At 64.0% G+C, this 227,282-nt stretch carries 209 protein-coding genes, 1 tRNA gene, 3 rRNA genes, 5 pseudogenes and 4 riboswitches (1 of these 222 cut by a window edge); of the genes and pseudogenes, 95 read left to right on the top strand and 123 right to left on the bottom strand.

Annotated features, from left to right (window positions below; genetic code table 11):
- On the top strand, positions 1-3,154 hold the 3' portion of the coding sequence (locus OIT41_RS18690; RefSeq protein WP_241710331.1) for an ATP-binding protein. The gene continues 311 nt to the left of window position 1, outside the view; only the last 3,154 of its 3,465 coding nucleotides appear in the window; the start codon falls outside the window, past its left edge; the stop codon is at positions 3,152-3,154.
- 108 nt (positions 3,155-3,262) lie between these two features.
- Here OIT41_RS18690 and OIT41_RS18685 read toward each other — a convergent pair whose 3' ends face one another.
- Entirely contained in the window at positions 3,263-3,757 is a 495-nt protein-coding gene (locus tag OIT41_RS18685; RefSeq protein WP_241710332.1) for an FBP domain-containing protein, read from the bottom strand.
- A 448-nt stretch (positions 3,758-4,205) separates the two neighbouring features.
- On the opposite strand from OIT41_RS18685, the gene OIT41_RS18680 reads away from it, so the two are divergent.
- The 7 genes from OIT41_RS18680 to OIT41_RS18650 all read left to right on the top strand — a co-directional run bounded on the left by OIT41_RS18680 (position 4,206) and on the right by OIT41_RS18650 (position 11,272).
- On the top strand, positions 4,206-5,276 hold the full coding sequence (locus OIT41_RS18680) for an ABC transporter substrate-binding protein (protein ID WP_264637068.1): 1,071 nt from the start codon (positions 4,206-4,208) through the stop codon (positions 5,274-5,276).
- A gap of 14 nt (positions 5,277-5,290) precedes the next feature.
- Positions 5,291-6,388 (top strand): FecCD family ABC transporter permease, encoded by a 1,098-nt coding sequence (locus OIT41_RS18675; RefSeq protein ID WP_241710334.1) that lies wholly within the window; start codon positions 5,291-5,293, stop codon positions 6,386-6,388.
- The gene (locus OIT41_RS18670; RefSeq protein ID WP_264637067.1) at positions 6,385-7,422 is read left to right on the top strand and encodes a FecCD family ABC transporter permease; all 1,038 of its coding nucleotides are present in this window, start codon (positions 6,385-6,387) and stop codon (positions 7,420-7,422) included. Before OIT41_RS18675 ends, OIT41_RS18670 begins: the two co-directional genes overlap by 4 nt.
- A 1-nt stretch (position 7,423) precedes the next feature.
- The gene (locus tag OIT41_RS18665; protein WP_241710335.1) at positions 7,424-8,263 is read left to right on the top strand and encodes an ABC transporter ATP-binding protein; all 840 of its coding nucleotides are present in this window, start codon (positions 7,424-7,426) and stop codon (positions 8,261-8,263) included.
- Positions 8,260-9,375 carry a siderophore-interacting protein gene (locus OIT41_RS18660; RefSeq protein WP_241710336.1) on the top strand — a complete coding sequence of 372 codons (1,116 nt, stop codon included), beginning with the start codon at positions 8,260-8,262 and terminating at the stop codon, positions 9,373-9,375. Before OIT41_RS18665 ends, OIT41_RS18660 begins: the two co-directional genes overlap by 4 nt.
- 191 nt (positions 9,376-9,566) lie before the next feature.
- A complete protein-coding gene (locus OIT41_RS18655) occupies positions 9,567-10,457 on the top strand; it encodes an SGNH/GDSL hydrolase family protein (protein WP_241710337.1) in 891 nt (296 codons plus the stop codon).
- 2 nt (positions 10,458-10,459) lie between these two features.
- Entirely contained in the window at positions 10,460-11,272 is an 813-nt protein-coding gene (locus tag OIT41_RS18650; protein WP_241710338.1) for an SGNH/GDSL hydrolase family protein, read from the top strand.
- Positions 11,273-11,317: 45 nt separating this feature from the next.
- Here the strand turns inward: OIT41_RS18650 and OIT41_RS18645 are convergent, their stop codons facing one another.
- Complete coding sequence (locus tag OIT41_RS18645; RefSeq protein ID WP_241710339.1) at positions 11,318-11,602, bottom strand: YciI family protein; 285 nt, start codon at positions 11,600-11,602, stop codon at positions 11,318-11,320.
- 56 nt (positions 11,603-11,658) lie between these two features.
- On the bottom strand, positions 11,659-12,291 hold the full coding sequence (locus tag OIT41_RS18640) for an NADPH-dependent F420 reductase (RefSeq protein WP_264637066.1): 633 nt from the start codon (positions 12,289-12,291) through the stop codon (positions 11,659-11,661).
- A gap of 111 nt (positions 12,292-12,402) precedes the next feature.
- Between OIT41_RS18640 and OIT41_RS18635 the strand changes: the two genes are divergently transcribed.
- Positions 12,403-12,882: a MarR family winged helix-turn-helix transcriptional regulator gene (locus OIT41_RS18635; RefSeq protein ID WP_264637065.1), complete on the top strand. Its 480-nt coding sequence runs from the start codon at positions 12,403-12,405 to the stop codon at positions 12,880-12,882.
- A gap of 74 nt (positions 12,883-12,956) precedes the next feature.
- Positions 12,957-13,718, top strand: a complete 762-nt coding sequence (locus OIT41_RS18630) for an SGNH/GDSL hydrolase family protein (RefSeq protein WP_241710341.1) — start codon at positions 12,957-12,959, stop codon at positions 13,716-13,718.
- On the opposite strand, the gene OIT41_RS18625 is transcribed toward OIT41_RS18630, so the two are convergent.
- The 3 genes from OIT41_RS18625 to OIT41_RS18615 are packed head-to-tail and all read right to left on the bottom strand — an operon-like array spanning position 13,705 to position 16,551.
- Complete coding sequence (locus OIT41_RS18625) at positions 13,705-14,553, bottom strand: FAD:protein FMN transferase (protein ID WP_319801835.1); 849 nt, start codon at positions 14,551-14,553, stop codon at positions 13,705-13,707. The genes OIT41_RS18630 and OIT41_RS18625 overlap by 14 nt on opposite strands.
- On the bottom strand, positions 14,537-15,082 hold the full coding sequence (locus OIT41_RS18620) for an FMN-binding protein (RefSeq protein ID WP_264637064.1): 546 nt from the start codon (positions 15,080-15,082) through the stop codon (positions 14,537-14,539). Before OIT41_RS18620 ends, OIT41_RS18625 begins: the two co-directional genes overlap by 17 nt.
- Positions 15,079-16,551, bottom strand: a complete 1,473-nt coding sequence (locus OIT41_RS18615) for a ferredoxin reductase family protein (RefSeq protein ID WP_264637063.1) — start codon at positions 16,549-16,551, stop codon at positions 15,079-15,081. The genes OIT41_RS18620 and OIT41_RS18615 overlap by 4 nt, the downstream gene beginning before the upstream one ends.
- A 427-nt stretch (positions 16,552-16,978) precedes the next feature.
- On the opposite strand from OIT41_RS18615, the gene rpmB reads away from it, so the two are divergent.
- From rpmB to OIT41_RS18570, 9 genes are all read left to right on the top strand, one after another.
- Entirely contained in the window at positions 16,979-17,215 is a 237-nt protein-coding gene (rpmB, locus tag OIT41_RS18610) for a 50S ribosomal protein L28 (RefSeq protein ID WP_078107326.1), read from the top strand.
- A complete protein-coding gene (gene rpmG, locus OIT41_RS18605) occupies positions 17,215-17,382 on the top strand; it encodes a 50S ribosomal protein L33 (protein WP_003798558.1) in 168 nt (55 codons plus the stop codon). The genes rpmB and rpmG overlap by 1 nt, the downstream gene beginning before the upstream one ends.
- A gap of 2 nt (positions 17,383-17,384) precedes the next feature.
- On the top strand, positions 17,385-17,690 hold the full coding sequence (gene rpsN, locus OIT41_RS18600) for a 30S ribosomal protein S14 (RefSeq protein WP_028267656.1): 306 nt from the start codon (positions 17,385-17,387) through the stop codon (positions 17,688-17,690).
- Between the two features lie 630 nt (positions 17,691-18,320).
- Positions 18,321-19,842 (top strand): 16S ribosomal RNA (locus tag OIT41_RS18595).
- Positions 19,843-20,425: 583 nt separating this feature from the next.
- A 23S ribosomal RNA gene (locus OIT41_RS18590) occupies positions 20,426-23,564 on the top strand.
- Between the two features lie 169 nt (positions 23,565-23,733).
- Positions 23,734-23,850: ribosomal RNA gene (gene rrf / locus OIT41_RS18585) — 5S ribosomal RNA — on the top strand.
- The 16S, 23S and 5S rRNA genes sit together here, the layout of an rRNA operon.
- 634 nt (positions 23,851-24,484) lie before the next feature.
- Complete coding sequence (locus OIT41_RS18580; protein WP_184739845.1) at positions 24,485-24,769, top strand: HU family DNA-binding protein; 285 nt, start codon at positions 24,485-24,487, stop codon at positions 24,767-24,769.
- Between the two features lie 105 nt (positions 24,770-24,874).
- Entirely contained in the window at positions 24,875-27,040 is a 2,166-nt protein-coding gene (locus OIT41_RS18575; protein WP_264637062.1) for a bifunctional copper resistance protein CopD/cytochrome c oxidase assembly protein, read from the top strand.
- A complete protein-coding gene (locus tag OIT41_RS18570; RefSeq protein ID WP_264637061.1) occupies positions 27,040-29,013 on the top strand; it encodes an NHL domain-containing thioredoxin family protein in 1,974 nt (657 codons plus the stop codon). Before OIT41_RS18575 ends, OIT41_RS18570 begins: the two co-directional genes overlap by 1 nt.
- Positions 29,014-29,036: 23 nt before the next feature.
- On the opposite strand, the gene OIT41_RS18565 is transcribed toward OIT41_RS18570, so the two are convergent.
- Positions 29,037-30,029, bottom strand: a complete 993-nt coding sequence (locus OIT41_RS18565) for a hypothetical protein (RefSeq protein ID WP_264637989.1) — start codon at positions 30,027-30,029, stop codon at positions 29,037-29,039.
- A 197-nt stretch (positions 30,030-30,226) separates the two neighbouring features.
- On the opposite strand from OIT41_RS18565, the gene OIT41_RS18560 reads away from it, so the two are divergent.
- Positions 30,227-30,805, top strand: coding sequence for a DinB family protein (locus OIT41_RS18560; protein WP_241710719.1), 579 nt, complete (start codon positions 30,227-30,229; stop codon positions 30,803-30,805).
- A gap of 327 nt (positions 30,806-31,132) precedes the next feature.
- Here the strand turns inward: OIT41_RS18560 and OIT41_RS18555 are convergent, their stop codons facing one another.
- From OIT41_RS18555 to OIT41_RS18545, 3 genes are all read right to left on the bottom strand, one after another.
- On the bottom strand, positions 31,133-32,239 hold the full coding sequence (locus tag OIT41_RS18555; protein ID WP_264637060.1) for an IS110 family transposase: 1,107 nt from the start codon (positions 32,237-32,239) through the stop codon (positions 31,133-31,135).
- A gap of 316 nt (positions 32,240-32,555) precedes the next feature.
- Positions 32,556-33,077 (bottom strand): GNAT family N-acetyltransferase, encoded by a 522-nt coding sequence (locus tag OIT41_RS18550; protein ID WP_264637059.1) that lies wholly within the window; start codon positions 33,075-33,077, stop codon positions 32,556-32,558.
- Between the two features lie 56 nt (positions 33,078-33,133).
- Positions 33,134-35,086: an FAD/NAD(P)-binding protein gene (locus tag OIT41_RS18545; RefSeq protein WP_264637058.1), complete on the bottom strand. Its 1,953-nt coding sequence runs from the start codon at positions 35,084-35,086 to the stop codon at positions 33,134-33,136.
- 264 nt (positions 35,087-35,350) lie between these two features.
- Here OIT41_RS18545 and OIT41_RS18540 point away from each other — a divergent pair, with 264 nt between their 5' ends.
- The 8 genes and pseudogenes from OIT41_RS18540 (at position 35,351) to OIT41_RS18505 (ending at position 43,536) form a co-directional block, all read left to right on the top strand.
- A complete protein-coding gene (locus OIT41_RS18540) occupies positions 35,351-36,433 on the top strand; it encodes an amino acid ABC transporter permease (protein WP_241710716.1) in 1,083 nt (360 codons plus the stop codon).
- Positions 36,430-37,257: an amino acid ABC transporter ATP-binding protein gene (locus tag OIT41_RS18535; protein ID WP_241710715.1), complete on the top strand. Its 828-nt coding sequence runs from the start codon at positions 36,430-36,432 to the stop codon at positions 37,255-37,257. The genes OIT41_RS18540 and OIT41_RS18535 overlap by 4 nt, the downstream gene beginning before the upstream one ends.
- 13 nt (positions 37,258-37,270) lie before the next feature.
- On the top strand, positions 37,271-38,269 hold the full coding sequence (locus tag OIT41_RS18530) for an ABC transporter substrate-binding protein (protein ID WP_241710714.1): 999 nt from the start codon (positions 37,271-37,273) through the stop codon (positions 38,267-38,269).
- Positions 38,266-38,461: pseudogene (locus OIT41_RS18525) on the top strand (LLM class flavin-dependent oxidoreductase); the annotation flags it as partial. The gene OIT41_RS18530 and the pseudogene OIT41_RS18525, both read left to right, overlap by 4 nt.
- Before the next feature lie 150 nt (positions 38,462-38,611).
- Positions 38,612-39,472: a DUF1684 domain-containing protein gene (locus tag OIT41_RS18520; RefSeq protein ID WP_241710713.1), complete on the top strand. Its 861-nt coding sequence runs from the start codon at positions 38,612-38,614 to the stop codon at positions 39,470-39,472.
- Positions 39,469-40,623, top strand: coding sequence for an LLM class flavin-dependent oxidoreductase (locus tag OIT41_RS18515; RefSeq protein ID WP_241710712.1), 1,155 nt, complete (start codon positions 39,469-39,471; stop codon positions 40,621-40,623). The genes OIT41_RS18520 and OIT41_RS18515 overlap by 4 nt, the downstream gene beginning before the upstream one ends.
- 9 nt (positions 40,624-40,632) lie before the next feature.
- A complete protein-coding gene (locus OIT41_RS18510) occupies positions 40,633-42,015 on the top strand; it encodes an NtaA/DmoA family FMN-dependent monooxygenase (protein WP_241710711.1) in 1,383 nt (460 codons plus the stop codon).
- Positions 42,016-42,585: 570 nt separating this feature from the next.
- The gene (locus OIT41_RS18505; RefSeq protein ID WP_241710710.1) at positions 42,586-43,536 is read left to right on the top strand and encodes a tetratricopeptide repeat protein; all 951 of its coding nucleotides are present in this window, start codon (positions 42,586-42,588) and stop codon (positions 43,534-43,536) included.
- A 218-nt stretch (positions 43,537-43,754) separates the two neighbouring features.
- On the opposite strand, the gene OIT41_RS18500 is transcribed toward OIT41_RS18505, so the two are convergent.
- Positions 43,755-44,327 (bottom strand): hypothetical protein, encoded by a 573-nt coding sequence (locus OIT41_RS18500; RefSeq protein WP_241710709.1) that lies wholly within the window; start codon positions 44,325-44,327, stop codon positions 43,755-43,757.
- A 31-nt stretch (positions 44,328-44,358) separates the two neighbouring features.
- A complete protein-coding gene (locus tag OIT41_RS18495; RefSeq protein ID WP_241710708.1) occupies positions 44,359-44,697 on the bottom strand; it encodes a hypothetical protein in 339 nt (112 codons plus the stop codon).
- A gap of 834 nt (positions 44,698-45,531) precedes the next feature.
- Here OIT41_RS18495 and OIT41_RS18490 point away from each other — a divergent pair.
- Entirely contained in the window at positions 45,532-46,731 is a 1,200-nt protein-coding gene (locus OIT41_RS18490; RefSeq protein ID WP_264637057.1) for an IS110 family transposase, read from the top strand.
- Positions 46,732-46,851: 120 nt separating this feature from the next.
- Here OIT41_RS18490 and OIT41_RS18485 read toward each other — a convergent pair whose 3' ends face one another.
- The 3 genes from OIT41_RS18485 to OIT41_RS21035 all read right to left on the bottom strand — a co-directional run bounded on the left by OIT41_RS18485 (position 46,852) and on the right by OIT41_RS21035 (position 49,454).
- Positions 46,852-47,802: an SDR family NAD(P)-dependent oxidoreductase gene (locus OIT41_RS18485; RefSeq protein WP_241710707.1), complete on the bottom strand. Its 951-nt coding sequence runs from the start codon at positions 47,800-47,802 to the stop codon at positions 46,852-46,854.
- Between the two features lie 141 nt (positions 47,803-47,943).
- Positions 47,944-48,516 (bottom strand): TetR/AcrR family transcriptional regulator, encoded by a 573-nt coding sequence (locus OIT41_RS18480; RefSeq protein ID WP_241710706.1) that lies wholly within the window; start codon positions 48,514-48,516, stop codon positions 47,944-47,946.
- On the bottom strand, positions 48,513-49,454 hold the full coding sequence (locus tag OIT41_RS21035; RefSeq protein WP_284763823.1) for an AvrD family protein: 942 nt from the start codon (positions 49,452-49,454) through the stop codon (positions 48,513-48,515). The genes OIT41_RS18480 and OIT41_RS21035 overlap by 4 nt, the downstream gene beginning before the upstream one ends.
- Positions 49,455-49,534: 80 nt before the next feature.
- Here OIT41_RS21035 and OIT41_RS18475 point away from each other — a divergent pair, with 80 nt between their 5' ends.
- On the top strand, positions 49,535-50,131 hold the full coding sequence (locus OIT41_RS18475; RefSeq protein WP_241710705.1) for a TetR-like C-terminal domain-containing protein: 597 nt from the start codon (positions 49,535-49,537) through the stop codon (positions 50,129-50,131).
- A 21-nt stretch (positions 50,132-50,152) separates the two neighbouring features.
- On the opposite strand, the gene OIT41_RS18470 is transcribed toward OIT41_RS18475, so the two are convergent.
- The 3 genes from OIT41_RS18470 to OIT41_RS18460 all read right to left on the bottom strand — a co-directional run bounded on the left by OIT41_RS18470 (position 50,153) and on the right by OIT41_RS18460 (position 53,516).
- Entirely contained in the window at positions 50,153-50,845 is a 693-nt protein-coding gene (locus OIT41_RS18470; RefSeq protein ID WP_241710704.1) for an ABC transporter ATP-binding protein, read from the bottom strand.
- Positions 50,845-53,076, bottom strand: coding sequence for a bacteriocin-associated integral membrane family protein (locus OIT41_RS18465; protein ID WP_264637056.1), 2,232 nt, complete (start codon positions 53,074-53,076; stop codon positions 50,845-50,847). The genes OIT41_RS18470 and OIT41_RS18465 overlap by 1 nt, the downstream gene beginning before the upstream one ends.
- 131 nt (positions 53,077-53,207) lie before the next feature.
- Positions 53,208-53,516 (bottom strand): lactococcin 972 family bacteriocin, encoded by a 309-nt coding sequence (locus tag OIT41_RS18460; RefSeq protein ID WP_241709371.1) that lies wholly within the window; start codon positions 53,514-53,516, stop codon positions 53,208-53,210.
- A 313-nt stretch (positions 53,517-53,829) separates the two neighbouring features.
- Here OIT41_RS18460 and OIT41_RS18455 point away from each other — a divergent pair, with 313 nt between their 5' ends.
- Positions 53,830-54,339 carry a GNAT family N-acetyltransferase gene (locus OIT41_RS18455; protein ID WP_241709372.1) on the top strand — a complete coding sequence of 170 codons (510 nt, stop codon included), beginning with the start codon at positions 53,830-53,832 and terminating at the stop codon, positions 54,337-54,339.
- A gap of 111 nt (positions 54,340-54,450) precedes the next feature.
- On the opposite strand, the gene OIT41_RS18450 is transcribed toward OIT41_RS18455, so the two are convergent.
- A complete protein-coding gene (locus OIT41_RS18450) occupies positions 54,451-54,909 on the bottom strand; it encodes a hypothetical protein (protein ID WP_241709373.1) in 459 nt (152 codons plus the stop codon).
- A gap of 284 nt (positions 54,910-55,193) precedes the next feature.
- Between OIT41_RS18450 and OIT41_RS18445 the strand changes: the two genes are divergently transcribed.
- Positions 55,194-55,700 (top strand): GNAT family N-acetyltransferase, encoded by a 507-nt coding sequence (locus tag OIT41_RS18445; RefSeq protein WP_241709374.1) that lies wholly within the window; start codon positions 55,194-55,196, stop codon positions 55,698-55,700.
- A 9-nt stretch (positions 55,701-55,709) separates the two neighbouring features.
- Here the strand turns inward: OIT41_RS18445 and OIT41_RS18440 are convergent, their stop codons facing one another.
- The 3 genes from OIT41_RS18440 to OIT41_RS18430 all read right to left on the bottom strand — a co-directional run bounded on the left by OIT41_RS18440 (position 55,710) and on the right by OIT41_RS18430 (position 58,163).
- The gene (locus OIT41_RS18440; RefSeq protein ID WP_241709375.1) at positions 55,710-56,144 is read right to left on the bottom strand and encodes a GNAT family N-acetyltransferase; all 435 of its coding nucleotides are present in this window, start codon (positions 56,142-56,144) and stop codon (positions 55,710-55,712) included.
- A 25-nt stretch (positions 56,145-56,169) separates the two neighbouring features.
- Positions 56,170-57,120, bottom strand: coding sequence for a D-2-hydroxyacid dehydrogenase family protein (locus OIT41_RS18435; protein WP_241709376.1), 951 nt, complete (start codon positions 57,118-57,120; stop codon positions 56,170-56,172).
- A gap of 71 nt (positions 57,121-57,191) precedes the next feature.
- Positions 57,192-58,163 (bottom strand): ABC transporter substrate-binding protein, encoded by a 972-nt coding sequence (locus OIT41_RS18430; RefSeq protein ID WP_241709377.1) that lies wholly within the window; start codon positions 58,161-58,163, stop codon positions 57,192-57,194.
- 423 nt (positions 58,164-58,586) lie between these two features.
- On the opposite strand from OIT41_RS18430, the gene OIT41_RS18425 reads away from it, so the two are divergent.
- A complete protein-coding gene (locus OIT41_RS18425) occupies positions 58,587-59,576 on the top strand; it encodes an LLM class flavin-dependent oxidoreductase (RefSeq protein WP_241709378.1) in 990 nt (329 codons plus the stop codon).
- A gap of 124 nt (positions 59,577-59,700) precedes the next feature.
- Positions 59,701-62,340, top strand: a complete 2,640-nt coding sequence (locus tag OIT41_RS18420) for a trehalase-like domain-containing protein (protein ID WP_241709379.1) — start codon at positions 59,701-59,703, stop codon at positions 62,338-62,340.
- Between the two features lie 94 nt (positions 62,341-62,434).
- On the opposite strand, the gene OIT41_RS18415 is transcribed toward OIT41_RS18420, so the two are convergent.
- The 3 genes from OIT41_RS18415 to OIT41_RS18405 all read right to left on the bottom strand — a co-directional run bounded on the left by OIT41_RS18415 (position 62,435) and on the right by OIT41_RS18405 (position 64,312).
- Positions 62,435-63,361: an AEC family transporter gene (locus tag OIT41_RS18415; protein ID WP_241709380.1), complete on the bottom strand. Its 927-nt coding sequence runs from the start codon at positions 63,359-63,361 to the stop codon at positions 62,435-62,437.
- A 140-nt stretch (positions 63,362-63,501) separates the two neighbouring features.
- Positions 63,502-63,930 carry an aspartate 1-decarboxylase gene (gene panD / locus OIT41_RS18410; protein ID WP_171983469.1) on the bottom strand — a complete coding sequence of 143 codons (429 nt, stop codon included), beginning with the start codon at positions 63,928-63,930 and terminating at the stop codon, positions 63,502-63,504.
- 55 nt (positions 63,931-63,985) lie between these two features.
- Positions 63,986-64,312, bottom strand: coding sequence for a hypothetical protein (locus OIT41_RS18405; RefSeq protein WP_241709381.1), 327 nt, complete (start codon positions 64,310-64,312; stop codon positions 63,986-63,988).
- Positions 64,313-64,411: 99 nt separating this feature from the next.
- Here OIT41_RS18405 and OIT41_RS18400 point away from each other — a divergent pair, with 99 nt between their 5' ends.
- Positions 64,412-65,005, top strand: a complete 594-nt coding sequence (locus tag OIT41_RS18400; RefSeq protein WP_264637055.1) for a TetR/AcrR family transcriptional regulator — start codon at positions 64,412-64,414, stop codon at positions 65,003-65,005.
- On the opposite strand, the gene OIT41_RS18395 is transcribed toward OIT41_RS18400, so the two are convergent.
- On the bottom strand, positions 64,989-65,843 hold the full coding sequence (locus tag OIT41_RS18395) for a LysR family transcriptional regulator (RefSeq protein ID WP_078107357.1): 855 nt from the start codon (positions 65,841-65,843) through the stop codon (positions 64,989-64,991). The genes OIT41_RS18400 and OIT41_RS18395 overlap by 17 nt on opposite strands.
- 150 nt (positions 65,844-65,993) lie before the next feature.
- Between OIT41_RS18395 and OIT41_RS18390 the strand changes: the two genes are divergently transcribed.
- The gene (locus OIT41_RS18390; protein ID WP_264637054.1) at positions 65,994-67,391 is read left to right on the top strand and encodes an MFS transporter; all 1,398 of its coding nucleotides are present in this window, start codon (positions 65,994-65,996) and stop codon (positions 67,389-67,391) included.
- Positions 67,392-67,460: 69 nt separating this feature from the next.
- Here OIT41_RS18390 and OIT41_RS18385 read toward each other — a convergent pair whose 3' ends face one another.
- From OIT41_RS18385 to OIT41_RS18375, 3 genes are all read right to left on the bottom strand, one after another.
- A complete protein-coding gene (locus tag OIT41_RS18385) occupies positions 67,461-68,594 on the bottom strand; it encodes a N(5)-(carboxyethyl)ornithine synthase (protein ID WP_241709385.1) in 1,134 nt (377 codons plus the stop codon).
- Between the two features lie 17 nt (positions 68,595-68,611).
- Positions 68,612-68,746, bottom strand: a complete 135-nt coding sequence (locus tag OIT41_RS18380) for a hypothetical protein (RefSeq protein WP_264637052.1) — start codon at positions 68,744-68,746, stop codon at positions 68,612-68,614.
- 86 nt (positions 68,747-68,832) lie between these two features.
- Positions 68,833-68,906 (bottom strand) — tRNA-Gly (locus OIT41_RS18375).
- Between the two features lie 237 nt (positions 68,907-69,143).
- Between OIT41_RS18375 and OIT41_RS18370 the strand changes: the two genes are divergently transcribed.
- A complete protein-coding gene (locus tag OIT41_RS18370) occupies positions 69,144-69,590 on the top strand; it encodes an SRPBCC family protein (RefSeq protein WP_078107360.1) in 447 nt (148 codons plus the stop codon).
- Positions 69,591-69,593: 3 nt separating this feature from the next.
- Here the strand turns inward: OIT41_RS18370 and OIT41_RS18365 are convergent, their stop codons facing one another.
- Positions 69,594-71,378, bottom strand: a complete 1,785-nt coding sequence (locus OIT41_RS18365; RefSeq protein WP_241709386.1) for a CAP domain-containing protein — start codon at positions 71,376-71,378, stop codon at positions 69,594-69,596.
- Between the two features lie 148 nt (positions 71,379-71,526).
- Between OIT41_RS18365 and dcd the strand changes: the two genes are divergently transcribed.
- Positions 71,527-72,102 carry a dCTP deaminase gene (gene dcd, locus OIT41_RS18360; RefSeq protein WP_078107361.1) on the top strand — a complete coding sequence of 192 codons (576 nt, stop codon included), beginning with the start codon at positions 71,527-71,529 and terminating at the stop codon, positions 72,100-72,102.
- Positions 72,103-72,154: 52 nt separating this feature from the next.
- Here dcd and OIT41_RS18355 read toward each other — a convergent pair whose 3' ends face one another.
- The 8 genes from OIT41_RS18355 to OIT41_RS18320 form a co-directional block, all read right to left on the bottom strand.
- A complete protein-coding gene (locus OIT41_RS18355) occupies positions 72,155-72,673 on the bottom strand; it encodes an endonuclease domain-containing protein (protein ID WP_264637051.1) in 519 nt (172 codons plus the stop codon).
- 24 nt (positions 72,674-72,697) lie between these two features.
- Entirely contained in the window at positions 72,698-73,096 is a 399-nt protein-coding gene (locus OIT41_RS18350; protein WP_264637050.1) for a hypothetical protein, read from the bottom strand.
- Positions 73,097-73,222: 126 nt separating this feature from the next.
- Entirely contained in the window at positions 73,223-74,428 is a 1,206-nt protein-coding gene (locus OIT41_RS18345; RefSeq protein ID WP_241709388.1) for a cation:proton antiporter, read from the bottom strand.
- A gap of 5 nt (positions 74,429-74,433) precedes the next feature.
- The gene (locus OIT41_RS18340) at positions 74,434-74,916 is read right to left on the bottom strand and encodes a cation:proton antiporter regulatory subunit (protein WP_059389838.1); all 483 of its coding nucleotides are present in this window, start codon (positions 74,914-74,916) and stop codon (positions 74,434-74,436) included.
- Positions 74,917-74,993: 77 nt separating this feature from the next.
- Positions 74,994-75,779: a glucosamine-6-phosphate deaminase gene (locus OIT41_RS18335; protein ID WP_264637049.1), complete on the bottom strand. Its 786-nt coding sequence runs from the start codon at positions 75,777-75,779 to the stop codon at positions 74,994-74,996.
- A gap of 35 nt (positions 75,780-75,814) precedes the next feature.
- The gene (locus tag OIT41_RS18330) at positions 75,815-77,338 is read right to left on the bottom strand and encodes a glycoside hydrolase family 3 protein (RefSeq protein WP_264637048.1); all 1,524 of its coding nucleotides are present in this window, start codon (positions 77,336-77,338) and stop codon (positions 75,815-75,817) included.
- A gap of 63 nt (positions 77,339-77,401) precedes the next feature.
- Positions 77,402-78,553, bottom strand: coding sequence for an ROK family transcriptional regulator (locus OIT41_RS18325; protein ID WP_264637047.1), 1,152 nt, complete (start codon positions 78,551-78,553; stop codon positions 77,402-77,404).
- 74 nt (positions 78,554-78,627) lie between these two features.
- Entirely contained in the window at positions 78,628-80,031 is a 1,404-nt protein-coding gene (locus OIT41_RS18320) for an MFS transporter (RefSeq protein WP_264637046.1), read from the bottom strand.
- Between the two features lie 86 nt (positions 80,032-80,117).
- Here OIT41_RS18320 and OIT41_RS18315 point away from each other — a divergent pair, with 86 nt between their 5' ends.
- The 6 genes and pseudogenes from OIT41_RS18315 to mnhG all read left to right on the top strand — a co-directional run.
- On the top strand, positions 80,118-83,204 hold the full coding sequence (locus OIT41_RS18315; RefSeq protein WP_264637045.1) for a Na+/H+ antiporter subunit A: 3,087 nt from the start codon (positions 80,118-80,120) through the stop codon (positions 83,202-83,204).
- Positions 83,201-83,656 carry a Na(+)/H(+) antiporter subunit C gene (locus tag OIT41_RS18310; protein WP_078107368.1) on the top strand — a complete coding sequence of 152 codons (456 nt, stop codon included), beginning with the start codon at positions 83,201-83,203 and terminating at the stop codon, positions 83,654-83,656. The genes OIT41_RS18315 and OIT41_RS18310 overlap by 4 nt, the downstream gene beginning before the upstream one ends.
- Positions 83,653-85,242: a Na+/H+ antiporter subunit D gene (locus OIT41_RS18305; RefSeq protein ID WP_264637044.1), complete on the top strand. Its 1,590-nt coding sequence runs from the start codon at positions 83,653-83,655 to the stop codon at positions 85,240-85,242. The genes OIT41_RS18310 and OIT41_RS18305 overlap by 4 nt, the downstream gene beginning before the upstream one ends.
- Entirely contained in the window at positions 85,239-85,805 is a 567-nt protein-coding gene (locus OIT41_RS18300) for a Na+/H+ antiporter subunit E (RefSeq protein ID WP_241709395.1), read from the top strand. Before OIT41_RS18305 ends, OIT41_RS18300 begins: the two co-directional genes overlap by 4 nt.
- A complete protein-coding gene (locus OIT41_RS18295; RefSeq protein WP_078107371.1) occupies positions 85,802-86,080 on the top strand; it encodes a monovalent cation/H+ antiporter complex subunit F in 279 nt (92 codons plus the stop codon). The genes OIT41_RS18300 and OIT41_RS18295 overlap by 4 nt, the downstream gene beginning before the upstream one ends.
- Positions 86,070-86,450 (top strand): annotated as a pseudogene (gene mnhG / locus OIT41_RS18290) (monovalent cation/H(+) antiporter subunit G); the annotation flags it as partial. The gene OIT41_RS18295 and the pseudogene mnhG, both read left to right, overlap by 11 nt.
- A 134-nt stretch (positions 86,451-86,584) precedes the next feature.
- Here mnhG and OIT41_RS18285 read toward each other — a convergent pair.
- Positions 86,585-86,845, bottom strand: a complete 261-nt coding sequence (locus OIT41_RS18285) for a DUF4235 domain-containing protein (RefSeq protein ID WP_078107373.1) — start codon at positions 86,843-86,845, stop codon at positions 86,585-86,587.
- 51 nt (positions 86,846-86,896) lie between these two features.
- On the bottom strand, positions 86,897-87,619 hold the full coding sequence (locus tag OIT41_RS18280; RefSeq protein ID WP_264637043.1) for an NUDIX hydrolase: 723 nt from the start codon (positions 87,617-87,619) through the stop codon (positions 86,897-86,899).
- Positions 87,620-87,813: 194 nt separating this feature from the next.
- A riboswitch (TPP riboswitch) is annotated at positions 87,814-87,950 on the top strand.
- 75 nt (positions 87,951-88,025) lie between these two features.
- Here OIT41_RS18280 and OIT41_RS18275 point away from each other — a divergent pair.
- The 5 genes from OIT41_RS18275 to OIT41_RS18255 all read left to right on the top strand — a co-directional run bounded on the left by OIT41_RS18275 (position 88,026) and on the right by OIT41_RS18255 (position 94,321).
- Positions 88,026-88,655 (top strand): ECF transporter S component, encoded by a 630-nt coding sequence (locus OIT41_RS18275; RefSeq protein WP_241709399.1) that lies wholly within the window; start codon positions 88,026-88,028, stop codon positions 88,653-88,655.
- A complete protein-coding gene (locus OIT41_RS18270) occupies positions 88,655-90,277 on the top strand; it encodes an ABC transporter ATP-binding protein (protein ID WP_241709400.1) in 1,623 nt (540 codons plus the stop codon). The genes OIT41_RS18275 and OIT41_RS18270 overlap by 1 nt, the downstream gene beginning before the upstream one ends.
- Positions 90,274-91,080, top strand: a complete 807-nt coding sequence (locus tag OIT41_RS18265; protein ID WP_241709401.1) for an energy-coupling factor transporter transmembrane component T family protein — start codon at positions 90,274-90,276, stop codon at positions 91,078-91,080. Before OIT41_RS18270 ends, OIT41_RS18265 begins: the two co-directional genes overlap by 4 nt.
- Before the next feature lie 368 nt (positions 91,081-91,448).
- On the top strand, positions 91,449-92,972 hold the full coding sequence (locus tag OIT41_RS18260; protein WP_264637042.1) for a UDP-N-acetylglucosamine 1-carboxyvinyltransferase: 1,524 nt from the start codon (positions 91,449-91,451) through the stop codon (positions 92,970-92,972).
- A gap of 104 nt (positions 92,973-93,076) precedes the next feature.
- Positions 93,077-94,321 (top strand): glutamate--cysteine ligase, encoded by a 1,245-nt coding sequence (locus tag OIT41_RS18255; RefSeq protein WP_264637041.1) that lies wholly within the window; start codon positions 93,077-93,079, stop codon positions 94,319-94,321.
- Here OIT41_RS18255 and OIT41_RS18250 read toward each other — a convergent pair.
- From OIT41_RS18250 to OIT41_RS18235, 4 genes are all read right to left on the bottom strand, one after another.
- Positions 94,318-95,526 carry an O-succinylhomoserine sulfhydrylase gene (locus OIT41_RS18250; RefSeq protein WP_241709404.1) on the bottom strand — a complete coding sequence of 403 codons (1,209 nt, stop codon included), beginning with the start codon at positions 95,524-95,526 and terminating at the stop codon, positions 94,318-94,320. The genes OIT41_RS18255 and OIT41_RS18250 overlap by 4 nt on opposite strands.
- Positions 95,527-95,937, bottom strand: coding sequence for a rhodanese-like domain-containing protein (locus OIT41_RS18245; RefSeq protein WP_241709405.1), 411 nt, complete (start codon positions 95,935-95,937; stop codon positions 95,527-95,529).
- On the bottom strand, positions 95,934-96,191 hold the full coding sequence (locus tag OIT41_RS18240; protein WP_078107380.1) for a DUF1737 domain-containing protein: 258 nt from the start codon (positions 96,189-96,191) through the stop codon (positions 95,934-95,936). The genes OIT41_RS18245 and OIT41_RS18240 overlap by 4 nt, the downstream gene beginning before the upstream one ends.
- A gap of 10 nt (positions 96,192-96,201) precedes the next feature.
- A riboswitch (SAM riboswitch) is annotated at positions 96,202-96,314 on the bottom strand.
- A gap of 114 nt (positions 96,315-96,428) precedes the next feature.
- A complete protein-coding gene (locus OIT41_RS18235) occupies positions 96,429-96,788 on the bottom strand; it encodes a hypothetical protein (protein ID WP_241709406.1) in 360 nt (119 codons plus the stop codon).
- A gap of 55 nt (positions 96,789-96,843) precedes the next feature.
- On the opposite strand from OIT41_RS18235, the gene OIT41_RS18230 reads away from it, so the two are divergent.
- Together OIT41_RS18230 and OIT41_RS18225 are read left to right on the top strand one after the other, a co-directional pair.
- Positions 96,844-97,275: an Lrp/AsnC family transcriptional regulator gene (locus OIT41_RS18230; RefSeq protein ID WP_078107421.1), complete on the top strand. Its 432-nt coding sequence runs from the start codon at positions 96,844-96,846 to the stop codon at positions 97,273-97,275.
- A gap of 160 nt (positions 97,276-97,435) precedes the next feature.
- Entirely contained in the window at positions 97,436-98,467 is a 1,032-nt protein-coding gene (locus OIT41_RS18225) for an ornithine cyclodeaminase (protein WP_241709407.1), read from the top strand.
- A gap of 152 nt (positions 98,468-98,619) precedes the next feature.
- Here the strand turns inward: OIT41_RS18225 and OIT41_RS18220 are convergent, their stop codons facing one another.
- From OIT41_RS18220 to OIT41_RS18210, 3 genes are all read right to left on the bottom strand, one after another.
- Positions 98,620-99,174, bottom strand: a complete 555-nt coding sequence (locus OIT41_RS18220) for a cupin domain-containing protein (RefSeq protein ID WP_264637040.1) — start codon at positions 99,172-99,174, stop codon at positions 98,620-98,622.
- Positions 99,175-99,513: 339 nt separating this feature from the next.
- Entirely contained in the window at positions 99,514-100,110 is a 597-nt protein-coding gene (locus OIT41_RS18215; RefSeq protein ID WP_264637039.1) for a PRC-barrel domain-containing protein, read from the bottom strand.
- Positions 100,111-100,212: 102 nt separating this feature from the next.
- Positions 100,213-101,409: an SLC13 family permease gene (locus OIT41_RS18210; protein ID WP_241709410.1), complete on the bottom strand. Its 1,197-nt coding sequence runs from the start codon at positions 101,407-101,409 to the stop codon at positions 100,213-100,215.
- 123 nt (positions 101,410-101,532) lie between these two features.
- Between OIT41_RS18210 and OIT41_RS18205 the strand changes: the two genes are divergently transcribed.
- Positions 101,533-102,042: a DinB family protein gene (locus tag OIT41_RS18205; protein WP_241709411.1), complete on the top strand. Its 510-nt coding sequence runs from the start codon at positions 101,533-101,535 to the stop codon at positions 102,040-102,042.
- An 84-nt stretch (positions 102,043-102,126) separates the two neighbouring features.
- On the opposite strand, the gene OIT41_RS18200 is transcribed toward OIT41_RS18205, so the two are convergent.
- A complete protein-coding gene (locus tag OIT41_RS18200) occupies positions 102,127-103,068 on the bottom strand; it encodes an aminodeoxychorismate lyase (RefSeq protein WP_241709412.1) in 942 nt (313 codons plus the stop codon).
- A gap of 108 nt (positions 103,069-103,176) precedes the next feature.
- On the opposite strand from OIT41_RS18200, the gene cls reads away from it, so the two are divergent.
- Positions 103,177-104,649, top strand: a complete 1,473-nt coding sequence (gene cls, locus OIT41_RS18195; RefSeq protein ID WP_413542294.1) for a cardiolipin synthase — start codon at positions 103,177-103,179, stop codon at positions 104,647-104,649.
- A 4-nt stretch (positions 104,650-104,653) separates the two neighbouring features.
- On the opposite strand, the gene OIT41_RS18190 is transcribed toward cls, so the two are convergent.
- A complete protein-coding gene (locus tag OIT41_RS18190) occupies positions 104,654-105,100 on the bottom strand; it encodes a MarR family winged helix-turn-helix transcriptional regulator (RefSeq protein ID WP_264637038.1) in 447 nt (148 codons plus the stop codon).
- Positions 105,101-105,212: 112 nt separating this feature from the next.
- Here OIT41_RS18190 and OIT41_RS18185 point away from each other — a divergent pair, with 112 nt between their 5' ends.
- Together OIT41_RS18185 and OIT41_RS18180 are read left to right on the top strand one after the other, a co-directional pair.
- Positions 105,213-106,310 carry an NAD(P)/FAD-dependent oxidoreductase gene (locus OIT41_RS18185; protein ID WP_264637037.1) on the top strand — a complete coding sequence of 366 codons (1,098 nt, stop codon included), beginning with the start codon at positions 105,213-105,215 and terminating at the stop codon, positions 106,308-106,310.
- A 53-nt stretch (positions 106,311-106,363) separates the two neighbouring features.
- The gene (locus OIT41_RS18180; protein WP_241709415.1) at positions 106,364-107,371 is read left to right on the top strand and encodes a dienelactone hydrolase family protein; all 1,008 of its coding nucleotides are present in this window, start codon (positions 106,364-106,366) and stop codon (positions 107,369-107,371) included.
- 16 nt (positions 107,372-107,387) lie between these two features.
- On the opposite strand, the gene OIT41_RS18175 is transcribed toward OIT41_RS18180, so the two are convergent.
- The gene (locus OIT41_RS18175; protein ID WP_264637036.1) at positions 107,388-108,104 is read right to left on the bottom strand and encodes a hypothetical protein; all 717 of its coding nucleotides are present in this window, start codon (positions 108,102-108,104) and stop codon (positions 107,388-107,390) included.
- Between the two features lie 186 nt (positions 108,105-108,290).
- Positions 108,291-108,755 (bottom strand): phage tail protein, encoded by a 465-nt coding sequence (locus tag OIT41_RS18170; protein WP_241709417.1) that lies wholly within the window; start codon positions 108,753-108,755, stop codon positions 108,291-108,293.
- A gap of 137 nt (positions 108,756-108,892) precedes the next feature.
- Here OIT41_RS18170 and OIT41_RS18165 point away from each other — a divergent pair, with 137 nt between their 5' ends.
- Positions 108,893-110,473: an NCS1 family nucleobase:cation symporter-1 gene (locus tag OIT41_RS18165; RefSeq protein ID WP_264637035.1), complete on the top strand. Its 1,581-nt coding sequence runs from the start codon at positions 108,893-108,895 to the stop codon at positions 110,471-110,473.
- 3 nt (positions 110,474-110,476) lie between these two features.
- Here OIT41_RS18165 and pabB read toward each other — a convergent pair whose 3' ends face one another.
- The 5 genes from pabB to OIT41_RS18140 form a co-directional block, all read right to left on the bottom strand.
- Entirely contained in the window at positions 110,477-112,564 is a 2,088-nt protein-coding gene (gene pabB, locus OIT41_RS18160) for an aminodeoxychorismate synthase component I (RefSeq protein ID WP_241709419.1), read from the bottom strand.
- Positions 112,561-113,121 carry a low molecular weight protein-tyrosine-phosphatase gene (locus OIT41_RS18155; RefSeq protein ID WP_078107392.1) on the bottom strand — a complete coding sequence of 187 codons (561 nt, stop codon included), beginning with the start codon at positions 113,119-113,121 and terminating at the stop codon, positions 112,561-112,563. Before OIT41_RS18155 ends, pabB begins: the two co-directional genes overlap by 4 nt.
- 92 nt (positions 113,122-113,213) lie before the next feature.
- Entirely contained in the window at positions 113,214-114,158 is a 945-nt protein-coding gene (locus tag OIT41_RS18150) for a ribokinase (RefSeq protein ID WP_264637034.1), read from the bottom strand.
- Positions 114,155-115,582: an MFS transporter gene (locus OIT41_RS18145; protein WP_241709421.1), complete on the bottom strand. Its 1,428-nt coding sequence runs from the start codon at positions 115,580-115,582 to the stop codon at positions 114,155-114,157. Before OIT41_RS18145 ends, OIT41_RS18150 begins: the two co-directional genes overlap by 4 nt.
- Entirely contained in the window at positions 115,583-116,620 is a 1,038-nt protein-coding gene (locus tag OIT41_RS18140; RefSeq protein ID WP_241709422.1) for a nucleoside hydrolase, read from the bottom strand.
- A gap of 222 nt (positions 116,621-116,842) precedes the next feature.
- On the opposite strand from OIT41_RS18140, the gene OIT41_RS18135 reads away from it, so the two are divergent.
- On the top strand, positions 116,843-117,847 hold the full coding sequence (locus tag OIT41_RS18135; protein WP_372489672.1) for a LacI family DNA-binding transcriptional regulator: 1,005 nt from the start codon (positions 116,843-116,845) through the stop codon (positions 117,845-117,847).
- A 120-nt stretch (positions 117,848-117,967) separates the two neighbouring features.
- On the opposite strand, the gene OIT41_RS18130 is transcribed toward OIT41_RS18135, so the two are convergent.
- The 8 genes from OIT41_RS18130 to OIT41_RS18095 all read right to left on the bottom strand — a co-directional run bounded on the left by OIT41_RS18130 (position 117,968) and on the right by OIT41_RS18095 (position 124,138).
- Positions 117,968-118,591, bottom strand: coding sequence for a LysE family transporter (locus tag OIT41_RS18130; protein WP_241709424.1), 624 nt, complete (start codon positions 118,589-118,591; stop codon positions 117,968-117,970).
- Between the two features lie 43 nt (positions 118,592-118,634).
- Positions 118,635-118,868 carry a PIN domain-containing protein gene (locus OIT41_RS18125; protein ID WP_241709425.1) on the bottom strand — a complete coding sequence of 78 codons (234 nt, stop codon included), beginning with the start codon at positions 118,866-118,868 and terminating at the stop codon, positions 118,635-118,637.
- Positions 118,869-119,040: 172 nt separating this feature from the next.
- Positions 119,041-120,294, bottom strand: a complete 1,254-nt coding sequence (locus OIT41_RS18120) for an RNA polymerase sigma factor (protein WP_264637033.1) — start codon at positions 120,292-120,294, stop codon at positions 119,041-119,043.
- 3 nt (positions 120,295-120,297) lie between these two features.
- The gene (locus OIT41_RS18115) at positions 120,298-120,657 is read right to left on the bottom strand and encodes a YciI family protein (RefSeq protein WP_241709427.1); all 360 of its coding nucleotides are present in this window, start codon (positions 120,655-120,657) and stop codon (positions 120,298-120,300) included.
- Positions 120,658-120,770: 113 nt separating this feature from the next.
- The gene (locus OIT41_RS18110; protein ID WP_078107399.1) at positions 120,771-121,586 is read right to left on the bottom strand and encodes a methyltransferase domain-containing protein; all 816 of its coding nucleotides are present in this window, start codon (positions 121,584-121,586) and stop codon (positions 120,771-120,773) included.
- A gap of 52 nt (positions 121,587-121,638) precedes the next feature.
- Complete coding sequence (locus tag OIT41_RS18105) at positions 121,639-122,865, bottom strand: pyridoxal phosphate-dependent aminotransferase (protein ID WP_078107400.1); 1,227 nt, start codon at positions 122,863-122,865, stop codon at positions 121,639-121,641.
- Positions 122,866-122,890: 25 nt separating this feature from the next.
- Entirely contained in the window at positions 122,891-123,544 is a 654-nt protein-coding gene (locus OIT41_RS18100; RefSeq protein ID WP_241709428.1) for a hypothetical protein, read from the bottom strand.
- An 81-nt stretch (positions 123,545-123,625) separates the two neighbouring features.
- Positions 123,626-124,138 carry a MarR family winged helix-turn-helix transcriptional regulator gene (locus OIT41_RS18095; protein ID WP_241709429.1) on the bottom strand — a complete coding sequence of 171 codons (513 nt, stop codon included), beginning with the start codon at positions 124,136-124,138 and terminating at the stop codon, positions 123,626-123,628.
- Between the two features lie 102 nt (positions 124,139-124,240).
- On the opposite strand from OIT41_RS18095, the gene OIT41_RS18090 reads away from it, so the two are divergent.
- Positions 124,241-126,460: an MMPL family transporter gene (locus OIT41_RS18090; RefSeq protein ID WP_241709430.1), complete on the top strand. Its 2,220-nt coding sequence runs from the start codon at positions 124,241-124,243 to the stop codon at positions 126,458-126,460.
- Here the strand turns inward: OIT41_RS18090 and OIT41_RS18085 are convergent.
- On the bottom strand, positions 126,436-127,371 hold the full coding sequence (locus OIT41_RS18085) for an NAD-dependent epimerase/dehydratase family protein (RefSeq protein ID WP_241709431.1): 936 nt from the start codon (positions 127,369-127,371) through the stop codon (positions 126,436-126,438). The two genes, OIT41_RS18090 and OIT41_RS18085, sit on opposite strands and share 25 nt — an antisense overlap.
- Positions 127,372-127,522: 151 nt before the next feature.
- Here OIT41_RS18085 and OIT41_RS18080 point away from each other — a divergent pair, with 151 nt between their 5' ends.
- The 6 genes from OIT41_RS18080 to OIT41_RS18055 all read left to right on the top strand — a co-directional run bounded on the left by OIT41_RS18080 (position 127,523) and on the right by OIT41_RS18055 (position 133,618).
- Positions 127,523-128,248, top strand: coding sequence for a TetR/AcrR family transcriptional regulator (locus OIT41_RS18080; RefSeq protein WP_241709432.1), 726 nt, complete (start codon positions 127,523-127,525; stop codon positions 128,246-128,248).
- Between the two features lie 21 nt (positions 128,249-128,269).
- Positions 128,270-129,046, top strand: a complete 777-nt coding sequence (locus tag OIT41_RS18075; protein ID WP_241709433.1) for an oxygenase MpaB family protein — start codon at positions 128,270-128,272, stop codon at positions 129,044-129,046.
- Positions 129,047-129,386: 340 nt separating this feature from the next.
- Positions 129,387-131,252: a molecular chaperone DnaK gene (dnaK, locus tag OIT41_RS18070; protein WP_078107406.1), complete on the top strand. Its 1,866-nt coding sequence runs from the start codon at positions 129,387-129,389 to the stop codon at positions 131,250-131,252.
- Between the two features lie 2 nt (positions 131,253-131,254).
- Complete coding sequence (locus OIT41_RS18065; protein WP_241709434.1) at positions 131,255-131,917, top strand: nucleotide exchange factor GrpE; 663 nt, start codon at positions 131,255-131,257, stop codon at positions 131,915-131,917.
- Between the two features lie 282 nt (positions 131,918-132,199).
- Positions 132,200-133,165 carry a DnaJ C-terminal domain-containing protein gene (locus OIT41_RS18060; RefSeq protein ID WP_078107408.1) on the top strand — a complete coding sequence of 322 codons (966 nt, stop codon included), beginning with the start codon at positions 132,200-132,202 and terminating at the stop codon, positions 133,163-133,165.
- Between the two features lie 30 nt (positions 133,166-133,195).
- Entirely contained in the window at positions 133,196-133,618 is a 423-nt protein-coding gene (locus tag OIT41_RS18055; protein WP_078107409.1) for a heat shock protein transcriptional repressor HspR, read from the top strand.
- 3 nt (positions 133,619-133,621) lie between these two features.
- Here OIT41_RS18055 and OIT41_RS18050 read toward each other — a convergent pair whose 3' ends face one another.
- The 7 genes and pseudogenes from OIT41_RS18050 to OIT41_RS18020 all read right to left on the bottom strand — a co-directional run bounded on the left by OIT41_RS18050 (position 133,622) and on the right by OIT41_RS18020 (position 140,629).
- A complete protein-coding gene (locus tag OIT41_RS18050) occupies positions 133,622-134,002 on the bottom strand; it encodes a hypothetical protein (protein ID WP_264637994.1) in 381 nt (126 codons plus the stop codon).
- A gap of 9 nt (positions 134,003-134,011) precedes the next feature.
- Positions 134,012-134,256: pseudogene (locus tag OIT41_RS18045) on the bottom strand (maltokinase N-terminal cap-like domain-containing protein); the annotation flags it as partial.
- 10 nt (positions 134,257-134,266) lie between these two features.
- Entirely contained in the window at positions 134,267-136,657 is a 2,391-nt protein-coding gene (locus tag OIT41_RS18040; RefSeq protein WP_264637032.1) for a bifunctional salicylyl-CoA 5-hydroxylase/oxidoreductase, read from the bottom strand.
- A gap of 14 nt (positions 136,658-136,671) precedes the next feature.
- Positions 136,672-138,330 carry an AMP-binding protein gene (locus OIT41_RS18035; RefSeq protein WP_241709437.1) on the bottom strand — a complete coding sequence of 553 codons (1,659 nt, stop codon included), beginning with the start codon at positions 138,328-138,330 and terminating at the stop codon, positions 136,672-136,674.
- A 41-nt stretch (positions 138,331-138,371) separates the two neighbouring features.
- Positions 138,372-139,262 (bottom strand): acyl-CoA thioesterase, encoded by an 891-nt coding sequence (locus tag OIT41_RS18030; protein WP_264637987.1) that lies wholly within the window; start codon positions 139,260-139,262, stop codon positions 138,372-138,374.
- A 5-nt stretch (positions 139,263-139,267) separates the two neighbouring features.
- Positions 139,268-139,750: a cupin domain-containing protein gene (locus OIT41_RS18025; protein ID WP_241709438.1), complete on the bottom strand. Its 483-nt coding sequence runs from the start codon at positions 139,748-139,750 to the stop codon at positions 139,268-139,270.
- A 33-nt stretch (positions 139,751-139,783) separates the two neighbouring features.
- Positions 139,784-140,629: a fumarylacetoacetate hydrolase family protein gene (locus OIT41_RS18020; RefSeq protein WP_241709439.1), complete on the bottom strand. Its 846-nt coding sequence runs from the start codon at positions 140,627-140,629 to the stop codon at positions 139,784-139,786.
- 147 nt (positions 140,630-140,776) lie between these two features.
- On the opposite strand from OIT41_RS18020, the gene OIT41_RS18015 reads away from it, so the two are divergent.
- Both OIT41_RS18015 and OIT41_RS18010 read left to right on the top strand, forming a co-directional pair.
- The gene (locus OIT41_RS18015; protein ID WP_241709440.1) at positions 140,777-141,175 is read left to right on the top strand and encodes a RidA family protein; all 399 of its coding nucleotides are present in this window, start codon (positions 140,777-140,779) and stop codon (positions 141,173-141,175) included.
- Positions 141,176-141,219: 44 nt separating this feature from the next.
- A complete protein-coding gene (locus tag OIT41_RS18010) occupies positions 141,220-142,719 on the top strand; it encodes an amino acid permease (RefSeq protein ID WP_241709441.1) in 1,500 nt (499 codons plus the stop codon).
- A 92-nt stretch (positions 142,720-142,811) separates the two neighbouring features.
- On the opposite strand, the gene OIT41_RS18005 is transcribed toward OIT41_RS18010, so the two are convergent.
- From OIT41_RS18005 to OIT41_RS17965, 10 genes and pseudogenes are all read right to left on the bottom strand, one after another.
- Positions 142,812-144,008, bottom strand: a complete 1,197-nt coding sequence (locus OIT41_RS18005) for an amidohydrolase (protein ID WP_241709442.1) — start codon at positions 144,006-144,008, stop codon at positions 142,812-142,814.
- Positions 144,005-145,024 carry a succinylglutamate desuccinylase/aspartoacylase family protein gene (locus OIT41_RS18000; protein ID WP_241709443.1) on the bottom strand — a complete coding sequence of 340 codons (1,020 nt, stop codon included), beginning with the start codon at positions 145,022-145,024 and terminating at the stop codon, positions 144,005-144,007. The genes OIT41_RS18005 and OIT41_RS18000 overlap by 4 nt, the downstream gene beginning before the upstream one ends.
- Positions 145,025-145,047: 23 nt before the next feature.
- Positions 145,048-146,601, bottom strand: a complete 1,554-nt coding sequence (locus tag OIT41_RS17995; protein WP_241709444.1) for a sugar ABC transporter ATP-binding protein — start codon at positions 146,599-146,601, stop codon at positions 145,048-145,050.
- A gap of 8 nt (positions 146,602-146,609) precedes the next feature.
- A complete protein-coding gene (locus OIT41_RS17990; RefSeq protein WP_241709445.1) occupies positions 146,610-147,761 on the bottom strand; it encodes a sugar ABC transporter substrate-binding protein in 1,152 nt (383 codons plus the stop codon).
- A 52-nt stretch (positions 147,762-147,813) separates the two neighbouring features.
- Positions 147,814-148,902: an ABC transporter permease gene (locus tag OIT41_RS17985; RefSeq protein WP_241709446.1), complete on the bottom strand. Its 1,089-nt coding sequence runs from the start codon at positions 148,900-148,902 to the stop codon at positions 147,814-147,816.
- A gap of 155 nt (positions 148,903-149,057) precedes the next feature.
- A complete protein-coding gene (locus OIT41_RS17980) occupies positions 149,058-149,882 on the bottom strand; it encodes an Lrp/AsnC family transcriptional regulator (protein WP_241709447.1) in 825 nt (274 codons plus the stop codon).
- 105 nt (positions 149,883-149,987) lie between these two features.
- A pseudogene (locus OIT41_RS21030) lies at positions 149,988-150,083 on the bottom strand (hypothetical protein); the annotation flags it as partial.
- A gap of 141 nt (positions 150,084-150,224) precedes the next feature.
- On the bottom strand, positions 150,225-151,109 hold the full coding sequence (locus OIT41_RS17975) for a PaaX family transcriptional regulator C-terminal domain-containing protein (RefSeq protein ID WP_241709448.1): 885 nt from the start codon (positions 151,107-151,109) through the stop codon (positions 150,225-150,227).
- Positions 151,110-151,112: 3 nt separating this feature from the next.
- Complete coding sequence (locus OIT41_RS17970; protein WP_241709449.1) at positions 151,113-151,559, bottom strand: acyl-CoA thioesterase; 447 nt, start codon at positions 151,557-151,559, stop codon at positions 151,113-151,115.
- 225 nt (positions 151,560-151,784) lie between these two features.
- Positions 151,785-155,177: a DEAD/DEAH box helicase gene (locus tag OIT41_RS17965; RefSeq protein WP_264637031.1), complete on the bottom strand. Its 3,393-nt coding sequence runs from the start codon at positions 155,175-155,177 to the stop codon at positions 151,785-151,787.
- 167 nt (positions 155,178-155,344) lie between these two features.
- On the opposite strand from OIT41_RS17965, the gene OIT41_RS17960 reads away from it, so the two are divergent.
- Positions 155,345-156,193, top strand: a complete 849-nt coding sequence (locus OIT41_RS17960) for a hypothetical protein (protein ID WP_241709451.1) — start codon at positions 155,345-155,347, stop codon at positions 156,191-156,193.
- A 145-nt stretch (positions 156,194-156,338) separates the two neighbouring features.
- Here OIT41_RS17960 and OIT41_RS17955 read toward each other — a convergent pair whose 3' ends face one another.
- Positions 156,339-156,917 (bottom strand): hypothetical protein, encoded by a 579-nt coding sequence (locus tag OIT41_RS17955; RefSeq protein WP_264637030.1) that lies wholly within the window; start codon positions 156,915-156,917, stop codon positions 156,339-156,341.
- Positions 156,918-157,071: 154 nt separating this feature from the next.
- Between OIT41_RS17955 and OIT41_RS17950 the strand changes: the two genes are divergently transcribed.
- Together OIT41_RS17950 and OIT41_RS17945 are read left to right on the top strand one after the other, a co-directional pair.
- Positions 157,072-157,572, top strand: coding sequence for a sigma-70 family RNA polymerase sigma factor (locus OIT41_RS17950; RefSeq protein ID WP_059389901.1), 501 nt, complete (start codon positions 157,072-157,074; stop codon positions 157,570-157,572).
- The gene (locus OIT41_RS17945) at positions 157,569-158,288 is read left to right on the top strand and encodes a zf-HC2 domain-containing protein (protein ID WP_264637029.1); all 720 of its coding nucleotides are present in this window, start codon (positions 157,569-157,571) and stop codon (positions 158,286-158,288) included. Before OIT41_RS17950 ends, OIT41_RS17945 begins: the two co-directional genes overlap by 4 nt.
- A 30-nt stretch (positions 158,289-158,318) precedes the next feature.
- Here the strand turns inward: OIT41_RS17945 and OIT41_RS17940 are convergent, their stop codons facing one another.
- The 3 genes from OIT41_RS17940 to trmB form a co-directional block, all read right to left on the bottom strand.
- On the bottom strand, positions 158,319-159,131 hold the full coding sequence (locus tag OIT41_RS17940) for a methylenetetrahydrofolate reductase (protein ID WP_264637028.1): 813 nt from the start codon (positions 159,129-159,131) through the stop codon (positions 158,319-158,321).
- Between the two features lie 16 nt (positions 159,132-159,147).
- A complete protein-coding gene (gene lipA / locus OIT41_RS17935; protein WP_264637027.1) occupies positions 159,148-160,173 on the bottom strand; it encodes a lipoyl synthase in 1,026 nt (341 codons plus the stop codon).
- A 154-nt stretch (positions 160,174-160,327) separates the two neighbouring features.
- A riboswitch (glycine riboswitch) is annotated at positions 160,328-160,427 on the bottom strand.
- A gap of 86 nt (positions 160,428-160,513) precedes the next feature.
- A complete protein-coding gene (gene trmB, locus OIT41_RS17930; protein WP_264637026.1) occupies positions 160,514-161,437 on the bottom strand; it encodes a tRNA (guanosine(46)-N7)-methyltransferase TrmB in 924 nt (307 codons plus the stop codon).
- 102 nt (positions 161,438-161,539) lie between these two features.
- Between trmB and OIT41_RS17925 the strand changes: the two genes are divergently transcribed.
- Positions 161,540-162,835, top strand: a complete 1,296-nt coding sequence (locus tag OIT41_RS17925; RefSeq protein ID WP_264637025.1) for an MFS transporter — start codon at positions 161,540-161,542, stop codon at positions 162,833-162,835.
- A 72-nt stretch (positions 162,836-162,907) separates the two neighbouring features.
- Here OIT41_RS17925 and OIT41_RS17920 read toward each other — a convergent pair whose 3' ends face one another.
- Complete coding sequence (locus tag OIT41_RS17920; protein ID WP_241710166.1) at positions 162,908-164,200, bottom strand: MFS transporter; 1,293 nt, start codon at positions 164,198-164,200, stop codon at positions 162,908-162,910.
- 27 nt (positions 164,201-164,227) lie between these two features.
- Positions 164,228-165,448 (bottom strand): M20 metallopeptidase family protein, encoded by a 1,221-nt coding sequence (locus OIT41_RS17915; protein WP_241710165.1) that lies wholly within the window; start codon positions 165,446-165,448, stop codon positions 164,228-164,230.
- Positions 165,449-165,591: 143 nt separating this feature from the next.
- Between OIT41_RS17915 and OIT41_RS17910 the strand changes: the two genes are divergently transcribed.
- Positions 165,592-166,638, top strand: coding sequence for an Lrp/AsnC family transcriptional regulator (locus OIT41_RS17910; protein ID WP_264637024.1), 1,047 nt, complete (start codon positions 165,592-165,594; stop codon positions 166,636-166,638).
- On the opposite strand, the gene OIT41_RS17905 is transcribed toward OIT41_RS17910, so the two are convergent.
- A complete protein-coding gene (locus OIT41_RS17905) occupies positions 166,635-167,786 on the bottom strand; it encodes an alkaline phosphatase family protein (RefSeq protein WP_241710163.1) in 1,152 nt (383 codons plus the stop codon). The genes OIT41_RS17910 and OIT41_RS17905 overlap by 4 nt on opposite strands.
- Complete coding sequence (locus tag OIT41_RS17900; RefSeq protein WP_241710162.1) at positions 167,783-168,955, bottom strand: alkaline phosphatase family protein; 1,173 nt, start codon at positions 168,953-168,955, stop codon at positions 167,783-167,785. Before OIT41_RS17900 ends, OIT41_RS17905 begins: the two co-directional genes overlap by 4 nt.
- Before the next feature lie 246 nt (positions 168,956-169,201).
- On the opposite strand from OIT41_RS17900, the gene OIT41_RS17895 reads away from it, so the two are divergent.
- Complete coding sequence (locus OIT41_RS17895; protein WP_264637023.1) at positions 169,202-170,701, top strand: MFS transporter; 1,500 nt, start codon at positions 169,202-169,204, stop codon at positions 170,699-170,701.
- Here the strand turns inward: OIT41_RS17895 and OIT41_RS17890 are convergent.
- A complete protein-coding gene (locus OIT41_RS17890; RefSeq protein WP_264637022.1) occupies positions 170,698-171,420 on the bottom strand; it encodes an SAM-dependent methyltransferase in 723 nt (240 codons plus the stop codon). The genes OIT41_RS17895 and OIT41_RS17890 overlap by 4 nt on opposite strands.
- A gap of 415 nt (positions 171,421-171,835) precedes the next feature.
- Between OIT41_RS17890 and OIT41_RS17885 the strand changes: the two genes are divergently transcribed.
- The gene (locus OIT41_RS17885) at positions 171,836-173,569 is read left to right on the top strand and encodes a DEAD/DEAH box helicase (RefSeq protein WP_264637021.1); all 1,734 of its coding nucleotides are present in this window, start codon (positions 171,836-171,838) and stop codon (positions 173,567-173,569) included.
- Positions 173,570-173,680: 111 nt separating this feature from the next.
- On the opposite strand, the gene OIT41_RS17880 is transcribed toward OIT41_RS17885, so the two are convergent.
- The 5 genes from OIT41_RS17880 to OIT41_RS17860 form a co-directional block, all read right to left on the bottom strand.
- Positions 173,681-174,331 (bottom strand): MBL fold metallo-hydrolase, encoded by a 651-nt coding sequence (locus OIT41_RS17880; protein ID WP_264637020.1) that lies wholly within the window; start codon positions 174,329-174,331, stop codon positions 173,681-173,683.
- Positions 174,332-174,367: 36 nt separating this feature from the next.
- Positions 174,368-175,387, bottom strand: a complete 1,020-nt coding sequence (locus tag OIT41_RS17875) for an aldo/keto reductase (protein WP_241710157.1) — start codon at positions 175,385-175,387, stop codon at positions 174,368-174,370.
- 69 nt (positions 175,388-175,456) lie between these two features.
- Positions 175,457-175,822: a DMT family transporter gene (locus tag OIT41_RS17870; protein ID WP_264637019.1), complete on the bottom strand. Its 366-nt coding sequence runs from the start codon at positions 175,820-175,822 to the stop codon at positions 175,457-175,459.
- 2 nt (positions 175,823-175,824) lie between these two features.
- Positions 175,825-176,139 carry a DMT family transporter gene (locus OIT41_RS17865; RefSeq protein ID WP_241710155.1) on the bottom strand — a complete coding sequence of 105 codons (315 nt, stop codon included), beginning with the start codon at positions 176,137-176,139 and terminating at the stop codon, positions 175,825-175,827.
- Positions 176,140-176,148: 9 nt separating this feature from the next.
- Positions 176,149-176,214: riboswitch (guanidine-III (ykkC-III) riboswitch) on the bottom strand.
- A gap of 199 nt (positions 176,215-176,413) precedes the next feature.
- Positions 176,414-177,073, bottom strand: a complete 660-nt coding sequence (locus OIT41_RS17860; RefSeq protein ID WP_264637018.1) for a HutD family protein — start codon at positions 177,071-177,073, stop codon at positions 176,414-176,416.
- 133 nt (positions 177,074-177,206) lie between these two features.
- Here OIT41_RS17860 and OIT41_RS17855 point away from each other — a divergent pair, with 133 nt between their 5' ends.
- The 7 genes from OIT41_RS17855 to poxB all read left to right on the top strand — a co-directional run bounded on the left by OIT41_RS17855 (position 177,207) and on the right by poxB (position 182,775).
- Positions 177,207-177,803 carry a phosphoribosylanthranilate isomerase gene (locus OIT41_RS17855; protein ID WP_264637017.1) on the top strand — a complete coding sequence of 199 codons (597 nt, stop codon included), beginning with the start codon at positions 177,207-177,209 and terminating at the stop codon, positions 177,801-177,803.
- Between the two features lie 102 nt (positions 177,804-177,905).
- Positions 177,906-178,256 (top strand): ArsR/SmtB family transcription factor, encoded by a 351-nt coding sequence (locus OIT41_RS17850; RefSeq protein ID WP_078107456.1) that lies wholly within the window; start codon positions 177,906-177,908, stop codon positions 178,254-178,256.
- On the top strand, positions 178,253-178,714 hold the full coding sequence (locus tag OIT41_RS17845) for an SRPBCC family protein (RefSeq protein WP_264637016.1): 462 nt from the start codon (positions 178,253-178,255) through the stop codon (positions 178,712-178,714). Before OIT41_RS17850 ends, OIT41_RS17845 begins: the two co-directional genes overlap by 4 nt.
- Positions 178,715-178,851: 137 nt before the next feature.
- Positions 178,852-179,328, top strand: coding sequence for a hypothetical protein (locus OIT41_RS17840; RefSeq protein WP_264637015.1), 477 nt, complete (start codon positions 178,852-178,854; stop codon positions 179,326-179,328).
- 65 nt (positions 179,329-179,393) lie between these two features.
- Entirely contained in the window at positions 179,394-180,470 is a 1,077-nt protein-coding gene (locus tag OIT41_RS17835) for an ATP-dependent DNA ligase (protein ID WP_264637014.1), read from the top strand.
- 64 nt (positions 180,471-180,534) lie between these two features.
- Positions 180,535-180,936, top strand: coding sequence for a YccF domain-containing protein (locus OIT41_RS17830; protein WP_078107460.1), 402 nt, complete (start codon positions 180,535-180,537; stop codon positions 180,934-180,936).
- A 102-nt stretch (positions 180,937-181,038) separates the two neighbouring features.
- On the top strand, positions 181,039-182,775 hold the full coding sequence (gene poxB / locus OIT41_RS17825) for a ubiquinone-dependent pyruvate dehydrogenase (protein ID WP_264637013.1): 1,737 nt from the start codon (positions 181,039-181,041) through the stop codon (positions 182,773-182,775).
- 16 nt (positions 182,776-182,791) lie between these two features.
- Here the strand turns inward: poxB and OIT41_RS17820 are convergent, their stop codons facing one another.
- From OIT41_RS17820 to OIT41_RS17785, 8 genes are all read right to left on the bottom strand, one after another.
- A complete protein-coding gene (locus tag OIT41_RS17820) occupies positions 182,792-184,504 on the bottom strand; it encodes a sialidase family protein (RefSeq protein WP_264637012.1) in 1,713 nt (570 codons plus the stop codon).
- 53 nt (positions 184,505-184,557) lie between these two features.
- Complete coding sequence (locus tag OIT41_RS17815) at positions 184,558-185,319, bottom strand: ABC transporter permease (RefSeq protein WP_264637011.1); 762 nt, start codon at positions 185,317-185,319, stop codon at positions 184,558-184,560.
- Positions 185,316-186,116 (bottom strand): ABC transporter ATP-binding protein, encoded by an 801-nt coding sequence (locus tag OIT41_RS17810; RefSeq protein WP_264637010.1) that lies wholly within the window; start codon positions 186,114-186,116, stop codon positions 185,316-185,318. Before OIT41_RS17810 ends, OIT41_RS17815 begins: the two co-directional genes overlap by 4 nt.
- Before the next feature lie 2 nt (positions 186,117-186,118).
- Positions 186,119-186,493: a DUF1048 domain-containing protein gene (locus OIT41_RS17805; RefSeq protein ID WP_241710172.1), complete on the bottom strand. Its 375-nt coding sequence runs from the start codon at positions 186,491-186,493 to the stop codon at positions 186,119-186,121.
- 2 nt (positions 186,494-186,495) lie between these two features.
- Positions 186,496-186,825, bottom strand: a complete 330-nt coding sequence (locus tag OIT41_RS17800) for a PadR family transcriptional regulator (protein WP_264637009.1) — start codon at positions 186,823-186,825, stop codon at positions 186,496-186,498.
- Between the two features lie 98 nt (positions 186,826-186,923).
- Entirely contained in the window at positions 186,924-187,703 is a 780-nt protein-coding gene (locus OIT41_RS17795) for a 2-phosphosulfolactate phosphatase (protein ID WP_264637008.1), read from the bottom strand.
- Positions 187,700-188,569, bottom strand: coding sequence for a DUF4031 domain-containing protein (locus tag OIT41_RS17790; protein ID WP_264637007.1), 870 nt, complete (start codon positions 188,567-188,569; stop codon positions 187,700-187,702). The genes OIT41_RS17795 and OIT41_RS17790 overlap by 4 nt, the downstream gene beginning before the upstream one ends.
- A gap of 16 nt (positions 188,570-188,585) precedes the next feature.
- Positions 188,586-189,053 carry an SRPBCC family protein gene (locus tag OIT41_RS17785; RefSeq protein ID WP_241710142.1) on the bottom strand — a complete coding sequence of 156 codons (468 nt, stop codon included), beginning with the start codon at positions 189,051-189,053 and terminating at the stop codon, positions 188,586-188,588.
- Positions 189,054-189,219: 166 nt separating this feature from the next.
- Here OIT41_RS17785 and clpB point away from each other — a divergent pair, with 166 nt between their 5' ends.
- Positions 189,220-191,889 carry an ATP-dependent chaperone ClpB gene (gene clpB, locus OIT41_RS17780; protein ID WP_241710141.1) on the top strand — a complete coding sequence of 890 codons (2,670 nt, stop codon included), beginning with the start codon at positions 189,220-189,222 and terminating at the stop codon, positions 191,887-191,889.
- Here the strand turns inward: clpB and OIT41_RS17775 are convergent, their stop codons facing one another.
- A complete protein-coding gene (locus OIT41_RS17775; RefSeq protein ID WP_241710140.1) occupies positions 191,890-192,510 on the bottom strand; it encodes a septum formation family protein in 621 nt (206 codons plus the stop codon).
- A gap of 221 nt (positions 192,511-192,731) precedes the next feature.
- Here OIT41_RS17775 and OIT41_RS17770 point away from each other — a divergent pair, with 221 nt between their 5' ends.
- The 4 genes from OIT41_RS17770 (at position 192,732) to OIT41_RS17755 (ending at position 195,410) form a co-directional block, all read left to right on the top strand.
- Positions 192,732-192,965, top strand: a complete 234-nt coding sequence (locus OIT41_RS17770; RefSeq protein ID WP_028265518.1) for a DUF3073 domain-containing protein — start codon at positions 192,732-192,734, stop codon at positions 192,963-192,965.
- 242 nt (positions 192,966-193,207) lie between these two features.
- A complete protein-coding gene (locus OIT41_RS17765) occupies positions 193,208-193,537 on the top strand; it encodes an ArsR/SmtB family transcription factor (protein WP_241710139.1) in 330 nt (109 codons plus the stop codon).
- Positions 193,534-194,514, top strand: coding sequence for a TIGR03086 family metal-binding protein (locus OIT41_RS17760; protein WP_264637006.1), 981 nt, complete (start codon positions 193,534-193,536; stop codon positions 194,512-194,514). Before OIT41_RS17765 ends, OIT41_RS17760 begins: the two co-directional genes overlap by 4 nt.
- Positions 194,515-194,624: 110 nt before the next feature.
- The gene (locus OIT41_RS17755; protein ID WP_264637005.1) at positions 194,625-195,410 is read left to right on the top strand and encodes a VOC family protein; all 786 of its coding nucleotides are present in this window, start codon (positions 194,625-194,627) and stop codon (positions 195,408-195,410) included.
- Between the two features lie 71 nt (positions 195,411-195,481).
- Here OIT41_RS17755 and purM read toward each other — a convergent pair whose 3' ends face one another.
- The 3 genes from purM to OIT41_RS17740 form a co-directional block, all read right to left on the bottom strand.
- Entirely contained in the window at positions 195,482-196,642 is a 1,161-nt protein-coding gene (gene purM, locus OIT41_RS17750) for a phosphoribosylformylglycinamidine cyclo-ligase (protein ID WP_078107475.1), read from the bottom strand.
- The gene (purF, locus tag OIT41_RS17745) at positions 196,639-198,258 is read right to left on the bottom strand and encodes an amidophosphoribosyltransferase (protein WP_264637004.1); all 1,620 of its coding nucleotides are present in this window, start codon (positions 198,256-198,258) and stop codon (positions 196,639-196,641) included. Before purF ends, purM begins: the two co-directional genes overlap by 4 nt.
- A gap of 62 nt (positions 198,259-198,320) precedes the next feature.
- On the bottom strand, positions 198,321-198,704 hold the full coding sequence (locus tag OIT41_RS17740; RefSeq protein ID WP_241710135.1) for a hypothetical protein: 384 nt from the start codon (positions 198,702-198,704) through the stop codon (positions 198,321-198,323).
- 135 nt (positions 198,705-198,839) lie between these two features.
- On the opposite strand from OIT41_RS17740, the gene OIT41_RS17735 reads away from it, so the two are divergent.
- The 6 genes from OIT41_RS17735 to OIT41_RS17710 are packed head-to-tail and all read left to right on the top strand — an operon-like array spanning position 198,840 to position 205,572.
- On the top strand, positions 198,840-200,384 hold the full coding sequence (locus OIT41_RS17735; protein WP_241710134.1) for an amino acid permease: 1,545 nt from the start codon (positions 198,840-198,842) through the stop codon (positions 200,382-200,384).
- A 58-nt stretch (positions 200,385-200,442) separates the two neighbouring features.
- A complete protein-coding gene (locus tag OIT41_RS17730; RefSeq protein ID WP_078107478.1) occupies positions 200,443-201,177 on the top strand; it encodes a FadR/GntR family transcriptional regulator in 735 nt (244 codons plus the stop codon).
- Positions 201,174-202,586: a glutamine synthetase family protein gene (locus OIT41_RS17725; protein ID WP_319801834.1), complete on the top strand. Its 1,413-nt coding sequence runs from the start codon at positions 201,174-201,176 to the stop codon at positions 202,584-202,586. Before OIT41_RS17730 ends, OIT41_RS17725 begins: the two co-directional genes overlap by 4 nt.
- 4 nt (positions 202,587-202,590) lie before the next feature.
- A complete protein-coding gene (locus OIT41_RS17720; protein ID WP_241710133.1) occupies positions 202,591-203,385 on the top strand; it encodes a gamma-glutamyl-gamma-aminobutyrate hydrolase family protein in 795 nt (264 codons plus the stop codon).
- Positions 203,382-204,746, top strand: coding sequence for an aldehyde dehydrogenase family protein (locus tag OIT41_RS17715; protein WP_264637003.1), 1,365 nt, complete (start codon positions 203,382-203,384; stop codon positions 204,744-204,746). Before OIT41_RS17720 ends, OIT41_RS17715 begins: the two co-directional genes overlap by 4 nt.
- 43 nt (positions 204,747-204,789) lie before the next feature.
- Positions 204,790-205,572, top strand: a complete 783-nt coding sequence (locus OIT41_RS17710) for a 3-oxoacyl-ACP reductase (RefSeq protein WP_264637002.1) — start codon at positions 204,790-204,792, stop codon at positions 205,570-205,572.
- A gap of 130 nt (positions 205,573-205,702) precedes the next feature.
- On the opposite strand, the gene uraH is transcribed toward OIT41_RS17710, so the two are convergent.
- Both uraH and uraD read right to left on the bottom strand, forming a co-directional pair.
- Complete coding sequence (gene uraH, locus OIT41_RS17705) at positions 205,703-206,044, bottom strand: hydroxyisourate hydrolase (RefSeq protein WP_241710130.1); 342 nt, start codon at positions 206,042-206,044, stop codon at positions 205,703-205,705.
- Positions 206,041-206,571, bottom strand: a complete 531-nt coding sequence (uraD, locus tag OIT41_RS17700) for a 2-oxo-4-hydroxy-4-carboxy-5-ureidoimidazoline decarboxylase (RefSeq protein ID WP_264637001.1) — start codon at positions 206,569-206,571, stop codon at positions 206,041-206,043. Before uraD ends, uraH begins: the two co-directional genes overlap by 4 nt.
- 288 nt (positions 206,572-206,859) lie before the next feature.
- Between uraD and OIT41_RS17695 the strand changes: the two genes are divergently transcribed.
- Entirely contained in the window at positions 206,860-207,954 is a 1,095-nt protein-coding gene (locus tag OIT41_RS17695; RefSeq protein WP_264637000.1) for a pyridoxal-phosphate-dependent aminotransferase family protein, read from the top strand.
- Positions 207,955-208,177: 223 nt separating this feature from the next.
- Here the strand turns inward: OIT41_RS17695 and bcp are convergent, their stop codons facing one another.
- The 7 genes from bcp to OIT41_RS17660 all read right to left on the bottom strand — a co-directional run bounded on the left by bcp (position 208,178) and on the right by OIT41_RS17660 (position 215,757).
- Positions 208,178-208,645, bottom strand: coding sequence for a thioredoxin-dependent thiol peroxidase (gene bcp, locus OIT41_RS17690; RefSeq protein ID WP_264636999.1), 468 nt, complete (start codon positions 208,643-208,645; stop codon positions 208,178-208,180).
- A gap of 67 nt (positions 208,646-208,712) precedes the next feature.
- Positions 208,713-209,450, bottom strand: coding sequence for a winged helix-turn-helix domain-containing protein (locus tag OIT41_RS17685; protein ID WP_264636998.1), 738 nt, complete (start codon positions 209,448-209,450; stop codon positions 208,713-208,715).
- Positions 209,451-209,459: 9 nt separating this feature from the next.
- Positions 209,460-210,821 carry an allantoinase AllB gene (allB, locus tag OIT41_RS17680; RefSeq protein ID WP_078107487.1) on the bottom strand — a complete coding sequence of 454 codons (1,362 nt, stop codon included), beginning with the start codon at positions 210,819-210,821 and terminating at the stop codon, positions 209,460-209,462.
- Positions 210,814-212,037, bottom strand: a complete 1,224-nt coding sequence (locus tag OIT41_RS17675) for a glycerate kinase (RefSeq protein ID WP_264636997.1) — start codon at positions 212,035-212,037, stop codon at positions 210,814-210,816. Before OIT41_RS17675 ends, allB begins: the two co-directional genes overlap by 8 nt.
- A 22-nt stretch (positions 212,038-212,059) precedes the next feature.
- A complete protein-coding gene (gene gcl / locus OIT41_RS17670; protein WP_264636996.1) occupies positions 212,060-213,850 on the bottom strand; it encodes a glyoxylate carboligase in 1,791 nt (596 codons plus the stop codon).
- Positions 213,851-213,957: 107 nt separating this feature from the next.
- Positions 213,958-214,836 carry a 2-hydroxy-3-oxopropionate reductase gene (locus tag OIT41_RS17665; RefSeq protein ID WP_264636995.1) on the bottom strand — a complete coding sequence of 293 codons (879 nt, stop codon included), beginning with the start codon at positions 214,834-214,836 and terminating at the stop codon, positions 213,958-213,960.
- A gap of 117 nt (positions 214,837-214,953) precedes the next feature.
- Positions 214,954-215,757 carry a hydroxypyruvate isomerase family protein gene (locus tag OIT41_RS17660; RefSeq protein WP_264636994.1) on the bottom strand — a complete coding sequence of 268 codons (804 nt, stop codon included), beginning with the start codon at positions 215,755-215,757 and terminating at the stop codon, positions 214,954-214,956.
- A gap of 1,497 nt (positions 215,758-217,254) precedes the next feature.
- On the opposite strand from OIT41_RS17660, the gene OIT41_RS17655 reads away from it, so the two are divergent.
- The 3 genes and pseudogenes from OIT41_RS17655 (at position 217,255) to OIT41_RS17645 (ending at position 220,614) form a co-directional block, all read left to right on the top strand.
- Positions 217,255-218,754 (top strand): hypothetical protein, encoded by a 1,500-nt coding sequence (locus OIT41_RS17655; RefSeq protein WP_264636993.1) that lies wholly within the window; start codon positions 217,255-217,257, stop codon positions 218,752-218,754.
- Positions 218,685-219,194, top strand: a pseudogene (locus OIT41_RS17650) (ABC transporter ATP-binding protein); the annotation flags it as partial. The gene OIT41_RS17655 and the pseudogene OIT41_RS17650, both read left to right, overlap by 70 nt.
- Positions 219,195-219,399: 205 nt before the next feature.
- Entirely contained in the window at positions 219,400-220,614 is a 1,215-nt protein-coding gene (locus OIT41_RS17645; protein WP_264636992.1) for an ABC transporter permease, read from the top strand.
- Between the two features lie 177 nt (positions 220,615-220,791).
- Here the strand turns inward: OIT41_RS17645 and OIT41_RS17640 are convergent, their stop codons facing one another.
- The 6 genes from OIT41_RS17640 to OIT41_RS17615 form a co-directional block, all read right to left on the bottom strand.
- Positions 220,792-221,007 carry a type II toxin-antitoxin system Phd/YefM family antitoxin gene (locus OIT41_RS17640; RefSeq protein WP_264636991.1) on the bottom strand — a complete coding sequence of 72 codons (216 nt, stop codon included), beginning with the start codon at positions 221,005-221,007 and terminating at the stop codon, positions 220,792-220,794.
- 93 nt (positions 221,008-221,100) lie between these two features.
- On the bottom strand, positions 221,101-222,192 hold the full coding sequence (locus OIT41_RS17635; RefSeq protein WP_264636990.1) for a type I restriction endonuclease: 1,092 nt from the start codon (positions 222,190-222,192) through the stop codon (positions 221,101-221,103).
- Positions 222,193-222,272: 80 nt separating this feature from the next.
- Complete coding sequence (locus OIT41_RS17630) at positions 222,273-223,421, bottom strand: glycerate kinase (protein ID WP_264636989.1); 1,149 nt, start codon at positions 223,419-223,421, stop codon at positions 222,273-222,275.
- 1 nt (position 223,422) lies between these two features.
- On the bottom strand, positions 223,423-224,817 hold the full coding sequence (gene dctA, locus OIT41_RS17625; RefSeq protein WP_264636988.1) for a C4-dicarboxylate transporter DctA: 1,395 nt from the start codon (positions 224,815-224,817) through the stop codon (positions 223,423-223,425).
- A gap of 159 nt (positions 224,818-224,976) precedes the next feature.
- Positions 224,977-226,074, bottom strand: a complete 1,098-nt coding sequence (locus OIT41_RS17620) for a tartrate dehydrogenase (RefSeq protein ID WP_264636987.1) — start codon at positions 226,072-226,074, stop codon at positions 224,977-224,979.
- Between the two features lie 124 nt (positions 226,075-226,198).
- Positions 226,199-227,098, bottom strand: a complete 900-nt coding sequence (locus OIT41_RS17615; RefSeq protein WP_264636986.1) for a LysR family transcriptional regulator — start codon at positions 227,096-227,098, stop codon at positions 226,199-226,201.
- Positions 227,099-227,282 lie beyond the last annotated feature (184 nt).

Raw genomic sequence — 227,282 nt, 5'->3', positions numbered from 1 at the left:
GGGTTCGGCGAGTGCCTTCCAGCGACCGGGTGCCACGTGGTCCGCAGTCGCGCTGACGTTCGACAACGCGGCCGGAACCAAGACCACCATCTCGGCCCTCTTTGACCTGCCCAAGAACGGCACGGAGTCCAGCGTCGGCCGGTTCTATTTGATCGACAACAAGCCCCTGGATCTCGGCGCGATTGAGGGAATCGCGGAGAAGCGCTTCACGAAGGGCGCGTTGGAGACCATCTTCCCGGACGCCCAGATCTTCGATGTGCACAAGGCCTTCGCGGAGCGTTTCCGCCGGCTTCTCGGGATCAACTCGGACCAGGCGCTCCCGCTTTTGCGGGTGATCCAGGCCGGCAAGGGGCTGGGAGGCAGCGTCAACACGTTCTTCCGCGACCAGGTGCTCGACGCGCCGGCGACGCTTACGGCTGCGGACGACGTCGTCGAGGAATTCAGCAACCTCATGTCCATCAGGCAGCGGCTGGAGGACGTTCGCCAGCAGCGCGACCAGCTCGCCCCCGTGCCCGGGATGAACAAGGAGTATGCCCAGTCATTGCTGGAGGCCAACCGGCTCCGGGAGCTCAGCGGCGAAGAATTCGACGCGTACAAGCAGCAGCTCTCGGTCACGGTCCATGCCAGGACTTTGGCCCGTTTCAAGGAGCTTGCCCAGGCGAAAGCCAAGGAGCTCAGCACTGAACGAGGCGTCCGGGACGCGCTCGCCAGGGACCTTCGCCAGCTCGAATCGGATTACAACAACCAGGGCGGTAACGCGATTTCGGCGATCGAGCAGTCGCTCGAAAATGCCCGGGTCGGCCTCAAGCTCCGCCAGCAGGTGGAGGAAGCGGCCCGCCAAGCACTGGCCGACGCCGGACTCAACCTCGAGTGGACGGCTGAGGGTTGGGAGAAGGCCCACGAGCAGGCCGCGAGCCGCTCCGCCGAACTCAAGGACGATTCGGAGGCGCTGCGGGAACTCCGTTTCGAAGCCTTCGACGGCCACGCCACCAAGAAACGCGAGCTCGCCGCAGCCCAGCAGGAACTCGTCTCGCTGAAGACGCGCAAGTCCCTGCTGCCGCCGTCGAGCATCGAAAACCGCGCCGCAATCGCGGCAGCCACCGGCGTTCCCGAGGACCGCATGCCGTTTGGAGGCGAGCTGATCGACCTCGCCGAGGGCGAGGAACAGTGGCGGCCCGCGGCCGAGCGCGCCCTGCGGAACCTCGCCACGACGTTGCTGGTTCCGGGCGAGCACTTTGCAGCCGTCACGCGCTATCTCAACGACAACTCCGTCCGCGGCGCGCTGCGGGCAGTGGACGTCTCCAAACCGCTCGCGGGCGGCGCTTTGGCTGTGGAGGACGTGTCCGACGGCGAGCTGCTGACGAAGCTGAACATCCTCACCTTGGGGGCGAACGCCGACGCCGGTGAATGGATCCGTGAGCGGATCGCCGTCGACTTCGCCTACCCCTGCGTCGAAGACCCGGACGAGCTCGCGAAGCTGGACAAAGGCTTGAGCCTGGGCGGAGTGGTCAAGCGCAACAGGCACACCGTCGAGAAGGACGACCGCTTCACAAGCCGGCAGGACTACGTTCTCGGCTTCGACAACGCTTCCAAGCTGGAGCTCGTGGCCGCGAAGGTCGGCGAGCTCGAAAACGAGCTTCTGAAGGCCGCGGAACTTGCCCAAAGCCGCGAAGATTCCCACCAGGGCATGACGCGCCAGCTCGAAGCCTTGCGCCGCATCGCCGACGATGAGCGTGGCTGGGAACAGGTCTCCGCAGCGGTGGCCGCGGAGGAGCTCGCGAGGATCGAACAGCGGCTCAAGGACGCCTTGGCCGCGCAGGCCGACTTGGAACCCCTGCGGGCAAACATCGAGGCCGTGCGCGAAAAGCACCAGTCCTCCACAGGGTCGGCGGCGGTGTTGCAGAGCGAATACAAGACGCTCGACCAGCAGATGACCACGGCTGACGCCCTCCTGGACGCTGCACGCAACCGCCTGGACCAGGCGCCGCCGTCGGACGCTACCGCCGCTGCCCTCGAGCCGTACTTCAGCGCATTCGGCGCGGTAGGTGAGCTCCACGAACTGGACACCCTGGCTGCCGAAGTCCGGAGCAAGCTCCTGGCCGAACTGCACGCCACCGAGTCGCGCGGGCAGGCGCTGGCCGAGCGGCTGACGCGCATGTTCGAAGGATTCGTGCGCGAATGGGGCACCGCGATTTCCGCGGACCATGGCACTTCGATTGGCGCCGCGGGGGAGTTCGAGTCCCGTTACCACCAGATCGTCAGCGAAGGATTGCCCGCCCAGGAAGCCGAATTCCGGCAGTTCTTCAACCAGCGCACGCACGAATCCTTCAGCACGCTGCTCCACCTGCTCGACGAGGAACGCCGCGCCATCACCAGCCGCATCCTGCCCCTCAACGGCATCCTATCGGAGGTCAATTTCCACGAGGGGAGCTTCCTGGAACTCGACATCAAGCAGACGCTGCCCGCCACCGCAAAGCAGTTCAAGGACGCGATCCACAACGCGTTGAAGACGCGTCACTCGCGGCCGTCCCGCGCGGCGGGCGCAGCTTCGGGTGCCGGCGTTCCGCCAGAAGCGGACGACGACGTCGAACTCACCAACCGCTACAAGTCGCTCGAGACGCTGGTCAAACGGCTCGGTTCGCAGACCCCCGAGGACCGGCGTTGGCGAGCCGAAGTGCTGGATGTCCGCGGGCATCTCTTCATCCAGTGCAAGGAACACCGCTCCGTCCAAGGCCCGCGGGGTGGCAAGAAGACCGAGGTGTACATGCACGCGGACACCGGCTCGATGTCCGGTGGCGAGCGGCAGAGATTCACGGCGTTCATCATGGCCGCGGCCCTGAGCTACCAGTTGGGCATCGCCGAGCAGGGTTTCACGACCTACGGCACGGTGATGATGGATGAGGCGTTCGTCCTGGCCTCGGAGGAGTTCGCCGGTGCGGGCATCAAGGCCCTGCACGAGTTCGGTTTCCAATTGTTGTTGGCCGCGCCCGAAAACGTCATCGACCTTTCCCGGCATCTTGGTTCGGTCACCGAAATCCTGCGCGACAAACGGACCAACCGCTCCGGCGTGCTCACTGCTCCCGTCATCGGCGGCCCCGGCGTGCCCGGCGAATGGCGTTCCGAGGCCAACCCCGTGGACATCGTGCTCCGCTAGCCCCGACGCTAGCTCACGTATGTCGCGCTTCCGGCCGACGCCCGCTCACCTATGTGGGGTTTGGACGGACGCCCGCTCACTTGAGGTGAGCGAGCGTCCGCGGGGCGCCTATTTTCCTTGGACCCGCCCCAGGAACTGGGCGGTCCGGGACTGCAGTCCGGCGATTTGGCGAACGACGACGGCGGCCGGGTCCGGATTGATCTCATTCGCCGGGGGCTCCTTGCGGACGTTGGTGCAGCAACCGAATTCCGCGCAGATCAATGTCCCCACCGTGTTGCCGTCGCGACCCGATTGGCCTGCGCGTTTGGCAACCCAAAGGTAAACATCGTCTTTGGAAAACACGTCGCGGCACAGTTCGCAAAGGACCGAACGCTTCTTGCCGGAGCCTCCCTCGGGCGCGCGGAGCATGATGCCAGTGAGGGAACCCTCATTCGGAAGGACGAGATAGCCGCGCATCGGCATCTTCTCGTCGCGCCAGCCAAGGAATTCGAGGTTGTCCCAGTCTAGGGAATTGAAGTCCTTCGGGAGGTTGAGTTTGGCGGCCTCCGAGCGGCTCGCATTGATGAATGAGGAACGGATTTGCTGGGCGGTGATTTTCTGCACGGCGAAGTTCTTTCAGATCGTTTTGGGCTCCGAAGAGGAAGGACGCTGGCGTCTGGCGATCCGAGGGCGCGGCGAAGAAAGCCTTCGCGTGAATCTAGTGCGGGGGCGGTGGGTTTAGTTTCCCTTGCCGCCGAGCGGGATGGCCGACGCAGGGGGAGACGCCAAGTAGGCCGACACGGCCACCTCGCAAACCATGGCAGCGCCAACGTGTGCAGTGCGCATGCTCATCCTCTCGATCTTTACCGCGTTTACGGCCCCGGCGCAGTTCATTGAATCAACCGGCTCTGTCATCTTTGCAAAGGTCGTCCTTGGTGTCCAACAACCCCCGGGGGGCTATAGGTGAGCGGGCGTTGGGAGGCCTGGGCAGTACAAAAGTAATTACGTGATTCAAACGTTTCGTAATTATCGAAAGGGTAGGCTAGCCTTACTTACTTACCTAAGGAGTCCCGTGGCTTCCCGCCCCTCACGCCGTGCCCTGCTGAAGACCGAAGGTTCAGCGACGGCAGCCTTTGCCGCCGTCGCACTGTCCCTCACCGCTTGCTCAACGGGCTCAACCACCGCCGGTTCAGCCACCATGCCGGCCTCAAGCGGCCAGTTCCCGGTCACCATCAAGAACGTCTTCGGCGACACCACCATCAAGTCGCAACCGCAGCGCGTGGTGACCGTCTCGTGGGTCAATGACGATGTCGCCTTGGCTCTCGGCGTCGTACCGGTCGGGGTGCCCAAGGTCGCCTGGGGGAACAATGACAAGGGCTCCACTCCCTGGAAGGACGCAGCGCTGGAGAAGTTGGGCGCCGGCTTCGGCACCGCGAAGGCCCCGGTCCAGTTCTCCGAGGCAGACGGCATCAACTTCACTGAGGTCGCCAAGCTGGCCCCGGACGTCATCCTTGCCGCCTACTCGGGCTTGACCGAAGCCGAGTACAAGAAGCTCTCGGAAATTGCCCCCGTCGTGGCGCAGCCCGAACTCGCGTACGGCACGCCGTGGCAGGAAGCCACCACGATCATCGGCAAGGCCTTGGGTAAGAGCCCGGAGGCCGCCAAGCTCGTCTCGGACACCGAGGCCACCATCAAGGCCAAGGTCTCCGCGTTCCCGCAGCTCGCCGGCAAATCCTTCATCTACGGCAACCTTGAGCCTGCGAAGGGCGACGGCGTCAACGTCTACACAGCCAACGACAACCGTCCGCGTTTCCTGTCCGAAATCGGCATGAAGCTCGCCCCCGTGGTGGAGAACGCCAGCAAGGGTTCCGAGGAGTTCTTCGTTCCGTGGTCCGCGGAAAAGGCCAACGAGCTTTCCTCGGACGTTTTCGTGACCTGGGTGCCGGATTCCAAGACCACGGACCAGATCAAGCAGGACCCCCTGCTCGGCCAGATTCCGGCGATCAAGAAAGGCGCCTTGGTTGCCGGCTCCGACAACACCCTCACTCTGGCAATCTCCGCATCCTCGCCCCTGAGCCTGCCGTGGGCACTGGACATGTTCCTGCCGCAGCTGGCCAAAGGCGCCGACGCGGCAGCCAAGTAAGCGGATCACCCGACATGACACAGAGTACGACGACGGCGGGCCCGCCTTCCGCGGACGGCCCCGCGCGCGAGTTGGCAGCTCCTGCCCCTCACAGCGACTCCAAAGGGCACGACCAGCCAGTTCGCGCGAAAGCCGCCTGGCTGGTGGCCGCCGTCGTCGTGCTTGGACTTGTGTGTGCGGCCTCGCTCGCGACCGGCGCGCGGGGCATGTCCCTTGAAACCGTGTGGCAAGCACTCACCCAGTTCAACCCCGCGGACGGCAACCATGCCGTGGTCCACACCCGCATTCCACGCACTGTGCTCGGTTTGCTGGCAGGGGCTGCCCTTGGCCTTGCCGGCGCCGCGATGCAGGGAGTTTCCCGCAACCCCCTGGCTGACCCGGGAATCATGGGCGTCAATGCCGGGGCGGCACTGGCCGTGGTCGCCGGGATCTACCTCTTCGGTATTTCGGGGGCGAGCGGCTACATCTGGTTCGCTTTCGTCGGCGCCGCCGCGGCCGCCGTCGTCGTCTATCTGATTGCGTCCCTGGGTCGTGACGGTGCGACGCCGGTGAAGCTCGCTTTGGCGGGGGCGGCGCTGAGCGCGGGGCTTTACTCGTTGACGAACGTGATCCTGGTTTCGAGCCAGGACACGCTGGACCGCTTCCGTTTCTGGCAGGTCGGTGGAATTGCCGGCACCGACTGGTCCATCGTGTTGACCGGGTTGCCGTTCCTGCTGCTTGGGGCCGTGATCGTGCTGGGCAGTGGCCGGACACTCAACAGTCTTGCCCTTGGTGACGATGTTGCGCGGGGCCTCGGCCAGAACGTGGCCCTGGCCAGGGGCGTGGCCGCGCTCGGCATCGTTCTGCTCTGCGGATCAGCCACGGCGATGGCCGGTCCCATCGGATTCGTCGGACTCGTGGTTCCGCACGCAATGCGCTTCTTCACGGGCCCGGACTACCGCTGGATCCTGCCGTTCTCGATGGTTCTCGCCCCGGCCCTCCTTCTGGTTTCGGACGTGATCGGCCGGGTGGTGCTCCTGCCCGGCGAAGTTCCCGCGGGCATCATGACGGCCATCGTCGGTGCTCCCGTCTTCGTCTGGCTCGTCCGCCGAGGCAAGGGAGTGTCGCTGTGAGCCCCCGCAACAGGACCGCACTCCTGGGCACCGGCGTCGTTGTCCTCTTCGCGGTGACCGTACTCCTTGGCAGCTACACGGTAACCGTCCCCGATTTCTTCAGGATCCTGGCGGCCCATTTGACCGGCAGCGAGAAGATCCCGGGCGCAAGCTTCATCGTCATGGAAAACAAACTGCCCCGGGCCGTGCTGGGAATCCTGATCGGCGTGGCATTCGGCCTTTCGGGCGGGCTGTTCCAGACCATGCTCCGCAACCCGCTCGCAAGCCCCGACGTCATCGGCATCACTTACGGTGCGAGTGCCGCGGCTGTCCTGGCCATTGTCGTGTTCGGCGCGTCCGGTGCCGCCGTGTCCGGTGCGGCGCTGGCTGGTGCAATCGGCGTCGCGCTCGTCATCTATGCCATGTCGCGAGGCGGCGGGGGTTCAGGTGGCGGATCGGGCGGCCGGGGCGGGAACGCGGCAGGCAACCGGCTTATCCTCGCCGGCGTCGGGATCGCCGCCGCGTTGGGGGCGGTGGTGAACTTCCTCATGACCCGGGCGGACATCCGGACTGCTTCCGAGGCCCTCATTTGGCTCAACGGTTCCTTGAATTCAGCCGATTGGGAGCGCGTGGGTGTCCTCTTCGCCTCGCTCGCGGTGCTTGGTCCCGCGCTGGCCTTCCTCGCTGGTCCGTTGCGCATGCTCGAACTCGGGGACGACGCCGCGGCCGGACTGGGGATCCGGGTGCAGGCCGTGCGTTTCGGACTGGTGATCACCGCCGTCGCGCTCGCAGCAGTGGCGACGGCGGCAGCCGGGCCGGTTGCCTTCGTCGCGTTCCTTGCCGGACCGATCGCCCGGCGGATTGTCGGGCGCCCCAGCCTTCCGGCGTCCGCGTTCACGGGCGCCGTCATTGTCCTCGCCGCCGACTACGTCGCGTACAACGTGGCGCCCCTGATTCTGAGCGGCACGGTCCTGCCGGTCGGCGTGATTACCGGCGCCCTCGGCGCTCCATTCCTGTTGTGGCTCCTGGTCACGTCCAACCGAAAGGAAGCCTGACATGGCACGACTGAGCGCACGCGGCTTGACGCTCCAATACGAGCAGCGACGGGTGATCGAAGGACTCTCGACGCAGATTCCCGAAGGCAAAGTGACCATGATCGTCGGTGCCAACGCCTGCGGAAAATCGACGCTGCTCCGGGGGCTGTCCAGGCTCCTGAAGCCGAGCGCCGGCGTCGTCACTCTGGATGGCAAGGACATCCACTCCCGCCCGGCCCGCGAACTCGCCCGCACGCTCGGCCTTCTTCCGCAGCACCCTCTGGCCCCGGATGGCATCACCGTCCGCGAACTGGTGGGCCGCGGACGCTATCCGCACCAAGGGTTCTTCCGCAGCTGGAGGACTGGCGACCGGTCGGTGCATGATCTCGCCGTCCAACGCGCACTCGAGACCACTTCAACGCTTGAGCTTGCTGAACGGAACGTCGACGAACTGTCCGGCGGGCAACGCCAGAGGGTGTGGATCGCGATGGCCCTTGCCCAGGAGACGGATGTCCTGCTCCTCGACGAACCCACCACCTACCTTGACCTGGCACACCAAGTGGAGGTGCTGGATCTGGTGACCGACCTCAACCGCAGCCGCGGAACCACCGTGGCAATCGTTCTGCACGACCTCAACTTGGCAGCGCGATACGCGGACCACGTTATCGCGATGAAGGCCGGGGCGATCGTCGCCGAGGGGCGGGCGCTGGATGTGGTCACTGAAGACTTGGTCCGCGACGTTTTCGGCTTGGAGTCCCGGGTGGTTCCAGACCCAATTTCCGGCACTCCTCTCATTCTCCCGATCGGCCGGCACCACACCGCAACGCCCTCAACACCCATCGAATTGGAGTTCGCCTCATGAACGCAGACGCCGCAGTGCGAAACGCCATCACGGAGCCGATGACCCTCGCGTTCGACGTCACCGTCACCGCCGTCGAGGACCTGGGACCCAATTTCCGCCGCATCACCTTCGGGGGATATTGCCTGCGCCGTTTCGGGGTTTCGGGGGACACCCTGGACCTGCGCATCAAGCTCATGATTCCCTCGCTCGACGGCGTCGGCCGCCCCCTGCCCCTGCCTGCCTTCAATACGGGCGACGCCGGTTGGTACCGGGAATGGTTGGCGATGGACCCCACCGTGCGCGGTTCGATGCGCACCTACACTGTGCGGAACGAGAGGATTGACGCCGTCTACCCGGAGATCGACGTCGACTTCGTGATGCACTTCCATGACTGCGGCGGCACCCGCGGCTGGCCGCGCGGCGGCGTGGCGGGGTCCGACGTCGACGGCGGTTCGACTCACCCGACGGGCGGGCCCGCGGCTAATTGGGCGCTCGCCGCGAAACCGGGGGATGCGATCACGATCATCGGCCCCAACAATCGGGCAGCCCACTGCATCACGGCGGAAACTTACTCCGGCATTGAATGGCGTCCCGGCTTGGCACAGCGGGTCCTCCTTGGCGGCGACGAAACGGCGGTCCCTGCCATCAGCGCGATCCTGGAATCCTTGCCCGCGGGAATCACAGGGCATGCCTTCCTCGAAGTACCAGAGGCAGGGGATTTCCAAGACCTCGACACCGACGCCGACATCGAAATCACATGGCTCGCGCGCGGCGCGGCGCTCGGCCGTGCACGCCCCCATGGCGAGTTGCTGAAGAGCGCCGTCCGCGGAGCCGTACCCGTCCCCGGTTGGGTGGGCATCGTCCCGCTCGATGGCGCCGCAGGGCCCGAGCCCGAAGACGTCAATGTGGACCAGGACATCTTGTGGGAGACCCCGCTGCGCATGGACACGGCCGCGATCGAAGCGAGCCGCAACCCGGGCCTTCCCGCCGGCGCCTCGCCGTTCTATGCCTGGATCGCAGGCGAGGCAGGGGTCATCAAGGAGCTCCGCCGGTATCTCGTCCGGGATGTGGGGATCGACCGGAAACAGGTGGCATTCATGGGCTACTGGCGCAAGGGGAAAGCCGAACTCTAGCCCGCCCCTGGCGACGCCCGCTCACGTATACGGCCAAAAGCCGGAACGCCCGCTCACCTCATGTGAGCGGGCGTTTGCCCGAAACACGCCATAGGTGAGCGGGCGTTCGGTCAAAATGCCCCATAGGTGAGCGGGCGTCGAATTAACCTGGGCTTTGCCGGCGGGCAACCAGGCGGGGCTACGCTGGCGGGGTGGCTGGGAACGTGCTTGATGCTGACCAGAACGGACGACGGCGGTTTGTTGCCTTGGGCGATTCCTTCACCGAAGGCGTGGGGGACCGGAACGAGGGCCTGCCGAACGGCGTCCGGGGCTGGGCCGACCGCGTTGCCGAGAAGCTGGCCAAGGCCGAACCTGGCTGGGAGTATGCGAATCTTGCCGTGCGGAGCAAGCGCCTCCGCCATATTGTCGACGAGCAACTGGACCGCGCCTTGGCCATGGAACCCACGCTCATCACGCTTTACGCGGGCGGCAACGACATCCTGGATTTCGGCACCGACATGGACATCCTCATGGCCGAGTACGAAAGGCTCGTGGCGCGCCTTGCAGCCACGGGAGCAACGTTGGTCCTGTTCACGGGGTACGACGTCAAGGTCTCGGCCGTGCTGGAACCGTTCAAGAAGCGGAACGCCCTCTACAACGAACGCGTCCGCGAACTGGCCGCCAAGTACGGGGCCGTGCTGGTGGATTATTGGTGCCTTGACGCCTACCACGACCGCCGGATGTGGGCCTCGGACCGTCTCCACATGTCGAAAGCCGGACACAAATACATGGCGTCGCAGGTCCTGGATCACCTCGGCGTCCCGCACAAGTTCTCTCCCAAGGACTGGGAGCCACCACAGCGCCTCAAGCTGCGCGATTGGGAACGCCGACAACGTCGCTGGGTGAACGATTGGGTCCTGCCCTTGTTCGGCCGGAAGCTTCGCGGCGTCACGCTTGGGGACAGCCTTGGCCCGCGCTGGCCGGAGCCCGTGAAGGTGCCGAGGAAGGCCGGGCTGCGGAAGGTCGCGGAGCGCCAAGCCGCAGCGGCGGCCACCGACTCTGGAAGCCAGGCAACAGGAAGAGCCCACAACGGGGGGACATGACCATGGCTACGCATACGCCGCTTCGATTCGTCGCCGTCGGAGATTCCTTCACCGAAGGCGTCGGCGACGTAGACCTTCGCCTTCCCAACGATTGCCGGGGCTGGGCCGATCGCGTGGCAGAGGAACTGGCCAGGCACCAGCCGCAGGCACAGTACGCCAACCTTGCCCTCCGCGGCCGGCGGCTCACGCCGATCGTGGTTGAACAACTTGAGCCGGCGCTCGCGATGGCTCCCACTTTGGTCAGCTTCCATGCCGGCGGCAACGATCTCCTCGGTGCACGGCTGGACATGCGCCTACTGGTCCGTGGTTTCGAGGCCGCCGTTGCCAGGATCGCGCAAAGTGGTGCCCGGGTCGTGCTGTTCACCGAATACAACGTGCCGCTCTCGCCCGTTCTGGAGCCGCTTAAGCTGCGCACGGCCGTTTTCAACAAGCACATCCGGCGCATTTCGGCAGCCTACGGAACGCTTCTGGTGGACCATTGGTGCTTCGAAAACTATCAGGACCGCCGTATGTGGGCTCCGGACAGGCTGCATATGTCCGGTATAGGACACCGCTACATGGCCAAGAAAGTCCTGGAAGTCCTGGGCGCCACGCACTCGCTCGAGTCACCGGTACTCGGGCCGCTGCAACCGCGGAGCCGCGCCGGGATCATGGCCGACGACGCCGCGTGGCTCAGGCGCGATGTCGCACCCTGGCTTTCGCGTCGCTTCAGGGGAGTTTCGAGCGGGGATCATCTGAGCGCCCGCTGGCCGGCCCTGATGCCCGTTGTCTTGCCGGAGCGACTGGGGACGTCCCGTCAATCAGTCAGGCTTTGAAATGGTCAAGCGTCACGCCTGACAACTTTGGCTGCGGACGGGCATCTAGTCCAGCAGGTTTTCGAACCCTGCGGATGCGGAGGTCACCGTGAATTCGATGATTTCGAAGTCCGCTACCCCGTTGACGTAGAACGGATCCGTCGCCAGCGAAGCGTCCAGCGTTGTGCGATCGACGTTGGACAGCAGCACGCCCCCGATGGCTGGAACGCGACGGCCGGACGCGAGGAACGTGCCGGCGTCGAACGCTTCTTTGACCCAATCCATGTGTGCCGGGCGGTGGAAATCGACGATCTCGTCGGGAACTTTGTAGGTCAGAGAGACGACGAACATGCCGCCCAGCCTACAACGCGGAGGACGGCCACAAGGGGCCGCCCTCCGAAAATGAACTACGGCAGGAGCTTGACCGCGGAGTTCCAGTTGTAGTCGGGGTGGGCTTCGCTGATCTGCAGGGTCATGACGAGCAGCTGGAAGGCTTCGAGCTCACGCGAGCGGCGCAGCGGTCCGACGTTCACCGGACGCAACCCGGCGCCTTTGACGAAGTCGACGACGGCGCCCGTCGCCTCGGCGTCGTCGCCCGCCACGAGTACGTCGAGGGTCTGGCCGCCCACTTCGCCCTCCGCGAGCGTGGCGGCGAAGACGGTGTTGAATGCCTTGACGACCGAGGCGCCGGGCACCAAGGCCTGCAGTTCTTCGGCGGCCGAAGTTCCGGCGGGAACGGTGAGGGAATCGAAGGTCTCGAAGTTCACGGGGTTGGAGATGTCCACGATCGTCTTGCCGTTGAGCGCTGAGCCGTAGGAAGAAAGGACTTCTTTGGAGGCCCCGAACGGCGTAGCCAGCACCACGATGCTGCCTTCCACCGGAGATCCCGTGATGCCGGAGGTTCCGTTGACCGTCGCCGCAAGCGCGGCAGCGGAGCCGGCGTTGCGGCTGAGGATCTGGACGCTCTTGCCTGCTGTGGCAGCGCGGGCCGCGATGCCGGACGCCATGTTGCCCGTGCCGATGATGGTGATGTCAGTCATTATCTTTTCCTTCGCGTGAGTCCTGCGGATTCATTTACTTGAAGCTTCAACTAAAACAATAATGAGCTTGAGTTGAAGTGTCAAGTATTTATTTCCTTCTAAGATGAATCCATGACCGAACCGCGCTGGCTCAATGCCGACGAACGCCGTGCCTGGCTGGCCCTCCTGAGCATCAACACCCTTCTGCCCGCAGCTTTGGATACACAACTGCAAGCGGCCGGCAAATTGTCGCTGTTCGACTACAACGTGCTTGCGATGCTGTCCGAAGCGGATGGGCGTTTCCTGCCGATGAGTGAGCTTGCCGCCCGCACCAGCGCTTCCCTGTCGAGGTTGTCGCACGTCGTGACCAAGCTCCAAAGACGCGGTTGGGTGGAACGCGAGGCCCATCCGGGCGACGCCCGTGTCACCGTGGCGCACCTGACCGAGTCCGGGATGGACACCATCGTGTCCCTCGCCCCGGGTCATGTGGACGCGGTCCGCGCCTTGATGTTGGACGCCATGACCGACGACGACGTTGAGGACCTCGCGCGGATCGCAGAGAAAATCGTGGCCAGGTTGGACGACGATCACTGGATCCTGCGCGAACGCTAAGCCGCGGCTGGCGGGACCAGCGACCGCGGCTGCTGAGCGTGACGGCCGCCCCGCACTGATGAAAGACTGGCGCCATGGATTTTTCTGCCCGGTATGTGGCATTGGGTGACTCGTTCACCGAAGGACTTGGCGACGCCGACCCCTCGCGCCCCAACGGAGTCAGGGGATGGGCGGACCTCGTCGCCCACCAATTGGCCCAAAGCAACGACGATTTCGGCTACGCCAACCTGGCCATCCGGGGCAAGAAGCTCCGGCAAGTCATGACAGAGCAGGTGGATGCCGCCGTCGCGCTTCAACCGACGCTGGTGACCCTGTATGCGGGAGCGAACGACATCTTCCGCCCCAAAGTCGATATCGACAGGCTGATGGAGGACTACGAGGCCGGCATCGGGAAGCTCAGTGCCACCGGCGCTACGTTGCTTCTCTTCACCGGCTTCGATGCCCGCAGTTCCAAGGTTTTCGGCACCATGCGCGGACGCACCGCGATTTACAACGAACTGCTGCGGGAAATCGCGGAAAACCACGGGGCGCTGGTGGTGGACTATTGGCGCTTCAGCGAGTATCACGACTGGCACATGTGGGCGCAGGACCGGATGCACATGTCCACTGCCGGTCACATCAACATGGCCAACCGGGTGCTGGCCGTCCTGGAGCACGAAGGTTCCCTCGAGGTTCCGCCGCCGGTCCCGCAACCCCAGCTCGCGCGGGTGGAAGCGTTGCGGGCCAACGCGCGTTGGGCCCGTGAACATGCCGCCCCGTGGGTCGTCCGCCGCGTTACGGGCAAGTCGTCAGGTGATGGCCTGAGCCCGAAGTACCCGCAGCTCACCCGGCCGTAGCGAGGTTCCGGAAACCCGGGGTGGCGAGCAACCCGCCGTCGTTCTTCACCGCGAGCACGTCCACGTCCCAGTGTGAGGTGGCCAGCGCCAGGGTTGCGGCGCCGCCCGCCATGATGGCGGTGGCAAGGACGTCGGCCGTGATGATGTCTGCGGCTGCCACGGAAACCTGGCGGAACCCCTCGTTCGGCGCCGCTTGGAGGCCCGCGGACCAAATGTGGTGACCGCGTTCGCTCGTTCCCGAGGTCGCCAGCGCGTGCTTGCCGGCGTTGCCGAGCGGAAACGCGGTCAGGAGCGTCGACCGGTTCTCCGGGTCGATAATCCCCGCCAGCCACGGCCGCGCACTGCCCGGCGTCGGCGAACCGTCCACCAGGACGTCCCCGCCCGCGTTGAGGCACCAATCCTTCAAGCCGAGCGCGAGCAGCGACGTTGCAGCTTCCCGTATGGCGTGTGCCTTGACGATCCCGGACAAGTCCACGACGCCGTCGGGCCGTTCCGCCGTGAACGCGCCATCGGTGAGGGTGCGCCATTCGCTCGCCTCGACGTACAGACGTCGCATGTCCGGGGAGGTGTCCCTCAGGGCCAGCTCCCCCCGCGCCAACGCGCTCGCCTCCGAGTCGGGGCGGTAGAGACTAAATGTCCGATCCAGCCCTTTGAACAACTGCTCGACGACGGCGGTGGCCGCCTCGAGCTCTTCCACCGAAGCTTGGGGAGCCGTCCCTGGAGCGCCGGGGATGGCCAGGCTCACCACGGTGCCCATGCTGGTGAACGTGCGGGAACGAAGGCGGGGTTCCGCGCTGCCCTGTCCGGGCTCGCTTGGCTTAGAAGTGGGCTGCATCGAGGGCCGCCTGGAGGGATGTCAAATATGCCTCGCTGGTATAAGTGGCCCCGCCGATGGTCTGCACGTTCGCGGACTGGGCGCTCAGGACTTCGGAGCGGAGCAGGGGTGCTGCCCTGGCGCTGATCTGGACGGATCGTTGCTCCTGGTCGGTCAGATGCAGGGCTGTGACATCGGTGATCACGCCGGCCTTGATGGTTACCTGGACCTGGACTGTTCCGAAACGGGTCTCCACCGCGGTGCCTGCGTAGGTGCCGCCCGCTTTGGCCGAGGCTCCCAGGGTGGAAGTGGAACTGGAGCCCGTAGTGGAACTGGTGCTGGCCCCGGTTCCCGAGGACCCGGGCGTGCTGCTCCCGGTGGTTCCATTCGCCGTCGAGCCCGTACCTGAAGCGGTCCCACCGGTGGTTCCCGCCGCGGACGTCGTGACGGTGGAGGCGCTGGATGCCGTCACCTGTGTGCCAGCCTGCCAGCCGACCACGAGGATTGCCGCCGATGCCAGCGCTGCTGAAATTCCTGCCCTGAGTCTCACCAGTCAAACCTTTCGTAGTGGAGTTGTTCCTCCCGCACGCCGGAGCTTTTTGCTTCGGCTAGTACCTCGCCGGCCCATGCCGTCGGGCCGCAAACGTAAACATCAGCGTCCGCTATGTCCGGCACAAAGTCCCGCAGGCTCGAAGAGCCGGCAGAGGCAGGCAGCCAGGCGCTGTGGGGATGGCCTGACCGCGGACCCGTCAGGTGGAACAGGGTCGCGCCACGCTTCCGGCACAGTTCCATGATCTCGTCTCCGAGGAACAGTTCCTCCGCGCTACTGCCGCGCAGCAGTACTGTCGCCTGGCCTGGCGCGAAGGGAGTTGATTCCAAGAGCGCCCGGAGGGGCGTAATCCCGATTCCCGCACCGATCATCACGACGCGGTCCCTGCTTCGGGCTGCCGTGCTGAAAACCCCGTATGGTCCTTCGATCGCTACTTTCGTCCCCGGCTTGAGGGAGCCGAGGCGGGCCGAACCGGTCCCCAGGTTCCGAACAGTGATCCGCAACATCGGCTGCCGCGATGACTTTCCGGTTTGCGGTTCCGCCGACAAGCTGAACGGATGCGCCTGCCACCACATGCCGGGAGCGAGGAAGCGCCATACGAAGAACCGGCCACCGCTACCCGACAATTCGTTCAATCGCAGCCCGGTCATTTCGATGCTCACGACGTCGGGGGACACCCGCACTACGCGGCGCACCGTCAGTTGGTGCCGGTAGGTGGCTATTACCGGTTGGGCAATGCGGTACCAAACCAGCGCCGCGCCCGTTCCTGTGCAAAGCAGGAGCCAGTACCAGCGCTGCCAAGTGCGTTCGGCGAACAGGCCGCCCACGCTGAATTGGTGCGGGATTGCCGTCGCTACCGCAAGGTAGGTGAGCAGATGAACGAAATACCAGAATTCGTAGGGAAAACGGCGCCGCACAGCCACCAGCGAAGTGACCACCACGGCAATGAACAACGCCATGGAGACGAACGCGAGCCACATATCGGGTACCAAGACCCACAGGGAAACGGCCTCGCTGACGGGATTCAGGCCCTCGGCCATGCCGTAGCCGGTGGCAAGGAGAAGTCCATGTGCCAACAGCAAGTACAGCGCCGGCTTGCCTAGCTTTCGGTGGAATTCCAGTGCTCTGTCATGCCCGACTGCGCCGTCCACGAAAGGGAGGCGTGCCGCGAGCAGAAGCATCAGAATGACCAGGTCCATGCCGGCGAGTCCGGCCACGATCCCGACGGCGGTGACCGCCTGGGTGAGGTTGCCGACGGTCGACACTCCGCCGTCGGCGAGCCACAACGCCAGCGCCACCGCAAGGGATGCCCAAAGCGCGACCGTGAGCATGTCCGCCCGGCGCATGCGCCGGCGATGTTGCGCCGCGAACCGTCCCTTAGCGGGATTGCGACGCGGTGACGTTTGAGGACGACGGCCTGGCGGTGTATCCACGCGTTGGCCCGGGGAAGCGAGGAGTTGTGAGTTCATGCCTCAAGATTGAATGCTCAACCTTTCGTTCTCCTGTGAAGGGGCTAGCCCCCGCTTATGACTTGTGGCCTGGTTCTTATACACCCGATTGGTCTTAATTTCTCCCAGCCCCTAGACTTATTAGGCGCTAGGTGGCGCGGAGCGTGTGCAATTGCTCCGGTTGGCGGTGACTGTTGGCAACAACAGGAGATCCGCGGGCCGGTAGTTAGGGGCTCAAGTTGCGTGCATTCCAGTATTCGCCCAGTATTCCGGCCTGTTGTCCGGACCCACTACCTTCGCCGCAGCGGTGATCATTGGCTGGTTTCAGTCGAGCGATCCGAGCTGCGGGAACTACCGAAAACGGTGTGGACTGGCTGCGGACGTCGCCTATTGCACGGGAAGCAGGAACTCTGCTGGCCGTTTCATTTTATTTTTTAGGAGAGTCGTCATGGCAGCAAACTGCCAGGTGACCGGAGCCGAGCCGGGCTTTGGACACAGCATTTCGCACTCGCACCGCCGCAACAAGCGTCGGTTCGACCCCAACATCCAGAAGAAGCGCTACTGGGTTCCGTCCCTGCGCCGTAATGTCACGCTGACCCTGTCGGCCAAGGGCATCAAGACCATCGACGTTCGCGGCATCGACGCAGTCGTCGCCGAAGTTCTGGCTCGTGGGGTGAAGCTCTAGTGGCAAAAGACAAGGACGTACGTCCGATCATCAAGCTGAAGTCCACTGCGGGAACCGGTTACACCTACGTAACCCGCAAGAACCGTCGTAACGACCCGGACCGTCTGGTCCTGAAGAAGTACGACCCCAAGATCCGCCAGCACGTCGAATTCCGAGAGGAGCGCTAAACATGGCTAAGAAGTCCAAGATTGCTCGCAACGAGCAGCGCAAGGTCATCGTTGAGCGTTACGCTGCCAAGCGTCTCGAACTGAAGAAGACCCTGGTTGACGCCAACGCGACTGACGAAGCACGCGAAGAGGCTCGCCTCGGCCTGCAGAAGCTGCCCCGCAACGCCTCCCCGATCCGTCTGCGTAACCGCGACATCATCGACGGCCGCCCGCGCGGTACCTTCCAGAAGTTCGGTATCTCCCGTGTTCGCTTCCGCGACATGGCTCACCGCGGTGAGCTGCCGGGCATCACCAAGTCTTCCTGGTAATCCAGAAGCACTAGAAGGGCCGGCAACCGTTTGGTTGCCGGCCCTTCTTGCGTTTAAGGCGGCGGTCTTGTGGCTTCGCGATTAAGTGGTGCAGGACACAGTGTTGAATTACGACGCCGGCGGCTTCTTTTTGCGCGGAAACCGCCGTTTTGTCCCGGATTACCGCGGTTCTTGCTCGCCTGAGGCGTGATTTGCGTGGGGTCTTGGGGATGTGTAGAGTAGATCGAGTCGCCGCCGCTGATGCGGAAAGATAGCGACCGACCCCCTCTGATAAACGGCCTGGAAATGGCGTGCTGATTAGCGTGCTGTGGATGGGTGGGGACCCTTGTTGAGCAGTGAATCGCGGAAACGCCGATTTGCTTGATGCTGGCAGTTCGGGTAAGTTTGGGAAGTTGCTCCGGAGCGATCTTGGACCCTTGTGGGTGTGGGTGGTGCCGGGTGTGTCTGTTGTTTGAGAACTCAATAGTGTGCCAAGTTTGTTGATACCGATTTGTTTTTATGGATTGGTTGATTTTGCCGGGCCTTGTCCGCCCCTGTGGGTGGGGTCTGGTTTTCAGCTGGTTTCAAATTTTGTGCAGCCGTTCTGCCGTTATTTCCGGTGGTTGTGGTTGTGTCTGTTTTTGTTTTACTTCAACGGAGAGTTTGATCCTGGCTCAGGATGAACGCTGGCGGCGTGCTTAACACATGCAAGTCGAACGATGATCTCCAGCTTGCTGGGGGGATTAGTGGCGAACGGGTGAGTAACACGTGAGTAACCTGCCCTTGACTCTGGGATAAGCCTGGGAAACTGGGTCTAATACCGGATATGACCATTCCGCGCATGCGGTGGTGGTGGAAAGCTTTTGCGGTTTTGGATGGACTCGCGGCCTATCAGCTTGTTGGTGGGGTAATGGCCTACCAAGGCGACGACGGGTAGCCGGCCTGAGAGGGTGACCGGCCACACTGGGACTGAGACACGGCCCAGACTCCTACGGGAGGCAGCAGTGGGGAATATTGCACAATGGGCGCAAGCCTGATGCAGCGACGCCGCGTGAGGGATGACGGCCTTCGGGTTGTAAACCTCTTTCAGTAGGGAAGAAGCGAAAGTGACGGTACCTGCAGAAGAAGCGCCGGCTAACTACGTGCCAGCAGCCGCGGTAATACGTAGGGCGCAAGCGTTATCCGGAATTATTGGGCGTAAAGAGCTCGTAGGCGGTTTGTCGCGTCTGCTGTGAAAGACCGGGGCTCAACTCCGGTTCTGCAGTGGGTACGGGCAGACTAGAGTGATGTAGGGGAGACTGGAATTCCTGGTGTAGCGGTGAAATGCGCAGATATCAGGAGGAACACCGATGGCGAAGGCAGGTCTCTGGGCATTAACTGACGCTGAGGAGCGAAAGCATGGGGAGCGAACAGGATTAGATACCCTGGTAGTCCATGCCGTAAACGTTGGGCACTAGGTGTGGGGGACATTCCACGTTTTCCGCGCCGTAGCTAACGCATTAAGTGCCCCGCCTGGGGAGTACGGCCGCAAGGCTAAAACTCAAAGGAATTGACGGGGGCCCGCACAAGCGGCGGAGCATGCGGATTAATTCGATGCAACGCGAAGAACCTTACCAAGGCTTGACATGAACCGGTAACGCCTGGAAACAGGTGCCCCGCTTGCGGTCGGTTTACAGGTGGTGCATGGTTGTCGTCAGCTCGTGTCGTGAGATGTTGGGTTAAGTCCCGCAACGAGCGCAACCCTCGTTCTATGTTGCCAGCGGTTCGGCCGGGGACTCATAGGAGACTGCCGGGGTCAACTCGGAGGAAGGTGGGGACGACGTCAAATCATCATGCCCCTTATGTCTTGGGCTTCACGCATGCTACAATGGCCGGTACAAAGGGTTGCGATACTGTGAGGTGGAGCTAATCCCAAAAAGCCGGTCTCAGTTCGGATTGGGGTCTGCAACTCGACCCCATGAAGTCGGAGTCGCTAGTAATCGCAGATCAGCAACGCTGCGGTGAATACGTTCCCGGGCCTTGTACACACCGCCCGTCAAGTCACGAAAGTTGGTAACACCCGAAGCCGGTGGCCTAACCCTTGTGGGGGGAGCCGTCGAAGGTGGGACCGGCGATTGGGACTAAGTCGTAACAAGGTAGCCGTACCGGAAGGTGCGGCTGGATCACCTCCTTTCTAAGGAGCACCATTTTCGCCTCTGGGTCTGTCTGCATGGATGGTCCGGGGGTGTGTGGAAGCAAAGCCCATTGCGCAGGCGTCTGTTCTGCGGTGGGTGCTCATGGGTGGAATATCAGCAGATAGCGGCCGGTTTGTTTTTTCCTGTGTTTAGTACGGATGCTCTTTGGGTGTTCTGGAACGGTGCGGGCGGGGATGGGCTGGTTTTCGTGTTTGGCACACTGTTGGGTCCTGAGGCAACAGGGCCGGTTGTGGGGGGTGCGTGGCCTGTTCGGGTTGCGTGGTTTCCTTGTGCCGGGTTTGTGTGTTTCTGGTTTCCTGGTTGCATGTCCTGTGCGTGTCCGGTTGTTCTTCGTCTTTTGTGGCGGGGGGTGGTTGGTGTGCGGGGGTGTGGTACGGGGTTGTTGTTTGAGAACTACATAGTGGACGCGAGCATCTAGGCACGCGCATGGTCATTGCTTCTTTTGGGGGGTGGTGGTGTGTGTGTGTCTTACAGCAATTTCTTTTTTTGAACCTGGATCCGTTCGTGCTTTTGCATGTGGCGGTTTCCGTGGTTCTCTCGAGAAGTTTTTTGATCTTGTGTGGTCAAGTTTTTAAGGGCACACGGTGGATGCCTTGGCATTAGGAGCCGAAGAAGGACGTAGGAATCTGCGATAAGCCTGGGGGAGTTGATAACCGAACGGTGATCCCAGGATGTCCGAATGGGGAAACCCCGCCAGAGGCTGTGAGGTTATCTGGTGACCCGCATCTGAACACATAGGGTGCGTGGGGGGAACGCGGGGAAGTGAAACATCTCAGTACCCGCAGGAAGAGAAAACAAGAGTGATTCCGTTAGTAGTGGCGAGCGAACGCGGATGAGGCTAAACCGTTCCATGTGTGATAGCCGGCGGGCGTTGCATGGGCGGGGTTGTGGGACTTTCCGTACTGGTTCTGCCGGACCGGTGGGGTGAGAGCATGGACATAGGTGAACGGTCTTGAAAGGCCGGCCGGAGAGGGTGTTAGCCCCGTAACCGTAATGTTGTGTGCCGCCTGGAGAGGATCCCAAGTAGCACGGGGCCCGAGAAATCCCGTGTGAATCTGTCAGGACCACCTGATAAGCCTAAATACTTCCTAATGACCGATAGCGGACCAGTACCGTGAGGGAAAGGTGAAAAGTACCCCGGGAGGGGAGTGAAACAGTACCTGAAACCGTGTGCTTACAATCCGTCGGAGCCAGTCTGATTCTGGTGACGGCGTGCCTTTTGAAGAATGAGCCTGCGAGTTAGTGTTACGTCGCGAGGTTAACCCGTGTGGGGTAGCCGTAGCGAAAGCGAGTCTGAACAGGGCGAGTGTAGTGGCGTGATCTAGACCCGAAGCGGAGTGATCTACCCATGGCCAGGTTGAAGCGACGGTAAGACGTCGTGGAGGACCGAACCCACTTCAGTTGAAAATGGAGGGGATGAGCTGTGGGTAGGGGTGAAAGGCCAATCAAACTCCGTGATAGCTGGTTCTCCCCGAAATGCATTTAGGTGCAGCGTTGCGTGTTTCTTGCCGGAGGTAGAGCTACTGGATGGCCGATGGGCCCTACAAGGTTACTGACGTCAGCCAAACTCCGAATGCCGGTAAGTGAGAGCGCAGCAGTGAGACTGTGGGGGATAAGCTTCATAGTCGAGAGGGAAACAGCCCAGACCACCAACTAAGGCCCCTAAGCGTGTGCTAAGTGGGAAAGGATGTGGAGTTGCGAAGACAACCAGGAGGTTGGCTTAGAAGCAGCCATCCTTGAAAGAGTGCGTAATAGCTCACTGGTCAAGTGATTCCGCGCCGACAATGTAGCGGGGCTCAAGTACACCGCCGAAGTTGTGGATTTCAGATAGTAGACAAGCCTTCGTGGTTCAGTCGTCTGGAGTGGTAGGGGAGCGTCGTGTGGGCGGTGAAGTCGCGGTGTAAACCAGCGGTGGAGCCTACACGAGTGAGAATGCAGGCATGAGTAGCGAAAGACGGGTGAGAAACCCGTCCGCCGAATGATCAAGGGTTCCAGGGTCAAGCTAATCTGCCCTGGGTAAGTCGGGACCTAAGGCGAGGCCGACAGGCGTAGTCGATGGACAACGGGTTGATATTCCCGTACCGGCGAAGGACCGCCCATGCCAAGCGGGGGATACTAACCGCCCGGAGCCTGCCCAATCACCCTTGTGGTGTGCGGGTTTTGGCCGAGCGCGGGACCTGATCCCGGGAGGTAAGCGTATTAACAGGTGTGACGCAGGAAGGTAGCCGGGCCGGGCGATGGTTGCCCCGGTCTAAGGATGTAGGGTCAGCGATAGGCAAATCCGTCGCTGTGTCTTTGATGACGTTCCTGAGATCTGATGGGACCCCCGTCATGGGGGGATCCGGTGATCCTATGCTGCCTAGAAAAGCATCGGCGCGAGGTCTTAGCCGCCCGTACCCCAAACCGACACAGGTGATCAGGTAGAGAATACCAAGGCGATCGAGAGAATTATGGTTAAGGAACTCGGCAAAATGCCCCCGTAACTTCGGGAGAAGGGGGGCCCCAACCTTGAACACCACTTGCTGGTGGGAGGGGATCGGGGCCGCAGAGACCAGGGGGAAGCGACTGTTTACTAAAAACACAGGTCCGTGCGAAGTCGCAAGACGATGTATACGGACTGACTCCTGCCCGGTGCTGGAAGGTTAAGAGGACCGGTTAGCCGCAAGGCGAAGCTGAGAATTTAAGCCCCAGTAAACGGCGGTGGTAACTATAACCATCCTAAGGTAGCGAAATTCCTTGTCGGGTAAGTTCCGACCTGCACGAATGGAGTAACGACTTCCCCGCTGTCTCAACCATAAACTCGGCGAAATTGCAGTACGAGTAAAGATGCTCGTTACGCGCAGCAGGACGGAAAGACCCCGAGACCTTTACTATAGTTTGGTATTGGTGTTCGGAGTGGCTTGTGTAGGATAGGTGGGAGACGTTGAAGCCCGGACGCCAGTTCGGGTGGAGTCATCGTTGAAATACCACTCTGGTCACTTTGGACATCTAACTTCGGCCCGTGATCCGGGTCAGGGACAGTGCCTGATGGGTAGTTTAACTGGGGCGGTTGCCTCCTAAAAAGTAACGGAGGCGCCCAAAGGTTCCCTCAGCCTGGTTGGCAATCAGGTGTCGAGTGTAAGTGCACAAGGGAGCTTGACTGTGAGAGAGACATCTCAAGCAGGGACGAAAGTCGGGACTAGTGATCCGGCGGTACATTGTGGAATGGCCGTCGCTCAACGGATAAAAGGTACCTCGGGGATAACAGGCTGATCTTGCCCAAGAGTCCATATCGACGGCATGGTTTGGCACCTCGATGTCGGCTCGTCGCATCCTGGGGCTGGAGTAGGTCCCAAGGGTTGGGCTGTTCGCCCATTAAAGCGGTACGCGAGCTGGGTTTAGAACGTCGTGAGACAGTTCGGTCCCTATCCGCTGCGCGCGCAGGAAATTTGAGAAGGGCTGTCCTTAGTACGAGAGGACCGGGACGGACGAACCTCTGGTGTGTCAGTTGTACTGCCAAGTGCACCGCTGATTAGCTACGTTCGGATGGGATAACCGCTGAAAGCATCTAAGCGGGAAGCTCGCTTCAAGATGAGATTTCCATACACCTCGTGTGTGAGAGGCCCCCAGCCAGACCACTGGGTTGATAGGCCGGATGTGGAAGACAGGACTAAAGACTGTTGAAGCTGACCGGTACTAATAGGCCGACAACTTACACCACACAAACACGATCACTGCTTGCGTCCACTATGTGGTTCCCGAACAACAACCCGTTCAGGAACAAACCACAACTGAATAACAACACCACCGTTCCCCCGAAAAAAAGGGAACACCTGTTGTAACCACAATCTTCCCGCCCCGCACCCCGTGCGGGGACCGGGTAACAGGGTTACGGCGGTCATAGCGTGGGGGAAACGCCCGGTCCCATTCCGAACCCGGAAGCTAAGACCCACAGCGCCGATGGTACTGCACCCGGGAGGGTGTGGGAGAGTAGGACACCGCCGGACAACCATTCACAGGCCAGGCCCCGACACACACTGTCGGGGCCTGACCCACTTAAACGCGGGCCTCCGACCCCCGGACCCCCCACCCCACCTGACGTGAGCGAGGGATCCCGATAGAGCACGCATAACCGAGCCGGCGTCCGGCCCGGACCCGGCATACGTGAGCCGGCGTCCCGTCAGAAACCCCCGAAACGTGAGCGAGGGTCCGGCGGATCAAACCCCCGCCCACCTATCACCCGGTTTCCACAAACCCCGGCTCACATATACGCCCGTTTCCCCAAACGCCGGCTCACATATCAACGGTTGTGGCAACACCGGATCACCATTGAGCCGGACCGGACCCCCATCCCCGAGCTGCCCTCAGCAGAAGTGAGCGGACATCCGGCCCGGACCCGTCAGAAGTGAGCGCGCGTCCGGCCCGGGACCGCTATATGTGAGCGCGCGTCGGGGGCCGGGGAGTTCGCCCGCGGCGGAATTGACCCCCAAATGCGCCCGAAATAGGGTGAATTTGGTCAAAAAAGCGCGGAAACACGCGGAATTTGCTGGCCGTGTCCTCCCAAGCTGGTAAGTTTTCGAACAGTGGCTCGCGCGCATGCCGTGTGTGAGCTCCAAAATCGTAAAGTCCAGGAGGACACAAATGGCTAAGAACCGTAGCGAACTGGTTTCCGAGGTAGCTGGCAAGGCTGGCACCAGCCAGGCCGCCGTCAACTCCGTGCTCGATGCCCTGTTCGAAGTTTTCGAGACTTCTGTCGCCGCTGGCGAGAAGATCACCATCCCGGGTTGGCTCGCCATTGAGCGCACCGACCGCGCTGCCCGCACGGGCCGCAACCCGCAGACCGGCGAGACCATCCAGATCGCCGCTGGCCACAGCGTCAAGCTGACCGCCGGCTCCAAGCTGAAGGCAGCTGTCGCCAAGAAGTAAGACACTTCGGCGAACGCCCTGAAAGGCGGCAACCTGCGGGTTGCCGCCTTTCTGCTTTAACCCGCTCGATTCGCCGCGCCGCCGACGTTAGCGGACAATGGATAGGTGCCGTCAGCCAAAACTCCAGCCACTGCTCCTTCACCCGCTTCGAAGCCGGGAACCAAGGCAGCTGCTGCCGTGGAAGGGATCTCCTTGCCGTGGCAGCTGGCGGGGTTCGCTGCCCTCTTCCTGGCTCTCGTTGGCGCCCTGATTTTCTCCGGTGCGTCGGCCGCGCGGCAGGTCGCTGATCCGGGCGCGCTGGTCCGCTGGGGGCTGCCCGTCGCCAAAGCCCTCCATAATGTGTCCCTGGCGACTGTCATCGGCGGACTGATCTTCGCCGTCGCCATCCTTCCCCGGAACGCGTCGCGATCGAAGGGCGACGAAGCCCCTGAGCATCCCGCGTTCAGCCGTGCTTTGGCCGTGGCGTCAGCAGCAGGTGCAGCCTGGACGCTCTCCGCCGTCGCGGTCCTCGTGCTGACCTACGCGGACGTGGCCGGGCAGAGGCTCTCCGGAGACGCGCAGTTCACTGCGTCCCTCGTCTACTTCATGACGGACATCCAGACCGGCCAAGCGTGGCTCGCCGTGACGATCATCGCCGCGATTGCCACGACGGCGCTCTTCGGGGTCCGCTCATTGGCTGGACTCGCGCTCACTCTTGTCCTGGCACTGGGCGGACTGGTGCCAAGCGCGCTAATCGGGCACTCCGCGAGTTCCAGCGACCATGAGGGCGCCATCAATTCGCTTGGCCTTCACTTGGTGGGCGTGTCCGCCTGGGTGGGTGGCATCATCATGCTTGCGGTCCTCTCAGGCGTCCTGCACGGTTCCAAGGCAACCGGCACCAAAGACATCACGGAGCAGACCCTTCGCCGGTTCTCCACCTTGGCCGGCTTCGCCTTCGTCCTGGTCTTCGCGTCGGGGGTCGTCAACGCAAGCATTCGCATCACCAGCTTTTCGGCCTTGGTGGGCACCCCCTACGGGCAGATCGTCCTGGCGAAGGCATTGGCCACTGTTGTCCTTGGCGGCATCGGGTTCATGCACCGCAAATGGGTGATCCCGCAGCTGGGCCGCAAGTCGATATCGACGCGCCGCGTGCTGTGGCAGCTTGTATTGGTTGAACTCCTGGTGATGGGCGCGACGTCGGGACTCGCCGTCGCGCTGTCCAGTTCGGCACCGCCGCTGCCCACCACCTACGCGCCCGACGCCTCGCCGGCCTTCATCCTGTCCGGGTACGAGCTCCCGCCTGAGCTGACGCCCGCACGCTGGTTGACCGAATGGCGCTTCGACTGGCTTTGGGTGGCCGTGGCCCTCTTCGGCGCGGCGAGCTACATCCTTGGCGTGGTCAAGGTCCGCCGGCGCGGTGACTCCTGGTCGTGGTTCCGTACCGTTAACTGGATGATCGGCCTGCTGGTCCTGACATACATCACGTCCGGACCGCCGTCGGTCTACGGCCGCATACTGTTCTCCGCTCACATGGTGGACCACATGGCTTTGACGATGGTGGCGCCGCTGTTCCTGGTCCTGGGTTCGCCCGTGACGCTGGCACTGCGTGCCCTGCCATCCCGCGGCGAGGGATCGCGCGGGGACGGTTCCCGCGGTGTCCGTGAGTGGCTCCTGGTGTTTGTGCACTCGAAATTCTCCCAAGTGGTGACCCACCCGCTGTTTGCTGCCGCGAACTTTGCCGGCTCGATCATCCTCTTCTACTACTCGGACGCGTTCGGCTGGGCGATGCGCGATCACGTGGGCCACGAGCTCATGAACCTGCACTTCACGCTAACCGGCTACATCTTTGTCCTCACCATGATCGGCACGGATCCGCTGCCCCGACGGGCGCCCTACCCCATGCGGTTGCTCCTCTTGCTCGCCACGATGGGCTTCCACGCATTCTTCGGCGTGTCCATCATGGGAGGCACCGGGCTGCTCGCGGCCGATTACTTCGGCAACCTCGGCCGGACCTGGGGGCAATCGGCCTTGCTGGACCAGCAGACCGGCGGCGCCGTGGCCTGGGGAATCGGCGAAGTCCCCACCTTGGTGGTGGCGATCGGCGTCGCGGTCATGTGGTCGCGTTCGGACGCTCGTGAGACGAAACGCACCGACCGGGCCGCGGACAGGAATAACGACGCCGACCTGAATGCTTACAACGATATGTTTGCGCGGCTTGCAGACCGCGATGCGAAACTGATTGATCGGGATTCCAAGCAGCCCGAAAGCAATACCAACCTGGAAGGACGCTGATGAGCGAAACCGTACGCACCCAACTGCGTGTCCGCGCCTCTGAACTGGTGGGCCGTAATTGGCTTAACACCGGCGGAAAGACGCTTGACCTGGAAGCGCTGCGCGGCAAGATCGTGCTGCTGGACTTCTGGACGTTCTGCTGCATCAACTGCCTGCATGTCCTGGATGAGTTGCGTCCGCTTGAGGAAAAGTACTCCGACGTGCTCGTGACGGTCGGCGTGCATTCTCCCAAGTTCGAGCACGAAGCCGATCCCGTGGCCCTCGCATCCGCCGTGGAGCGCTACGAAATCCACCACCCCGTCCTTGACGACCCCGAGCTCGCCACATGGAAGGCCTACACGGCCCGCGCCTGGCCGACGCTGGTGGTAGTGGACCCCGAGGGCTACATCGTGGCACACCTTTCCGGTGAAGGCCACGCAGACGGCCTCGCCGTGCTCCTTGAGGAGCTGGTGGCCGAGCACGAAGCCAAGGGGACCCTCCACCGAGGCGACGGCCCCTACGTGGCTCCCGTCCCGACGTCGGGCACCCTGCGCTTCCCCGGCAAGGCGACCCAGCTGGAGAACGGCAACTACCTTGTGGTCGATTCCGGCCACCACCGGTTGGTGGAACTTCGGCCTGACCTGGAGACCGTCGAACGCGTCATCGGTTCGGGAACGAAGGGTTACCTGGACGGAGTGGCGGAAATTGCGCAGTTCAACGAGCCGCAGGGCGTCGCAGTGCTCCCGCCGTCGCTCGCCTGGCAACTCGGGTACGAGGCAGTGGTCGCCGACACCGTGAACCACCGCCTCCGCGGCGTCACGCTCAGCTCGGGTTACGTGCAGACAGTCGCGGGCAACGGCGTACAGCGCCTGCTCGACGCCGGCCCTGCCCGCGTGACGGAAAGCGGTGCCGGCGTTTGGGCTGAACACCACGACGCCGGACCGGCGGACTTCGCTGCCGACGCACTCGACGTCGGGGTACTGGGCGTTGGGACCGGGGTGTCCCTGTCTTCGCCGTGGGACGTGGTGTGGAGCGAGAAGCTGCAGCGCGTTGTCATCGCGATGGCCGGCACGCACCAGATCTTTGCCTTCGAGCCTCTCAGCGGCGAGGTGTCCATCCTGGCTGGCTCGGGCCTTGAAGGTTTGCTTGACGGAGTTGCCGAGGAAGCCTGGTTCGCCCAGCCTTCCGGCCTGGCCGTGGATGCGGAAGACAACATCTGGGTGGCCGATTCCGAGACCTCGGCCTTGCGCCGCCTGGTCCTTGGCGAGTCCGGTGTGACCGTTGAGTCGGCGGTGGGCAAGGGCCTGTTCGATTTCGGTTTCCGGGACGGCGACGCCACGGAAGCCCGCTTGCAGCACCCCCTCGGTGTCACAGTGCTCCCCGATGGCTCCGTGGCAGTTGCCGACACCTACAACGGTGCCGTGCGGCGCTACGATCCCGCGACCAGGGCGGTGTCCACTGTGGCGCGGGGACTCGCGGAGCCGAGCGACGTCGTCGTGGTCTACCCCGAAGGCGGCGAACCGCTGCTGGTGGTGGTCGAATCCAACAAGCACCAACTGGTCCTGGTTCCCATCCCCAAGGAAGCCCAGCAGGTGGACGAGGGAGCCTCCCAGACGCAGCGGCCCAAGAGTCCCGTGGCGCCGGGGAAGCTGGAACTCACCGTGCGCTTCACGGCCCCGACCGGGCAGAAGCTCGACGACCGCTGGGGCGATCCCACGCAGCTGAAGATCTCGTCGACCCCGCCCGAGCTGCTGATTTCCGGTGGCGGCACGTCCGTGGGCCTGCTGCGGACACTGGAGTTGTCCGCGGATGTGCCTGACGGGATCCTCCACATCACGGCCCGTGCCGCTGCGTGTGACGGCCCGGAGACCGAGGACGGCGAAATCCCGGATCACGCCGCGTGCCACCTGTACCAGCAGGACTGGGGCATCCCTGTGGTCCTGCAGGCCGACGGCGATTCCGAGCTGGTGCTCGATCTGCGCGGGATGGACTAAGCAGGGGCTTTCGGGGGCGCAGCCTAGAAGCTCACCATTGGAGTGACCGTGATGGTGTCTGCGCCTATGTCCAGCCGTGTGGTGAAGCTGAAGTCGTGAACGGCGCTGAGATCGCCGACCTGCCCGCTGAAGAGATCGATTTCACGGGCTGTGACCTTGGCCTTGCCGTTGAGGGGAGCCACGACCCACTGCCCGTTGAAGGGGTCGATGCTGACCTTCGGATATTCCGTGATCTGCCATTTGATGGTGCCGTCCACCACCCGGCTGTTGGTGACATGGTAGAACGGGCAGTCAGGTTGGAGTTTTTGCTGCTTGGTGGCGTCAGCGGCGCAGGTGTCCAGGAATTCCTTGACCTTGTCGCTCACTACCTTGATCATGGCGTCCGTGGGCTTGGTCAGAAGGTTGAGGGGTGACTGGGGCAGGGCGCCCGTGGTCACCGAAGTATTGGTCGCCGGCGCCGAGAAGTATTTTCCGGTGAGACTGGCTTCGTACTGGCCGGGGTAAAACACGGCAAAGCTGTTGCGGCCATTGGGCAGGTTCACCGGGACGCCGTTCAGGCTCGCCTCGTTGGCGTTCACCGCGGTGACCTCGATGGTCGGCAAGGATGACGGCACGAAGGACCACTTGCCGAAGAACAGCCACTCGGTGCCCGTCCGTTCAAGCAGGAAATCTGAGTGCAGCGCTTTGCCGTCGATCTGGTAGTCCATGGGGACCGTCACCCGGTTGCCGCCCCGGGATTCGGCGTTGCCCAGCTTGACGTCGGTGATCTTCGACGCCGCCGTCTGGAGGGCTGTACCGTCCAGCATGGCGGCATTGGCGTTGGGCACTGACGCGTGCAGGAGCCCGAGGGCTTCCCCGCCATGCCCCTGCTGGAGGGCCGAGAGGTAGTCGCGCACCTGCTGCTGCGGGCTGGCGATGGAGTTGCTCACCAGGTTGATGGAGACGATCGCAGCGGCCACGGCAAGCATCAGACCGAGCAGCCACCCGGCCGCGGTCTTGACCAACGCTTGACTCAACTGCACGCCCTTTACGTTACCCGCCGGTTTGGCAATACCTTGCCATCGTTTCCCTCACGTGACGGCTGTACACGCTTTGGGGGAAGGGCACGACGGCGGGTGGCAGCTCCGCTTCAGCCGCGCCGACGCGAGGGGAGCAGGTCAGTTTCGCCATGCACAGACGGCACAGGCCCGCGATGCAACGGTATAGTGCCCGGATGGATGACAAAGCGATTCTGCTCAAATATCTGCGCGCCCGCCGGAGCGAGCTCCTCGCCAAGCTCGACGGACTCGACGAGTACGACGTCCGCCGGCCCATGACCCCCACCGGCACCAACCTCCTGGGATTGGTCAAGCATGTGGCCAGTGTGGAGCTTGGGTATTTCGGGGAGGTCTTTGGCCGGCCGAGCGGCCGGGACTTGCCGTGGTTCGCCGACGATGCCGAACCTGACGCGGACCTGTGGGTTGTACCGGAAGAGAGCCGGGACGGGATCATCAAACTGCATCGCTTCTCGGCTGAGCACAGTGATGCGACGATCGAGTCACTGCCGCTGGACGCTCCCGGGGAAGTGCCGTGGTGGCCGGAAGAACGCCGTCACGTGACGCTCCATCAAATCCTGGTGCACATGTGCGTCGAGACGGCCCAGCACTTGGGGCATGCCGACATACTTCGGGAGCTCATCGACGGTTCGGCCGGGAAGGGCCCCGGAGACTTGAACTTGTCACAGCGAAGTACCGAAGAATGGGCTGATCACCGGGCCAGGATCGAGGCCGCGGCGCGCCAGGCTGTGGGATAGCAATCCGGGGGTGAGATCTTGGCCCTGCGAGCTGATATGTGGGTCTGGTTGTCAAGAGGCATGGATGAGCGGCTCCTGGTTGTTGGTTCCTGGGGCCGCTCATCGCGTGCCGGCTGGTCGTCGTGAAGGTGTTGGCGGGTCTTTCTCGACTGCAGTGTCAGGCTGATATTCGCGGGTTGTTTACCGCATGACGATGTGTTCGGCTGGAGCGTATCGGTGTCTAGTATCGAGCGTCGACGCATTCGGTCTCGTCTGCTCATAGCTCACTCGCGGGTTAGCTCCGGATGCTGCCATCGCACGTCCACCACGCCGGGGGCACGTCCGGGGTCAGGCCGCGTTCATGCGTTCTCCTTGCTGGAGCGGGGCGGCCAGCGACCAGCACCAGCCGGCGAGTTCACGGGCGATCGCGGTGTTGGCCTTGACCGACAGTTTGTGCCGTTCATCGAAGTGTTCCCACTTGCGATGCAGCCGGTGGTTTCCTTCCATGGCGCGGATCCGGGTTGCCGGAGCGACGACATCGAACTGGCGCAACAGCCGTTCCCCGGGCCGGACGTAGGGGCGCCGGTGCTGCCACGCGGCTTCGATGAGGAGTTTGCGGGCGTAGGTGTTCCCGGCCTTGGTGATCGGGCCCTGGTGCCGGGACTGGCCGGAGGAGTCTTCACTGGGCACCAGCCCGAGGTAGGAGCCGATCGTGGAACCGGTGAAGCGCGTCCAGTCCCCGATTTCCACGGCCAGCCCGAACGCGGTGGTCATCTGGATGCCGCGCAGGCACATCAGCGCGTCGATCACCGGGGCGTAACGGCACGCCGCGGCCGTGGCGGCGACGTGCTTGTCGATCCGTGCCATATGCACGGCGAGCAGTTCGGCCTGCTCGAGATCAGCTTCGTAGGTGAACTGCAGCGCCGGTTCCTCAAAGCTCTGGCGGTGCAACCACCGGGTGTGTTCCTTCGTCCAGCGGGTGTCCTTGGGGTAGCGGATGCCGTGGCGCAGCAGGATGGCGTTCACGTGCTGGCGGGCGTGGGCGAGGTCCTTGGCCGTGCCCGAGCGTAGCCGGGACAGGTCCCGCAGGGCCTCTTCGTCCGGGTCCGGGATCCGCACCTCGGTGACCGAGCCGACCGCGAGCATCTCGGCCAGCACCCGGGCGTCGCGCCGGTCGGTTTTCACCCGGTCCCCGGGAGCGCGCAGCAGCTTCGAGGACGCCGCGACCACGCAGTTGATGTCCGCGGCGCGCAGGTAACGGGCCAGGACGAACCCGGTGGGTCCTGATTCGTAGACGGCCGTGACGTCCGGGGCGAACCGGCGGATCCACTCCAGCACGATGGCCGGGTCAGCGGGCATCGTGTGGGCGCTGACTTCGCCGGTGGCCGGGTTCAGCGCATGTCCCACCACGTTGACCGCGTGAACATCCAGACCAATGAAAGTATGCTCAAACATAGCCGGGACCTCCCAAACCTCACATGTGGCACTACCATTGCACCCCCGAGGAGCCGTCAGGCCAAGGGAACCTCCAATGGCAACCCACGGCCCTGTGAAACAGAAGGCCCCGGCCCCACCATCCCTCTCGGCCGTTCCCCTCCCGTCCGGGATAAAGGACATCACCGCCGGGGATTCAGGCCCCACAGCGCCGCCCTCCTCGCGGGATCCAACGGATCACACCAGCCGGCGCTGCGGGACCGCCCCGGCGAAAATGGCCGAACCGGACGGGAAGGACCTGCAACCCCTCATATCGTCTAGTGAAAGGCCCGAGATCTCACGTCTCGATGGGCTCCAGGTCCTTCGTGAACGCCAAGTGCTTGATCTCTTCCGGATCCGCGTCGACGTCGAAGAGCGCGGTGTAGCCCGTGGCCAGGTAGAGGTTCTTGGCCTCGGGCTGCCGCGGGCCGGTGGTGAGGTAGATCCGCCGGTAGCCGCGCCGCGACGCCTCGGCCTCCAGTTCCGAGAGGACCACCCTGGCCAGTCCACGACGCCGGTGCGCCGAATGCGTCCAGATCCGCTTGAGCTCTGCCGTGCCGGAGTCGTAGCAGCGGAATGCCCCGCCAGCCACGGTTTCCCCGTTCTCCTGAAGGATGAGCAGGGCACCGTGGGGCGCGGCAAACTCGTCCGCCGGGTACCTGTTGAGTTCCTCGGCCGCGCCACCGCTGCCGAAGAGGTCGCCGTAGCGCGTGGTGTATTCGACGGCGAGTTCGTCCAGGAGGGGCCTGACGCGGGGATCGCTCATGGGCACGGTCAGGACCGAAAGGCCCGACGACGGCAGGGTTGGCGTTGTTGTCATGACATGCCTTTCGTGAATGTGCCCAACTGACTCGCAGTTGTTGTCGTTATGAGGCGTCAAAACGACAACAAATGCGAGTCAGTTGGGTGGGCGGGGCTGGTTGGGTGGGCGGAGAGTTCGGACAGGAGGCGGCGGGCCAGGGCGTCGTTCTCGCGGAACGGTGCCGCGTTGGTTCCGGGCCGCGCGAACGCACCGGCGCCCCAACCCGAGGTCCAGGGTCCGACGGCGAAAAGCCCCGCCTGCCGAACGCCGTCGGGACCCAGGACTTCGTGTGAACTCGAGACCAACAGCTTACCGGTGGAGTGTGGGCCGTCCGAGGTGGGGAGCGACTGTTCGGTGCCCCATACGGCGTCGTGCAGGTCCGCCAGCGCGGGGTTGGCCGATCGCGCCACCGACGGCGACGGCAACCGTGCCTCGATGTACGCCGCCGCATCAACCACCACCGGCGATTGGAAGGAACCGGCCACGAATCGGCCGCTGGCCTCGTCTGGACGCACCCACGTGCCCGGTCCCAGGAACTGCAGCAGCCCGGCGCGATGCAGGGCGAGGATTTCGCGCAGCCGGTGCGGCGGCGGGCCGGAATCCACGAAACTGAAGAAGCCGTGCCACCAACCATGCACCGCTTGTTGGGAGCGCGAATTGAGCCGCTCCTGGGGGACAAACCGGCCGAGTTCCGTGTAGACCCGGAGCAGGGCCGTGAATAAGGCGACGGTTTCCGAGTGGTCGGGACTCGTGCGGAGCGTGAGATCCCGTTCGATGTGGTTCGCCACCGATCTCTGCACCGCGGTATGGTCAGGGAAGGCGCAGCCGCTGAACGGTTGGTCGAGGGCCTCGAGGTCGAGCCGCAGGGCCGGGTCCGGGATGGCCGCGGCTATGAGGTTCTCGCGGTCGCGGCTGTACCAATCCAGGGCATCGAAGCGTGCCGAAAACTCGTCCCAATCGCCGCGAACGCGTTCCGGGTGGCCGGTGAAGAGCTCGCGGTAATAGGCGTAGCCCGCGTCCTTGGCGATGAGCGGCCACAGCTGGGTCCGGAAATCCAGCTCCTCGTGGGCGGCGAGCAGCAATTCCACGGCGTCCGCGGTGAAGTACCGCGGGGCGCCGACGGGTTCGCCGCGCAGGGCCGACGAGATCTTGGAGTGGTAGGGGACTCCTCGCCGGGATCCTGCCCAGAGCCGCGGTTCGGCGCCGGACGGCACATAGTCCAGGCCGCCGTCGGGCCTGTCTTCGAAGCGGCCGCCGCGGCCCTCGAACAAGAGCACCAGCAGGTCCACGAACGCCAGCCCCATGCCCGAAACCAGGACGTCCTGGCCGGGTGCGATCGCCGAATAGTCGACGTCGGTGGTGTACGACGGCGCCGCATGGAACCCGCCGTGGCGCGCGGCGAAGTCCGCCAGACGCGCTGACTCCGGCCCGGCTTGGGAATCCGTGTGCCCCAGCGAATACACCACGATGTCCGCCTCCAGGACCCCACCGGAGGCGAGCCGCACGCGGTACTTCGCACCGCCGTCGGGCCCTGGCGCAAGATGTTCGACGGCGGTGGCCGTGTCCCGGTGGACCGTCACCGCGACGTTCTGGCCGAGGGCCGCGACGGCCCGCCGGAAGAACCACTCGAGGTACTTGCTCTGGAGCCGGCGGCTGGGAAAGGACGCCGGTGTGAGCGTCCGGAGCTGCTCAAGAAGGTGGGTTTCCAACTGCGGGACGTCGCGGATGGAACCGTCGAGCACGCCGGCTGCCCAGGTAGCCACGCCCGGACCGTCTACGGCGGGTCCGTCGCAGGCCACGGAGCTGTCGGTGAACATCGTGACGTCTGCAGCCGTGGAGTTGAGCAGGAGTCCCGGGTTCTGGTCATAGCGCCAGATCCTCCCGGAACCGGGTTCGTACGGCTCGATGATATGGATGGCGAGGGGGCCGTCGAAAAGGCCATTCCTGTTGGCCGCGAGGCGTTCGAGGATGCCGGCTGAGCGCGGACCACCGCCAATGAACACGATGGTGGGGGCGAAGGGCGGCATGACAACTCCTGTTGGCGGTGGCTGGTGCTACCCGAGCCTAGGGACGTGGCGGGCCCTTGGTCGAGGCGCTGGTAACGGCCGTTCACTGCGCGTCACGGTGGGTCAACGAGCGCAAAGAACGGACTCATATGGCTCCGTATGAAGCGGCGCGAAGCGCCATGAAGCCCGATGAAGAAGTGCAAAAATCCGCCTTGCAGCCGCTTCGAGAATGCCCCTAGGTTGGCAGCCATCCGATCAAACAAGCGATACGAAGCGAGGTGGCGCATGAGTTCAGCAGCAACCACAGTGGCGCAGTCCGCACAGCAATCTGCACCGGAACCGGCGCCGGCCAGCGCCTTTTTGGAACACAGCGCCGTCGAGGAAAGCCCGACGGCGGCCGCGGCCCAGGGTGCCGCGGCCCAGGGTGCCGTCGCCCGGCCGGCAGCTGGCTACTCCGGCTACAAACTGGTCCCGGCCCGGCATCCATGGCGCTGGGTAGGCACAGCTGTGGTGGCGCTAGGCGTCGTGGCGGTGGCCTGGTCCCTCGCGACGAACCCGCGTTGGGAGTGGGGCGTGGTGGCGCAATGGTTCACCGCGCAGTCAGTGGTGAACGGCCTGGTGGAGACACTCAAGCTGACGGCCATCTCCGGCGCGCTCGGCTTTGTCCTCGGCTTCATCCTGGCGCTCATGAGGCTCTCGGCATCGCCGCTGCTGCTCTCTGTGTCCTGGACGTTCTCGTGGATCTTCCGTTCCACACCGTTGTTGGTGCAGATGCTGCTTTGGTACAACCTGGGCTACCTCTACGAGAAGATCAGCTTGGGCATCCCCTTCACGGATATCCGATTCTTCGAGGTCCAGACCACCACGCTCATCAGCCAATTCGCAGCCGCCGTCCTGGGCCTGACCCTCAATCAGGCGGCGTACTCTGCGGAGATCATCCGCGGCGGCATCCTCTCGGTGGACCCAGGCCAGCTCGAGGCAGCCGCGGCACTGGGCATTCCGGCCTGGCGACGCTCCACCAGGATCGTGTTGCCGCAGGCCATGCGGGCCATCCTCCCGACGGCTTTCAATGAGATCATCGGCCTGGTCAAGGGCACCTCGATCGTCTACGTCCTGGCCTATTCCGAGCTGTTCTACACCGTGCAGGTCATCTACAACCGTACCCAGCAGGTACTTCCGCTGCTTCTCGTGGCGACCCTCTGGTACGTGGCCATTACCTCGGTCCTGAGCATCTTCCAGTACTACATCGAGCGGCACTACTCGAAGGGCGCCGTTCGCAACCTGCCGCTCACTCCGTTGCAGAAGGCGAGGAAGTTCTTTTCCACCCACCCAGCCGTGAATTTTGACCGAGCGAAGGATGCCCGATGAGTACCGCCGAAAGCCCGACGACGGCGGCGCCCGCCGCCGCTGCAACCCGCGGCCACGTGGAAATCACCAACGTCCGCAAGTCTTTTGGGGGCACCGAAGTCCTCAAGGGTGTTTCCCTGACGGTGCCGCCAGGCGGCGTCGCCGTGATCGTGGGACCCTCCGGCTCAGGGAAATCGACCCTGCTACGCACCATCAACCACTTGGAAAAGGTGGACGGCGGGTACATCACCATCGACGGCCAATTGGTGGGCTACCAGCTCCGTGGGAACAAGCTGCACGAACTGCGTGAAAAGGACATCCTCGAGCAGCGCACCGACATCGGCATGGTGTTCCAGAACTTCAACCTGTTCCCGCACCTCACCGCGTTGGAAAACGTGACCGAAGCACCCGTCGTCGCGCTCCACCGGAACAAGGCCGGAGCGCGCAAGCGTGCGCTGGAACTCCTGGACCGGGTGGGACTCAAGGACCGGGCCGATGCCTATCCGCGGCAGTTGTCCGGCGGCCAGCAACAGCGTGTTGCCATCGCACGGGCGCTGGCCCTTGACCCCAAGATCCTGCTCTTCGACGAACCCACTTCGGCGCTGGATCCGGAGCTCGTCAACGAGGTCCTCGATGTCATCCGCGAACTCGCCACCTCGGGTACCACGTTGATCATCGTCACGCACGAAATGGGCTTCGCCCGGGACGTTGCGGACACCGTGGTCTTCATGGACGAAGGGCAGATCGTGGAGCAGGGCAGTCCCCGGGAGATCTTCGCGAATCCCCGTGAACCCCGGACGCGGAGCTTCTTCTCCAAAGTCATCGAACCAGCTTTCAACATCTGAGGAATCTTTGAAAATGCCACGCATCAGAACCCGGCTTCTCGCGCTAGCGGTGCTGCCCGCCGTCGTACTCCCGGCGCTCGCTGGCTGCTCCGACCCGGGCGCGTCCGCTGCCGCGGCCAGTCCGTCCGCGAGTGCGGCCCGCAACGGAGTCGTCTACAACACCTCGCCCGAGCAGAACCGCATCCGGGCACAGAAGGACCCCACCGCGGCAGCCGCGGTTCCCGCCGCGATCGGCAAGGACGGCAAACTGACCGTTGCCACCACCGCCGGATCCATCCCGCTGTCCTTCCACGCCACGGATGACAAGACCCCGATCGGCGTCGAGGTAGACATTGCACAACTCGTGGCCGACAAGCTGGGCCTCGCGCTGGACGTGCAGGTGACCTCGTGGGAGAACTGGCCGCTCAAGACGCAGTCGGGGGATTTCGAAGCTGTGTTCTCGAACGTCGGCATCAACAAGGACCGGGTGAAACTGTTCGACTTCTCCACCTACCGCGCCGCGTACATGGGCTTCGAAGCAAAGAAGTCGTCCACGTACAACATCAAGGGCGCGGATGACATCTCCGGGTTGAAGGTCTCGGTGGGCTCGGGCACCAACCAGGAGAAGATCCTCTTGGCCTGGAACAAGGACCTCGAATCCCGCGGCAAGGCCCCGGCAACCCTCCAGTACTACTCTTCCGACGCCGACACCATCCTGGCGCTCTCCTCCGGCCGGACAGACTTGAACATCGCACCCTACCCGTCCGTCTCCTACCGCGAGAACACCCGGAACGACCTGAAAGTGGTGGGCAAAGTCAATGCCGGCTGGCCCTCCGAGACCCTCGTCGCGGCTACCACCCTCAAAGGCAACGGCCTGGCTCCGGCCATCACGGATGCCTTGAATTCGGCCATCAAGGACGGTTCCTACGGCAAGGTCCTGGCGCGTTGGGGCCTGAGCGAAGAAGCGCTGCCGGAATCAAAGACCGTGACCGAGGCCAACTTCGGCAGTGCCCAGACAGGGAAAACACAGTGAAGTTCCAGGTACTCGACATCATTCCGCACCTGAAGAACCCGGTGACGGGGGAAATCGTTTCGACGGCGGAGCGGCTCAACCAGGTGGTGGAGACTGCGCGCCGGGCCGAGGAACTGGGTTTCGACAGTTTCGCTGTAGGGGAGCGGCATGCCGGTGAGTTCATCTCTTCGTCCCCGACGACGGTCCTCGCGCTCGAGGTCATCCCGGCGGTCCGCGCAGCCGCGCCCACCACCTTGTGGGAGCCGACGGATCCCTACGGCGGTCGTCCGGAGTTCGCCGGAGCCACGTCGCCTGACGCCGCGGGAACCGTCACCGCAGACCACGCAAACCACAGGAGGAATCATGCCTACGCCCACTGAAACGGCTGCCCCCACCACAGCGGCCTTCACCGCCGCGTGGCAGGAATGGCACGCCGCGCATGAGCGCCACCGCGCCGATCCGCACGGATTCCTCGCCGTCACCCACCTGCATTGGCTTGGGCATTCGCATCGGCCTGGCGGCGCGGCTCCACTGGACGGGGTGCCCGGCATCTGGAGTGTTGAGAACGACGTCGTCACCGTGGTTTTGGGGGTAGGCGAAAGCCTGCTTCGGGACGGCCACGAACTCAACCCCGACGCCGCAGGGGCCACCGTCACTTTCGGCCCGATCGCCGAACGCGACGGCCTCACCCTCAAGTCGGGGGACGCCGTCGTCGAGCTTGCCAAGCGCGGCGGCGAGTACATCGTCCGGCCGCGGCACCCCGGGAACCCGCTGCTCAATGAATACCGCGGCACACCGGCATACGCGCCCGATGCTTCGTTCGCCGTGAACGGTACGTTCGTGCCGTTCGAGTCTCCACGTCCCACCACGGTAGGCGCCGCCGTTGAGGGCATCCAGCACGTCTACGAAGCACCGGGCGAGCTCCATTTCACGCTCGCGGGCCAGGACCTGGTGCTGACGGCCTTCAATGGACATGCTCCGGGCACGCTCTCGGTGTTGTTCACGGATGCGACCTCGGGCAAGACCACTTATGCGGCCAATCGCTCGCTCACGGTTGTCCCGGATGGGGACGGATCCGTGGTGCTCGATTTCAACCGTGCGGTCAACCTGCCGTGCGCCTACACGGACCTTGCCACGTGCCCGTTGCCGCCTGCAGAGAACCGGCTGGCCGTGGCCATCGAAGCCGGCGAACAGATTCCATACGAAAGGCGGGAACAGCAATGAGCGGCAACACCCAGTCTGGCTTTTTGGCTCTGGAGCTCGACGGCGACGGCGCCCACCCAGCCGCCTGGCGCAAAGCCCGGCATGTACCGGATGGGTTGCTGAACGGTGCGCGGATTCGGAGCACAGTCTTGGCGGCGGAGTCGGCGGGGTTCCATGTGGCGACGTTCGCCGATGGGCCGGTGAGTTCCGGACGTGACGTTGCCGGCCGCCTGAACGCCTTGCAGCGGGCCGCCTTCGCCGGGCCGGTGACAAGTTCGATTGTGCTGGTCCCTGAAGTCGACACGGTTTACACCGAGCCCTTCCACGTTTCGACGCAGCTGGCGAGCCTTGACTATGTCTCGGGCGGACGTGCCGGTTGGCTCGTCGCGGCGAGTGGCTCCGCGGAGGAGGCAGCCGCCGTCGGGCGCTCTTTTGCTGAAGGGGCCGCCTTGGCGCAGGAGGCTGCGGCGTCCGTGGAAGTGAGCCGGCGGCTCTGGGATTCCTGGGAGGACGGCGCCGTGATCCGGGACGTGGCCACCGGGCGGTACCTCGACGTCGACCAACTCCACTACGTCGACTTCGAGACGCCAGCCGATTTCGCGGGGCCCGGGTATTCCGTGAAGGGGCCCTCCATCATTCCGCGCCCGCTGCAGGGGCAGTTGCCCGTGGTTGCGCAGGCCGGCTTGCTTCCTTCGGACGCCGATGTGGTGCTGGTGTCCGCTCCGACGCCTTCACTGCTCGTGGCGGAGGTTGCGGAGGTGCGTCGGGCTATTGCTGGGGGCGGCGCCGTTGTTGGGGGCGGCGCGACCCGTGCGGGAGGCGCCGCTGTAGTGGCGGAGCTCGACGTCGTCCTTGACGCGCGCGGGCAAAGCGCCTCCGGGCGGCTCGCCGAATTGGACGCCTTTACTCCGTGGTCCAGTTCCCGAGCGCGCTTCGTCGGCACGGCCGCGGAGCTCGTTGATTTCCTGGCGGAGCTGCTTGTGGTGGCCGACGGCGTGCGGCTGCATCCCGCTGTCCTGGACGTAGAGCTCGAGGAGCTGGCGCAGTTGGTGCTGCCCGAGCTTCGGCGCCGCGGGGCGCTTAAGCCTGTTGCCCAGGGCGGCACGTTCCGGGAATTGCTGGGTCTTGAACGGCCGCTGAACCGGTACGCGAGCGTTGGCTCGGAAAACTGAGGAGAGAACATGACACAGCACAACCGTGCTAAATTCCAGCCGAGCGGGACAATCCAGTTCGGGATCTTCTTCCAGGGCGTCAACTCCGGCACCATCTGGAAGGCGCCCGAATCCGGTTCGCAGACTGACTTTGAGTCATTCCGGAGGATCGCCCAGACCGCCGAGCGTGGGCTGTTCGCTGCCTTCTTCCTGGGCGAAGGCCTGCGCTTGCGTGAACACCTCGGCCGTCCGCATGCTTTGGATGTCGCGGGCAGGCCGGACGCGCAGACGGCGCTCGCGGCGCTCGCGTCGGTGACGTCGAACATCGGGCTCGTGGCAACGCAGAACACCACGTATAACGATCCCGCCGACCTCGCTCACCGGCTCGCCTCGCTCGACTTGCTCTCCGGCGGGCGGGCAGCCTGGAACATCGTCACCACAGATAACGCGTGGACCGGGGCCAACTTCCGGCGGGGCGGCTACCTGGACCATGCCGATCGCTATGTCCATGCCGAAGCCTTCGTGGAGACCGCCAAGAGGATTTGGGATTCGTGGGAGGACGGGGCGGTTTCCTCGTCCGTTTCCGCGGATTCCTGGGCGGTTCCATCGCATGTCCGGAGTGTGCACCACTCGGGGCAGCACTATTCCGTGGACGTCACGCCCCGGTTGCCGCGCAGCGCCCAGTACAGGCCGGTGTTGTTCCAAGCCGGCGACTCTCCCGAGGGCCGTGACTTCGCCGCCCGCCAGGCGGATGTCATCTTCTCGGCGCACCCGAAGTTCGACGATGCCGTGGAGTTCCGCGCCGATATCGTCTCGCGCTCCCTGGCGGCCGGGCGGGGTGCCAACGACGTCCAGATCATGCCCGCCAGCGAGTTCATCCTCGCGGCGACCGACGAGGAAGCGCGCGAAAAGAAGGAATGGGTCCGCAGCCTGCAGATCGGGCCGCAGCAGGCAGTTGCGTACCTGGAACAGTTCTGGGGCCGGGAGTTGTCCGCCTACGATCCCGATGGTCCGCTGCCGGAGATCGATCCGGTGGTAGAGGAGACCTCCGAGACCCGGGGCAGTGGTTTCCACGGTGCCAGGGCCCTGCAGCTCGCCGAGCAGTGGCGCGCCGAGGCCAAGGAGAAGGGCCTGTCCATCCGGCAGTTCGTGAGCTCCCGGACGTCAAGGGTGGACGCGACGTTCACCGGATCCTACGCAGCGGTGGCCGACACCCTGGCCGAATACGCCCGGGTGGGTGCCGTGGACGGTTTCAACATCTCGCCCTGGCTCATCCCCACGGGCCTGGATGACATCGTGAACCATCTTGTGCCCGAGCTTCAGGAACGCGGTGTGTATCCCACGGAGTACGCCGGCTCGACCCTCCGAGAGAACCTGGGGCTGGCGACGCCGGTGCGTTCGGAGGCGTTTTGAATCGGTGAAGCTTTGAACTTCCATCGATTGCTTCGTAGACGCCGTTTTGAGCGTCCAAAACGGCGCTCTGGGCCCACGCCGGCACGGTTTCCTGGCCGAACTTGTGAGGCGAGGGGGCCGGTGGGGAACGGCGGATACAACCATGACGGACTAGTGCGGCTCAAATTAACAGTGTGGGAACAGTGGCTCTAGAACGGATTCATCAAAGAACCGGAAGACCTGATGAGAACGTCCACCTGATCCGGGGTTCCAAGGCAAAGCCGTGGCCTTGGTGGAGGCGGCGAGCCGGGCTCGTGTCTCTGCGGTTACGAGATGACGTGGCGTGTAGCGTTTAGGGCACCTTCACCGGGCATTTAATCGGGCGGGTCACACGGGAATCAGAGAGTGCCTGCACATCGGTTTTCTCGAAGCTCAGGCGTGAAGGTGGCGAGCTGTCCGGCGGAGGACCGGCTTACGGACGTCACCGAGTTCGGTGCCGTGGCCAGCAGGGGGATGGTTTTGAACACGGGTCCTGTGGTTTCGTGCTCCGCGTGGCTGTCGAGCAGGGAGGTGCATGTTGCTACTGTTCAGATGGTGGGAAGAACTTGGGCGGGGTTTAGGAAGAAGCGGACGCCGCACGAGGTGTGGTCAGAGTGGAAAGCCGCGGATGAGGCGGGGGACTCCAGCCTTGCGACAGTTCTGGCCTCCGAGCTGCTGGAGCTGACACCTGAGTCCTATTACAGCTGGTTTCAGGCCGGTCTGCTGTCCAAAGCCCTTGGCAACTGGCCGGAAAGCCTGGACCGCAACGCGCAGGCACTGAGACTCTTTACATCGAAAGATGCCGAGGAGTTCAACGGCGCCAATCCTGCTGCCTGGAACATGGGCATCGCATCAACAGCGTTGCGTGATTGGTCCAAAGCCAGGGATGCGTGGGCCGCCTACGGTCTGCATAGATTTCAAATCGAGTCCGGGCCCATCGACGTCGATTGCGGCATGGCTCCCATCCGGCTGAACCCCGACCAGGCCAGCCTCCCTCACCAGGTCCTGTTTTCGGTTGGGGAGACTGAGGTGGTTTGGTGCTGGCGCCGGAGTCCGGCCCATGCAATCATCGCGAGCGTTCCCCTGCCGGAGTCCGGCCATCGTTTCCGAGATACGGTGCTTCACGACGGGGAACCCAAAGGGACCCGGAGGCTCGATGGACAGGAGGTTTCGGTCTTCGACGAGCTGGGACGTCTTGAAGATTCCGGTGTTCCTACATGGCAGGCGCAGATAGTGGGTGCGACCGATGAGGATATCCAGGCGCTGTCGGAGCTCCTCGGACAGCGGGGGCTGGGGCTCGACGATTGGTCTGGAATCCGGCTGATGTGCTCGAAGTGTTCGCACGGCGCACCCGATGACGGACACGAACACATCTCCTCCACTTCAGAGGATGCGATACGACTTGGCCTTGCAGGGCACGAAGCCGACCTCGGCAGTGTTATTGACGATTGGCTGGCCGGCAGGCATGGCATCGACGTGCTCGCCCTCGACCTGCTCTGGTAGTCCGCAACGTCCGGTCAGCCGATTCAGAGAACTCGGCGGATGCGGCGGCGCGATAGCCTCGGGTGCTCCCCTGATTAGACGGCCCAATCCGCAGCGTCCGGTGAGGGATCCCTTACCGGGCACCCCACCGGCGCAACTCGAGCCCGGCTGCACCACATAAGATGCACGGCTACCTCCACTTGCCGGGGCTTCCGGCAAGGAGCTTGACGGAATCATTTTCAGGGCGAAGACCCTGGACTTGCGGATTCTCCACGACCTGACAGTACAGCCGTTGCTAGCCTGTCCAGCGACTCCGGTCTTGCGGCGAGGTCCACGTTGCCCTCGTCTGTCAGTAAGGTCACGGATTGGTACCCGTATACCGGCATATATTTGCGCTCCTTGCCGGCGACTTTCCGGCGCTCCGGAAGGACTTCCTGCACTTTCAACTCCGTCGGCCGTCCGGATGGCTCCAGGTTGCCGTAGACTGCGGGCTGGAACCGGATGGATCCCGCGCCGGGCGTTGCAATGCCTTGGTTCCAGATACCGCTGAGCGAATCTGGACGGGAGTCCGGGTAGCGGATAAAAGCCCTGAACTGGCCGTTTTGGTCGAGGCGCTGCTTGGTCTTACGTACATTTCGTACGTTGAACAGTGCGAAAAGCCAGTAGACCAAGGTGTTCGTGAAAGTCCTGAACAGGACGGTTGCAGGGTCGCCTGCATCAAAGACCAGCCAAGCAGAGGCTACCAAGACGAAGACCAGAACGTAACCGAACGCCAAGGTCAGATACGGGTGCCCCCGGACCCACTTCTTCATTACGACCTTCCCGTGCGGGGGCGACTGGCACTCATCCGACCTGAGCCTGGTCCAAGGCCCTATTTAGCCCGTCGATGTCATCTACGTCGTAGAAGGCGACCGCCTGTCCCATGCCGAGGCTGAAAAAATCGAGCCCCGTATTCTGGTACATGCCCAAAAGGCCCATAAGGCCTTGGTATCCGAACGTCACGCTTACATGCCGCCCGTCCCTGGCCCGGTCCACCTTTGTGGGCATCGCGATGACTGGGGAATCGGCTACTGACCTGTCCCCCGTGCAGACGATGGCACGCGAATTGGTCAGGCCGTAGATCGTTGCTCTCTTCCGCCGCTTTTTGAAGATGAAACGCCCGAAAATGAAGTAGAGGCCCACCAGAACAAAGGGAATGCCCCAGATGACAAAAGGGGCTGCCTGACTGTCGTAATGGCCGCAACCTCCCAAAGGACCGCAAACCCTCCCCAGAGGACACTGAACGGCACAAGGAAGGCGTCAGCCGAAGTGAAGCGAACCCGCGGATCCGGTTGTCCCACCCACAACAATCGCTCACCTTGGCGGAGGAGGGGAAGGAGGCGGCTTCGTGGATCGTTCATGCCGGAAGTCTTGCACAGCCCGCTCCCTACTGGAATGGGCGGCACTACCGAAACCTCGAGACCGAGATTCGCATGCCTTACGGCGCCCGTAAGCCGATTGTCATATGGGACAGCAGCTCCCGACGGCCAGGCCCACGCTTGCGCCATCACCCGACCTCTTTCTTCTTCCGTCGACCGAAGAACTCGCAGCTGATTGCCCGTCACTACCGGACTCGCCTAAGAGGTCTTGGAATCATGGTGGCCTCCTGTTCGGCAGTATCGGCGAGACTACTGTGGGCTGCCGCCCCTCCGGACGAGCTGAGAGTCCTCGAGCCGATGGTGACCAAAACCGCCCTGATCACACTTCTGGCAGTCCTGGGTAGGGTTTTACCTCCGGGTGTCCGCGATCACCCGTTACATTTATTGGGTCCCCGAGAGCCGGGGATTTGGTCGCTGGACCCGGTATGACTTTCTTGCCCTGTCGCTGATGATCCGGGGGGTGTTGTCGCCGGATCCGGAGACACGCGTTGACTGCTGATAGGGACAGGGCCGGCCCTTTTGAGGGAGAGGTCTCTTTGTAACGTGGGTGCCAGCATCGGGTGTCGTGACTGCGGCCAGAGGACGCGAAGGGGCGCGTATGGACGAGGAATTCGCTGTTTTCTGCGGGCTGGATGTCGGGAAATCCGAACATCACGCGACCGCCCTGGACCGCTCGGGCGAGCGGATTTTCGACAAGCCCTTGCCGCAGGACGAGGCCAGGCTCCGTGAGTTGTTCACCGGCCTGCAGCAACACGGCAGGGTGCTGGTGATCGTTGACCAGCCCAACACCATCGGCGCACTGCCGATAGCCGTGGCTCGGGACTGCGGGGCCACCGTGGCCTACCTGCCCGGATTGGCCATGCGCAAGGCCGCGGACCTGTATCCGGGCAAGTCCAAAACCGATGCCCGGGACGCCTTCATCATCGCGGACACGGCCCGATCGATGCCCCACACCCTGCGGTCCGTGGACCGGGACAGCGAAGTGCTGGCGGCGTTGAAGGTGCTCTCCGGTTTCGACGCTGACCTGACCCACGAATGCACACGGGCGATCAACCGGCTGCGGTCCCTGCTCCTGCAGATCTTCCCCGCCCTGGAGCGCGTCTTCCCCGGCACCGTCCTGACCAGGACCCTGGTACTGGAGCTGTTCATCAAATACGCCGGGCCGACCGGGCTGCGGGCCGCCGGGCGCGGAAATGTGCTGCGCTGGGCCAGGAACCACAGCCGGAAAGACCCCGCCAAGCTCATCGACGCGGTCTTCACAGCCCTGGATGAGCAGACCGTCACCGTGATCGGCACCGAGGCCGTTGAACTCGTGATTCCACGCGTCGCAGCCCAGATCAAGGAACTCAAAGAGCAGCGGGCCATCGTCGCCGCCGAAGTGGAAAAACTCCTGGATGACTTCCCTCTTTCCACGGTCTTGATGTCCATGCCGGGAGTCGGCATCAAGACCGCCGCAACCATACTCCTGAGCATCGGCGACGCCAGCACCTTCACCTCCGCAGGCCACCTTGCCGCCTACGCAGGCATCGCACCCGTCACACGGCGTTCCGGCACCTCGATCCGCGGGGAATTCCCTGCCCGTTCCGGCAACAAACAGCTCAAGAACGCGCTCTTCAGATCCGCCTGGATCGCCAGCTGCCACCACCCGGCGTCCAAGGACTACTACGAAAAGAAACGGGCCCAGGGAAAGAAACACAACGCCGCGGTCATCTGCCTGGCCCGCCGCCGCTGCGACGTCATCTTCTCAATGCTCAAACACGGCACCCTCTACGAAGAAAAACCCGCCCAGACCGCTTGACGAAAAACATAGGGACACCCCCCGATTGGCGTCACCTTCCACGACACGACGCGACATCGTTCATCGCGGTCATTGGAACGATCGGCATGGCTGTCGCCAGTATCCCGGCTCTCCGTGAGGCTATTGAGGATCCGGAGAACCTTGGTGTGGGGCAGGTCTAGCGGGCCAGATGGTCAGGGCACGTCCTGCGTCCTGTTCGTACACGATGCTGTCTTCATCCGAGCGTTCAGCGCCTTGGTTCCCGCCGGTTCCTGGTTGGTCTATGCTGCGGTTTGCGGCCATTGCACGCAGGCTGAGATGTGGTGCCGGGCGGGCTCCCAGCGTGCTTCCCCCGCTGACGTCAAGGGTGGCGCCCGTGGTCCGGGAAGCGTGAGCGGAGAGTAGGAACGCGACAGCCTCGGCAACGGTCTCGGGGTCACTGATCCCGCCGAGCACGGCGAAGGTGGACAGGTATTCGCGGACCTCGTCGATACGGAACGCGCTATGCCCGTTGTCGGTAAACCCGGGGATCACGGTGTTGATCCGGATCGCGCGTGTTGCGAGCCATTCTGCCGCGTTCATTGTGAGGGACTCGATCGCGGCCTTGCTCATGGCATAGACGATGTCGCCAGGACTTGAGAAGTGTGCGCCTGCAGAGGATACGTTCACGATGCTGCCACCTGGGTGCATCCGGGTGACGAGCCGCTGTGTTAGGAAGAATGGGGCCTTCACGTTGAGTGCAAAGTACTCGTCGAACTGAGCCGGCGTCGCGTCGGAGAACGACGGACCGAGGAGTTTCGCGGCGTTGTTGACGAGGGCATGTAGAGCATGTGTCGGTTGCGAACGGAGGAGATCGTCGACTGAATCCACAAGTTGACCCACTCCTTCCTCGGTTCGTAAGTCAGCTTGCACCATCGAGCATGTGCCGCCGAGTTCCCCAACTTCGCGTTGAAGTTTCGATGCCCGGTCGGAGTTGCTCGCGTAGTGAGCGATGACTACCGCGCCGCCGACGACGAGCCGATGGACGATTGCAGTGCCGATGCCTCCGGTGGCGCCGGTGACCACGGCGACATGCTGCGGATGCTCAGCCATGTTGCGCCCAAATGGGGTGCATGCTGTATTTCGGAATGCGTTCGGCGCGGATCGGATCACGCATCACGGAGTTCAACTGAGGTTTCGCGTCGGACAAGCATAAGGATCGTCTTGAGTATGGCCTCAAGCCTCGCGGGTGCCTCAGTCCAGGCGTTTGCGGGACGCCAAGAGGTCCTTCGTTCCCATGCCCGCAGCGACGATGAGCCAGACGGTCTCGTCGAGATTGACCCTGTCATGAAGCAGCCCCATGTCCTTGGCTTCATCGAGTTGTCTGAACACGAAGTCACGCCAGACGGCGAACGGATCGAGCCGTCGTTCGGGAAAGTGTTGCCGGGACTCATCCGCCAGGCGGACTCCAGCCCTGACGACAACATCGTTGGCCAGGTCGGCGCCGATGGAACGAAAGACGTAAAGCAGACGTTCGATAGGATCGCTGGTTCGTTGGTCTGCTTCCCGTTGAGTTCGTTGCATGCATTCACGTTCGTAATCCAGGACAGCCGCTCCCAGCGCGTGCATCGTGGGGAACCACATTTCGAGATTCTCGATGGGCACGTGAACGATCGCTGCGATCCGCTCAAGAGTGACGGTGGTGTAAGGTTCAGCGGCAAGCATTTCGGCGGCGGCCTGGAGAATGGATCCGCTCGATGATGCATCCTGCCCGAAGGAGCCGGCGCTTGCGGGTGCACCCGGATAGCCATAAGAGTCCTTGCTCATGGTTGCCGGGCTTCTTCGTAGGCCAATGCTGCCCGTGCCGTTACACCGGATGACGCCTTTGAGTCGACTCGAACATCGTGGAGCTGCCGGCCGGTTCCGGCGACGGTGCGGTCGCGAACGAGACGTGTAGATGTGTGAAGAGATGCGGGCACACGTGTCGGGGGAGAAGGGAGTCTGAGCTGCATGGTGCGCATCCATAGATTGCCCGCGCCTGATCTGCCTGTCTGCGCTGACTCGTAGATTGCAACCTGAGTGAGCTGTCCCATGGTGACCAAGTAATCGACGGCCGTCAGTGCGGGCCAGAAGACGGACTCCAGCCCTCCCGGTGTCCGCGCGTCTGAGGCCGGGCCGGAAAACTCGTGTTCTGCGCTAAGAGTTTGCTGGGTTGCTTTGTACGCGGTGAGCAGTGTTCGCGAAACTGTGTTCCTATAGAGCCCGCCATATACCGTGCTGCCAGCGGGCGGCGGCCACTCTGTTTCTCTTCGCGCGTCGCCGGTTGCATTTTGCGTGGACAGGGTCAGCCGGGCGCGGATGTTTCCGACCACCGCAGCGACCACAAGTGTATGCCCGTAAACGTCGATTTCGACTGCAAGCGGCACCCGGTCCAGTTCAAGCCATGGCACGCTGCCGGATCTCAAGTCAACACACTGAACCCAGCAGTTTCCCAGCACCCCTGGGAAGTCGACCGGGTCCGATTGTTCAAGGAGCACCAAGGGAAGAACGATTGCGTCGACGGAACTCAGGTGTGCGACGCGGACACCACCGTCGGGGTTAGTCGACCAGTCCTGCGGATACACAACCGAACCTACGGCTTCGAGTGGGTGCCCTGGTCTCCTGCGGCCGGAGGCTTCCACCAGGTGTGACACCCGGCGGTAACCCGCAGCGAAGTAGCGGCCGTTTGCCGGCCCAAGAGCCTCCTCGATCGAAACCCCAATCATGCTGCTACGTTACAGACCTATCTGTATTTTTAGAAGCATTTTCCCGGCTGTGTGCCGAGGGCGCTTGATAAGGTTACGTAGTGACGAATAATCAAACAGGGCGCCCTTTCGTCCCGGGCATTACGGAAGCCCTGATCCAGGCCGCTGAGCGGATCATGGTAACCGAGGGTTTCTCGGGACTCTCCATTGACGGGCTCGTCACGGAGGTGGGCACGACAAGGCCTACGTTCTACCGCCGGTACCCCAGCATCGCCCATCTCGCCTTCGAGGTCATTGAGGCCCGTTTCGGAACCGGCATGCAGGTCGACACCGGTTCACTATACGGAGATCTCCTGAAGCTTCAGCGTGAGGATATCGCCATGTTCGCTTCTCCGCTTGTCCGAAACAACCTGCCTGGACTTCTGGAATCTGTTCGCACGGACCCGAGGGTGCGCGACAGGTACCGTGACGATTTCGTCGGCCCGCGTCGCGCGAACGTCGCGAGAGTGATAGCTGCGGCAGTCGAACGTGGGGAGTTGGCCGACCGGAGCGTCGACGTCGATATGGTGTGCGACCTACTTGTTGGCCCTATCCTGGCTCGCACCTTGCTGCCCGTGGCGGTGTCCGCCGATGACCGTCTCGCCCGGCAAACCGCACATTTTGTAGTGGGCTATCTCCAATCGACGGTCGTGGAGTGACGGAACCCCACTAGCAGCTGATCACGACCGATCGCACTGTTGGCTTGACACGGCTGGGCTTCTCTTTGCGGCGCCGAGGGTGATGTGTCGATCGCTTCGTCCGGATACTGAGTCGTCATGCGTCACGACGATCACGGCTTTGCCGGCCTCGGCCAGGGTTCTGGTGAGGGTCAGGACATGGTCGCGGTTGGCATTGTCGAGGGAGCCTGTTGGTTCGTCGGCAAGGATCATCTGGCACGGTTTGAGGATGAGGCGGGCAATGGCGAGACGTTGTTGTTCTCCGCCTGAGAGTTCGTAGACTTTGCGATTCGGGTCAAGGTCGAGGCCTACCCGTTCCATCGCGCTTGCCCGGGAATCGCTTTTTTCCTTGCGCGTTCCCGGGGTGTAGGTTTGTGCGATCTTGAGGTTTTCGGTCACGGTCGCGTTGTCGATCAGGGCGTAGTTCTGAAAGAGATATCCAAGGCGCAGCCTCAGGTGCAAGCGTGCGCTGCGGCTACCCGGGTGAGGGGCGCGGCGGCCGAATAACTTGATCTCGCCCCTGTCAGGCCGATCAAGCAGGCCAAGCATGTTAAGGACGGTTGTCTTCCCGCTTCCGCTTGGACCTGTAATAGCGACGATCTCGCCTGAGTGCACCTTCAAGCTCAGGTCCGAGATGATTTCATGGCCCCGGAAACCTTTATGGACATTCAGGAATTCGCATACGACGTCGGACATTAGAGTTCCCCTTTCAGGATGTTGGGAGTGCGCCGCCGTTCTGTGAGCCACAGGACTCCTACAGCGACCAGGCCCTGAACGGCGCTGACGGCAACAGCCGCGGTGAGCGTGGAGAGCGGCCCGGTGTCGGCAAAGGAGAACGGCCGGAAACCGGCCAATACCAGCCCGGAACCGAGCACGGCCTGGACAGCCCACACAATTGCTCCAAGCTTGATGAACTCGCGGTAGCGCCTCCATGTTGACAGGCCGAACAGGCCGCGGACGACGATCCTGCGCGCGAACCGCTCGAACGCGATCGTCAATGTCTGCGCGGTGACAATGATGAGCAATACCACCAGAGCGGCCAGCACGATCGTGGTGTTGCGGAGGCTCTCCTGGAGGTGGCCGATCTTGGCGAGCTGATATTCGTTGATGGTTACCAGGTGACGCAGGTTGTCGTCCAAGCTCAGCCTTTTGAGCAGGGGCCGGAGGGCTGTGATCGTGGCCTGGGAGCTCCCTTCTACCAGCGGGACCTTCAGTCCGGCGCTGGCGTCACCCGTGACGGCGTTGAGCCGGTCCACCCCCAGGCTGTTGGCCCGGGTGATCACTTCAACGATGGGGTCCTCCACCGAGCCGCCGGAGGAGGTGGCGACGTCGGGGTTGAATGTGAAAATTCGCTGGCGGTTGTCCGTCCAGATGATCCGCACGCGGTGATCTTGCGCAGCGATGCTCTTGTCGCGGTGGAAGATCGTCTTCTCGGCGGAGAATGCGCTATCGCGTTGGGCCCGGAAATATGCGGTGATCTCTCGTTCCTGGGAGCGGAATTGCTCGGGCACGAGCAATATCCACGACGATTCACTCTCATCGACCGTGACCGGCCGGCCGTTTGCGTCACGGATCGGGTATGTGTGGAGGTAGGCAGGATTTACTTGCATTGATCGGTACTGGCCGGCCTGTTGACTTTGCTGGAGCGCTGTCTTTGAGAATGCGCCGGCGTACACATAGAGGGCCCCGCGGGCGGTGAGTGCGTCGTAGAGGTCGGTGGCTTGAACGATGGATGAACCGGGCTGGCCGGTCTGCAGGTCCACTGCATCGTTGCCGTTGCTCACCGGAACGAAAACACCATACCCGGTTGTCGAGGTCCAATGTTGCAGCGATTCGCGTTCATTGTTGATCGCATCCACGTTGGACCAGGCGCCCGCAGCGACCACTACAAGGGCCGACGAAGTCACAACGGACAGCGCGATTCCTGCACCAAACAAAGCTCTGGTGTCACGTCGGTTCTTCAACGCGTCCGAGACTCGCATCCTTGCCACGTACGGTATGGTCAGCAAGCTGGCCGCAATGAGCAAGCCCACGGCAATTATCTGGTCGAAGACCACAACTGCAACGAATCCGCTGTCCGCGCCAGGCAGAAGGGCCGAGATGGAAACGAGAGCGACGCCGGAAGCAGTGCCGACGACGATCACTGGCCGCCCTGTGATCGTCCACCACACCCTAGTCGCACCGTAGCCAAGCAAGCGCATCGCGCCAGCTCTCTTTGCCTCATATAACTGTCGATATACAGCAAGCACCGCAGTGAGGAGAAGCCCGACGAAAACCGCGAGTTGCAAGTAGACCGGCGGGACGTTTGTCGGGACAATCAATTGCTGATTCGGTGCGCTCAAATCCGTGGCCTCGAAGGACCGTCCGGCAATGTGAGTAGTGAGCGCGGCAGCTACTGCGTCCACAAAGGCCGCGCACCCGGCGGGCCCACACTCGGCATAGTAGGTTCCCGGCGCAGGCATCGTGTCGAACGCTGTCCGTAGTGGACGGAATGAGAAACGCTCTCCGGCCCCCAGGACACGCAGAACACCAACCGTGTTCGGGCTGGTGTCCGGTGACGCGACCGAAGCGTCGCCTTCCTGTGACTCTTGGACGGTAAGGAATCTCCCCGATGAGAGGGCGGTCCCGTCGAAGACGCGAGTATCCGGCCGGGTCAAAAGCACGTACTGAGTCACGAACGCACGGTCGTTTTCATCCACCCCAACCACCGTCCTGAAAACGTTGCTGCGAGTGGCTGCGGCTGCGCTTCTCAACGTGGACAGCACTGCATCAGGATCCGCCGCATCGCCCGGGACTGAAAACGCCTGTCCGGCATCAGCTGCCGCGCGCGCCACGGCCGTGCGTTCTTCATTGATTCCGTTCACGACGCTCACACCGAACGTTGCCGCGCATACTACGATCACCAGTCCCAGCAGGACATGTTTCATCGGCCGACCACACCTTCAACTCTTCGACATTTCCGTTCGCCGCCCACAAACAAACAAGTCGGCGGGCCCAAAAGGGACCCGCCGACCGACACCCGCTGTGACGGCATCAGCGCATCGGGGACGGCTGCTACTCAGTAGGTCGCCCAATATTGAGCGGCATTCTCGCCAGCGCCGCACTGGGTATCAGCGTTGGCCCAGCTATTGGCATTGGCATAGACCTTGACATTGTTAGGGCCGCCAATAGCCGTAGCGGAATGGTACGCGCTTGGGTGAACGTAGTGAGACCAGACGTTCTTGAACCATGGTGGTTGGAACGCGGTCCCGTAATTCCAGGTGCCGCCACCGACGTTGGTGATCGTTCCTGCGAGTGCAGGAGCTGCTGCACCGATCGTCAACACACCGACCAGGGCACCCCCTGCCAGCAGACGGTTAACATTCATGACATTCCCCATTCTTCTACCGGCCAGAGTTGGCCCTTACGGAGTAATGATTCGCTTGAGCCTTACCGATCAGAGGCCTCTTTCGATACGGATTAGTGTGTAATGTAATGGCAGTTGGAGTCAATAGCTGAGCTCGTCAGCATCCACCTCGTCAGAGCCAACAGTCTCGGGGGGCAAGCGCGGCGAATTCGGCTGGGGACTTCCGGCGCTAAATGTCACCGCTGGTGCCCTTCAATCAGTCCTCCACCGCGAAGGCATCACGCCGGTCGATCGCCCACTGCGCCCCGCCGCGCGTCGACTGTAGCGTTGGACTATGTCTTTGCTCGTCCGGCCCTCGGTTGCCCTGCACGCGGCGTGGATGGAGGCGCACAAAGAATGGGGCGACGGTCTCCGTGAAGATGGTTTCGGTTTGGTGGAGGCCGACGACGTCCGATCGTTGGAAGGATTCCGAGTGTTCGTCGATCGGCTTTTGGCCAAGGAAGCGTCGAACTGCGACGACGGCTGCACCTTTCGGTGGATCGTCGAGGACGGCGAAGTCCTCGGGGGAATCGCTCTCCGCCACGAACCCACACAGGGTGCGGAAGCCCTCGGACATGTGGGCTATGGACTCCGGCCGTCTGCCAGAGGGCGTGGCCTCGCCGCTGCAGCGCTTCGGGAGATGCTGTACTTGGCGAAGGCCCGCAACATGGATCGAGTGGTGCTGGCCTGCTTCGTGGACAACGTTCCCTCGGTGAAGACTATTGAACTTTGCGGAGGCGTTCTGAACCGAATTGTCACGACAGACCGAGGAGAAGTCGGCCGCTACACGATCAGGCTCTCATAGCGTCGAGTGATCTCTGAGAATCGAACCGACTCGGTGAACCCGAGTTTCGCCGCGATGCGTCCTGATTGGTCGCTGGTATTTGCCCATTCGGCGGTGAGTCTGAACGGCAGCTCACGGGGAGGGGGAGTTGCTCGCTGTGGCGTGCGGGCCCTGCCGCTGAGGGGTGTCGACGAGCCGGCCATCGGGTCCGAGGGTCAATCGCCTGATGGTTATGGCCTGGCTGGTCCCGCAAGGGCCAACGACGGTTTGGTCGGCGAGTTCGACGCGCTCTTGGATCACCAGTGCGCCTGCGCTCTTGAGCGTAAGGCTGTAGGCGCCCTCATGGTCTTCGGGCGGAGCCTGGACAGTGGTGAGTTCCCGGCTAGGCGAGAGTAGTTCGCAATTCGCCGCAAGGCAGAGTTCGAGGGTCGTGCCCGGGTGGACACGCAGCCAGGGCCCTGCGTCAAGCTCGACTTCCGGCGCACCCGCGGCCGGCCCCGCACAGGCACGCGGGATAGCTGGCGTGCAGGCAGAGGCCGCCGCCAGCGCACAGGCTGCAGCCGCGATCCGAAGAACCCTCGCGATGCACATACCCGCATGCTACGCCGCACGATGCCGGACGCAGTGAGGCCGCGGCATCACACCGACGCTGAACTTGTCCTACTGGACGATCGCCGATCCCGCGACGGAGCTCCTGCCCGAGGCTGGCCAACCCGCGCGGTGGGTCGATGTTCGCTCGGACTGGCGAACGTTCCATAAGCCGGATGCGGCTGTGATAGCCCGGTTTGCCGAGCAACAAAGCACTTATTGACGGCTGCGATCTGGTCTAATGTTGACCGATGATTGAACCGCGCCAACTTAGTGGGAGCGTCAGCATGCGCGTGTTGCGCGTCAGTGATGCGGCAGCGCTCGCAGCCGCATATGTGCGCAACCGGGCTTACCTTTCGCCTTGGGAGCCAATGCGGCCCGAGGAATATTACACCGAAAAATGGCAGGCGGCCGACATTGCCAAGCGACTCGTCGCGCATGAAGCCGGGGAAGGGCATCCGCTCGGCCTGTTCGACGGCGATAGACTCGTCGGCCGGTTCAACGTGGCAGGAATCGTCCGCGGTCCTTTCCAGAGCGCGGGGCTGGGCTACTGGGTGGACGGCGACTATGCGGGCCGTGGCTTGGCGTCCGCAGCCGTCCAAGCAATAGTCGACATGGCCCGCGACGAACTCGGACTGCACCGCATCGAGGCAAGCACCCTGCTCCACAACGCTGCCTCGCAGCGGGTACTGCTCAAGGCCGGGTTCCAGCACATTGGCATGGCACCGCGATACCTGCTGATCGCCGGAAAATGGCAAGACCACAACCTCTACCAAGTGGTCCTTCACGACTGACAGGCTCAGTCAGCCCGCGACCATGAAAACGTCCACCGGATCCTCGGTTTCCAGGACAAAGCCGTGGCGTTCGTAGAGGCGTCGGGCCGGACTGCCCTGGAGCACGTTGAGCCGGAACGGCCGGTGGTCCTTGGGCTCGCCCGTGATCCGACGCAGCACTCCGGCTCCAAGTCCTTGCCCCTGGAACTCCGGAGCGAGGTAGAAGTGTTCGATCCACAGAGCATCGGGTTCCGGGCGCACTGCGATGACACCGGCAACCTGCTCTTCGACGGCAACGAGCAAGGTGTGTTCCGGCTGGAACGCGTTCAAGAAGCGCTCCCGGACCCGCACGGGATCCCAACGGCCAAGCCGCTCCAGATCGGGTCGCATGACGACGGCGCGCAGTTCCGCGATCCAGCCGGCGTCGGAGGGCAAAGCGGGACGGAGCGAGAAGTCAGCAGGCACGGGACTATTCAACCCCATTGAGGAGTCAAGAAATGAGCACCCGCACCGGATTCCCCCGCACCCACGCGCGGACGTCCTCGAAGGCCTCGCCGTAGAAGCGCGCGTAGCTTTGCGACGTGACGTAACCCAGGTGCGGCGTCAGCACGGTGCGGGGCGCCGTGAGGAGGGGGTGGCCCGCCGGGAGGGGCTCGACGTCGAACACGTCCAGGGCCGCGCCGCCGAGCCAGCCCTCGTTGAGCCCGCGGAGGAGGGCAGCCTCGTCCACGATCGGCCCGCGGGCCGTGTTCACCAGGACGCCTTCCGGGCCGAGGAGCCGCAGTTCGTCCTCCCCGACGAGCCCCCGGGACCGCTCCGACAACCGTACGTGGACGCTCACGACGTCGGCCTCCCGGAAGAGTGCCTCCTTGCCCACCTTCCGGGCACCTGCCGCAGCGGCAGTCTCTTCCGTGAGGTTCGGACTCCAGGCGATGACCTCCATGCCAAAGGCTTTGGCGTAACCGGCGATCTTGCTTCCGATCTTTCCGAGTCCCAGCACACCTAGTGTCTTCCCGGACAGTTCGAAACCCACGGTGTCCTGCCAGTTTCCGGCGCGCAGCCGGCGGTCCTCGAACGGCACCTTGCGTGCGAAAGCCAGGAGCAGGGCCCACGTCAGCTCGGGCGCCGCGGCGGGTGAGCCGCCCGTCCCACAGACAGTGATGCCCTGCACCTCGGCCGCGCGCAGATCGATGGCTGCGTTGGCCATCCCCGTGGTGACCAGGAGCTTCAGCTTCGGCAGCTGCCGGAGGAGCCCGGCATCGAAAGTGGTCCGTTCCCGCATGGCCAGGATGATGTCGAAGTCCCGGAGGGCGTCCTCGGCATCCGCCAACGGCTCCGTCAAGACGGTCACGTCGACCCCGTCGTCGGCGAGCTCGGCCCACGGCGCATAGTCGTAGGCGACCCCTTGGTAGTCGTCGAGGATGGCAAGGCGCTGGCCCATGGAAATCCCTTTCGCTTGTCCGGAACGCAGCGGTTCCCGATACGTGGAAAGGTACACCCCCGAAGCGAACCCTAGCTCTTCGGCAGGCCCGGCGGGTTCAGTTCAGACTTCTGGATGCCTTCCGCGGTGAGTCCCCAGCGGTCCAGGATCTTGCCGTAGGTTCCGTCCTTGATGAGGGCGTTCAGGCCGGCCTGGGCTGCTGCCGCGAAACCGTTGCCCTTCTTCGTGGTCACCGCGATGCTCGCCTTGAGCGGCCACCCGCCGTCCACCAGGCCCACGTTCTTGGTCTTGCCATCGGTCTGCGACTTGTAGGACGCGGTCGCGTTCGGTCCGAACGTGAGGTCCGCACGGCCCGACTGAAGCGCGAGCGTGGAGGCCGAGTCGTCGTCGTAATACTGGAACTCAACCGGCTTCAATCCGTTCTTCTTGTTCTCGGCGTCCCAGCGCAGCAGGATAGCTTCCTGGTTGGTGCCTGAGCCCACAATGATCCGCTTGCCCGCCACGTCCGGAGCCGAGTCCACCTTGGTGATGGGGCTGTCGCTCTTCGCGTAGAAGCCCAGTTTGTCCTCGCGGTAGCTGGCGAAATCGAACTTGGTCTTGCGCTCTTCCGTCACGGTGACATTCGATATGACCGCCTCGTACTTGCCCGATTCCACGCCCAACGGCCAATCCGCCCACGCCGTCGGGACGACGTCCGCCTTGAGTCCCAGCGATTCGGCCAGCGCAACGGCGATGTCCACCTCGTTGCCCACCGGCGTCTTGTTGTCCGTGGCATAGACGGCCAACGGCGCAGCGAAGGGACTCACCGCGACGGTCAGCTTCCCGTCTGCCTTGACGGACTCCGGCACCAGGGCGGCGGCTTCCGGGGAAACCTGCACAGGGAAGCGGTTCTGCTCGGGAGCCAGGTTGAAGGTTTTGCCGGCGGAGGCCGACGACGGCGCTGGCGCGGCCGAGGCGCCCGGGTCCGAGCACGCGGCCAGGCCGAGAGTCGTGGTTACGGCGAGTGCCAACGCGGTGCCTGTTTTGAGGCGTGAGAAAGCCATGGAGTCCCCTTCGAAAGTGATGGATGGTGTGCGTTGCTGCAACTATCCGGCAGGGACAAGACCCGGTCAAAGCGCTCTGAAACGCTGGGAGACAGGGGTTCACCGGGCTTCATTGGAGGTCCCGAAGGGTCACAAAACAGCCGCGGGGTAGGCTTCCCACACAACTGCCGGACACGTGAGGTGATTTTTCGTGGGCTACGGGCAAACCCCGGTCAATCAGGCGCTGGAGGTGCAGTCCGTGGCCGGGGAGGACGTGGCTTTCGGACATGCGGCCGTCACCTTCGCCGGGATCTCGGCATCTTCACGAGTTGAGACGGACCCCACGCAAGCGGGAGAAATAACCCGGGCGCCGCCGTCGTTGTCGAAAGAGTGGCCGGGAAACCGGCCCCTCGAACGAAACCACCTTCGAAAGGCCGGCATCACGTGACTGTTCCCCTCTCCATCCTCGACCTGGCAATCATCGGCAAAGGCCAGACGGCGGCGGAGAGTTTCGCCGGGAGCGTCGCGATGGCGCAACTGGCCGAACGTCTCGGCTACCGCCGGATCTGGTACGCCGAGCACCACAACATGGGCTCGATCGCGTCCTCGGCCACGAGCGTGCTGATTGCCCACATTGCGGCAAACACAAGCAGCATCCGGCTCGGCGCCGGCGGCGTCATGCTGCCCAACCATTCGCCGCTCACCATCGCGGAGCAGTTCGGCACCCTTGAGACGCTGCACCCGGGCCGGATCGACCTCGGCCTCGGAAGGGCGCCCGGCAGTGACCAGAACACGATGCGTGCACTCCGTCGCGATCCGATGGCCGCGGACACCTTCCCGCAGGACGTCCTGGAACTGCAGGGGTACCTCACGGGACCGACGCGGATCCAAGGGGTCGAAGCGACGCCGGGCAAGGGCACCAACGTGCCCCTCTACATCCTCGGGTCCTCGCTCTTCGGGGCGCATTTGGCGGCTCAGCTCGGCCTGCCCTACGCCTTCGCCTCGCACTTCGCGCCCAACGCGCTGCAGGACGCCGTCGCCGTCTACCGCCGCGAGTTCAAGCCATCCGAGCAGCTCCAGGAGCCTTACGTGATCGCGGGCGTCAACGTCGTGGCCGCAGATTCGGCGGCCGAAGCCCAACGGCTCTTCCTTGAGGTCAAGCGGGACCGCGTCTCGCGCTTCCTGGGTGGCGGACGCGAATTCACCGACGCCGAAGCGGACCTTATTCTCGACTCGCCACAAGGCCAGCACATCGCGCAGATGGTGAAGTACTCGGCGGTGGGAACGCCGGAAATGGTGCGCGATTACCTCGACGAGTTCACCCGCCACGCCGATGCCGACGAACTGATCGTTGCCCACCAGAGCACGGGCACGGAGCAGCGCCTGCGTTCCGTGGAGCTGGTGGCAGAAGCCGTCGGGCTGACGCGGGTGTAGCAAGCGAACTGCACCGCCCAAACGTAACCAAACAAACTCGTTACACCCCGGCAATACGCGGGTCACGGAGGCGAAACCAGCCGGGCGGAAACTGGACGAATCCACCCCGGAAGGATCGTCCCCCATGGCTACTCCGCTCAATTTGTCCGTGGCCGATTCGGCGTTGCTGACAAAGTCGCTTCCTCTGGGCCTCCTGCGGACGGCAGTCCAATCCGAGGCCGCCCACGATGGAATCACTCCGGAGCTGCTGGCGGAACTGAGGATGCTGGCCCGCACCCCGGGGCTCCTGGTGGCCTGCAACTACGGTGGAACCCTCTGTGCCGCGGAAGGCGTATCCACCGAGACGCTCCCGTTGGGGAGTGCCGCCGTCGCGCTCCGGGCATTGGCGGCGCTGCCGAACACGCACACGGCCGTCATCTCCGGCAGGTCGCTGCGGGACCTTGCCGCAGTGTCGCGCCTGCCGGCGGAAGTCCACCTGGTGGGTTCGCACGGCGCCGAGTTCGACATGACCTACGCGTACAGCGTCACGATGGCCACGGAAGCCGTCCTTCAACAGGCAGCCACCGCCCTCAACGAATCGATCGGCTTCGAAAAGGGCATCAGCATCGAGCGCAAGCCCGTGGCCGTAGCCATCCACACCAGGCCGGCCACTCCCGCCGTCGTGGCCCGGGTGACGCGTGAGGCGCACCAGATCGCCCGCGAATTGGGCTTGTTCTTCATTGTGGACGGCTCCGTTCTGGACTTGTCCATCGTGGAGCCCTCCAAAGACGCCGCGCTGGAGCATCTGCGTGCACAGTTGGGGGCCAGCGCGGCCCTGTTTGCCGGCGATGCGGAGAGCGACGAGCTCGCGATCGCCACCTTGCGGGGCCCGGATCTTGGCCTGCACGTTGGCGATGCAGAAACCAAGGCGCGCTACCGCTTACCGGACCCGGAGGCCTTCGCCAAAGTGCTCGCCATCCTGTTCGAACTGCGCCGAGCGTGGTTGTTCGGCGAGGACGCGGTGGGGCTGGAGCGGCATTCGATGATCGGCAACGGGACCTCCACAGCGCTGCTCACCCCGGAGGCCAAGATCTGCTGGATGAGCCATCCCCTCCCGGATTCCGGATCCTTGTTCGCGCACATCCTTGGTGGAGACCCGGCCGGCCACTTCAGCGTGGAGCCGGTCAAGACGTCGAAGGTGCTGGGACAGCGCTATGTGGACAACACCATGATCGTGGAGACGCGCTGGGCCGACGTTACGGTCACGGACTACCTTGAGCCCGCCCCGGACGGCATCACCAGCCTGGTCCGGGTCCTGTCCGGAACCGGCAGCGCGCGGATTGTTTTCGCACCGCGGCCGGACTACGCCAACGCCCCGTTCAATATGGAAATCCGTGGCGAAGAGCTGCACGTTGTGGGCACTTCGGATCCCATCGTCCTCTTCGCTCCCGGCGTGTCCTTCACGGTCACGAGCGACGGCAAACACGGCACCGCCACCGCCGAAGTCAGCCTCGCGTACGGTCCCGTCGTCATGAACCTGAGGTGCGGAGACACTGAGCCGACGACGCCGGACCCCACCGGAGAGCTCGCCCGGCGGGCCGCCGTCGCGCACCAGTCCCGGCAGTGGGTCCGCGGGCTGGAACTGCCCGACATGAAACCGTCGCTGGTGCGGCGTTCGGCATTGGTCCTGAAAGCACTGGTGCACGAGCCGACCGGGGCGGTCCTCGCCGCTCCAACCACGTCGCTGCCGGAGGGGATCGGCGGCACCCGCAACTGGGACTACCGCTACTGCTGGCTCCGCGACGGCTCCATGACGGTCAATGCGCTCGTGGACCTGGGTTCCACCGAGGAAGCAGACGGGTTCCTCCGTTGGCTGGGCCGCATCCTGGAGAACGCTCCCGGTCCGGAATGGCTGCATCCCTTGTACTCGGTGACCGGCTCCCCGCTGTCTACGGAGGCCATTATCGAGAGCTTGCCCGGTTACGCCGGTTCGCGGCCGGTGCGGATCGGGAATGCCGCCGACCACCAAGTGCAGCTGGATGTCTTCGGGCCGATTGCCGGGCTCATCCAGGCCCTCGGCAAGCGCCGCGGCACGTTGCCGGACGAGCACTGGAAACTCATGGAGCAGATGGCCTCGGCCGTCCTGGCCCGCTGGCACGAAGCGGACCATGGCATCTGGGAAGCCCGGCGGGCGCCACGGTACCACATCTACACCAAGGTGATGTGCTGGGTGACCCTGGACCGGGCCATGCAGACGGCGGTGCGGTTCCGGCGCCCCATCGGGGCCGAGTGGGAGGAAACGGCCAACATCATCCGCGCGGAAGTCCTCCGCGAGGGCTGGGATGATTCCGCGAACTCCTACACCGTGGCCTACGACAGCCCGGACCTCGACGCGGCCGTGTTGCATATCGGACTCTCGGGCCTGCTGGACGTCCGCGACCAGCGCTTCCTGGACACCGTCACCGCCGTCGAGCGCGAACTGCGGGTGGGTCCCACCGTGTTCCGGTACAGGTACGACGACGGCCTGCCGGGTCTGGAGGGCGGGTTCCACATCTGCACCACCTGGCTCATTGAGGCGTACCTGGCCGTTGGTCGGCTGGACGACGCGCTCGAGCTGTTCAACCAGCTCGTGGCGCTCTTCGGTCCGACCGGGCTGCTTCCCGAGGAGTTCGACCCGGGCACCGAGACCCACTTGGGAAACCACCCGCAAGCATATTCGCACTTGGGCTTCATCCGCTGCGCGCAACTCCTGGACAGGTACCTCGACTCGGTGGACGAAGAGTAGGCGCGAGGACACCAACCAGCCGCGCCGACCCAACTGACTCGCACTTAGTGTCGTTTTCAGCGCTCAAAACGACACTTACTGCGAGTTAGTTGGGCTAGGTGAGCAGGAGGGCCACGGCGATCATTGCCGGGACGGCCACCACGGTGGTGATCAGGACAGTATCCTTCGCCACGGTGATTCCCGTGTTGTAGCGGCTCGCGGCCACGAACACGTTCTGGGCAGTGGGCAGGGCGGCCGTGACCACCACCGCGAACAAGGCGTGCGCCTCAAGGCCGAGCGCGAAGCGGGCAAACAGGTAGGCCATCGTGGGGTGGACAAAGAGCTTGAAGCCGCTGGCCAGGAGCGCATCCGTCCGGCGCCCCGTGTCTTTTTGCAGCGGCCGGGAGCCGTTCAGGCTCATCCCGAATGCCATGAGCATCGCGGGAATGGCGGCTCCACCGATCAAATGGATCGGGTCCATGATGAGCGAGGGCACTTGCCAGCCCGTTCCGGCCACCACCAAACCGAGGGCCGATCCCACGATCATCGGGTTCCGCACGATCATCAAGACGAACCGCAGGGGAGTGGTGCGGTGGGCGCTGGTGCTGGCATCGAGAGCCATCAGGTACATGGGCGTGAAGAACGCGAGCTGGAAGATCAGCAGCGGTGCCACGTAGCTCGCGTCGCCCAGGACAAACACGGCGATGGGGATGCCGAGGTTCGCGGAGTTGGCCAAGGAAGCGCTCATGGAGGACATCAGCGATTCGGGGAGGGAGCGTTTGAGCCAGAACTTCACGATAACGAAGAACAAGCTGCCGGTAACGACGGCGCCCACCGCCGTGACCAGAAGCGGAGCGGCAAAGATGTCGCGAAGATGGGCCTTGCCGAGGGTTTCAAAGAGCAGCGCGGGACTTGCGACGAAGAAAGTCAGGGCGCTCAGGACCGAACGCGCGTTGTCTCCCAGGATTCCGCGCTTGCCGACGAACATGCCCACCAGAATGATGGCCCACACCACGAAGAACCCGGAAACGACGCCCAGCACTACGGCATCCGGAGGGGGACGGGTGCGGGGCGGCGGGGGTTCACAGTCCCAGCCTAAATCAGCTTTATTCGGCTGTAAGGCCCGACGGCGGCATGTCCCGCCATGTGGACCGCGAAGAAGGGGTCCCCGGGGCAGGGGAGTTAGTTCAGGTTCGCGTTGTTGAGGGCGTGCGGGGGGCGCATGACGCCCGGAGTGATGCCTTCGGCTGGATCACTGCCGAGCTGGACGATCTTGTTGGCCCTGTCCACATGGACAACCTTGGGTTGGTAGCCCTTGGCCTCTTCGGTGGTCATCTCCGCATAGGTGATGAGGATGACGACGTCGCCCACGTGCACCAGGTGCGCTGCGGCACCGTTGATGCCAATGACGCCGGAGCCGCGTTCGCCGGCAATCGTGTAAGTCTCGAGGCGTGCGCCATTGGTCACGTCGACAATGGAGACGAGCTCGCCGGGGAGAATATCCGCAGCATCCAGCAGATCCAGGTCAACCGTCACTGAACCTACATAGTGCAGGTCGGCATGGGTCACCGTGGCGCGGTGGATCTTGGACTTAAACATTGTGCGGTTCATAACGTGACAAGTTTAGCGCGTGGCCGCCCGATTGCCGGGTGATACCTGCCACAGGCTAGGCCTTGGCGGCGGCCTTTCTTGCCTGCCGCCGCTTCAGCGAGCCGTAACCGGCGAGCAGCTTCGGGACAACCAGGTAGACGGCGGTAGGAACGACGACGAGCGTCAGCACGAGGGCGCGCAGCGCGGGGTGCCATGACTCCGTGATCGGAGCGAGGATCGTCATGCCGATCGCGACGAGGGGGAAAATGGCCAGCCACGTGATCACTGCACGCGTGTGCACGGAAGGCAGGTGCACAGGGTGCGCGGAGTGCGGAGCGGGCTCGGCAACCGCCGCAACCGCGGCGCTGTCCGCGGGGGCGGCAACGGGGATCTGGGTGCTCATGGGATTCTCCAACTAATTGGTTGCTTTCGGCGTGAGTTCAGACTAGACCTCACCGCCAAAAACTGCAACTACTTGGTTGGAATCTGTTAAGGTGGACACATGGCATGGGATACCGAGCGGACCAAACGACTCCTCCTTGAGGCAGCGACCGCCGAGTTTTGCCAATTCGGACTAGCCGGCGCCAGGGTGGACCGCATCGCGGCTGCGGCCGGAGTCAACAAGGAACGCATCTACCAGTACTTCGGCAAGAAAGATCTTCTCTTCGACGCGGTGATCGCATCCCAGCTCAGCAAAGTAGTGGACGAAGTCCGCATCGAGGGCGATGGTCCCGAAGCCTTGGCCGATTACGCCGGACGCCTGTTCGACCATCACCACCAAGATGCCACCCTTCCGAGGCTGCTGTTTTGGGAGGGGTTGGAACGGGGGGAATATGTGGTCAACCGTCCGGACCGGGCCGCGAACTGCAGGAACAAGGTTGATGGTGTCATCCGGGCCATCCCGGGGACGTCCAGGGAAGATGCGGCCGATCTGATGCTCACCATCATTGCGTTGTGTGACGCCTGGCCGGTACTGCCGGAACTGGATGGCCTCATGGCCGGTAGCAAGGGGTCAAGCAGGGCGGAGCGGCGCCGCAAGACGATCGTCCAAACCGTCCTCCTCGCCGCACGGGAGCTAGCTAGGCCTGCTTGTTGAGCGTTCTGCCGATGATCGCCTGCGTCAGTGCGTCCACTACCTCGGCGTTCGCCAAAGGGTTGCGGATCAAGGTGAAGTCCACGTCACCCACCGGCGGGAGGTCGAAGCGCTTGGTGATCACCGTGAGGTCCTCGGGAACCAGCGACGACGGCATCACCGCGACGCCGATGCCAGCGCGCACCGCTGCCAGGACGCCGGCGATCTGCCGGGTGGAGCAGGTGACCCGCCACGTGCGGCCCATGGCCTCCAGCGCGTCGATAGCCAGTTTCCGGCTGACGCTCGGGGCCGGATAGCAAATCAGCGGCACGGGGCTGGCCGGGTCCAGCGCCGTCTGTTCGACGCCCACCCAGGCGAACTTGTCGTGGCGGACCACGGTGCCGTCCTTCGCCTCGCCCACCCACTTCACGAACACGAGATCCAACTGGCCCGCATTGACGCGTTTGTAGAGCTGGTCGCTCTGGCTGACGGTGAGTTCCAGGTTGATCTGGGGATACAGCTGCCGGAACTCGCGGAGGATCCGGGGCAAGCCCGTGATGGCGAGATCGTCGGCGGTGCCGAACCGCAGCCGGCCACGCATCGCGGAGCCGGAAAAGTACCTGGCTGCGGAATCGTGCGCGGAGAGGATGTTGCGGGCAAAGCCTGCCATCGCATCGCCATTGTCCGTGAGCCGGACATCCCGGGTGTCGCGCGCTACGAGCGCTCGTTTGGCCGCCGTCTCCAGCTTTCTTACGTGCTGGCTGACCGTGGGCTGGGCGAGGCCGAGGCGCTCGGCTGCCTTCGTGAAACTCAAAGTCTCGGCCACGGCCAGGAAGGACCGCAGCTGCACGGGTTCGAACACGGAGCTCCTTGAATAGGTATGTCCACCACTACTCACGCGGGTGTATTGCATTTCGCAATGCTAGTTATACAGCCAATTCACTTCCATAATCACCGCGGCCAACCCTAGCGTTAAAGGCATCCCAGCGAAACGCCTATCCAAGGACTACTTGTGGCACCCCCACCGCCCGCAGCGGCAAACGTCAGCCAGCCCACCATCGATTCGCTCGCCGCAAGCAGCCGAATTCCGCACGCTGCCGACCCGGACACGGTTACCCAGCCGATCGCCGTCGTCAGTGAACGGCTCCCCTGGCGGCACACCTTCATTTCCCTCAAAGTACCCAACTTCCGGATCTTCGCCATGGGCCATTTCGTGGCCGTCATCGCGCTCTGGATGCAGAGGATTGCGCAGGACTGGTTGGTACTCCAGCTCTCCGGATCCGTCACCGCAGTCGGAATAACCGTGGCATTGCAGTTCACGCCGTCGCTGTTCCTGGGCCCATGGGGCGGAATGATGGCGGACCGCTTCGCCAAGCGGCGCATCCTCATCTTGTGCCAAAGCGTCGCGGCCTCCTTGGCGGCCATCTTTGCCGTCTTGGCCCTGAGCCAGCACATCGAGGTGTGGCACGTTTATGTGATCGCCTTTGTCCTGGGCCTGGTGACGGTCCTCGACCAGCCCGCCCGGCAGGTCTTCGTCAACGAGCTTGTGGGACCGAAATACCTCCGCAACGCAATCAGCGTCAACTCCACCACGTTCCAACTGGGCGGACTGATTGGTCCCGCCCTGGCCGGCGTGCTGCTGACCGCAGTGGGCGCGGGGTGGGCTTTCGCCGCGAACGCGGTTGCCTGCTGCTCCACCGTGACCATGCTCCTGATGCTGCGCAAGAACGAACTTTATGTCAGCACGCCTGTGCCAAAACGCAAGGGAATGCTGCAGGAGGGCCTGCGATACGCCCTCAGCAAGCCCACCATCTACTGGCCGTGGCTCATGGCCGGCTTTGTAGCGGTCTTCGCGATGAGCCTGCCTGTGCTTCTCGCCGCCTTTGCGGACAACGTCTACCATGCGGGCGCGGGCGGCTACGGCTTGCTCAACGCCATGGTTGCCCTTGGCGCGCTCGCCGGGGCAATCACCTCCGCCCGCCGCCGGCAATTGCGCCTGCGCTCAGTGGTGCTGTGCGCCGGGATGTATGGCTTGATGCTGTGCCTGGCGGCGTTGGCCCCATCCATGGTGTGGCTGGCCGCTGCGATGGTTCTTTCCGGATTCTGGTGCCTCATGTTCCTGACGGCCGCCAACCAGTTGGTCCAGGTCAGCGCCAATATGAGCATCCGCGGCCGCGTCATGAGCCTCTACATCATGGTGCTCATCGGTGGCCAAGCCATCGGCGGACCCATGATGGGCTGGCTTGCCGAGCACCTGAATCCGCACGCAGCGCTGTTGGTGTCAGGCGGGGTGCCGGCGCTCGCAGCGGCGACAGTCGCCGTCGTGCTCGCCCGGAAGTCCGAGTTGCGGGTCAAAGTGGATGTCCGGGACCGACGGCGGATGGTGCGGATCGTCCCGCAGTCGGCGTAACGCCGAACCCGGCCGGGCCGGGCGCCTGCCAGGCGCCCGGATCAGCCGCATTCCGAGGCTACAAGTCCACTACGCCACAAGGTGCGGATAGTCCGCTGCGCGCCCCTGGAACTGCAGCACGTCCGGGTTGCGGATGATGCCGTCCCGGATTTCGATGGCCCGGGAGATCGTCTCATTGGCGGCCCAGGCCTCGGGGCCCGAAATGACCGTTTCGAGGAACGGCAGGAGCGCTTCGCTGATCTCCCAGCTGGACGAATTCCACAAGTAGGACGGGCTGTGGTCAACCGCGTAGTAGTTGATGTGGTCCCCCACCGTGAACATGGGCTCGGCGAACGTCGTGGTCCGCGCCCAACTGAAACCCATGCCTTCGTCGCAGGAGACGTCGACAATCAAGCTGCCCGGCTGGAACGCGTCCAGGTCCTCGGTCCGCAGGTACGTCAGCGGCGAGTTCGGGTCCTGCAGCGTGCAGTTGACCACGATGTCGCTCGCGGCGAGGAACGGTGCCAGTGGCAGGCGGCCACGGTCGGTGATGACCTCGCTCAGGAAAGGGGCGTTCTGGTCGTGATCGAACTGCACTATGCGCACCGAGTGGATGGGGGAACCGACCGCAGCAACGCCGCGGTTGGTCAGCACCTGGACGTCGTGGATGCCGTGGGCGTTCAGGGCGGTGACCGCGCCACGCGCCGTGGCGCCGAAACCAATCACGACGGCGCTCAGCCGCCTCCCGTAGTCACCCGTCGAACCCGTCAGGGCAAGTGCATGGATGACGGAACAGTAGCCCGCAAGTTCGTTGTTCTTATGGAAAACGTGGAGTCCGAAGCCGCCGTCGCTCGCCCAGTGGTTCATCGCCTCGAAGGCGATCAGGGTCAGCTTTTTGTCGATCGCGAGCTGGGTGATGGCCCGGTCCTGCACGCAGTGCGGCCAACCCCAGAGGACCTGGCCGTCCCGGAGGTCGGCGAGGTCTTCCGGTTGCGGTTTGGGCAGGAGAATAACATCCGAATTCGAAATCAGTTCTTCACGGCTTGCCATGCCACCGACCAGCGGCTCAAGTTGGCTGTCCGAAAAGCCGAAGCGCTCGCCGTACCCGCGCTCGAGCCGGATGTGTTGCCGGAGCTCCGGGGCAATGCGCTCCAGATGCAGGGGATGGACAGGCAGCCGGCGCTCGTCCGGCTTCCGCGATGACGAGAGGATGCCGAGGGTCATGGCGCCTGTATGGCCGCTCACTTTTTGTTGCCGGTTGCCGGCTTGGCCACGGTGGTGGCGGAGGACTCAGAAGCCCTCTTGTCCGCGCGCTTTTCTTTGATGGATTTGCCGGATTTTTTCGATGCAGCTTGGCGAGGTGATTTGTCAGCCATGATCGCTCCCTTAGAGCAGAGCCGAAATGGCTCCTAGCTCCTGACGATACACCCAGGGAGTTGGGCACCTTGTATCCGGGCAGAGATGGAGCGGGCGACGGGAATCGAACCCGCGTATCGAGCTTGGGAAGCTAGCGCTCTACCATTGAGCTACGCCCGCAATGCTCCGCGCATCAGCCGGAGCAGATCCCAGCTTAGCGCAGATGCCATGGTGATCCAGACACAGACTCACCGGTATCACGGTCCCATCAAATTCCCTGCGGAGCTCGTAAAGATTCGATTACGGCTCGACGCGGGTGTGTTGCGGTGCGCCGCGCCTGACTATTCTGTAGCAGTTAGCTGCTGTGTCATGGGGAACCCGGCTATGTCTATGAGCCGTACGCCGAAAGAGGATTCCGTGGCATTTGCAGAGCATGAAGTACTCATTGGTCGCGACGCCATGACCGTTTACCAATTTCTGGTGGACGGCCTGAACAACCCCCTGTGGCGCAGCGGAATCCGCAGCATTTCCCTTCGCTCGGGGCACGCTGGCGAAAAAGGCGCCGTCTACCAGCAGACCCTGTCGGGTCCGGGAGGGCGGCCGATCGCGGCTGACTTCCAGATCACCGAGGCCAGGCCAGGCGCTGAAGTGCGGTTCGCCGTCGTCGCCGGCCCCGCGCGGCCCACCGGCGGCTATTACCTCAGCACCGAGGGCCCCAATACCCGCCTGCGGTTCGCCCTGGAGTACCACCCCAAGGGCCTGCAGAAACTGATGAACACCATGATCCAGAAGACCATGGAAGGTGAAGTGGTCCAGCTGGAGCAGCTCAAATCGGTCATCGAGGAGCAAACCCCGGAGGCATGAGCGTTACTGCGCCAGCTTCAGTCCGCCCAAACCGCTTATCGGGGTGCTCGGCGTCGTGAGGCGTCCACCGGTCAGGTCCCAGTATTCGATCGTTCCGTTGCTCAGCAGGCCTGCGACTCCCGTGGAGTTGAGGCCGGTGACGCCCTTGAGCGAGCGCAATCCGGAGTAGTCCGTCCATCCGGTTCCCACGACCAGCCGGGCCTCTGCCTTGGGCGTGGTGAGTCCCGAACCCCGGTAGAGGCGCAGGTTCCCGTTTGCTTCCACGGCCAGCAGGTCCTGGAAGCCGTCGGCGTCGTAATCCACCATGCTGAGCCGGATCGCACTGACGCCCGAGCCCACCTGGGTCCGTCCGACCAGCGCGGTGAGTCCCAGGTTCCGGTACAGGTAGAGAGCACCGGTGGAATCGGTGGCGAGGATCTGCGGGAGCCTGTTGTTCCCGCACCAGGTGCCCACCGCCATGGTCATCGTCTGCCAGCCCGATGAGCCCAACGTCACGGGTGCCTTGAATCCTCCGCTGACCACCCCGGGGTACAGCAGGAGCCTGCCGTCCAGCATTTGGACGATGACGTCGATCACGCCGTCGCGGTCCCAATCCGTGGTCATCACTTCTTTCGCCCCGGCGAAACCGGAGCCGACCGTCCGGGCAGGGCCGAAGGTGCCGTTGCCGAGTGCCGGGTAGTCCCTCAGGTTTCCGGAGGGGTCGACGGCGACCAGGTCGCCGGTGCTGCGGATGGCTGCCGCACTGAGGTCCAGGGTGGGCGGCTGGTGCTTCGCGATGGGGTCGCAGACGCTCGGTGGCGGAAGCTGGGGAGGGGCTGTGCCCGCGCCGGGGCTGTTGACGGTTCCGGCGGGGAGGGTCGTATAGCCGAAGAGATTGACCACGCCCCACATCGTGTAGCTATTGGGGGTGGTCTGGTAGTTGCCGTCCGTGAAAGTGATTCCGACGCCGATCACGTTGAATCGGGGGTCGCGAAGCAGAGCATCGTGGGCGGGTGAGCTCTTCCACCATTCGACAAGCTGGGCTGCATCCCGGTCCCAGCGGACAGCGATGATCTCGCCCGCACCGTTGTTGGGGTTCAAGGCCCTGGGATCGGTCCAGAAGTTGGGGCGGTGCTCGATCACTTGGCGGCTGGCGATGTTGTTGGACCAGTCCTGCGACAGCGTGGACACCGTGGGGTTGTATTTCACCGGGTTCAAGCCAAGCGACGTCCGGTAGGCATTGATGGCGTTGAAGACGGCCAGCACCTGTGCCGAATTGTCGTCGTTGACCAACGCGTGCGGCGAAACCAGCGGGACGGCCGCGGGGGAGGACTTCGCCTGGGTTTGGGTCGGATCCGGGACATTCCCGGCCGGGCTTCCGGGAAGCGGGTCGGGGCCGGATGCCGGTGGGATGGAGGGGATCGGGGGCGGCCCGTCCACTGCCTGGGGCGACGTGCCGTTGCCCGGGGCGACGGCGGGGTTTGCCTGCGCGGGCGTCGTCGCCGTTTCGACGGCGTGCGTGCTGCCCCAACCCACGGGGGCGGCTGGAGCCGGGGCGGCTGCGGCTGCCGGGGTCGGGATGGTGGGCGCGGTGGCCGTTGGTGACGCCGGCGAAGGTGCGGCCTGCGGCAGGCCGGATCCCGACGGCGGTGCAGACGCCGTCGTCGTACTTTCAGTACCGGCGGCGGTGCCTGGGGTGGAAGGCGCGGCTGCGGCGGACGTTCCGGCGAGCTGCGCCGGAAGGGCGATTGGTCCGGAGGCAGGGGCCATCACCGTGACAAGGCAGGCCACCAGTACGGCAACGGGCACCGCATTTCGTCTCAATGTTTCCCCAGATTCGCGTCGTGCCACCGTCCCCAAACGCAACAGCGGTAACGGTAGTCTATGTGGTGCACTATAGTCCCATGCGCCACTCCGGCACCACGGGGTACGCGGCGCATACGGTACTTTTGATCCTGTGCTGATCTCTGACCGCGACATACGTGCCGAAATCGACTCCCGACGTATCGTCCTGGAGCCCTACGACCCCGCAATGGTTCAGCCGTCCTCGGTGGACGTCAGGATTGACCGCTTCTTCCGGCTGTTCGACAACCACAAATACGCGCACATCGACCCCTCCGAGGAACAGCCTGAGCTGACCCGCCTGGTGGAGGTCGAGGGCGACGAGCCTTTCATCCTGCACCCGGGCGAGTTCGTGCTCGGTTCGACTTACGAGACCGTGAGCCTGCCGGACGACGTCGCCGCCCGGCTTGAAGGAAAGTCTTCGCTGGGACGCCTCGGTCTGCTGACGCACTCCACGGCCGGCTTCATCGATCCCGGTTTCTCGGGCCATGTGACGTTGGAACTGTCCAATGTGGCTACCCTGCCCATCAAGCTGTGGCCCGGCATGAAGATCGGCCAGTTGTGCTTCTTCCGGCTCTCGTCGGCCGCCGAGCATCCCTATGGTTCCGGCGGTTACGGCAACCGTTACCAAGGCCAGCGCGGCCCTACCGCGAGCCGCAGCCACCTGAACTTCCACCGGACGTCTGTTTAGCGCATCGAGAGGTGAGGTCTCGCCCCTTTGATGCAGCGAAATGGCCGAGATCTCACGTCTCGCTGACCCAAGCTGCGCGGGCAAGGGCGTCTCGCACGCGGGTTACGACTCCGTCGAACCCCCCGGCGTTCACGTGCCGTGCCGTAATTGTCACCGAAGTCCAGCCGATCGCGGCGATGGATTCGTCGCGGCGAATGTCAGATTCCTTCTGAGTGGCTGTCAGGTAGTGACTACCGTCGTAGTTGACGGCCACTTTATGCCTGGGGAAGGCCAAGTCCGGCCACGCCAACTCCCATCCGCTTGAATCCTGGACAACAAATCGCAAGACAGGTTCCGGCAATCCCTGCCGGCCGATGGCAAGGCGGAGCTTGGTTTCCGGTACGGATTCGGCTCCAACCCTCGCGAGTTCCAGTGCCAACCGGGCATTCTTGCGTCCGCGGATCCCCGGGTTTCCCTCCACTTGCGAACGCAAATCCTCAAGGGAACAAAGCGCGGCGCGGTTGTGGCCGAAACTGGGGGACTGGCTGCAGATGAAATGGTCGGCCGCGGCGACGAGATCGTCGAGGGGCAACAACGGAGCCAAATCAAGCCAGGTTCAGGCAGGGCTCGTGATGGGAATGCCATCGAGGGTTCGACGGTCCGCGGCACCCAAAGATACCCGGCGCCCGGCAACCCCCTTGCGAACCGGCCGGTTCCCGCCGTCCCACCGCAGCAAATGCACCAACGGCTGGCGTTCGAGATCACGGGGGAGGTGACAGCGCCACAGGATTGCCGCCGTCGGGCCGCAACACACGGTCCCGGGCGAGATGCCCGTCAACAACCGTGCCGTATGGGAAAGCTCCTGGACGGCACCCCAAGGAACGCGGACTCCACGGCTGGCCACGCGAAGGTCCTTGTTCCATGCCCGGCTCTCCGAAACCCCGGCAGCGCGCTGTTCGGAGAGCGTGAACGAGCGGCCCCTGACGGTTTCAGGAAGAGGTCCGGGACTGCGCATGCACCAATTCGTGGCACAGAACAGGGCCTGCCAACCGGTTATCCACAGTGGGGGGAGTAGTGAAGGCCCGCCTACAGATCGAGACGTGAGATCTCGCCTCTTTGAACCCTCGAGAAGGCCGGGATCTCACGCCTCGAGGGACGCAATAGGCTCCGACGCTTTCGATTTGCGGGGAGACTTGCGGAAGACTTTGACCATAGGCTCCACGAAGCGGGCTGCGAGCGGACCGAAGATGGCCATGAGCAGCACATACGCGGTGGCGAGGGCGGCAAGCTCGTGCGGTACGACTCCCGAGGCTACGGCCAGGCCCGCAATGACAATGGAGAACTCGCCGCGGGCGATCAGGGCGGCCCCGGCGCGGAAACGCCCAGGAACGGCGATCCCTGCACGCTTTGCCGCCCAGAATCCGGTCAGCACCTTGGTAAGGGCTGTTGCGAGGGCGAGAAGCAGCGCCCAGCCCAGCACTGGCGGGATCTTGGATGGGTCCGTGTTGAGGCCGAAGGCTACGAAGAAGATAGCCGCGAAGAGATCCCGCAACGGTTCAAGGATGCGCGTCGCGTTGTGGGCGGTTGCCCCCGAAATGGCGATGCCCAGCATGAACGCCCCCACGGCCGCGGAGACCTGGAGTGCGGACGCGATGCCGGCCACCAGAAGTGCGGCCCCGAGGAGATTGAGCAGGAAGACCTCGGAGTTTTCGCTGTGCACGGCTTGGGATACCCGATGGCCGTGTTTGAGGGCCACCACCAGTACGAGGGTGACGACGGCCAACGCTATGCCCACCGTCTGGAGCCCGCCCAGGAAGCCCACGCCCGCGAGGATCGCCGTCAGGATCGGAAGGTAGATGGCCATGGTCAGGTCTTCGAACACCAGGATGGCAAGCACCACGGGCGTCTCTCTGTTACCGATCCGGCCGAGGTCAGTGATCACCTTCGCCGCGATCCCGGAGGAAGAAATGTAGGTGACGCCGCCCATGACGATCGCGCCCACCAGCCCCCAGCCGAGCCACACCGCTATGCCCGCACCCGGAAGGAAGTTCAACACCAGGTCCAGTACACCGGCTTGCCAGGAGCGCCGCAGCCCGGTGACGAGCTCCGCGGCCGTATATTCCAAGCCGAGCATGAGCAGCAGGAGGATGACGCCGATTTCGCCGGAAAGGTGGGCGAACTCCTGCATGCCGTCGAGCTTGACCAGTCCACCTGCCCCGAACGCGAGTCCCCCCACCAGATAGAGCGGAATGGGGGACATGCCGATCCTGCCGGCCAAGCGTGCCAAGAGGCCGAGGCAGAAAACGACTGCGCCCAGCTCAATGAGGGTCAGGGCCAGGGGGTCCATAAAGGTCAGCCGTTGCGCAGAATGGCAGCCGCAGAGTCAAGACCTTCCTGCGTACCGACAGCCACCAGCAGATCACCCGTGTGAAGGACGACGTCGGGAGCCGGTGAGGGAACCACTTCGCCTTCGCGCATGATTGCCACGATCGAGACACCACTGCGGGTGCGGATCTGGGCTTTGCCCATGGGCTGGTTGTTGAAAGGGGAGTCAGCGGTGATGGAGAACTGCCGCGTGACAATGCCGGGGATTTCCTTGTGGGCTTCGGCCAGGCGCATGGCGATGTGCTGTCCGCCCAGAAGGTTGCCCAGGGCGGCGGCTTCGTCTGCGGTCAACGGGATGGATGCCTGGCAGGTATCGGGATCGTCCCATGTGGAGACGAAAAGCTCGGTCTCACCCTCCCGCATCTCGACGACACCGATGCGGCGTCCCGAGGCCGTGATGAAATCCTTGCGGACCCCGAGGCCTGGAAGTTCTGTCTCATCCACGTTCATAAGTCCACCCTAGCCCTCTTGAAGGGGCGGCGGAATGACGCCGCTCGAGCCCTTCGCGCAAAGCGGTCCGCGCCGTTCTACGGGGCAAAAGCCAGGCCGCGCGCGGCGTCGTCGTAGTATTCGCGGTTCGCCAATCCGGCGGCTGCTGCCTCGTCCAGGACCACCACGGCGTCGGCATGCCATTGCAGGATCGAACCCGGGCACGACGCCGTCAGCGGCCCCTCGACGGCGGCAGCGACCGCAGCGGACTTCGCGGCACCCGTGGCGATGAGCACCAGCCGGCGCGCCTCCAGCACGGTCCCCAATCCCTGGGTGATGCAGTGGGTCGGGACGTCGCCGTGATGACCGAAGAACCGGGCGTTGTCCTGCCTCGTGCGGGCCGTCAGCCGCTTCAACCGGGTCCGGGAAGACAAGGAGGACCCGGGCTCATTGAAGCCGACGTGGCCGTTGGCGCCGATGCCGAGAATCTGCACATCAACGCCCCCGGCATGGCGGATCGCGGCGTCGTAGGCGGCAGCTCCGGTTTCGAGCTCGGCCTGCGTGGCGCCGGTGCCGTCAGGGACATTCAGCCCGGCCAGTGGAAGCCCGATCACCTCGCAGACCTCGCGGACGAGGACCTGGCGGTAGGACTGGACATGTCCAGTCGGAAGGCCCACATATTCGTCCAAGGCGAATCCCTTGGCGGCCGAGAAATCCACCCGGCCCGCAGCGGCCGCAGCCGCGAGTTCCGCGTACAGCCCGAGCGGGGACGAGCCGGTGGCCAATCCCAGTACTGGTCCTCTGCCCGCGGGGAGTCCTGCGAGGACGGCCTGGGCAGCGGCCGAAGCGGCCGATTCCGGGGTGGGCGCGACAATGACTTCCATGGCAGCTTTCTGTCGATGGGTTGGGCGGGCTGCAGTCAGGCCTTGGTGCTGCCGTTAAGCAGCGCCGTCAGGGCCTGGGACACCGTGAGTGACGCACCATAGGTGACGATGTCCGCCCCGCCGCGCGGCCAGCCGCACTCGACGGCGATCACCGCGTGCCCTTCCGCCCTCAAGCGGGCAAAGACGGTCCACAGCGGGTGTTCGGCATCCAGGCCGCGCCCGACGACGGCGACCCTCGCGCCGTCGGGAACTTCGCCTTCTCGGACCACTTCCGACGTTGTGGCGGCAGGGCCCCACGGCACGCGACCGACCGCGAAGTTGGACCCGGTCTCAACCTGCACGATCGCCACGGGTTCCGCCCGTGCAAGCCACCTTTGAGCGGCTTCGGAGACCTCGAAGGCCTCGGCGATGCGTTCGCCGTCGAGCGCGTTCGCATCGCCGGGAACGCCGGAGCGTTGCGGCTCGCCCCGCAGCCCCAGCTGGCCCCTGACGGCGGCCTCCTGGATTTCAGCAGCGCCGGCAGCGGGGAAACGCGCGGACAGTGCTGCCGTGCGGGCAACGGCGTCCGCGAGGCGTTCCATGGGCAAGCGCCCCCCTTCCACGGCATCGGAGATCGCGGTGAGTGTTTGTTCGAAGAGGGCCGGTCCCGTTTCGGAACCAAGGCACAACAGGTCTGCCCCGGCCATGAGTGCACGGACGGCTGCTTCCGGAATGCCGGTCTGGGCGGACGCGCCGGCCATGTCCAAAGCATCGGTGATGATGAGGCCGTCGAACCCCATGTCACGGCGCAGCAGGTCCTGCAGGATGCGCGAGGAGAAGGTCGCCGGGTGGTCCGGGTCCAGGGCTTCGACCAGGATGTGGCTGGTCATGACCGTGGCTCCGCGAGCCGCCACGAGCGCCCGGAAGGGGACCAGTTCGCGGGCATCCAGGGTGGCGGCGTCGGCGGTGACCCGGGGGAGCGCCAGGTGGGAGTCCGTGGTGGTATCGCCGTGGCCCGGGAAGTGCTTGGCGCAGGATGCCACGCCCGCGTCTTCGAGGCCACGGATCCAGGCGGCAGTATGCCGGGCCACCAAGTCCGGTTCGGCCCCGAAGCTGCGCACGCCGATCACGGGATTATCCGGAGCGGAATTGACATCGGCATCCGGGGCCAGGTTCACGTTGATGCCCAGGCCTGCCAGTTCGTGGCCGATGGCGCTGGCGCTCGCGGCGGTCAGTTCGACGTCGTCGAGGCGCCCGAGCACGGCGTTCCCGGGCTGCGTGGATCCCGTGAGGTAGTGCAGCCTCGTGACGTCGCCGCCCTCTTCATCGACGGCGATGAGCGTGTTCGGGGAATGTGCCCGCAGCCCGGCGCACAGTTCGCGCAACTGGACGGGGGACGCCACGTTGGTGCCGTAGAGGCACACAGCCGCGAGCCCGGCGTCGTACGCTTCAAGAATCCAGACGGGGACCGCGATGCCGGTGAATCCGGGCATGAGGGTTCCTGCCGCGAGGCGGCGCAGGTGGTCGCGGGCGGGCCTGGTGGCAAAGGACTGGGTAGCAGGGGACTGAATCGTGTCCATGTCCGGCTCCTTCGAAGGGATGCGTGGCTGGTTAGTCGGGGCTGGAAACGGCGCAGGCGGCACTCAGGCCACACCAAGCTGGTTCCAGAGGACCATCACGGCGGCGCCGCGCAGGACAATGTCCTGTGCGTCTGCCGCGAGACGGACGGACACCGGTGAGGGGTCCTGGTGCAGGAGCCGCTCAAGCAAGGTCTGCTGGACGGCGTTGAGAAGGGGGCCTTCCAAAAGCTCCCGGGGTCCGCTGAGGACCACTTCGCCCAAATCGAGGGCGCCAACCACGGGGGCGAGGGCGATGGCGAGCCGCTCGCCTGCTTCCCGGAGTACGACGTCGGCCGCGGCCTCCGGTTCGGAGCTCGCCGCAGCTTCGGCGAGGGCCCGTTCGAGGCTGGGGACGGACATCCAGGTTTCGAGGCAACCAGTCTTACCGCATTTGCAGATGGTTCCACCGTCGGTGCCGACCGTGACGTGGCCGATTTCGCCCGCCGCGGAGTGGGCGCCCCTGGTGCGTCTACCGCCCACGATGAGGCCTGAACCGACACCGCGCCCGATTTTCACGAGAACCATGTCGTCACTGCCGCCGCCGAAGGTGTAGTCCGCGTGGACTGCCGCGTCGGCGTCGTTGGAAACGAGGGTCGGCAGGCCGGTGCGCTCCTGGAGGAGGTCGCGCAGGGCGACGTCCTTCCATCCGAAGTTGGGGGCCGTGGTGACCACACCGTCGGCGTTGACGATGCCGGGGGTCCCGACGCCGATCCCGAGCAACGTGGCAGTGGCCCGCGCTTTTGCCTCGGACGCCAGTGCGAGGACCTGGTTGACTACGTCTTGTCCGGTTTCGTCCGAGAGGGTGCGTTCCGCACGGTCGAGGATGTTGCCGTCAAGGTCGAGGACAGCGGCGCGCAGCACGGAATTTTCGGCGAGATCCATGCCGATGACTTGGAGGCCCTGGCGGTTGATGTCCACCAGAATGGCCGGCTTGCCGGGGCGGACTTCATCGGAGTGCCCCAGTTCCACCACATGGCCGCGTTCCAGGAGGTCCGAGACGAGGTCCGATACCGTCACGCGGGTCAGGCCCAGGGTCCGGGAGAGATCCGCGCGGCTCATTGCCCCGGCCGAGTGGAGGGTCTGGCGCACCAGGGAGAGGTTGTGGGCGCGCCCGTCGGAAGGCAGGGTTGCCGCACTGGTCCGATCTGTGCGCTGGCGGTCGCGAAGGGCTTCCATGGGAGTTAGTAAACTCTACTAACAATCAAAGATCAAGGGTTTTTTGCAGATTGTGTGGAATCAAGCACCGTCTGTCAGCTCAGCGGAACCGTGGCGATTTCCGTCTTGCTGGGTGATTTTACGGGCAGGATCACCAACAAGCCGGCCAGGAGCACCACCATGATGCCGAGGATTCCCCAGCGTTGGGCCCCGCCCGAGGCCACCAGGGGCGTCGCCACGGTGATGCACAGGGTGAACAGTGCCGGCGCCAGGAAGCTCACCGCCCGGCCGGTGGTGGCGTAGAGCCCGAACAGTTCGCCGGATTCGCCGTCCGGCGCCAGCCTTGCGAGATAAGCCCGGGAGGACGCCTGGGCTGGTCCGACGAACAGGCAGAGGAACAGCCCGAATACCCAGAACGTGGTGCTGCCTGCCCAAGGGGCTCCGAAGAACACGTAGTCGCCGTTGCCAAGCACCAGGATCACGGTGCCGGCTGCCAGGAGTCCGATGAGGGAAATGACGATGACGGACTTGGGCCCGATCCTGTCGTCCAGGAATCCGCCGATCATGGCGCCAACGGCTGCCACCACGTTGCCGAAAATCGCGAAGAAAATGACTTGTTTGAGCTCGAATCCAAAGGTTCCCGCAGCAATGACACCGCCGAAGGTGAAGACCGCCGCCAGGCCGTCGCGGAAGATGGCGCTCGCGAGCAGGAAGTAGATGGTGTGCGGGCTGGTCCGGTAGATGGCCCTGATCCGGCGGACCAGCAAACTGTAGGATGCGAGGAATCCGAGCCGGGATTCCGGTTTCCTGACGGAGAGCTCCGGCACAGCGAAGAGCACAGGCAGCGCGAAGATGAAGAACCAGAGCGCGGAGAAGACGGCAACGAGCCTGATATTCAGGCTGTCCTGGGTGGATGCCCCGAACCACTCGAAAGACGGTTGGACGAAAAGCTGCAGCACCACGAGCAGCGCGACAATGCCGCCCAGGTACCCCATTCCCCAGCCGAAGCCACTCACTTTGCCGATGTTGGCAGGAGTGGAGATCTGGGCCAGCATGGCGTTGTAATTGACGCCCGCGAACTCGAAAAAGATATTGCCGAGCGCAACCAGCGAGACCCCCAAGAGCAGGAACTCGGGTTTGGGGAAGACGAAGAAGCATGAGCCAGTGAGCACGGCCACAATGGCTGTGTTGACGCCGAGCCACAGTTTCCTGCGCCCACCGGAGTCGGAACGTTGACCGGTGACGGGTGCCAGGAGCGCAATCGCGACGCCGGCAATCGCCAACGCGGCACCCAAGGTGGCTGACGCGGAGTCTTCCCCGCCAAAGGCCTTGGACGTCAGGTAGACCGTGAACACGAAGGTAGTCATGACGGCGTTGAACGCAGCGGAACCCCAGTCCCAGGATGCCCAGGCAAGGATCTGGCCCTTGTTGGACAGGACAGGCCCCGAAGCGAGCTCGGATGCCGGGTGCGGGGCTTCAGGCGCAGTTGCCATGTTCATGGTTGATAAACTACCTGCACCGAACCCAACGTTTGACCGCCTGCTCCAACTTTTGACAATTCATTCCTGACTTTGCGGAGATTCCAGTGATCACAGTTCTTGCCGTGACCTTTGCAGCGGCAACTGTGGCGCCCTGGATCTTCCGGAAACTCCAGCGGAATGCCTTCTATGTCCTCGCGGCGGTTCCGGCCGCCGCGTTTGTCTGGCTGCTCCTGCAGTACGACCGGGTCTATCCGGGAAAAGGCGGGAATCCCACCGGCGGCTTCATCGAAGAAAACCTCCCGTGGATTCCGAACCTCAAGCTTGACTTCGCCTTCCGCATGGACGTCCTGGCATGGGTGATGTCCTTGCTGGTCCTGGGAGTCGGCTCGCTGGTCCTGGTCTATTGCGCTCGGTACTTCAAGAACAAGGACGCCAACCTCGGCGGGTTCGGAGCCCAGCTACTCGCCTTCGCGGGGGCGATGTTCGGCCTGGTGACGGCGGACGACCTCCTGATGATGTTCATCTTCTGGGAACTCACCACCGTCCTGTCCTACCTCCTGATCGGCTACGCGCGAACGCGCCTCGCCGCCCGCCGCTCGGCCTTGCAGGCCCTCATGGTCACCACCGCGGGTGGCCTGGCCATGCTGGTCGGCCTCATCATCCTGGGCCAGGCAGCCGGAACATACCGGATTTCGGCGATCATGACACAGGCGGCCACCCTCATCACGGGACCCGCGCAAAGTGCGGTCGCAGCCGCCGTCGTACTCATCCTGGTAGGTGCGATTACCAAATCGGCGCTGGTCCCTTTCCACTTCTGGCTCCCGGGGGCCATGGCCGCTCCCACCCCGGTGAGCGCCTACCTGCACGCGGCGGCCATGGTCAAGGCCGGCATCTACATCGTGGCCCGCCTGGCGCCGGGGTTCAGCGAAAGCCCCTACTGGTTGCCGCTGGTGCTTGGGCTCGGCCTGGCGACGATGCTGGTGGGCGGCTACCGGGCGCTCCGGCAGACCGACATCAAGCTCATCCTTGCGTACGGCACAGTCAGCCAGCTCGGGTTCCTCATGATGGTGGTGGGCCTCGGCCGGCCCGACGCCGCACTCGCCGGTCTCGCGCTTCTGCTGGCGCACGGGCTCTTCAAGGCTTCCTTGTTCCTGGTGGTGGGCATCATCGACCACCAATCCGGCACACGCGATATCCGCAAACTCTCGGGCGTCTACAAGTCCTCCAGGGCGCTCGCCATCGTGGCGGGGATCGCCGCCGCATCCATGGCCGGCATACCTCCGCTGGCAGGTTTCGTGGCCAAGGAATCCGTGTTGGAAACGTTCGTCCATTACGGCACGGGTCACTCCGGCGCGGGCGCTGCGCCGGAACCGTGGGGGCTGGTCCTGCTCGGCGGCTTGGTGCTGGGGTCCATCCTCACGTTCGCCTACAGCGCCCGCTTCATGTGGGGTGCATTCGCCACCAAGCAGGGCGTCGACCGGACGCCCTTCAAGGCCGTCCAGCCATCGTTCCTCGCGGCGCCCGCCATCCTGAGTTTCCTCACCATCGTGTACGGCCTGTGGCCGGATCCCGTTGACGGGTGGATCCAGCCGTACGCCGCGCTTTTTGCAGCGCCCGACGCCGGAACCGGCGCTCCCAGCGCCAACCACCTCGCGCTGTGGCACGGCCTGACTCCCGCCTTGGGGCTGACCGCCCTGACGTTCGCGGCCGGCGTCGTCATGTTCCATGCCCGCAACCTCGTCTCCCGGGCGCAAAGCCGAGTCCCGGACTGGGTGGACGGCGATCGCGCCTACCAGCGCACCGTCGGGGCCCTGGACGACGTCGCCGTATGGGTCACCGGCCGCACGCAGCGCGGTTCCCTCTACTTCTACTTGGCGGTCATCCTCACCGTGGCTTTCGCCGTCCCGCTCACGGCGCTCATCGTGGCCAACAAGCCGCTCCCGGGCGGTGTGTTCTTGATCGACCCGAATTCTCCGCTCCAGCTCATTGCCGCGGCAGGAATCGTCGTTGGCGCGCTGGCCGCGGTTCGTGCCAACAAGCGCTTCCTCGCTGTGCTGATGGTCTCCGTCACCGGTTACGGCATAGCCCTGATGTTCGCATTGCAGGGAGCCCCCGACCTCGCCCTGACGCAGATGCTGGTGGAGACCATCATCCTGGTGGCCTTCGTGCTGGCGATGCGCAGCCTCCCTCCGGAACTCCGGGACCGCACTGGCGGCAAATACCGGGTAGTACGCGTCATCATCGGCGTGGCCTTCGCGGTCACCATGATCTTCGTAGCGATCTACGCCATGGGTGCCCGCATTGCCGAGCCTGTGTCCCTCTCCTTCCCGCGGTTGGCCTACGAAGGCGGCGGCGGACTCAACGTGGTCAACGTGACGCTGGTGGACATCCGGGCATGGGACACCTTCGGTGAGATCTCGGTGCTGGCAGTCGCCGCTACCGGCGTCGCGAGCCTGATCTTTGTCCGCAGCAGGGGAGAGCGCCTCGACAAAGCCGCCACGATCCCCGAGGGAACCGTGGGAAGGCGCGCCGCGGCCGGAGGCAGTTCGCGCGACGACGCCTCGCTGGCGCTCGTGCGCAAGTTCGCGGGCTCCCTGACGGACCCTTGGCTCGTGGCCGGCCGAACCCTTGCACCCGAACGGCGTTCCATCATCTTCGAAGTGGTCACGCGGCTGATTTTCCACTCGATGATCGTTTTCTCCGTGTACCTCCTGTTGGCGGGACACAATCTTCCCGGAGGCGGCTTCGCCGGCGGACTCACTGCCGGACTCGCCCTGACGATCCGATACCTGGCCGGCGGACGGTTCGAGCTGCGGGAAGCCGCGCCGATCAGCGCAGGCATGCTCTTGGGAACCGGCCTCGCGACGGCGGCCACCGCGGGATTCGTCCCGCTGCTTCTGGGCGGCCAGGTGTTCCAAAGCGCCATCATCGAGTTCTGGCTACCGCTGTTCGGCGACATCAAGTTCGTGACCTCCACGATCTTCGACATCGGCGTGTACTTGGTGGTTATAGGCCTGGCCCTGGACGTGCTGCGCAGTTTGGGAGCCGAGATCGACGAACACTTCGAAGAGACCTCCAGCGCAGACGCAGACGCAGGGGATCAAGGGGGCATCGGATCCGCCGCCCCCGTCGCGTCGCCGGCAACCACTGGCGAGTCCGCAGCCACCGCGCCCGGAAAGGGAATCCCATGAGCGTCAATTTGACCTTGTTGATCGTCATGGGAGTGCTCTACGCCTGTGGGATCTATCTGATCCTGGAACGCAGCCTGACCCGTGTTCTCCTGGGGCTCATGCTCCTGGCCAACGCCACCAACCTGCTCATCCTCGCGACGGGTGGCTATGCCGGACTTGCCCCGCTGTTCAGCAAATCGACGGATCCGCGCGACTACAACGATCCCCTGCCGCAAGCCTTGATTCTCACGTCGATCGTGATTTCCTTCGCGGTGACGGCATTCATGCTCGGCATCATCTACCGGACATGGGCGTTGGCACGGCAAGACGACATCCAGGACGACGCCGAAGACCGGCGCGTCGCGAAGACACCCAGCTTTGACGCCGAGGACGACTCGGTGGTTCCCGAGGAAACATCCGAGTTCCCGGTCACGGCAGTCACCGAAGCAGCCAAGGAAGGAGGCCCCCTGTGAACATCGCCAGCCTGGCGCCGCTCGCCGTCGTACTTCCCATCCTCGGTGCCGCACTCACGTTCGCCTTGAACAGGAACCCGCTGGCCCAACGGGTGGTCAGCATCGGTTTGTTGTCCCTTACCTTGCTCCTGGAATGCTTGCTCCTTGCCTCGGTATGGACCACGGGCACCGCATCCGTCACCCTGGGTGGCTGGCAACCGCCCTTTGGCGTGGTGATGGTGGTGGACCAGTTCTCTTCGCTCATGTTGGTGGTCTCGTCCGTCATCAGCCTCGCGGTGCTGATTTACGCCACCGGCCAGGGCATGGCCGACGGCGACCGCGAGGCACCGGTGTCGATCTTCCACCCGACCTACCTGATCCTGGTGGCCGGTGTCTCCAACGCCTTCCTCACGGGTGACCTCTTCAACCTGTACGTGGGCTTCGAGATCCTGTTGACGGCGAGCTACGTGCTCATGACGTTGGGGGGCACCGGTCCGCGCATCCGCGCAGGGGTCACGTACGTGGTGGTTTCCGTCGTGTCCTCGGTGTTGTTCCTGATCGCCATTGCGATGATCTACGGAGCCACTGGAACCATCACGATGGCGGATCTCGCGATCAAGCTGGCCGGACTGGATCCGGGCACCAGGAACCTGCTCCACGTCATGCTGCTCGTGGCCTTCGGGATCAAGGCCGCCGTTTTCCCGCTGTCCTTCTGGTTGCCTGACTCGTATCCGACCGCGCCGGCACCGGTCACCGCCGTGTTCGCTGGCCTGCTCACCAAGGTAGGCGTGTATGCCATGGTCCGGACGGAAACCCTGCTCTTCCCTGGTGACACCTTGAATACCCCGTTGATGGTGGTAGCGCTCCTGACCATGCTGGTGGGCATCCTCGGCGCCATAGCCCAGAGCGACATCAAACGATTACTCTCCTTCACCCTGGTCAGCCACATCGGCTACATGGTGTTTGGGCTTGCCATGTCTTCCGTTGCCGGGCTTGCGGCAGCTGTCTTCTACGTGGCCCACCACATCACGGTCCAAACGAGCCTGTTCCTGGTCACGGGTTTGATCGAACGCCGGGGCGGCAGCTCATCCATGGACAGGCTGGGCGGGCTTGCCAAGCTCTCTCCGCTCCTGGCGCTGCTGTTCTTCATTCCAGCGATGAACCTCGCGGGAATTCCACCCTTCTCCGGGTTCCTGGGGAAGCTTGGACTCCTGCAGGCAGGGATCGCCCTGGGGACACCCTTGTCCATGACTTTGGTGGTGGGGGGAGTGGTCACGAGCCTCTTGACCTTGTTGGCGATCGCCCGCGTCTGGAACCGCGCATTCTGGCGGAAGCCCGAGGACGCTGAGTACCCGGCCCCCGTCCTGAAAGACTCTGCGGCCGTCGGGCTGCTTCCACGGACCATGGTGGGGCCGACCGCCGCGCTGGTGGTCTTTGGCGTGGCCCTGACCGTCTTTGCGGGTCCGCTCTTCCAATTGGCCGGAAACTCTGCGACCCAGATGCTGGACCGTACGGCGTACATCCATTCCGTGCTCGGCGGGAATGCGAAAGTTCCGGACATCGCTGGACCGGATACGTCGATCCCAGCGCAGGGAGGTGGAAAGTGAGCCGCAAGCGGATCTCGTTCCGCACCGAGTTGCCCCTGCTGGTCTGGCTGGTGGTCGTCTGGGGTGCGCTCTGGCGGGACTTCAGCCCCGGCAATCTGGTGTTCGGTGCGCTGATCGCCGTGGTGGTAGCCAGGGTCTTCTACTTGCCCCCTGTGGAGCTCAGCGGGCGTTTCAACGTGCTGCGGGCCATTCCTTTCGTCGTGGTGTTCCTCGGTAAAGTGGTGGCCGCGAGCTTCCAGGTCATGTACCTGGCGGTCTTCCGGGGTCCTTCGGTAACCAACGCGGTGGTTGCTGTTCCCCTGCGCAGCCGTTCCGACCTTATGGTGACGGCCACAGGGCATGTGATTTCGCTGATTCCGGGTTCCTTGGTGGTGGAGGTGGATCGCTCGACGTCCACGCTCTACATCCATGGGCTCAATGTGCGCAACGTTGTGGACACCGCCAAACTGCGCAAGGAAGTCCAGGACACCGAAGCCTCGCTGATCCGGATCATGGGTACCCGGGCCGAAATGGACGCACTCCAGGCCGAAGGCCGGCCTGCAACGAGGGGAGCCGGCTCATGAAGGACATCGTGCTGATCGTCACGGCGGTGATTCTTAGCCTCGCGGCGGCGGGCGCAATCTACAGGATCGCCGTCGGGCCTTCGCTGCTGGACCGGGTGCTCGCCTCGGACGTGCTGCTCGCCATATTGGGCGCAGCGCTGGCCATCGACATGGCCGTCAACAGGCACCTCAACAACCTTGTGCTCCTCGTCGCCCTGACGCTGATCGGGTTCGTTGGCTCGGTGACGGTGGCCCGCTTCGTGGCCGACCGAAGGGGACAAGTCAATGACTCCTAATGCCACCGGAGTTGACGCAGTGATCGATGTGGTCACGGCAGTGCTGCTGATTGTTGGTGCGCTGATGTCATTCGGCGCGGCAATCGGCCTGTTGCGGTTCCCGGACCTGATGAGCCGCATGCACGCAGCCACCAAGCCCCAAGTGCTCGGGTTGTTCCTTGTCTTGGCGGCCATCGGGCTTCAGATGCGCGAATGGTGGGTGTGGCCGATCCTGGCCGTCGCCTGGATCTTCCAACTGCTGACCGTGCCCGTGTCCGCACACATGGTGGGCCGCGCAGGCTACCGGACCAAACACCTCCACCCCGAGCTGCTGAGCATAGACGAACTCGAGGCTGTGGTGGTGCGGGCAGCCGGTCAACGGGCAGCGGAGAAAGCCCAGGAAGCGGCTTCGGAAATGCGCCCCACCGGGAGCACGCGCGACGACGGGAGGAGTGCCCGGGAGAGCGGCAACGCCCGCGACGCCCGGGATAGCGGGAGCGCGGGCGCTAACGACGGGCCGTCCGCTTAGACGACGTCCTGTGTCTTTTCGAAGTGCGAGATGGCGCGCTTCGTACCCCGCCCCGCTACAACCTGGATGACGGCGCTCACAGCGGCGGAAATCAGGGCGAAGGTCAGGGCGGAACGCAGGCTCGCTTCCATGTCGTCGTTGCCCTTGGGTGGCTTGTTGCCTGTGGTTTTTTCCCACAGGGCGTTGACGAGCTTGGTGCCGGCAAAGCCTGCGCCGATGCTTACTCCGGTACCGAGCAGTTTGAAGAAGAAGTTCATTCCGGGACTCCTTGCGGGAGGAAACAGGACCGTCCCCAGCCTAACCCCACTTCAGGGCAGTTCCGGAGCATCGGATGGCGGCTGGTGCCTCAGCCGGAAGAACTCCTGCAGGGCCCCCGGCTTTGGACGCACGGGAACGATGTCCCGGCTCTCCCCCAGCACCGCTTCCATCGTGCCGAGGGCGAGGAGCTCATCCAGCAGCGCCAAGGTGGGCGGCATGAGCTTGAGCGTTCCGGCGGCTTCGGCATCAAGGATTGCGCGGACCGGCATCCACAGGGAGGATGACGCTTCCGTGGTCTGGTGCCTTGGCTCGGCACCGGAAACCGGGCAGGCAAGGTAGAAGTAGGTGTCGAAGCGCTTGGGCTGGTCTGCCGGGGTGACCCAGTTGGCCCACGGACGGAGGGTGGCGGCGTCGAGCTTCACCCCGGCCTCTTCGAAAACCTCGCGCTGTGCGGCCGCCAGTACGCGGCCGGCGTTGAAGCGGGCGGAAGAGGGCTCGACGGCGATGCTGCTCCGGTGCCACGCGGCAGCGTGCCGCTCCACGACGTCGTCCGCGAAGTCCCAGCCGGAGCTGTCCGATTGGTCCACCCGCCCGCCGGGGAAAACGACCATTCCCGCGGCAAAGTCCATCGTGGTCACCCGGTGCTGGACGAACACTTCCAAAGCGCGCGCCGCATCTTGAAAGCCCTCCGGAACCGCGGCGTCGCGGACCAGGATCACGCTCGCGGCGAGTCTCGGTTCGGCCGTGCTGTTCGCTTCGTCAATCCCTGCCAAGACCGCTCCTTTGCCTGCGCTTCTGCGTCACATTCTGCTGGATCATTCTCCCAGTTTCCGCGGCAGCCCGCGTCATTCCGGGCAGGACTGCGCCCAACCCGCGAGTGATCCAGCAGAATCCGCCGATTCGCGTTCCGGCACAGCGCCCGCAACCCCGTCAAGGTGTAAACTGAACCACGCCCAAAAGGGCGGATTGATAACGACAGGGGAGCGCCGCCGTCGGGCTCGCAGCAATGCGGCACGGAGGACGGGCGCTGAGAGTGCGGACAGCCGCAGACCCTCGAACCTGATCCGGCTAGTACCGGCGCAAGGGAGTCGAGTTCTCATAGTGTCCGGAACCGGCGCGGCGGAAGCCGCCCGCAGGAAACCGGAAACACTTTCCCCTCCTGTTCCTCAGGAGGACAAAATGACTGGTATTTCTGCAAAGCGGGGCCTCACCAAGCCTGCCTACAATTGGCGCGTCGTGGACATTGTCGTGGCGGCGCTGATCTCCATCGCCGGTGGCGTGATCTTCTGGGCATGGGACCAGATGGCTCTGGTTGCCACGCCTATGTCCGCCGGCTACCCGCCCCTGAGCGGCCTGATCGCCGGCGGGTGGATGATTCCGGCAGTCTTGGGCATGCTCATCGTGCGCAAGCCCGGTGCTGCGATTTTCTGCGAGACGGTGGCTGCCACCAGTGAGCTCATCATGGGTTCGCAGTACGGCACCACGGTGCTGATCTCGGGCCTGCTCCAGGGCCTCGGCGCGGAACTCATCTTCCTGGCCTTCATGTACAAGAAGTTCAACCTGCCGGTGTCACTGCTGGCCGGTGCCGGCGCGGGCCTGTTCTGCGGCCTCAACGATTCCTTCCTGCCGTGGGGCTGGAACATCGCCTACGAACCCGTCGACAAGCTCGCGTACATCGTGTTCTGCACCATTTCCGGTGCCGTTATTGCCGGAGCTTTGTCCTGGGTTGCGACACGCGGCCTGGCCAAGACGGGTGTCCTGAGCGCGTTCGCGTCCCGCAAGGCCGCTTCGGAGCCCGTCTTTTCCTGATGCCCAGTCCTGATTCCGGCACCCCTGCTGCGGTGCGACCCGCCGCCATTTCCGCCCAAGGCTGGGGCTGGCGGCACGCCGGCCGCACCACGCAGGCCATCCATGCCCTCGACCTGGACATCCGCCCGGGCGAGCGCGTGCTCCTGCTCGGCCCCTCGGGCGCGGGCAAGTCGACGCTCCTGCATGCACTGGCCGGTGTGCTGGGCGAGGAAGGGGACGACGCCGACGAGACCGGCTCGTTGCTGGTGGACGGCGTGTCGCCGAAGGCCCAGCGGGGCCGTGCCGGACTCATGCAGCAGGACCCGGAAACCCAGGTGGTGCTTTCCCGGTTGGGCGACGACGTCGCGTTCGGTGCCGAGAACCTCTGCGTGCCGCGGGAAGAGATCTGGAAGCGCGTCGGTGAAGCGCTCGACGACGTCGGGCTGCGGAATAGCGCGAGCGGCAACTTTGCGCTCGACCACCCGACGTCGGCCCTCTCCGGCGGGCAGAAACAGCGCCTTGCGCTGGCCGGCATCCTGGCGATGCGGCCGGGATTGATCCTGCTGGACGAGCCGACCGCCAACCTGGACCCCGCCGGCGTGCTGGAGGTCCGTGACGCCGTGGGCCGCTGCCTCGACAAGACCGGCGCCACGTTGGTGGTGGTGGAGCACCGGGTCTCCGTCTGGAAAGACCTCGTGGACCGGATCGTGGTGCTCCAGCCTGGCAGTTCTTCCTCTGCGGGGGGCTCGACGCCGGCGGTTCTCCTGGACGGCGATCCCGAGACGGTGCTGGTTCAGGCAAGGGACATGCTCATTGCTGCGGGCGTCTGGGTGCCCGGGTACGTCCCGGCCACCCGGCCACGTTCGGGTACAGCGGCCGGCTCGGGGGCCGGCTTCGAGGCGGGGAGCTCCGGGGCGTCGGGAGGGGAGTTGCTCCTCGCCACCCGGGAGCTCGCAGTGTCCCGTGAACGGTCGCGGCGCCGGGGTTTCACGACGATCCCGCCGCTTCCCGTGCAGTCCGGTCTCGACGCCGAGGTGCTCGCCGGGCAGGCACTGACCATCACGGGCCCCAACGGCGCCGGAAAATCCACCTTCGCCTTGACCCTCGCGGGGCTGCTGGCGCCGGTGTCCGGCGCGGTGACTGCCGCCGTCGGGCTCAGCGACGGCGCCGGCACGGACCCGTTCAAGTGGAAGGCCCAGCAGTTGATCTCGCGCATCGGGACGGTCTTCCAGGAGCCGGAGCACCAGTTTGTCACCGGCCGCGTGCTCGACGAGCTCATGTTCGGCCCCAAGCACCTTGGCCACGGCGAGGAGCGGGTGGACGAATTGCTGGAGCGTCTGCGCCTTCGGCATCTGGTGGACGCCAATCCGTACACGCTCTCCGGGGGCGAAAAGCGCCGGCTGTCCGTGGCCACGGTGCTCGCCGCGCACCCCCGGGTCCTGGTGCTGGACGAGCCCACCTTTGGCCAGGACGCGAACACGTGGGCTGAGCTTGCCTCGTTCCTGTCCGAACTGCTCGATGCAGGAACCTCCGTTGTGTCGGTGACTCACGATCGGGAATTCAGCTCCGTCCTGGGTGGCACCGAGATGCGGCTCGAGCCTGCGCTCCGGGGCGGGGCCCGGCAGGAAGCAGGTGCGGCATGAGGGAAGCCTTGACACTGCGCGGCAACAATGCCCTCCTGACACGCGCCAATCCGTTGGCCAAGTTCGTGTCGGTCTTCCTGATCACCCTGGTGCTGGCGTTGTCCATCGACCTGGTGTCGGCTTCGACGGCGCTCTTGGGCGAACTGGCGTTGTTCCCGCTCGCGGGCCTTACCGTGCGTTTGCTCTGGCAGCGCGGCTGGCCGTTGATCATCGCGGCGATACTGGGCGGCTGGAGCACAGCGATCCTGTCGGCTGGCAGCGGCAGGACACTGCTCGACGTCGGGATCTGGTCAATCAGCGAAGGCTCGCTCCAGCTGGGAGTCGGCTTCATGCTGCGCGGCCTTGCCATAGCGCTTCCGGCCATCCTCCTGATGAGTTGCACCGACCCCACCGATCTTGCCGATGCGCTGGCACAGAAGGCGAAACTGCCGCACCGTTTTGTCCTGGGTACCTTGGCCGCGCTGCGGCTCGTGGGGCTCATGGCGGAGGAGTGGCAGACCATCGGCATGGCCCGGCGCGCGCGGGGTGTCGGCTCGCACGGAAGCCCGCCGCAACGGGTCAAGGCCATGCTCGGCCAAAGCTTCGGGCTGCTGGTCCAGGCGATCCGTCGGGCGTCCCGCTTGGCCGTGACCATGGAGGCGCGGGGCTTCGGCGGGGGACAGCGGACCTGGGCCCGTGAATCAAGCTACAGCCGCCTGGACGTCTGGGTTCTGGCCGGCGGGGTGGTCATCGCAGCCGCAGCCGTGCTCGCGGCCCAATGGGCAGGGACGTGGCACTTCGTCTGGCTGAAGCAACCCAACTAGCTCGCATTTGTTGTCGTTTTGGCGCCTCATAACGACAACAACTGTTAGTCAGTTGGGTGCGCCAGATCCAATCCAGGCGGGCGTCGTCGTCGATGGCTGCCGCCAGCCTGATCGGGTCCGGAAAGGGACGGCCCGCTTCGGGGGTTCACTCGAGAGAGGCTTTCGCGGCGGGCGCGAACCTGTCAACCCCCGGCGCTTTCGGTGCCCGGAATCCGGCGGGGAATTTTGTTGACCCCCAGGTTCGTTGTAATTCACGAGTGACCAACTTCAGAACGTGAATATCGCACGAGGTGACTATTGTTCGACGGAATCGGCGTGTTGCATCACAAAATATCTGATCAATAGACCATCTGTGATATTTGTTGATTATGACTCAACCGACTGCCGAACATGTAGGTCTCCTTCTTCGTGACGCCCGCGGCGAAAAGGGTTGGACGCAGGGACAGCTAGCCTCGGAACTGGGCACCAGCCAAAGCGCCATTGCACGCATGGAACAGGGCAAGCAGAATCTCAGCCTCCGCATGATTGAGCGCCTTGAGTCGATCTTCGGGCGAACCATCGTCAAGGTCGGAAAACGGCAGATGACCCACCTGCGCGTAGAAGGCGGACGCACGCTCTCGGGCTCGGTGGACGTCAACAGCAGCAAGAATGCCGGCGTCGCACTGCTTTGCGCGAGCCTCATCAACCGCGGCACCACCACCTTGCGCCGGCTTGCCCGGATCGAAGAAGTCAACCGGATCGTCGAGGTCCTGACCTCCATCGGCGTCGAATGCACCTGGCTGAACGGCAACGATCTGCGCATCCGCCGCCCGGAAACCCTGGACCTCGCCTCCATGGACGTGGAGGCCGCGCGGCGAACCCGCAGCGTCATCATGCTGCTCGGCCCGCTCCTCGATGAGGCTGCCTCATACCAACTGCCCTACGCTGGCGGTTGCGATCTCGGGACCCGCACCGTGGAACCGCACATGCAGGCGTTGCGGCAGTTCGGACTCTCGGTGGAGGCCAAGTCCGGCTTCTATTCCGTGCAGGCCCCGCCGGCCGACGGCGAGGACCGCACTTTCGTGCTTACGGAGCGCGGCGACACCGTAACCGAGAACGCCATCATGGCCGCCGCGCACCGCAGCGGTACCACCGTGATCCGCAATGCCAGCCCCAATTACATGGTGCAGGACCTCTGTTTCTACCTGCAGAGGCTCGGTGTGCTGATCGACGGCATCGGGACAACCACCCTCAAGATCACGGGCCGTCCGGCGATCGACGTCGACATCGAGTACTTCCCGTCGGAAGACCCCATTGAAGCCATGAGCCTGATCACGGCGGGCATCGTGACCAACTCGGAAGTCACCATTTGCAGAGTCCCCATCGAGTTCATGGAGATCGAACTGGCCACGCTTGAGCAGATGGGCCAGCAACTCGACATCTCGGGGGAGTATTTCGCGCGCAACGGGCGGACCCGCTTGGTTGATGTCACCACCAAGCCATCGCGATTGCGTGCGCCGGAGGACAAGATCCACCCCATGCCCTTCCCCGGGCTCAACATCGACAACTTGCCGTTCTTCGCGGTCATCGCCGGCAATGCCGAGGGCCAGACCATGATCCACGACTGGGTCTACGAGAACCGGGCGATCTACTTGACCGAGCTCAACAAGCTCGGCGCCCAGGTCCAACTCCTCGATCCCCACCGCATCTATGTCAATGGCCCCACCAAGTGGCGTGGTGCCGAAGTCGGATGCCCTCCGGCCCTCCGGCCCGCAGCTTGCCTGCTGTTGGCCATGCTGGCGGCCCGCGGCACGTCCGAGTTGCGCAACATCTACGTGATTGAGCGCGGCTACGAGGACCTGGCCGAGCGGCTCAACACCATCGGCGCGAAGATCGAGTACTTCCAGGACTGACGGCGTCGGATTCTGCACGATCATGTGATCCAGCAGAATCCTTCAGCGGCGCCCCCAAAATCTCGATCTGTCTCCGCAAGGCTGCCATGGCGCACAATTGTTCCGTGCGCACTTTTGGTGTGGAAGAGGAATTGCTGATCGTCGATCCCGTGACCGGCGAGCCGCTCGCGCTTGCCGACGCGCTCCTCGCTGGCGCTGCCGATGACGGGCCCGCCCACGACGGCCCCGAACCTGGACCCACCCTTGACGAGGTCGACGGCCCCGATACCGGCCTAAGCCACGAACTCAAACTTGAGCAGATCGAAACCCAGACCCGGCCATGCCGCAGCTATGCCGAGCTCTTACACCAGATCCGCAGGGGCCGGGGCCTCGCGAGTCACGCCGCCCGGCGCCACGGCGCGCGGATCGCCGCGTTGGCCACGTCGCCCGTGGATGCCGCGTTGCACACCACTCCGGATCCCCGGTATGCCATCATGCTCGAACGCTTCGGCATCACCGCACACGAACAGCTCACGTGCGGATTCCACGTCCACACCTCGATCGAGTCTCCCGAGGAGGGCGTGATGGTCCTGGACCGCATCCGGGACAAGCTCGCCGTCTTCACCGCGATGAGCGCCAACTCCCCCTACTGGCGGGGGCTGGCCACGGGCTTTGAAAGCTATCGGACGCAAGCATGGAACCGCTGGCCTTCGTCGGGGCCGTCAGCCATCTTCGGATCCCTTGCCTCCTACCGGCGGGTTGTCCGGAGGCTCATCGAAACGGGAGTGTTGCTGGACGAGGGGATGGTCTACTTCGACGCCAGGCTGTCCCGGCACGTTCCCACGGTGGAGGTCCGGGTGGCCGATGTCTGCCTCCGGGCCGAGGATGCGGCGCTCATCGCCGTCCTTGTCAGGGCCCTGGTTGAGACGTCTGTTCGTGAATACCATGCCGGAATAGAGCCGGCGGCCGTGCCCACGGCGCTTCTGCGGATGGCGTCCTGGCAGGCAAGCAACTTCGGCCTGCGCACCGAGCTGCTGGACTTCGGGACCTTCCGCCCTGAGCCCGCCGCGGACGTTGTCTGGTCCTTGGTGGAGTATCTGGAACCTGTGCTCGCCGAACAGGGCGAATTCGACTTGGTCCAAACCGGCGTGGCAGCCATCCTGGGCCGTGGCAATGGCGCCATCGAGCAGCGTGGTGTTGCCGAACGCTGGAGCGGCAGCAACGGGGGCGCGCCCGACGCCGCCGGGCTGGCCGCCGTCGTCGAGCACGCTGTTCAGATCACGATGCGCTCAGAGCGGGACGAGAGCGACACCAAGCCGCAGCCCGTCCTCACCTGGGTGCGCCAAGACTGGCGCGAAGCGCCGGGCTAGACCTGCTTGAGGGCCCGCTCGAGGTCCCCGATGAGGTCGTCCACATCCTCCAGCCCCACCGAAAGCCGCACGACGCCGTCGCTCAGGCCAATGGCTGCGCGGCCTTCCGGACCCATGGCGCGATGCGTGGTGGTGGCGGGGTGCGTGATGAGGGACTTGGAGTCGCCCAGGTTGTTCGAGATGTCGATGACGGCGAGCCCGTCCAGCAGCGCGAAGGCGGCCTCCTTCGCTGATCGCCCCGCGGAGGGGAGCAGCTCGAAAGTGAGCACCGTTCCGCCGGCCTTCATTTGCTTCGCGGCGAGCTCGTGCTGCGGGTGCGACTTCAGCAGCGGGTACTTGACCCAGCTGATGGCCGGTTGTGCCTCAAGCCATTCGGCGATCCGCAACGCAGATGCCGAGGAGTGGTTGACCCGCAGGGCCATCGTCTCCAGGCCTTTGGTCAGGACCCAGGCGTTGAACGCGGAAAGGGACGGCCCGGTGTGCCGCATGAGTTGCTTGACCGGCCCGTCGATGAACTCCTTGGTGCCCAGGATCGCGCCGCCCAGGACCCGTCCTTGGCCGTCGATGTGCTTGGTGCCGGAGTAGACAATCACGTCTGCGCCGAGATCGCCGCAGCGCTGCAGCAAGGGGGTGGCGAAGACGTTGTCGACGACGACCGTGGCGCCCGCCGCGTGGGCAAGCTCGCTCACCGCGGCAATGTCCACGATTTCCTGCATGGGGTTCGACGGCGACTCGAAGAACACCGCCGTTGTCGGCTCGGACAACGCGGCACGCCATTGGTCGAGGTCCGGCCCGTCGACGAAGACGGTCTCGACCCCCCAGCGCGGCAGGATCTCGTTGAGGATCACGAAGCAGGAACCGAAGAGCGAGCGGGCGGCAACCACGCGGTCACCAGCCGCCAGCAACGCACCGAGGGCGGTGAAGACAGCTGACATGCCCGACGCCGTCGCGAAGCACGCTTCGGTGCCCTCAAGCAGGCGGAGGCGCTCCTGGAAGGTGGCGACCGAAGGGTTGCCGTAACGGGAGTAGACGAAGCGTTCGTCCTCGCCTGTGAAGGCACGCTCGGCAGCCGCGGCGGACTGGTAGACGAAACCGGAGTTCAAGAAGACGGCTTCGGACGTTTCCTGGAAGTTGGTACGGTCAAGACCGCCGCGGACTGCCTGGGTGTCAGGGCTCCAGCTGGCGGCGTCAGGATTGAAAGTCACTTAGATATTCCCCAGGTTCGTCGGAAGTCCACGGTTTTTCCAGCCATTCACGGTTCGCTCGCCGTAGCGGTCCGGTTCGCCCTCAAAGCCCTCGAGGACGTTGTAGGCGGTGTATCCGGCCTGGGTTGCGGCGATCGCGGCCGCGATGGAGCGCTGGCCGGAGCGGCAGAGGAAGACGAGTTCCGTGCCGTCCCCCTCGGGAGCCTGTTGTGTCAGCTGTTCGATGAAGCGGGTGTTGGGGATGCCGCCGGCCAGGTTCCACTGGATGAACAAGGGATCGTTTTCGGTGGCTTTGGTGTCCGGGATCCCGATGTGTGCCCACTCGCCTTCGGTGCGGACGTCCACCAAGATGGCGCCCTGCTCGAGCTTGGCCCAGGCGTCGTGCGGGCTGAGGTCGCCTGCGTAGCTCATGCGTGGCCCTCGCCGTCGAACTCTTCATCAAGCTGATCCACCGCATTGGCGACGGCGGCATCCGCGCTCGCGATCGCCGCGGGCAGGACGATGGCTTGTGCCACAATCACGTCCTTGCCGTTGAAAGTCGCGGCCGGGCTGCCGTGCAACACGTATCCCTCTGCGAGGGCGGTGGAGATCCGCTCGCAGAATTCCTTGGTGTCAGGGCCCGTGATGAGACGGTAGGAGAGTTTTTCCTCGGTGGGTTCAGGCATTGGTGCTCCTCAGTCACGCTTGCAGTTCGAAAGTGTCGATACGCCGAGTAGTCACCTGAGGCACCCCGCCGGAGAGAGGGTTGCCGACCAGCAAGTCAGGGCTTCGCGCTGGTGCTCATTACTCAAGAAGAAAAATAACACCCACGACGGCGGCCCGCATCACCGGCCGTCGTCATGTTCCGTAACCGGGGGGCGGCCGGTGGGGAGCCGGCGGGTGGGGCCACGCTGGCGCGGACCCTAGGCTTCGGTTTCTGTAGGCAGCGGGTCCAGGCTTGCCTGGACCCGGGGTGAAACGGCATCAAAGCGCGATGCTACTCCTGTGGGGGAGTGATGAAACGTGGAACCTTGATGCTTCCGGATTTCCAGCAACTCGTGCACGGATATCCCGGTGGCCGTGGCGAGTGCGTGCAGCGAGAGGCTGTTGTGATGAGCCAGGGCAAAAACCACGCCAGACAGCGCTTCGAAACCTTCTGTCTCGTAGATTTCCTTTATCAAGTTGGACATGCCGTTCGCATCATCGATTGATCCCGCTGACGCACCGGTTGCCATGGCCGTCAGCGACCACGCAGCAGAGTCGGGGCTGATGTAGATGCTCATGTCGATACCCTACGGACTCAGGCCCACTTGGGGAATGGGCGATACGTTTATCTTTATGGCAGCACTCACCGACCTTGACCGCCAGCTCCTCTCCGCCCTCAGGGAGGACGGCCGGGCATCTGTCGCGAGCCTCGCGCGCCAGCTGGGCGTCGCCAGGGCCACCGTGAACAGCCGGCTCGAGCGCCTGGTCTCCTCCGGAACGATCGTTGGCTTCACCGCGAGGGTGCGCGACGAAGTCGATCCACTTGCGATCCGGGCTATTGCGCTCATTGCCGTGGAAGGAAGGTCGGCCGACAGGGTCATTCGCCAGCTGAGGGGGCTCCCCGAGATTTGGGCACTGCACACCACGAATGGCGGCTGGGACCTCGTGGCTGAGCTGCGCACGGAAAGCCTCAGCGACTTTGACCAAGTGCTGGGCAGGATCCGCGGGATCGAGGGGATCGTCAATAGCGAGACAAGCCTGCTGCTCAGCTCCGTCCTGCGGTAGCCGGTTGCTTGGCGGCGACAAACCTCATGAGCATTATGTTCGAAAGGACTCGTCATTTTGTGCATTTTTTCAATGAAAAGTACATACTTTGGCAATTGCGGATGCATATCGCCGCTCCGTAGCCTCATAGCAACAATGCTCATGAGGGAAAGGAGCGCACATGACGCGCTTTGTCGATGTCCGCAATATGGTCCGCTGGACGGCCGGGCGAGGCCCGGAAACCATCATTTCGGAGATGATTCAGTACTTGGAAGACGACTTCCGGCGATGGGAATCTTTTGACAAGACCCCGCGGGTGGCGAGTCACACCGCGTTTGGCGTCATCGAGCTGATGCCCACCAGTGACCAGGAAACATACGGCTTCAAGTACGTCAATGGACACCCTTCGAATCCAGCGCGCGGCTTCCAGACTGTGACAGCCTTCGGTGTCCTGTCCGATGTCCATAACGGCTACCCGACGTTCCTCGCGGAGATGACAGTGCTGACGGCGCTGCGGACGGCGGCCACGTCCGGCATGGTCGCCAAGAAACTTGCGCGCCCCGATGCACGGGTCATGGCGATGATCGGAACCGGAACCCAGTCGGAGTTCCAAGCGCTGGCCTTCCGGGCAGCCCTGGGCATCAACACTGTCAGGATCTGGGACACTGATCCGGCTGCGATGGAGAAGTTCGTCAGGAACATGGCTCCCCTCGGCTTCGACATCACCATCGCGGGCTCGGCGGCCCACGCAGTGGAAGACGCCGACGTCATCACCACGTGCACCGCGGACAAGGCCAACGCCACCATCCTGACTGCAGACCAGGTTTCTCCGGGCGTTCACATCAACGCGATCGGCGGCGATTGCCCAGGAAAGACCGAACTCGACGCTGCCATCCTGGACCTCGGCGACGTCTTTGTGGAATACGATCCCCAGACGCGGATTGAAGGCGAGATCCAGCAAATGTCCGCCGATTTTCCCGTCACCGAGTTCTGGCAAGTCCTTGGCGGTCATGCGCCGGGCCGGACCTCCAGGCACCAGATCACGGTATTCGATTCCGTGGGCTTCGCGATCGAGGACTTTTCCGCCTTGCGGTATCTCCGCGACGCCGTCGAGGGTTCGGAATTCTTCGAGGAGATCGACCTCGTCGCGAACCCCGACGACCCCAAGGACCTCTTCGGCTTGGTGCGCGCGCTCTCTCCGGTCGGATCCTGAGAAGCCCAACTGACTCGCATTTGTTGTCGTTTAGGGCGCTCTAAACGACAACAACTGCGAGTCAGTTGGGGAGGGAGAAGCCTGGTGCGCCGGCCCCAGAACCGGCGCACCAGACGTTTTTCCCGGCCAGACTGCCAGCCCGGCAGCCCGGGCTATTCCGCCGCCAGTCGCAGGATCAGCTCAGCATGCCCGGGGAACCTCATGACGAGCGACTCGATGTCCCGTGCCGTTGGTTTCGCGGAGTCAGACCTCTCGTATCCGGGTGAGACGCTGCAGCTGACCAAGGCGAACCCTGGACCGGCCAACTCGGCACCGAACCAGGTGGAGCCCGGGGCAACTCCTTGCAGCGTCTCGCCTGCCTCCGGATCCGGCCCTAACACGGTCTCGGTATAGCCAAAGTCCTGGTGTCCAAGCTCCCGGGAGAAGACGTGCAGCCTGATGGGCGTCCCCAGGTGGAAGAACCACAATTCGTCCTGCTTCAGGGCGTGCAACTGGAGGACTTCTCCTGATTGCAGCAAGTACCAGTTGGAACTGTAGAGCGGATGATCGACGCCGAAGCGCGGAGGCAGCGCCGATCCCGCGATGTCCTCGTTGCTCACGAGCGCCGGCGCGAACCAGCCGCCCACGAGAGCGGGGGACATGTCCAGCCGTTTGATCCAGTCCTCGGCGGCGGCAATCACGTGACCGGATCCTTCAGTGAGAAGCATGCCGGGAGGCCGATGGTCTTGTTGGGATCCTGGGGTCCGGGCGTGGGAAAACCGTGATTGAAATTCCAGGACGAAGAAACTGCGCTCATCATGATGCCCTCCATCAACTGTGCTGATTCCACGGCACCGTGAAACCAGGTGCCCGCCGGGCCGAGAGCCAGATCACCCTTCCCCAGCAGAGGTCACGGGACTAGTTAACTACTGCCGCCATGGCGGCACAATAGCGTTCGCCACGCTGAATTTTCCGGCCCGTGGACGGAGCCGTCGCTCCCGACGCCCGCGCCGCCGGCGTGAGAGTCACAGCCGGCGGCTGAGATAGCCGCGGCGAGCACTCCGCGGCTATTGACGGTCTCCCGGTTTCGGCGGGGGCCCGGGCGGCCGATGCGGCGGTGGCGGGCCGGGATGCGGGGGCAGGGGCACATGTTTGTGCAAATGTGGCGGATGCGGCGGATGTGGCCCCCCGTGCGGGGGTGGCGGGCCGCCGTGCGGCGGATGTGGCCCCCCGTGCGCCATCGGGAGAGGCAGGTCCGGTGCGTTCTCGCCGGAGGGGGTGTCCGCAGGCGCGAGCCCGGTATCCTCGGTATCGTTTGCCGCGGCGGCATCATTGGATTCCTGGGCCACCAGCCCGTAATAGCTGTAAAGTTCCTGTTCCTGCGTCTCCGTGATCACGCCGCGTTCACTCTCGATGCGCGGGCCGTTCTTAACTTTGTCCTTGGCGAAAGCCACCTTGATCACCGAATTAACCAGGCTGGCTCCGGAGAGCGGAGCGAAAGATTCGCCCATGCCGAACAAACCGGTCCGCACGGTGACAAAAACCGGATCCCCGGAATCGCCACTGGTGAAGACCTGCTCCACTGAGCCGATTTTCTCCCCGGCGGAGTCCACCACAATCCCTCCGTTGAGGACGATGTTGTCGATGTCCTGCAGACTGAGCATGAGGCGGATCCTTCGTGTATTCGGCCCCGACTATACGACCGGGCTGTTCTACATTCTGTCTTGATTCTTCACGCCGGGCGACACGGCTACTGCCGAAGACGCTCAGTGGCCGGTGGCTGCCAGGACCGCCACTGCCGCGAGCACCGTCAGGGGCGCGACAATCAGTCCGAAGAGCGCATAGCCCTTCCACGTGATCAGGACATTCATGCGGACGAGCCGGTCGTGCCAGAGCAATGTGGCCAGGGAGGCCCAAGGGGTGATGATCGGTCCGGCATTGACTCCGATCAGCAAGGCCGCCATCCGCGCAGGCGTCCCCGCCAGCGGTTCCGCCAGCAGGTAGGCAGGCAAATTGTTGAGGACATTGGAACCGGCGGCGCCCGTCACGGCAAGCCGAACCAGGTCCATGAAGCCTTGGCCTTGTCCGGCCAACTGGCTCAGCAACACGGGAGCCCCCAGATGCCTGGCGGCTTCCATCACCAGGAAAAGTCCGGAAGCGAACAGCAGCAAGGACCATGGAATCAGCGTCACCTTGAGGACCCGCGGACTCCGGAGCGCGAACACGACCCCCAGTACAACAGCCCCGGCCAGGGCCGGGATCCAAACCGGGACCCCGGACACCAACGCAGGCAGAAGCAACGCCAGCACCAAGGCGCTGAACCCGAGCAGTACCCGGTCCGCGGCAGGCCTGGTTTCAGCCCCGGCCGGCTGATCCGGCCTGATCCGCACCACCGGGATCCGTGAGTAGCGGTTGCGCAGATCCCGTCGGAAGACGATACCGATGAAGAGCAACGGCACGACGACGGCGGCAAGGGCGGGTGCCCACATGAGGCCGGCGAAGCCACCCGGAGTAATGCCGCCAAGGCTGTGCTGGGCGAGAAGGTTGGTCAGGTTGGAAATGGGCAGCAGCAGGCTTGCCGTGTTGGCCAGCCACACGGTGGTCAGGGCGAAAGGCAGGGCCGGCAGCCCGGCTTGCCGCGTCACACTGACCACCACGGGTGTCAGGAGCACCGCTGTTGTATCCAAAGAGAGGAAGACGGTGCTCAGCGTCGCGAAGACCGCCAGGAACAGCCACAAGAGAATGCTGTATCCGCGGCCCCAATAACGGAGCCGCCGGGCTGTCCAAAGGAAGACTCCGGCCTCACTGCACAGCTCAGTCACAACTGTCATCGCCACGACGAACAGCAGAATCGGAGCCACCCGATCCACGAGTGCCATGAGATCCGTGAAAGGCAGGGCACCCGTGGCGATCGCCACGGCCCCTAAGCCAAGGAGAACCGCTCCAATGATCGCCAGACGCATGAACGGAGTCTATTGCCCGGCAAGCGATCCTCAGACCAAGGACTGCGCCCCCTACGTCAATCGACGGCGGAATTCAGGACAGCCGCTAAGCTCGGATCACGTCGATACTGACTGAATCCCTGCTTGACGGAAAACATAGGTGCAACCGTGACGCTTGCCGAGGACAACCTCAACCAGCCAATTCGGATCCAATTCGAAGCATTCATCGACGAGCACCGGCGCGCGCTCAACGACTGCTTGAACGGTTTGACGGAGGAACAGGCCCGGCGGTCATTGGTCCCGTCCCGGACCACGCTGCTGGGCCTCGTGAAACACGTGACCTTCGTGGAAAAGGTCTGGTTCGACGAAGCCGTCACGTGCCGCTCCCGCGCAGAGATCGGCATCCCGGCCACGCCGGACGAATCTTTTATCCTCGACGACGGCGACACTATCGCCACGATCCAGCAAGCACACCGCGAGGCATGCGAAGCTTCGCGCCAGGCGACGTCGTCCTTGGGGCTCGACGACCTGCTTAACGGCAACCGACGCGGTCCGCTCCCGTTGCGTTGGGTTTACCTCCACATGCTCCGGGAGCTAGCCCAACACTGCGGGCACGCAGACATTCTGCGCGAACAGATCACCGCACCCAAGTAGCTCGCAGTAGATGTCGTTTTGGGCGCTCTTAACGACATTTACTGCTAGTCACTTGGGCAGGCGGAGGCAGTCGGGTTGGAACCCCTACTCAATCCCCGCGAACAGCTCGTTGAGCTCGGCCGTCAGCTGCTTGCGCATTGCCGGGGTGCCGATCTCCCTGCCGTCCACGTGGTTCACGGGAGCGATGAGCCGGATGCTCGAGATCAGCCACACCGCATCGGCGTCGAACAGGTCTTCCGGGACCAACGGGCCGTAGCCCAGCTCCCAGCCCGCTGCCTTTGCCTTGGTGAAAAGCGCGTCCTGGGACGTGCCCGGCAGGATGCCGCTGTCCAGTTGCGGAGTGATGAGGCGCTTGACCGTGCGCACCGAGCCGGCGCCGTCGTCGACCGTTTCCACGTGAGCCAGCAGCACCGTGGACGTCGGGCCCTCAAGAACCCGGCCGTCCGTTGAGGTGAAGATCGCGTCGTCCGCGCCTTGCTTGTGGGCGTAGCGCAGTGCGGCCATGTTCACGGCGTAGGAGAGCGTCTTGGCGCCGAGCAGCAGCCAGGGAGCGCGGTCGCCCGCCTCCGTGTCGAAGCCACGGTCAAGAAGTACGACGTCGATGCCCGTCTCGCGCTGCCGGCGGCTGCCCGCGGGGGACGGCGAAGCCTGGATCCAGCAGGTAGGGGTCGAGGCGCCTTCCACTCCGCGCGTCACCAAGAGCTTGACGACAACTTCGTCCTCGGCCGGGCTTGGCGCGGGGAAGGCATCCCGGAATTCGGTGATCGCGGTGTCGATCGCACGGCGCCAGACCTCCTGTTCGGGAATGTTGAGGTCCAGCGCGCGGGCTGAGCTCTCAAGCCTGTTCAGGTGCGCCTGCACCTTGCGCGCACGGCCCTCGACGGCGAGCAGCGACTCGAAGACGCCGTCACCCCGGGTGGCGCCCAGGTCTGTGGCCATGAGCTGCGGCTGGCTGGAATCGGCGACGCGGCCGTTTTCGAACGCTGGATCCAGGAATACGAGGACCGTCGAGGCAGGTAAAGTCATGTTTCCAGCTTAGTGCTGGCCCGCGGGACGGACGGTCGGATGCGGCGTGCCAGATAGGCTGGGCTGACTGTTGGTTCTTTGAATAGCTGTTCGATCGTGGGGGTGTGGGTGCTGTTTCCTTTTCAGTTCGGGCCAGAGTGGACCTGGCTCCTCGGTGCGTGGGCCATCTTTGAAATCATTTTGCGCATCGTGCTGCTGGGCGTCATTCCTGGAAACCGCCGACCCACGACGGCCATGGCGTGGCTCCTCGCCGTCTTCCTCGTTCCATCCGTCGGTTTCGTCCTGTTCCTGTTGTTCGGCAATTTCCGTTTGTCCCGCCGCCGTCGGGAGCAGCAGGAGCAAGTCAATGATCGGGTGCGTGCAGGCACGTCGGCGCTCGCCGACGTCGTAAGCACGTACTCGGGACCCGAATGGGTGACCTCGGCCGGTGAGCTGAACCGGCGCCTGGGTTCCTTGCCGATGGTGGACGGTAACTCCGTGGAGCTCTTCCCAGGCTACGAGGAGTCGATCAAGGCCATGGCGGAAGCGGTCCGGGGGGCCAAGAAGTTCGTCAATGCGGAGTTCTACATCATGAGCAGTGACTCGGTCACTGACGAGCTCCTCACCGAGTTGGAAAACGCGGCAGCGCGCGGCGTCAACGTCCGCCTTCTGTTCGACCACATCGGCACCCTGCGTATCCCCGGCTACCGAAAGCTCGTCCGCCGGCTCAAGCGCGGCCAGATCCAGTGGCGCCGCATGTTGCCGCTGTTGCCCATCCACGGCCAGTGGCGTCGGCCGGACTTACGGAACCACCGGAAAATCCTGGTGATCGACGGCGAAGTCGCCTTCACGGGCTCGCAGAACCTGATCGAGCCCTCCTACAACAACCCCAAGCACCGACGCGCCGGGCGCAAATGGGTGGAACTCATGGCGCGGATGGAGGGCCCGATTGTTGCGACCCTCAACGTCGTCTTCGCTACCGACTGGCTCAGCGAAACCGACGAGTCCCTCGAATACCAGCTGCAGGTTGCGGTCCAGGCAACGCCCGGCCGGATGACGGCACAGGTGGTTCCCAGCGGGCCCGGGTTTGTCACCGAAAACAACCTGCGCCTGTTCAACACGCTCATCTACTCGGCCCAGCACCGCATCTCGATTTGCAGCCCGTACTTCGTGCCCGACGATTCGCTGCTGTACGCCATTACGACGGCGGCCCAGCGCGGCGTCGACGTGGAGCTTTTCGTCTCCGAGAAGGGCGATCAGTTCCTCGTCCACCATGCCCAGCGCTCCTATTACGAGGCGTTGCTGGAGGCCGGGGTCCGGATCTACTTGTACCGCGCCCCTTACGTCCTGCACGCCAAGCACTTCACGATCGACGAGGAAGTGGCTGTCCTCGGCTCCAGCAATATGGACATGCGCTCCTTCTCGCTCAACATGGAGGTGTCCGTGATGATCCTGGGCGCCGAGGCCGTGGACAGCATGCGCGCCGTGGAATCGAGCTACCGGGAAATGTGCCGCGAGCTGACCCTGGAGGGCTGGTTGCACCGGCCGATGCTTGCCAAGTACGTGGACAACGTGGCGCGGCTGACGGCCACCCTGCAGTAGGGACTCAGTCCTCGCAGGCCTCGTCCGCGGGTTCGCCGTGGATCCTCGACAACAGCGCATGGAGTTGCTGGAGCTCATCGGAGGAGAATCCGGCAAAGGCCTCCTGCTCGACGTCGGCCACCGCCACTTCAATCGACGCCACCGCGCGCTTGCCTTCCGCGGTGATGTCGACGATATGACGACGGCGGTCCGCGGGATCGCGGCGCCGTTCCGCCAGTCCCGCGCGCTCAAGGTCGTTCAGGACCGCAACCAGTCCGCTCGCGTCGATTGAGAGGATGTCGATCAGGTCCTGCTGACTGAGCGGACCGGAATCGTCAAGCCGGCACAGCAGCACGGCATGCCTTGGGCTCAGCCCGGAGGAGTCAAGGGCTTGGCGGAGGCGCGTATTCATGATGCGCCCGTGGCGTGCCAGGAGAAACCCCAGTTGCTTTCCTGCTGCCGAAGAACTCATCAGGAAAATCTTATCACTGAGGAAATTATTGACTACGGGCAATCGTTGTCCTTCATAAACGATCTGAGCGGCACGAGCCGAGCAGCGTGAGCTTTCTACCTAAGGAGTTGCCATGAACAACGAGGCTCCGCACCCCACTGTGGCAGTCATCGGCGGAGGTTACGGCGGGATCTCCGTAGCGAAGGCGCTGGACGAATACGCGACGGTTACCTTGGTGGAGCCGAAGGACGCTTTCGTGCACAACATTGCGGCCCTCCGATCCGTGGTCCAACCCGACTTCCTGCCGCGGATGTTCCTTCCTTATGACCGCCTGCTGGGGCACGGTGAGGTACTCCGGGATCGCGCTGTCCGGGTAGACGGGCACACCGTCGAGTTGGCTTCGGGTGCCCGGCTGGCGCCGGACTACATCGTCCTCGCAAGCGGTTCCAGCTACCCCTTCCCGGCCAAGAGCGATCGAATGGTCACGAGCGACGCCATCGCCCGCTACCAAGCCGCACATGACGACCTCAAACGTGCCGGCAGGGTGATGCTGCTGGGCGCCGGGGCGGTGGGCCTTGAATTTGCGGGCGAAATCGCGGCGGCATGGCCGGACAAGGACATCGTGATGGTGGATCTTGCGCCGGACATCCTTCCCGGCCCGTACGACCCGCGGCTGCGGATCGAGGTCAACCGGCAGCTGGATGAACTCGGCGTACGGCCAATTTTGGGAAGCCCGTTGGTGCAGTTGCCGCCGGTTCCTGCGGGTGAATTCGCCACGTTCACCGTCAACACCGTGGACGGTACCGCCATCGGGGCGGACATCTGGTTCCGTTGCTACGGAATCGCCCCGCAGACCGACTACGTGGCAGGCGACCTCCTGGCCGCACGGACCGCCGATGGCTACCTGGACGTCACCTCCGAACTGCGCGTCGTAGGCTTCGACAACGTCTACGCCTTGGGTGACATTTCGGCGATCGACGTGAACAAAGCCGGAGTCGCGGGACGCGAAGCTGCGGTGGTTGCCAGGAACATCCAGGCCCAGATCGAGGGCTCCGCGGAACTGGCCGCCTACACGCCGTCGAAACCCGTCATCATCCTTCCCCTGGGGCCGTCCGGCGGCTCGGGACAACTGCCCGACGGCGAGATTGCCAGTCCGGAACTGATCTCCGAGATCAAGGGCCAACACATGATGATCGACCGCTACGTCGAAATGTTGAACCTCGGCGCTTGATGGACTGCGGCGGAAGGGTGCCGTGTTCGTAGTCCGCCGTGAGACTGTGGAGCATGGTGAGTTCAATCGAAGTTTCCTGGCAACTGGACGGCATCACGATGGAGGGCACGGTTGTCCGTCCCGACGGCGAGGGGCCGTTCCCTGCTGTGGCGCTCGTGGCCGGGAGCGGACCGACGGACCGGGATTGGTGTTCGCCCCTGCTCCCCGGCAGTAACGGAAGCGGGCGGCTGTTTGCCGAGGAGTTTGCACGCGCCGGTATCGCCTCGATCCGCTATGACAAAAGGGCGTCCGGCCCGCACGTGATGGACAACATCACGAAGCTCATCGGGAAGCTGAGCATGCAGTCCCATCTGGACGAGTTGGTGGCGGCCGTCCAGGTGCTTTCCGGGTTGGATTTCGTTGACTCCGCAAGAATTGCCGGGCTCGGCAACAGCGAGGGTGCCCTCCATGTGCTTCACTACGCCACGAGCAGCCAGACCGTTCCCTTCGCCGGGATCGTTCTCGCTGCGCCTCCCGGCCGCGCGATACAGACTGTGCTGCTGTCCCAGTTGGCTCTTCAGTCCGCCCAGGTCCCAGGCGGCGCTGAATTGATGCCCAAAGTCGAGGAAGCTGCTGCGCGGTACGCGGTCGGGCAGCCGATGAATCCCGACCCAGGCCTGCCCGACAGTGTGAAGATGGTTCTCGCGAGCTTCGAGGCTCCGGCAAATCTGCCCTTCGCCCGTGAGCTATGGAGCGAGTCTTCGTGCGACTCCCTGGGCAAGACGCGGATTCCCACACTGGTATTGATCGGCGGCAGGGACGTGCAGGTCGACGTAGACGCCGACGGCGGCCCTCTCCGGGAAGCCGCCGCCGGGATGGCGAACGTGGCTTTCGCCTTCCCGACCAACGCGAATCACGTGTTCAAGGAGGATGGGCGGAGTCCGGCCGAAGTCGCCGCATCCCCCGGGAACGGCTACAACGAACCGGGCACACATCTCGACCCTGAAAGCCTGGAAACGATTGTCGCCTGGCTGGGGGAGACCCTGAAGATTCAGAGCCTCCCGCCTGGCGGGCCGGGCTGAGTCCTCCGCCGCCCGATTACTGGCCGAGGACCGCGTCGACGAGTTTGACCAGTTCCGCCGCCGAGTCAGGGGTGACGGTGGCGCCCGTCTTGATCGCCGTGGCCCCGAGGTTGCCTTTCACTCCGGTCACGGTCAGTGTGGTGGCCTTCTGGCCCGACGCAAGGACCTGGGTCATCAACATCCCGACCGACTGGTCCCCGCTGGTCTTTTCCGGCAACGACTGTGTCCGGGTAGTGACCTTCTGCCCTCCCGCCTCGATCGTGAAGGTAGAACACTGGGCCAGCGCATCACTGGACTTCTTCGTCTGGCCGCCCAACACCGTGGGATCCTTCACCGCCAGGGCGGTGATCACGGTGACGGACTTGTCCGCCGCCGAGATGCTCTGCCCCGCCGCATACGTCGCCCCCTCCGGAACCTGAGCGTTGTTGTTCGCCAAGGCCGCGCACGCCGGGGGTGTGATGACGGCGGACTTGAGCATCTGCTTCGCGGCGATGATGCCCTGGTCGATCTGCGCAGCGGGTATGACGGTCAACGGCTTGCCCTGGTCGTCCTTCAACTGCGCGACGATCGAAGCGAGTTCTTCATTCGTGTACGTCTTCGGAGTGGGCGTCGGTGTAGGCGTCGGCGTCGAGGAAGAAGCGGCCGCGGTTCCCGGATTCGAGGGACCTCCGCAGCCTGTCAACGCCAGGACGGCAGCAAAGAGAATCCCGAGCGGTGCGAGCATTTTTTTCATGTGTAAACCCCAATTTTCGTGGCGGCATGGCCTTTCCCGGGGGTAACCGGCACAGCCTTGCCTCAACCGCCGGGCCGGTCTTTTCCCGCACCGATCCCAAGCAGTCATGAATAGGATGGTTGCCACGGTACATAATCAGTAGGCTTCCTAAATAGAGTGTTGTCTACTTGGATGCCGTCGGCACGGTCAGTACTCGCCCTTGATCACGAAGAACGAGCCGCGGATAACGCCTGCAAGCTTCGACTTCTGGCGGGCAAACTTGAAGCGTGACTCCAGTTCCTCTGGAATCTCCATGCCGTCGGAGAGCTTGAATCCGACTGCCCGCTTCCCGCCGGCCTCGATGCTGTACATGACGTTGATCGACAACCCCGACTCGTAGAAGACGTAGGCCATGCGCAAACCGTCGACGTCGAAGGCGGTCGCTTCCAGCGGGCGGGAGCCGATGACGATGTCACGCTCCTCCTTCAGGATGCGGCTCACGTGCTCCACCACCTCCGGAACCTCGCCGGCAGGGCTCACGGTGAAGACGTGGCCGTACTTGTTCCTGTAGTAGCGGCCTTCGTTGGCGCGCAGCCCGGCAAGGGCCTCGGCAACGGGAGACGATTCCAGCCCGGTAGTAGAAACATTCTCGAAGTCAACGATGTATGGCATGCATCCTCCTGGTACGACGTGGTTTGACCAATGCTAACGCGACCAGGATCCGGCGCTCCCGAGGGGTCTTTCCATCCTGGAGCAATGGGGCGATTCTGGAAGTCCAAGCATGTTTGGAAGCGTTGTTCGGAGGCGTCATGGCGCGGAAAAACGAGTCCCCGGCTGTGCAGGCACCGCCAGAGCCTGGAGACGAATACCCTGAGAAAGTCCGGATCCTGGCCGAGGGCAGATTGGTCAGCGACAGGTTGTGGAACGCAGACCTAGCACCGGCCCGGCAACGCAACTGGAGGGTCCGCAGCCTCTTCGCCCTGTGGATGTGCGACGTCCACAGCATCGCCGGATACACTTTCGCGGCCGGCCTCTTCATCACCGGCCTCGTGGGCTGGCAGGTCTTCCCTGCCCTTGTCCTCGGCATCACCCTCGTCTACTTCCTGATGAACTTTGCCGGGACGGCGGGGCAGAAGACCGGCGTACCGTATCCGGTCCTGGCGCGGATGTCCTTCGGCCTCTTCGGTGCCAACCTGGCTGCACTGATCCGGGCACTCATCGCCATTGCCTGGTACGGCATCCAGACCTGGCTCGCCTCCGAAGCCGTGTTGGTGCTGCTGTTTTCCGTGTGGCCCCAGTTGACCCCGCTCGATGGCCCGGACGTGCCACACATCCTTGGCTTGACGCCGATCGGCTGGGCGGCGTTCCTGGTCCTCTGGGCGGTCCAGCTGCTCGTCATCCGGCGCGGCATGGAGACCGTGCGGAAATTCCAGGACTGGGCCGGCCCTGCTATCTGGGTGGCAATGTTCGCGCTCGCGATCTACATCCTGACGCAAGCGGGCAATAAGTTCAGCCTCTCGATCCCCGGCGTCGCCCCTTTGGACGGCCCGGCAGCCGTGACCCAGTTCTTCTCGGCAATTGCCCTGACCGTCACCTACTTTGCGGCGCTGCTCCTGAACTTCTGCGATTTCTCGCGGTTCGCACCGGACCGCAAGACCATCCTGCGCGGCAATTTCTGGGGCCTGCCCGTGAACTTCATCGCGTTCGCCCTGGTCACAGTGGTGGTCACAGCGGGCGCGGCGTCCTACTTCACCGCAGACCAGTACCGCGGCCAGGACATGTTCAAGGTCATCACCGATCCGGTGGCGATCGTCCAGGCGATCAAGAATCCGTGGATCACCATCATCGCCGCCGTCACGTTCGTGGTGGCCACGATCGGCATCAACGTGGTGGCAAACTTCGTCTCCGCCTCCTACGACCTCGCCAACGTGGCCCCGCACAGGATCGACTTCCGCCGCGGCGGCCTCATCAGCGCGGTGCTGGCCATCGTGATCCTGCCCTGGAACCTCTTCAGCAGTCCCGTGGTGATCGTGTACTTCCTGGGCGGCCTCGGCGCGCTGCTCGGTCCGCTGTTCGGGGTCATCTTCACGGACTTCTTCCGCATCCGGCACCAGCGGTGCAAGGTCTCGGACCTTTACCACGAGGACGAGAAGGGCCTCTACTTCTACACCAAGGGCTGGAACCTCAAGGCCATCGCCGCGTTGGTTCCAGCCGCCGTCGTCGCAGGCGTTCTGGCCTTGGTCCCGGCGCTGCAGACCTTCCTGCCGGGAGGCTCGGGCCTGGGTCCGTATTCATGGTTCGTGGGGGCGATCCTGGCCAGCCTGATCTACTACACGATCACCCGGAACGATCCGCGGACGGTCCGCGCCCGGACGGAAGAACACAACTGATTCTCAGGTAGAGGGAAACTCCGCGCCCAGGGCGGAGAGCACGCCGAACGCCTTGGTCCGGATTTCCTCGTATTCGTCCTGGGCCGTGGAGTCCGCCGTGATGGCGCCCCCGACGCCGAGACTGAGCGTGCGTCCGCCGTCGCCGTCGGGACCCATCACCAGGGTCCGGATCACGACGGCGAGATCCGTCGCCGCGTTGAGCGAAAAGTACCCAATCGCGCCCGAGTAGACCCCGCGCGGTCCGGACTCCAAGCTGTCAAGGATGTCCATGGTGCTGATCTTCGGAGCTCCCGTCATGGACCCGGCAGGGAACGCTGCCGCGACGGCTTCGGCCCGGGGTGCTCCGGGTCGCAACCGGGCGTCGATCGTGCTCACCATCTGGTGTACGGTGGCGTAGCTTTCCACCGCGCATAACCGGCTGACCGTCACCGATCCGGGCACGGCGAAATGGCTGAGGTCGTTGCGAAGCAGATCCACGATCATGATGTTCTCCGCACGGTCCTTGAGGGAGGATTCAAGGCCACGCCGCAGTGCCTCGTCGATGACAGGATCGTTGGCCCGGCCCCTGGTGCCCTTGATCGGCTCGGCCCGCATGCCGCCGTCGGAGGTTATCCGGAGGAAGCGCTCAGGCGAGGTGCTCGCGACCGTCAGATCGCCGAAACGCAAGTAGCTCGCGAACGGCGCCGGGTTGCGCTTGCGCAGCGCGAGGTAGCCTTCCCACGGGTCCAGCCCGGGATCCGTGGCGGTCACGGTGGTGGTCAGGCAGACCTCGTAGGTGTTGCCCTCGGCGATCTGGTGCTGCGCGTCGCTGATTTTGCTTTTGTATTCGTCCTCGGTGTCGCGGCTGGAGAACTCAAGCGCCACTGTGCGACCCCCGACGGCGGGATCCCCGGCCGAGTGCCTCGGCGCGCTGGCCGCTTGGGGTGCCGACGCCGCGGACAGCACGGCCTCCCGCGCAAGCCCAAGCCATTCGCCGGCGTCGGGGGTATCGATGGCGAGCAGCCACACGGCAGCCTCACGGTGGTCGATCACCACGGCCCTGCCGGCGAAGAGCAACGCGGCATCCGGAGTGCCGGCCTGGACATCGCTGCCACCGGTCTCCCGCTTCAATTCATAGCCGAGGTAGCCCAACCAGCCGAGCGTGAATTCGCAGTCGTAGCCTTCCGGCGCCTTCAAAGCCTTGCGGCCCCACACGGTGTCCAACCAACGGAAGAAGGGTCCGGTGGTCTCCACGGTGGCGCAACCGGCACTGAGCCGGGTGGTTCCGGAACGGTGCGTTACGGCTTGGCCGAAGGAGCCGCCGTCGTCCGCGAGGATACTGAAGCGGCTGCGCTCGGCCGCGGCGTTGGAGGATCCGGCGTCGCCGACCGTGTCCCTGTTGGAGGACGTGTTGGAGGAATCGAGCCAGACGGCGTTGGCGGAGTGGGCGTAGAGCGTGTGGAACAGGGCCGCGGCGTCCGGCGTGGCATCTATCCGTTCGGCCTTGAGCTGCAAACCGCGGCGTGCCGAGAGCTCGGGAGCCAGCACGGGGGAGAGCGACGGGAGGTAGTTCAGCGCCTGCAGCGCGTCATCCGGGGCGTTGCCGTCAGCCCGGTTCAGCACCCTGACGTCAGTGTGGTCGAGGACGTCGTCGGTCTCCAGCCACTCGTCCTCCTGGGCCGCCCAGCTGTCCCAGAACGGTTCGTAGCTGCTGCCGTCCCGGGCCATCGCACGGTGCCTGCGGTCGTCCTCGGGAGCGTCCACCCAAACCACGGCGTCCAGCATCGGGCGGGCAGCATTCGCAGCGGCCCCGACGCCCTCGACGATGACGATTTCGGCAGGCAGCGTCACGTGGTTGCGGCCGTCGTAGTGCTTCTCCCAGTCCCAACTGACCCACTCGGCGGCGTCGCCGTGCCGCAGCGGTGCCAGGACCGTGGTGACGTACCGCTCGATGCCTGCAGCGAGGCCGTTCCAGCCCGGATAGATGTCCTCGAGATGGAACAGCGACACCTTGTGATGCATGCGGAGGCGGGCGGCAAGTTCGACGGCGAGAGTGGTCTTTCCGGCGCCGGACCGGCCATCGATGGCGATGATCACGGGTGCTGGGGTCATGAAATAGAGCGTACCTGCTGTGGGTCGTGGTGCCGTGCGTGCTGCCCGGCGGCCACGGCGTCGCGCGTGAAGGCGACAATCCCGGGGACGGCCGCCCGGATGAGGTCCCAGGTGACGTCGAAATCGTGGTGGCCCCCGTACCAGGGATCTTCGATGCCCAGGTCCAGGGTGCTCCGGCCAGCGACGGATGGGTCGAAGCTGCGCAGCATCCGGATCTTGGCGAGCGTCTCCGAATCCGGGGCGGCCTCATGCAGCCAGCCGTAGTGATCCACGTCGAGCGCCAAAATCAAGTCCCGCTCCCGGAACCACTCCTGGCGCCAGCTCCTGGCAAGGTGACCTTCGGAGTGGATCCGGTGTGCTGAAAGGACCCGTGCCGCACGCGGATCGATAGGGTGTCCGGCCTCGTATGAGGTGGTTCCCGCGGAGTCCACCACAACCGCTCCACCCAGCCCTCCGGCGTCGAACGCTTCGGTCAGCATGAGCTCCGCCATGGGTGAGCGGCAGATGTTTCCCGTGCAAACGGTGATGATGCGGTATGGGCTCGGCGCTGAGTACATGGAGCAAGCATGGGGGATCCCACCCCGTCTTGGCTAGTCAAAATTACAAGATTTGTAAAGTCGCTGGTGGAGGCGTAAAAGCGCAGGCTGGGTCAGGAAATCCGCAAATGCTCCAGGACTTCCTCGGCGCCGGGGTAGGCCGCCTGGGTGCCCTTCTTGGTCGTGGCGAGCGCCGCGGCAACCGATGCGAACGCCGCGGCTTCGGCCAAGGTCTCGCCCGCGGCGAGACGGGCAGCCACCGCGCCGGTGAAGGCATCCCCTGCACCGGTCGTGTCCACGGCATTGACCTTGGTGGGTGCGATCCGGGAGATCTGTTCTCCGGGCGCCGCGAGTGAATCCAGCACCACCGAGCCGTGGGACCCGAGGGTCACCAAGACCCGCTCCAGTCCCCGCTCGGCGAACTGGCTCCGGACTGACTCCCAGGCGCTGGCGTGCGCTCCCGGGTGCGGCATTTCGGCGTCGCCCAGGAACATGGACGCTTCATGGGCGTTCACCAGCAGGACGTCGCTCAAGGCGGCCAGGCTCTGCGGGATTTCGGCGTACGGGGAGAGGTTCAACAGAACTGTTGCGCCGGCGTCGTGCGCTGTTTTGGCGGCAGCTTCCACCGTGTCGAGGCCGACCTCCAGGCAGAGGCAGAGCACTGCCGCGTCGTCGAAGGCGTCCGCCGACACGTCCGCCGGGGCGAGCGTTCCGTTGGCGCCGGCCGAAATGATGATGTTGTTCTCCCCGTGCGCGTCCACCGCGATAACCGCGACGCCGGTGGCGGCATCCGCGGAACGGCGGACGCGCGAAACGTCCACGCCGCCCCCTTCCGTGGAGGCGAGCAGCATGGCGCCGTTGGAATCGTCTCCGACGGCGCCGATCAGGCTCACGGTGCCGCCCAGTTTGCTCGCCGCGACGGCCTGGTTGGCGCTCTTGCCACCGGGATTGACCGCGAAGCCATTGCCGTGGACGGTTTCACCGGGGAGCGGGAGCCGCTCGCAATAGATGGTCAGGTCCGCGTTCAAGGACCCGACGACGACGATCCGGCGGCTCACTTTCCGACCTCGGCTTCGAGGGGCTTGGGGATGAGCAGCGACGCCGCGAAGGCGGCAACCGTGATGGCAAGGCCGACGACGACGACCGTCAAATATGAGGCCTTGGCGTCGCCGAGCGCGGAGGTCGCCACAAGGACAGCCGGCAACACCAGGAAGCTCAGTCCGGCGCCGAGGTTGAAGGCCCCGGCGTTCATGCCGGGCAGGAAGCCGGGGTTGCCGGCGGGGGAGAGGACGACTCCGAGTCCATTGAGCATGATGTTGACCGTACCGGCGTACATGATGCCGAGCAAGGCCGTTCCCACGATCATGAGGGGGAGGCTGCTGAGTCCGAGGAACGCGATGACGGCCAGGGCCGCGATGCTGCCCAGCATGCCGATGCGCAGGACTTTGGTGTAGCCGAGCACGGGAGCGAGCCGGCCGCTGATGGGGCCGAATACCCAGCCGAGGAGGGCGTACGGCGTGAGGATCATGAGCGACATCTCGGTGGGGCCGACCCCGAATCCCGGTGCCGCGGCCTGGACGTAGGCCGGGACGATGCCGTTGATGACCGCGAAGATGCCGGTCATGGCGAGGGTGGTGGTCAGCAGCGGCGCCCACGTGGAACGCTGGCGGAGGTGGACGGTTTCCACCATCGGTTTCTTGGAACGCTTCTCCACCGTCCAGAAGGCGGCGAAAGCAACAGCAGCGACCACGATCAGCCCGATGGACAGCATGAGCGTTCCGGAAGAGAAGGCGCCAACCAGCTTGGATCCCTCATTGAGGGCTGTCAGGAGTGCGCCCACGGCGATGACGATGAAGAACACGCCCAGCCAGTCCATGCCGGTGCCCGCGGCAGGCTTGCTCTCGCCGGCAAGGATGGCGATCAAGGCCGTTGCCACGATGGCGAGGCCAACCATGAGCCAGAAGATGCTGCGGAAGCCGAAGTGCTCGGCGAAGTAGCCGCCCACGAAGGAGTCGACGCCGGCAACGCCGCCGTTGACTGCCGTGATGAGGCCCATCAGGGCTCCGTATTTGCGCGGGTTGTCGACGGCGGAGCGCAGCATGATGAGGCAGAGCGGCACGGTGGGGCCGCTGACGCCCTGGATGATGCGGCCCACGAAGAGCCAGGTAACGTCGGGCGCCATCGCTGCGATGACCGAGCCGATCGCCATCAGCAGCATCATGCCGAGGAGGATCTTCTTGCGTCCCACGATGTCGCTCAGGCGCGGCAGGAAGAGCGAGAACAGGGCTGCGGCCGTGAAGAACCAGGTCTGCGAGAGGCCGATGACTGCCTGGTCCGTGTGGAGCTCGTTGCCCATGGTGACCAGGGCCGGGCTGAGCATCGATGCGTTGAGCTGGAAGGCCACGCAGGCGGCCAGCAGGGCGACCATGAGTGCGGCGACGTTGCCGCGGTTGGTCTTGGTTTCATTGATGAGCGTGGTCATTTACTTTGCCTCTCCTGCGATGCTGACGGCGACGGCGGCGTCGGCGGCGCTCATGGTGGCGGGAGCGCCGGCGTCGGGCTCACCGATGCGGATGATCGCGTCGGTGACGAGGTTCCAGAACTTCTCGTGGTCAAGGTCGACCGCGACGGAGGTGTTGCAGTCGGCTGGTGCGGGGGCCCGGAAATCTGCCACGGTCATGCCCAGGGTGAGCTTGCCCTGCAGTTCGATGTCGACCGGGACCTTGCGGGTGGTCATCACGGTGGGGTCGATGACGTATGCCACGGCGCAGGGATCGTGCACCGGGGGATAGTCGAATCCCTGGGCGTCCTTGTAGGTCTTGGTGAAGAACTCCATCAGTTCCATGACGAACTTGGCCGGCTTGGTGCCGACGGCGGCGATCTTCCCGACCACCTCGGGAGTGGCCAGGGCCTGGTGCGTGAGGTCCAATCCGACCATCACCACGGGCCACTTTTCGTTGAACACGATGTGCGCGGCTTCGGGGTCGATGATGATGTTGAACTCGGCCACGGCACTCCAGTTGCCTACGTGGTAGCCGCCGCCCATGAGGACGACTTCCTTGACGCGTTCAACGATGCGCGGCTCCTTGCGGGCGGCCATGGCGATGTTGGTGAGTCCCGCGGTGGGGACGAGGGTGACGGTGCCCGGCTCGTGCGCCATGATCGTTTCGATGATCAGGTCCACGGCGTGGCGCGGGTCCAGTTCGATGGTGGACTCGGGCTGTTCGGGGCCGTCCATGCCGGTTTCGCCGTGGATGTCCGGTGCGGTTTCGATCGAGCGCACCAGCGGACGGTCGCAGCCGGCGGCAAAGGGAACACCCGTGATGCCTGCGATGGTGCCCACGGACAGGGCGTTGCGGGTGACCTTTTCGAGGGTCTGGTTGCCGACCACCGTGGTGACGGCGAGCAGCTCGATGTCCGGGTTGCCGTGGGCCAGCAGCAGGGCCACGGCGTCGTCATGGCCGGGATCACAATCCAGGATGATCTTCTTGCGTTCACGGGTCATGGTGTTGGGATCCATGTTCATCTCCACGTCATTGGGGCCTGCCGAGGCAGGGCGCTAAAGCATTCAGGGGAATTCTGGCACTGGCTTGCGTGTCGCGTCAAGCGCTTAACGCAAAACACGTCAAGCGCTTGATGCGTTGGCGCGTGGGAATTGGCTGATTCCGACTACGATCGTTGTATGGAATCCGCCGAACCAGTGCATCGGACCTCAAGCCGTACGCAGCGCGTCACCGCGGCGATGGTGGCCTCCTTGGCAGGGGTCTCGACTGCGACGGTGTCCTTGGTTGCCAATGGAAAAACCCAGGGCAGGGTCTCCGAGGACAACATTTCGCGGGTCCGCAGGGCCATCGCCGAGCTTGGCTACGTGGTGGATGGCATCGGCAGTTCCTTGGCCAAGGGCGTGAGCTCGATTGTGATCCTCGTGGCGCCGGACATTTCCAACCCCTTCTTCGCGAAGGTCATCGCCGGAGTCCGGGAATCGCTCGGCTCCGAGTACCAGCTGTTGCTATCCGTCACCGACGCCGGCGAGTTCCCCCGGGCGGAGGATGTCCGAAAGCTCATGGCCCTTCGCCCCGCCGGACTGCTGGTGGATGCGCCCAACGCGGCCTTCCTGGAGGACCTGTCCGTCGCCGGGCCCCTGGTCCTTCTGGATGCGCCTGGCCTTGAGGCCTACGCTCCGTCGGTGAACCTCGATGTCGCCCACGGCGCCCGTGAATTGGCCGCGCACCTTGCGGCCTCCGGACACAAGCGCGTTGCGTACGTGGACAGCGTGACGGGCACAGCGACATTCGAGGTGCGCCGGGCTGCCTTCTTGGATGAGGCAGATTCCTGCGGTATTTCGGTGGCGGACTCCCACATCATCAGTACCACCATCGACGTCGGCGCTGCCGCGGCTGCCTTCGCTGCCGCCTGGCCGGACTGGCAGCGCGCCGGGGTCACCGCCGTCGTCTGCGGAACGGACACCCACGCCTACGGTGTGCTGCAGGAGGCCCGCGTGGCCGGGGTCCGGATTCCGGAGGAACTCGCTGTCGCCGGCTTCGATGACCTGCCGTATTCGGCCACGAGCAACCCGAGCCTGACCAGCGTGCATTTGCCGGCCACCCCGCTGGGTCTCCAGGCCGGGAAACAACTCCGGGGCCTGATGGAAGGCCGCGAGCTGGAGCAACCGCAACTGACGCTCGAGAGCTCATTGGTGGTACGCGGCTCCACGGGCTTTCCCCTTTCCCCATCGATTGCTGAGTAATTGTCGCTTTGAGGGTTCAAAACGACCGTTTTGGAGCAATCGATGGAGGCTGTGGATAACTTCTGCGTCGCTGTCACCGCTGTGGAGCGCACTTGGCCGGTGGGGAGCAGTCGAGTTGTTTTAGTGGATGGCGGCGAGCAGCACTCCCACGGACATGAAGAGCACGCCGAAAGTGCGGTTGAGGACTTTTTGTCCGTGCGCGTTGTGCGTGAACCGTTGGAATGAACGGGCCGCCAAGGCGAAGAAGAACCACATGACGCAGATGTCGATGAAAACGATCGTGGTGCTGAGGATCAGATACTGCGGAATCAGTGGCTGCTCGGGGCGGATGAATTGCGGCATGAAGGCCAGGAAGAAGACGATCGCCTTGGGGTTGAGCAGGTTGACCCAAATGCCTCGCTGGAACATCGACCACGCCGGCTCGTTCCGCCGGGCCTCCACTTTTTCCTTGTCCAGGTCCGGCCGGTGCAGGAACTGCCGGATGCCCATGTACACGAGATATGCCGCCCCCGTGTAGCGGATCACGTTGAAAACCACGGGTGAGCTCGAGACCAGAACACCTACCCCGAGAGCCACGATCAGGATATGGATGATCAGTGCCGCCTGTTGGCCCAGCACTCCCCAGATGGAGCGGCGGAATCCGGAGTTGAGCGAGTTGCTCATCGTGGAGATGGCGCCTGCGCCGGGAGTGAAACTGATCAGGGTGCCGGCGCCTACCAGGGCCAGCCAAAGCGAAATTTGCACCAATCCAGCTTATGCCCGCAGGGCGGGACGGCGAGACGAATGGCTACCAGATCGTGCTGACGAGTCGGAATTCCTGGAGCACCCGATCGGACATCACAAGCGTCGAGCCCTCGACGGCGGCCCGTGAGTACTTGTAAGCCAGTTCATAGGCCGAGGCAGCTGAGGCAAAAGTTCGATTTTCGAGATCTTCGATGATCGACCGGGCCGTGCTGGACAATTGTTCTGGCCTGGTCATCGCGAGCACCAACGCGTTGGAATCCAAGAGGAACGCAGTCATTCCCACTCCGCCAGTTCTTGCTCCGTCTGAGGGTCGAACAGGTTGTCAGGAAGATCGATCTGACCCAGGAAGCCCAACTCGCGCTTTCGAGGATGCTCAATACGAACTATTCGTGGATGATCATGGTTTGAGGCTATTCGCGGCCGAGGAGCACAACCAGAGACCACTTAGCCTATGTGGACAACTGCCCGAGTTTGGCCACCTTCACCAGGAGATACTGCCGCTCCTGCAGACTCCCGGTCTTCTTCGCCGCGGTCAGCAAGCACTCCCGGGCGCCCGCAGGGTCGCCGGACATTTCGAGCAGGTGTCCGCGAACGGCGTCGAGCCTGTGCCAGTCTCCCAGCCCGGTCCCAAGCCCATCCAACAGCTCAAGGGCCGCCCGCGGGCTTTCCGCCATGGCCACCGCAACTGCCCGGTTGAGCGTCACCACCGGGCTTGGCGCTACGGCTTCGAGGACCGTGTACAACGCCAGGATCTGCGGCCAGTCGGTCTGGGCCGCGGACGGTGCCTCGGCGTGGACCGCCGCAATGGCGGCCTGCAGCTGATAGGGCCCCGGACGCCCGGCCCCCAGCACCGTTGACAAGAGTTCGAGACCTTCGGCGATCTGGGCCCGGTCCCACAGCCGGCGATCCTGCTCGGCGAGCGGCACCAACATCCCGTCCGGGAGGGACCTCGCGCGTCGTCGCGAGTCGGTCAGGAGCATGAGGGCCAGCAACCCGCCCGCTTCGAACTCGTCCGGGAGCAGCTCCCGAAGGAGCCGGGCAAGGCGGATGGCCTCGGCAGTGAGGTCTTCGCGCTGCATGGATGGGCCGGAACTGGCCGCGTAGCCCTCGTTGAAGATCAGGTACAGGACGTGGAGGACGACGCCGAGCCGCGCCTTTCGCTCGCCCGGTTCCGGGAGCTCGAAATGGGCTCCCGCCTTCTTGATGCTCTGCTTGGCCCTGCTGATCCTTTGGCCCATGGTGGCTTCCGGGACAAAGAACGCGCTGGCGATTTCCGCCGTCGTGAGCCCTCCGACCGCCCGCAATGTCAGTGCCAGTTGCGAGGGTGCTGACAGGGCCGGGTGGCAGCACAGGAAAAGGAGGGTGAGGGTGTCTTCCGCAATCCCGTCCGTCTCACTGCTCGGGGAAGGGTCTTCTCGAGGCGGCGGTTCCAAGGCCGCCGCGCGTTGTTCGCGTGCCTGCCGGGCACTTTCGCTGCGCCAGTAGTCCACCAAACGCCGTGAAGCGACCGTGAGCAGCCACGATCTCGGGTTCTCCGGAACACCGGAGGCGGGCCATTGCATTGCTGCCGCGAGCAGCGCTTCCTGGACGGCATCCTCGCATTCGGCGAACTGGCCGTGCCTTCGGATGAGCACGCCAAGGACCTGCGGCGCGAGCGTGCGCAGCAGGTCCTCGAACGTGGATTCCTTGGAAGGTGCGGCCAAGCGCTAGATCTCCGGCGGAGCGTCCTGGACGCGGCGCAGCTCCACAACCGGTGCGTATTTCACGATGCTGGAGCAGATTTCCACGGCCCGTTCCTCGCTGGCGACGTCCACTACCCAGTAGCCGATGAGGGATTCCTTGGCCTCGGCGAAAGGTCCATCGGTGGTGATGACCCCGTTGTCCGTCTGCTTGACCAGCTTGGCAGTACCAGGATCGGCCAATCCGGCGTTGAAGACCATCTCGCCGGAATCAGTAAGGTCCTTGTCGATCTGGATCATGAATCCGATCATTTCCCTGATCCACTCGGGGTCCGCGGCCTCCATCATGCCCTCGGCAGAACCAAACATCATGATCATGTATTTCATCTCGAACTCCTTTATCAGGGCGCTCCGTGTGGACGCCTTCGTTCATAAGTCGGAACTGCAGGACGGTTTTCGACATGGGCCGAGGGAAATTCCAAGAAACTTTGGGCGGCCGGCTAGGCCCGTGCGATGACTTCCCCGTTCGGGATCAGGAAGAAGCCGTCATCCGTGGAGCCCCAACGGTGCCAACCGGCGGCGATCCTGGCGAGGTCTGCCTCGTTGGCCAGGCCATATTCCAGCGCCTGCTCGGCAAAGGCGGAGTGCAGGACGCGTTCGCTCCACACACGCGACTGCCAGCGGCGCTGCTGCGCGGTGGCGTACAGCCAGTTGCTGCTGGAGGGAGCGACGTCGGTGAAGCCCGCCTGCTGCGCCCAGGACACGAGCCGCCGCCCGGCGTCGGGTTCTGCTCCGTTCCGTCGGGCGATCTTCTGGTAGAGCTCCATCCAGTCGTCGAGCTCGCGGACCTCCGGGTACCAGCTCATGCCGTGGAAATCGGCGTCGCGGACTGCAACGATGGCGCCGGGTTTGGCGACACGCCGCATCTCGCGCAGCGCGGCGACGGGGTCGGTCAGGTGCTGCAGGACTTGGTGGGCATGGACGAGGTCGAAGGTCTCGTCCTCGAAGTCCAGATCGTAGATATTGCCCGTGACGAACTCCACGTTTTCCACGCCACGCTCGGCCGCGAGCGTCGCAGCCTGCGCCACGATCTCGGCGGAACGGTCGAGCCCGACGACCTTCGCGGGAGCCACCAGCTCCGCGAAGTCGCACGTGATGCTCCCGGGCCCGCATCCGACGTCGAGCACCGACGTCCCGGCGGTGAGATGCGGGATGACAAACGCGGCAGAGTTCTCGGCTGTGCGGGAGGCGTGGGCGCGTACGACGGACTCGTGGTGGCCGTGTGTGTAGACGTCTTCAGGCTTCTGCTCGTTCATAGGGAAACGCTACCCCGATGGAGCCGAAAGCGGGCGGAACTGCGCGTGGCCCTTACGCCTGGGGCCGGTTCCGATACGCCGCCAGGAACGTGGCGATCCGCCGCACGGCTTCCTCGATCTCGCGGACGGATGGCAGGATGACGAAGCGGAAATGGTCCGGGGCTGGCCAGTTGAAAGCCGAGCCGTGGGAGACCAGGATCTTCTGGTCCTGCAGGAGGTCCAGGACGAATTTCTCGTCGCTCTCGATCGGGTAGACATCAAGGTCCAGCCGCGGGAACAAATACATCGCCCCGGCTGCAGGAACGCAACTCACCCCGGGAATCGCCGTCAGGAGCTTCAAGGCCAGGTCCCGTTGTTCGCGGAGCCTGCCGCCTGGCCTGATGAGTTCCTCGATGCTCTGGTAGCCGCCAAGGCAGGTCTGGATGGCGTGCTGCGCCGGAACGTTGGAGCACAAGCGGAGGGACGCCAGGAGCTCCAACGCTTCGCGGTATTCGGCAGTTGCCGCGTGCGGGCCGGTCACAGCGACCCAGCCGGCCCGGTAACCAGGCATCCGGTAAGCCTTGGAGAGGCCGCTGAAGGTGAGGACGCAGATGTCGTCTGCCACGGATGCCGTATGGATGTGCTGGGCGTCCTCGTAGCGGATCTTCTCGTAGATCTCGTCGGAGAAGAGGACAAGATCGTGCTTGCGTGCCAGTGCCGCGAACTCCTCCAGGATGTGGCGCGGGTATACAGCACCCGTGGGGTTGTTCGGGTTGATGATGACGATGGCTTTGGTGCGCTTGGTGATTTTGGCTTCGACGTCGGACATGTCCGGCCACCAATTCCGGCCCTCGTCGCAAAGATAGTGAACCGGCGTTCCGCCTGTGAGGGTCACCGTTGCCGTCCACAGCGGATAGTCCGGCGCGGGGATCAGGACCTCGTCGCCGTTTTCCAGGAAAGCCTGCAGCGTCATGGAAATCAGTTCGCTGACGCCGTTGCCGATGAAGATATCCTCGACGCCGATATTCATGAGGTTTTTGGTCTGGTAGTACTGCGAAATCGCTGTGCGCGCCGTGAAGATGCCTTTGGAATCGCTGTACCCTTGGGCGCCGCGGAGGTGGTGGATCATGTCCACCACAACCGACTCTGGAGCTTCCAGTCCGAACGGCGCGGTGTCCCCGAGATTCATCTTGAGGATGCGGTGCCCTTCGGCCTCCATGGTCTTGGCGGCTTGGAGGATGGGCCCGCGGAGTTCATAGCGGACGTTCTGTAGTTTGCTGGAGTGCTGCATCGGACGCATGGTTGATCATTTCACGTCCCGCGCCTCACTCCCATCGGATGATGACCGGCAGGCTGCTCGTGTTGGCCGAGACTTCGCGTTCGGTGCCGCGGACTGCCACCACAAAGTGCTGGAGATCGTCCGCCGAGGCCAGGACCTCGAAATGGCCGGTGGGATCGCTCACGACGGCGGTCGCCGACGAATGCGGGCGGATATAAGCCTCGGGGATGCCCTTGTTGTGGACGTCGACCAACCTGCCGTGGATGAGGCGGGCCAGCGTGGAAGCGGCAAGCAGGGGTTCGGCGACCGGAGGCCCGGAGGGCTCGTCGAGGCTTATGCCCACAGGGACGCGGACCAGGAAGCCGAGGCCTTGGCGGATCCCGGCGTCGTATTCGTCCGGTTGGAATTCACCGCTGGAGACCACGGAGTACTGGGTGTTTTGTTCGATGGCCACCAGGAGCTTCTCCATGTTGTCCAGTTGCGTGGGTCCATGGCATTCCACGGCCACTTTGAGCTCGAGGTCCAGCAGCGGCCCCTCCCGCCGGGACCGGCCCACCCTGTTCATGGCGACGGCGTGGACCGTGACGGGAGCGTCGGAGGATTGACCCCTTGGCGGTTCCGAACCGTCGTCGAAACGGACGCGCACTGGAGAGACGGCGTCGGAAAGTATCCCGAGGAGCTCGGTCAGGGATGATCGCACAACACCCACGGTGACACTCCAGTCCACAAAGTGGTCCAGCTAGCCGTTGTGCACTACGTTACTCCCGCACTGGTCCGCGAGTCACCGGGGTTCAGGCGTCACTCCATTCGATGGTTGGCTGTTTGCCGGGACGTCGTTGCGGGCCGTCTTGGTGGCCTCGATGACGCCTTGCATGAAAGTCATGACTACGTGGACTTCTTCCGGCGAAAGTGCGTCAATGACAGGGGTTATGGCGCCCGCCAAGGGAGAGAACAATTCGCTGCCGGTGGCGCGTGCGGAGTCAGTCATCTCCAGCTGGACCTGCCGACGGTCCTTTTCGCTGCGGCGGCGTGCCAAATGGCCTGCCCGGTCAAGTCGATCCACAAGCGCGGTTGTTGCCGGAGAACTCAGGTTGAGTGCCGCCCTGAGCGCCCCGGGAGTCATTGTCTTGCCCTCCCGCGCGGCGGCCACCATGGCCGCCAATGCGTTCAGGTCCGTTCGATGGAGATGGTGGCGGTTGCTGACAGCCTCCACGTAGCGCTCCGTTTCGACCGTGAACTGCTGGAGAAGCCCAAGGAGTGCCGCTGCGGACCGAACGTCGTGATTGTCATCCATGAGGCCTCCTTCAGCCTCAAATTATCCCACCGGGATGCCATTGACCAATTATCTCCATGATAGATATATTTCACCATGGAAGTAATTACGGAGGGGGCGGCCATGATCGACAGACGGCCTGGAATCGGGCGACGAAGCAGTTCGCGGTGGTGGGTGGCGGCGGCGGTGCTAGCGCTGGCGGCGTGGATGGTCATCGGTGGAATCGGCGGCCCGACCTTTGGAAAGCTCAGCGAGGTGTCCAGCAACGACCAAGCATCCTTCCTGCCGGCGAGCGCCGAATCCACCGAAGCCCGCGCATGGCAAAGCAAGTTCGCTTCCAGCGGCAGTGTTCCCGCGGTGGTGCTGTTCGAGTCTCCCGAGAAACTTTCACCCGCTCAACTGGCCGGATTGGCGCCCCTCGGCACCCAGCTGTCCGCCGTCGCCGGGGTCAGCCATTCGACGGCGATGGTCGGGCCGATTCCGTCCGCGGACGGCAAGGCGGTGCAATTCATCGTCCCCGTGGAGGAAGGAAACGGTGTCAAGGAGAGCATTCAAGCACTTCGCGCAAACGCGACGGGGTATGCGGCGGGGGCAGGGCTCCCCGCTGGAACAACCAGCTACGTGACGGGACCGGCAGGCTTTCTCGCCGATTTGGTGAACGCTTTTGGCGGCATCGACGGGATATTGCTCTTCGCGGCGCTGGGCGCCGTCCTGGTCATCCTGCTGGCAGTCTATCGATCCGTGGTGCTGCCCTTTGTGGTGCTCCTTACTGCCGTCTTCGCGCTTTGCGGGTCCATCTTGGTGGTCTTTGCCTTGGCGAAGGCGGGCGCAATCCAATTGACAGGACAGAGCCAAGGGATCCTGTCCATCCTGGTGGTGGGCTCGGCCACCGACTATGCGCTCCTCTTTGTGGCCCGTTACCGTGAGGCCTTGGGCGACGCGTCAAACAAATGGTCGGCTGTGGGACGCGCGTACAAGGGTAGCTTTGGGGCCATTGTGGCGTCCGGCACGACGGTCGCGCTGGCGTTGCTTTGCCTGCTCTTCTCGGAACTGAATTCAAACCGGGGGCTGGGGCCTATCGGAGCGATCGGAATCGTCTTCTCAATGTTGGCTAGCCTCACGCTGCTTCCCGCGGCGCTTGGACTTCTCGGCCGGTCCGCATTTTGGCCGCGAACGCCGAGGAAAGCCCAGGCCGCGAGTGCTGCGGCGAGTGCCGCCGTCGCCGCCCCGGCCCACTCCAACATTCCCCGGGTCTGGAGGCGTCTGGCCGGAATCATAGCCAAGCGGCCCAGGGCCGTATGGCTGGGGGCCGCCGCCGTTTTGGTGGTCTGCGCTTCAGGCCTGCTGCAACTCCAGGCGAGCGGTGTTCCGCAGTCGGCACTCATCCTGAGCAAATCCGAGGCTGTGGACGGCCAAACGGCTGTGGGCCGGCACTATCCGGCCGGCGCAGGAAGCCCCGTAGTGGTGGTGGCCGAGGAAAAGTCGGCAGCCGTGGTGCTTGCCGAAGTCAAGGCCCAGGAAGGCATCTCGGATGCATCCGTGGTTGCCGTTCCACCGGATTCCGGAGCCCGACCGCTGGCTGACGCCGCGACCGGTGCTGCCCCCTTGGTGCGGGACGGACGGGTGTTGATCAATGCCACCCTGTCCTCGGAGGCCGACTCGGCGAAGGCCGAACAGACCATCGCCACGCTCCGGCAGAAGCTCCATGACACGGCCCCCGGAACCCTGGTGGGAGGAACCACGGCCACGGCCACGGACACCAACGCGAGCGCGCAGTCGGATTTGTGGCGCATCATCCCGATCGTCTTGGCGGTCATCTTGTTGGTGCTCATGGCACTGCTGCGGTCCATCCTGGCGCCGCTCTTGCTGATAGGAACCGTGGTGCTGTCCTATGCCGCCGCGTTGGGTGTCTCGGCCTGGGTGTTCAACCATGTGTTTGGATTCCCCGGAGCGGATGCCTCGGTTCCGCTCTTCGGTTTTGTCTTCCTTGTAGCCCTCGGCGTGGACTACAACATCTTCCTCATGACCCGCGTCCGGGAGGAGTCGATGCTCAACGGAACCAGGGCCGGCATCTTGAAGGGGCTCGGTGCCACCGGCGGAGTGATTACCTCGGCCGGCGTTGTCCTTGCTGCAACCTTTGCCGCCCTGGGGGTCATTCCGATCCTCTTCCTTGCGCAGATTTCCTTTATCGTGGCGTTCGGGGTGCTGCTCGACACGACGATCGTGCGATCGCTCCTGGTGCCTGCGCTGTCCTACGACGTCGGGTCCCGCATCTGGTGGCCGGGACGCTTGGCCCGCCATCCGGCGTCGAAAGAGGATCAGCGGGCGGCCACGGCTTCCTGATCCCGCCACCAGGCCACGGTCGCCGCCATCGCGTCCGCGCGCGGCGTCGGTTCCAGCCCGAGCTTGGCCTGGCTCGCCGTGGAATCCATGACGAACGGCCGCTCAAACTGGTACATCATTTCGGCCAGCTCCCGCATGTCGGTTGAAAACAAGCCGAGTGCCCGGAGCAGCCAACCGGGAACCACGCTCAGCTTCGGTTCGGGAACGCCGGCCGACCGTGCGAAGTTGCCGGCAATTTCCCGCATCGTCATTGCCGGTCCCGTGGGGGCGTGCAGCACCGAGTTCCAGAGTTCGGGCTTCTGGGCCGCGGCGATCATGGCTGCGGCGAGATCCGGGACATAGGTGAAAGAGTGCGGCTGCTCGGCGCTTCCGAGAACCTGGACTGTCTTGCCCTTCAGTATCAGCGGGACCATGCGCTCGCCGGCATGCGCCATGCGTGCCCGTGGACCGAAGAAATCGCCTGCCACCACGCTGACGGTGTTCGCGGCGTGGGTTTGCCGGGCCTTCAGCAGGGCGGAACGGATCCCGCGTTTCCCGCCGGCCGCTTCGCGCGGGCTGCTTTCAGTGAGGGTATTGTCCGGCTCGCTGTAGGAGTAAAGGCTTTCAGGGAAGACGACGACGGCGCCCGCCGCCCATGCCGCGTCCATCACCACCCGCTCTGCAACAGGGAGTTCGGCCGCCCAGGCTTTGGCGCGATAGGCGGAACCGTGGATGCAGTGGAAGACGGCCGCGGCCCCGTCGAAGGCTTGCACCAACTTCGCCGGGTACGAGACATCCACGCGGAGCTTTTCGACCAGCGGGTGGTCCGGGCCGCTACCTGAGCGCGTCAGGACACGCACCTGTTCTCCGCGGTCCGCGAGTTGTTCGGCAATGGTCCATCCGACGGGGCCTGCTCCTGTGACGACATACATGGTGTTGCTCGCTTTCCGGCTGGGATCTATTGGTGGAAGTCTTGATTAGAGAGCGGTGCTCTCTGAATTCAGGATGGATCCTTTCGAATTGCATGTCAAGAGCATTGCTCGCATTTGTTTCCAGTGCTCTCCTTTATGGCATGCTGGATGCATGGACCTCCCCTTAGTTGCAGCGGCCAAGCAATCGACGCCCCGAGAGCGGGCCCGGGCCCAGACCGTGGCGGACATCATCCGGCTGGGCCGTCAGCACCTTGCTTTGCATGGCGCCGCGGGCCTGTCCCTGAGGGCAGTTGCGCGCGACCTCGGCGTGGTGTCTTCTGCTGTGTACCGCTATGTGGAGAGCCGCGACGAACTGCTGACCCTCTTGCTGATTGACGCGTACGGAGAGCTGGGCGACGACGTGGATGCCGCCGTCGACGCCCTCCCTGAAGGCGACTATCGTGGCAGGTTCCTGGCGCTCGGCCGTGCCGTGCGGCAGTGGGCCCTGCGCGAGCCGGCGCGGTACGCCCTCCTGTTCGGCAGCCCGGTGCCCGGATACCAAGCGCCCGCGGAACGGACCACCGAACCTGGAACGCGGGTGATCTACCGGATGGTGGGGATCTTCGACGCCGCCTACCGCGCGGGCGCCTTGGCCGCCGAAGTGGCGCCCGCCGTCGTCGTTCCTCCCGCCCTCGCCGCGAACCTGGCGGCGGTCCGGGCCGAACTGGGCGTGGCCGTTCCGGAGCCCGCGTTGGCCCGGGGCGTGCTGGTGTGGACATCGGTTTTCGGCGCGGTCAGCTTCGAGGTGTTCGGCCAATACGGCGCCGACACCTTTGCCGCGCGGGACGAGCTCTTTGAGCACCAGCTCGAGGTGCTGCTGGGGGTCGTGGGGCTGTAGCCGCGAATGTACAGTAACTGCATGGGTCGTGGACTTGCTGACATCGGCGCGGAGGGCGTGTTGCTGGCCGGTGCAGGCCGCGCCATCCTGATGCAGGTCGCCGATCCCGCGGTCGGTCACGGCGTCGCCGAGCACAGCAATTTCGCCGAGCGGCCACTCGACCGCTTGCGTGCCACCATGACGTACGTCTACGCCGTGGTCTATGGCTCGGAAGAGCAACTGGCGGCGGTGCGCCGGGCCGTGAATCGTGCGCACGCCCCGGTTCGCCGGCCAGCGGACGAGGCGTCGAACGGGTACAACGCCTTCGATGCGCACTCCCAGCTCTGGGTCGTGGCCACCCTCTATGACACCGCTGTCACCGTTTACGAAAAGGTCCACGGAGCCCTCGACGACGACACTGCCGACCGGATCTACCGTGAGTATGCGCGGATCGGGACGGCCTTGCAGCTTCCCGCGGAACTCTGGCCGGCCGACCGCCCGGCCTTCGCGCGCTATCGGGACGATTCCTTGCGGCACCTCGAACCGGATGCGGCCGCTTTGCGAGTGGCCCACGAGCTCCTGTACCCCGCGAGCGGGCCGTTCTTGATGCGTTTGAGCATGCCGTTGGTCCGCCTGCTGACAGCCGGGCTCTTGCCGGAGCAGCTTCGCGCGGGATTCGGACTTCCTTGGAAGGCGCGTCACCGGCGCAGCTTCGACGCCATCATGCGGTTGTTGGCCGTGGCTTATCCGAGGCTTCCGGAAAAGGTCAGGCATTGGCCGAAGAACTACTATCTTGCCCAGCTCGGCCCGGGCGAATAACGCGCCGGCCCGTCCTCGACATCGCCGGAACGCTGCGCAGTCGCCGGAGCGTTCCGGCGAACCGGCACTGTTCCCGCGAGCTCGACGTCGGCCCTCAACCGGGCGTTCTCCCACGGCGAAATCGCCCATGGATCCCTGAGTTTCCGGGGTTCATGGGCTCTCGTTGAAAGGAGTTGAGCCTACTCGACTCAACTTTGGATTGACATTGAATGAGGCCTGAGTACAGTTGAGTGCAGAACGCTCAACTAGCCGAAGGTTGAGTGCTCCCCGGCTCCGAACCCTCCATGAGGAAAGGAATCGGGTGAAATCTCGATCGTCGGCCATTGAAAGGAAGCACCATATGTCACGCGCTGTAGGTATCGACCTCGGAACCACCAACTCCGTCGTCTCTGTTCTCGAAGGTGGCGAGCCCACCGTCATTGCCAACGCCGAGGGTGGCCGCACCACGCCGTCGGTCGTTGCATTCTCCAAGTCGGGCGAAGTCCTGGTCGGCGAAATCGCCAAGCGCCAGGCCGTCAACAACATCGACCGCACCATCGCTTCCGTGAAGCGCCACATGGGCACCGACTGGTCCGTCGCCATTGACGACAAGAAGTACACGCCGCAGGAAATCTCCGCGCGCATCCTCATGAAGCTGAAGAACGACGCCGAGAGCTACCTCGGCGAGAAGGTCACCGACGCTGTCATCACCGTCCCGGCCTACTTCAACGACGCCGAGCGCCAGGCCACCAAGGAGGCCGGCGAGATCGCCGGCATGAACGTTCTCCGCATCGTCAACGAGCCCACCGCCGCTGCACTTGCGTACGGCCTGGACAAGGGCAAAGAAGACGAACTCATCCTGGTCTTCGACCTCGGTGGCGGCACGTTCGACGTCTCCCTGCTGGAAGTCGGCAAGGACGAAGACGGCTTCTCCACCATCCAGGTCCGCGCCACCGCCGGCGACAACCGCCTCGGCGGCGACGACTGGGACCAGCGCGTTGTTGACTACCTGCTGAACCAGCTCAAGATCAAGGGCATCGACCTTTCCAAGGACAAGATCGCCCTGCAGCGCCTGCGCGAAGCTTCTGAGCAGGCCAAGAAGGAACTCTCGTCCTCCACCAGCACCAACGTCTCCCTCCAGTACCTCTCCGTCACCCCCGACGGCCCGGTCCACCTGGACGAGCAGCTGACCCGTGCCAAGTTCCAGGACCTCACCAAGGACCTGCTCGAGCGCACCAAGAAGCCGTTCCACGACGTCATCGCCGAGACCGGGATCAAGCTCTCCGAAATCGACCACATTGTGCTCGTGGGCGGTTCCACCCGTATGCCCGCCGTCTACGACCTCGTGAAGGAACTCGCCGGCGGCAAGGAGCCCAACAAGGGCGTCAACCCGGACGAAGTTGTTGCCGTTGGCGCAGCCCTCCAGGCTGGTGTGCTGAAGGGCGAGCGCAAGGACGTCCTGCTGATCGACGTCACCCCGCTCTCCCTCGGTATCGAAACCAAGGGCGGCGTCATGACGCACCTGATCGAGCGCAACACGGCCATCCCCACGAAGCGTTCCGAGACCTTCACCACCGCTGACGACAACCAGCCGTCCGTGGCCATCCAGGTCTTCCAGGGCGAGCGTGAATTCACCCGCGACAACAAGCCGCTGGGAACGTTCGAACTGACCGGCATCGCACCGGCCCCGCGCGGCGTCCCGCAGGTCGAGGTCACCTTCGACATCGACGCCAACGGCATTGTCCACGTCTCCGCCAAGGACAAGGGCACCGGCAAGGAGCAGTCGATGACCATCACCGGCGGCACTGCGCTGTCCAAGGAAGACATCGACCGGATGGTCCGTGAAGCCGAGGAGCACGCAGCCGAGGACAAGGCCCGCCGCGAGGCTACCGACACGCGCAACACTGCCGAGCAGCTCGCCTACTCCGTGGACAAGCTCATCGCCGAAAACGACGACAAGCTGCCTGAAGAGGTCAAGACCGAGGTCAAGGCCGACGTCGACGCCCTCAAGAAGGCCCTCGAAGGCACCGACGACGCAGCAGTGAAGACCGCTTTCGAGAAGCTGCAGCACTCGCAGTCGAAGCTCGGCGAAGCGATCTACTCGCACGCCGGTTCCCCGGATGGCGCAAGCAGCGCCGCTGGTGCTGAGGGCGCTCACGCCGATGCCAAGGCTGCCGACGAGGACATCGTCGATGCCGAGATCATCGACGAAGACGAAAAGAAGTAAGCATGCCTCACCACGGCAACGACGCAGAGCACTCACCGTCCAACAACGAGGGCAACGAGCAGCACAAGCCGGTCATTCGGGACAACCGCAAGGTTGACCCGGAGACCGGGGCCGCCCGCCACACCCAAGGATCGGCAGCTGAATCCAACGCCGCTGCCGCCGAGGGCGACGCCCTGTCCCAGGCTGAGGAAATCCTCAACGGCGTGGAGGTTCCGGCTGAAGAGTCGGTAGCCCCCGGAGCCGCTGCAGAAGCAGCGGCCGCGGAACTCCGCAACGACCTCCTGCGCCTGCAGGCCGAGTACGTCAACTACCGCAAGCGCGTCGAACGCGACCGCGCCGTCGCAGGGGAAATGGCCGTCATCGGCGTCCTGAACTCCCTGCTGCCGGTGCTGGACGACGTCGACGCCGCCCGCCAGCACGGCGACCTCGTGGACGGCCCGTTCGCCGCGATCGCCGCCAAGCTGGAGAATGCGCTGAAGACGTACGGCTTGGAACGCATCGCGGAAACCGGAGTCGAATTCGACCCCACGATCCACGAAGCACTCATCCAGCAGCCGGGCGAGGACATCGAAGTAGACACGGTCAGCCAAGTGCTGCGCTCCGGCTACAAGTCGGGCGAGCGCGTGCTGCGTGCGGCACAGGTGATTGTGGCTGTGCCGGCGTAGTTGTGCTCACCGCGCCTTCGCGGATGAGGGGGAGCATCGCGAAACGAGACAGGGGGCCCCGCCCCTTCGCCGGGTGGCCCAGGATCTGCGATCCTTGGCCACCCGGCTTCGGCAGCGGATATTGGCCTTCCCAACACTCGCAAGCTCGTGTCGGGGCCCTCGGCCAGATCCTTAGATGCCACTCCCGGGCCCCTTGCCTCGCTCCGCTCAGACGGTCGTCTCACCTAAGGTGGGATAAGCGCAGCGCACGCAACTTAACCAGAAACGAAAGAGAGTAGCCGAGTGGCCAGCCAGGACTGGGTTGAGAAGGATTTTTACGCCATCCTTGGTGTCGCCAAGGACGCCTCTGACGCTGACATCAAGAAAGCGTACCGCAAGCTTGCGCGGAAGTACCATCCGGATACCAATTCCGGGGATGCTGCTGCGGAGAAGAAGTTCAAGGACATCTCAGAGGCCTATTCGGTGCTCTCGGATGCCGAGGAGCGCCAGCAGTACGATGCCATTCGCGCCATGGGTGGTGCACGCTTCGCTCCGGGCGCAGCTCGCGGCGGGCCGGCCAATGGCGGCTTCGAGGACCTGTTCGGCGGGCTTTTCGGCGGCGGCGGACGCCAGCCTGCCGGTGCCGGCGGCATCCCTCCCGAGTTCGCTGACCTGTTCGGCGGCGGCTTCGGCGGTGGGCAGACCGGCTTCCAGCGAGCCCCGCAAAAGGGCAGCGACCGCACGGCGTCCACCTCGATTTCCTTTGCCGGATCCATTCATGGCACCACGGTGAGCCTGCGCGAAAGCAACGGCAACGTCATCGATGTGAAGATTCCCGCGGGCATCAGGGACGGCCAGAAGGTCCGCCAGCGGGGCAAGGGCAACCCCGGGGCGGCCGGCAACGGGGACCTCATCATCACGGTGAACGTCAAGCCCCACGATTTCTTCAACCGCGACGGCGACAACATCCGCATCCACGTTCCGGTCACCTTCGCGGAGGCGGCGCTGGGTTCCAACATCCACGTGCCAACGCTCGACGGCGACACGGTCACCGTCCGCGTCCCGGCGGGCACGCCTTCCGGGCGCACGCTCCGGGTCAAGGGCCGCGGCGTCAAGACGTCGAAGGGCACCGGGGACCTGCTGGTGACAATCGACGTCTCCGTACCACAGAACCTCAACAAGCAGGCCGAGGAGGCCGTCAAGGCGTTTGCCGCGGCCACTGCCGACGCCGACCCCCGCCACGACCTGGCCTCCAGGGCCCGCTTGTAGCGGCAGAACACAATGGGAGGGGACGCAGGCATGGGCATCGACATCAACCAGCCGATCTTCGTCATCTCCGTCGCGGCCGAACTGGCTGACATGCACCCGCAGACCTTGCGCCAGTACGACCGCCTCGGCATCGTGTCGCCGAGCCGTGCCCCGGGCAAGTCCCGGCGATACTCCCAACGCGACATCGACCGCTTGCGCGAGGTCCAGCGGCTCTCCCACGAAGGCGTGTCCCTCGAGGGCATCAAGCGCATCCTCGAACTCGAAAACCAGGTGGCCGCGCTGCAATTCCGCGTTGCCGAACTGAGCGAGGAACTGCAACGCCGGCGCAGCCCGATGGAGGCCCGCGTTTTCGCGGCGGGAGCAGCCGGCGACGTCGTCAGCCTGGCCCGCGGGCAGCGCCCCCGGGCGCGGTCCCAGGCAATCGTGGTGTGGAGACCGCGGACGGGGGAGTAGTCCCTAGGCCTGCGAGAGGGAAGCCAGCAGCACCGGCCCTTCCTGGCCGGCCCACGTGCCCCGCAGGACAGCCGAATTTTCCGGACCCGGTGTCCCCGGAACGAGGACACGGTTCACCTGCACGGTGAGTTGACCGGCGTCGATACTGGTGATGCCGTCTTCGGTGATCGGGGCCGCCGGGCTCAGCGCAGGCACTTCGCTACCGGGGGTACCGCTGCCCTTGACCTCGACGGAACTCTTGCGAGGCTCCAGCACGCCGTCCATATCCACGAACTGTTCGGCCTCCCGCTGACCAGTGACGATGACGGTGGCCAGGGCAGCGACGTAGACGGGATCGGCGCAGGCGTCGTACACCCACCGCGTGCCCAAAACGGAGTGTTCCATGGTGCCGAGGAACGAGTCCTTTGCCCGGGCAATTCCGAACCCCGGTAGCTCAGGGGAACCTGGTAGATCTTGCCGCCGTGGGAGACCAAGTGGGTCTCGAGGCCGACTTCGCCGTCCGGATCATCGAAGCGGTATGCGCCGAGCAGCTCGGGCGGTGCGGAGCCGTCCTTGGTGAACCACGGCTGGACGGGCAAGTACTTTTCGATGAGTTCACGTTTGCTGGGACTCAGGGTTGCTTGATGGATGATAGCCATGCGGTCCAGCCTAGTTGGCCAGTGCGGGCGCGGAGACTGCTCTCGGGGTCCAACGCAGGTGCGTGTTGTCGGCGTCGGACTCGCGCTCTTTCAAGAGTGAAAGCCTGGGCCTAACGGCATCCGTGCGGGAGCTCGGCGGTTTGCGTCGCCCCGCCCGGAACTGCGGCACCCACTGCGCCCCGGGGCCTTGGTATTCCTGCTCGGCTGCGGCGTGGAGCGTCCACTGGGGGTCGAACAGGTGCGTTCTGCCCAGTGCCACGAGGTCGGCCCGTCCGGCAAGAAGGACGGAGTTGACGTCGTCGTAGCTGGAGATGGCACCGACGGCGATGACGGCTGCTCCGGCGGGTGCGGCGACCTCCTGGCGGATGCGGTCGGCGAAAGGCGTCTGGTAGCTGCGGCCGAAAGCCGGTTGTTCTTCCTTGGCGACCTGGCCGGTGGAGACGTCGATGCCCGCGGCGCCATGGGCTACGAATGCCCGCGCGATGTCGAGCGAGTCGTCTGAGGTGTTGCCGCCTTCGATCCAGTCCGTCGCGGAGATGCGTACCGTCACAGGCTTGCTGGCAGGCCACGCCGCACGGACGGCGTCGAACACTTCCAGGGGGAACCGCAGGCGGTTCTCCAAGCTGCCGCCGTACGCGTCCGTCCTGCGGTTGGACACGGGTGAGAGGAACGAGGAAAGCAGGTAGCCGTGGGCGGCATGGACCTCGAGGAGGTCGAAGCCTGCCTCTTCGGCACGGAGGGTCGCGGCGACGAACTCAGCCTTGATGGCGGCCATTCCTGCGTGGTCGAGTTCCACAGGCGTCTGGTTGCCGGGACCGTATGGCAGGGCCGTCGGTCCAACAGCCTGCCAGTTGCCGGATGCGAGCGGTTCGTCGATGCCTTCCCACATGAGCTTGGTGGAGCCCTTGCGGCCGGAATGACCCAGCTGCGCACCGATCTTGGCCGTCGAACGCGCATGGACGAAGTCCACGATTTCCTTCCAGCTGTCTCGCTGTGTGTCCGTGTACAGGCCGGTGCAGCCGGGGGTGATCCGCCCGGTCTCGGAAACACACACCATTTCTGTCATGACCAATCCGGCGCCGCCGAGTGCCTTGGAACCGAGGTGTACTTTGTGGAAGTCGCCCGGGACGCCATCCACCGCGGAGTACATGTCCATCGGAGAGACCACAATGCGGTTCTTGAGCTCCAGTCCGCCGATCCGGAACGGTTGGAACATGGCCGGGGCAGTCTCCGTCAGTCCTTGGGACTCGGCGAAGTTGCGGTCTACGGCGTCGGCGAATTCCGGGTCGCGCAGGCGCAGGTTTTCCTGTGTGATGCGGCGGCTCCGGGTGAGGAGGTTGAAAGCGAACTGCGTCGGGTCCTGCCCCTTGTATTGGGCGATCCGCTCGAACCATTCAAGCGAAGCCTGGGCGGCGCGCTGTGTGGATGCGACAACGGGACGACGCTCCGTTTCATAGGCAGACAACGCCGACTCCACATCCGGGTGCTCGTGCAGGCACGCGGCGAGTGCCAGGGAGTCCTCCATGGCCAGTTTCGTTCCGGAACCGATGGAGAAGTGTGCGGTATGAGCCGCATCGCCGAGCAACACCACATTGTTGTGGCGCCAGCTCTCGTTACGGACCGTGGTGAAGTTGATCCATTTGGAGTTGTTGGACAGGACCTCGTAGCCGTCCAGTTCTTCCGCGAAGATCGTGCGGATCTTGGCAATCGCCTTCTCGTCGGACACCCCTGGCGGGAAGACGTCGGTTGCGGTCTCGTCGAAGCCGGCTGCCCGCCACACGTCCTCGTGCATCTCGACAATGAACGTGGATCCTTCGTCGGAATACGGGTAGCCATGGATCTGCATGAGGCCCCATTCTGTTTCCTTGACGAAGAACTTGAACGCCTCGAACACCTGGTCCGTACCGAGCCACATGAACTTGTTGGGCCGCAGATCGAGGGTCGGAGCGAAGGAGTCCGCGTACTTCGCGCGGATCTGGGAGTTGATGCCATCCGCTGCGAGGACCAGATCATAGTTGGCCTCAAGCTCTTCCACCGCCGGCGCAAGGGTCTGGAAACGCAGGTCGACGCCGAGCTCGGCACACCGGCGCTGAAGCAGTTCCAGCAGTTCCTTGCGACTCATGGCCGCAAAGCCCTGGCCGCCCACCGTCACCGTTTCGCCGCCGAAGTGGATGTCGATGTCGGACCAGCGGGCGAAGCGCCGGCTCATGTATTCGGCCACGGCGGGGTCGGCGTTGCCGATGCCGCCGAGAGTCTCATCGGAAAATACGACGCCGAAACCGAAAGTGTCGCTGGCGGCGTTGCGTTCCCAGAGGGTGATCTTGTGGGACGGGTCGAGTTGCTTCATCAATGCCGCGAAGTACAGGCCGCCGGGGCCGCCCCCTACGATTGCGATTTTCATGCTTTTGCTCCTTCTCAGGCCTGGCCCAAGCCTGCGCTGGCAAGCTGTTCGGGGTCGTCGTTGATGCGGTCGCGCAGCTTGAAATGCTGCAGCTTGCCGCTGGGGTTGCGGGGAAGTTCGTCGACGAACCGGATGTCCCGCGGGTACTTGTAGGGGGCGATCGTCCGTTTGACGAAGTCCTGTATTTCCTTGCGCTTCGCGTCATCGCCCCTGACGCCTTCGCGCAGGACGATGAATGCGCAGACGACGCTGCCGCGTGCTTCGTCGGGGCGGCCGATGACCGCGTTCTCCACTACGTCGGGGTGCAGGTCGATGGCGGTTTCCACTTCGGGGGCGCCGATGTTGTAGCCGGAGGAAACGATCATGTTGTCCGACCGGGACTGATACGTGAAGTACCCGTCCTCGTCTTTCGTGAAGGTATCGCCGGTGACGTTCCAGCCGTTGACCACGTAATTCGCTTGCCGTGGGTCGTCCAGGTAGCGGCATCCGGTGGGGCCGATGACGGCGAGCCGGCCAAGCTGCCCGGGTCCTAGTTCCAGGCCCTCGTCGTCGAGGATGGCTGCCCTGTACCCGGGCACGGCCCGTCCGGTGGTGCCGGGCCGGATGTCATCCCCGGACGCGGAAATGAACACATGCAACAGTTCGGTAGCTCCGATGCCATTGACGAGCCGGAGACCGGTGGCCGCCCGAACGGCTTCCCACGTTTCCTTGGGCAAGTGCTCGCCCGCCGAGACCGCTACCCGGAGCTCGCGGAGCAGCGATCCGCGGCCTTCCTTGAGGATGGCCCGGTACGCAGTTGGTGCAGTGAACAGGATGGTGGCCCCGGCAGCGGCGGCACTCTCGGCAAGTTCCACAGGGGTGGCCCGTTCGGTCAACAACGAGGATGCGCCGAAGCGCAGGGGGAAGACCACCAGCCCACCGAGGCCGAACGTGAAGGCGAGGGGTGGTGAACCGGCAAACACGTCGTCAGCGGTTGGCTGCAGAATATGGCGGGCGAACGTGTCGGCGTTCGCCAGGATGTCCCTGTGGAAATGCATGGTGATCTTGGGCGTGCCCGTGGTGCCCGACGTCGGGCCGAGCAGCGCGACGTCGTCGGCGGAGGTCGGAACGGCAGCGAACTCGCCGCTCTTGGCGTCACAGCGGGACGCGAGGTCGCCGGCGTCGTCTGATCCGTAGGAGAGGACAACGGTGTCCTCTCCTGCCGCCGCGAGCAGTTCATCCATGAACCGGTGGTCGGAGATGGCTACGGCCGGACGCGTAAGGCTGATGAGCGTGCCGACCTCGCTGGAACGCAACATCGGCATGGTGGTGACAACAACGGCTCCCGCTTTGAGCACGCCAAGCCAGGCCGCGACAATCCAGGGATTGTTCGGACCGCGCAACATGACGCGGTTGCCAGGCACCACTCCGAGGTCCTCGGTGAGGACCTGGGCAACTTGGTTGGCGCGCCGCCGCAGCTCACCGTACGTCCAGACCGTGCCGTCGGGGGTCCGCAGAGCGGCCCGCTCTGCACCATGGCTTGCGACGGCGTCGTCAATGAGCACCGCCGCTGCGTTGAGCGTCGCCGGGTACTGGAGTTCCGGCAGGGTGAATTCGAGGGTCGGCCACGTGCCGGCCGGTGGCAAATGGTCGCGGGTAAAGGTGTCCACGTGGGCTGATCTCAACATTGTCATGGCCACTCCTTTCAGTAATACGGCAGATAAGTCGAAGGTGTTCAGGAGCCGGCGCGGATCATGCCCTCTTGGGCAACCGTTGCCAGCAGGCGTCCTTGCCTGTCAAAGAAACGGCCCGTGGCCAGCCCCCTGTTGCTTTGCCCGGACACGGCCTCCTGGGCGTACAGGACCCAGTCATCCGCGCGGCCGTCCCGGTGGAACCACATGGAGTGGTCCAGGCTGGCCGTGGCAAGTCCGGGGCTGGACCAGTGGAGCCCGTTCACCCGGAGCAGAGGCTCGAGGATGGTGTAGTCGCAGACGTATGCCAGCGCGGCCCGGTGCAGATCTGCCGTCGCGTGTTCGTCACCGGCGTCGGGCAATTGCTCGAAGGCTTTCACCCAGATTGCCTGGTGCGGCACAGAATCGCCTTCGACCTGCAGATATACCGGCCCGGGAATGTGTCGCATGTCGAAGCTGCGCTTCGAGGACCAGTACTCGGCAGCAGGCCCTTCGACCCCCTGTAGCACCTCGGCGGCACTGCGCAGGGATTCGGGTTCGACGGCGGTAGGCGCCGGAGGCTGGAACTCCGGACCGTCTTCGGGAACCTGGAAGGAGCCCATCGACGCATACACGGTCTTGCCGTTCTGGTGTCCACGCACGCTGCGGGTCGAGTATCCACGGCCGTCGCGGAGGCGTTCGACCTCATAGCGGACCGTGGCCCTGATCTCCACGGGGCGCATGAAGTAGCTGTGCATTGAGTGCAGCTGCCTGTCAGCGTCGACCGATCGCATCATCGCTGCCGCGGCCTGGGCCACCATGTCCCCTCCGTATGCTTTGGGCCACGGAACGTACTGTGAGGTGGCTTCGTAGGCTTCGTCGTGGATCCGGGCGGGGACGGCTGTCAGCTCGATGGCCTTGAGGAACGTCTCCGAGGTCAGGATTCCAGTGGACATGTCCATCAGGCCCTGCGGAAGTCTGCGAGGGCCTCGTCGGCAACGTCTTCGAGGTTGACCACGAGGTTCTCCGGGGTGCGCGCGGTCAGCCACACGAGTTCTTCGGTGACGGACATGTTGGCCTCGACATGCGGCATGAACGGCGGGACAAATACCCAGTCGCCCGTCTTCATGTCCAGGAACTCGGAGTAGTTCTCACCAAAGTAGATCCGGCCGTGGCCGCGGAGCACGTAGCCGCCGGTTTCCGCTTCGCCGTGATGGTGCGGCAGGGAGCGGTAGCCGGGAACGTTGGAGACCTGCCCGAACCAGATCTTGGTGGCCGGCGTGTGCTGGATGCTGACGCCGGAGACGCGGACACAGTCGCCGGACTGGGCAGTGTTGGTATCTTCTTCACCGGCGCGGGTGACGACGGGAACCACCTTGCCGTCGGCCTGGGCGTAGATGGAGTTGTCGCCTTCGAGGCGGTAGTCGGTAGCGGTTGTGTTCATAGTGGTCACTCCTTTGAAGTGCTTGGTATTGGCTTAGGCGTTGGCGGGGACGGATGCGTGGATTCTGAATTGGTTTTCCAGCCTTCCGATCCCGTCGATTTCGGTGGTGAGGAGGTCGCCGTCGTTCAGGAAGCGCGGCGGTCTCATGCCCATCCCCACTCCGCCGGGCGTACCGGTCAGGACAAGGTCTCCGGGGCGCAGGATAGTGAACTGGGAGATGTAGGAAAGGAGTTTCGCCGGTCCGAACACCAAGGTGCTGGTGTTCCCGTGCTGCACCAGCTCGCCGTTGACATAACCGCGGACCTCGAAGTCGCCGTCGAGCTCGTCCGCGGTCACCAAGACCGGGCCCACCGGGGTGGTTCCGTCGAACGCCTTGCCTTGGAACCACTGCAGCGTGCGGTTCTGCCAGTCGCGCATGGAAACGTCGTTGGCGATGGTGTACCCGGCAATTGCCGCGAGGGCTTGGTCCTCGTCCGCGCGGTACAGCACGGAGCCGACCACGACGGCCAGCTCGGCTTCCCAGTCGACCTTCGCGCTGTCGTGGACGTGGATGGTGTCAGCCGGCCCGATAAGGGTGTCCGCGTACTTCGCGAAGAGCGTGGGGTATTCCGGCAGTTCGCGGCCCATCTCCTGAATGTGGTCGCCGTAGTTCAGCCCGCAGCAGATGACTTTTCCGGCCCGTGGAAGCAGGGGTGCCAGTTCAGGGTCAGTGATGCCGTGGCCTCCGGCGGTTGCCGCTTTCTCTACGATGGTTCGCCACTGCGGCTGTGCAAGAAGCGCCCCGACGTCGGTGCACGGCAGCGCGAGGTAGGAGTCGGCACCCGTGGCGAGCGCCGCCGTTGTGCTTCCACCGACCATCCGCAGTGTCGCGAGTTTCATGCGTTCTGTCCTTCCAGTGCTGCTTCCCGAAAATCTGTATGTCGACTTTTTTACGATCGTCACATATGCTCAACGTAGCACGGCAGGAATGATCTGCACAGAGGCTTTTCAAAAGTTTTCGTAGTAGCCACAACGAGGAGGAACAACATGGGCCACAAGACCGTCAATCCCGGGTCGCTCCCGAAGCCGTCGGGCTTTGCGCACGGAATGCTTGCCGGAAACACGCTGTTCTTGGGTGGGCAGACGGCCCTGGACAAGGACATGAACATCGTTCCCGGCGGGATCGTAGAACAGTTCACCCAGGCGTTTTCCAATGTGCTGACTACCCTGCGCGAGGCGGGCGGATTACCCGAGGACCTGGTCAGTGTGACCATCTACCTCACCGACGTGGACGACTACATGGCCAACGGCCGCGAGATCGGGCGGATCTGGCGCGAAATGGCCGGATCCGACTATCCCGCCATGGCTGGAATCGGCGTCACGCGGCTTTGGCAGAAGGAAGCCCTCATCGAGATCCAAGGCATCGCTGTCATCCCGGAGCGCTAGCCCCTGCGGCACAACCCCCAGAAGTTTCGAGCAAGGAGACAACGATGTCACACAGCTTCGACCTGATTAAAAACCGCGAACGCGGACTCAAGCGCGAACTCACCAGCCCACAGTTGACCATGATCGCGCTGGGCGGTGCGATCGGCACTGGGCTTTTCCTCGGAAGCAAGTTCGCAATATCTTTCGCCGGACCCAGCGTCCTGCTGAGCTATGCGATCGGTGGCCTGATCGCAGTGATGCTGATGGGCGCGCTGGCAGAGATGACCGTGGCCCATTCGACCACCGGGTCCTTCGGTGCTTTCGCCGAACACTACATTTCGCCCCTCGCCGGATTCCTGGTGAAGTACCTCTATTGGTCCTGCGTCGTGCTGGCCGTAGGCACCGAGGTCCTTGCGATCGGGGACTACATGAAGCTGTGGTTCCCCGGAGTCCCACCACTGTTCTGGATCCTGCTGTTTGCCGGGGTCCTCATCGCCGTCAACATGTTCAACGTCAAGGCCTTCGGCACCCTGGAATACTGGTTCTCCAGCATCAAGGTGTTCGCCATCCTTGGATTCATCCTGCTCGCCGCCATCCTGGTCTTTGGAAAGCGAGAGGCTGGTTACGGAATCCACAACTACACTGCCGAGGGCGGGTTCTTCCCCAACGGCGTGTCCGGCATGTGGGTAGCCGTGATTGTGGCGATCTTCAGCTACCTCTCGGTGGAGATGATCGCAATTGCCGCGGGCGAAGCGAAGGATCCGGGAACGGCCGTCAAGAAGGCGTTCAAGGTCACGGTATTCCGTCTCTTCCTCTTCTACATCCTGACCCTGGCGCTGATCCTGGCCATTGCACCTGTCAGCCAGATCCTTGCCGGAAACAGCCCTTTCGTCACCGTCATGCAGGTCATTGGCATTCCGTTCGCCGATTCAGTCATCAACGTCGTGGTGATTGTGGCTGCGCTTTCAGCCATGAACTCGCAGCTCTACATCTCCACGCGCATGATGTTCAGCTTGTCCCGCGCAGGGCAGGCGCCCGCCGTGTTCGGGCGGCTTCACAAGAACGGTTCCCCGGTCAATGCACTGGTCCTCTGCACAGGTGGAATCGCCGTGGCGGCCTGCGTGTACGCCCTGAATCCGGAGTCAGGCTTCACCTTCATGATGGCGCTGTCCATGTTCGGAGCCATGGCCACGTGGCTCATGATCTTCGTGACCCATCTGGCGTTCCGACGGGCAGCGAAGCGCGACGGGACGGCTCTGTCGTACAAGCTGCGGTTTTACCCGGTGGCCTCCTGGGCCGGAGCGATCCTCATGGTTGCCATCATGGTCACCACCCTCTTCGTTGACGCCTTCCGGATGACACTGATCTTCGGGGTTCCGTTCGCCATCGGTATCGTCGTCCTCCACTTCGTCCTGAAGAAGGGCCGCAGAGGCTCCGCTCAGGGAACTGCAGAGTCCGACGCCGACGGTTCTGCAACCGGCGACGAAGGCACCACCTCCGGGCCCGCCGTCGTCGGATCCGGCTCCGACGCCGACCGGAACATGGAAGGGGCTGTGCGCTCCTAGGGTGTGGTGTGGGCCGGCCGCATTGCGGCCGGCCCACCTGCGTGCTGCCTGGACTTGCCCACGAGAACTGGTTGCCGCAGAGTTCCAGTGAGTCACGGGCGAATTCGTGTCAGCGCGGCGTCCACAACCGTCCAAGCCATCGCGATTGCGCCTTCGATGAGCGCCTGATCAGCTCGCTCCGAGGCTGCAGCTTCCGTGAACGCGGACTGATGGTTGGACACAGGCGAGTCACAAATCTTGACGTGCGGATGAAGGCTTGGGACGACTTGGGAGACGGCGCCGAAGTCGGTGGAGGCACGGAATGCGCGGGCTTCCGGATCCTGCGGAAAGCTTCGGCCTAGGGCCTCCGCATTCTGCTGATAAAGCGAGGCCAGCTGCGGCGACTGCACAACATTCGGGTATGTCAGTTCCCATTCCAATTCCACTGTGCACCCGGCCGCGAGGGCCGCCCCCGTGAAGCAGGCCTCGACACGTGGGACCATATCCTCAAGGTCCCCAAGGGTCTGGGCTCTGATCCCGTAGACACCCGCGGAACTTCCTGGGATCACGTTGGCAGCAGAACCGGCACTCGTGACAACACCATGGACTCGGGTGTCGTTGGGGAGCTGCTGGCGAAGCAAACCGACGGCGACCTGCGCGATGGTCGATGCGTCGGCGGCGTTCGCTGCCCCCCATGGCGACGCGGCGGCGTGCGAGCTCTTACCCGAGAACTCGAAGGAGAAACCGGTGCTCGCGAGGAAGCCTGGCGAGGCGTCTTCGAATGGCGCAGGATGAATCATCATGGCCATGTCGGCACCGATGAATGCACCTTGTTCCAGCATGAGGATCTTGCCGCCGCCGGTCTCCTCTGCCGGGGTGCCCAACACTTCGACCGTGAGATCGAGCTGCTCAGCCACGCCCTTCAGTCCGACAGCGGCAGCGACTGCGCATGCTGCGATCAGGTTGTGGCCGCAGGCGTGGCCAAGCTCTGGCAATGCGTCGTACTCTGCCACCACGATCGCTTTGAAGGAGCCTGCTCCGGCAACTGCGGAGATCGCGGTGTCCAGCCCAAAGGCGCGTTCTGTCACTGTGAATCCGGCTGCGCGCAGCTCGTTCGCGACTTCCCTGCTGGACTTAAACTCGGCAAAACCGAGTTCGGGCATGCCGTGGATGCGATGGCTGAGGTCTATGGCCCGGTCGCGAAAAGCCTCTATCTCCGCCTGCACTGCCCCTTTAATGGCGTTTCGAAGTTCGGTATTCCTGGTGGCAGATGCACCCATGGTCGCGGGGATGGCTGCGTTGGCGCTCATAGGTCGGCCGCCGCAACGAATCCGACAGCATGGCCTTCGGGCACGGCAAAGGACCCACCTCCTGGCGCGGTCGTCAGGAAAGCCCACACGAATCCCGTGACGGGCATCTTGACCTCTTCCAACACCGACCCATCCATGCCCACGATGTGCGCAACAATGCTGCCTTGCTCCATAACTGTTCCTGGATCGCAAACCGGGAATAGAACGCCTGACTCGCGGGAGGTGAGTACCCCATGGTAGGTGAAACTTCCTTGGAGCTTTTCAACCAACTGGGGTGCAACCGGTTCCTCCAACATTCCTAGCTTGGACATGATGTTGAGGACACCTCGGACACCCGCTTCGTATCCTTGGTGTCCATGCTCGTCGAGCAACTCGACCATCAGACCCGGAATACCATGTGCTGACGCGGCAGCAGCGGGCTGGCCGTCCACGGACCCCACCTTCTCCGCGGTGCCGTCCTCTGGGTCGGTCATCAGCACCGGGGTGACGCCGAACGCTTCCGCCATTGCGCGCTGGACTTGGCGGACCTCGGGTGAGGAGCACTGTGCCGCGAACTCCATCGACATGGGCACGGCCGGCTCCGCGTTGTTGTGCAAATCGATGTAGTGAGTCGCGACATCGAAGAGACTGCGGACTTGCGCCCCTATCCGCAGCGTTGGTGATCCGGCTGGGTCGCTGGGCCAGTAGCACGGCATTCCGAGGTGGATGCCGTCCTCGGGCGAGGCGTAGGTCGCGCGGTCGAAAGCAAGGGGATTGGTCACCGGAACTGAGATCAATGTTCCTCGCAGCCTCGCCGGGTCAATGCGCGCGACGAGCTTGAGAAGTGTTCGTGTTCCCGTGATTTCAGTGCCATGCGTGGCACCAGTGACAAGAAGGACAGGACCAGGCTCCACCCCGTGCATGATGCTTACCGGCACACTGACTACTTGTCCGGAGGCGGACGTGGTGGCGGTCAGGCGACCGTGTCGCAGTTCCCCTGCGGGTACGTGGAGGGATCCGACCTCGAATACGCTCATTGCGGGATTCCTTAATGTTGGTTTCACGATGTGGCAGGCGTCGCTGTGGAGGCGAGGCAGCGGTGGGTTATGGCATCGGTGGTTAACTGATCCCCGGTCAGCTCTCCGGAGACGGCCCCGTTCTTGATGACGATGACTCGATGACAAAGATGGGCGAGATCCTCGTATTCACTGCTCGCGATCACGACGGAGCAGCCGTCTTGGGCTGCGCGGTTGATCAGGTCAAAGAGAGTCTTCTTTGCTCCCACGTCCACGCCGTTGGTCGGTTCGTGGAGGAAGAGAACGTGGGGACGGGTGAGCAGCCACTTGGCAAGGATTAGTTTTTGCTGGTTGCCGCCGCTGAACGAGCTGAGGGGCAGATCGGGCGCCAGTGGCCGCAACCCAACACGGCGCATCGCCTCGATTGCGTCCTTGTGCTCCTCTGAGTAGGCCATGCGACCCGAACGCCAGTAACGCCTCATGGTGGCCATTGTGAGGTTCTCGGCCGCCGAAGCCGCCATGAGTCCGCTGGAGGTCGCCCGATCTGCGGGGATATACGCCATCCCCATGCTCATGGCACGGCGCGGTCGAAGCCACTTCTGCTCGACTTCCGTGCCCTTGACTTCGACTTTCCCTTCTCCGCGGCTTGCGCCGAAGCACAGACCGATGATCTCCTCGAAACCATCTCCCACGAGGCCCGTCAGCCCGAGGATCTCTCCGCGGGACGCCACGAATGAGACATCACGCGTTTCTGCTCCGCTGAGATTTGTAGCCCGTAGGACGGGTTCAGTCACGCTCGTATGCTCGGACGGATAGAGGTTCGTGAGCTCCGTGCCAAGGATGGCCGTTATGAGGTCGTCGGTAGTCGCTGACGCGACATCCATGGTCGCCACGACTTCGCCTGACCTCAGGATGGTCGCCCGATCGCAAATATCCTTCACCTCGTCGAGTCGGTGCGTCACAAATACCACCGAGCTACCGGTGGCCTTGATCCTGCGGAGGACCTCGAATAGCTGGTGCACCGCGTCCGCCGGGAGGTAGGCTGTGGGTTCGTCTAGGACGAGCACACCCTTTTCCTCGCCGCTTATGGACTCGATGCCCCTGATGATCGACAGCATGGCCCGCTCTACTGCGGACAGGCGTCCGACCACCGCGTCGGGCGAGAGCCCGAGCCCGTACCGTCGGAGGGTCTCCTCGGTATAGGACCGCTGGGCGCGCCAGTTGATCCTTCCCCACTGTGTTCGGTAACGCCCTAGCCCTAGCGTCTCCATGACGGTGGATGAAAGGACCAGGCCGAGATCCTGGTGCACAAATCCAAGCTTCAGGCGTTCTGCCGTCTTAGGGTCGATCGGGAGTCCCTCCGACCGGCCGGACACCGTGACGCGGGGAGCATTGTCTGCCGCGTAGCCCCCATCCGGGGCGATCTGGCCGGCGAGGAGTTTGATCAGTGTGGACTTGCCTGAGCCATTCTCGCCCAGTAGGGCATGGATCTCACCGGACACGATGTTGAGATATGCCTCCTTGAGGACGGGACGGGCGCCGTAGGACTTAGTGAGATGCTCGGCCCGGAGCAGGGGCTCCTGGTTCGTTGAGTTCATGGTACTGATCACCCTTGCCAGAGCCGGGTGTAGAAGGTTCGGAAATCGAACGAGCCGTACCAGTCGCCGGACTTCTTCGCCAGGTCGATCGTGTCGATGTTGGCCCGCGTAAATGTCCGGTTCGGGACCTGCTCGTCTGCAACCGCGTCCTCGCCTGCGATCGCGCGCATCGCCTGGTCAACCGCCGCCCACCCCATTTGGTAGAGGTTGGTCCCTACTGTGGCCGCCTCCGGGTCCGCCTTGTCCTGGAGCCCGCTCAGCGCCCCGACAATGGCGTTCGAGCCCACCAAGCGGATGTTTCGGCCAGCGAGCCCGGTGATCGACGGCTTGATCGCCAGATTCATGTCGTCGACAAGGCTCACAACGTAGCGGGTTTCTGGATTGCGCTGCAGAAACGCGTTGACCTGCGGTTGCAGGAGGGACGACCAAGCTTCCAAAGGTGCGTCCTGCACGGCGACCTTTGCATCGGGGCACAACTGGGCGAACTGTTTCGTGAACTGGTCGACCATATCGGAACTCGAGGTTCCGAAGCTCGAAGAGCCCAGGTAAAGCACACCTGCGTGGCAAGACGAGTCCGCAGCCACGAAGTTGGCCTGCCGTGTGCCCACGTCGTTCGTTGCCGACGCGTAGGCGAATACACCGATATCCGCAAGTTCCTTGGAGACCTTGCCCGGCGCGTCACTGCCGACACTGATCACAGGGATCCCGTGGCTTTTGGCCCCGGTGATGCTCGATGCGACGCTCTTCGGGGGCGTGCCCTGAAGGAGGATGACGTCGACGGATTGGGCAACTGCCTGATCTACGAGGGAAGCGGCCTTCGGAGGATCGCCCTCGCTGTCCGAAACAGTGACGGTGGCACCCGCCGCCGCGGCGCCCTCCTTGACGCCGGCAAGAACGTCCTGGCTGAAGGGGAAACTGAGGCCGCTCGCGATGAACCTGATGTTTTTGCCCCGTAAGGAAGTCCCGTTCTTGACCGACGGGATCTTGGGACTAGCGGTCACCGGCGCAATGTCGAGGGCTAGCGCCTTGGTGGCGATGCTTTCCGGGTTTGAGGTCCCCGCGGCATTTGTGCTCTCACTCGCTCGTTGACAGCCCGTCATGCCCAGGAGCGCAACGGAAATCACGATGGGCAGGATTGCTGCACGTTTCTGTCTCATCATTTGAAATCACCTAAATTTTGTTTGGGTCGAGAACGACATTGTTCTTGGATGCTTATGCGCGAATTGTTCGGCCGTTGCGGCGGGCCGCAAACGTTGAGAGGGCGACTCCCAGGATCAGGGCCATGCCGTAGAACACCTGCGTCACCCAGCCGGCCAGTCCCAAGAGCTGGAGCCCGGTGATGCCGGTTGCGAGGAAGTATGTCGCGACCGCCGTTCCTAAGATGTTGAAACGACCGGGCGTGAAACTGGTGGATCCGAGCATCGCGGCCGCGAACGGTGCGAGCGCGTAGCTGGTACCAACGTTTGGGTCGGCCGAGCCGAGCACTCCGGTAAGCAGAACTGCGGCCACCGCGCCAAGAAGGCTGGATACGATAAGGGACCCGGCTCGGATCGCGTCCACTCGAACTCCGGACAGGCGAGCTACCTCTCGTCCGGCACCTGTGAAGTACAGGCTGCGGCCGATGGGCGTGTGCTGGAAGACGTACCACGCCACCACAACCACACCCAGGGCGTAGAAGAAGACGAGCTGGATCCCGCCCACAGTGCTTCGGGCGGCATCGACCAGGTCCACAGAGATGCCGGTGACGGTGAGGTTATTGAGCCCCAAAGCGAAGCCGATGAGCACCGAGGTCATCGCGAGCGTCACAATGAGTGAACTGATCCCGATACGGACGACGAAAAAGGCGTTCACGCATCCGACTACCAACCCAATTGCCAGCGCCACGAGCACTGTCGGCATCAGCGGCCACCTTTGGATGACGTTTAGATACCCCATCGTGACCACCGTGATCACAACTACACCGCTCGACGACAGATCGAACTCCCCGGCGGCCATGGGAATGGTCACTGCGATTGCCACGATAAGGACCGTGGCCTGCGAACTCAGAAGGTAACCCAAGTTCGAGCCTGAGAGGAAAACTCCGGGCAGGAGCACGCCAAAAGCCACGATCATCAGGGCCCAGGTGATAATCAGCCCGAAGCGCGAACCGATCAGAGCGATCCAATCGTGACGCCGCAACCTGGGCTCGGCCAGGGGTGCGTCAGTCGTGTTTGCGGGACGGGATGGTCCGTCCTTAACCAGGCCGCCGCGAGACGTCGCGGGGGAGGCCGCAGGGTCTTGTCCGATTCGCGTTTGCGCCATTTTGTCACTCCTATGGATCTCACTCAGTGCTTGCGCGTTGTCGCGCTTTAAGGAAAGTCTGAGGTCAACGATCATAAGAGGCAGAAATTTGTTTGAATTCAGCAACAACACGGCCAAAATTGTAGGAAAACGATCCTCGCTCCGGGTGGTTGGGCTCAGTCCGTCCACGGTCGGAGCGGGACGACGCCCGCGGACCGACCATTTTCTCCGAGAAGCCTGCCCATTCGCTTGACGGACCGCAGATCGATAACCCGGTTAGACACAACTACAAAGGGAAACCGCTCAAGCAGGGTTGCCTCTACCGCCTCGATCTCTCCCAGCGAGTGGAGCCAACAGGTCGCCATGAGATTGTTGGGTCCTGTCGTTGCCGCCGCGACACGAACTTGAGAGGATCCAGCCAAGCTCCGACACACCTCCTGAAGCCTGTTCGCGGGAACCTTGCCCCAGATTGTTGCCGAGATGGGCCAGCCAAACACTGGCGCGGCAAGATCGCACCTGACTCGCACCACCCCACTGTCAACAAGCCGGCCCACGCGACGCCGGGCGGTCGCCGGGGTCACGCCCGCCTGTGCCCCCAAATCCTGGAAGGCCATTCGGCCGTCCATCACCAACGCGTCCAGCAGAGAACGATCCACTGGATCTAGCTGCGGCATCTCCCGGCGGTCGAGCGGATCCCGTGAAGTTACTGATGCGAGCCTGCCAACCTGACCGGCGTCCATCGCGCGGAGCCGCCAGCGGCTACCCTCTCCGTACAGTGTGGTTACAATCGATACTTCGACACGGTCAACTCCGGGATAGCTCCCCAGCCGGCTCAATACACTCTCGTGAAGCGAGTAGAGGCTGCTTGAGAACACCGTCATGGAAAGATCGGGCGCGCCCCCCGTGATTTCCAAGGTCGCCACTGAAGGGTCGTTCTGCAGCCTTACGACCAATTTTTCCCGAAGCCGTGGACGGCACCACATCAAGACGAACGCGGTCACGCCAACAGTGTGAAAAGCCGGACCGGGCGTAGCGCTCACCCAAGCGAGCCCGGCTTCGCGCAAGCGGTCCCACCGGCGAGCCAAAGTGATTGGCGCGACGTCCAGCGCCTGGGAGATCAGAGCCCATGGCGCGCGCGGCGCGCGCTGCAGTGCCTCCAACAACGCCAAGTCAAGCTCGTCCGGAGCGATGGATTCGTGCACAATTCCTCGACTATTTGAAGGTTGCTTCCCTGATGAGGCGGGACGAGACGACCCCGCGTGGCGTTGGCCGCGAGACCTGTGCGCGAACTTAACAGTCGACTCGGCGGTATGTCAACGTCCGTGTTGCCTCGCTGGATCGCACTAGGGCGCCACCAGGTCGATGCTGCCGTGGATGAGTTCGTGCGCGTGCGCTGCCGCGAGGGGCGCGGCAAGGCGATGAACCGCCTGGAACGTCTCGCGAACCGCCGGACCGCGCCAGTCCTTCGGGAGGTATTCCGACGGCAGGTTCGGGTCCCGGTACGGGAAGCGGCGCCACAGCGTCAGCATGGGGATGTAGTAGCGGAAAGCATCCCGGCGCAGCTGGGCCGTCGAGTTGGCCAGGGCGGCCTCGGGATCATCTCCTACCAGTGCGGCCCAAAGATCTCCAGCCCCTTCGTAGAGATCCAGGAACTCGGCGAATTGCTCGTCGATGGCCTTTAGATCCCACCATTCGGCCACCTTCGGACGCATGGGGCCTTCAAACAGGTAGTCGCCCCGGAAGAAGTCCACAAACTGGATGAGACCGCGCGAGGCAAGCCGCTCCCGGGCCTGATCAAGGACTTGGGCCGGCGCGATCCACACCCCTGAGGCCACGGATCCAAAACCGAGCCCGGACAGCTCGGAGCGTAGTTGGTGCCGGCGGTTCCGCATAGATTCAGGGACGGAAAACACCGCGAGGACCCAGGATTCCAACTGGGCGGATCGATCGGCGGCGAAGATCCTCCGGTCGCCCTCGCGGAAGACGTCCAGAACGGTGTCAGAGAGCTCGTACTTGGCGACCCCGTCCTGGCGGACGCTTTTGAGGACACCTTTGGCCTTCAGCCGCGAGACCGAGGAACGGACTCCCGGCGCGTCGTAGCCGAGGTCGCCCAGCATCGAAATCAGGACGGAAACAGGGAGGGCATCGCCCGAACTCCGGCCGTAGAGCCCATAGATGGTGACGATCAGCTGCTGGTGACGTACCGGCGGAGCGGGCATGTCCGTCATGGTTCAGAACCCCGGACTGTTCGGGACCGCTACGCCAGCAGCCTGCCGGATCCGTTCCGGCCACGGCTGGGCTGAGGCTGAGCCCGCTGGCACGTGTGCTGTGGTCAATGTCCCATGTGCAGCCAGGCCGCCCGGCGAGTTTGGATGTGCGTGGCCGTAGACCTCGAACGCAAGGGTCATGGACGTACGGCCGACTTTTTGGATCTTCACGGTTGCTGTCACCCGTTGGCCAAACCACAGCTTGGCCGTGTAATTGACTACTTGCTGCACTCGCGGAGCACTCGGGAAGTACTCCGGAAGCGCCAGATTGCGGAAGAGCTCTGCTTCGGCAGCCTCGACCCAACGCATGATCGCCGAATTGTGTTGATGGCCCGACGCATCGGTGTCCACCCACTCCACAGTTCTGTCGATGCTTGCCTGCATCACTGCCGGCGCTTCGGTGCCATCCACGGTTCCCCCTTCGGCGACGCTGTATTGCTCAGGCCGCCTTCAATTGTATACATCAAGTGACGGCCGTTCGGAACCCGATATGCCGAAGCGGGGGTGGCCCGGGCGGAACCAATCACGGAAGCAGCCATATAGCCTCCTGAAACGGTGAGTTAGTCGCTCCCTATTCACATTTGTGGCATCAAAAGTGAATAGCGGCGGTCCTGGTCGTTCCTCAGGCGCGCATCCTTACTCTGCGAACAAGCCCGCCAGGTCCTCCGCCGTGAGCGCGCCACCGGACAGGGCGTCGCCTTCCATGACGTCCGCGAAAAGCTGGGACTTCCTGGTCTTGAGCGCCATGACCTTTTCCTCGATCGTGTCCTTGGCCACCAGGCGGTAGACCATGACGTTCCTGGCCTGCCCGATCCTGTGGGTGCGGTCCACGGCCTGCGCTTCGGAGGCCGGGTTCCACCAAGGGTCCAGCAGGAACACGTAGTCGGCTTCGGTCAGGTTCAGGCCGAAGCCGCCGGCCTTCAAGGAAATGAGGAACACGGGCGCTGCGCCGTTCTTGAATTCGCTCACGACGTCGGCCCGGTTCCTGGTGCTGCCGTCGAGGTAGCAATATTCAATGTCCTCCGCCTCGAGCCGCTCCCGGACCTTGCCCAGGAACCCCGTGAACTGGCTGAAGATGAGCGCCCGGTGCCCCTCGGCAACGATGTCCTCCAGCTGTTCGAACAGCACATCCAGCTTGGACGAGCGCACCGCGGACAAGGACTCGTCTACGAGGGAGACGTCCAGGCTCAGCTGCCGCAGCAGGGTGAGCGACTGGAAAATGGTGAAGCGGTTCTTATTGACGTCGTCGATGAGCCCCAGGATTTTCTGCCGCTCACGCTGCAGGTGCGTCTGGTACACCTTCTGGTGCCGCGGGTTCAGCACCACTTCGAGCACCTGCTCCTGCTTGGGCGGCAGGTCCTTGATCACTTGCTCTTTGGTGCGGCGCATCATGAGGGGACGTACCCGACGTCGGAGCTTGGCGAGCTGGGCCTTGTCGCCGTTCTTCTCGACCGGTTTTTGGTAGTACTCGGCGAAGCGGCGCGGGCTGGAGAACAGCCCGGGTGCGACAATCGAGGTCAGCGCCCAGAACTCCATGAGGTTGTTCTCAAGCGGCGTTCCCGTGATGGCCAGCTTGAAGGACGCCGGGAGTTTGCGGGCGCACTGGTAGGCCTTGGACTGGTGGTTCTTGACGAACTGGGCTTCGTCGAGCATGAGCCCGGCCCATTCCTTGGCTGCGTAGGCCTCGTAGTCGATCCGGAAAAGGGCATAGGAGGTGATGACAACGTCGGTTCCGGCCATGGCTTCCTGCGGATCCGCGCCGGACTTGGCGAAAGTCTCTCCGATGGTCTTCACGCTCAAACCGGGCGCGAAGCGTTGAACCTCTGCAGCCCAGTTGCCCACGACGCTGGTGGGAGCCACCACCAGGAAAGGAGCGGAGCCACTCGCACCGGCCGGGCCATCGGCGTCGGATTCAGCTCGCTCCTTCGCCGCGCACATCAGGGCAATCGCCTGCACTGTCTTGCCGAGGCCCATGTCGTCGGCCAGCACACCGCCGAGGCTGTGCCGGTACAGGAAACTCAGCCAGTTGAAGCCCTCCAGCTGGTATGGACGCAGCTCCGCATCGAGCGAGCCCGGCAGCGGCAGTCCGGTCACGCCGTCGTCGAGCAGGCCGCCCACGGCCTCGCGCCAAGCAGCCGCCTGCTCATCGACAATTCCCAATTGCGCAAGCTCATCCCAGAGTCCGGCCTGGAAGCGGCTGATCTGGAGGGTGCCGTGCCGGTCCGGGTTGTCCTGCAAGGACCTGGCTTCGTCGATCAGCGCGCGGAGCTGGTGCAGTTCGGGCAGGTCCAGCGAGAAGTAGGCGCCGCTCGGCAGCAACATCCGGCTCTGGCCAGCGGCGAGGGCGGAAAACACCGCGGCGAAGGACACCGGTTCGCCTTCGAGCGTGATGACGATGCCGAGATCGAACCAGTCGCGGCTGTCGGTGGCCTTCGTCGAGATGGAGACAACGGGAGCCTCGGTGGCCTCGCGGTAGTCGGCGATCTCACCCGAGGTGTCCACAACGACGTCGGGCAGCTCGCGGAGCCGGGGCAGCACCTCTTCGGTGAAGGCCAGGGTGTCGAGCCCGTCCAGAGCTACCGACGCCGCTAGCCGCGGAGCCCCCCATCCGCCGCTCGACGACTCGCCCAGCGCGCCAACCACGTCCCAAGGCCGGCCCAAGGTCTCCAGGATCCGGGCTTCCTCGGCGTCGTCGCGGTAGCCGTGGTCGTCCGGGTGCCGCCAGAGCGGCTGGGCCGTCACAAGCTTTCCGGCTTTGTAGTGCCACTCCCAGTGCAACCGCACGCGGTGGTCGGAGCCGTAGTTCGCCAACAGGGACAGCGTGGGCACTGCCAGGACCGGCAACTCCACGGAATGGTCCGCCGCCGTGACCCGGGTGGACTGCTTGAGCTTCGGATAGAACGCCGTGAGGAATCGCTCTTCGTCCTTCGCCGGGATCTGGAGCCGGGATGCGCCCATGACGAAATCGAGGAGTTCCTGCGACTCGCCGCCCTCCAAGGGGGCCAGCGTAATCAGGTTCTCCGGTGCCGACACCCCGGGCAAGTGGCCCTCGCCGGGACCAGTGAAGAACAAGCCATGCGCCGGACGCCCAAGCAATCCCAAGGTCGCGGGATCAAGAGTGTCCCCGCCCAAGGTCACCGACGGCGCGAGCTGCAGGCCGTCGTCGGGCCGGCTGAGGTCAAGCCCGACGACGGCGGGCTCCGCGGCAACGCGGACCGGCTCGCTCCCGCCGGAGTGGATGAGCGAAACCCCTATCTTCTCGGCTTCGGCCAGCAGGCTCCACAGGTTCTTGCCGGCGAATTCGTTGAGGAGCATCCACATGCTCGACGTGAGCTGCCGGTAGTCCGCAGTCGAATGCGCGGCCAGGAAGTTCTGCATCCAGTCGATATGGGCTTCATTGAACTCGCGCTTGTAGCCAAGGTAGTTCAGGTTGGTCCAGGAAACGCCGCCCCGGATCCACTTGCCCTTGGCTCCCATCATCACCGGACGGGCCTTGAGCTGGCGCACGCTGCGGAGCGGGTCGCGCCGGCCTGTGTAGGAGAAGTGCGGGGCCGGCTCTTCCACTTCGAAGGCAAGGGCCAAGGGGAGGCCCTGGCCTTGCGGGGTGGTCCCTGGAGTGGCGATGAGCTTGCTCAGTGCCTGCTCCCAGGCCGGCCGCTGAACGATTGCTCCGGGCTGGGCCGTCTGCCCGAACGCGGGCGCGCTGAGCAGCTGTGCCCGCACGGCGGGATGGTCTTCGGCCGCGAAAAGAAGGGCGGCCACGTGTTTGCAGTCCTTCCGGACGGGGCAGCTGCACACGCCCACGGTGCAGCTCCAGCCGCCGGGCTTGCGGACCAGCTTGGCCGACGTTGAATACGGCGACGGGCCGCTGCCCCTGACCTTGCCCATCATCAGGCCGGTGGCGGAGTCGAAGGTGATGCCGCTGACCCGGCTTCCCATGGCATAGGCGAGGCCGGCCGCGAGGGAGCGGTCGTTAATGGCGGGTGTCTGAATCGCCAGTTCCCAGGAATCGTCTGAGTGGGAAGGCATTCGTTAAGGCTACTTTCGGCAGGAGGCTATCTATGAATCCTAGGGCCCACTGAGCGGCCCTGAAACTTTGCCGGACGTTCACCTCTGCCTAGCTTGCCCGACAACCGCCCCCGCGTACGTTGAAAGGGTCCGGAGCAGCACAAGCTTCCCAGCAGTGAGGAAATCCCATGACCAGCAATGAGAACCCCGTCGTTCTGACGAAGGACAGCATCGAGGCCGACAGTGCCGACGTTGTGGACGCGAACGTCACCGTGGTCAACGAGATGTACGAGGAGCTCCTCAACCATGAGGAAATCGCTACCAATGCCCTGCGCAGCTACTTTGTGGACTACTACCTGACACAGGCACTCGCGGGCGGTTTCGCCCAGTACGTGTTCACGGTTCCGGAACGCGAAGAGGTGGATGCGTTTGTCCGCGAAGGCCTCGAAGGAATGGGCGCCAAAGGCCACCTTGAGCTGTTCAACCGCACCGCCGCGGCTTTTGACGCGCTGTCCGAGGATGATGCCGAGGCCTACCTGGACGGCGACCTTGACGAGTCCGAAGTGGCACCGGAAGCCGTTGCCGAACTCGAGGCCCTCGACGGCGAATTCGAATCCCTCCTCGAGACCGAAGACATCATCGAACTCAACGCAGCGTGGCTCCGCAGCCAGGACGGCGTGCTCTACCTGGACGAGGAGCAGCTGAAGGCCCACATCGCCGAGCGCGTAGCCCTCATCCCGAACCTCGAAGAGCGTCAGGCCGAGGCGGCCGAAGCTGAACTTGAGAACGCCCCTGAATTCGAGCTCATCATCCGTGAACTGTGCGACGTTGCCGGCTACCAGCTGGAGAAGATCACCATGGGCGATCCCAACTACGAGCATGACGGCGAGACCATCCTCGCCTGGCACTTCGCCACGGACCAGGGCAACTACATCATGATCGAAGAGGACGACGAAGCCTTCATGATCCACCCGGAGACGAAGGAAATCATCGCTGCGGTGGAGTTCGAGGACGCTGACGAGTTCGAAGACGCCTAAACGCCCGCTCACCTTTGGGGCTTCTGAGGCCGACGCCCGCTCACCTTTGGGGCCTTTTGGACAAACGCTCGCTCAGATCTGCCGGCCGGTCCGGACAGATCTGAGCGAGCGTTTGCCTTTTGGGGTGCAAAGGTGAGCGAGGGTTTCAGTAGCCCATGCTGCTGCCGCTCGGGGTGCTGCTGCTCGGGGTGCTGCTGCTCGGGGTCACCATGGAGCCGGACGGGCTGACCAGCGACCAGACACCGCCCACGCCTTGGCCGTAGGTGTCACCGGAGTCTTCGTCCTTGGAGTAGAAGTAGATGGGCATCCCGTTGATGGTGATCTGCATCTTGCCGTCTGCTGTGGGGATGGTGCCGATAGTTCCGCTCACTCCGTCAACTCCAGGCATGGCCGACGTCGTTGTCACGGGAGGCCAGAGGGTAGCGCAGCCGCCGGTGCAGGCACTCTTGCCGGAATCCTTGGCGTCCTTCGCGAAGAAATAGACGCTCTTGCCGTTCGCCGCAACCACTCGCTCGCCGAAGCTCGACGACGCCGTCTTCAGTTCCGCCGCGCCAGCTGAAGTGCTCGACGACGAGCCGCCAGAGCTCGCCGAACTCGATGCCGCCGGACTCGAGGCCGCGGGGCTGGAGGCACTTGAGGACGACGCTCCGGGGCTTCCTCCGCAGCCAGTGAGGGCGATGGCCAGAGCAAGGATGCCGAGCCCGGTGCCGAGTTGCTTCTTCATGGTTTGCTCCTTCGCTTCGACCGGCCGTGGACGTGCCGGAAGCTAACCCGTACGACGCCGCCGGGTGAAGAATGGTTCACAGGGCTTGAACCCTATTCGCGGTCCGCACGTCGTATCGCAAGAGAAGGGGAAGCCGAGCACCAAGGAGGCGCCGATGCCGCTCGACGAGGACGTGGTGGCCGCGATCTACCGCGACCACGGTACGGCCCTGCGCCGCTTCGTGCTGAGTTGCACGCCGGACGCGCACTTGGCTGAGGACGTGGTGCAGGAGACCATCCTCCGCGTGTGGCAGCACGCACCGCAGATCACCGGCAGCTTGCGCAGCTATTTGTTCCGCACTGCCCGCAATGTCATCATCGACAACTACCGCAAGGCCCAGCGGCGCCCGGCAGAGGCTGCCGAACGCGACATGGCGGACCCTGAGGAGGCCACCGAGCGGGTGGACGAGCTCCTCAACCGGGTCCTCATGGAGGAGGCGCTCCTGCGGCTCAGCACCGAACACCGGGAGGTCCTGGTAGCACTGCATTACGAACGTTTCACGGTGAACGAGGCCGCGCTGAGGCTCAACATCCCCAGCGGCACAGTGAAATCCCGGGCCTTTTACGCCGTCAGGGCGCTTCGCACGATTCTCGACGAAATGGGGGTGCAGCGGTGAACGAAACCGGACTTCACCAATTGCTGGGCGCCTACTTGCTGGGCGGACTCGAGCCTGCCGAGGCCCGTGTTTTCGAGGAGCATTTGGCAAGCTGCGCCGACTGCCGGCTCGAGTTGGGCGAGCTGGAAAGCCTGCCGGCCCTCCTCGACGCCGTCCCCGTGCCCGACGCCGTCGCGCTCGCCGCCGGGCGCCCCGCCGTCGAGCCTTCCGCCGTCGAGCCCGCCGCGGCCACTGCCGACCCCCGCTCACTTATGGGGGCTTTTTCAGAAACGCTTCCGCAGCCGATTCTCCTGAAGATGGCAGCCCGGCGGCGGAAATCTCGACGCCGGTGGACGGCCCTGGTGGGTGCCGTTGCCGCCGCTTGCCTTGGAGTGGGCATATTGGCGGGGCCCGTGTTGAACCAGCCGCCCAAGCCAGACGCCAGCTATTCGGTGCAGACGGACAACGGCCTGCAAATCACGGTGGGGCTCGTCCGGAAGGCGTGGGGGACGGAGCTGCAGCTGGAAGGCCGCAGCATGCCGCCGCAAGGCACCATGTACCTGTGGGTCAAGGGCCGCGACGGCACGGAGGAAATGGCCTGCGGCTGGACCGCGACGTCCAGCGGGCACATCAAGGTCACGGGCGCGACGCCGGTCCAGCTCGCCGGGATTTCGGGCGTGGAACTGCGCGACGACACCCAGAAGACGGTCGCGGTGATTTCGGTCCCGGGGAGCTAGGGGTTTCCGGGACCTAGGCTGTTGGCAGCGCTACGCGGTCGCTGCTTCGCTGGCGTCAGGATCGGGCAGATCGTTTCGCTCCCAGATGGGCATGTCCAGTCGGTTGAAACTGTAGAGATGGATTCCCGAAACCCCATCCGGCTGCGCCATGAGCTCGGACACCAGGGTTTCCGGTGAGTACTTGTCCGGGCCCAGGAGCTTGCGGGCAAGAGTTCCCTTGTTGCTGAGGAACTTCAGCGACGTCCCGACGCCGATCTGGGTTGCCAAGGCCAGCAGTTTTGTCCGGGGAACTGCTCCGGCCACGCCGGCCCATACGGGAAGCTCGACGCCTTCCCGGCGCAGGAGCGCGGCGTAGTCGAGGATCTTCGGCGCGGAGAAGCACATCTGCGTGACAACATGCGTCGCCAGCTGTTGTTTCGCCAGCAGGGCGTCCAACAAGTCCAGCCCGCTCACGGAGGGGTGTCCCTCGGGGTAACCGGCGATGCCCGCTGTGATGCTGCCGCCGGTGTACTCGGCGATATCCGCCAAGAGCCCAAGGCTCGATCGGTAGGGGCCCGCGCCAAGAGGTCCGTCTCCACCGATGGCGAAGACCTCACTGATCCCGGCGGCCTCGCAATCCCGGAGGATGCCGGAAAGCTGCGCCCGGTTCTCCAACCCACGTGCCGAGAGGTGCGGAATCACGGTGTAGCCAAGGAGGCTGAGCCTGACGGACGCCTCCATGGTCCGCGCGATGCCGTGATGGGGCAGGCAGGTGACGGTGAGTGTTGTGGAAAGCGGTACTGTTGCCTGGACTTTCTCAACGATTCCGTCTGAGGGAATGATTTCAATCCGGGTGGGGAACATGCTGGCTCCTTCCGGATCAGGCCGTCGCGTGGTGTGCGAGGAGGGTGCGGGCTTCCTGGCGGGTGGTGCCGGAGTCTTGGATGCCTTCGGCGATGTGGGCGAGGTGCACGGGGATTTCGCGGCCTTTTTTGCGCATCGCGGTGGCCCAGAGGCGTCCGGCGCGGTAGGAGGAGCGGACCAGGGGGCCGGACATGACGCCGAGGAAGCCGATTTCCTCGGCTTCGGTGGCGAGGTCGACGAATTCCTGGGGTTTGACCCAGCGGTCCACGGGCAGGTGCCGTTCGGAGGGGCGCAGGTACTGGGTGATGGTGATCAGGTCACAGCCCGCGGCGTGCAGGTCGGCCAGGGCTTCGGAGATCTCTTCCCGGGTTTCGCCCATGCCCAGGATCAGGTTGGATTTGGTGACCATGCCGTGGGCCCGACCCTGGGTGATGACGTCCAGGGAGCGGTCGTAGCGGAACGCGGGGCGGATGCGCTTGAAGATCCGGGGCACGGTTTCGACGTTGTGCGCGAAGACTTCCGGGTTCGAGTCGCAGATCGCGCTGATGTGTTCGGGTTTGCCGGAGAAGTCGGGGATGAGCAGCTCGACGCCGGTGCCGGGGTTCAGTTCGTGGATCTTGCGGACGGTTTCGGCGTAGAGCCAGACGCCTTCGTCTGCCAGGTCATCGCGCGCGACGCCGGTCACGGTGGCGTAGCGCAGGTTCATGGCCTGGACGGAGCGGGCGACCTTGGTGGGTTCGAACATGTCCACGGGGGAGGGTTTGCCGGTGTCGATCTGGCAGAAGTCGCAGCGGCGGGTGCATTCGGAGCCGCCGATCAGGAAGGTCGCTTCCTTGTCTTCCCAGCACTCGAAGATGTTCGGGCAGCCGGCTTCCTCGCAGACGGTGTGCAGGCCTTCTTTTTTCACGAGGTTCTTCAGGCCCACGAATTCCGGGCCCATCTGGACCTTGGCCTTGATCCACTCGGGCTTGCGTTCGACCGGGACGGCTTTGTTGCGCTGTTCAACGCGCAGCAGCTTACGGCCTTCAGGTGCCAGGGTCATGAGGAACTCCAAAATTCAGGTGGCGCTCACGCGCCACGATGAGTCGGTTCCTCCCCGCTCTGTATTGGACCTGAGAGTTTCCGCGTCTCCACCTCGTGGCTGGACGCTTGCACCGTCGGTGAGTCCGGTTGCCCGGACTGCTTTCCAGAGTTGCCTTGCCGCGGCGGTACATGGGCCTGAGAGATTCCTGGGGAGGATTTGCTCCTACGGCGCCTGCTGAAAATGTACCGGCAGGACTCTCCCGCCGCAGATCATAAGCACGTGCCGCCTTTCGGTGACACGTCTCACATGGTATCCGGTGCCTGTGCGGTGCGCAAAGAACCCAGGCGCGGTCGTGAAGCTAGATCTTGCGATAGCTGAGGTCGAAGATCATGCGTCCGGCCTCGTGGGCCTTGTTTTCGAAGCTGGTGCGGATGCGGCCATCGAAGCGTGGAGCCCACCCGCCCACGTGGTCCACTCCCTCGTTGGGGCCGGTGTGCTCGGTGCTGACCGGGGCGCGGCCTTCCTTGACAGGTGCCCCGCCCACCATGGATTCGACTCCGGATTCCCACACTTGGGTGAGGGGGCTCTCAGCGCCGGTCCGTTCGCCGTCGTGCACGTTCTCAAACTCGGTGGAGCCGGCGAGGACCTCGCGGACGTGGATGGCGTAGTTGGACCAGTCGGTGGCGATCCGCCACAGGCCGCCCTTCTTGAGGGACCGTGCTGCGAGTTCAGCGAACGCCGGCTGGATGAGGCGGCGCTTGTGGTGCCGGGACTTGTGCCACGGATCCGGGAAAAAGACCCAGAGCTCGCTGACCGAGCCCTCGGGGAGCATGGTGGCCAGGACCTCGGGGGCGTTGGCCTCCACCACGCGTACGTTGCTGAGCCCGCGGCTGTTGATCTTGATCATCGTGTTGGCCAGGCCCGGGGTATAGACCTCCACGGCGAGGAAATCCTTGTCCGGATTTTCCTCGGCCGCATGGCACACAGCGTCGCCGAGGCCCGAACCGATTTCGACGATCAGCGGCGCCCTGCGCCCAAACTCGGCTTCGGCGTCGAACACGTAATCCGGGTGTACCGAAGTGTTGGCAACGTGCCGCGGAACCTGGATGGCCCAGCGGTCCGAGTGCTCCTCCCACGCGGCCTGGCGGCGGCCCTGAAGCCGCGTCCCGCGGCGCACGAAACTGACCGGCCGGCCGCCGTACGTGCCGAAGGAGGCCTGGCTGCCGGGGGTCACGGGGCGCGCAGACTGCGGTGTTTCAGGGGTTTCTGGGGTTTCACTCATCTCCTCCAGAATACCGTTGCGGCACCAAACGCCCGCGGCGGACCCTGGGTGCGCTCCCGTCATGAGGCGCCCCGGTATGAGCATGACTGCCAGAATGGTTTGGTGACCCCCGCTTCAAGCGCCCCCAAGAACACTACGCCGCACCCCGGCGCCCGCGAGATCCTCGTCGACGCCGAGATCGACGAGCTTCCCGAGCCCGAGCCCACGCTGGTCAAGACGCGCGGCGGACTTGTCTTCCTGGGGATCTGCCTGGTGCTCATCGGCCTGAACCTGCGGACGGTTTTTTCGAGTTTTTCGGCAGTCCTTCCGGAAGTCACCGCCGACGCCGGGTTGCCGGGCTGGGCGGTGGTTGTCCTCACTACTGTGCCGGTGACATTGCTGGGTGTCTTCGCGCCGCTGGCGCCGATCCTGGCCCGCAGGTTCGGTGCCGAGAGGGTGTTGCTCGGCGCGATGGTAGTGCTCACAGCGGGACTGCTGATCCGTCCCGTGGATCTCGCCGGCGCCGGGCACTTGCCGGCACTCCTTGCCGGTACCGCGGCGTGCGGCGCCGCGATCGCGCTCTGCAACGTGCTGCTGCCCGGCGTGGTCAAGCGTGATTTCCCGCACCGGCTCGGGCTCATGTGCGGTCTGTATACGACGGCGATTTGCGCGTCAGCAGCGCTTGGCGCCGGTTTCACCTATCCCGTCTTCACGGCGACCGGAAACTGGACCTCGGCGCTGTGGTTCTGGGCGCTGCCCGCCGCCGTCGTACTCTTGCTTTTCCTCCCTCTGGCGATTCGCCAGCATCCCGTCCGCCACAACGCCGCCGACGGCGGTGCGAACGTCTGGCGTTCCGCCGTCGCCTGGCAAGTCACCATCTTCATGGTGTTGCAGGCGATGATGTCCTTCAGCGTGTTCGCCTGGTTGGCGCCGATCCTGCGTGACCGCGGGATCGACGGCGGGACGGCCGGCCTGATCGTGTCCGTGTCGATCGTGCTGCAGATGCTTGGTTCGTTCATCGCTCCGGGGCTCGCAGCCCGGTTCAAGGATCAGCGCGTCATCAACACCGTGGTTGCGCTGATGACCGGCGGCGGCTTCGCCTTGAGCATCTTCGGACCCACGGACCTGATTTGGGTGTGGACCGGACTGCTGGGCCTGGGGCAGGGGAGCCTCACGGCTGTGGCGTTGACCATGATCATGTTGCGGACCCGTGATTCGCATACCGCGGCGCACCTTTCCGGCATGATGCAGGGCGTCGGCTATGGCTTGGGCTCCACGGGAACCTTGATGGTCGGCCAGTTGCACCAAGCGACCGGTGGCTTCTCGGCGGCCGGCATCTTGTTCCTCGTGGTGGGTTCATTGGCTGCTTTCTTCGGTTTCCGTGCAGGACGCAACCGCTACGTCGGCCAACCCAACTGACTCGCAGTTGTTGTCGTTATGAGGGCTCAAAACGACATTACCTGCGAGCCAGTTGGGTTCAAGCGGGGGAGTTTAGTGTGTCAGGTCCTTGCCCTTGGTTTCCGGGATCATGAAGGCGAACGCGATGCCGATGGCCAAAAGGATCACGGCATAGACGTTGAACATGTTGGCCTGGCCGATGCTGCCGAGCCACGTCTGCAGGTACGGGGCCGTCCCGCCGAAGACCGCAACGCAGATGGAATACGGGACGCCGACACCCACGGTGCGGATCTTGGTCGGGAACAGCTCCGCGTACACGGCAGGGACAATCGAGGCGCTGCCGGCGATGAAGAACAACATGACAGACATCGAAACAGCCAGCTGCCACGGGGAGTCTTTGAGGAGCCAGGTCATCGGGAAGTGCAGCAACGCCGCCCCCGCGGAACTCACGATCAGCACGGGCTTGCGGCCGATGCGGTCGGACAGCTTGCCCCAGAACGGCAGCGACGCAATGAAAGCGATGTTGCCGATAACACCGGCCCACAAGGCTGCTCCACGATCCATCTTGAGCGAGCTGGCCGCGTAGCTCGGAGCCACGACGCCCCAGATGTAGTAGACAACGGTGAGGCCAACGGTCAGCCCGATCACCTGCAGGGCCTGCTTGCGGTACTTGACGATCTGCGGCCACATGGGCTCGCGCTTTTCCTTCGGCACCTCGGCTTCGAACGCCTCGGTCTCCTTCATCTTGGCCCGCATGACCAAGGCATAGATTCCCAAGGCACCGCCCACCAGGAACGGCACGCGCCAGCCCCAGGCGTTCATGTCCGCCTTGCTCAGCACCCCGGTCAGGATGGCACCCAGCAGGGTCCCGGCAAGGATGCCGGCGGTGCCGGACGTGTAGATGAGCGTTGCCCAGAAGCCCCGCTTTTCCTTGGGCGCCATTTCGGACAGGTACGTTTGCGACGACGGCAGCTCGCCACCGTGGGCGAGGCCCTGGATGAGGCGGGCCACCAGGAGCATCACGGAGGCGAAGGCTCCAACTGCCTGGAATGTCGGGGCGATACCGATCAGCAGGCTGCCGACAGCCGCGAGGCCTACCGCGAACGTCATGGACGTCTTGCGGCCGATCCTGTCGCCGATCCAGCCGAAGACGAAACCGCCGAACGGCCGGGCCACGAATCCGACGGCGAAGATCGCCAGGGTGGAGAGGACCGCGGACGTGGGGTCGGCACTGCTGAACAACGCGCTGGCGATGAAAGGCGAAAACGTGGCGTAGATTGCCCAGTCGTACCATTCGACGGCGTTACCGATGCCGGTGCCGATGAGGGTCCGCAGGTGGGACTTGTGAACCTGCACTGTGGCTGAAGCGCCTACGGTTGCGGTCATGTCTTGCTCCAAGGTCTTGGGTGGTGGTTAGTTGCCGGCGGCGAGGGTGGCGATGCGGGAGACCGCGAGCTCTGCGTAGAGCGCCGCGCCGTCGGATAGGACGCCGTCGTCGAACGTGGCGTAAGGGGAGTGGTTGAACGCTGAGGTGGTGTGGTCTACGCCCCGCGGCACGGCGCTGAGGCCCACGAAGGTTCCGGGAACTTCGGCCAGGACCCGGGAGAAATCTTCCGAGCCACTGATCGGCGTGGCCCAGCGGGAGAGCCGGGAACCGCCGAACATGTCCGAGATGACGTTCTCGGCGGTGTGGGTCTCGTCCTCGTCAGTGACGGTCATGGGGTATTCGCCGCGGTAGTCGACGTCCACCTCCAGGCCGTGCGCGGAGGCAATGCCCTTGAGCAGCTGCGGAATCGCAGTCATCATCCGCTCGCGGGAGGCTTCCGAGAACGTGCGGATGGTCGCTTCGAAACGAGCGGATTCGGGGATGACGTTGCGCTTGGTACCTGCCTGCAGGACGCCCACGGTCAGGACTACGGGATCGAACATGTTGAACTGCCGGGTGATCATGACCTGCAGCGCCGTAACCATTTCCGCGGCCGCCGTGACGGGGTCCTTGGCCGCATGCGGCGCCGAGCCGTGACCGCCGGCCCCGAGGACCGTGACGAAGAGCCCGTCCGAGGCGCTCATCATCACGCCAGGTTTGGTGCAGAACTGGCCATATGGCTCCAGGGAGGAGAAGACATGCATGCCGTAGGCGGCGTCAACGCGGCGGCCAGCGGCGTCCAGGACGCCTTCGCGGATCATGTGGCCCGCGCCGTCGAAGCCTTCTTCGCCCGGTTGGAACATCAGGACGACGTCGCCGGCCAGCTGATCGCGTCGCTCGGCCAGCAGGGTTGCGGCTCCGGCGAGCATGGAGGTGTGGAGGTCGTGGCCGCAGGCGTGCATGGCGCCGTCGATCTTCGAGGAGAACTCGACGCCGGTGCGCTCCTGGACAGGAAGGCCGTCCATGTCGGCGCGGAGCAACACTGCCGGCTTCCGGGCTGAAGCGTGTGCCGCGCCGCCGCGCAAGACCGCCGTGACCGACGTCGTGCTCTCGCCAAGCGTGATTTCGTACGGGAGTCCGTCGAGCGCCTTGAGCACCTTTTCCTGGGTGCGCGGGAGGTCCAGGCCGATTTCCGGTTCCTGGTGGAGCTCGTGACGGAACCGGGCGATTTCTCCCTGCATCTCGTTGGCGTCTGAGGCGATCGACATCTGTTCTCCTGTTTCCTGAACGTTTGGTAGGTATCCATAGCCATTGTGGAGTGACTAGCCTCACAATCTTCAAAAGCCATGAAAAAATTCAGGATCATGCCAGAATTAACAGGAATCGCGCATCGCATAGGAGAGGATCGCTGATGGAACTCAGTGAAGAGGACCTGCGGCTGATCAATGCCCTCCAGATCTCGCCGCGGATCAGTTGGTCCGACGCCGCTGAGGTCCTGGACGTCCACGCAACCACTTTGGCCTCCCGATGGGACCGCCTGCGCGAGTCCGGAGCGGCCTGGACCACGGCGCACCTCATGGGCGACCCCAAGCATGCCTGCCTCGCCCTGCTGGACGTGGACTGCGAAATGCACCTCAGGCCCGAGGTGACGGCCGCGCTCGCGGCGATTCCGGAAATCATCACGGTTGAGGAGGCGGCCAGTAACCGCGACCTCATGCTCACCGTCATTACCCAAGACCTGGGCGAATTCAGCACCCGGCTCTTGCCCCAGCTCAAGGAAATCCGGGGGCTCACCAAGTACCGGACCTCGCTCTGCACCCGGATCCACACGAGCGGCTATGCATGGCGGCTCAACGTCCTGAGCCGGGCGGAGCAGCAGGCGCTGCGCGCCCTCGCCGGGCCGGAAGCGCTCAATCCGTCGGCCCCCTACGCGCAGGTCACCCCGCTGCCGGAGAGCCATATGGCGCTCTTTCCCTTCCTCGCCCGGGACGGAAGGGCCTCCGCCGCGGAGATCGCACGTGCCCTCGGACGGCACCCTGCCACGGTGCAGCGGCAGCTCGGCCGCGTGCTCGCGAGCCGGATGCTGTCCTTCCGCTGCGAGATCGCCCAGCAATTCTCCGGCTATCCCATGACGTGCCAGTGGTTCGCGAATGTTCCAGCAGGCCAGCACGAAGCCGCGGCCGCAGAGCTACGGGCCGTCAGGAACGTCAGGTTCACCGCCTCCACCACCGGCAGCACCAACTTTGTGATCATCATGTGGCTGCGCTCGCTGGCCGAGGTCATGGAGATGGAACTCGCCATCCAGCAACGCATTCCCGGGATCGAACTCGTCGAAAGCGTCGTGATGCTGAGCACGGCCAAGCGGGTCGGCTGGATGCTGAACCCGGACTCGACGGCGACCGGCGCTGTCGTGCCGACCGCCGCCGTCGTGCCGGCCACCGCTGCCAGCCTGGCCTAGAGGCCGGCGTTGTAGACGTCCAGTCCGAAGCGGTTCAGTCCGGGTGTGCCTGCATAGCCGAGGTAGGGGAGGCCGAAGGTGTCTTCAATGCTGGCCAGCAGGCTGTAGTGGTTGTAGGGCGTGGTGGACCACGTGCCGCCCTTGGTGAAGGGGGAGATAACCAAAGCGCCGACCCGGCCGCCGCCTTGTCCGACAATTCCGGGAAGCGGGGAGTTGGGTCCGGGGCCCTCGCCGCAGCATGCGGACGCGTCCGATTGGGGGCTGTCGGATTCGTCGAAGGTGATCACCAGGACACCGTCCTGGCGGAACGCGGGGGACGAGGTGATCATCGGAACGTACTGCTTCAGCCATGCATCCGCGCTGGTCAGGCCTCCGGGCTGTCCGTCCACACAGGGGGAGTCGTGTCCGTCGTGGCAAAGGTTCGGCGTGATCATGGAAAGGTTCGGCGTAGTCGCGACCGACGCAAGATCTGTGCTCAGGGCCCCGAGGTCTACATCGTTCTTCGCACAGTCCGGTGATCCCGTGATCCCCGCGAAGTAGACGAAGGGATTGTGTCGGGCGGCGTACTGGTCCCCGACCTTCGCCTTCTGGGTGTCATCGGCCGCGCCGAGGGCCGGGTGGCGGCACGGCGTGCCCATGTCCTCCATGTAGCCTTTCCAGGTCTTCCCGGCCGCCGTCAATTGGCCGGCCACGGTGGGCACGTCGGCAGGGAAGACGCAGCCATCTCCAACGGCTTGGCCGGGCGCTGCCGTTCCGGTCTTCACGAACGGAGAGTAGGTCTGGCAATCGGCCTGCATCTGCGGGTTGGGGCCTTGACCGGAAATCTGCGCAACGTAGTTCGGCTGCGAGTTATGTGCCGTGCCGAAGTACTGGTTCAGCAGGACGCCTTGGTTCCGCAGTGTGGTGGAAAGGTACGGCGCAGCCGAACCCGGTCCCCACGTCGTGTCGTACCCCTTGTTTTCGAGGTTGATCACGAACACGTGCTTCGCTCCCGGGAGATACCCGGAGCTCTGCGCGGTTTGGGGTTCGCTTGCCTGTGCTTCCGTCTGCTGCAATCCGAAGACGATGCAGGAGGCGCCCAGCAGGACAACGAGAAGCGCGGCGAATCCGAGCCGCATTTTGGAAATGGCGAAGTTTTTGAAGGTCATGGCAAGATCCATCCGTCCGCAAGTGCTTTCTGTTTCAAGCCGGTCCACTCTTCCTCCGCCGGCGGCCCGACCGGGGAGCATGCCGGTCCGGCGGCATAAGGCGGCACGAGGTACGTCGGGGCGGCCAGATTGGGTGCCGACTGGAAATCGAGCACTTCGGCGATATTGAGGGCGGCGTTGTCCCGCGGGGTCAGGGATTGAAGCCCCCAGCGCCACTCGATGGCCTTCAGGACTGAGGTGTGGTCGTACGTGTCATGTGCCACGTATTGCCTGCGGGCGCGTGGCGAAATGACCATGGACGGGACGCGGAAGCCGCGCTGGGCGGTATCCGGATTGCTGTCCGGTGCGGTTTGCGGTGGCACGTGGTCGTAGAACCCGCCCCATTCGTCGTAGTTGACCACCAGCATCGTGTTCGCCCAGTTGGGGCTCTTGGTCACGGCGTTGTAGACCTCCGCCAGGAAAAGCTCGCCGGAGCGGATGTCGGCGTGCGGGTGGTCGTCGCCGGAGGTTCCGCTGGACTCGTCCGTGAAGCGGGGATCCACGAAGGACACCGAGGGCAGCTTGCCGGAACTGCAGTCGCTGAGGAATTCGGCGTAGGGCCTGGAGATGCCGACGTACTTGGTTCCCCAGAGGGCGGTGAACGGAATGTCGCCGTAGTAGTACTTTCCCTGCACGCCGGCGGCCGCCAAGCGGTCCCAGATCGTGGGCATGGTGCTGGTGACGGTCGAGTTGTGGAGCCTGTCCGTGGCCGCGGAGTGCTGGTAGAAGCGGTTCGGATATGTTTCGGCGAGGGTGGCTGCGAAATAACGGTCGCAGACAGTCCAGTCGGGACCAGCTTGGCGCCAGAAATCGAGATCGCTCGAATCGTAGTATCCGACCGCGAATTCATCGTTCTCGCCTGCCCGCAACCAGCCATCGTTCTTGCCGTTGTTGAACTGGATCCGGCCGCCCTCGTAGGAATGGTCAGGGTCCGGATGCCCGCAGCCCTGGAAATCCGTCAGGTGGTGCGTTGTATGGGGGATCCCGTAGCGGTCAATGTAGCTCAGTCCGGCCTGTTTCCCATCCGCGCCAGGCATCCAGCCAAGGAAATGGTCGAACGAGCGGTTCTCCATCATCACCACAATGATGTGGTCGATCCCGGAAGCGCCGGGTGGGGGGAGGGTTGCCACGGTAGGCGCAGTCCTCACGGTGGCGCCGGTGGCAAGCGTCGCAGCCGTGGCAGATCCGGCAACTGATAGGAAATTGCGTCTTGTGAAGTTCACGCCAAGCAGTCGATCACGGAATGATTACGGGAACAACCGATAGTGGGCTATTTAGTACAGTGTTTGCCCAGAGTTAATTTCAGGTGAAACGTTAATCACTTGAATGGATTTTAATGGCTCCCCCAAACCCGCTTGGCCTTCTAGGCTGGGATGATGACAAGCCACGACGCAACAGCAGGCATACTGCAACGCCCTTATCTCCTGGCGACGGCTGGTGCCTGCGCGTTGGTCTTCCTGGCAGCTTTCGAATCCATGGCTGTCACCACCATCATGCCGCTCGTGAGCCGCGATCTGGACGGCGCCGGACTCTATGCGTTGGCGTTCGCGGGTCCGCTGGCCACGGGCGTGATCGGCATGGTGGCCGCAGGGAACTGGGCGGACCGGCGTGGTCCCGCCGCCCCGCTCTACGCATCCGTGGCGCTGTTCGCGGCTGGGCTGCTCATCGCCGGTACCGCGGTTTCCATGCCGATGCTCGTGGCCGGCAGGCTCGTCCAAGGCCTCGGCGGAGGCGCGATGACCGTGGCGCTGTATGTGGTGATCGCCCGGGTCTACCCCGCCAGGTTGCATGCCCGGGTCTTCGCCGCGTTCTCGGCGTCCTGGGTCATTCCCTCAATGATCGGTCCCTTCGCCGCAGGTGTGGTTGCCGAGTTGAGCAGCTGGCACTGGGTATTTCTCGGCGTCGTGGGCCTCGTGGTTCCGGCTTTGGCAATGATCCTTCCCGCCATGCGGGGCGTACGTTCCGCGCCGGACGCGCGGAAGACGGGCTCCCCGGACGCGGGCTCACCGGACGCCGGCTTTCCGGAGGTGGCTTCCGGTGAGGCAAAGCCCGGACGCGCCGTCGTTCCCTGGGCGTTCGGCCGCATGGGGTGGGCCGCGCTCGCAGCCCTTGCCGTTCTCGGCCTGAACCTGTCCGGGCAGGTGCCCGGCGTCGGTTGGGTGATTGCCGCCGTCGCGCTCGTCACGGCCATGCTGGCAGTACGGCCGCTGGTCCCGCGCGGCACCCTCGGTGCGCGCCGCGGACTGCCGAGCGTCATCCTCATGCGCGGAGTCGCCTCCGCAGCCTTCTTCGGCACCGAGGTTTACGTGCCGTACCTCCTCACCGAGCGATACTCGTTCGCCCCGGCATTTGCCGGACTCGCGCTGACCGGATCGGCGATTGCCTGGGCAGCGGCGTCCGCCGTCCAAGGCCGTATGGGTTCCCGGCTTGGCAATGCCTTGGCGGTCAAGATCGGGTCTGCGCTGGTGCTCGGTTCGGTGGTCATCGTCCTCGTGACCACCGTGTTTTCGTGGTCCGCAGCAGTAGCGATTGCGGGCTGGCTGTTCGCGGGCGCGGGGATGGGCCTGATGTACCCGCGGCTGAGTGTCATGACCCTGGCCCTCTCCAAGCCCGAGGACCAAGGCTTCAACAGTTCTGCGATGTCCATTTCCGACTCCCTTGGTGGCGCCCTCTCGCTCGCCGTGACGGGACTCGTCTTCAGTGCCCTCACGACGACGGAGGGCTCCTTCGCGGGGGTGTTCGTCCTGACGTCGGCCATCGCCGTTGTCGGGCTCATCATTGCGCCGCGGGTCGCATCCCGCCGGCCTTTGGGTGCTGAACGCGCGGGGGACGCCGAGGCGCACAGCGCCGCCGAAGCGGACGACGTGCGGGCCTAGTCCTTCGCGCCCTGGCCCGTCCGGGTGGCGCGGAGCACGCTGTCGATGGTGGTGGCGTGTTGGCCCTCCGGGCCCGTCACCGCGCGTTCCCGGGAATCGGCAACGTTGATCCGCCACGAGCCCGGGCCGCTCGTGAGCGCGTCCACCACGTCCTCGGGCGTGAAGAACTTGTCCTTCATGTCCTTGTGCCCGCTCCACGGAGTCAGTCCATCCGGATGATGCCCGACTACCAGCAAGGCGCCGCCGGGAGCCACGGCCGCCGCGGCCGAGGCCAGAGAATCGCGCCACGGAAGGAGCGGTGAATGAAGGAACTGGGAGGACACGAGGTCGAAGCCCTCGTCGGGGTGCCACGAGCCGAAGTTCCGCTGCAGCCACGTGATCCGGTCAGGTAGCCCGACGTCGGCGGCATGGGTTTCTGCCCGTTCAAGAGCGACGGCGGAGACATCCACCGCTGTCACCGTCCACCCATGCTGGGCGAGCCAGATCGCGTCCGCGCCTTCTCCGCAGCCGAGATCCAGGGCGGTCCCGGGAGCCAGTCCCTTGGCTTCGGCGATCAACTGCGGATTGGGATTCCCGCTCCACCTCTTTGGCTTTTCCCGGTACACCTCGTCCCAGAACTGCGCCGGGTCGGCGTCGCGGTCAGGGTTGCTGTGAAGGTGGGCTCCGCTGTCGTGGATTTCGCCGTTCAGGTGGGTTCCGCCGTCGTGCTGGTGCGTCATGGCTCAAGCCTGCCCCGAGGTGCCCCCGCGAGGCAACGCCTGTCCCCACCCAACTGGCTCGCAGTTGTTGTCGTTATGAGCCGTCAAAACGACAACAACTGCGAGCCAGTTGGGGAACGAAGCCCGGGTGAAGGTGCCAAGTGGGAGGGCCGGCTGTTCGCGGATGCTAGAATGGGTTTACTTGATGTGCAGTGATGCCCGCTTAGTCCCCGAATTTGGCTTGGTTCCAAACTTGGGAAGTGGGCTTTTTTCATGTGAGAGGCACATCCTGCGTCGATGAACGCGTTTTCTCTGGTCCCGGCCACGGCTTATTGCCTACCGGTCGATCACTGACTTTTTCCTCGGCGAACCCTTGGCCCAACCGGCGTCGGGGGACGATGTCCGTTGGACACCGCCAGAAAGACCTTTGAACCACATGACTACTTTTGCTGCCCTTGGCACGCCCAAGGCCATCGCCGAGTCCCTCGCTGCAGATGGCATCGAAGAAGCTTTCCCCATCCAGGTCAAGACCCTCCCGGATACGCTCGCAGGCCGCGACGTCCTCGGCCGTGGCCGCACCGGCTCCGGCAAGACCATCGCTTTCGCTATCCCGCTTGTGGCACGTCTCGCCGAGCGCGAAGCCAAGCACTTCCGCAAGCCCGGACGCCCGATGGGTCTGGTCCTTGCGCCGACCCGCGAGCTGGCCACCCAGATCAACGCCACCATCGAGCCGCTGGCGAAGGCCATGGGCCTGAACACCACGGTCATCTACGGTGGCATCTCCCAGGCCCGCCAGGAAAAGGCGCTGCGCGCCGGCGTCGACATTGTCATCGCCTGCCCGGGCCGGTTGGAGGACCTCATCCGCCAGCGCATCCTGACTCTGGAAGCCGTCGAGATCACCGTCCTGGACGAGGCCGACCACATGGCCGACCTCGGCTTCCTCCCGGTGGTCAAGAAGCTCATGGACATGACTCCTACCCAGGGTCAGCGCCTGCTTTTCTCCGCGACGTTGGACAACGGTGTTGACAAATTGGTCAACCGTTACCTGTCCAACCCGCTGACCCACTCGGTGGATGACCCCCAGGCCGCCGTCACCACCATGGAGCACCACGTCCTCGTGGTCAACGACCAGACCGTCAAGAAGCAGCTGATCGTGGAGCTGGCCTCCGGCGCCGGCCGCCGCGTCCTCTTCATGCGGACCAAGCACCACGCCCGCAAGCTTGCCAAGACCCTGACCGACTGCGGCATCCCCGCTGTCGACCTTCACGGCAACCTGTCGCAGAATGCCCGTGACCGCAACCTGGCCGAGTTCTCCAGCGGCGAGGTCCGGGTCCTGGTGGCCACCGACGTCGCGGCCCGCGGCGTGCACGTGGACGACGTCGAACTCGTCATCCACGTCGACCCGCCCACAGAGCACAAGGCTTACCTGCACCGCTCCGGCCGTACGGCCCGCGCAGGTTCCGACGGCACCGTGGTCACGCTGACTCTCCCCGAGCAGCAGTCCGACGTCAAGAAGCTCATGAAGGCTGCCGGCGTCGACGTCTCGTTCGAACGAGTCACGGCCAACTCTCCCCTGATTGCCGAGCTCGTGGGCCAGGTCGCCGACAAGGTTGACCCGCGCACTCGCGCCGCCTTGCTCGCAGCGAAGACCCAGCAGCCGGGCGGCGGTACCTCCACCGGTGCCAACGCCCAGCGCAAGCGCAACCGTCGCACCACCCAGGCTGCACCCACTGCGGGTGGCCGTGGTGGTCGCGGGGGCCGTGGCAAGGTTGCGAGCGAGCCCGTGCGCACAGACATCAACCGCGCTGAGCGCCGCGCAGCAGCGAACGACGACGTCGCCCGCAGCTCGCGTGGACGCGGCAACGCTGCTTCTGCTCACCGCAATGACGTTCCTGCTGCTCGTGGCCAAGGTGCTCAGGGTGGTCGCAGCGGCCGTCCGGCGACAGGTCAGCGTGCTGCCGCGGGCAACCGCTCGGCTTCTGCACCGCGCACGGAATCCGCAACGTCAACGCGCACCGGTGGCAACAAGGCTGTCTGGTCCTCGAACACGGGCGGCAACTCCGGTGGCTCCTACGGCCCGGGCTCAGGCAACTCGGGTTCCGGTCGTCCGGCCCGCAGCGGCCCGCGCCGTGCTTCGGCTCCGGCGTCGAACGAACGCCGCGGCCGCTAAGCCACCTTGGTCTAGTCACTTCACTGGACATGCTCAGCGTGGGTGGAGAGGAGTGGACATATTCCTGATATGTCCACTCCTTGGCTCAAAGGCTGAGCATGTCCCGGGGCACTACCAGCCGCGCTCGCGCCATTCCGCAAGGTGTGGCCGCTCCGCACCGAGCGTGGTCGGATCTCCATGGCCCGGGTGCACCACGGTGTCGTCCGGGTAGGCCTCGAACAGCCGTTCGCTCACGTCATTCAACAGCGACGTGAAGCGGGCAGCATCGTTCTGCGTGTTGCCAACTCCTCCGGGGAACAACGAGTCGCCGCTGAAAATGTGCGCGGGCCCTTCCGGGTCCAGGTACACATAGGCAATCGAACCCGGAGTGTGGCCGCGCAAGTGCACCGCGGTGATGTCGAAACCGTCGAACTTTCCTACATCGCCATGGTGCAGTTGCACGTCCACCGGCACGGGCAGCGCATCGGCGTCGTCCACTCCGGCCGAAGTCTTCGCGCCCGTGGCTTCCACCAACCCGGGAAGCGCGCGGACGTGATCCCAGTGCTGGTGCGTCGTGGCAATGAGGGCCAGCGACGGTGCAGCGGTGGTGTCCGCGGCCGAGTCTTCGATCATCTGTTGGATGGCCGGAAGGTCGTCCGCGGCGTCGATCAGGAGCTGTGCACCGCTGGCCCTGGCGGTGAGCAGGTACACGTTGTTGTTCATCTCGCTGACCGAGATTCGCCGGATGGTGATGTCACGCAGTGAATGAATGAGTGAGTCCATTCGACCACTCTACGGAAGCCGCGTGCGGCTCGCCGACTACTCGCGGCCCTGCGAAACCCAGGTGGGATCCGCGGACCGTGAGCCGACGACGGCGTCCGCGGCGCCGTCGAGCATGTCCAGTTGGGCGGCACTCAACTCGAGCGACAAGGCGCCCAGGTTCTCATCGATCCGGTGCGCTTTGCGTGTGCCGGGGATGGGGACCACGCTGAGCCCAAGGCGGCGGCCCTGGGCGAAAAGCCAGGCCAAAGCCACCTGGGCGGGAGTTGCATCCCGGCCGGTACTCTCGGACAGCTCGGCGGCCACGGCACGCACCGCGGCAACAACTGCCTGGTTGGCGTCGAGCGCGCCGTCCGCGAAACGGGGGATGCGGTGCCGGAAGTCGTTCTCACCGAGTTGCTCGGCGCTGACCGTTCCGGTGAGGAATCCCCGGCCAAGCGGCGAATAGGGTACGAATCCGACACCCAGCTCGGCCGCAGCCGGGGCGACGTTGCGCTCAACGTCCCGGCTCCAGATCGACCACTCGCTCTGCACCGCTGCGATCGGGTGCACGGCGTTGGCTTCCCTCAGCTCCTCGGCTGTCACTTCCGACAGGCCAAGGTGCCGGACTTTGCCAGCCCGGACAAGCTCTGCCATGGCCTCCACGGTTTCCACAATCGGAACGCGGAGGTCGCGGCGGTGCATGTAGTAGAGGTCGATGACGTCGGTGCCCAGGCGGCGGAGGCTTGCTTCCGCCGCCTGGCCCACGTACGCGGTATCTCCCCGGACGTCTGTGTAGCCGTCGCGCGGGTTGCCTACGATGCCGAACTTGGTGGCCAACTGGACCTCGTCGCGTCGGTCCTTCAGCAGCTTCGCGATCAGTTCTTCGTTGTCGCCCGCGCCGTAGATATCGGCGGTGTCAATGAAGCTGATGCCGGCATCCACGGCGTGGTGCAGCGTCTTGAGGGATTCGGCGGGATCCACCTCGCCGTAAACGGGGGTCAAGGCCATCCCGCCGAAACCGAGGGGGCTCACGGTCAGGCCATCACCGAGTTGTACATTCGTGGTTTCCGGGCTCATGGTAGTTCTCCTTCGCCGAGTGTTCGTCTCACTGCTGCCAACTCCATGGGCAGGGGGAGTATTCCGCGCTTATCGCTGGGCCGGCTCAGTCACTTCTTCACGCTTCTCCGTGGGGAGGGCCTTCAACCCGGCCGCGCATCCAACGATTCCGGCAATGAACAGCAGCTTGAGCGGGCTGGCCGGTTCGACGCCGGTGGCCATCGCACAGCCAACCGTCAGCGCAGCGCCGATCCCGACCCAGACGGCGTAGGCCGTGCCCAGAGGAATCCGCTTCACTGCGATGCCGAGTCCGATCATGCTAAGAGTCGCGGTGACGGCGAAGACAATAGTGGGGAGGGCTTGGCTGAAGCCGTCCGACAGCCCGAGGGCCGTCGCCCACACAGCTTCGAGCACGGCGGAGGCCAGCAGAATAGCCCATGCGAACTTGGCGGTCATGGCTACGCCACCACCTTCAAGCCGACCACGCACACGCCGATTCCGGCGAGCAGGAGCAGCCGGGCCGCCGTCGGGCGCTCAACTTTGGTGATCATCGCGTAAGCCGCCGTGAGGACGACGCCGACTCCAACCCACACCGCATACGCGGTCCCGGTGGGGATGGATTGCATTGCGAACGCCAGTCCTGCGGTGCTCGCGGTCACGCTGACGAGGAAGACAGCGGAGGGCAATGGCCGGCGGAAGCCTTTGGAGCGGTGGAGCGCTGCGGCCCAAACGGCTTCGAGCGCGCCGGACAGAATGAGGATTAACCACGACATGACGGATCCTTTGGCCAGTCTTGTCGCGTGCCGGGTACTGAACCGTCGTCCGGAGGTCCCTGTGCGGGCCTTCCTTCGAGGCTAGCAAAGCCCGACGCCGGGTGGCCAGCTTTGGTGGCGAGCCTCACCAAGGGACATGCGCAGTTGAGCGCTTTACCGAGGGACATGTCCAGTGTTGGGCTCAGGGAGTGGGCATGCCGCCGACGCCACGGGGGACATGTCCAGTCTTCGGCTCAGCGAATGGGCATGTTGGCATTATGTCCAGTGCTGGGACCTAGGAGGGCGCATGCTCCACGCGGTCGATCGAGATGACGGCGAGGAATCCACGGCCCAGGATTTCCGGGCTGCGGGTGTCGGAACCTACTACTGCGTCGTAGCGGCCGAGTTCGACGGACTCGGTAGGTACGTCAGCGGCGGTTCCATCGGCCGAGCCGTTGGAGCCGGCCGAGCCGTCCGCAGACACATCCGAAGTCTCCGCGCCGGGACTAACAGAAGCCTTGCCCTCCAAGAGGACTGCGAGCTGGCCTTCGAATACCGGGTGTGCGCGCTTCTTGGAGAGTTCGATAATGGACGTGTACCCCTTGAATTCGCCGGCCCGGGCGATCACGTTGAGGTCCCGGATGTCGCCGGTGGGGAGTGCGCTGGTCGAAGCAGCCTCGCCCGAAAACCGGAATGGCCGGTACTTCTCCAAAGGGTGCTCTTCGCCGTCCACCGTGAGCAGCAGCAATTCGCCGTCGATCACAGTAATGACTCGCTCCATGCCAGGGAACGTCGAGAATGCGCCGGCCGATCCGACGTCCGCGATGCTGACCCGCCAGTCCCACGCTCCGTCTTGCGCCGACGCCGCTTTCGGATGGCTGGCGATTTCGCGGGTCACCCCGCCTCCGTTGCGCCACGGTTCGGGTTTGAGCTCGGCAAAGCGGATGATCTCCATGCGCTCCAGCCTAGCCCGAGCGCGTCGGCGGCCTGCTGAACGCCGGCGTAACATCCGTGCAACCTTGGCGCGGTTCAACAATCCCGGAGGCCCTTGCTAACGTCGTAGTAAGGTAAACGGTTGGAGGCGCGGAATGTTCGTCAAAGTGTGCGGTTTGAGCACGCCTGAATCCGTCCACGCTGCCGTCGAGTCCGGCGCGGACGCCGTGGGTTTCGTGCTGACGAAGAGCCCGCGCGAGGTATCGCCAAGCCGTGCCCGGGATTTGCTGGCGCATGTACCGGAAGGTGTTGCCGCCGTCGGAGTCTTCCGCCACGAAACAGCCGCCGACGCCCTCGCAATCGCGCGCGAGGCCGGCCTCGAGTGGGTCCAGCTCCACGGCAGCCGCTCGCCGGAAGACGTGGAAACCGTGCACGACGCCGGCATGCGCCTCATCCGGGCCGTCACCATGGGTGCCGCTCAGGACGAGTTCGAGGAGTGGGGAGAGGACCTTCTCCTGATCGACGCCGCCGTGCCGGGTTCGGGTGAGGCGTGGGACTATTCCTCGGTCCGAAAGCTTGGCTTGGGCTCACGCCACTGGTTGTTGGCCGGAGGGTTGACCCCGTCCAACGTCGGAGCCGCAGCGCTCGAAGCCGAGGCTTGGGGCGTCGACGTGTCCAGCGGCGTGGAGTCCTCTCGCGGGGTGAAGGACCTCGACCTCGTGCGCGCGTTTGTCCAGGCCGCAAAAGCCTGACGCCCCCACCAAACGCAAGAAACCCTTGACAGCCGCCGTGCGGCGCCGCACATTTAAAGCATCGGTTAATTAGCTGATCAGTTAAATACGAAGGCGCCAGTGATGTCCACCGACCGGCTCAGTCTCATCTTCTCGGCACTTGCCGACCCCACCCGTAGGGCCATTCTGGCCCGGCTTTCGGAGGGTGAGGCCACCGTGAACGAGCTTGCCGAACCGTTCGACATCAGCCTTCCCGCCGTCTCCCGGCATCTCAAGGTCCTGGAAAATGCGGGACTGATCAGCCGGAGCCGGAATGCGCAATGGCGGTCTTCCAAGTTGGAAGCGGAACCGCTGCGCGAAGCCACCGAATGGATGGACGGATACAGGCGCTTCTGGGATGCCAGTTTCATCCGCCTCGACGCCCACCTACGCAAAATTCAGCACGATTCACAGGATCCAGGAGTCAAGCAATGAACACGGAACAGCACATCCTCACCATGACCCGCGAATTCGAGGCCCCGCGCGAGCTCGTCTTCCAAGCTTTCGTGGACCCCGATCAGCTTGCCGCATGGTTCGGGCCGGTCGGCGTCGATGCGCCCCGCGAGCGGATCGCCGTCGACCCCCGGGTGGGCGGAGTCTGGCAGCTCGTCATGACGTGGGACGAGAACGGCGTCGCCAAGGAATCACCCATCGACGCGGTCATCACCGCGTACGATCCGCCCGCCCTACTGGTCGCCACCCAGAAAGCCGAGCCCGACGCCGGGATTACGCTTTTGCTGGAAATGCGCCTTGAGTTCGAGGTACTGGATGGCGGCCGTACGCGACTTCATCTCACCCAAGGTCCCTTCGACTCAGACGAATGGGTGGACATGACCCGCGAGGGATGGGGCACCTCGTTCACCAAACTGGACACATTGCTGGCGCGGGAATAGGAAGGCGTCCAAAAGGCGGCCGAAGTCAACTTGGAAGGTCGGTGCCCATCCGGGCTACACTCCACGGCGGGGACAGAATGCCATTGCTCCGGCGGCCGAACGGTTCCGGAGACAGACGATCAAGCAGAATGCGACCTTTGAAAATCCTTCCCAAAGCCCTTAGTAGCCCTCTTCGATACCTGACAGTCGCGCTCTTCGCCGCACTGGCGCTGTCCGGCTGCTCCACCCAGGGAGGGGGCTCCGCCGCGGCGGCAACGCCGTCGTCCTCTTCGGCGGGCGACACCGCACCCGCAAGTGCCAGCCCAACTCCATCATCAGGTCCATTCGGAGGCTTCGCATCGGCAGCCGACATGTGTTCCACCATTTCTCAAGAGGCCACGGGAGCTTCGTTGCTGCCGATGTCGGCGGCGCAGGGAAAGACCGCCGAGCTGGAGCAATACAAGACCGAGCTTGCCGCCACGGCGGATCGCGTCCCGGATGCGCTCAAGGCTGATTTCACCAATCTCAAGGACACCGCAATCGCGGGCTTGAAAGACCAAACCGTCTACTCGAGCGGCAAGTTCGAAAAGGCGATGGCTCCCGTCACCGCCTGGCTGAGCGCCAACTGCAAGTAATCCTTTTATCCACTTAAGCGAATGAACGGGTAGCGCGGTCCCGGTGCCCCGGCAAGAATGGCTTCATGCAACTGCCGGTCATGCCCCCTGTCGCGCCCATGCTTGCCAAGGCGGTCGGCGCCGTCCCCGACGGCGCCATGAGTTACGAGCCTAAATGGGATGGTTTCCGTTCCATCGTTTTTCGTGACGGTGACGACGTTGAAATCGGTAGTCGCAACGAGAAGTCCATGAACCGGTACTTCCCGGAGCTCATCGAGGCGTTGAAGGCAAACCTGCCGGAACGCTGCGTCCTCGACGGCGAGATCATCCTGGTGGGCGAATCCGGTGACCGCCTTGACTTTGAAGCCCTCCAGCAACGCATCCATCCGGCAGCCAGCAGGGTCAAGCTGTTGTCCGAGCAGACGCCGGCGAAATTCGTGGCCTTTGACCTGCTCGCCCTTGGCGATGAGGACTTCACGGGACGGCCCTTCGCCGAGCGGCGGGCAGCGCTTGAACAAGCACTCGCAGACGCCGCCGCTCCCATCCACCTCACTGCGGCAACGCGGGACAAGGGAACGGCGGAGCAGTGGTTCAAGCAGTTCGAGGGCGCAGGCCTGGACGGCCTGCTCGCCAAGCCGCTCGATGGTACCTACCAACCGGACAAGCGCGTGATGTTCAAGGTCAAACACCAGCGGACCGCCGACTGCGTTGTGGCCGGCTACCGCGTTCATAAGACCGGTGGTGACCTTATTGGTTCGCTCTTGTTGGGGCTTTATGACGACGGCGGCCGGTTGTCCAACGTGGGCGTGGTGGGCTCCTTCTCGATGCAAAGACGCAAGGAACTGTTCGACGAACTCCAACCCCTCGTGACCGGGTTCGATGGGCATCCCTGGGCGTGGGCCGAGCAGGAGGAAGGCAGCCGGACACCCCGGAACGCCGAAGGCAGCCGTTGGAGCGCAGGGAAAGACCTGTCGTTCACGCCCCTGCGGCCCGAACTCGTTGTGGAAGTGGCTTACGACCATATGGAAGGGGAGCGGTTCAGGCACACCACGCAGTTCGTGCGGTGGCGGCCGGACAGGGAGCCGGAGTCGTGCACCTATGAGCAGCTTGAGGAACCCGTAAAGTTCGATTTGTCAGCGGTCCTGGATACAGGAAAACCGTAAATCAGGGGGATTTCAGGGCGAACCCCTAGGACCAGGCCGCACCCAGCAAGGGACAATGGAAGATATGAAAACGCTGCTCAACATCATCTGGCTTGTTTGCGGTGGCTTCGTTCTGGCCTTGGGATACTTCATGGCCGGAATCGTCTGCTGCTTGTTGATCGTCACCATCCCGTGGGGCATTGCGTCGTTCCGGATTGCCTCCTACACGCTGTGGCCGTTTGGTCGCATGGTCGTGGACAAGCCCGGGAGCGCGGGCGTCTTTACCCTCTTGGGCAACGTCATCTGGTTGCTGGTGGCAGGCATTTGGATCGCGATCGGGCACGTGGTCACGGCCTTCGCCATGGCTATCACCATCGTCGGGATCCCGCTGGCCATCGCCAACCTGAAGCTCATCCCGGTATCGCTCATGCCGCTGGGCAAGCAGATCGTGCCTAGCAACCGCCCGTTCGTCAGCACTTACCACTAGAGCGGCAGCGTCGGCCACCCGGCGTCGCGCGTCAGGCGCCATGGACTGTTCCGGAGTAGCGTAGGCCCTGTCTGCACTGCCTCCCCTCGAAAGGAACAGTCCATGTCCGCCGCCAGGAACACTGTTGCCAAGAACATCGTCGCCACCCTCAAAGCCAACAACGTCCAGCGCGTCTATGGGATCCCAGGGGATTCCCTGAACGGATTCACGGACGCGCTGCGGGAAGAGGAGGGCATCCGCTGGGTGCACGTCCGCCATGAGGAAGCCGCCGCGTTGGCGGCCGCCGCCGAGGCGGGCCTTACGGATGAACTCGCGGTGTGCGCCGGATCCTGCGGTCCCGGCAACCTGCACCTGATCAACGGCCTCTATGACGCCAACAAGTCAAGGGTTCCCGTGCTGGCCATCGCCGCCCACATTCCGAGCGAAGAGATCGGCGGCCAGTACTTCCAGGAGACGCACCCCCAGGAGTTGTTCCGGGAGTGCAGCGTCTATGTCGAACACGTCGCCCATCCTTCGCAGATGCCCAGGGTCTTGGAAATCGCGATGCGGACGGCGGTCGAGAAGCGGGGCGTCGCCGTCGTCGTGATTCCCGGCGACGTGGCCCTCGCGGAGGCGCAGAGCGACCGGACTGCCGTGATCCGGGCCGCCCGGCCGGAGATCCGGCCCAACCCCAGGGAACTCGCCGAGGCGGCGGGCATTCTCAACTCGGCCGGCAAAGTAACCATCCTGGCCGGTGCCGGCACTGCGGGCGCGCATGCCGAGGTCATGGCTCTGGCCGACGCACTGGGGGCGCCGATTGTCCACGCGATGCGCGGCAAGGAGCACATCGAGTACGACAACCCGTTCGACGTCGGCATGACGGGCCTTTTGGGGTTCAGTTCCGGCTACCGCGCGATGGAGAGCTGCGAGGCCCTGCTCATGCTGGGCACCGATTTTCCGTACCAGCAGTTCTACCCGGAGAACGCAAAGATCATCCAGGTGGATATCAGGGGCGAACAGCTTGGCCGGCGGTCCCGGATCGATCTTGGCCTGGTGGGTACGGTCAAGGACACTGCGGGCTCGCTCCTGCCGCTGATTGAGCGCAAGGCGAAACGCACACACCTGAGTACTTCGCTCAAGCACTACGCGAAGTCGCGCGCCAAACTCGACGACCTGGCTTCTCCGGCCAAGGACGGCCAGCCGATCCACCCGCAGTTCGTGGGCAGGCTCGTGGATGAGTTGGCGGGCCCGGATGCGGTTTTCACGTGCGACGTCGGGTCCCCCACCGTGTGGGCGGCCCGGTACCTGAGCATGAATGGCCGACGCCGGCTGCTCGGTTCGTTCAACCACGGAACCATGGCCAATGCGTTGTCGCACGGAATCGGTGCGGCGGCCGCGTACCCGGGACGCCAAGTGGTGGCCCTGGCCGGCGACGGCGGCCTGACCATGCTGTTGGGCGAACTTATCACCTTGGTGCAGAACAAGCTCCCGGTCAAAGTGGTGGTCTTCAACAACTCCTCGCTGAACTTCGTGGAGCTCGAAATGAAGGCCGCGGGCTTCGTCAATTTCGGCACGGACTTGGAGAACCCGGATTTCGCCAAACTCGCTGAATCCCTGGGAATCCGTGGGATCCGGGTGGACGACTCCTCCGGGCTGAAAGCGGGACTGGCTGAAGCCTTCGCCCACGACGGTCCAGCCCTCATTGACGTCCGCACGGCCCGGCAGGAACTGTCGATTCCGCCGGCGATCAGTGCCGAACAGGTTAAAGGCTTCACGCTCTACGCGATCCGGACGGTCCTCTCCGGCCGCGGCGACCAGCTGATCGACCTCGCCAAGACCAACATCCGCCAGATCTTCTGAACCGAACCCCGGAGTACTAGCTGGCCGTCACGGCTCCGGTGCGCAGATCGAAACTGAAGCTGCGCTCGGTGACCCGTGCCCCGCCGTCGTACGCCACCGCGAAAGTCAGCTCAAGCGAGTCCCGCGCCAGATCCTCCGCGGTGACCGTGTACACCGGTGTGAAGTACAGCGCTTCCGCGCCCGGTGCCAGATCGGAGGGCGGGAAGTCCGCCGGGTTCGCATGCGGTCCCCGGAGTACGACGCCGGACGCCGCTTGGGTGCCGAGGTTGCGGGCGCGTCCGGTGAAAGCGAGGATGTCCCCGGCATTGTAGCCCGGAATGATGGGCCCGTAGTTAAGATCCTGGGCTTCGCGGGTTCCGAGGATCTGCGCCTGCTCCGGTGAGTAGCCTTGGCCGATTTCCTTCCAGGTCTGCACGTCCCAGTCACCGTCGTTGTCCGCGGCGATGACGTGGAACTCGCCGGCGTTCCGCCACACCGCGGGTCGGCCGGGGGTGATGGAGCGCAGTTCCATGTGAAACTCGAGGCCGTCGGGCCGGGTTTCAAGCGATCCCGCCGGGCCTACTGGGCCTGAAAGCTGTCCTGTCAGCTGCTCCACCGGCACGGAAACGAACACGATCTCGCGGTATCCCTGCCGCTCGTACAAGACGCCGACGTTGCCATCCGGGAGCCGCGCGGCCGTCGAGTACGCCGAGCTGCCCTCGCACAGGACCAGCTTGGCGGGCCAGCTGGCCCCGTTGTCCGTGGAGAGGCTGAGGACCGTATTGCGTCGCAAGGAAGTGTCCTGGTTGTTGCTCGCGAGCAACCAGCTGTGGGTGGCCGGGGTGGCGAGCGAAGCTACATTCGGCAGGCTGTCGAAGCGGACAAGCGAGCCGTTGTCGCTCGGGTCGGGGAGGTCTTCGACCGGTTCCAGCTGGCTCCACGTCTCGCCGCCATCATGGGAGATTGCCGCCAGCCGCCGGGGAGTGGCTCGCGAGTGCAGCAGGAGGCGGCCGTCGTCCAGGCAAGCGACCTTGTTCTCGTTGGGGCCGACCCGGCCCTGACTCTTTCCGATCAGCGATCCGAGCGTCCAGTTCTCACCGTGATCGTCGCTGTACGCCGAAGCCGCCATGATTTCGCCGTCCACGAGGACGACGAATTGTTGCACCAGGCGTCCGGCTAACGGACCGGCGTGCATCTGGATTCCCTGCCCGGCCGCGGCGAAGATCCCCGTGATGCCGCGGTCTCGGGCACCGGCGCGGGCACCGGCAACACGGCCCGGCTTGAGCTGACCGGTGAGCCGCCGATGCTCCCAGGTGACGCCGTCGTCGTCGGAAAAGCTGACGTCGCAGTGCTGCACGTCGTCATCCGGTTCCAGCCCGGCCACCGCCTCGAAGAAACCGGCATGCGTCCCGGCGGCGTGGAACATGAAAATCCGCCCGGTCACGGCGTCCACCAGGAGGCTCGGATCGCCGTATCCGTTGAGACCGACGCCGCTGCGGACCACCTGCTGCTCTTCCCAGCTGCGGCCATGGTCCGTGCTGCGCCGGAGAAGGAGGTCGATCGGATTGGGGAGGTCGTCCAGGTTCGGCCTTCCGTCATAGGCGGCGAGCACTGTCCCCGCCGTCGAGACGGCCAGCGCAGGGATGCGGTACTGGCGGTAGCCTCCCGTGCCGCGCACCGCCAGGACGTGCTCGACGTCGGGACGGGCTTGGGGGAGTTCGGCACCATTGCGTTGAAGGTAGGAGGTCACACCTCCATGATACGAGGCGACGCCTTCGGACCCGCGCCCTTCCGAGGCCGTCCTCAGCTGATCTTGCGCCGGTAGGCCGCCGCCGCGAAGAAGTACGCGAGAACCAGGATGCCGAGGCACCATGCTAGGGCGACCCAGATGTCGCTGCCGATCGGCCGTTGTTCGTACAGATCCTGAATGGTGTTGACGATCGACGTGACCGGCTGGTTCTCGGCGAACGCACGCACGGGACCCGGCATGGTGGCCGTGGGGACGAAGGCTGAACTGATGAACGGCAGGAAGATGAGCGGGTAGGAGAACCCGCCGGCGCCGTCCACGGACTTCGCCGTCAGGCCCGCGATAATGGCGAGCCAGGTCAGCGCGAGAGTGAAGAGTGCCAGGATTCCAATGATCGCGAGCCAGGACAGCAGGCTTGCCGACGTGCGGAATCCCATCAGGAGGGCTACCAGCACGATGATCACGAGGGAGATACCGTTGGCCACCATGGAGGTCAGCACATGTGCCCATAGCACGGATGATCGTGCGATCGGCATGGAGTGGAACCGCTCGAAAATGCCGCTCTTCATGTCAGTGAACAAGCGAACGGCGGTGTACGCGATGCCCGATGCGATCGCGATCAGCATGATTCCCGGCAGCAAGTAATTGACGTAGTTCTCGGTGCCTGTCTTGATGGCTCCGCCGAACACGTAGACGAACAGCAGCATGAGGGCGATAGGCGTGATCGCGGTGGTGATGATGGTGTCCGCGCTGCGGAAGATGTGACGCATGGAGCGGCCCAGTAAGACGGCCGTGTCTCCGAAGAAGTGTGTGCTCATGACTGCTCCTTACTTGACGCGACCTTGCCCTCGTTCCCCACCAGCGCGAGGAAGATATCCTCCAGGGTGGGCTGCTTTTCGACGTACTCGACCTTCGCTGGCGGAAGTAGTTGTTTGAGCTCGGCGAGGGTGCCGTTCGCGATGATGCGTCCCTGATGAAGGATGGCGATCCGGTCCGCGAGTTGTTCAGCCTCATCGAGATACTGCGTGGTGAGCAGTACGGTGGTGCCCCGTTTCGCGAGCTCCTGGATTACCTGCCACACTTCGATGCGCGCCTCAGGGTCGAGCCCGGTGGTCGGCTCATCGAGGAAAATCACCTCGGGCTGCCCGATCAAGCTCATGGCGATGTCAAGGCGACGGCGCATGCCTCCTGAATACGCGGACACTTTGCGGGATGCTGCCTCCGAGAGATTGAAGCGCGCCAGAAGATCATCCGCCGCCTGGCCGGGATCCTTCAGGTGCCGCAACCTGGCAACGAGCACCAGGTTTTCCCGACCGGAGAGGATTTCATCGACTGCTGCGAATTGTCCGGTCAGGCTGATGGATTCCCGCACCCGCTCCGCGTGGGCCGCGACGTCGAATCCATTGACGCTGGCCGAACCGGCGTCCGGGCTCAGCAGTGTGGACAGGATTTTCACCATCGTGGTCTTTCCTGCTCCGTTGGAGCCAAGAAGGGCGAAGATGGTGCCCGGTTCCACGTCGAAGTCCACGCCGCGGAGCACGCGCAGTTCCTTGTAGGATTTTTCGATGGCACGCACGCGGATCGCGGGTTCGGGGGTGATGGGTGCCTTGGTCATGATTACCCCTCCTTCCCGTCGTCTCCGGCGGCGGCGTCGATGGCCTTGACCAGGCGTTCACGCTCTTTGTTGATCCACTGACCGCCCGTGTAGTTCCGCATGAACGTTTCGGCGAACTCCACAGGGTCGTCTCCGACGATCGCGCGGATCGGCGTTCCGTCCGCGGCGCTCTGTTCGAAGAGATCGGTGAGATCGCCGAGCATCCGCAGCAGGACATCTCCCTTGGTGATGGCCCCGAAATACATCAGGTACCGTTCCAGCGCGGTCGCCACCGCGCGATAGTCCGCCGGAAGCCGTTCCACGCGTGCCTTGTTTTGCCGATATTGCTTCTTCTGTTCGAGCGATCCCGTGAGCTGCTCGATCCACCCTGCGGCCATGTTCACTTTCCTCCCTTTCGGAGCTGTTCCAGTCGCTCGGACAGGAAACTCCACGTATTCCAGAATTCGTCCAGTTCCTTCTCGCCCTGCTCGTTGAGCGAATAGACCTTGCGCGGCGGGCCCTTCTCGGACGGCCACTTCTCGACATCGACAAGGCCTTTCTGCTCGATCCTGACGAGCAGCGCATACACGGTGCCCTCGGCGATCTCGGTGAAGCCCTGCCCCCGGAGCAGTGTCGTGATTTCGTACCCGTACGCGGGATTCCCGGTCAGGAGGGCGAGAACGATGCCCTCCAGGGTCCCTTTGAGCATCTCCGTCATCTGCTTGCCCATTGGACTCCTCCCTTCACTACTTAGTGTTACTAGCTACCAGTACATAGTAGCGCTAAGTAGTGGAACCGCAAGCCCTTGCCGAACATTCATAAGCGGACTCAAGGACGCCGGAACGCGCCCTCCCTCAACAGGGCCACAGTGGTCCCGGCGTCGAGTTCTGCGGCGATCTCGACGTCGTCCGCGTACCCTGCGCCGATCAACTCACGGCCGCTGGAGCAGCGTCGCAGAACGTCATGGAGCCTGGGTTCGGCAGCGTTGTAGACCGCCATCGCAGCCTCGGCCTCCGGAGCGAAGCCTTGCTTTCCGTTTTCCGGTGTGAAGCCGCCTCGCCCTGCGGCAGCGAGCCCGGCAATGAAGGCGCCGGCCCCGATCTGATCCTCCACGGCGGGCCGGAGCGAACGGTTGGGCCAGAGTTCGCCGGACGCGATCACCGCCACCACCGCATCCGGGGGGAGTTCGGATGCCACCCAATCCGCGGTGGCCGCTGCGTTGCGAAGTGAGACGGCTGCGATGAGCGGGATTTCCCGGGCGAGACCATATGCGATGGAAGAGCCGTTGGGTGAAGGCAGGACGACCCGGCTCAAGTTCCGCGCGTCCCGCAGGCTCGACGGCGAGAGGCTCAGTCCGCCGCCGCCTCGCGGACCAGCCAGCCGGGCATTGTGGCGGGCGGCGAAATTTTCGGCCCCGGCGTCCTTCCATGGGTACGGGAACACCACGGCACCACGATCGACGGCGACGCTGACACAGGTGGTGAAGGAAAGGATGTCAACCACGACGGCGAGGTCCGCCCCGGACGCAATGGAACGGGCGCCGTCGCGCCCCCACTCAAACCTCACGGTGAACGGAAGCTGCCGGTGCACCGTCCCCGCCATGGTCATGACAGTTCGGCCTCCAGGTTGCGGCGGGCGGCGTCCAGCCACAGGTTCTTCGCTCGTTCGCTGTGGAAGAGCGGGTCCAAAGCAAGCAGTTGGCGGACGACGGCGGCCCTGCCTGCGGCGAAGTCGCCATCGCTGACGTGGGCGTAGTCCTCGCGGACGGCGGCCAGGTAGCGGGCGTACGCCGCGGGTTCGGCGCCGAGGATGGACAGATCGGCGTCGCACAAGAGGGCGCCGGCGTGGTCTCCCGGTTCGGGGCTGTGGGTGGAGGTCAGCCGGACCAGCCGGGCAACGTCGTCGATCACTGGCACGGGAAGGCCCGCAACGGCCAAGCGGTCCTCGGCCAGCCTGGCTGATTGCTCTTCGTCCTGCCCGGCGATTCCCTCGTAGACGGCGTCGTGGAACCAGGCGGCCAAAGTCACCGAGTGCGCAGGTGCTGTGGGTTCGCTGAGGAGGTCAAGGGCTTCCAGGACCGCCAGCAAATGCGTGCGGCTGTGGTACTTCCGATGGTCCTCGCCCCAGCGTTCGAGGAGCTCAAAACCCAGCTCCTCATGCCCCGGAAGCGTCGAATTCCAGCGCTCAAGCAAGGGCACGGTGAGCGCCTTGCTGCGTTGGCGGGCAGGAATCCGCAAGCCGCTCGCGATCAGTTTCCGCACAAGAATGCGCGCCTCCACGGGAATGGCGCCTGCGGACAGGAGATCCTGGTAGCGGCGTTCCGGGACGTCGTAATGGTCGCCGTCGAAGGCGCGCTCCGGAATCCCCGCTGCGTCGGCGAAGGCATGCAGTTCCTCGAGTGACGTGTCCGAGACGAGGTGCGAAAACACGGTCCCGTGCGCGGGCCACAGAGGCGGATCAACGTAGACAGCCATGGCCGGCGCCTGGGAACTAGGAGTTTTTCCGGGTGGCTACCGCCGAGAGCGCGGCCAGGCCCTTTTCGAAGTCGCCACCCACCATCTTTTCCATGTTCATGAACAGGGCGAAGATTTTGCCGAGGCCTTTGTTCTCACCGGCCATTGTCCAGGTGACGCGGGTACCGTCCCCTTCGGGCACGAACGTGAACCCCGTGGGGTTGACGGCCTTCATTGGCTTGGTGAATTCGAGGCGGATGTCGATCTTGCCGGGCTCCTCCGAGCCAACGATTTCCATGGTCCCGGTGCCGGCCTTGTTGTTGCCGCTCCAGGCATACTTGGCCCCGACGCCCGATTCGTTGCCCGAGTAGCTGCGGCTCAGCTGGGGGTCGACAGCTTCCCACGGAGACCATTTGGTCCACTCGTGGAAGTTGTTGACGAAGGGAAAGATGTCCGAGGGCGCTGCGGGGATGAGCGCATTGCGAGTGACTGTGAAGGGTGCCATGTGCATATCGTACGGCGGCGAGGGTCGCCGCGCCGCAATAAGCGGGCGGGGCTATGGACATGGGTTTCGCCGTCGGCAAACATGGAGCAGGAGGGATGATTCGTCAAAGTTGAGCATAGTAGACTCAACTTTGAGAAACAGTCGTCTTCCCGAGAGGAGCTCTTCCATGGACGTCAAATTCACCACCAAGAGCCAGGAGGCTCTTTCCGCCGCGGCCATGAACGCCTCCACCGCCGGAAATCCGCAACTGGAGCCAGCCCACCTGCTCAAAGCGCTCATGGACCAGCGCGAGGGCGTTGCCGTGGCGCTTTTGCGCGCCACTGGTGCGGACCCGGATGCCGTGAGCGTACAGGCGAGTTCGGCCATCAAGGCCTTGCCGTCGTCGTCGGGCAGTTCCGTGCAGCAAGCGCAGCTTTCCCGTCCTTCCATGCAGGCGATCCAGGCCGCCCAGAACGAGGCCGAGAAACTCGGTGATTCCTTCGTATCCACTGAGCACCTCCTCTTGGGTCTCTCTGCCGGGAGCGACGCCGTAGGGAAGCTACTGCGCGACGCCGGCGCCTCCCACGAAGCGCTCCTCGCCGCCCTGCCGGGTGTCCGTGGCGACCGGAAAGTCACCTCGCAGGACCCGGAAAACACCTTCCAAGCGCTCGAGAAATACGGCACGGACCTCACGGCGGTCGCGCGCTCCGGCAAGCTGGATCCCGTGATCGGGCGGGACAGTGAAATCCGGCGGGTCGTCCAGGTCCTGAGCCGCCGCACCAAGAACAACCCCGTGCTGATCGGTGAACCCGGCGTCGGCAAGACCGCCGTCGTGGAAGGGCTCGCCCAGCGCATCGTGGCAGGTGACGTGCCGGAAAGCCTGCGGGGCAAGACCCTCATCGCCCTGGACCTCGCATCCATGGTGGCCGGCGCGAAGTACCGCGGTGAATTCGAGGAACGGCTCAAGGCCGTGCTGGAGGAGATCAAGAACTCCAACGGGCAGATCGTCACGTTCATCGACGAAATCCACACTGTGGTGGGAGCCGGTGCCACCGGTGAAAGCGCCATGGACGCAGGGAACATGCTCAAGCCCATGCTGGCCCGCGGCGAGCTGCGCCTCATCGGCGCCACCACGCTGGACGAGTACCGTGAGAATGTCGAGAAGGACCCCGCCCTGGAACGCCGCTTCCAGCAGGTTTACGTCGGCGAGCCGAGCGTCGAGGACACCATCGGCATCCTCCGCGGCCTCAAGGAACGCTACGAGGCCCACCACAAGGTAGCCATCGCGGACTCCGCCCTCGTGGCCGCGGCCACGCTCTCCAACCGCTACATCTCGGGCCGCCAGTTGCCGGACAAGGCGATCGACCTCGTGGACGAGGCCGCGTCCCGGCTGCGCATGGAAATCGACTCCGCTCCCGAGGAAATCGACCAGCTTCGCCGTGCCGTGGATCGTCTCACCATGGAGGAACTGGCCCTCGAGCGCGAGACCGATGCGGCCTCCATCGAACGCCTCGCTGCGCTCCGTGCGGACAAAGCGGACAAGAAGGAAGCCCTTGGGGCGCTGAATGCCCGTTGGGAAGCCGAGAAGGCCGGACTCAACCGTGTCGGCGACCTCAAGGCGAAAATCGACGAACTTCGTTCGGCCGCTGAAAAACACCAGCGTGAAGGCGACCTTGAGGCTGCCTCACGCATTCTCTACGGCGAACTACCCGCATTGGAGCGTGAGCTCAGTGCGGCAGCCGAGGAAGAGTCCGCCCGGGAAGCGCGCGGCGAAGCGAAGCCCGCCCTGATGGTCGCGGAGGAAGTCACGGCGGACGATATCGCCGAGGTCATTTCTGCCTGGACCGGAATCCCCGCCGGCCGCATGCTGCAGGGCGAATCCCAGAAGCTCCTGCACATGGAAGAGGAACTCGGAAAACGGTTGATCGGCCAGTCCAAGGCGGTGGCCGCCGTCTCCGACGCCGTCCGCCGCGCCCGTGCGGGCATCAGCGACCCCAACCGTCCCACGGGTTCGTTCCTGTTCCTGGGCCCCACCGGTGTCGGTAAAACCGAGCTCGCCAAGGCACTCGCCGACTTCCTGTTCGACGACGAGCGCGCCATGGTGCGGATCGACATGTCCGAATATGGGGAGAAGCACTCCGTAGCCCGGCTGGTCGGCGCCCCTCCCGGATACGTGGGCTACGAGGAAGGCGGCCAGCTCACGGAAGCGGTCCGCCGTCGACCGTACTCCGTCATCCTGCTCGACGAGGTGGAGAAAGCCCACCCCGAAGTGTTCGACATCCTCCTGCAAGTGCTTGACGACGGCCGTCTCACGGACGGGCAGGGCCGCACCGTGGACTTCCGGAACACCATCCTCGTGTTGACCTCCAACTCGGGCAGCCAGTTCCTTGTGGATCCAACGCTGGACCCCACGGCGAAGCGAAACGCGGTCATGGCCGTGGTCAACTCGTCCTTCAAGCCGGAGTTCCTCAATAGGCTCGATGAGATTGTGCTGTTCGATCCGCTCAGCGTGGACGAGCTCGCCAGGATCGTCGAGCTGCACGTGGACGAGCTGACCAAGCGGCTGCACGACCGTCGGCTCACCCTCCAGGTCAGCGACGGCGCCCGTGCCTGGCTCGCGATGTCCGGTTACGATCCCGCGTACGGCGCCCGTCCATTGCGACGGCTGGTACAACGCGAGATCGGCGATCGCCTGGCCAGGGAGATCCTCGCCGGAGAGATCGCGGACGGCGACACGGTCCTGGTGGACACCGCGGCCGACTTCGACGAGCTCACCATCAAGGGGCTCGAAGCTTTGACGGGTCCCGACGGCGGAGCGCCAGTGGGCAGCGGCCTGACAGTGAGGCGGAAGGACTGACTACTTCTGCAGCACCGATTCCTTGAGCGTGTTTCCCGTGTTGACCACGATGAAGCAGTCCACGCGACGGTCACCGTTGTCCCAGCTGGTGGCGCTCGGGTACACGTTCTGCTGCAGGAGTGCGTACTTGGTGGAGGCTTCGTTGAGCATCACATCACGGCAGATTTCGCGGCCTTTGTCACGCAAGGCATTGGCGCCGGGGAAACTGTCCTCAGCCTTGTACCGGAAGATGGCACCCAGCTGGGCCGAATGGCCGGTGGTGCAGTCCACCACTTTGGACGTGGTGGCATTGGAGTCGAAATCCGCGAAGCAATCGCCCAGCTGGTAATCCTTTGCCTCGACGTCCGCCGGGAGGGGGCCGCGGCTGGTGGACGTGGCCGGTCCGGGGGTGGAAACGGCCGCCGGATGATTGGCCAGGACTCCAACGAGGATCCAGATCACCACGCCTATGAGGATCAGTACGCCCAGCACAATGCCGCCGATGATGATCCGATACTTCGTGATGGAGTCCAGGGCGCTCCGCAGGGGGGAACCAGGGTCTGCCGACGACTCCTCGTCGCCTGTACCGTTGTTGCCCTGGGGGGTGTTGTCCTGGCCCATGTCTGAGTTTGCGCCTTTCATGCGTGCGGCCCGATATTAGGGCGACTCTACCCAAGTTTTTCATGCCAACGAACGGTGATGCTGCCAGGTGGAACGGTGACGCCGCTTTCGCGACGGTCATGGCAAGCAGTAGCTCCCGAAAGCATGTAATCTAGACATACGACAAATTGACCAAACATTCCGGGGCCTCACCGATAGCCAAGGTGACCACCTCCGGTCCAAGTACAAAAGGGGGTCACGCCATGGGGCGCGGCCGTCAAAAGGCAAAAGCTACCAAGCAGGCTCGGGACATTAAGTACTACTCCCCGAACACTGACTATTCGGCCCTTCAGCGCGAGCTGACCGGGCCATCAAGTCGTGCGACGAGCCGATTCGCGGATGATCCGCCGGAGCCGGACTACTCGGCTTACGAGGACAAGTACGCACAGGACTTGGAAGACGATGACGACGAGGTAGACACCCGCCGTATCGGATAGCTGTAGCAACAATCAGGTGCCTTTCGGCATCGAGTTGCGTATCGCCGTCGTACACGAGGTCATTTGGCATCCCCGGATGCCACCCAAAACGATCGAGCCCGTAGGGCGCGCCTTGATTGGCGCGCCCTACGGGCTTTTTCGTTCCCTTTTGCCCTACAGGGTCCCGTACCTCACAAAGTCGGCCAGGAATCCCAAGCGGAAGCCTTTGACGGAATGTGTTAGTGACGGCTAACGTATTAACCATGCTCGACCCACTGGAAGTTGCCGCGGAGCCGAACAGGCGGCGTCTGTTGCACCTGCTTGCGGCGGGCGAGCGGACCGTGACGGAGCTGGCTGGCGAATTCACGGTAAGCAGATCCGCCGTCTCGCAGCATTTGTTGCTGCTGGAGCAGGTAGGCCTCGTTGCGGCCCGCAAAGAGGGACGCAACCGCTACTACCGCTTGGATCACGGCGGCATGAGAGAACTCCGGATGCTTTTTGAGCAGTTCTGGACCGCTGAGCTGGACATGCTCCTCGCGGACGCACAACACTTCACCACCGACCGCCTTCAAACATCAGAGGAATCACCATGATTTACGACAAGACCGTTCTTCTTCCCCTCAACGTCGACCAGGCGTTCGAACTCATCACGCAGCCCGCACGCCTCCGCCGCTGGCAGACCGTTGCGGCACGCGTCGACCTGAAGGTAGGCGGTGAATACCGCTGGACCATCACCCCGGGTCACCACGCGGCCGGAACGTTCACCGAAATCGAGCCGGGCAAGCGCGTCGTCTTCACCTGGGCCTGGGAGCAGCCCGAAGCGCCGGCGGACAACGTCTCCACCGTAGCCATCACCCTTGAGCCGGCCGACGGCGGGACCACGGTGCGTCTGGTGCACGAGGGACTGCCGACGGCGGAAGCCCTTGCGGGCCACTCCGAGGGTTGGAACCACTACCTCGACCGCCTCCTCGCTGCCGCCTCCGCGGGCGACGCAGGTGCCGACGAATGGGCCGCAGCCCCCGCCGATCTCAACGAGCTCACCTCCGCGGACGCCACGCTTGCCATTGTGCAGCGCGTGCTGGCGCACGTCACGGAAACCGACGCGCAGACCCAGACCCCGTGCGCCGATTTCAACGTGTCGCAGTTGCTTGACCACCTCGCCGGATCGATTGCAGGCATCGCCAAGGCCCTGGGCGCCGAAGTAGCCGACGACGCCGGCAAGTCGCCTGAAGTGCGCATCGCCGACCTTGCGCAGCCCGCGCTCGAAGCCTTCTACCGCCGCGGCCTTGAAGGCACCATCGACATGGGCTTCGCCGAACTGCCGGCCACGATGGTCGCCTCGATCCTCAACCTCGAGTTCCTGGTCCACGCGTGGGACTTCTCCAAGGCCCTGGGCCTCGAGGTCTCGGTGGCAGATGAGCTGACCGATTACGTCGAGGTCCTCGCGCAGAACACCATCAGCGAGCAGGTCCGCGCGAGCGGCAGCTTCGCCCCGGCCCAGGAAGTCGCCGAGACGGCATCCAGCCTGGAGCGCCTGGTCGCGTTCACCGGCCGGACTGTTCACGCATAGAACGTTCCTGAGGGGTCCACCGGCGCCGGCTGTTGTCAGTGTCGGACCCCCGTACTACTTTGAACGTGGTATCCGCTGGCGCAAGCCGGCCATTCAACGAAGGGATAGCAATGCCGCAGGTTGATAGCTACAAGCAGGGAACTCCGTGTTGGGTGGACCTTTCGTCGTCGGACATTGAGGCTTCCAAGGCCTTCTACGGTGATCTGTTCGGCTGGGAATTGGACTCGATGGATGCCGGCAACGGAATGACGTACTACATGGCCAAGCTGCAGGACCGCTACGTAGCGGGCATGATGCAGCAGATGCCGGACATGGCTGCGGCAGGGGCGCCGTCCTTCTGGGCCAACTACCTCGCCGTCGATTCGGTTGATGAGGCCGCTGAGCGCGTGACGGCGGCGGGCGGCAACGTCCTCTTCCCGCCGGACAGCGTCCCGAACGGGAGTGGGCGGATGTTCTTCGCCGCCGATCCCACGGGTGCGCAGATCGGCTTCTGGGAGGCCGGAAACCACCATGGCGCCGGGTTGGTCAATGAACCGGGCACGGTGGTCTGGAATGAACTGCAGACAAACGACGTCCCCAAGGCCGTGGCCTTCTATGAATCCGTGACGGGATGCTCCAGCGAGACGGCCGCGGCCGGAGATCTGCAGGAATACACCCAGTTCGTGGTGGACGGGAAGTCCGTAGGCGGCGCCATGAAGCAGCCTGTGGAGGGTATGCCGCCGTTCTGGATGACCTACTTCTATGTTGCGGACGTGAACGAATCCGTAGCGAAGGCCGTCGAGCTCGGGGCCCAGGTCTTCGCGCCTGCCTTCGATGTCCCCGGTGTCGGCCGCATGGCAGTCCTTGGCGATCCCGCCGGAGCAGCCTTCAGCGTCATGGCCGCCGAAAGCAACTAAGCCTTAAACAAGAGTGCCCACCCAACTGCCGGATCGGCAAGGGGGTGGGCACTCGTCTGCGTTAAGAACCGTTATGCGTAGGTGTTCACGAGGCGCACGGCGCCGCCGTCGACGCCCTTGGCGCCCTGGACGTAGTCCGGGCCGCTCTTGATGATCGAGTCGGAGTCCGCAGCCACGGTACCCATGACCCACGACGGCAAGCCGCGTTCGTTGAGGCGCGCCACGGCGGCGTCGGCGATTTCGGGGGAAACGATGGCCACCATGCCGACGCCGAGGTTGAGCGTGCGCTCAAGGTCGGCCAGCGGCACATTGCCGAGCTCGGAGACCAGCTTGAAGATGGCCGGCAGTTCCCACGTGGCGCGGTCAACCGTGGCCACGAGGCCTTGAGGCAGGACGCGGGCAAGGTTGGCCGCGAGGCCGCCGCCGGTGACGTGGCTGAAGCCGTGCACGGCGCCGGGCGCAGTACCCAGGCCGCTGACCGGGAACGCGCGGGCGAGGTCCAGGCAGTCGGCGGCGTAGACGCGGGTGGGCTCCAGTAGTTCTTCGCCCAGGGTGCGGCCGAGTTCGGAGACCTGGCGATCGAGTGCCCAGCCGGCGTGGTTGATCACGCGACGGACCAAGGAGTAGCCGTTGGAATGCAGGCCCGAGGACGCCATGCCGATCACGACGTCGCCGGCGCGGACACGGTCCGGGCCAAGCAGGGCGTCGGCTTCGACAACACCGGTAGCTGCACCGGCGACGTCGTACTCGTGCTCACCCAGCAGGCCCGGGTGCTCAGCGGTTTCGCCGCCCACCAAGGCAGTGCCTGCCACGGAACAAGCGGCCGCGATGCCGCGGACGATGTCCGCGATGCGCTCGGGGACAACTTTGCCGCACGCGATGTAGTCGGTCATGAAGAGCGGCTCGGCGCCGACCACGACGATGTCGTCCACCACCATGCCGACCAGGTCGAAGCCGATGGTGTCGTGGATGTCCATGGCCTGGGCGATGGCAACCTTGGTGCCGACGCCGTCGGTGGACGTGGCGAGCAGCGGCTTCTTGTAGGTGAGCAGCTTCGAGACGTCGTACAGGCCGGCGAAACCGCCGACGCCGCCGAGCACTGAGCTGTTGTGGGTCGCCTTGACGGCGTCCTTCATGAGTTCGACGGCGCGGTCGCCCGCTTCGACGTCGACGCCGGCGGACGCGTAGGTGATGCCGGTTGTGTTCTCAGCGGCGGAGGATGCGGAGGTCATACAGACTCTTTCTTATCGGCGTCGGTCAGCAGGTTCTCAAACTCGGCGTCGGGTCCGGGATCGCAGCCCGTGGCGCCGGGCTTGTTGGCCGGGTCGTCCGAGTCCGCGGTTACGGCTTCGGCGGAGATGCCCGACGTCGGCAGCCCGCCGTGGTCGGTGCGCTCCAGGAGGTTCTTGCCCAGTTTGTCCGAACCCGGAAGGGCGATGGGGTACTGGCCGGTGAAGCAGGCGGTGCAGAGGCGTTCGCGCGGCTGCTGGGTAGCGCCGATCATGCCGTCTTCGGAAATGTAGGCCAGCGAATCCGCTCCGATGGCCTGGGAGATTTCCTCGATGGTGGCGCCGTTGGCGATCAGTTCGGCGCGGGATGCGAAGTCGATGCCGTAGAAGCACGGCCACTGCACGGGCGGGGAGGAGATCTTGATGTGGACGGCTGCGGCACCGGCCTCGCGGAGCATCCGGACAATGGCGCGCTGGGTGTTGCCGCGGACGATCGAGTCATCCACTACCACCACGCGCTTGCCGCGGATCACGGACTCAAGGGCGTTGAGTTTGAGCCGGATGCCGAGCTGGCGCAGGGTCTGGGAGGGCTGGATGAACGTGCGGCCCACGTAGGAGTTCTTGACGAAGCCGTGCGCGAACGGGATGCCGGATTCCTCGGCGTAGCCCACTGCCGCCGGAGTTCCGGACTCAGGCACCGGGATGACGATGTCCGCTACCTGGGTGTTCTCGCGGGCCAGCTGGCGGCCCATCTCCACGCGGGACTCGTACACGGAGCGTCCGGCAATCGAAGCGTCGGGGCGCGCAAGGTAGACGTACTCGAAAACGCAACCGGCCGGCGTCGCTTCCGCGAAACGCTGGGAACGGACGCCGTTCTCGTCGATGGCGATGAACTCGCCGGGCTCGATCTCGCGGATGAAACTCGCGCCGACGGTTGCCAAGGCGGACTGCTCCGAGGCGACAACCCAACCGCGCTCGAGGCGGCCAAGGCACAAGGGCCGGATGCCGAAGGTGTCCCGGGCAGCGTAGAGGGTGCCTTCGTCCATGAACACGAAGCAGAAGCCGCCCCGGATCTTGGGAAGCAGCTCAAGCGCGGTTTGTTCGAGGGTCTTGCCCTCTTCGCCTTCGAGGAGGGCGGTGACCAGGGCGGTGTCCGAGGTGTTGCCCTGCTTCATTTCGCCGGTCAGCTGGCCGCCGTTGAGTTCGAGGATCATTTCCCGGAGCTCAGCGGTGTTGGTCAGGTTGCCGTTGTGCGCGAGGGCAACGGTGCCGGTGGCGGTTGCGCCCAGGGTGGGCTGCGCGTTTGCCCAGTGGCTTGCTCCGGTGGTGGAGTAGCGGCAATGGCCGACGGCAAGGTGCCCGGTGAGGGTGTTCAGGGTTGTCTCGTCGAAGACCTGGGACACGAGGCCCATGTCCTTGTAGACATTGATGCGCTTGCCGTCACTGGTAGCAATACCAGCCGATTCTTGTCCGCGGTGCTGCAACGCATACAGCCCGTAATAGGTGAGTTTTGCTACTTCTTCGCCCGGCGCCCAGACCCCGAAGACGCCACAAGCGTCCTGAGGTCCTTTTTCGTCGGGGAGAAGATCATGAGAAAGTTTTCCGTCGCCACGTGCCACTGGTCAATTGTCGCATGATGTTGGCGTGGTACTTTCCCTCACGCGGCATTGTGACCGGGATCCTATCCCTCGGCGTCGTCCTCTGTGCTGTCGGGTACGGACTCGACGACGGCGCGACGGGAACGCCGCACGCTGACCTTGTCGAGCACGAGGGCCGCGATGGCACCGAGCAGAACGCCTCCAGCGGCAAAAGAGACAAGGAAGAACCCGAAGACCGCCCCGGTGTCGAAGCTCTCGTCGCCGGGGATCCCGTAGGCAACGAATGCGGCAACGATGATGCCGAGCACCCCGCCCAGGCCCATGAAGGGAACGAACTTCGGTGCGCGCCGGACCGTGATCCCGCGGCGTTCCGGAGTGCCGTTGTCTGCCGCGGCGTTGCGTGCCGGGCTGTTGTGTGACGTGCTGTTTTGCGATGTGCCGTCGGCGTTCGCGCCCTCAGAAACCATGCCTTCCAGCTTACCGTTCCGAGGAGGTTGGTTTGTGGTCTGAAGTCAGACCATTGACAGATTGGTGTGAAGTGGGTCACTATCGATGCGAGCGGTGTCGGCCCGTTCCCCCTTCCGTTTAGAAAGAGAATAATCATGAGTGATCGTTCTACGGCAGCGAAGGTGCAGGCTGTGCAAGACGCAGATGCTGCGGCCCTCGCCGAGCTTGGCTACAAGCAAGAGCTACATCGCGGCATGTCCGGCTTCTCCAACTTCGCAGTCTCGTTTTCCATCATTTCGATCTTGGCTGGCTGCATTACCTCCTTCAGCATTGCGCTCAAGTCCGGCGGCCCGGCTGCCATCAATGTGGGTTGGCCGATCGTTGGCCTCCTGGTCCTGTGCGTGGCACTTTCCATGGCCGAGGTTTGTTCGCGATATCCGACAGCCGGTGGCCTTTATTTCTGGGCCGGCAGGCTCGCCAAACGCAACAAGCGGGCCTGGGCCTGGTACGTCGGTTGGTTCAATTTCCTCGGGGAAGTGGCCGTCACGGCGGCAATCGACTTTGGCTGCGCCACAACAATGATGGCTTTCGCGGCGCTCACCTTCGGCGTCGAGCCCACCGCTGGCGGTACGTTCGCGCTGTTCGTTGTCCTGATGATCATCCACGCCCTGCTGAACAGTTTCGGCGTCAAGATTGTCAGTTTCCTGTCCAATGTCTCCGCCTGGTGGCACATTGTGGGCGTCGCGATCATCGTGGCAGCGCTGTGGATCATGCCCACGAGCCACCAGTCCTTCGACTGGACGATGACGGCATGGCACAACGAAACCGGCTTCACCTTCGGACCGTACGTCTTCCTTATGGGCCTGCTCATGTCGCAGTACACCTACACCGGCTACGATGCTTCGGCCCACGTTGCCGAAGAGACCAAGAACGCAGCCATCGCTGCTCCCAAGGGGATTGTCATGAGCGTGGTCATCTCCATTATTGGTGGCTGGATTCTGCTCTACTCACTCGTCGCGGCGATCCCGAACGGCTCAGAGGAGGGTCTCACCACCCTAGGTGCCACGCCAACCGGCTTGCCGCCGGCACAGATTTTCCTGGATGCACTTGGCAACCCTGGCGTAGCGAAATTCCTGCTCGCCATCGTGGTGGGCGCGCAGTTCTTCTGTGGCATGGCGTCAGTGACCGCCAACTCACGCATGACCTACGCTTTCTCCCGCGACAATGCACTGCCAGGCTCCCGTATCTGGGCCAAAGTCAACGCCCGGAGCGGCACACCCACAAATTCCATCTGGCTCTGCGTGGGCTGCGCGATCGTGCTCGCTTCACCCGCACTGTTCAACACCACCGCGTACTTTGCCGTGACGAGCGTCGCCGTCATCGGCCTCTACATCGCGTACATCACCCCGGTGTTGCTGCGCAGGCTCAACAAGAGCTTCGTACCAGGCCCGTGGCACCTCGGAAAATGGAGTCCCATCATCAACTGGATAGCGATTGTGTGGGTCGCCATCATCGTGATCCTCTTCGTTCTTCCGCCCGTCGCAGACATCACCATCGACACGTTCAACTACGCGCCGATCGCCGTCGTGGTCGTGTTCCTCCTTGCCACCGTGCTTTGGTACACCACGGGGCGCCGGACGTTCATGACGAGTGCCGAACAGGAGCACTTGACGATCGACGCCGATAAGCTGCTCAACTAGCAACACACGCGGGCCGCCGGCGGTTCTCGCCGGCGGCCTCCCACCAAGGAAGGCCACCATGTTGTTCGCCGAACCGATTGAATCGCCCCTGCTGGAGACGGTCTTGCTTCCCGTGCGCGGACACATGGCCTTCGAGTCATGCGTCGAGCACTTGGGATCGGCAATCCAGTTGGGGATCTTCAAAACCGGCGAGCGTCTCCCGCCCGAGCGCGACTTGGCCGAGCGCATGCAGGTCTCCCGGGCCACGCTGCGGGAAGCGATCAGCGCGTTGCGCGCCGCGGGCTTCGTCACGACCGTCCGTGGGAGGGGCGGCGGAACCATCGTGGAACCGGTCGGCAACGCCCGGCCGCCGGAGCGTCTCGACAACAAGGACCGGCAGGAGGAAATGAGCGACATCCTCATCTTCCGCTCGGTGATCGAACCGGGAGCCTGCCAGCGGGCGGCTTCGATGCGGCTCAGCGAGGATCAGCGGCGGCTTCTGACCGATTCCTTGGCTGAGGTTGAAAACGCGGGTTCGCCGGTGGAATACAGGCAAGCGGACGCCCGCCTTCACCTGGCTTTCTCCGCTGTTGCGGGGTCATCCGAGCTCAATAAAGCCAGCACCACCATCCAGACAAAGATCCACGAGTTCCTGGCGGAAATCCCCTTCCTGCAGCGGAACATCGAACATTCAAACCAAGAACATCGATTGATAGTGCAGGCCATCCTCGACGGGGAGCCTGCAGCGGCCCGGAGCGTCATGGAATTGCATTGCGAGTCCACTGCCGCACTACTCAAGGGACTACTGAAATGAGCAGCACCATGAACGACATTTCGAACACCGTGAAAACCACCGCTCACCCTCGCAATGACCGGATGCTCACCGTTGAGCAACTCAAGGCGCAGATCGGCGACGGCACCATAGACACCGTGATTCTCGGCTTCACCGACATGCAGGGCAGGCTTCAGGGCAAGCTACTCCACGCGCAATTCTTCCTGGATTCCGTGCTGGAGCATGGCACCGAGGGCTGCAATTACCTCCTCGCCGTGGACACCGAAATGAACACCGTGGATGGCTATGACATTTCCTCGTGGGAAAAGGGCTATGGAGACATGCTCTTCGACATGGATTTGGACACCATCCGTGTCCTTCCCTACCGCGAGGGGAGTGCGCTGATCCAGTGCGATCTGTCCATGACCGACGGCACTCCGGTCTCCGTTTCACCCCGCGCCATGCTCAAGCGCCAGACGGCCAAGGCGGCCGAGCGCGGTTGGAAGGCACTCGCCGGAACCGAGCTTGAGTTTGTGGTCTACAACGACTCGTACGAGCAAGCATGGGACCTCGACTACAAGCACCTCACGCCGGCCAATCAATACAACGTGGATTACTCGCTCTTGGGATCCGGCCGCGTGGAACCCCTGCTCCGCCGGATCCGGAACGAGATGTACGCAGCCGGCATGACCGTGGAATCAGCCAAGGGTGAATGCAACTTCGGCCAGCACGAGATCGCGTTCAAGTACGACGAGGTGGTCACCACGGCGGACAACCATTCCGTGTACAAGACGGCGGCCAAGGACATTGCCCATGACATGGGCCAATCCATTACCTTCATGGCCAAGCCCAACGAACGCGAGGGCAATTCCTGCCACATCCACCTCTCCCTTCGCGGGCTCGACGATGAGCTGGTCTTCTGGGACAAGGCCACCGGCGCCCGCACCAAGACCTACGATCACTTCATCGCCGGCGTGCTGGCCACGATGCGGGAATTCACGCTCTTCTACGCTCCCAACATCAACTCCTACAAGCGGTTCGTCAAAGGCTCGTTCGCTCCGACGGCGGTGGCCTGGGGCCTCGACAACCGCACCTGCTCGGTGCGCCTCGTGGGGCATGGGCAGAGCGCGCGGCTGGAGAACCGGCTGCCCGGGGGCGACGTCAACCCGTATTTGGCGTTGTCGGCCATGCTCGCCGGCGGTCTTTACGGAATCGAAAATGAGCTCGAACTCGAACCGGCAACCACCGGCAACGCCTACACCTCGGGCGCTCCCACCGTTCCGACGACGATGCGGGAAGCGCGGGACCTGTTCGCCAACTCCGTGATCGCCAAGGAAGTCTTCGGCGAGGAAGTAGTCCGGCACTACGTGAACTACGCCGACGTCGAACTGGCAGCTTTTGAGTCCGCCATCACGGACTGGGAGCTCCGCCGCGGCTTCGAAAGGCTGTAGAGCGATGATCCAGACGCAAGCTCCAGGTTCAAACCGGCCTCCTCGCATCGCCCTCACTACCTACCTTCAAAACGCAAAATGGGGGATTTGGGACGCGCATGCAGCAGTGCTGCCGGCAACGTATTTGGAAGCCGTGGTGGGGGCAGGCGGCACCCCTCTCCTGCTGCCGCCCATCGGCACCGATACTTCCGTCCTTGACCTCGTCGATGGCCTGATCGTGGTGGGAGGCGCCGACGTCGACCCCGGAAATTACGACGCCGAGCCCCACCCAAGCACGCGCAGCCAGCCCGCGCGGGACGAGCACGACATCGCGTTGACGCTGGCCGCATTGGAGAAGGGCATTCCGCTCTTTGCGATCTGCCGCGGTGCTCAAATCCTCAACGTGGCCTTGGGCGGAAACCTCATCCAACATGTGCCTGACGTGCTGCCGGAGGCCAACTACCAACCTGCTCCCGGAGTCTACGGGGAGGTTGAGTTCGATACACGGCCGGGCAGCATCAGCGCGCAACTACTAGGCGAAAAGGCATCGGCGCCGGTCTATCACCACCAGATTCTGGACCGGGTGGCTGACGGTCTTTGCGTCACGGCGCGCGCGGCTGACGGCACGGTGGAAGCGGTCGAGTCCACCCAGGGAAGTTGGGCGTTGGGCGTTCAGTTTCATCCTGAACAAAATCCTTCCGACTTGCGCCTCTTTGAAGGATTCATTGACGCAGCCAGAAGGTACCGGGAGGGCGGGCTTTACGTTGAGCTCCCCGATCCCTCGACGGAAACCACAGCGACAGAAAAGAGCTGGGCGTGAGTGCCACGACTTTTGACATCATCAATCCGGCCACCGAAGGATTCCTTCAGACCGTAGAACTGGCATCCCTCGCCGAAACGGACGCGCTGATTGCCCGCGCGGCCGCCGCCTTTGAGACCTGGCGGAAAGTGTCGCCGTCGGACCGGGCACTGCTCCTGCGCCGGTTCGCGGCCGCCGTCGACGCCGATCTGGAGAACCTCGCACAATTGGAAGTCCGCAACGCGGGGCATACGATCGGCAACGCCCGCTGGGAAGCGGGCAATGCGCGCGACGTCATCAGCTACTACTCGGCGGCTCCTGAGCGGCACTTCGGGCGGCAGATCCCGGTTGCCGGAGGCCTCGATGTGACCTTCCACGAGCCGCTGGGCGTGGTTGGCATCATTGTGCCGTGGAACTTTCCCATGCCGATCGCGGCGTGGGGCTTCGCGCCGGCGCTCGCGGCAGGCAACACAGTGGTACTCAAGCCCGCGGAACTTACGCCGCTGACGGCGATGAGGCTGGGTGAGCTGGCGCGCGAGGCCGGCCTGCCCGACGGCGTGCTGACGATCATCCCCGGGAAGGGCTCCGTAGTGGGGGCGCGATTCGTCACCCACCCTGCGGTGCGAAAGGTCGTCTTTACCGGGTCAACCGGGGTTGGCAAGCAGATCATGGCCGGTTGTGCTGACCAAGTGAAGCGCGTGACGCTCGAGTTGGGTGGCAAGAGCGCGAACATCGTGTTCGCCGACGCCGACCTTGAGGCCGCTGCTGCGGCCGCTCCCGGCGGCGCGTTCGACAATGCCGGACAGGACTGCTGCGCCAGGTCCCGGATCCTGGTGGAAAGATCGGCCTATGACAGCTTCTTGGAACTCCTGGAGCCCGCTGTTCGGGCTGTCAAAGTCGGCGACCCGGCGGATGAAAGTACCGTCATGGGGCCTTTGATTTCCGCCCGGCAAAGGGAAACCGTCGCAGGATTTGTGCCCTCGGGAGCTCCCATAGCTTTCCAAGGCGAGGTGCCGGAAGGGCCGGGATTCTGGTTCCCGCCCACGGTCCTGGCGCCCGACTCGTTAGACGATCCGGCGGTGCGTGAGGAGATCTTCGGACCCGTCGTCGTCGTCGTTCCCTTCAACGACGAGGCGGGCGCCGTACGGATTGCCAATGACACCGAATACGGCCTCTCCGGATCCATCTGGACCCAAGACATTGGCCGGGCCTTGCGCGTGGCCCGCGGAGTGGATGCCGGAAACCTCTCGGTGAACTCGCACTCTTCAGTCCGGTATTCGACGCCGTTCGGCGGCTTCAAGCAATCGGGCCTGGGCCGCGAACTAGGCCCTGACGCGCTCGATTCCTTCAGCGAAGTGAAGAACGTCTTCATCGCGCACTGAACCCACCAACTTTGGAAGCCCCATCATTCAAGGAGAGATCACCATGACCGAATTCATTTCACACCGACTCAAGGACCGCACAGCCGTTATCACCGGTGGCGGCAGCGGGATCGGCCTGGCCACGGCAAAGCGCTTCGCCTCGGAGGGTGCCAACGTGGTCATAGCCGACATCGATCCGGCAGCCGGGGAAGCTGCAGCGGCCGCCGTCGATGGCATCTTCGTGAGGGTCAATGTCACTGACGAGCAGGAAGTCATCGACCTTTTCGCCGCCGCCAAGAGCCACTATGGCAGCGTGGATATCGCGTTCAACAACGCGGGTATTTCGCCGCCGGACGACGCATCCATCCTCGACACCGGAATTGACGCCTGGCGCCGGGTCCAGGAGGTCAACCTGACGAGCGTCTATTACTGCTGCAAATACGCGCTGCCGTACATGTTGGAGCAAGGCAAGGGCTCGATCATCAACACCGCGTCCTTTGTGGCCGTGATGGGTGCGGCAACTTCGCAGATCTCCTACAGCGCGTCCAAGGGCGGCGTGCTTGCCATGACCCGTGAACTGGGCGTCGAATTCGCGCGCAAGGGTGTGCGGATCAACGCATTGTGCCCCGGGCCTGTCAACACTCCTTTGCTGAAGGAACTCTTCGCCTCCGATCCGGAGCGGGCCGCCCGCCGTTTGGTCCACGTGCCGCTTGGTCGCTTCGCCGAGCCCGAGGAACTGGCCGCTGCGGTAGCCTTCCTGGCGAGCGACGACGCCTCGTTCATTACCGCGTCGACCTTCATGGTTGACGGCGGCATCTCGGGAGCCTACGTCACCCCGATCGACTAGTTCCCATCGATTGCTCCGTAACGGTCCTTTTGGAGCCTGAAAACGACTGTTACGTGGGCCCACGCCGGCGAGGGCCCCGACCTGAGCTTGCGAAGGTTGGGAGCCGGTGGGGAGCAATCGATGGGACAGGTTAGCTGCCTCGGTATGTGGAGAACGCGAAGGGGCTGAGCAGGAGGGGCACGTGGTAGTGCTCGCCGGCGTCGGACACCGTGAAGCTCAAGTCCACTTCCGGGAAAAAGGTGTCCACGCCTTGTGCCTTGTAGTACGGACCTGTTGCGAAGTTGAGGCGGTAGCTGCCGCCGTCGACCTTCTCAGGGCCGAGATCCTTGATCCGGCCGTCCGCGTCGGTGGTACCGCTCGCCACGTGCTTCCAGTTGTCGCCGTCGCGCACGGAGAGAACGACGGCGACGCCGGCCGCCGGGCGCCCGGAACCGGTGTCCAGGATATGGGTGGTGATCTGGGAAACGCTCATTTGTTGGGCACTCCTTCGCTGCTGACACTGGCTTCGCTGATCACGCCGGCAAGGCGCAGCAACGCGATTTCGCGCAACTGGCCTGCCACGATGACGTCTTCTTGCTCCGCGGTGTGGCCCAGGCGCTCTTGGAGGGAGCCGAGGATTTCGGTGGCTGTCCGGCCCGCGGCCCGGATGAGGAAGACGCGGCCGAACTTGGCCTCGTACTCGCGGTTGCCTTCGGCCAAAGCGGTGACGACGCCGTCATCGCCGGGGTCCACGCCGGCCTGTTCGGAGCGGGACATCGCGGCTTCGGTGGTCTGGGCCTTGGGCCGTTCGCCGATCCGGGGGTGGTGGGCCATCGCGGCTGCCACTTCGTCCGAAGTGAAGGGCTCGGCGGTTTCCCGGGCGAAATCGAGCAAGGAGTCCAAGCCGCTGAAGGGGCGCGCATCTGCGACGTGCTCCACCCAACGCTGGATGTCGAGGCATGGGCGGAGGACGTCAATGGCGTCCGCACGGTCCACGCTGTTGAATACTTCAAGCTTCATGCTTGTTCATTCCTCGTGCGAGTGCTGGCATCCATGGTGTTGGCTATGCGGAACTCCGGCGATTCCTGCCGGATGGACCTGTGCGCCTCCGCACTCCAGGCCTTCCACATCATGGAACTGTTATTTCAGCATACGTAATAGTGAATCCAATGACTGCCGTGGTGTCAAGAGAATACCGCACCCCGGTCCTCCGGGCCCCGCCCTGCGAGGCGCTGCCCTTTCCCGAAACGCTCGCTCACGTTTGCCGTCTGGTGGACAATGTCAGCAACGAGCCAAAGGAGTTCCGCCATGCCAGAGGTCCTGACTTCCCGGTATCTCTTCGGACCGGGGCCGAGCAATTGCTATCCGGAAGTGACTGCCGCGCTGGCCTATCCGGTGATCGGGCACCTGGATCCGGTGTTCATAGAACGCCTGGACCGGACATGTGCCGGGCTTCGGACAGTGTGGGGGACCCGGAACGCCCGCACCCTGCCATTGAGTGCCACTGGTTCCGGCGGCATGGAGGCTGCCTTCGTCAATACAGTGTCCGACGGCGACGTGGCGGTAATTGCCGTCAACGGGCTTTTCGGGGAGCGGATGTGTGAGGTTGCCCGGCGATGCGGTGCCACCGTGGTCCGCGTCGACCATGAATGGGGCCAGCCCGTGGACCCGGAGCGGGTCCTCGCAGCGCACCCCCATCCCAAGGTGATTGCCGCCGTCCATGCCGAAACCTCCACAGGTGTCCTGTCCGACGTCGCGCCCCTCGGCGCCGGCAAGGGCGACGCGCTCCTGATCGTGGACGCGGTGACGTCCATCGGCGGGCTGGAACTCCTGGCCGACGGGTGGGGGATCGACGTCGGGTACGCCGGGACGCAGAAGTGTCTGGGAGCGCCCCCCGGTTTGTCCCCCTTCACGGTGTCCGAGCGCGCGTTCGAGCGGCGCATCAAGGAGCCACGTTCGTGGTACCTGGATATCGGCCTTCTGGGCGGGTATGTTGGTGCGGCGAGCGGCAGCCGGACGTATCACCACACAGCGCCGGTGACCATGATCGCCGGACTCGAGGCAGGGCTGGACCGGATCTTGGCGGAAGGGCTCACGGCTGTTCAGGCCCGGCATCGTGCGGCCGGGGCTGAGTTGCGGGATGGCCTTGAGGCGATGGGGCTCGAGTTGTTTGCCGCCGAGGGCTCGCGATTGCCGAGCCTCACAACGGTCAAAGTGCCCGACGGCGTGAACTCGGCCGCCGTCCGCGCTTACCTTCTGGAGAACTTCAGTATGGAAATCGGCTCCGGGGCGGGTGCGTTTACGTCGACCGTGTGGCGGATCGGCATGATGGGCCCGAATGCCAACAGGGCATCGGTGACGCTTGTCCTTGGCGCGTTGGAAGAGGCGATCGCCAAAGCCTGACGCTCGCTCACATGTGGCGGCCAAGCCATGACGCTCGCTCACGTATGCAGGCCATTTCCGAAACGCTCGCTCACTCCTGGCGGCCGAGAATAGCGGAACCCTCCTGCGGATGTGAACTGCAGCAGGCTTCCGTCGTTTGGCACTATACGTGAGCGAGGGTCACGCCCATCGGCGTTATATGTGAGCGGGCGTCGGCCCGGACGGCCTTGTTTGTGAGCGGGCGTTACAGGCCGAGTTCGGCTTTCAGCGCTGCCACGTGGCCTTGGGCCTTGACTTGGTACTGGGTCAGCTTGACCTTGCCTTCGCCGTCGAGCACGACGGTGGAGCGGACCAGTCCGTCGACCACTTCGCCGTTCACTAGCTTCTCGCCCCAGGCGCCGTAGGCGAGGGCCACAGCGTGGTCTTCGTCGGAGAGGAGCGGGAACGTCAGGGAGTAGTCTCCGGCGAAGTGTGCGATCTTTTCCGGAGCGTCGGGGGAGATGCCCAGGACTTCGTAGCCGGAGGAGTGCAGGCTGGAAAGGCTGTCGCGGAAGTCGCAGGCCTCGGTGGTGCAGCCGGGGGTGGCCGCTTCCGGGTAGAAGTACACGATGACGTTGCGTCCACGGTAATCCGACAGCGAGACCTTCTGGCCCTCGGAGTTAAGCAGCGCGAAATCGGGGGCCTGGGTTCCGGCGAGGAGTTTCTGGGTCATGTTGCGATCCTTGACTTGTCGGGCAACCGCCGTGGCCGGCGATCAATCTATGGGTGTAACGGGCTGCCTAGATGCAGTATTCCGCGGGTCCGCGGACTGTGGAGCCTGGTCCGGGCACGAATTGGTAGCCGCCTCCACGCACTGTGGCGATGACATGGCGGGCTGAGCCCAGCTTGCGCCGGACGCGTCCAACATACACGTCGATGGACCGAAATGCCGCGCCGGGACAGTCAAGTGACTCCAAAAAGCGTTGCAATTCTTCACGTGGGATGGCCCGGGACAGGTTTTCCACGAGGTAGCGGAGGAGGCTGTGTTCCATCGCTGTGAAGCTGACAGGCACACCGTCGAGGAGGACGGTGTTCGCGGCCAGGTCCACCGCCACGGTGCTGCGTCGGCCGGCTAGCGCGACAGGTGACGGGACAGCAGCCGGGCGGCTTCCGGCGTCGGACGCACTCGACGCCGGAGCGGCGTCGGACGCCTCCGCACCGGACGCCTCCGCACCGAACGCTTCCGAAACAGCGGAATCACCGGACGTTGCAGCTCCGGCGGCGGGCCAAAGGAGGACTTCCGCCCCCGGAGCAAGTTTGCGGGCCCGGGCCAGGACCGCTTCAGCGGCCCGGGACCAAACCTCGGGATCGATTTCGCGGCCTTCACCGGGCTGTACCCACACGGCAAGTCCGCGCGGGTGCATCCCGGGCCGCACCAGACCAGGCCGGAGCGCGGAAGGCCGGGGGGCGGGCTGGTGCCGCGAGGCATTGAGCCGTGCGGGCAGTTGCCCGTACGGGGCATGGACATTGACGGCCATGGCTTGGCCTTACACGCCGCCGCGGCGAATCAGCTTGCCGCTGGGCGTCCGGCCGTCGATCTCGCTGCCGCGCAGGTACGTTTTGCGTACGACGCCGGAGAGCGCCTTGCCGTCGTACGGCGTGATCGGGTTCTTGTGCTTGAGCTTCTTGACGTCGACGACGAACGCGTCGTCCGGCGCGAAGATGGAGAAATCGGCGTCGTAGCCGAGAGCCAGCTGGCCCTTGTTGTGCAGGCGGGCCAAGGCTGCGGGCTTCTCGGACATCCAGGACACCACTTGCTCCAGGGAGATGCCGCGGTGCCGTGCTTCGGTCCAGATCAGCGAGATCCCCAGCTGCAGCGAGGAGACGCCGCCCCATGCCACGGCAAAGTCGCCGTTTTCCAGGTCCTTGAGGTCAAGGGTCGAGGGGGAGTGGTCAGAGACGATGCAGTCGATGGTGCCGTCCTGCAGGCCCTGCCAGAGGAGCTCGCGGTTGGAGGCTTCGCGGATGGGCGGGCAGCACTTGTACGCGGTGGCGCCGTCGGGGATTTCCTCGGCCATGAGGGTCAGGTAGTGCGGGCAGGTCTCAACGGTGAGGTGGACGCCGTCGCGCTTTGCCGAAGCGATCATCGGGAGAGCGTCCGACGACGAGAGGTGCAGGATGTGGGCGCGCGCACCAGTCCAGCGGGCGCGTTCGATGACCTCGGCGATGGCCTTGTTCTCGGCCCCGCGCGGGCGGGAGGCAAGGAAGGTGGAGTAGTGCGCTCCGCCGGGGTGGGGTGCGTGGTCGATCGCGTGGGAGTCCTCGGCGTGGACGATCATGAGGGAATCGAAGGACTTGAGTTCGGCCATGTCCTCTTCCATCTCGTCCGCGTCCAGGTGCGGGAACTCGTCCACGCCGGAGTGGAGCAGGAAACACTTGAAACCGAAGACGCCCTCGTCGTGCAGCGGGCGAAGGTCCTTCTTGTTGCCCGGGATGGCACCGCCCCAGAATCCGACGTCCACGAACGCCTGGTCCTCGGCGACTTCGCGCTTGAGCTTGAGGCCTTCCACGTTGGTGGTGGGCGGGATGGAGTTCAGCGGCATGTCGATGATGGTGGTGACGCCGCCGGCTGCCGCAGCGCGGGTGGCGGAGGCGAAGCCTTCCCATTCGGTGCGGCCCGGCTCGTTGACGTGCACATGGGTGTCCACCAGGCCCGGGATGAGGGTTTCGTCGTCGCCGAGTTCGATGACTTCGGTGCCCGTCAGGCCGTTGCCCAAGGGTTCGATGGCGACGATCACGCCGTTGCGGACGCCGACTTCGCGGGCGGTGATGCCGGCGGTGGTGAGGATGCGCTGGCCCCGGATGACCAGGTCAAACGGGCCGTGTGCTGTGGTGGTTTCTTCAGACATGGAGTTGCTCCTTGGTCTCGGTTCGCGCTGCGACTTGTGTGGATGCCGCTTTTTCAGAGAGGCGCACGCCGATGTGCTTACCTAATTCTTCAAGCAGCGGGCCTGCTTCTGCTATACATTTCTCTACGTTGGATTCGAGCTCGGTCAATGCGTGGACCGACTCGAAACCGGACTCCGAAAGTTGTTCCGGGCTCAGCGTACTGCGGCCACAGACGGCAATCACAGGGATCCCGGAACGCGCCGCCGCCCGCGCCACGCCCATGGGCGTTTTGCCGAGCAGGCTTTGTTCGTCGAGGCTGCCTTCGCCGGTGATCACCAGGTCCGCGCCCGCCAGCCGCTGCTCGAGTTCAGTGAATTCGAGGACGACGTCGATGCCCGGCCTGCGTGCCGCGCCCAGCGCCGCGATGGCGATGTAGCCGACGCCGCCTGCCGCGCCAGCGCCCGGAGCCTGAGCGGCGTCCTGGGCTTCGGACCCGATCTCGTTGGCGAGGACCTGGACGAAGTGGGTCAGAGCCGCGTCGAGCGAGGCGACGTCGTCCGGCGTCGCGCCCTTCTGCGGTCCGAAGATCGCGGCGGCGCCGGTGCGGCCCAAAAGGGGATTGTCGACGTCGGACGCCAGGACGAACTCGGTGACCTCCAAGCGGACGTCGAGGTTCGAGAAGTCGATCCGGTCCAAGCGGGCCAGGGCCGCGCCGCCGCCGGGGAGTTCGTTGCCGTCCGCGTCGAGGAGGACCGCGCCGAGGCCCTGCAGGACGCCGGCGCCGCCGTCGGTGTTGGCACTGCCGCCGACGCCGAGGATGATGTGCCGGCAGCCGAGGTCCAGGGCGGCGCGGATGAGTTCGCCGGTGCCCAGGCTCGTGGCACCCTTGGCCGTTTCGGTGTTCGGGGCGCTGCCGTCACCGAAGCCCGGCAGTACGGCGAGTCCGGAGGCCGCCGCCATTTCAATGACGGCTTCCTCGCCGCGGACGGCGAATTCGGCCGTGATCGGCTGGCCCGTGGGTCCCGTGACCGTGGTGCTGCGGCGGGTGAAGCCGGAGCCGACGGCGGCGTCGAGAGTCCCTTCGCCGCCGTCGGCCACTGGAATGAGCGTGGTTTCAAAGCCCTCGCCCGGGCGGCCGGCAGCAAATCCGGCCCGCAGTCCGGCGCTCAAGCGGCTGGCGACCTCGGGAGCTGACAGCGATCCCTTGAACTTGTCCGGGGCTATGACCACACGCATTCCGTACCTCCTTCAGTACTTACTAGTCCAGCAGGGCGATGATCGCAGTGGGTGCGTCTTCGCCGCGCTCGGCCAGCTCTTCGAACTCGTTCACGCCGTTGATTTCAACACCCATGGAGATGTTGGTGATCTTTTCCAGAATCACTTCGACCACCACGGGAACCTTGAACTCGTCCATGAGTGCCTTGGCCTTGTCGAACGCGGCAGGCAGGTCGGACGGGTTCTCCACGCGGATGGCCTTGCAGCCGAGGCCCTCGGTGACCTTGACGTGGTCCACGCCGTAGCCCGCTGCGGTTGCAGAGAGATCAGTGCTGTTGATGTTCTCGAACGCCAGGGACACGTTCTGTTCCATGTTGAAGCCGCGCTGCGACTGGCGGATCAGGCCCAGGTACGAGTTGTTCACCACCACGTGGATGTACGGCAGGTTGAACTGTGCGCCCACGGCCAGCTCTTCGATCATGAACTGGAAGTCGTAGTCGCCGGACAGGGCAACAACGGTCTCGTCCGGCTTGCCGCGGACAACGCCCAGCGCGGCAGGACATGTCCACCCCAGGGGGCCGGCCTGGCCGGCGTTGATCCACTTGCGCGGGCCGAAGACGTGCAGCAGCTGCGCACCGGCGATCTGCGAGAGGCCGATGGTGGATACGTAGGTGGTGTCCTTGCCGAACGCCTTGTTCATCTCTTCGTACGCGCGCTGCGGCTTGATCGGCACGTTCTCGAAGTGGGTCTTGCGCTGCAGGGATCCTTTGCGGGCGGTGCACTCGGCGACCCACGCGGAGTAGTCCGGCAGGGACTTGGCTGCCTGGCGCTCGCGTGCCAGTTCGATCAGCCCGTCCAGCGCCGCACCGGCGTCGGACGCGATGCCGAAGTCCGGCGAGAACACGCGGCCGATCTGCGTGGGCTCGATGTCGATGTGCACGAACTTGCGGCCCGCCGTGTAGGTGTCCAGGCCGCCGGTGTGGCGGTTGGCCCAGCGGTTTCCGATGCCGATGACGAAGTCGGAGGCCAGCATGGTCTCGTTGCCGTAGCGGTGAGAGGTCTGCAGGCCCACCATGCCGGCCATCAGCTCGTGGTCGTCCGGGATGGTGCCCCAGCCCATGAGGGTGGGGATGACCGGAACGTTGAGCAGTTCAGCCAGTTCAACCAGCTGCGCGGAGGCGCCGGCGTTGATGATGCCGCCACCGGCGACGATCAGCGGGCGCTCGGCTGCGGTGAGCATGTCCAGTGCCTTTTCCAGCTGCTTGCGGCTGGCCTTCGGCTTTTCGACGGCGATGGGCTCGTAGGCGTCGATGTCGAACTCGATCTCGGCCATCTGCACGTCGAACGGCAGGTCCAGCAGGACCGGGCCGGGACGGCCGGAACGCATCAGCTGGAAGGCCTTCTGGAAGGCGCCCGGAACCTGGCCCGGTTCCAGGATGGTCATGGCCATCTTGGTGACCGGCTTGGCGATCGACTCGATGTCCACGGCCTGGAAGTCTTCCTTGTGCAGCTTGGCAACGGGGGCCTGGCCGGTGATGCAGAGCATGGGGATGGAATCTGCCCAGGCTGCGTACAGGCCGGTGATCATGTCCGTTCCTGCGGGGCCCGAGGTGCCGATGCAGATACCGATGTTTCCGTCCGCTGCGCGGGAGTAGCCGTCAGCCATGTGGCTGGCGCCTTCAACGTGGCGGGCCAGGGTGTGGCGGATGCCGCCGTGTGCCCGCATCGCGGAATAGAAGGGGTTGATGGCCGCGCCTGGCAGGCCGAACGCCTCGATGGCGCCTTCCTTTGCCAAGATGGCGACGGCTGCGTCTACAGTGCGCATCTTCGTCATGGTGTGCTCCTTGAAAGTCTGTTTTTGGGTGTTGTGGGGGAGCCGCCGTCGTGAAGTACGACGGCGGTTGCCCGGTTTTGCTTGTTATCGCGCCTGAGCGCGTGGCTTTACTTTCGGCCGCTGAGCTGGAGGACTTGCTTGAAGAGGCCGGAGTGGTCGAGTCCGCCGTCGCCCTGGTTGACAGTGGCGGCCACGAGCTGCGCGACGACGGCGCCGAGCGGGATGGCGACGTTGGCTTCGCGGGCTGCGGAGGTGACGATGCCGAGGTCCTTGTGGTGGAGGGCCAGGCGGAAGCCGGGGTCGAAGTTGCGGTCGAGCATCTTCTGGCCCTTCTGGTCGAGGACCTTGGAGCCGGCCAAACCGCCGCCGAGGACCCTGAGGGCGGCGTCCGTGTCCACGCCGTAGGCCTCAAGGAAGGCGATGGCCTCGCCGAGGACCTCGATGTTGACGGCCACGATCAACTGGTTGGCTGCCTTGACGGTCTGGCCGGAGCCGGAGGGGCCGACGTGGACGATGGTCTTGCCGACGGCGTTGAGGACATCCTGTGCCGCTTCGAAGTCGGCTGCGTCACCGCCGACCATGATGGACAGGACTGCGTCGATGGCGCCCTGTTCGCCACCGGAAACGGGGGCGTCGAGCGGGCGGATGCCGGCCGCGACGGCGTCTGCCGAAAGGCGGGCTGCGACGTCCGGGCGGATGCTGCTCGCGTCGATCCAGAGGGTGCCCTTCTTCGCGTTGGCGAAGACACCGTCCGGGCCGCTCACGACACCTTCGACGTCGGGGGAGTCCGGCACCATGGTGATGACGACGTCGGCGTCCTTGACGGCGTCGGCGATGCTCGTGGCACCCTTGCCGCCTTCGGAGACGAGCTTGTCGATCTTGTCCTGGCTGCGGTTGAACCCGGTGACGGTGTGGCCGGCCTTGACCAGGTTGATGGCCATGGGAAGGCCCATGATTCCGAGTCCGATAACTGCAACGTTGCTCATGATTTTCCTTACTGAAGTCTTTGTTTTAGCTCAGGTGTGCTGGACCCAACTGGCTCGCAGTTGATGTCGTTTTGAGGGCTCTAAACGACAACAACTGCTACTCAGTTGGCGCGTTCGCTAGTGGGAGGTGGCGCGCTGGCGGATGGCCCAGCTGAACGCCGTTTCCTGCGGTTCCTTGTATTCGAGGCCGATGTAGCCTTCGTAGCCGAGTTCGCGGCTGCGGGCGATCCATTCGCCGAGGGGAAGCTCCCCGGTTCCGGGAGCCCCGCGGCCGGGGTTGTCGGCGATCTGGATGTGGCCGAAGTCCTTGGCGTGGTTTTCGATGACGGCTGCGACGTCGTCCCCGTTGACTGCCAGGTGGTAGAAGTCGGCGAGGAGCTTGACGTTCGTGGCGCCGGATTCTTCCTTGACGCGGGCGATCACCTTGAGGGCGTCGGCGGCCTTGAGGAGCGGGTACTTGGGGGCGCCGCTGACGGGCTCGAGGAGGACAGTGCCGCCGATGCGTGCGACGCCATCCGCCGCGCTGGCGAGGTTCTCGGCACCGATGGCGTCCTGCTTCTCGGGGGATTCGCCGTCCGCGCGGTTGCCGTAGAGGGCGTTGAAGGCCTTGCAGCCGAGCCGCTCGCCGATGCCTGCGACGACGTCGATGTTGTCCAGGAACTCGGAGGAGCGGGCGGGCCAGGACACCAGGCCGCGGTCGCCGCCGGGCATGTTGCCGGCGTTGAAGTTCAGGCCGGTGAGCTGAACGCCAGCGTCCTTGATGGCGTTCTCGAACTCGGTGACCTGGGCGTCCGACGGAACGGAGGTCTCAAAGGGCCACCAGAATTCGACGGCGTCAAAGCCGGCAGCCTTCGCAGCTGCGGGGCGCTCGAGCAGGGGCAGCTCCGTCAGGAGGATGGAGCAGTTCACTGTGTACGTCATCGTAGGTGTCCTTCCGGGGGAGGGCTTGGGATCCATCTTCCGCTTGGCTTGTCCTCTTCGGCTAGTTCGCCGCGTCGAGTTTCCGCTTTGTGGAATTTAGATTCTGCTTTATGAAAAGTTTAGGGAAGGAGGGGGTGGGAGTCAAGGGGGTCTTCCGTGTGGAGCGGGTTTGGGATACCAAGTGACGGGCTTGGGTGGGCTGGGAGTAGGCGACTGGGGTGCTGCGTCCACTCTCGCCTCGCTGTCCGATGGCGTCACCTCTCTACGTGCTCACCCTCGATTTACACGGAGATGCGCCACCGGCCACACGGAGATTGCCCGATTCCACACTGAGATTCCGGTCTCCCAGCACTGAATTTCGGCTTTTTCACACTGAGACGGCTTTTTCGCCCTTAGCCTTCCCGTATCAGTTTCGATTTCAAATCGGAACCACAGATCGATTGGGGGATTCATGGAATGTCGCGGCTTGATCGCTCGGGAAGTCTTGGCGGCAACGCCCGCCCGTGCGACTGCGATCCCGGACCAAAACGGGTTCCGAGAATGATCTTTTCATCAGCTAGCCGCAGCGCGGCCACTGCGTGCGTGGCTCGCCTTTGTCGCTGGCAGCGTCGTCTCTAGGCACCGGCGATGGGAAGGCTGTTCGTTCTCGCGCCGGGGCTTGCGGTGGTCACATTCGTGGCGCGCCTGATCCGGGGCAGGGGGCGGGCTCCCCCGTTCGTGAAGTCAAGGACTCGCGAGCCGCGATCCCGGACTCGTTCCGTGCGATCGGCTCAGGGTGGAGAACATGTTCGATATTCATGTCTGACCAGAAGCGCGGTCGGAATTCCAAGACCGGCCGGTAATTGAGAATGGGGAATCGAATGAAAATGGTTAGGAATGCAAGGAAGGCAGTGGCGGCAGGAGCACTGACGGCTCTTATGGCAATTGGGGCTGCGTCGGGAGCGCAGGCCACTAGCGCATCGGGCACGGCGTATTTCGACAACGGGCAGCCGATCACGGCAAATATGTGGATCCAGCCGGTTTCAAATGGCGGTTGTGGGAGCTTTTCCTCGTCGGCGGTGATGAATGTATCACCCAATTGGATCCGCAATACGACATCGTTCTACCAGTAGGGAGTTGGGTCTATCAGTATCAAGGGTGTCAACGTATCGGGATCGGGAACCAGCAATCCCGCGACACTTCAGTGGACCAATAGTAACGGTGCTCGTGGATCCTATCTGAGCGGCACAGTCTGCATGGGGTGGGGTGCCTTCTACCTAGGTGCGGATGTGGCGGCCACCGCTTACTACTACGGTAATTTGCGCACTGCTTCCGCTCGCGTATAACGAAGAGATCGGCACTGCAGTAATGACAAGAAGCCTAGGTATATGCCGTCAAAAATTGCAGCACACACGAAACAAGCTGGTGTCGGTGCTAATCGCGGCCATGCTTTGCCTGACTGCCTGCAGTGCCGGTCTCTCCGCGCCGGCCAACGATGTGTCTGCCATACAAGATGACTTGAAGAAGCTCCAGGGAATCAACGGTCTCATAAGGATGCCCGAAGGGGAGGGTCAAGAGCGTGGAGATCTGTACACGACGGCGTTGTACACCGAGAACTTTGGCTCCCACCTGCTGGCCGCGGACGACGCCAATCGGACCGTCCGCAACGCACTGGGTGATCAGTCCACAGCCGACCTGCCGACGCTCTGGTCGGCGCTCAAGCTGCTTAGGGCAGCCGGCGCAGCTTTGCCTGCCGAATTGGAGAAGAGATTGGCCAGTACCGCGATGCCTGCAAGGCAGCAGGATGTAGGCGCGGAAATCGCCGCCCTCTGGTTTTGGATCGACATCGGTAGGATGCAAGGCTGGTCCGTGATCGCAGGAAAGTCCTTTGTGGAAGAAGCGCTCATACGGCTTGGCGCAATTGACCTCAACTCGATCACGAACAAGCCCTATCTTCTATGGCGTCTCTTCGATTCCTATTCGGCTCTGCAAAAGGAGAGACCCCTCGAATTGGAACAAGCGTTGAAGAACGTGGATTCCAACAAGCTCCCTGGCGACTATGAGTCAACTCTTGACTTTCAAGCCGCTCTTGAAGCTAGAGCAACTCTTGGAAATGACCTGATGGTTCCTAACGGTGCTAGGGACCATATCGTTAGGCTTCTGGATTCGAGCCAGGTGCACGATGACGCGCTGATCGCTTCAATGCTGCGTTCCTTGGAATTGCTGAACGCACAGACAGAGGCGAAGCGACTTGTCAAAGATCATATTGCACCCAGGGTCGACCAGAAGACGGGACTTATCCGTTCATCGACTCTCGCCAAAGGATCGGTCCACGGGACGTATCTTGCCGCGAGACTCCTCGACACGGGCTTTCCCGCTGTCGTGAGTGAGCGAACCCGAGATGAACTGGAACGGGTGCTGAAAGCGCCCGAAACCGATCAGATCACTCAGCTCAAGGCGCTTGTGGCGCTAAAGCGCTCTGGGTCTCCATCCTGGGGGAACTACGGTTCGATCATCGAGCAAGGTAGGGCGGCGCTTCCGGCCACCGTGACTTTCGCAAAACTCAGCGGGTACATCGAGCTGGTGGATGTTCTGGTGCAGCTTGAGCCTAACGCGAGGTTGGCGCGACTGGAGGCGTTCGATGCGGACCCCGGGGTTGAAGACCTACTTTCCGGAGCACTGATGGCGCTCTCCAACTCCATGTACTTCTCAAACAGCGAAGAAGTGAGATCAATGTTTCCGGCCGTCCAGTCCGCGCTCCCGCAGCTCATTGGTTCATCCAAAGAAAAGGGCCTGAATTATTTTCGGGCGTTGACCGCCATGACGAGCGCAAGTCGGTCCGGACTGGGATCAAACGACTTCGACAAAGCGGCCGAGGAACTCCGGACTCTGAAGGGCTGCAAAGAATTCCCGTCCTTGTATCGGATGGAAGCAGACAAAGCGTCACCATGCAGTCTGTCAATTTCGGCCGCAATGATCGCGGTCCCGGGTGCCTACGACTTCGGGGAGAACAAATGACAGCGGTGCTGCGTCTTGAGAACATCGCCAAGTCCTTTTTAGATGATCGCGGGACGCGACAGTTGGTCCTTTCTGGAATCAGCCTGAACGTCGAGGCTGGCGAAATCGTCTGGCTGCGAGGTGAGTCGGGTTCGGGGAAATCAACGATCCTGAACATCTCCGGACTGCTATCGACTCCCGATGCCGGCAAAGTGTGGATCAACGGTGACAACAGGACCGACGCCTCGTCCCGGGAAGCGAGTCGGGTCCGCTCGAACGAAATTGGCATGGTGTTTCAGAGCAGCAACCTGTTGCCCGAACTTACGGCGTTGGAAAATGTCCTCCTTGCCAGCAGCAAGCCCATGACGCGCGCAACGATTACGGAGCAGCTGGAACGCTTCGGCCTGGTGGCGGTCGCTGACCGGCAAGCGAAAAGGCTTTCCGGCGGGCAGCAGCAAAGAGTCGCGTTTTGCCGTGCGCTGATCAACGAACCGTCATTGCTACTGGCCGACGAACCAAGTTCGGGTCTCGATGCGACAAACACTGAGGCCATCCTGGACGCCATGCGAACGGGGGCCAACAGCGGGTGCGGCATCCTCGTTGCTTCCCACGACGAAGTTTTCCAGCAAGTGGCCCACCGTCAGCTTCCTATGAAGGAGTTGTTCCTTGAACAGAAATAGGGTCTTTGCTGCAAGGTCGGTGCGGCTTTCCCTCTCGAAATTGAGGCCGCTCGCGGTCCTGATGAGTCTTGGCATCGCGGTATTCATATTCGCCGACAGCATCGTAGGGGCCGGAATAAGCTCATACTCAAACAAGATCAGCACCAATTCCGCCCTGAATTATGTGGAGGTGACTTCAGTAGGCCCGGACTCAGCTCGTGAGATCACTGATGAATCATTATCCCGGTTCAGCCAAATCGATCACGTAGTGCGATCCTCCGGTTGGGCACAAATAGACCTCGCCATAGAGGACCCTGCGTACTGGCCGTCTCCGAACAATCCCGGCGCGTTCATGGGTACGCCATTCATCAGCGGCATCACTCCGAAAATACTGCTGGGAGACGTCTCCGGGGACGGCCCTGGGGAAGGCCAGATCCTGCTTCCCGACAAGGGGCAGGGCCAGAGATACGCCCAGCTGCTCGGCAAGGAAATGAGCTTTGTGTACACGAAGGAAATCGGCCCTGGCAATGGGGAACCTGTTTCCATATCTCTCCGCGTCTCAGGTATCTATGACAACTCGTCGCCGGGTACGGATGGCGCACAGGCTGCTTACGTATCCAGTAAGGTGCTCCAGTCAACGCTCGCCAATGCCCGGCCGAATACAAAAGCGCTGACCTACCCCCGCGCATATGTTCGCGTTGACTCAGCAGACGAGGTGGTCAATGTACAGAACCAAGTCCGAGCGCTCGGATATTCAGTGAACAGCGTTGCGGGCCAAATCCGGTCCCTCTCAGGTCTCTTCGCTCTTCTCGCCCTGGTCAGCTGGGTGATCGGTGGGTTCTTGATCATCTTCTGCCTCGGGGTCGGAATGTCTGTTGGTGGCAGTTGGATCAAGCAGAGAGCTCGCGAAGTGGGTCTCCTCAAAGCCATCGGCTGGTCGGGGGCCTCGATAGCGGGGGTTTACATGGTCGAGTTGGCCGCAGTGGGTCTGATCATTAGCGTTGTGGGAGCGCTCCTGGGAACTCTTTGCTCCGTCATAGGAACGGCGGTCTTCAGCGGACTGCAGCTCGACCTCCTGCCGGTGGCTGCGTGGGCCATGCCCAACTGGTTGCTCGTGCTCGGGGCACTCTTCTGTGTTCCTATGTTCTTGTGCCTTGGGGCCGTTGGGCACGTCGCAAGACTCGCTCGGCTCGATGCGGATTCCTCGCTGAGGGACCTGTAGCTCCCCCAGCGCCCCAGACTCCGAGCAAACCGCCCCCGACCGCGTCTTCCGCCGTCGGGGGCGGTCCGAATACTTCGGCTTGGCGCGAGGTGTCCGCGACGTATTTGCCGGTCTTGAACCAGACGAGCATGGAGTTCATGTCCTTGACCATAGGGGTCCCGAACTCGAAGCCAGGATCTAGTCCAGATCTGCCCGGAATGCTTCAATGTCCACGCGCGGCAGGTGCCGGCGGCTGGCGATCAGTTGTTCTGTTTGGCGGCCGCGTCGGCGTACGGGCTGGAGCTCAGCCACCTCGTGGTCTTCGCGGGTAACGATCAACGTTTCGCCACGAGCGACCCGCTCAAGCACTTCGTCGCCATGGTTCCTTAGCTCGCGCACCGTCACAGTTCCCATGCACCAAGTGTGTCCCCGCTGATACGGGTGCGACAGCAATCCTCGTTGTGAACGTGTCCATCCAAGTCGGCGCCCCCACCCAGCTGGCAGGTGCTACAGGTAGCCCTTCACACTGGCGCGAAGAGCGTCAGCGTGTTCGTAGATGTCTTCAAGGGAGTCGATGGGAACACGCCGCTCCTCTTTGTGTTCGTCGAAAAGTCCGATGTACTTCTGTGTTCGGTTGAAATGCAGACGTGCTATCGGCCTGCGGTTATTGTCATCTAGGAGTACCGCGAAGTACGACTTGGCGTCGCGCTGGAAGACTCTTGAGGGCTTTACGTCGCTGCAAACGATCGCCCGGACAATCTGGTAGCCCTCGATTTCTTCGAGTGTGGTCTCAATACCATCGGCCTCGGCGAGGTCTGATTCAACCACCGGCTCACTCGTCACCTTCGGAAGAAGTGCCGAATCGTCGACCTGCGTAAAGGTCTGAGAGCCGAGGGCTTTCTTAAGACGTTCATTGGCCTGGTCGTTGAGAAACTGCTTCGATGCCTTTTTGACTAGCGAAGTGAACTGCTCGCGCACACGTTGCGTATATGGGCCGGTGTACACACGTGTGGTCAAGAACTTGACCCACTCGTCTTCAGGCTCGCGGAACTGGGCGGCCAGTGTCCGTTTTAGCTCGCCGATGTATTTCAGTTCGCCAGCTGCGTTGATGATCGAGTCAAGATCGAAGACATCTTTTGAGAGTTTCTGGAGTTCCGGCAGGAGCGAATCATCGATGTCATTGAGATCCAGCACCAAGAACGGCTTTTCGTCCATACGGTTCGGAGCATCGAGATCAGTGAAGAACTGATACACCTCGCCATTGGTGAGTATGGCAATCCGCGCATTTGTGACTGCAAAGTAGCGGAATAGTTGGGAAGCGTGTTCGATCCTTACCGGTCCAATGGACTTCTTGCACTCGATGAGGATCTGTATCTCGCCATCCTTCACGATGGCGTAGTCGATCTTCTCGCCTTTCTTGATTCCCACATCCGCTGTGAACTCCGGTACGACCTCAAGAGGGTTGAAAACGTCGTAGCCGAGGATCGTTGAGATGAACGGCATGACGAATGCGTTCTTCGTTGCTTCCTCGGTCTGAATAGCCTCGCGCTGCTGACGCACCTTTGCTGCAAGCGCCGATAGCCGTTCTGCGAATTCCATGTGTCCCCCTTGACCAATCCGACATTGAGCCAACCGTAGACCCGCGGTAGCAAGAGATCGCGGAAGTCGGGCGTGTCTGTTTACAAGCCACCTAAGCGACCGAGCCCCTCCCCAATTTCCCGCCCGATCCGCCGCAACAGGTCCGCCGACAACACAGGGTCCTTCGACGAGTCCAGATCCGTGTAGCCCGCCAGGGTGTAGACGTGGGAAAGCGACATCTCGGACCACCGCTCCTGCCGCAGCAACGAACGGCCGGCGACGGCGATGATCGGCCGCGTACCCGAGCGGCGCGCGACGGCGGCCGGCAGCTTTCCGGCGAGGGTCTGCTCGTCGATGCTGCCCTCGCCGGTCACCACCAGATCGCAGCTGTCCTTGCGGGTGTCGAAGTCCAGGAGGTCGAGGAAGTAGTCCGCCCCGGAGACCTGGGAAGCACCCAGCAGCATGCACGCGAAGCCGATCCCACCGGCGCTTCCAGCGCCCGGATGCTCGGCAACGGAAGCTGCATCCTCAAAGCCAACGGAGGCGAGCACAGAGACAAAATGCATCAGGCCGGCGTCGAGCGCTGCAACATCCGCAAGCGATGCGCCCTTCTGCGGACCGAACACCGCAGGAGCTCCGTCCGGCCCGCACAGCGGGTTGTGCACGTCGCTCGCAACAATCAGTTCCGTCTCGGCTAGCCCGGAAAGCAACGTCCCGAGAACGGAATGAACAAGGCCAAGGTTCCGCCCGTTGCCGTCCAAAGAACGGCCGGAGGCATCCAGGAAGCGGAAGCCCAGGGCGGTGAGCATGCCCATTCCTCCGTCGGTGCTCGCGCTGCCTCCGAGCGCCAGCACGATCCGAGCCGGCCTCAACGAAAGGGCAAAGAGAACAGCCTCGCCGAACCCGCGACTCGACGCATCCAGCGGCAAAAGCCGTCCGTCCGGCAAGAGCCCCAAACCGCAAGTGTTCGCTACCTCCACAACAGCAGTGGCGCCGTCGAACGCGATGCTCGCTTGTGCGGGCTGGCCAGTGGGGCCGCTCACCGTGCAGCCGTGGCGGGCGAACCCGGAGGTGACGGCGGCATCAACGCTGCCGTCACCTCCGTCCGCCAGCGGCAGCAGCTCACAGCGAACTGCTCCGACGGAACGCAGCCCTGTCGCCAGGGCGTCTGCCACCTCGCCGGCCGTGAGGCTGCCTTTGAACTTGTCGGGCGCGATGAGGACGGTTTTCGGGGCGGTTGCGTTACTCATGTCAGATGGATTCCGAATAGGCGGGGTGGCGATCGGCGGGCTGAAAGGGCTCGACGGCGGCAGCGGGCGCCGGAAGATCGGCCACCTGAATCGGCTCCACAGCTTCGCCCGCGAAGACACTGCGGACGCGGTCGGCGTCGAGGGTGCGGTCCCACCAGGCGATGAACAACGTGGCGACGGCGTTGCCCGTGAAGTTCACGAGGGCGCGGCATTCGGACATGAACTTGTCGATGCCGAAGATGAGCATGATGCCCGCGGCCGGGATGGTGCCGATGGTGGCCAACGTTGCAGTGAGAGCGATGAATCCGCCGCCAGCAACACCGGCAGCCCCCTTGGACGTAAGCAGCATGACGGCGATGAGGCCCAATTGCTGGCCGATGCTCAAGTGCGTGTTGGTGGCCTGGGCGATATACACGGCGGCCAGGGAAAGGTAGATCGCTGCGCCGTCGAGGTTGAAGCTGTAGCCGGTGGGGACAACGAGCCCCACTGTCTCCTTCTTGACCCCCGCATGCTCGAGCTTGCGCATCAGGCCCGGCAGCGCCGGTTCGGCGGTCGAAGTGCCCAGGATGATCAGGTATTCCTCTTTGAAATGCCTGATCATCGTGAAGATGTTCAGTTTCAGGAACGCCATGACGGAGCCAAGGACCACCACCACAAAGAGGATCGAGGTGACGTAGAACAGCGCGATCAACCCGCCCATGCTTGTCAGCGAGGACACACCGTACTTGCCGACCGCGAAGGCCATGGCGCCGAAGGCACCCAGCGGCGCGGCCTTCATGATGAAGCCCAGGATCTTGAACATCACGCCGGTGAGCCGCTGCACGCCGTCGAGCACGGGGGCGCCAAGCTTGCCCATCGCGTTCAACGCGATCCCGAAGACCACCGCGATGAAGATGATCTGGAGAATATCGCCCGCAATGAAGGGCTGGACGATGCTCGTGGGGATGATGTTGGTCAGGAACTGCCACCATTCCTGGTGCGCGCCGGCATCGATAAGCTGGGCCGCGGCAGCGGTGGTCTTGATGGTGCCCGCAGTAGCGTTGACGCCCTCGCCAAGCCGGAAGATATTGATCGCCACCAAACCGAACGCCAACGCACAAATCGTTCCGATCTGGAAGTACGTGAGAGCCTTGAGGCCCGTCATCCCGACCTTCTTCAGGTCCGCGACGCTCGCGATCCCGCCGACGATGGTCAGGAAGACGATCGGCCCGATGAGCATCCTCATCGCATTGACGAACGTGGTTCCGATCGGTTCCATGGCGATGCCTGCGGTCGGCGCGAGCCAGCCGAGCAGGACGCCAATGAGAATGGCGGTCAGTACCCAGAAATACAGTTGCCGGTACCAGCGTTTTTTGGGGGCCGGGGTCGGATGACCGGCGGTTGATGAGTGTCCCATGTTTCCTACCTCATTGTGGAAAATCTCTGGAGAAAGCTGAAAGGGTAAGCGGCGTCCCGAGGGCCCCGACGCGAGCTTGCGAGTGTTGGGGAGGGACCTCCGCGGCGTTCGACGGCGGCCGGCCAGCCGCCGTCGAACGCCACCGGAGTTGCGGCTGCTTTAGACGGCGGCCAGCGAGTGGCTAAGAGCCTTGATGATGGCTTCGGTGACGTCGTCCGTGGTGGCTTCGCCGCCGACGTCGCGAGTCAAGAACCCGGCGGCGGTGGTCTGCTCGATGGCGGCCTCGACCAGGCGGGCTTCCTCGTGCAGTCCGAAGTGGTCCAGCATCAGGGCGGCGCTGGCGATGGCCCCGATCGGGTTGCTGATGCCCTTGCCCGCGATGTCCGGCGCGGAACCGTGGACGGGCTCAAACATCGACGGGAAGCGCCGCTCAGGGTTCAGGTTTGCGCTCGCGGCGAGGCCGAGGCTGCCGGCGAGGGCGGAGCCGAGATCGGAGAGGATGTCGGCGTTCAGGTTGGACGCGACCACCACTGACAGTTCCTCGGGGTGGAGGATGAACTTGGCGCTCATGGCGTCGACCAGGACGCTCTCGGTCCGCACGTCCGGGTAGTCGAGGGCGACGCGTTGGAAGGTTTCGTCCCAGAGGACCATGCCGTACTGCTGGGCGTTGGACTTGGTGACCGACGAGACTTTCTTGACCGTGCGGGTCCGGGCGAGCTCGAAGGCGAAGCGCATGATGCGCTCGCAGCCTTTCTCAGTAAACAATGCGGTTTGCAGCGCTACTTCGTTCCCCGGGCCGCGCCCGCTCAGGTTGCGTCCGCCGAGGCCGGCGTACTCGCCTTCGCTGTTTTCGCGGACAACGATCCAGTCGAGCTCGGTGTTGTCAGCTTTGCGGAGCGGGGACTGGATGCCGGGGAGGAACTTGACCGGGCGGATGTTGGCCCACTGGTCGAAGTTCTGCGTGATGTTCAGGCGCAGGCCCCAGAGGCTGATGTGGTCCGGGACGTTCTCCCAGCCGACGGCTCCGAAGTAGATGGCGTCGAAGTCCTTGAGGGCGTCCAGGCCCCTGGGGTCCATCATCTGGCCGGTCTTCTCGTAGTAGCCGCAGCCCCACGGGAACTCGGTCCATTCAAAGGCGAACTTACCGGCGGAGTTCGCGGCCAGGGCGTCCAGGACGCGGCGTCCCGCGGAGACAACTTCTTTGCCCACACCGTCTGCGGGGATCGATGCGATGCTGAATTTCTGGGTGGCGCTCATGCCTACCTCCTCGTTGAGTTTGTTAGCAGAGTCGCACTGCTTTCCTCTTCAAGTAGACGGGCGGCGGGTAGGTGGCGTCCAAGACTTAGTTTCGATACAACTGATAGGTAATGCCTATTGGTTTCTAGTTATTGGTGCGCGCGGTGTGCTCCGCGGCGACCTTCAAGAACGCTTTGGCCGCCGGAGTGAGGTTGTCCTTGCGGCTGAGCACCGCGACATCCAGATGGGTCACCGGTTCGACGAGCATTGTGCGCAGCCCGGCCTTGTGCGCGGTGGGAGCCCACGACGACGGCATCACCGCGTGCCCGACGCCCTCCAGGACCAGGGGCAAGATGGAGGTCCGGTGGGCAACTTCGACGACGATCTCCACCTCGACGCCGTGCGCCAGGGCGTCATCCACGAGCCAACGCATAAGGGAGCCTCGTTGGCTCGCAATGATGCGCTGGCCCCCGAGATCCTCGCGTTGGATGGCCGTTTGCTCGGCGCCGAAGGAGTCGGCCTGCGGATTGACGATCAGGATGAGCGGTTGCTTTTCGAGTTCGATGACCTCGACGCCTGGAACCAGGATCGGCGTAGGCGAGCCGGCCAGGCCGATCTCGGAGCTGCCATTCCGGACTGACTCGATAACTTCTTCGGGAGTGAACGCGGCACTGACGTTGAGCCGGACTGCGGGGTAAACCTCGGTGAAGGCGGCGATCATGGACGTCAGCGGCTCGATGCCGGGGGACGGCATGGTGATGATGTCGAGTCGACCGCTCCTGATCCCCTGGAGTGACTGGACCGCTGATTGCGCGGCGTCGAGATCCCGCATGACGAGTCTGGCCGGGCCGACCAGCTCTTTGCCGGCTTCGCTAAGGACTGCCCTGCGGCCGATGCGGTGGAAGAGCGGAACGCCGAGCTCCTTCTCGAGGCTGGCGACCGTCTGGGAAAGCGAAGGTTGGGCGATGAGCAGATGCTCGGCAGCGCGGTTGAACCCGTCGTGGTCGACGACGGCGAGGAAGTACTTCAGTTTTCGCGTGTCCACAGTGCGGCTCCTCTGGCTGGGCTTCCGACACGATCGATAGCCTACGCCTATCAGTGACGCAAGCGATGGCCGGGCTATCTGGGTTCCTTCGGTGGCACTTCCTTTGCCCTTCCCAAAAATTTTCAAAATTTTTTCGGTTCTTTCGCTTGGACGGGTCTTTTCGGCCTAAAAATGTCGGAGGTCC

This window comes from Arthrobacter sp. YA7-1, from assembly GCF_025960325.1.
In the GTDB taxonomy this organism is placed as follows: domain Bacteria; phylum Actinomycetota; class Actinomycetes; order Actinomycetales; family Micrococcaceae; genus Arthrobacter; species Arthrobacter bambusae_A.
The sequence above is the reverse complement of the archived record's forward strand: the minus strand, read 5'-3'. Positions and strand labels throughout refer to the sequence as shown.

Bases quoted from the DNA above. Each gene is read 5' to 3' on its own strand.
- OIT41_RS17975 (WP_241709448.1), bottom strand. From the start codon at position 151,109: ATGACGGACATGCCCGCTCCGCCGGTACGTCACCAGCAGCTGATCGTC.
- OIT41_RS17665 (WP_264636995.1), bottom strand. From the start codon at position 214,836: ATGAGCAACGTTGCAGTTATCGGACTCGGAATCATGGGCCTTCCCATG.
- OIT41_RS18155 (WP_078107392.1), bottom strand. From the start codon at position 113,121: ATGTACTCAGCGCCGAGCCCATACCGCATCATCACCGTTTGCACGGGA.
- OIT41_RS18675 (WP_241710334.1), top strand. From the start codon at position 5,291: ATGACACAGAGTACGACGACGGCGGGCCCGCCTTCCGCGGACGGCCCC.
- OIT41_RS18260 (WP_264637042.1), top strand. From the start codon at position 91,449: ATGACTCAACCGACTGCCGAACATGTAGGTCTCCTTCTTCGTGACGCC.
- OIT41_RS18625 (WP_319801835.1), bottom strand. From the start codon at position 14,553: ATGCAGCCCACTTCTAAGCCAAGCGAGCCCGGACAGGGCAGCGCGGAA.
- pabB (WP_241709419.1), bottom strand. From the start codon at position 112,564: ATGACCCCAGCACCCGTGATCATCGCCATCGATGGCCGGTCCGGCGCC.
- OIT41_RS17720 (WP_241710133.1), top strand. From the start codon at position 202,591: ATGATCCAGACGCAAGCTCCAGGTTCAAACCGGCCTCCTCGCATCGCC.
- OIT41_RS18185 (WP_264637037.1), top strand. From the start codon at position 105,213: ATGAACAACGAGGCTCCGCACCCCACTGTGGCAGTCATCGGCGGAGGT.
- dctA (WP_264636988.1), bottom strand. From the start codon at position 224,817: ATGGGACACTCATCAACCGCCGGTCATCCGACCCCGGCCCCCAAAAAA.
- OIT41_RS18455 (WP_241709372.1), top strand. From the start codon at position 53,830: ATGTCTTTGCTCGTCCGGCCCTCGGTTGCCCTGCACGCGGCGTGGATG.
- OIT41_RS18660 (WP_241710336.1), top strand. From the start codon at position 8,260: ATGAACGCAGACGCCGCAGTGCGAAACGCCATCACGGAGCCGATGACC.
- OIT41_RS18470 (WP_241710704.1), bottom strand. From the start codon at position 50,845: ATGTCCGACGTCGTATGCGAATTCCTGAATGTCCATAAAGGTTTCCGG.
- OIT41_RS17660 (WP_264636994.1), bottom strand. From the start codon at position 215,757: ATGACGTACACAGTGAACTGCTCCATCCTCCTGACGGAGCTGCCCCTG.
- OIT41_RS17675 (WP_264636997.1), bottom strand. From the start codon at position 212,037: ATGCGTGTGGTCATAGCCCCGGACAAGTTCAAGGGATCGCTGTCAGCT.
- uraD (WP_264637001.1), bottom strand. From the start codon at position 206,571: ATGAAGCTTGAAGTATTCAACAGCGTGGACCGTGCGGACGCCATTGAC.
- OIT41_RS17870 (WP_264637019.1), bottom strand. From the start codon at position 175,822: ATGACCGCCAAGTTCGCATGGGCTATTCTGCTGGCCTCCGCCGTGCTC.
- OIT41_RS18435 (WP_241709376.1), bottom strand. From the start codon at position 57,120: ATGGGCCAGCGCCTTGCCATCCTCGACGACTACCAAGGGGTCGCCTAC.
- OIT41_RS17855 (WP_264637017.1), top strand. From the start codon at position 177,207: ATGTTCGTCAAAGTGTGCGGTTTGAGCACGCCTGAATCCGTCCACGCT.
- clpB (WP_241710141.1), top strand. From the start codon at position 189,220: ATGGACGTCAAATTCACCACCAAGAGCCAGGAGGCTCTTTCCGCCGCG.
- OIT41_RS18445 (WP_241709374.1), top strand. From the start codon at position 55,194: ATGCGCGTGTTGCGCGTCAGTGATGCGGCAGCGCTCGCAGCCGCATAT.
- OIT41_RS18450 (WP_241709373.1), bottom strand. From the start codon at position 54,909: ATGTGCATCGCGAGGGTTCTTCGGATCGCGGCTGCAGCCTGTGCGCTG.
- OIT41_RS18210 (WP_241709410.1), bottom strand. From the start codon at position 101,409: ATGCGTCTGGCGATCATTGGAGCGGTTCTCCTTGGCTTAGGGGCCGTG.
- OIT41_RS18140 (WP_241709422.1), bottom strand. From the start codon at position 116,620: ATGGATCCCAACACCATGACCCGTGAACGCAAGAAGATCATCCTGGAT.
- OIT41_RS18235 (WP_241709406.1), bottom strand. From the start codon at position 96,788: ATGAGCATCTACATCAGCCCCGACTCTGCTGCGTGGTCGCTGACGGCC.
- OIT41_RS18570 (WP_264637061.1), top strand. From the start codon at position 27,040: ATGAGCGAAACCGTACGCACCCAACTGCGTGTCCGCGCCTCTGAACTG.
- OIT41_RS18310 (WP_078107368.1), top strand. From the start codon at position 83,201: ATGAGCGTCAATTTGACCTTGTTGATCGTCATGGGAGTGCTCTACGCC.
- OIT41_RS18580 (WP_184739845.1), top strand. From the start codon at position 24,485: ATGGCTAAGAACCGTAGCGAACTGGTTTCCGAGGTAGCTGGCAAGGCT.
- OIT41_RS18330 (WP_264637048.1), bottom strand. From the start codon at position 77,338: ATGGACACGATTCAGTCCCCTGCTACCCAGTCCTTTGCCACCAGGCCC.
- OIT41_RS18530 (WP_241710714.1), top strand. From the start codon at position 37,271: ATGCCACGCATCAGAACCCGGCTTCTCGCGCTAGCGGTGCTGCCCGCC.
- OIT41_RS17685 (WP_264636998.1), bottom strand. From the start codon at position 209,450: ATGGCCGTCAATGTCCATGCCCCGTACGGGCAACTGCCCGCACGGCTC.
- OIT41_RS17890 (WP_264637022.1), bottom strand. From the start codon at position 171,420: ATGACGCACCAGCACGACGGCGGAACCCACCTGAACGGCGAAATCCAC.
- OIT41_RS17785 (WP_241710142.1), bottom strand. From the start codon at position 189,053: ATGGCACCCTTCACAGTCACTCGCAATGCGCTCATCCCCGCAGCGCCC.
- OIT41_RS17950 (WP_059389901.1), top strand. From the start codon at position 157,072: ATGCCGCTCGACGAGGACGTGGTGGCCGCGATCTACCGCGACCACGGT.
- OIT41_RS18430 (WP_241709377.1), bottom strand. From the start codon at position 58,163: ATGGCTTTCTCACGCCTCAAAACAGGCACCGCGTTGGCACTCGCCGTA.
- OIT41_RS18335 (WP_264637049.1), bottom strand. From the start codon at position 75,779: ATGGAAGTCATTGTCGCGCCCACCCCGGAATCGGCCGCTTCGGCCGCT.
- OIT41_RS17805 (WP_241710172.1), bottom strand. From the start codon at position 186,493: ATGGCCGCAGGGTGGATCGAGCAGCTCACGGGATCGCTCGAACAGAAG.
- OIT41_RS17800 (WP_264637009.1), bottom strand. From the start codon at position 186,825: ATGGGCAAGCAGATGACGGAGATGCTCAAAGGGACCCTGGAGGGCATC.
- OIT41_RS18295 (WP_078107371.1), top strand. From the start codon at position 85,802: ATGAAGGACATCGTGCTGATCGTCACGGCGGTGATTCTTAGCCTCGCG.
- OIT41_RS18510 (WP_241710711.1), top strand. From the start codon at position 40,633: ATGACACAGCACAACCGTGCTAAATTCCAGCCGAGCGGGACAATCCAG.
- OIT41_RS18030 (WP_264637987.1), bottom strand. From the start codon at position 139,262: ATGTCCACTGGAATCCTGACCTCGGAGACGTTCCTCAAGGCCATCGAG.
- OIT41_RS18245 (WP_241709405.1), bottom strand. From the start codon at position 95,937: ATGAGCTACGCAGGCGACCTCAGCCCGCACGACGCCTGGGCCAAGCTC.
- OIT41_RS17885 (WP_264637021.1), top strand. From the start codon at position 171,836: ATGACTACTTTTGCTGCCCTTGGCACGCCCAAGGCCATCGCCGAGTCC.
- OIT41_RS18535 (WP_241710715.1), top strand. From the start codon at position 36,430: ATGAGTACCGCCGAAAGCCCGACGACGGCGGCGCCCGCCGCCGCTGCA.
- OIT41_RS18145 (WP_241709421.1), bottom strand. From the start codon at position 115,582: ATGACCACGCTCATCAATGAAACCAAGACCAACCGCGGCAACGTCGCC.
- OIT41_RS18015 (WP_241709440.1), top strand. From the start codon at position 140,777: ATGGGCCACAAGACCGTCAATCCCGGGTCGCTCCCGAAGCCGTCGGGC.
- OIT41_RS18630 (WP_241710341.1), top strand. From the start codon at position 12,957: ATGGATTTTTCTGCCCGGTATGTGGCATTGGGTGACTCGTTCACCGAA.
- OIT41_RS18340 (WP_059389838.1), bottom strand. From the start codon at position 74,916: ATGAACGTGGATGAGACAGAACTTCCAGGCCTCGGGGTCCGCAAGGAT.
- OIT41_RS17635 (WP_264636990.1), bottom strand. From the start codon at position 222,192: ATGGAATTCGCAGAACGGCTATCGGCGCTTGCAGCAAAGGTGCGTCAG.
- OIT41_RS18505 (WP_241710710.1), top strand. From the start codon at position 42,586: ATGGTGGGAAGAACTTGGGCGGGGTTTAGGAAGAAGCGGACGCCGCAC.
- OIT41_RS18265 (WP_241709401.1), top strand. From the start codon at position 90,274: ATGAGGGAAGCCTTGACACTGCGCGGCAACAATGCCCTCCTGACACGC.
- OIT41_RS17740 (WP_241710135.1), bottom strand. From the start codon at position 198,704: ATGGTTTCTGAGGGCGCGAACGCCGACGGCACATCGCAAAACAGCACG.
- OIT41_RS17905 (WP_241710163.1), bottom strand. From the start codon at position 167,786: ATGACCTTCAAAAACTTCGCCATTTCCAAAATGCGGCTCGGATTCGCC.
- OIT41_RS18110 (WP_078107399.1), bottom strand. From the start codon at position 121,586: ATGAACGAGCAGAAGCCTGAAGACGTCTACACACACGGCCACCACGAG.
- OIT41_RS17850 (WP_078107456.1), top strand. From the start codon at position 177,906: ATGTCCACCGACCGGCTCAGTCTCATCTTCTCGGCACTTGCCGACCCC.
- OIT41_RS18010 (WP_241709441.1), top strand. From the start codon at position 141,220: ATGTCACACAGCTTCGACCTGATTAAAAACCGCGAACGCGGACTCAAG.
- OIT41_RS17735 (WP_241710134.1), top strand. From the start codon at position 198,840: ATGAGTGATCGTTCTACGGCAGCGAAGGTGCAGGCTGTGCAAGACGCA.
- OIT41_RS17990 (WP_241709445.1), bottom strand. From the start codon at position 147,761: ATGATGAGACAGAAACGTGCAGCAATCCTGCCCATCGTGATTTCCGTT.
- OIT41_RS18170 (WP_241709417.1), bottom strand. From the start codon at position 108,755: ATGCCATACATCGTTGACTTCGAGAATGTTTCTACTACCGGGCTGGAA.
- OIT41_RS18225 (WP_241709407.1), top strand. From the start codon at position 97,436: ATGACGCGCTTTGTCGATGTCCGCAATATGGTCCGCTGGACGGCCGGG.
- OIT41_RS18025 (WP_241709438.1), bottom strand. From the start codon at position 139,750: ATGAACACAACCGCTACCGACTACCGCCTCGAAGGCGACAACTCCATC.
- OIT41_RS18345 (WP_241709388.1), bottom strand. From the start codon at position 74,428: ATGGACCCCCTGGCCCTGACCCTCATTGAGCTGGGCGCAGTCGTTTTC.
- OIT41_RS18080 (WP_241709432.1), top strand. From the start codon at position 127,523: ATGGACCTCCCCTTAGTTGCAGCGGCCAAGCAATCGACGCCCCGAGAG.
- OIT41_RS17915 (WP_241710165.1), bottom strand. From the start codon at position 165,448: ATGTCGATCGCCTCAGACGCCAACGAGATGCAGGGAGAAATCGCCCGG.
- OIT41_RS17985 (WP_241709446.1), bottom strand. From the start codon at position 148,902: ATGGCGCAAACGCGAATCGGACAAGACCCTGCGGCCTCCCCCGCGACG.
- OIT41_RS18085 (WP_241709431.1), bottom strand. From the start codon at position 127,371: ATGTATGTCGTCACAGGAGCAGGCCCCGTCGGATGGACCATTGCCGAA.
- OIT41_RS17640 (WP_264636991.1), bottom strand. From the start codon at position 221,007: ATGGGAACTGTGACGGTGCGCGAGCTAAGGAACCATGGCGACGAAGTG.
- OIT41_RS17920 (WP_241710166.1), bottom strand. From the start codon at position 164,200: ATGACCGCAACCGTAGGCGCTTCAGCCACAGTGCAGGTTCACAAGTCC.
- OIT41_RS17770 (WP_028265518.1), top strand. From the start codon at position 192,732: ATGGGGCGCGGCCGTCAAAAGGCAAAAGCTACCAAGCAGGCTCGGGAC.
- OIT41_RS18000 (WP_241709443.1), bottom strand. From the start codon at position 145,024: ATGAGCGTATTCGAGGTCGGATCCCTCCACGTACCCGCAGGGGAACTG.
- OIT41_RS18520 (WP_241710713.1), top strand. From the start codon at position 38,612: ATGCCTACGCCCACTGAAACGGCTGCCCCCACCACAGCGGCCTTCACC.
- OIT41_RS18420 (WP_241709379.1), top strand. From the start codon at position 59,701: ATGGCTACTCCGCTCAATTTGTCCGTGGCCGATTCGGCGTTGCTGACA.
- OIT41_RS17765 (WP_241710139.1), top strand. From the start codon at position 193,208: ATGCTCGACCCACTGGAAGTTGCCGCGGAGCCGAACAGGCGGCGTCTG.
- OIT41_RS17830 (WP_078107460.1), top strand. From the start codon at position 180,535: ATGAAAACGCTGCTCAACATCATCTGGCTTGTTTGCGGTGGCTTCGTT.
- rpsN (WP_028267656.1), top strand. From the start codon at position 17,385: ATGGCTAAGAAGTCCAAGATTGCTCGCAACGAGCAGCGCAAGGTCATC.
- OIT41_RS17790 (WP_264637007.1), bottom strand. From the start codon at position 188,569: ATGGCTGTCTACGTTGATCCGCCTCTGTGGCCCGCGCACGGGACCGTG.
- OIT41_RS18665 (WP_241710335.1), top strand. From the start codon at position 7,424: ATGGCACGACTGAGCGCACGCGGCTTGACGCTCCAATACGAGCAGCGA.
- OIT41_RS17995 (WP_241709444.1), bottom strand. From the start codon at position 146,601: ATGAACTCAACGAACCAGGAGCCCCTGCTCCGGGCCGAGCATCTCACT.
- OIT41_RS18560 (WP_241710719.1), top strand. From the start codon at position 30,227: ATGGATGACAAAGCGATTCTGCTCAAATATCTGCGCGCCCGCCGGAGC.
- OIT41_RS17955 (WP_264637030.1), bottom strand. From the start codon at position 156,917: ATGAAGAAGCAACTCGGCACCGGGCTCGGCATCCTTGCTCTGGCCATC.
- OIT41_RS17725 (WP_319801834.1), top strand. From the start codon at position 201,174: ATGAGCAGCACCATGAACGACATTTCGAACACCGTGAAAACCACCGCT.
- OIT41_RS18285 (WP_078107373.1), bottom strand. From the start codon at position 86,845: ATGAACTTCTTCTTCAAACTGCTCGGTACCGGAGTAAGCATCGGCGCA.
- OIT41_RS17815 (WP_264637011.1), bottom strand. From the start codon at position 185,319: ATGAGCACACACTTCTTCGGAGACACGGCCGTCTTACTGGGCCGCTCC.
- OIT41_RS17860 (WP_264637018.1), bottom strand. From the start codon at position 177,073: ATGGAGATCATCCGCTTTGCCGAGCTCAAACCCGAACCGTGGCGCAAC.
- OIT41_RS18090 (WP_241709430.1), top strand. From the start codon at position 124,241: ATGATCGACAGACGGCCTGGAATCGGGCGACGAAGCAGTTCGCGGTGG.
- OIT41_RS18635 (WP_264637065.1), top strand. From the start codon at position 12,403: ATGACCGAACCGCGCTGGCTCAATGCCGACGAACGCCGTGCCTGGCTG.
- OIT41_RS17960 (WP_241709451.1), top strand. From the start codon at position 155,345: ATGACCAGCAATGAGAACCCCGTCGTTCTGACGAAGGACAGCATCGAG.
- OIT41_RS18480 (WP_241710706.1), bottom strand. From the start codon at position 48,516: ATGAGCAAGGACTCTTATGGCTATCCGGGTGCACCCGCAAGCGCCGGC.
- rpmB (WP_078107326.1), top strand. From the start codon at position 16,979: ATGGCAGCAAACTGCCAGGTGACCGGAGCCGAGCCGGGCTTTGGACAC.
- OIT41_RS18645 (WP_241710339.1), bottom strand. From the start codon at position 11,602: ATGTTCGTCGTCTCTCTGACCTACAAAGTTCCCGACGAGATCGTCGAT.
- OIT41_RS17875 (WP_241710157.1), bottom strand. From the start codon at position 175,387: ATGAGCCCGGAAACCACGAATGTACAACTCGGTGATGGCCTGACCGTG.
- OIT41_RS17775 (WP_241710140.1), bottom strand. From the start codon at position 192,510: ATGAAAGGCGCAAACTCAGACATGGGCCAGGACAACACCCCCCAGGGC.
- purM (WP_078107475.1), bottom strand. From the start codon at position 196,642: ATGACCTCCGCATCCTCCGCCGCTGAGAACACAACCGGCATCACCTAC.
- OIT41_RS17755 (WP_264637005.1), top strand. From the start codon at position 194,625: ATGCCGCAGGTTGATAGCTACAAGCAGGGAACTCCGTGTTGGGTGGAC.
- OIT41_RS18135 (WP_372489672.1), top strand. From the start codon at position 116,843: ATGGTGGCCTCCTTGGCAGGGGTCTCGACTGCGACGGTGTCCTTGGTT.
- OIT41_RS18180 (WP_241709415.1), top strand. From the start codon at position 106,364: ATGGTGAGTTCAATCGAAGTTTCCTGGCAACTGGACGGCATCACGATG.
- OIT41_RS18640 (WP_264637066.1), bottom strand. From the start codon at position 12,291: ATGACTGACATCACCATCATCGGCACGGGCAACATGGCGTCCGGCATC.
- OIT41_RS18515 (WP_241710712.1), top strand. From the start codon at position 39,469: ATGAGCGGCAACACCCAGTCTGGCTTTTTGGCTCTGGAGCTCGACGGC.
- OIT41_RS18380 (WP_264637052.1), bottom strand. From the start codon at position 68,746: ATGGCTGACAAATCACCTCGCCAAGCTGCATCGAAAAAATCCGGCAAA.
- OIT41_RS18215 (WP_264637039.1), bottom strand. From the start codon at position 100,110: ATGCTCAGTCTGCAGGACATCGACAACATCGTCCTCAACGGAGGGATT.
- OIT41_RS18545 (WP_264637058.1), bottom strand. From the start codon at position 35,086: ATGCCGCCCTTCGCCCCCACCATCGTGTTCATTGGCGGTGGTCCGCGC.
- OIT41_RS17835 (WP_264637014.1), top strand. From the start codon at position 179,394: ATGCAACTGCCGGTCATGCCCCCTGTCGCGCCCATGCTTGCCAAGGCG.
- OIT41_RS17630 (WP_264636989.1), bottom strand. From the start codon at position 223,421: ATGAGTAACGCAACCGCCCCGAAAACCGTCCTCATCGCGCCCGACAAG.
- OIT41_RS18125 (WP_241709425.1), bottom strand. From the start codon at position 118,868: ATGACTGCGTTCCTCTTGGATTCCAACGCGTTGGTGCTCGCGATGACC.
- OIT41_RS18220 (WP_264637040.1), bottom strand. From the start codon at position 99,174: ATGCTTCTCACTGAAGGATCCGGTCACGTGATTGCCGCCGCCGAGGAC.
- allB (WP_078107487.1), bottom strand. From the start codon at position 210,821: ATGTCTGAAGAAACCACCACAGCACACGGCCCGTTTGACCTGGTCATC.
- panD (WP_171983469.1), bottom strand. From the start codon at position 63,930: ATGAACCGCACAATGTTTAAGTCCAAGATCCACCGCGCCACGGTGACC.
- OIT41_RS18405 (WP_241709381.1), bottom strand. From the start codon at position 64,312: ATGAGCACCCAGATCCCCGTTGCCGCCCCCGCGGACAGCGCCGCGGTT.
- OIT41_RS18320 (WP_264637046.1), bottom strand. From the start codon at position 80,031: ATGAACATGGCAACTGCGCCTGAAGCCCCGCACCCGGCATCCGAGCTC.
- OIT41_RS17865 (WP_241710155.1), bottom strand. From the start codon at position 176,139: ATGTCGTGGTTAATCCTCATTCTGTCCGGCGCGCTCGAAGCCGTTTGG.
- OIT41_RS17795 (WP_264637008.1), bottom strand. From the start codon at position 187,703: ATGACCATGGCGGGGACGGTGCACCGGCAGCTTCCGTTCACCGTGAGG.
- uraH (WP_241710130.1), bottom strand. From the start codon at position 206,044: ATGAGCGTTTCCCAGATCACCACCCATATCCTGGACACCGGTTCCGGG.
- OIT41_RS18055 (WP_078107409.1), top strand. From the start codon at position 133,196: ATGGGCATCGACATCAACCAGCCGATCTTCGTCATCTCCGTCGCGGCC.
- OIT41_RS18270 (WP_241709400.1), top strand. From the start codon at position 88,655: ATGCCCAGTCCTGATTCCGGCACCCCTGCTGCGGTGCGACCCGCCGCC.
- lipA (WP_264637027.1), bottom strand. From the start codon at position 160,173: ATGACCCTGGCACCTGAAGGCCGTAAGCTGCTGCGCGTTGAACAGCGC.
- OIT41_RS18165 (WP_264637035.1), top strand. From the start codon at position 108,893: ATGGCGCGGAAAAACGAGTCCCCGGCTGTGCAGGCACCGCCAGAGCCT.
- OIT41_RS18650 (WP_241710338.1), top strand. From the start codon at position 10,460: ATGGCTACGCATACGCCGCTTCGATTCGTCGCCGTCGGAGATTCCTTC.
- OIT41_RS17810 (WP_264637010.1), bottom strand. From the start codon at position 186,116: ATGACCAAGGCACCCATCACCCCCGAACCCGCGATCCGCGTGCGTGCC.
- trmB (WP_264637026.1), bottom strand. From the start codon at position 161,437: ATGAGTGAAACCCCAGAAACCCCTGAAACACCGCAGTCTGCGCGCCCC.
- OIT41_RS18460 (WP_241709371.1), bottom strand. From the start codon at position 53,516: ATGAATGTTAACCGTCTGCTGGCAGGGGGTGCCCTGGTCGGTGTGTTG.
- OIT41_RS18115 (WP_241709427.1), bottom strand. From the start codon at position 120,657: ATGAAATACATGATCATGATGTTTGGTTCTGCCGAGGGCATGATGGAG.
- OIT41_RS18050 (WP_264637994.1), bottom strand. From the start codon at position 134,002: ATGGAACACTCCGTTTTGGGCACGCGGTGGGTGTACGACGCCTGCGCC.
- OIT41_RS18500 (WP_241710709.1), bottom strand. From the start codon at position 44,327: ATGAAGAAGTGGGTCCGGGGGCACCCGTATCTGACCTTGGCGTTCGGT.
- OIT41_RS17910 (WP_264637024.1), top strand. From the start codon at position 165,592: ATGGAACTCAGTGAAGAGGACCTGCGGCTGATCAATGCCCTCCAGATC.
- OIT41_RS17845 (WP_264637016.1), top strand. From the start codon at position 178,253: ATGAACACGGAACAGCACATCCTCACCATGACCCGCGAATTCGAGGCC.
- poxB (WP_264637013.1), top strand. From the start codon at position 181,039: ATGTCCGCCGCCAGGAACACTGTTGCCAAGAACATCGTCGCCACCCTC.
- bcp (WP_264636999.1), bottom strand. From the start codon at position 208,645: ATGACCCAGAAACTCCTCGCCGGAACCCAGGCCCCCGATTTCGCGCTG.
- OIT41_RS17710 (WP_264637002.1), top strand. From the start codon at position 204,790: ATGACCGAATTCATTTCACACCGACTCAAGGACCGCACAGCCGTTATC.
- OIT41_RS21035 (WP_284763823.1), bottom strand. From the start codon at position 49,454: ATGATTGGGGTTTCGATCGAGGAGGCTCTTGGGCCGGCAAACGGCCGC.
- OIT41_RS18190 (WP_264637038.1), bottom strand. From the start codon at position 105,100: ATGAGTTCTTCGGCAGCAGGAAAGCAACTGGGGTTTCTCCTGGCACGC.
- OIT41_RS18555 (WP_264637060.1), bottom strand. From the start codon at position 32,239: ATGTTTGAGCATACTTTCATTGGTCTGGATGTTCACGCGGTCAACGTG.
- OIT41_RS18005 (WP_241709442.1), bottom strand. From the start codon at position 144,008: ATGAGCGCCAACGCAGCCATCCCCGCGACCATGGGTGCATCTGCCACC.
- OIT41_RS18385 (WP_241709385.1), bottom strand. From the start codon at position 68,594: ATGACCCTCGGCATCCTCTCGTCATCGCGGAAGCCGGACGAGCGCCGG.
- OIT41_RS18040 (WP_264637032.1), bottom strand. From the start codon at position 136,657: ATGAAAATCGCAATCGTAGGGGGCGGCCCCGGCGGCCTGTACTTCGCG.
- OIT41_RS18615 (WP_264637063.1), bottom strand. From the start codon at position 16,551: ATGAACTCACAACTCCTCGCTTCCCCGGGCCAACGCGTGGATACACCG.
- dnaK (WP_078107406.1), top strand. From the start codon at position 129,387: ATGTCACGCGCTGTAGGTATCGACCTCGGAACCACCAACTCCGTCGTC.
- OIT41_RS18175 (WP_264637036.1), bottom strand. From the start codon at position 108,104: ATGAAAAAAATGCTCGCACCGCTCGGGATTCTCTTTGCTGCCGTCCTG.
- OIT41_RS17620 (WP_264636987.1), bottom strand. From the start codon at position 226,074: ATGAGCGCCACCCAGAAATTCAGCATCGCATCGATCCCCGCAGACGGT.
- OIT41_RS18485 (WP_241710707.1), bottom strand. From the start codon at position 47,802: ATGGCTGAGCATCCGCAGCATGTCGCCGTGGTCACCGGCGCCACCGGA.
- OIT41_RS18230 (WP_078107421.1), top strand. From the start codon at position 96,844: ATGGCAGCACTCACCGACCTTGACCGCCAGCTCCTCTCCGCCCTCAGG.
- OIT41_RS18275 (WP_241709399.1), top strand. From the start codon at position 88,026: ATGACTGGTATTTCTGCAAAGCGGGGCCTCACCAAGCCTGCCTACAAT.
- OIT41_RS18400 (WP_264637055.1), top strand. From the start codon at position 64,412: ATGGCATGGGATACCGAGCGGACCAAACGACTCCTCCTTGAGGCAGCG.
- OIT41_RS18490 (WP_264637057.1), top strand. From the start codon at position 45,532: ATGGACGAGGAATTCGCTGTTTTCTGCGGGCTGGATGTCGGGAAATCC.
- OIT41_RS17730 (WP_078107478.1), top strand. From the start codon at position 200,443: ATGTTGTTCGCCGAACCGATTGAATCGCCCCTGCTGGAGACGGTCTTG.
- OIT41_RS17760 (WP_264637006.1), top strand. From the start codon at position 193,534: ATGATTTACGACAAGACCGTTCTTCTTCCCCTCAACGTCGACCAGGCG.
- OIT41_RS17965 (WP_264637031.1), bottom strand. From the start codon at position 155,177: ATGCCTTCCCACTCAGACGATTCCTGGGAACTGGCGATTCAGACACCC.
- gcl (WP_264636996.1), bottom strand. From the start codon at position 213,850: ATGACGAAGATGCGCACTGTAGACGCAGCCGTCGCCATCTTGGCAAAG.
- OIT41_RS18540 (WP_241710716.1), top strand. From the start codon at position 35,351: ATGAGTTCAGCAGCAACCACAGTGGCGCAGTCCGCACAGCAATCTGCA.
- OIT41_RS18035 (WP_241709437.1), bottom strand. From the start codon at position 138,330: ATGACAATGTTGAGATCAGCCCACGTGGACACCTTTACCCGCGACCAT.
- OIT41_RS18095 (WP_241709429.1), bottom strand. From the start codon at position 124,138: ATGGATGACAATCACGACGTTCGGTCCGCAGCGGCACTCCTTGGGCTT.
- OIT41_RS17895 (WP_264637023.1), top strand. From the start codon at position 169,202: ATGACAAGCCACGACGCAACAGCAGGCATACTGCAACGCCCTTATCTC.
- OIT41_RS17880 (WP_264637020.1), bottom strand. From the start codon at position 174,331: ATGGACTCACTCATTCATTCACTGCGTGACATCACCATCCGGCGAATC.
- OIT41_RS18105 (WP_078107400.1), bottom strand. From the start codon at position 122,865: ATGCGTCCGATGCAGCACTCCAGCAAACTACAGAACGTCCGCTATGAA.
- OIT41_RS18550 (WP_264637059.1), bottom strand. From the start codon at position 33,077: ATGACAACAACGCCAACCCTGCCGTCGTCGGGCCTTTCGGTCCTGACC.
- OIT41_RS18065 (WP_241709434.1), top strand. From the start codon at position 131,255: ATGCCTCACCACGGCAACGACGCAGAGCACTCACCGTCCAACAACGAG.
- OIT41_RS18240 (WP_078107380.1), bottom strand. From the start codon at position 96,191: ATGCCTGAACCCACCGAGGAAAAACTCTCCTACCGTCTCATCACGGGC.
- OIT41_RS18350 (WP_264637050.1), bottom strand. From the start codon at position 73,096: ATGCGCAGTCCCGGACCTCTTCCTGAAACCGTCAGGGGCCGCTCGTTC.
- OIT41_RS18465 (WP_264637056.1), bottom strand. From the start codon at position 53,076: ATGAAACATGTCCTGCTGGGACTGGTGATCGTAGTATGCGCGGCAACG.
- OIT41_RS17695 (WP_264637000.1), top strand. From the start codon at position 206,860: ATGCCAGAGGTCCTGACTTCCCGGTATCTCTTCGGACCGGGGCCGAGC.
- OIT41_RS18200 (WP_241709412.1), bottom strand. From the start codon at position 103,068: ATGACTTTACCTGCCTCGACGGTCCTCGTATTCCTGGATCCAGCGTTC.
- OIT41_RS18020 (WP_241709439.1), bottom strand. From the start codon at position 140,629: ATGAAACTCGCGACACTGCGGATGGTCGGTGGAAGCACAACGGCGGCG.
- OIT41_RS18075 (WP_241709433.1), top strand. From the start codon at position 128,270: ATGGGTCGTGGACTTGCTGACATCGGCGCGGAGGGCGTGTTGCTGGCC.
- OIT41_RS18325 (WP_264637047.1), bottom strand. From the start codon at position 78,553: ATGGAAGCCCTTCGCGACCGCCAGCGCACAGATCGGACCAGTGCGGCA.
- OIT41_RS17940 (WP_264637028.1), bottom strand. From the start codon at position 159,131: ATGTTCCCCACCCGGATTGAAATCATTCCCTCAGACGGAATCGTTGAG.